We start from the raw sequence: 225,801 nt of genomic DNA on the forward strand, positions 1-225,801 counted from the left end.
CGATCTCCCTCGCCACATTCAAAGTGACCGCGTGTCGATCGCCTTCAGGGCAATCGATTTCGCGAGGGCTTTATCCATTGTGGCCACGAAGTACAGCGCGCTGAGCGAGATATCCATGTCGCCTAACGTGACCTCGGGTCCATAGGCGCCGGCATCACATGCTGTGCAGAATTCTGCCACCTTCCGGTAACGCAAGGCAGTCCGTACCGACCAGGAAAAGTTAGTCTTAAGCCAGGAGGCCCACTCGCCATGCTCGCATTCGGCCTCGGCTGCGATAAGCTCGCGACCAATCTCGACGATGCTTGAGAGCGTTCCTTTCTCGATAGATTTGATCCTCTCAACACGTCGACCGAGCCGGCTCGCGTTTTTCTCGGTCACCATGGCACGCTCCTTGAAAATGACTTGAACAGTTCGCTCGCTGCGGAATTCAGCTTTCCGTTGGCGAGCAACAGGGTGATTTTGCGAGGACACACGGCAAATTGCCTGCCGATCTCGTACTGAAGGACGTCTTCGACGGTGGTGTCGAAGTCCGGCGGCAGGCCGGCTCGGTACTCGGCGAATCCGCGACGGAATGCAGGGTGTCTCATGAACCGCACATGGCTGATCGCCCGCGTTGCGATTTGATCCGCAACTCGTTTTGTCTGGGAGGATCTCTCACTCATGATCGCACCGTCGAAGAGCCCGCAAATCGGTCACGCATGACCGATTTGATTTCGGCTCGGCCGGTGAAACAGGTGTCGAGTGGCGTGGTAGATTGCGGAGCCATTCGTGGACGGCGGCCCGCTCGTACCGGACCCATTTTCCTTCGCCGCACCAGGGCGGACCTTCTTTGCGAGCCCTCATCGCGCAGAGATGTTCTGGCGTGATGCCGAGGATCTGCGCGCACTCAGTGCTGCGAATGAAAGGTGAGTTGAGCGTGTCGGCGCCGAGCTGATCGGCCACCGCTTGTGCTATTTTGCGAACGAAGGCCTCGACCTGCTCGTCGCTGGGTATGGCAAAGGGAGGTGGGCTTGGATCAAGGATCGACATGCGCAGTTCTTTCGGTGTTAACCGAATGAGATGCGCCTGCGTTGTCGAAGAGATTGTTGTTCGATGAAATAGCGACAGCGACGAGCGCTCCCATTCGAGGATGGGCTGCTTTCGTCGGATCGCTTGATGGCCTCTGCTTACCCGATATTTCTCAGCATACTAAGAGCTCACTGAGGGCTCCGTTAGCTTTCAATCACGGGGCAATCGCGTTCCGAGATGACCTGGCCATTGAGTAGGTGTGGTCACCTCACGACTTAGTTGCCGTCCTCGAAAAGATCAACTGAAATCCGAGATATCGTTAATTTTCTACGGAGGCATCATTTAGACTGAAGGCAGTTGGGTAACTCGACGCGAAGCCCATCGGCAAACTCGTCGGCAATCCGGATCGTTCGCTCAACCCGAAGTCCAAAATAGCCTGTGGGAATTTCGTCGCCGTTCTGAAGGGCCTTTAGCACCACTGCGCGCAGCCTCTTGCTGTTTCCCGTCCAGATCTGGCCGCGGGCAGCCATCCATTCCTCAGCTTGTTTGAGAGCAGTACGAGACGGATTTCCCTTAACTTCGTAAACGATGAAAACATGTCGCCCGTCATCCGTTGCAAAACCGAGTTGGGGAAGCGGCGACGGGTTAGCGTCTATAAGCTTCGCAAATTCTTGCGCGGCGTTACTTCGCGCTTGAACTTGGCTACGCTTATGACCGATCCCAGCCGCTATTCGTCGATCGAGCTCATCGATAGCGACGAGGAGTTCGGAAGAGCGGCGATTTTGGTGCCGTTGCATTTCGAGAAGCGACTTAAGATCAAAGCGATCTGATCGTTGATCGGGTTCTTGCTCACTGGAAATTCGCGGCCTTATCGCGTCCTGAGCGTTCATTGTGATGCCTCCATGCTGTCGGTTATAAATGCGGAGATCTGCTCTTGGGCGTCCCGCAGAGAAGCGAAGAGCGCGGGCACGTTTGCATAAGCGTCGGTGACATCGTCATCGATCGCATGATTCATCAAAATTTTTAGGCGAAGGCGATCGACGCCAGCCGCGGCGGCAAGCGTCCGGAACGAATGTCGCAGCGCGTGTCCAGTGTGGGACAGCTTCTGCCGACCCTCTTCCTTGACCTCAGCGACGTGTCCTCCGGGCGCCGGGAAAATCCAGGTCTTGCTTTCCTCGAGGTAGTAGGTCTGGCCGGCTTCTTTGACCCGCTCCAAGCACGCCAGCATTGCTGTCGATAGCGGCAGTTCGAACGCTCGTTCCGCGCCGCCCTTTGGGGACGGCAGGCGCAGCGAGGGGCGGGCAGGGTCGAAGTTCGTCCAGCGGGCGGTTAAGACGTCGGTGCGACGCAAACCAGAGAGGAGCATAAACAGATGGAGCTCGCGGCGGATGGGGTTGGCGAGCGCCTGGAGCTGCGCCCACCACGCCGGCAGCTCGGCTACACCCATGCCGGTGCTACGGGCCGTCTCCTTGTGGAATAGCTTTCCTGACCGGAACGGATTGCGCTCCGGAAGGCCCGGCGTCTCCATTTCGTCCTTGGCGTGGTTCCAGACGGCGCGAGCAAAGCGCATGGTGCCGTTGGCGGCGTATTTGCCGCTTGCGTACTTCTGGCCGGCCCGAGCGTTTCTGGCGCGCTCGGTAATCGCGGCATGCTCCTGGACGACCTCCTCGCGCTTGATGCTGGCCAGCGGCTTGTCGTGCCAGTCTTTCAGGTGGCGGTCGAACTTGTCCTGGTAATCGGCAATGGTGCGGATGCTCTTGCCTTCCTTGGTGATGGCGGCCTTATAGGCCTCCCAGGCGGCCTTGAAGGTGAATGAGGGAGCAACCTCCCGGGTGCTGGCAAAACCGCGTGGGATCGGCTCGCCGCGGGCGCGGAGCGCCACGATTTCGAGGGCCTTGGCCCGCGCCTCGTCGGCGCTGGCGTGCGGGTGTTCGCCCAGCCATTCCACCTTGGTGGAGCCACGCTGGCGGTCTACCCTCGGTGTTTCGTACTGGTAACGGTACGTCTTTGTGGTCTTACCAACCCACACATGGAAGCCGGCGATTTTGGTGTCGCGGATGATTTGCGGCTTGGCGGGGGCGAATGGCAGACCTTTGACGGCCTTGTCGGTCAGCAGCATGCGCGGGGCTTGGGTCGACGGCATGGATTCTCCTGCACGGTTTTGCACGTATAAAGAGGCCAAGTGCCGCGCATTTAGTCTGGAGGTCTAAGCCAGTTTTGACTAAGCGAAGTTAATTTAGGCAGTCAAATCTTAGGCTTAGCTCCCACCCGCCGGTTCTTGCTTAGTGACCCTTAACCAGGATTTGGCGCATGGCCAAAACTACGAATCTGGGGGTCAGGAGTTCGAATCTCTTCGGGCGCGCCACTCAAGATCCAGAAATCATTCATAAAATTTCGTTCGGGCGAGCCGCCTGCTGTGGGGAGGGCGACCTTCGGGTCGACCGACCTTTAAAGGCGGAGGCTCCAATGAATATCCCGTTGGACGAGTGGTCCGGATCAAAGGCCACTAACGAGTTGCGTGAAAGCTTCGAGCGCGGCCAGCGATCCAACACTCGGCTCACGCGGGCAATGCTGATCCTTGCGGCCATCGCCGCCGTAGCGGGTGCGATTGCAGCGGTGCCGGTCATCCAGGCGTGGATCAAATAATCGCGTCAGTCCCGGCGATTCCCATCACCGCAACGCGTCGGAGATTCTCTTCAATCACCCGGCTGACGTTCGGCTCTTCACCCGCATTGCATTTGCAGGGCATTACCGGCCCCGCAGTCGCAGCCAAGCTCACTGTCCCATGGCTTGTCAGGATGGTTCTCGCAAACCCACCCGATGCCGTGACAGATTTCACAATTAGGATTTGTCACCGCGCAACGACATAGCAACGTTTGGCTGCGCCTTGATTTCTGATTGACGGAGCCGTTCGATCTGCTTTCGGAAGCTCACCGGTAACTCGCGATCTTCTTTGAACGACGCTCGTAGTCGTTCACCAATCTTTTTGACGATCGCGAGACTATGGGTGGAGTCGATGTCAACAGGCTTTCGCATAACATCTCTCCCGGGGAGACGACACCAATGTCGGGTAGCTAACTAAGGCACTTATTAGGATTTCGTTCCGCGTTTTCTGAATATTTGTTCAGATTGCTTATGGAGCGCATGCTGAGGCTGGAAGCCTTTGGCGCGATAGAATTCTTTGGATAGGGTGTCTCGCCGCAGCCGTAGGCATGATCGAGGAACGTGAAAGCCATCAGATCGTTGAGCATTTTGCCAGTCGATTAGAGCCGCGAGTCAACGCGGGCAGCTGGTGCTAGGATCTCTCGACCATGTGCTTGCGTCGGCGGCTCGCTGCTATCGTGCTCCTTAGCATTACGCCCTTAGCGGAGGCTATTGCGGCCAGCTTGGAATGGCGAAGGTACGCAATTCCCTCCACCGGACTGAGCGTAGATGTTCCAATATCGATTTTCGAGGAGGACAAGGGCGCAACAGAGGACACACTTGGCCGCCATCTTTTTACGAAGGATTACCGGGCCAACCTCACGATCAAGTCGTTTCCTAATCCCGATAACGTTTCCCCTGCCGTTTTTCTGGAAAAGATGCGGCCGCCAACCGATATACAATACAGAAGAGTGACTCCTAACTTTTTCGCCGTGTCCAGTGTTCGGGATGGCCACACGTGGTACAATCGATGTAACCGCGCGAAAGGCTTCATGAATTGCGTCCTGATCAATTATCCAGCGGCGGAGGAACGCCAATGGGATGCTATCGTCACGCGGATTAGCTTGTCCTTGGCCAAATAGAGAGCAGACCCGAGGTTTAGCGCCGGGGTCGCCAGCCATTGGGCCACTCGCGCCCCCGGCCGGGCCGTTTTTTTGTTTGCTGTGAATCCTATTCGAGACAGGCCCTTAAACGAGCTAGCCCTCAAGAGACCTTCCGAGGTGATGTAGCAATACTCGACGTCGGCGACGAAGGTTGGCTCAACCCATGTGGCCTTGGCTTCTTGATGGGTTTGGTGAGCTTGGACTTTGGGCTGACGACCGTATCGAGCTGCTTCGTGTTTTTATTTGGCGGTGGCCAATATCATACAGACAGCTCGACTGACCTGCACTTAAGTGGCCCCATTGCCGATCTTGAAACACTTCCGATCAGACCAGTGCCCCAGCGCTGGGCTTTTCGTGGAGTGGCCTGTTTTGTTCCTGCGAGTGGCCGATTTCGGCCAGTAGAGGCTGCTAACCGAGGGGGCATTACGTCGGCGCTTGCACATGATGGTGACCCGCTTTGAGATGCGGCCGTCAACTCCGATGAGATAGCCGCAATCGGCGCGGCAATCAGAACACTAGGTTCCAATTACATCATACGAACACACAAGCACCGCTCAACGAACAGCGGGAACTGCCTTTTCGGTGCAACCATTGGCGACGCGCAACATTGACTCACTGCTAAACAACCAAGGATTTTCATAATGTCTAATGCCAATCAGAATAACGCAAATCGGAATTTATCGCAGCTGCAGGATGATAGTAGAGAACAGATCAATGCCGCTGCTGCGTCGATGACTTCCTTCCCGGGCGGCTTTCACGCGATTGCCACAGCTTACAGCGACTACACCAAGAAATCGTTTGAAGACACCAGGGCGTTTGTCGAGAAGCTCTCAGGCGCGAAGTCGGTCGACAAGGCGATTGAAATTCAAACCGAATTCGCAAAGTCGGCTTTCGAGACGTTCATGGCCGAGTCGCAGAAGATTGGCGCATTGTATCGCGATCTTGCTACGCAGTCCTACAAACCATTCAGTGATTTGCTCGCCAAGATGACCCCGACAAATCGATAAGTCTTACTCGCTGGCGATGTCAGCGCAAAAAATGGCCCCGCTCATCGCGGGGCTTTTTTACCGCAGCCGATGAGCCACGGACAAAGCTCGGCGGGTTATGTCCCGCCGTTTTTCGCAATTCGATGTGCCGTCCGCAGTAACGGGGGGTGCCACAGAACTCTACAGGGACCTTTGCACAGTCCAAACGTTACCGTGCCACGGGGAGCGCCGCCTGAACAGGTATTTCCAAGGCTTGCAGAATGACAACAACAAAAGCGGAATTGAACAGGTACTTTCAGATGATTGATCGGCGAGTGCCGATTAGCGTCTCTCAGTTCATTCGATGGCTGCGTATGCCATCCTCATTTGCAGTTCGTCTAGTCATTGCAATACTTCTCATTCTCGGAGGCATCTTTAGCTTTTTGCCCGTCCTGGGCTTATGGATGTTGCCTCTTGGCTTATTGCTAATCGCGCAAGATGTTCCCTTATTGCAAAAGCCTTTAGTGGCCGCGTTTGCGGGGGTCGAGAGGAAGTGCGAGTGGCTAAGAGTAAGTTGGAGAGACGGATGAGGCTTGCGCGCGTCCCGGATATCCTCATTACGGCTCGTGCTTGATCTCGGGCTTGTCGTACAAGACCGCAGTCAGCAATGAGCTGTTGACCTCGATTTTTCCGTTGTAACTAATGAAGCCAAGCTTGCGGAATCTGTTCATGAAGAAGCTGACGCGGGACCGCGTCGTCCCAATCATTTCGGCCAATGTTTCCTGACTGATATTTGGAGTGATCGGTTGAGGGCTGCCCTCCTTGCCGAAATTCGCCAGCAGGAGCAGCAGGCGCGCCAACCGCTTTTCACTGGAGTTGAAGAGCTGGTCGATCAGATCCTCTTCAATCCGGCTGTTGCGGGTCAGCAGATAGGCCATGAATAGCTCGGAAAATTTCGGCTGATCGTGAAGCGCCTGGAGCATGGCCGTCTTCGTTATCGCGGTGACCAGGCACTCCTCCATCGCTGTCGCCGTCGCGATACGCAGCGAATGGCCGTTCATGCAGCCTTCGCCAAAGAACTGGCCGGGCCCCAAAATGCCGACCACAGCTTCCTTACCTTGCTCGGATATGACAACCACCTTGACCTGGCCTTTTTGAATATAGAAGACTGCGCTCGCCACGTCGCCTTGCGCGAACACAATCTCATCCTTGCGAAATTCAAGGATGGTCTTCCCTTCGCCCACTTGGGCGAGAAACTCCTTGGGATCAAATATTGCTTGGTTGGCTTTGTTTGGCATGTCGCGCTTCGTCCCGGCGGTGGGACGCCTATCTTACCATTCAGGCCCGCCGACGTTCGAAGTAAAAGTGCCGCAGGATGGGGGCTTTTCGCAGCAGGATGAGCCGGGGAGCCCCACAATCTCGCGCCTACATAAATGGCATGTGAGATCGAAGCGGCCGAAGAAGCATTCGGTTGCGGATAACTGATGAGAGCCCATGCCAGATCCATGAATTGCAAGCCCGTTCGGCAATTGACACCTTGAAAAATGGGTTGCGAATTGTCTCCTGGGTCCGGGTGCGCTTTCGGCTTTTGGGGTCAAGATTGAAAGGCCGCGCCTCTCGCAAGTGGAACCCGAATTGCTCTTGTTCTGTTAGGTAGAGGCCGAGCGGCCCCAACCAGCCGAGCCAACCCCATGCCAAAGATCCGCGTTTCAATGCCGGAATTACAGCGTCGAGCGTTGTTAGAAGTAAGGAATCAGCCCGGTTGTCACGACGTCCGGGAAGTAGCAATCAATCGTGTTGCAAAGCACGCTGAAAATAACTGGTCGCTCTGTGTGCTTCGAGCGGGCGCGGCAGATGCCAATACCGCCGCGCGCGCGGCGGTTCACGTCCAAACTGTTTTACGCCGGGACTATGATCTGCTGACGGATTGACCTGGAGGTCCAAAAATGGAAGGCGGAGATCAAATGGACCACCGCTTCTCCTTCTCGATATTCACGATTGAGATCAACGACAGGCCAACGCTTGCGTTGCAGGCTAAGAGGCACAAGGACGCGGAACGTCTTTGCGAATACGGTCAGTTGCGCACAACGTTGAGTACAATCACGTCTCATGGCACACCGTTGTGCGATGCCAGCGCCACGATGAAGGTCAGGTTGGCCACCGCGGAAGAAGCAGCTCTTTATCGGCAAGCAACGCAATCGACCGAGCCATCAAGTGACACTAACGTTGTGTACCTTGTGGATCTCGATGAATAGGCCGTGAGCATCCGTATTGCTGCGCATTGCGGACTCTACTCGGACATCGAGCTAGGTCCGAAAAGTGCCAAGAGCGGCACGCAGCCAACCTACGCGATAAAACGTGAGTGGCCTGTTTTGGATTAGTGGCGCATAATATGGCATGTCAGAATCACATCATCGATCCTGTCAGTGTGGAGCGGTTTACAGCCGCACCGAGTCTATGGCCCCCGGCCGGCAGATTAGCAGCTTTGAATGCTCCGTGTGCAGCGTGACCATGGAAAGCTGGAACACGACATGGGTGCCCACCTATCGTTTGATCGCCGGTCCCGTTAGGGACGTAGAACAGAGCCCTTAAGCCTCAATTTGGCGGCCCTCTCTGATGCGAAAGCCCGGCGATTGTGCCGGGCGATCGCAAATATGCGCTCTAGGAAGGAAAGTAGGATTTTGAACTAATGCAAGATACCTGTCTATCCGGGGCAATACGGCGGCCTTTACGTTGGCGCTTGCAGTTGTCCGCGAAGCCATGCGTTCGTTCGGGGGGACTTCATCGGATCGATTAGTTCGACCACGGTCTGATGGACGTGATCGCACGCAGGGCATTCGAACGTCCGGATGTCGAAGCCCAAGGGGCCGGGGGTAATCCGCGCTAACATGGTTCTTGTTTGGCACGCGGGGCAAAGTGGTCGCACGATGATCATGATGCTTCGCCTTGGCTAGGGCGAGAGCGCTACAGAACTCTCAGTCACCGGTAGATACCGAGGGGGCGGTGATGCGACCAGCATGGGCCCCGTCGCGATCCCGCCGCTGGTCAATATTGCTCACTTTCGAAAAGTTAACACGGCTTTAATGTCGCAGTTTTAGAAGGCTAGTGCGAGCCAAGCGATCAAGGGATAAGACAGGCAAGTTGCGCATTGAAAAGAGTATGAGCCAGCCAAGTAGGAGAGAGGGACTCGTACCGGAGGCGTAGCGCGAACAATACAACGCCCAACAGGACCATCGCTGCGCCCCAGATGAAGCCGAGTGGATAATAAGATTGGCGGCGCAAATCAGGCTGCCCAATAGCAAATGGTGAAGTCCTTCCAGCCATGCCGACGAAGCCAAGCCACCAATAACCCGCGATAGAGAATTTCCTCGCTCACCGGCGTTGTAACCACGAACAGAAAAATGACTATCGCGACTGAATGCGCATCATTGAGATCGATGCGAACTTGCTGACTGTGGCCACCAGTTACGTGAGTTAGCCAATGTGTCACGATGGGAACGCCGAACATGACGAGACCATGAAGCCCGCGATGCTCGCTGTGAGGGCCGGCCAGGTCAACCTACGAAATAGGAAAACGTCCCGTCGCATTTCGCTGTGCATCGACCAGAGCCACGCCAACCCCACGGCGATCCAACTGCCGACCGCGTAGGACAACAGCCCATAGAGCCTCATGCTCGCTGGCGTTGGTAGTTCCACGGAGAACCCGTCTCGCGGTAAAATCGCCTGACGTTCAGCCCGCCGACACCCGAGGAATATTGCCTTTGCCCGATCCGCGCGATTTTCACACGCCGCAATCGTCCTACACCAGGGCAGAACTGCTACGATCGAGCGAAGGCGGCTATTTTGGTCCGGGCAATGCCCAGTTGCCGGCGCCCCCGATGCTGATGATCGACCGCATCACGGAGATCAGCCTGGCCGGCGGCGAGTTCGGCAAGGGCCATGTCATCGCTGAACTGGATATCGCGCCGAAACTCTGGTTCTTCGATTGTCACTTTCGCGGCGACCCCGTGATGCCGGGATGTCTCGGACTGGATGCGATGTGGCAGATCATCGGCTATTGGCTTGGCTGGTCGGGCTCGCCGGGCAGGGGCCGCGCCGTCGGCGTCGGCGAGGTGAAATTCCGGGGAGACATAAAACCGGACGTCAAGCGCGTGCGATACGAGGTTCACATGCGCCACGTGAGGCGCGGCAAGCTCGCTGTTGGAATCGCGAACGGCAGTGTGTTTGCAGACGGCGCCTGCGTCTATCTCGCCAAGGACATGAGGGTCGGCCTGATCGAAACCGCGGTGTGAGGGGCGGCTTCCTCAGAAATGATGGACCCCCAGCGCCGAGAATGCGCCGTCATGCGGCTCATGGCCGTCCATCGTCGGCTGGCCGAGAAAGCCAAGTTGCAGCGGGATCGGGTGCAGGAATGAGGTCGGTATCGCGCCTGCGGTGTCGAGCATCGGAATGTCGTGCTGCGCGGTGTCGGAAAAATCCGTGGCGCTGGACGTCAGGCCGGAAAGGTTTGTCGCCAGCGGCTCGAGCAGGCCGCTGGCGGGCGCGTCGTGGATCAAGCCGGTAACCGTGCCGGTCAGGCCGTCGAGAAGATGGTTCACGGTGCCTGTCAGGCCCGTCGTCAGTTGCCCGACGGTGGTGCCCAGGCCCGCGATGGTGCTCGACACCGTTGCAAGCGCCGTATCGACGATGCCGGTGACGGTGTCTGCAAGATTGTGAACAGTTGCGCCAAGATCGAACGAAGGTGACGCGATGCCGGCGCCGGATGCGCTACCCGCGCCCGCCGCTGGCGCGTGATCCGGCGATGCGCTGAAGCTCGGTGACGCGGGCGATGCAAAGGCGTCCGTGACAAGCACTTCGCCTGATGACGCGGCGGCGGGCGTCGCGTTTGCGTCCTGCGGCAGAGCCGTTGCCGTGGCATCGGTATGGATCGCAAGCGAGAGGTCGGCGGTCGGAGTTTCGATCGCGCCGGCATGCTGGTCGTCGTGATGCGGGTCGGGATCGGTCGGCGCCAGCGACGCCGGGATAATCTCTGCTGGATGCGCCGGCGCAGCGGCCGGCTGTGCCGCGCGCGCCCCCTCGTGCTCCAGGCGGTGCAGCACGGTGTCGGCGTCGTTGAGCAGGCCGAGCAGCATGGTGGCGAACGCAACCGATTCGGTTGCCGAGATATGACGGCTGCGCTCGGCCTCGTCGGAGCGGCGCGCGTTTTTCTCGGATTCGGCCATGGCCACTCCTCCTCAGCGCTCGCGGAACGCGCGGGTGATTTCGTCGCGCAGCGGTCCGAGCAGATATTCGAACAGGGTGCGCGGCCGCGTCGGCACGATCACTTCGGCCGGCATGCCGGCCTGCAGATCGATGCGTGATTTCTTGACGTCGTTCGGATCGAGCGCGACCTCGACGGCGTAATAGCCCTGTCCGGACTTGTCGTCGGTCAGGCGGTCGGCGGACACGGTGTGCACGGTGCCGTGGAGCCGGGGCCGCTCGATATAGTTGATGCCGGTGAGCTGCACCTCGGCGCGGTGGCCGACGGCGACGTCGTTGATGTCCGAGAGCTTCAGCCTGGCCGCCGCGATCAGCGGGTTGTCGGTCGGCACGATGTCCATCAGCCGTGCGCCAGGCTGGATCACGCCGCCCTCGGTGAAGACGTCGAGGCCGACCACCGAGCCGGTCGCAGGCGCGGTAATCCGCGTTCGGGCCATCACGTCGGTGGCGGCGTCGATCTTGGGTGCCAGTTCGGCGAGCTTGTTCTCCGCCGCGCGCAACTGGTCGGTGATCTCGCTCATGCGCGCGCGCTCCACCCTGGCAAGTTCAAGGTCGTTCTGCGCGATCTGCTGCTGCATACCGGCGATGCTGGCCTGCTGCGCGCCGATATCGGCCTGCAGTTTGGCGTCTTCGCGCTGCAAGGCGAGGATGCGGGTCTTCGGCGTATAGCCCTGCGCGAACAGATGCTGCGCGCCGTTCATTTCGTCCGTCAGCAGTTCGCGCTGCTTCTCGGTACCGGCAAGCTGCGCCTGCGTGCCGGTGATCTGCGCCTCCAGCTCCTTGATCTTGCCGCGCAACACCGCCGTCTCGGCTGCGAACTGATGCTTGCGCGCCGCCATCATTGCCGTCTCGTTGGCCATGGCCTGGCGCACGGCGGACAGCTCGCTGCGCGCGCGCAAGTTTTCGTCGAAATCAGGTGCGTCGCTCTTGTCGCGTTCGGCCATCAGCCGCGCGCGCGTGGCCAGCGCCGCGTCGCGGTCGGCGATCAGCACGTCGAGCTTGGCGCGCGGATCGCTGTCGTCGAGCCGGATCAGCAGCTGGCCTTTTTCGACGCGCGCGCCGTCGCGCACGGTAAGCTGGCGCACGACGCCGCCATAAGGATGCTGCACGCTCTGCCGCCGGCCTTCGACCTGGAGATTGCCGCTGGCGATCGCCGCACCCGAGATCGGCGCCAGCGTTCCCCACATCGTCATCGCGGCCGCGAATGCCGCGACCACGCCGGCACCCAACAGCGCCGGCCGCGCCGGCCGGGCGTAACGCGCGCGGTCGCGCAGCGGGGTGAGGCCGTCAATCGCGGTCATAACGCGCGCCCCGCGGCGGCCTGCTGCAAGGCGTGATAGACCTCGCCAGGCGGGCCGAGCATATCGAGCATGCCGCCCCGCAGCACCATCATGACGTCGACGATGTCGAGGATGGTGGTGCGGTGGGTGATCACGATGATGGTGGCGCCCTCGCTCTTGGCCTGCAGCAGCGCCACCTTCAGCGCCTCTTCGCCGGGCGCGTCGAGATTGGCGTTGGGTTCGTCGAGCACGAGCAGCGGCGGCCGGCCGAGCAGCGCCCGCGCCAACGCCAGGCGCTGGCGCTGTCCGCCGGACAGGCCGACGCCGCCGGGGCCCAGCCGCGTGTCGTATTGCTTGGGCAGGTCGAGCACCATCTCGTGGATGCCGGCGCGCTTGGCGGCGTCGATGATCTCTTCCGTCGAGGCGTTGCCGAAACGAGCGATGTTTTCGCGCACGGTGCCAGCGAACAGGCCGACATCCTGCGGCAGATAGCCGACATGGCGGCCGAACTCGAGCGGGTCCCAATGGCTGTAGTCGAGTCCGCCGAAGCGCAGCCGTCCATCGGCCGGCGCAATGGCGCCGACCAGGAGCCGGGCCAGCGTGCTCTTGCCGGAGCCGCTCGGGCCGACGATGCCGAGCGCCTGGCCGCCGCCAAGCTCGAATGTCAGGTCCCTGATGACGGGTTCCTTGCGCGCCGGCAGCAGGCAGCGCAATTCGCGCACCTCGATCGTATTCCGTGCTCGCGGCACGATGGTGTGCGGCGGCGTCAGGTCGATGTCGCCGAGCAGCTCGCGCACTTCCGCATAGGCCTCGCGCGCGCCGATGAATTGCTTCCAGGTGCCGACCGCCTGCTCCACCGGGACCAGTGCCCGGCCCATCACGATGCTGGCGGCGAAGATGGTCGCTGGCGTGATGGCGTGGTCGATCGCGAGCCACGCGCCGGTACCGAGCATCAGCGATTGCAACAGCAGGCGGAAGAAGCGGATCGAGGAGGTCATCACCGCGTTCTTGTCGCTGGCCTGCGCCTGCTGCAGCAGCATCGAGGACCGCTGGCTCTGCCAGTTGCGCTCCACCGCCGGCTGCATGCCCATCGCGCGGATCACATCGGCATGGCGCAGGATGTTTTCGGTGAACACGTAGGACTGGTTGCCGGCGGCCTCCGCCTGCTTCATCGGCTCGCGGGTCATGACTTCGTTGAGGCCGGCGAGCCCGAGCAGCAGGATGGCGCCGATGGTCGCGACGACGCCGAGCAAAGGATGGATGAAGAACAGCAGCATCAGATAGATCGGGATCCACGGCAGGTCGAACGCGAAATAGATGCCGGGGCCGGTCACGAAGGTCCGGAACTGATCGAGATTGCGCAATTGCTGCGCGCCGCGCGATGCGCCGCGCTGCGCCGAGCGCACCACCAGAGCCTCGAACACGCGCGCCGACAGCTCCATGTCGAGGCGGATGCCGCAGCGGATCAGGATCCAGGAGCGTACCGCATCCAGCGCCGCCATGGTGAGCAGCGCGATGGCGAGGATCAGCGTGAGGAGGACGAGCGTAGAGACATTCTCGTTCAGCAATACCCGGTTATAGACCTGCATCAAATAGAGCGGCGAACTCAGATAGAGCAGGTTGATGCCGCTGGAGAACAGCCCGGCCCAGAGGAAGTGCGGCCACAGCGCGACCAGCGCCTGGCGAACGTCATCGATCCGGCGCCGCGGGGCGATGGATTCGTCGAGGGCGGTCAGCGTGCCCGTAGGCATTCGGCGATCACCTTAAGCGAGTTGATACAATGCTGCGATCGGCCTGTGCAGGCGCAGGCCGTAAAGACGTGACGTGGGGATGCACTCCCCACGCCGCGCGATTTTGCAAATGTCTGGACTCAATCGGAGTTAGGCGAGGCCGTGGAGCAAACCGCCGACATCGAGATGACCGACATCGGCGCTGGCACCGATCAGGGTCGGTGCGGAAACCGATGCGTCGATACCGTCAAGCCCGGCAGAGAGATCGATGCTCGGGTTCGTCTCGATGACGGCGCCGAGATCGAGCGTGTGCGAGAGGTCAGCCGTGCCGCCGGCGCTTGCGGAAGCGCTACCGCTGGCGCTTGCGCTGCCAAGGACGCCGGTGGCGGTTCCGAGCAGGCCATCGACGGTACCAAGCAGGTTTCCGAGTAGTGCAGCCATGTAGTCAAACTCCTATAAGGTTGGCTGGAATGCGACGAACGTCGCGCTGCACAAAGCTCCGAGAGTCAGAAAAGGTTGCGGACTCACATGCGGCCATTTGGTGATCATTTGTTGGGAGCGGAACTGGCAGGATTACGAACACGCGCGTCACAGGCCGGCCATGCGCTGTGCCATTGGCGTTCGCATCGAAGCGGGGCATTGGCGCGCGGGCGATGATGTGAAATGTTCCCGGAACTATGTCTGGAAAGTCGATGTCGGAACAAAATGCGGATGTCGTGGTGCTCGGCGCGGGCATCGTCGGTGTATCAACAGCCTATGCCGCGCGGCAGCGCGGAATGTCGGTCGTCCTGATTGACCGGCGCGAGCCGGGCAGCGAAACCTCCTATGGCAATGCCGGCATCATCAGCAGCGGCTCGGTATCGCCGCTCAACAATCCATCGCTGTGGAAGTCGCTGCCGAAATATCTGGGCAACCGCCATGCGGCGTTGCGCTGGAATCCGCTCTGGGCGGTTCGAAACGCAGGATGGGTTGCGCGCTTTCTGGCGAATTCGGCGGCCTCTCGGTTTGAGCCGCGCGCGACAGCGCTGCATGGATTGATCGGTGCATCGGCCAAGCTGCACCGGGAATGGATCGTGAAGGCGGGAGCGGGTCATCGCCTTCGCGAGACCGGCTGGCTCCGCGCGTGGCGCAGCGATGCGGTCGCATCGGCGAAGCAGGAGCAGGCGCTGCTGGCCGACTATGGCATCGTCAGCGAGTTGCTCGACCGCCAAGCCATCTCCGCACTCGAGCCAGACATCGTGCCCGTCTACAAAGTTGGTTTGCTGCACACGGAGACCGCCTCGGTCGATTCGCCGGGCGCGGTGGTCAAGGCCTATGCGCGGATGTTCGAAGGCGCCGGCGGCGACGTCAGGCAGGCGGAGATCAAGACGATCGTACCGGACGGCGATCGCTGGCGCGTGGCGCTGGCTGGTGGCGCGATTTCGGCGCGGCATGTGGTGGTCGCGCTGGGACCCTGGTCGGCGGATCTGTTGCGGCCGCTCGGCTATCGCGTGCCGCTGGCCTATGAGCGCGGCTATCATCGCGAGTTCAAGCCGAACCCCGCGCGTTCGTTGCGCCGTCCGATCTACGACATCGACGGCGGTTTCATCATGACCCCGATGGAGCAGGGCATCCGCGTCACCTCGGGCGTCGAACTGACCGACCGCGACGCGCCGTCCTCATTCGCCCAACTCGATCAGGTCGTTCCGATCGCGCGTAGCGTGGCCGAATTCGGCGACGCCGTTGGCGAAGCATGGCGTGGCTCACGGCCAACGCTGCCAGACAGCCTGCCGATGATCGGTCCCGCCCCGCGGCATGCCGGGCTGTGGCTTGCTTTCGGCAACCAGCATATCGGCTTCACGACCGGTCCCGCGACCGGCGCCTCCATTGCCGCCATGATCGGCGGTGTGCCACCGTCGTACGATGTGACGCCGTTCGCGCCGGGCCGTTACATTTGATAACGCCGCTGGCGCAGCGTCGCTGCCCCGGCGGCGACCAGCATGAAGAAGCCGAGCACCCCGCTCACCCCGGCGGTGACGAAGAACGGCTTCGCGTCTGCGCCGGGGCTGAGATCGAGCACGATCGGCGGCGATGCGGTCGCGATGTTGTTCTTGCGGTAGTGCTCTCTGACGGCCCCCGGAAGGCCATCACGCACCAGAACGCCCGGTTGCGTCGTCATCTGGAAGGCCGGCGTCCCCGGCGAAAGCATCAACATGCTGCCGCCGGGCGGCATATAGGCCGTAATGTTGGTCTTCATGAAATAGACGAGAGGCTGGCCCGGACGCCAGGTCGGCGGAGTCAATGGAATGTAGCGGTCGAGCGTCGTTGTGCTGCCGGATTTGGTCCCGAACTCGACGATGTATTCGGTTCGCGCGATGCCGGTGATCGTCACATGTGTTGATCGCGGCGTGTCGCCCTTCGACAGATCGAGGCTCTCGACGTCGACCGTTTCCATCGACTTCGCGTAGCCGTACCAGCCGGCACCGGCCGCGACCGCCAGGGCCACGACGCCCAGCACGGCGAAAATCGCGGATGATCCGGCGCCCGAGCCGGCAGTGCGCAGTTGATCCTGCATGCCGGAGACGCTGACAAGCACGGCGGCTGGACTGAGCAGGACCAGGATCGGAACGATCAGGGTGAGCCTCACCTGGTAGGAGCCGTAGTTCTCCAATTGCCACTCGGCGGCCAGCCGATAGAGCCCGGCGTAAGCGTACCACTCGTAGAAAATATAGGCGCAGGCTGCCGCCATGTAGAGCCAAATAACCATTTCAGAACGGACTTCATCATTCCTCCAATGCGAGCACCGGCTGCAAATGCGCGGGCCGCGACGCTCGGTCGGGATTGCGTCAATCCTGCGGTGCGGACTGAGACATATTTGGACGTCACGGAATAAAGACGGATGACTTGCGCTTTTTCTTTGGGGCCACGAAAATGATCGGTCGCACCTGCCCGGCAGCATAAAGCGGCCGAGCAGCATCGCGAGCGCCGCAAGCAAGGCATCAGTTGGACTCGTTCGCTGCCGACGGGCCCTGACGTGCAGCCCAGCGGCCGTGCGGAGCCATCTTGGCGCAGATCGCTCGAAAAATGAGCGGTGGCCTTTCGAAAAGTCACGCAGGGGAGGGCCCGAGCCTGCGACCATCTTGAGCCGGCGGATCCTGATGCCGAATTGGTCCGGGAATGGCCCAGTTTGCTCAATCAGAGGGGCGAGAGATTGCATTGCGCGTTGGCACACACATTGCAACTATCGCAATAGGCTGTCGTCGCGGCGGGAAATCATTGCAATCGTCTCTTGCATGGGGCGACACTTTGGTGACACTTGCGCTTGCTTCGTCGACCTAAGAATGCGCCTGCGCGCCGGTCGGCGCTGGAGTTTGGTGGATGTTGCGTCTGATTGCCCGGCGTCTTGCTCTCGGCGTGCTGGTCGCATTGACCGTGATGACGCTTGCGTTCCTGCTGACGCGGTTGTCGGGCGACCTTGCGGTTTCGATCGCCGGCCCTGCGGCGACGCAGGCCGACGTCGAGATCGTGCGCAAGGCCTATGGCCTCGATCGCCCGCTCTATGTCCAGTTCTTTGCCTGGGTCGGCCGGGCCATGGTCGGCGATTTCGGCCAGAGCTATTTCTTCAAGGACAGTGTCGCCAACCTGATCCAGAAGCGCCTGCCGATCACGCTGACGCTCGGCCTGGTCGGCCTGAGCCTCGCCTTGGTCATCTCGATTCCGCTCGGCATTCTGGCGGCGCTGCGCGAAAACACCTGGGTCGACCGCAGCGTCACCATGTTCACGATGGTCGGGCAGGCGGTGCCGAGCTTCTGGCTCGCGCTGATTTTGATGATCGTGCTCGGCTTGCAGCTCGGCGTGTTGCCGATCTCCGGCACCGGCACCTGGCAGCATTTCGTGATGCCGGGCATCGTGCTCGCCTTCACCGCCATCCCGGCGCTGACGCGGCTGACGCGCTCCGGCATGATCGAGGCGATGGCCTCGGACTATATCCGCACCGCGCGTGCGAAAGGCCTGTCGCGGGCGCGCATCATCTTCAAGCACGCGTTGCGCAACGCCGCCATTCCCGTGGTGTCGATTGCCGCCGTGCAGCTCGGCTTCATGCTGGGCGGCTCGATCGTGATCGAAACCGTGTTCGCGCTGCATGGCGTCGGCTATCTCGGCTGGGAGAGCATCGCCAAGAATGATTTCCCGGTCGTGCAGGCGGTGGTGCTGGTGCTGGCCGTGTTCTATATTGGCCTCACGCTGCTTGCCGATATCCTCAATGCGCTGCTCGATCCGAGGCTCAGGACCGGATGAGCGAACCGATTGCCATTCAGGCCCCGCAACCTTCGAGTGTCGGCGCGTCGCGCATCGGCACCGCGGGCTTTGCGATCGGCATCGCCATCGTCGCGGTCGTCCTGTTCGCGGCGCTGTTCGGCAATGCGTTGGTGCCGGCGGATCCGTTCACCCAGGATCTCGGCAACCGCCTCAAGCCGCCGTTCTGGATGGAGGGTACCCAGGCGGGCCATTGGCTCGGGACCGACCAACTCGGGCGGGACTATCTGGCGCGGCTGGTCTATGGCGCGCGCATTTCGCTCCTGATCGGCATCATGACCGTCATCACGTCGGGCCTTATCGGCATCACGCTCGGCGTGCTCGGCGGCTTCTTCGGCGGCCGCGTCGATGATTTCGTGCTGTTCGCCATCACAACGCGGTTGTCGATTCCCGTCGTGCTGGTCGCGCTTGCAGTGGTCGGGCTGATGGGATCGGGCCTCGGGCTCGTCGTCGCCACCCTTGGCCTGCTGTTATGGGACCGCTTTGCCGTGGTCGCGCGCGCCACCACCATGCAGGTCCGCAACAACGACTATGTCAGCGCCGCCTGGTGCGCCGGCGCCTCGATGCCGCATATACTCATCAAGGAGATACTGCCCAATATCGCGAGCCATCTCGCCGTGGTGGCTACGCTGGAGATGGCGCTGGCGATTTTGCTCGAAGCCGCGCTGTCGTTCCTGGGGCTCGGCGTGCCGCCACCGCTGCCGTCCTGGGGACTGATGATCGCCGAGGGCAAGGACTACATGTTCTTTTCGCCGTGGGTGATCATGATTCCTGGCGTCGCGCTGTTTATTCTGGTGCTCGGCATCAATCTGGTCGGTGACGGCTTGCGCAATTTGCTCGGCGCGGAGCGGTTGCGATGAGCGCGCTTCTGGAAATCGAAGGGCTCGAGGTGACATTCGGCCGCACCGCCGCGGTGCGCGGCGCCTCGTTCCGGGTCGAGCGGGGCGAGACCCATTGCCTGGTCGGCGAGTCCGGCTGCGGCAAGTCGGTCAGTGCGCTCGCGGTCATGAGTCTTCTGGCCCGCGGCGGCCAACGTTCGGCGACAAGGATGAGCTTTGCCGGCACCGATCTCACCTCGCTGTCGGACCGCGAGATGGCGCGCATTCGCGGCAATCGCATGGCGATGATCTTCCAGGAGCCGATGACCAGCCTCAACCCGGCCTTCACCATCGGTTCGCAGATGGCGGAGGTGATGACGCGCCACAAAGGCGGCTCGCGCGCGGCTGCGCTCGAACGCGCCGCCGAACTGATGGCCCGCGTCGGCATCACCGCGCCCGGCATGCGACTCGGCCAGTTTCCGCATCAACTTTCGGGCGGCCTACGCCAGCGCGTGATGATCGCGATGGCGCTGATGTGCGATCCGGAATTATTGATCGCCGACGAACCGACCACCGCGCTCGACGTCACCGTGCAGGCGCAGATCCTGCGGCTGCTGGCCGGCCTCAAGCGCGAGCTTGGCCTCTCGATCCTGCTGATCACCCATGACCTCGGCATCGTCGCCCGCGTCGCCGATCATGTGTCTGTCATGTACGCCGGCGAGGTGGTCGAGCGCGCGCCGACCGCGGAATTGTTCCGCGCGCCGCAACACCCCTACACGCGCGGCCTGTTGTCCTGCGTGCCGGTGCCGGGTCGGGTGCAGCGCGACCGGCCGCTCGGCTCGATTCCGGGCGTGGTGCCGGCGATCGGCGCGGGCTTTGCCGGATGCGCGTTTCGTTCGCGCTGCGCACACGCCAACGAGACATGCACGCGCGCGATACCGCGGCGGCAGGCGGGCGACGCACATGATCATCTTTGCCGGCTTGAGCCGGACTGGGCGGAGCCGCAACCTGCATGACCGCCGCGATCGAGGTTCAGAATTTACGGTGCGAGTTCCGCGTGCGCACCGGCATGATGTCGCAGGAAAAGCGCGTGATCGCGGTCGATAATGTCACGTTCAGCGTTCCGGCCGGCAGCGTGCTCGGCGTCGTCGGCGAGTCCGGCTGCGGCAAATCCACGCTGGCGCGCCTGATTCTCGGACTGCTCAAGCCGACGGCGGGCACCGTGCTGGTCCATGGCAGGAGTCTGTTCGATCTCGACCGCAAGGCGCGGGCGCGGCTGATCCAGCCGGTGTTCCAGGATCCGTTCGCTTCTCTCAATCCGCGCCGGCGCATCAAGGACATCGTGGCGCTGCCGCTGGCAGCCCAGGGCACGTTCTCGCGCGGCGAGATCGAGCGCCGCGTCGGTGGCATTCTGGAGCGCGTCGGCCTCTCGGCTGCGATGGGCGAGCGCATGCCGGCGCAACTCTCCGGCGGGCAGCGCCAGCGCGCGGCAATTGCCCGGGCGCTGGTGCTGGAGCCGCGAATCGTGATCTGCGACGAACCGACCAGCGCGCTCGACGTCTCGGTGCAGGCCCAGATCCTCAATCTCCTGGCTGACCTGCGCCGCGATCTTGGGCTGACCTATCTCTTCATCAGCCACAATCTCGCCGTCGTCGAGCATGTCGCAAGCGAAGTCGCTGTGATGTATCTCGGCCGGTTCGTCGAGCGCAACGAAACCGACGCGCTGTTTCGCGCGCCCCGGCACCCCTACACCCAGGCGCTGCTGGAAAGCGTGCTGACGCCAGAGCCGGGCAAGGGCGTGCCGGATATCGGCCTCGGCGACGCCATGCCCGATCCGTCCAACATTCCGCCGGGCTGCCGCTTCAACCCGCGCTGCCGAATCGCGGTCGAGCGCTGCCGGCATGAGACACCAACGCCCATGGTCCGGCCGCCCGCGGGGATGGTAGAATGTCATCTGGCATGAGGGGCGTGCTTCACGCCGCTTGTAAACGGAAAATAATGGAGAGCGATATGCGCATGCAAAACAAGCTCCGTGTTGCAATTCTGGCGGCGGTTCTGTCGGGTGCCAGTGTGTTGCCCGCGGCGGCACAGAAATCGGCCGATACGCTGCGCATCGTGATGCGCGACGCGCTGCCCAACATCGATCCCTTCTACAACAACCTTCGCACCGGCGTGGTGATGCATCACCAGGGCTGGGACGCTTTGGTATACCGCAATCCAGACACCTTCAAGCTCGAGCCATTGCTCGCCACCGAGTGGAAGCTGCCGGACCCGACCACGATCGAGTTCACCTTGCGGCCCGGCGTCAAATTCCACGACGGCAGCTCGCTCACCGCCGACGACGTCGTCTACACCATCAATATCGTCGCCGATCCGGCGAGCCGCGTCTCGACGCCGTCGAACTACAATTGGATCGACAAGGCGGAGAAGACCGGCGATCTGTCGGTGCGCGTCACGCTGAAGCGACCGAACCCGGCGGCGCTGGAATATTTCGCGCTGGTGCTGCCGATCTACCCCAAGGCCTATCGCGAGAAGGTCGGCGCGGAGGGCTATGCCAAGGCGCCGGTCGGCGCGGGCCCCTACAAGATGACCAAGGTCGAGCCCGGCGTCTCCATCGACTTCGAGCGGTTCGAGGATTACTGGGCCGGCAGTCCCAAGGGCAAGCCGGCGATCAAGAAGATGAGTGTGCGTTTCGTGCCTGACGCCGCGACCGAGATGACGGAGTTGCTCGCCGGCCGCGCCGACTGGATCTGGAACATGAATCCGGACCAGCTCGAATCCGTGAACCGGATGCCGCATCTGCAGTCGGTGCGCAAGGAATCGATGCGGATCGGCTATCTCTCGCTCGACGCCGCCGGCCGCACCGGCGCCGACAATCCCTTGACCAAGCAGAAGGTGCGTCAGGCGATCTGGCACGCGATCGACCGCAAGGCGATCGCCGAGAAGCTCGTCACCGGCGGCAGCCGCGTTCCAGGCGCGCCGTGCTTCCCGTCGCAGTTCGGCTGCGATGCCGAAGCCGCCGTCGCCTACGACTACGATCCCGCGAAGGCAAAGAAGCTTCTTGCCGAGGCCGGCTATCCCGATGGTTTTGATGTCGAGCTTGCAAGCTACGTGCTGCCGCAATGGGGATCATCCGTCCAGAACTATCTGCACGCGGTCGGCGTTCGCGCCAAGCTCAACCAGTTGCAGACCGCGGCGCTGATCCAGCGCGCCAAGGCCGGCGAACTCAGGATGTATCTCGGAAGCTGGGGCAGCTATTCGATCAACGACGTTTCGGCCATCATGCCCAACTTCTTCGATGGCGGCGCTGACGACTATGCCAGGGATCCCGAGGTGCAGAAATCGCTGATCCAGGGCGGATCATCCATCAATCCGGAGATTCGCAAGGAGGCCTATTCGGCGGCGATCAAGAAGATCACCGAGCAAGCCTACTGGGCGCCGCTGCACACCTATGTGACGACCTATGGCCATTCGAAGCAACTCGACTTCACGCCGTATCCGGACGAGCTGCCGCGGTTCTATCTGGCGAAGTGGAAGTAAGGCGGGTTCTCGCTACTTTTGCCCGCTCCAAGATTCTGCGCGGGGCTTCGGCCCCGCGACCGAATGTTGAACCAACGCCACGAAAAATCCCCGCCTACGCTTGCGATTTGCGCCACGCGGAGCCGGACTATTTTTGCGTGACCGGCCGGGCGCTGGCGGTCCGCATGCCGAAAATTCCCGAATATTTAATCTTTCGGCTGCATAGTAGCTTTTTTGGATACTGTCTCCTTTGATGTCCCCGGAGCTTTTCGCGATGGTCGAAACCCGGATTGCGCCACGTGTTCGCGTCATGAAGGCCGCCAAGATCGAGTATGGCGGCGATAAGTATGCCTGTACCGTGCGCGATATATCCACCACGGGTGCGGCGCTGGATTTTCCGGACCTGATCCGTATTCCCAATGAATTCACCTTGATCCTCCCTGAAGACGGATTGAAGCTGCCTTGCCATGTCGTTTGGCGCAGGGAGTACAGGGTTGGCGTGGCGTTCGACTAGCCCGGCGAGATTCCTCAGTCGCCGAACCGCTCGATGACATCCGCGAGTGGGATATGGTCGACACAAGCGCCTGTTCCCGAAGCAATGTCTCCGCTCTCCAGCGCCGTTGCATGGATGACGGCGGGGTCGGCCTCAAGGCGCCGGCGCAAGGCGGCGAGTTTTGACCAGCGTGCCGGATCGGCGACCTGATGGAAATCGAGCCATCGCGCGACGCCAATCAGAATCCCGTCGGCCAGCGTCGGGCGCTCACCCATGAGAAAGGGCTGATCCCCGATCATGGCTTCGAGCTTGTCATGCCGTTCGATCACCTGCGCGGCGCCGAACTCACGCAGCGGTGCCTGCATTTGCGGATTCGGTTGCGCCATCTCCATCGCGACCCATAGCGGCGAGAAGGCGCCGGTGAAGCCGGTGTTAACAAAGGCCATGAGCTGGTGCATCCGGTCTGCTTCCGGCGAAAGCGGTTCGAAGCTGATGCGTCGCTCGCTGTCTCTTGCCTCGAGCCAACTGGCGATCGCCATCGTCTCGGTCAGCACCCGCCCTGCATCCGTGATCAGGGCCGGCGTTTCATGCCGGGCATTGATGCGGGCGTAGGAAGGATCGCGCATCTCGCCGAGCATATCGACACGGCAGAGCGAATAGGGTTTGCCAAGCCATTCGAGGGCTGCGACAAGCCCCATCGAGCTTCCGGCCGGAAAGCCATAAAGAAGAATCGGTTCCACTGGTTTGTTCTCCGTGATTTCTGCTGATCACGCTGCGCAGCGTTGACTGGAATCTACGGATCGCGCTGCCCAAGTAAATTACGCACCTTTTTGTAACCACGAGCAATCAGATGAAAGATCTCGTCTCCCGCTGCCCGATCGAGGAAGTGATGCAGGTCATGAGCGGTCGATGGCCGACGCTGCTGATCTACTATCTGAAGCAGGGCACGAAACGCTTCAGCGACCTGCGCAGGGACAACCCCGCGATCTCGCACAGGATGCTCACGTTGGAGCTTCGCAAGCTGGAGGACGCCGGCATTGTCGCTCGCACCGAATTCGAGGGATATCCGTTGCGCGTGGAATATGACCTGACACCGGCCGGTCTCAAACTCGTGCCGCTGCTTGACGCCCTGGGTAACTGGTGGGATGCGACTGAAGCCGGCCGTAGTCAGGCCGGCTCGTTGCCGGTCCGGGCCACGGAATAATTCTGCGAGCAGTTGTCCGAGGGTGACGAAGTCATCAATCGCCGCGGCGCTGGCGGTCGCGATAGGCTCGGGTCTTCTCCCGGTTTCCGCATCGGTCCGATGAACACCAGCGGCGATTGCCCGGCTTGGAGCGATCGTAGAAGACCCAGTGGCACTCGTCGGAACTGCATATCTTCATACGTTCAAGTCTGCCGCTGTCGGACAGGCGCACGAGCTCGGCCAGAACGCCTCCAAGCCCGCTGCTCGCGCGCCGCACAACCGGCCGCAAGTCGAGCGAACGCTTTCGGGAAGCCGTGACCGACAAGGGAAACCGGGCGGCGGAGCGTTCAAGCTCGATGGCTGCAACGCTCTGCTGCGTCGGCGAGGAGCTCAGAAACCGCCTGAGGGCTGTGCGCAGCTCGAGCGCTTCGCGGTGCTGGGCTTGCGAAATCCGGGTGCCGGATTTTAACAGGCCGCGGGTCTGCAGCCATTTTTCGAGCTGTGCCGGCGTCTCCAGTTCGTCACCGGGCTCATGGGCGACGCCCTGCTCGACGTACCGGCGCAGGTCGACCGAGTTCACGAAGTCGTACAGCAGCGCGATATCGCCGGGAACCGGGAATTTTTCCGAATGCCTCATGACACCAGCATAATCTTTTTACTGGTCTCTGCAACTAACACCTATTATTGGCGTTAGCTGGTGTCGACCGCGGCGGAAGATCCGCGGGCCTCAGCAGAGGAGAATTCGCAAATGGCTCATTCCCCGATCTCGACCGAGGAGGTGTCCTACCGGAAGCGTGCGGCGGTGCTGGATACCAACATGGCTTACGTCGATGTCGGCGAGGGCGATCCGATCGTCTTCCTGCACGGCAATCCGACGCCGTCATATCTGTGGCGCAACATCATCCCGTATCTGCTGCCCTATGGGCGTTGCCTTGCGCCGGACTATGTGGGCATGGGCAATTCGGGCCCTGCGCCGGACGGAAATTACCGGTTCGTCGATCATCGCCGCTACCTCGATGCCTGGTTCGAGACGATGGGCTTGACGAGGAACGTGGTCCTCATCGTCCACGACTGGGGCTCGGCGCTGGGCTTTGATTGGGCCCGTCGCAATGCCGGCCGCGTGAAGGCGATTGCCTATATGGAGGGAATTGTGCGGCCGTTCGCGTCCTGGGATGAATGGCCCGCCGCGACGCGCGCCTTCTTTCAGGGGGCAACGGACCGATCGCGGCGAGGATCTGATCCTCCGGCAGAATCTGTTCATCGAATATCTGCTCCCGCTGCGCCATATCCCCGAGGAGGCGATCGAGGTCTACCGACGCCACTATCGCAATCCCGGTCTCTCGCGCATGCCGATGCTGGTCTGGACGCGCGATCTGCCGATCGGCGGAGAACCGGCAGATGTGGTGGCGATCGTCGAAGACTACGCGCGATGGCTCTCCGCCAGCCCGATACCGAAACTTTTCATCGACGCCGATCCGGCCGGTTTTCTGATTGGCGCGCAGCGCGAATTCTGCCGCGCCTGGCCCAACCAGCAGACCGTCATGATCCAGGGTGCGCACTTCCTGCAGGAGGAAGCGCCTGACGAGGTCGGCAAAGCGCTGGCTCGCTTTGTTGCCAATGTCCGCGCAGGAGCCATGGGCTGAAACGCCATGAAGGATCTGCATTTCCTGGAACTGACTGACCTGGCGGAACTGATCCGGACGCGAAAGATATCGCCGGTGGAGGCGACCCGTCAGCAGCTCGAACGGGTCGCAGCGCTGGACGGCACGCTCGCCAGCTATGCGGTTGTGACGGCCGAGCGCGCGATGGCAGAGGCGCGGACGGCGGAAACCGACATTGCCGCCGGTCGTTATCGCGGACCGCTGCACGGGGTGCCGCTCGCGGTAAAGGACCTGTTCTGGACACAGGATGTTCCGACCGCGGCAGGGACGACAATCCACAGGAGTTTCAAGCCGACCGAGGACGCCACCGCCGTGCGGCGTCTGCGGGAAGCGGGCGCCGTGCTGCTCGGCAAGTTGCAGATGACGGAGGGCGCTTATTCCGACCATCACCCTGAGATCACGTCGCCCCGCAATCCGTGGAACGCCGATTATTGGCCCGGCATCTCTTCAAGCGGGCCGGGTGTCGCGGTGGCAGCCGGGCTTTGCCTCGGCGCACTCGCCTCTGACACGGGCGGCTCGATCCGCTGGCCGTCGGCCGCCAACGGCCTGACCGGCATCAAGCCGACATGGGGGCGGGTGAGCCGCCACGGCGTGTTCGACCTCGCACCGAGCCTCGATCACGTCGGGCCGATGGCACGCAGTGTCGCGGACGCCGCCGCGCTCCTGACCGCCGTCGCCGGTGCCGACCTGGCTGATCCGACCGCATTGCAGGAGCCGGTGGTGAATTTCGCGGCGATGGCGAACCCGGCCATCGGCGGCCTCAAGATCGGCGTCGATCGCGACTGGGGCCGCAGAGACGTCGATCCGCAGGTGCTTGCGGTTCTCGATGACGCGGAGCGCGTACTGTCCGCGCAGGGCGCTGAGCTTGTGGAAGTGCAGGTGCCTGATGTCACCCAGGCCGTGGCCGATTGGGCTCCTAATTGCGCCGTGGAAGCCGCGGTCGCCCACAGGGCGACTTTTCCCGAGCGCCGGGCGGAGTACGGCCCGGTGATGAGCATGGTTCTCGATACCGGACGCAGCTTGTCGGGCCTCGACTATCAGGACGTGCTGTTGCGGCGCATGGCTTTCCGCGGCCGCATGCGCGCCTTGTTCGGAAAGATCGACCTGCTTCTCGTACCGGCGCATCCGTTCGCGCCGCTGTCCCTGAAGACCATGGGGACAATGGGCCTGCAGCCCGAACTGATCGCCAGGCTGCAAGCCTACACCGCTCCCTTCAACATGACCGGCCAGCCGACGTTGACCCTGCCCGGAGGGTTCAGCGCCGATGGCTTGCCGATTGCATTCCAGATGGTGGCCGCCGATCTCGGCGAGGCGACGCTGATCCGCGCCGGCATCGCGTTCCAGAGCGCGACGGACTGGCACCGTCGGCATCCCGTGCTCTAACGCCGACCGAGCTCAGCTCGCAGGCAGACCGGCCGCAACCATCAATTGCATGATCCGCTCGGCAGCTTCGATGTAGACCGGGCTGGAATTCTTCTTGGGCGTCGGGACGTTGTGATAGGTCGAGCCCGGCCGCAATTCGCGGCCTTTTTCCATCGCCGCTCTCGCTTCTTCGGTTTTGCCCATCTGCTGATAGGCCGCCGCAAGCAACATATGCGTGCGCCCGCTGGCTGCCGTGATTGCGATCGACTTCTGCAGCCACGGCACCGCGTCTTCGGCTCGGCCCATCAGCATATTGGCCCAGCCGGCGCCGATCATCCAGGTCCAGCGCGAGACCTGCGGCGTGTCGAAGCGGTCCGCCTGCTTGAACGTCGCGAGCGCATCCTCGAAGCGTCCCGTTTGGATCTGCGCAAGGCCGATATGGTACAGCGCAATCCCGTTCCAGGGATCGAAGCTCAGGGCCCGCGCGCACGCCACCAGGCTCGAGCCGAACTGGTTGGTAGCGTTGAGGAAGCGGCAATAGGCTTCATTCGCCGGGATGTGATTAGGTTTGGCGCGCAGCGTCTGCTGCAGCACCGCCTCGGCCTTGGTTTCCGCCACCTCGCGCTCGGCTCCGCTCAGCCACACCATCTGCACACCGCGCATCAGGAGTGCGGCGAGCGCGATCTGAACGTCTGTGTCGTCGGGGTCCTCGGTGAGCGCTTGTTCCAGCATCGCCTGCGCGGCCTTGAATCGCTCCGGCGAGGTTTGATTGATATGAGCGGTGGCCTGTTCTATCACGACCTTGCTCTTCGCAGCGGATCGCGGGTCGGCGTTCAGCAATTCGTTGAGGCGCACGGCCAGTGCGTGACCAACGCCCGCCGCGAGCCGGGACTGCTGGAGCGGCACGTCCATATCTTCCGTGACGGCGACGGAATGCGAGGCGGTCCACTTGACCTCGCCGGTATCCGTTGCGGTCATGCGCACCCGTATTGTCCAGGCGTGCTCGCTCCTCTGCAGTTCGCCCTTCACGACGAAGTCGGCTTTCGATGCAGCCATATCCGGAGCCAGCACGCGGATGTTCTCGATCTTCGCCAGCCCGTCGGTCAGCCGTCCGCTCACATTAGCCGCCATCTGGGCGGCGAGGGGATCGTTGCTCGCGTCCGCGATCGGCATCACCGCGATGGTCGCGGGCCCACGCGCAAAGATGAGACCGGGGCGCAACATCCACGCGGCTATCGCGGCGCACAGGATGGCAAGCCCCGCGATGGACGCGAACGCGGCGCGCCGCCGGCTGAAGTCGAACAAGCGCTTCGCGGGTTCGCTGTTCGTTTCGAACGTCAATTTCGTGCCTGATCCGGCTGGCGCAGCCTGGCTGACGGGCGCTTTCCGGCGCGGCCGTGACCTCGACCTCCGTCACCTCGGCCTCGAACAGATAGCCGCGGCCGGAAATGACCCGGACTACCTGCCGCTTGTCGTCGCCGAGAGCGGTGCGGATTTCGCGGATGCACTGGAACAGGCTGTCTTCGCCGACATGGACGTTCGGCCAGACGGCTTCCATCAACTGCTGCTTGCTCAAGACGCGGCCGGCATTCTTGGCGAGCAGCCGCAGCATCTCCAGCGTCTTGGGCCGGAGCTTGATCGTCCCGCCATCGGGCCGGCGCAGTTCAGCGCGCTCTGGATCCAGCTCAAAACCAGAAAAGCGCAGCACCGTCCCCTCCAACCGGCAACGGACCCCATTTAGTGCCGGGATCGACCCTAAAAATGTGCCCAACCGCACAGGTTCGCCGAATATCAGAAAAATTTCAGAATGTCTCAACCGCGGCTTCAGGACACCGCCGCCGCCGCAATGCGATGTTGCTAATGCCCACTGAGGAGCGGCATGGGGGAATCCGGGTGAGATCGAAGGTGTCTGTGCGAAGCTCCGCGTGCCGGGGTGCTGTAGATGGCTGGTTACGGCCGGCTTTCCCCCGCCAAAATGAAATGGCGCGGCAGCTCTCAATCGGCGCCGCCTTCGAAGGCGAGTGCTGCAATGTTACCCGCGGCTCCGTCGGCAAAGATGTCGTGTGCGATGTGTAATCGGCTTCACAATCGGACCGGCATCTTCATGCTAAAATCAGTTCGCCCCGCCTACGACCTCTCCCTTGATGAAGCCGATCAGCCCGCAGCGCAAGGATCGAATGGTATGGACGACGTCCTGAACCTCGCCCAGGTCACGGCCGAGCTGTCCTATCTCAATCGTCTGGAGGAAAGACGCGAGACCAATGTGGCGAGTTTGAAGCGCCTGAAGGAAGCCCGCGACGAGCTCCTTGATAGAGGTGGGGAAGTCGCGAGGGCGACCTCACGAACATCTTAGCGCAGCCGAGCAAGAACCTGCGGGCGGCACACGATCGTTTCATTTCGCCTCCGGCGCCGGGGGATCTCCCTCCCGGGTTGTTAGTCCGTTGGCTTTGCACCATTCCCTCAGGGCTCTTTCGGTCGCCCTGTTCTCGAAATCGTACCATCGATCGAGCGCGTTCCTGCGCAGCAGCAGACTCCTGAACCGCGCATAGGCGCCCCGCTTGCTGAAGATCCGCCGGATTTCATCGAATTCGCCTGGGAGACATTCTCTGGCGAACTCGAGCACCAGCGCCTTGCCGAGATCGAGTTCCTTCTTGTCGGGGATCACAAGATACTTTTCCTCGTCGTCGGCATCGTCCGGCCACGCTTCGATGTCTTCGTCCAGGTCGGTATGCCAGAAAATCTTGCCGGTCTTCCGGCAAAGGACGGCCTCATTCCCCATACTGACGAACTCGACCGTATGTTGGAGCTCGTCCCAGTCGACTAGCATGGATGCTCTCCTGCCGGCGCCGCTAGTGCCATCCAATCAGATCGCACTTGGCTAGTTATGGTGCGATGGTTGTTCCCTCAACCGTCGTCACATGCACGCCCGGTTTCTGCCCCGCATTCCACTTGCCCTCGATCGCCCGCTCGATCTGCGCCGCTAGCTGCAGCAAGAGCCCGTCATTGGCCTGCTTGGCGATCGCCTGAATGCCGAGCGGCAGGCCGTGTTCGTGGGTGGCGAGCGGCAGCGAAATCGCGGGGATGCCGCAGAGATTGGCGAGCGGCGTAAAGGCAAAATTGCGCCAGAGATTGCCGAACCAGTCGAGCACGTCGGGATTGTCGCTGATGGTCAGATATTCCGTGGTGCCGACCTTCGGCGTCGGCAGCGCGGTGATCGGCGTCAGGATGATGTCCCAGTCCTCGAAGAACGCGCCGAAGCCGCGCGAGGTCGTGTTGAACACCGACTGCATGCGGGCGCGGTCGGCATAGCTCGTGTGCCGGCCGTGCTCCCAGATCCGGATGTTGATCGGCTCGATCAGGTCTTCGGGCGGCCGCTCCAGCCCGCGCGCCGCCAGCATGTTGCCGATCACCACGGCAAAATTGCTGATGTAGCAGGTGGTCTGCGCCGCAAAGGCCTCGCCATAGTCCAGATCGGGCAGGGCGTAGTCGACGTGATGGCCGAGGCCTTCGAGGAAGCGACCGGCCTTTTGCAGTTCAGCTGCGATATGCGGCGTCGCTTGGTAGTCGCCCCACTGGTATGACAGCGCGATTCTCAGCCGGCCCGGATCGCGCGTGATCAAGCGCGTGTAGGGCTCGGGCGGACTCCAGAACGGCATGAACTCGCCCGGCGCCGGCCCGCGGCAGGCATCGACGAAGGCTGCGGTGTCGCGCACCGAGCGCGACTGGCAGCCCTGAATCGAAACCAGTCCGCTGAGGTCGGACAACAGCGGCGACAGCGAGAACACGCCGCGCGAAACCTTCAGCCCGATATTGCCGTTGACGCCGGCCGGGATTCGAATCGATCCGCCGCCGTCGGTTGCATGCGCGATCGGCACCGCGCCGGCGGCGACCATCGCCGCACTGCCGGCCGACGATCCGCAGGTGGTGTAGTCGGTATTCCAGGGATTGCGCGTGACATAGACGGCGGGATTATCCGCCGAACTGCAGACGCCGAATTCCGGCGTGGTGGTGCGCCCGATCAGATTGAGCCCCGCGCCGCGCATCTTCTTGGTCATGAACGTATCGGCCGTGGCGCGATTGCCGCGCATATAGAGCGAGCCCATTTCCTGCAGCCGGCCCTTCAGCGTCGGCCCCAGATCCTTCATCAGGAACGGCAGTCCGGCAAACGGCCCGTCGAGCGCCGTGCCGTCGGTTGCGGGATCGGCGATCGCGTCGTCGAACAATTCGACGACGGCCGAAAGCGCGGGGTCGACCTTGGCAATGCCGGCGGCCGCTTGCGCCGCCAGCTCGGCTGCCGTCAGCTCACCCTTCGCAACGTGCGCGGCCAGCGCAACGCCGTCATGCGCGGCCCATTCGTCCCAGCTCATTGGCAAGTTCATTTAGCTTCATCCTTTCGGCGCAGCTTTGGTCCCAGCGCGTGGGAGGCCGCGCTCATTCGTTGTCGCGCTGTCAAACCTTGATCAGCCGCACCCTGGTGCCCCAGGGATCGGCCGTTTCGATGCCGTTGGCGATGGCCGCGGCCGGCGCGCCTGCCTGCCGCAGGCGCTGCACCTGGGCTTCGAGAATTTGCTGGGCCTCGATCTCGAGCGAAAACCAGGCGAGGCCGGTGGCCGTGTCGTCACGCGCCCCGGCGCCGGCGCTCTGCCAGACATTGATGCCGAGGTGATGGTGATAGCGCCCCGAGGACAAAAACGCCGCGCCGGTCCGCTTGCGGGTCTGGGCAAAGCCGATGGTACCGGCATAGAAGCGGTCGGCCTGTTCGAGATCGCCGACGCGCAGATGCATGTGGCCGATGCGCAGGCCGTCGGGCGCCTTGGCATAGTTGGTGGTGTGCGTACCCGCGAGCGCCAGCAGGCCGTCGATGTCGAGCTGGTCGGTTGCCATCGCCACCGAGCCGGCTTCCCATTTCCAGAGTTCGGGCGAGCGGTCCGCATAGACTTCGATGCCGTTGCCCTCGGGGTCGTCGAGATAGACGGACTCGCTGACGAGGTGGTCAGCAAAACCGGAGAGCGTGATCCTGTTTTTTGCCGCATGTACCAGCCAGCGTCCGAGGTCCTTGCGTGTCGGCATCAGGAACGCGGTGTGATAGAGGCCGGCCGCGTTGCGCGCCTCGCGCGCCGCGTTCTCGCGCCGCTGCAGATTGAGCAGCGGTACGCCGCCCGAGCCGAGCAGCGCGTCCGTCTCGGTGCGCGCCATGACGGTGAGTCCGATCGCGTCGCGATAGTAGTCGGCGACCTTGTCGAGATCGCGCACGCGCAGCGTCACCATGCCGATCCGCATCGGCGTGCGGTTGGCGAAGGTCGGCCCGCCCGAGCCTCCCGTATTCCCCTCGGCTCGCGCTGCGGCAATGGCGGCCGCGCTCAGCGACGAGGCGCCGGCGAGATGAAGCAGCGTGCGGCGGGTCAGGTCGATGGTCATGAAATCTTCCTTTTCCGGCCGGTTCGCCGAAGCAAAACCTGCGCCGATTTTAATCCCGGCATCGCCGCATCAGGGCCAACCGGAACCTTCGTTGCAGCAGAACGTTCTGCTCCGAGCAAGCTATTTTGCAGCCATTGGAGACGAAAATGAAGCGCGTCGCGGCAGCGATTCTCGTAGCGGTAATAGGAGTGAGCGCGGCTTCCGCCCAGACCACGGCCGGATCGACCGACAAGACGGCCTGCACGACATCACCGGCTGCGACATCAGGAAGCGGCGAGGAGAAGACGTCGAATTCGGTGACCGTCGGCAAGAGCGCGGTGTTGCCCGATGCGGGCGGCGCGAACTCGGCCGCACCGACCGTGCAGAGCGGCGACAAGCCGCTTAAGGTATCACCGGACTGCCCCCCGGATTCCAAGCCGAAGTAATGGAAGGTGAGCAGGGGGCAAAGGCGCTCTTGGCGCCGTGCCCACCGTCTACACGTATGTCATAGAATGGGTAGAGCGAAGCGAAACCCATCGCCGCATCTCATTGGCATTGATGGGTATCGCTTCGCTCCACCCGTCCTACGGATCTGCGCTTCTCGCCGTCATTTCGGACGAGCTGTGGACACCCAGCCTTTCAATTTTGCGATAGAAGCCATGTCCACATTCAAATTCCTCGAACCCCCGCCGCGATCTATTCTCGCGGCAAATCAACCGGGAATCGCAGAGGAAATTGAGCCCGATGGCGGAAGCAGCGAAATCACGGAGCGAGGCCGCACCGGCGCTCCCGATCTGGCCGGACGAGATCTACCGCGTGCTGAAGGACGCCGGCATTCGCCAGGTCGCGATGGTGCCGGACGCCGGCCATGGCCGCCTGATCCGCTCCTTCGAGGCCGATCCCGAAACCCGCGTCGTGACGCTGACGACCGAAGAGGAAGGCGTGGCGATGCTGGCCGGTGCGTGGCTCGGCGGCGAGCGCGGCGTTCTGCTGTTGCAGTCGAGCGGCGTCGGCAACTGCATCAACATGCTGTCGCTGCCCGTCATCTGCCACATGCCGCTGTTGATGATCGTCACCATGCGCGGCGACTGGGGCGAGTTCAACCCGTGGCAGATTCCGATGGGGCAGGGCACGCGCCCCTCGCTGGAGGCCATGGGCGTGATCGTGAACAAAGTGGATGAGCCTGATCTCGTCGCCTCCACCGTGCAGGGCGCGGCGCACCTGGCTTTCAATACCTGGAAGCCGGTGGCGGTCCTGATCGGGCAGCGCGTGCTCGGCGCCAAGAATTTCAAGGAGCTTGCCCGCAAATGAGCAATCCGAACGCACTTCTGCACCGCCGCGACGTCGTCAACGAACTGCTGCGCGACCGCGCCGATCTCCTCGTCATCGCCGGCCTCGGCGCGCCGAACTGGGACGTCTCCGCTGCCGGGGATCACCCCAACAATTTCCCGCTGTGGGGCGCGATGGGCGCCGCCGCCATGATCGGGCTTGGACTGGCGCTGGCGCAGCCGAAGCGCAAGGTGCTGGTCATCACCGGCGACGGCGAGATGCTGATGAACATCGGCTCGCTCGCATCAATCGCGGTGGAGGCGCCGAAGAATCTGACGATCGCTGTTCTCGACAATGAGCGCTTCGGCGAGACCGGCATGCAGAAGACCCCGACGGCTTCCGGCGTCGACCTCGCCGCCATCGCCACCGCCTGCGGCATCCGCACCTCGCGGATCGTCCGCACGATGGCCGGAGTGACCGAACTGCGCGACCTCGTGCACGCGGGAAGGGGAACGGCGTTCGCGCAGATCAAGATCAATCCCGAGGCGCTCGTGTTTGTGATGCCGCCGGCCGACGGCGTGATCCTGACGACGCGCTTCCGGCAATCGGTCTTGGGAGACGAGGCGCTGTTTAATTGAGGCGCAGTGCCTACGAGGTCGTCACGCCCGGGCTTGTCCCGAGCATCCACGTCTTACCTGCCATTGCGCAAAGAAAGACGTGGATGGCCGGGACAAGCCCGGCCATGACGGAGAGAGAGTGAGCAGCCTCGCTATCCCGTCATGTTGATCTTCCAGCGCCCTTCCTTCGAAAGCTCTTGAATCTCGGACACGATCAGCGTCGCGATCGTCGTCGTCGCAATCGACGGCGGATGCGCGATCGGCGAAGCCAGGATCAGTTCGCGCGACACCGAAGGATTGACGGCGGCCATCTCCAGGCGCTTCGCCGCCACTTCCGTGCGTATGGCGGACGGCGGCAGCAGCGTATAGCCGAGCCCTTCCTCCATCAGGCTGATCTGGGCGCGGTAGGAATCGACCTCGATCATGGCGTCGAGCTTCAGTTTTTCGCGCGCCAATGCCTTCTCCAGCAGCGCCCGCAAGCCATGCGATATGCTCGGCAGGATCAGCTTTTGCTTCACCAGCCATTTGAGATCGACCTGCTTGCGCTTGCTCAGGCCCGATCCCGGCGGTCCGACGGCGACGATGTCCTCGCGGCCGATCGACTGGACCTGGAGATGGAGGTCGACGGCCGGGCCATAGATGATCGCGAGGTCCATTTCGCCGCGATGCAGCCATTCGACCAGATGGCCGCCATAGCTCTCCACGATGCGCAGCGAGACGTCGGGAAACTCATTGAGGACGCGGCGGGCAAATCGTCCAGACAGCACAGCGCTCACCGTCGGCACCAGCCCGAGGATGACGCGGCCCGACGGGTTGCCGTTCGCCGATTTGAGATCGTCGCTGACCTGTTCGATCTGGCGGATCAGGCCGGTGGTGCGGTCGAGCAGCATCCGGCCGGCGCTGGTGAGCAGCATGCCGCGGCCGTTGCGCACGAACAGCTCGACCCGAAGCTCATGCTCGAGCAGCTTGATATGCCGGCTCAGCGCCGGCTGCGCGGCACGTAACCGGTCGGCAGCCTTGCTCAAGCTTCCGAGTTCGGCTACGGCCCGGAACGTCCGCAATTGTTTGAGATCCATTGGGTGCTCAGAGTGCCCATCATGCCAGCGATCATATGCCGTTTTCGGAAATCCCGTCCATGACTGTACCCTCTGTCACTCCTTCGCAAGTCCGCACCGCGCTGCTGCTGCGCGCGGAAATCGCGCTGCTCGACATCAGGCACGAGGCCACCTTTGCCACCGGCCATCCCCTGTTCGCCGCCAACATGGCGGCCGACCGCATCGCGCTGGAGGCGGAAGCGCGGCTGCCGCGCAAGGACGTCCCGATCGTGATCTACGACGCCGGCGAGGGCCTCGTGCCGCAGGCCGCGGACCGGTTGGCCGCATTGGGATACTCCAATATCCGCCAGCTTGATGGCGGGCTGCAGGGCTGGAAGTCGGCAGGCTATGAGGTGTTCGAGGATGTCAATTCCTACGCCAAGGCCTTTGGCGAACTGGTCGAGTCGCGGCGGCACACACCCTCGCTCGCCGCTGAAGAGGTCGGCGCGCTGATTGCGAGCGGGGCCAACATCCGGATTCTCGATGTCCGCCGCTTCGACGAATATGCGACCATGAATATCCCCGGTTCCATCAGCGTGCCCGGCGCGGAACTGGTGCTGCGCACCGGCCGCGCCGCGCCCGACCCCGAGACCACCATCATCGTCAATTGCGCCGGCCGCACCCGCTCGATTATCGGCACCCAGTCGCTGATCAATGCCGGCGTCGCGAACAAGGTGATGGCGCTGCGCAATGGAACGATCGGCTGGACGCTGGCACGGCAGAAGCTTGAGCATGGGTCCGACCGCCGCGGCGGGATCGGCGCCATCGCGGGCGGCGAGACAAACGCGCGCGACGTCGCCTATCGCGCCGGTGTCCGGCACATTGGCCTTGCGGAAATGGCGGCTCTGCAGGAGCAGGGCGACCGCACGCTCTATCGCTTCGACGTGCGCTCGGAGGAGGAATACACCGCCGGCCATCTCGCAGGCTTTCGTCATTACGCCGGCGGACAGTTGGTGCAGGAGGTCGACATGGCCGCGCCGGTGCGCGGCGCCCGCATCGTGCTGACGGACGACAGAAGCGTCCGCGCCGACATGACCGCATCCTGGCTCGCGCAAATGGGCTGGGAAGTGTACGTGCTCGCAGGCGGTTACGACGGCGCGCTGGAAGTCGGCCCGCCGCTGGTCATCCCAAAGCCCGATCCGTCACACCGCTATCGCCGTCCCTATGAGGGCACCGACGTCAAGGAAAGCGCGATGCAGGCCTATCTCGAATGGGAATATGGCCTCGTCGACCAGCTCCGCCGCGACGCCACGCATGGATTCTTCGTCATATGATTCCACTTGTCGCGCCGTAGCTCAAAGAGCGAAGGCGGATCATTCATCACCGCCCATCATGCTTTCGAGCTTCTCCGCTGCATAATTCTCCCCGATCGACAGCGCGCAGATCCGCGATATGTGTACGTAGGGAAGCCCCGTCTCCTCGGCCCATGCGTTGAACTGCGCCTGCACCTTGGCGATATCGCGCTTGGAGGTGACGGTCTCCGCGATGTCGAGCCCGGCATCGCGCAGGCACAGCACAACATCCCTGGACGTGACAAACCCGTCCCACCCGAGAAAGCGCAGCATCATCTGCCCGGTATTGCCGCCGAGCCGGCTGCCGCGCTTGGCCAGCAATTCCAGCAATCCGGCCTCGTCGGAGGATGGCCAGTTGGCGAGGAATTTGCCGAAACTGCCGTGCTCCTTGGCAATGTCCCGGACGAAGCTCGCATTGGCACGGACTGACATGATCTTGGCGCCGTTGCGGACGATGCGCGTGTCCTTCATCAGATCGTCCCAGAATTCATCCGGCTTCAGCGACAGCGGGCCCGGCTTGAAACCGAGAAACGCCTTTTCGAATCCCGGCCATTTGTTCTCGATCACGCTCCAGGCAAAGCCCGCGCAGAACACCCGCCTGGTCATTTCGGCGAGAATCCGGTCGTCGCCGAGCCTGGCGAGCGCCTTCGGATTGGGCTTGGCCGGCAGCAGTTTGGCGAGCGCCTTGGGGCCGCCCTTGCGCTTTTCTGCCCGGGCGCGAATGGTCTTGAACGCGGTCACGGTGCACGCCCCTCTGAAATGCCCTGAAACCATAGTGTAGAAGTGATCGCCTGATCTGCAAAGAATGGATGGCGCAGCGGCTGGATTTCGCCTAAAGCATCCCCACCTCAGTGAAATCCGTCAGGCCGTGCCGCTGCGCGTCGTTAATTGCGCAGTTTCGAGCCATTTCGGTTCGGGGCCGTATTCAACATTTCCGGCTGATATAGCCAACCAGGGTCTGACATCTCGTGACATTATTGCCCACCCATCCGCCGCTCGCCCGAGCTTTGGCGGAACGCAACTTCGATCGGCTTACACAGGTCCAGACCGCGGTGCTGGCCGACGATGCTGCCGGCCGCGATCTCCTGGTTTCGGCGCAGACCGGTTCCGGCAAGACGGTCGCCTATGGTCTGGCGCTCGCAAACAACCTCCTGGATGGCGCCGAGCGGTTCGAGCGTGCCGCGGCCCCCTTGGCATTGATCGTCGCGCCGACGCGCGAGTTAGCCCTTCAGGTGCACCGCGAACTCGCCTGGCTCTATCAGCATGCCGATGCGCGCGTGGTTTCCTGCGTCGGCGGCATGGATCCGCGCCGCGAGCAGCGCGAACTGGCGGTGGGCGCGCACATCGTGGTCGGCACGCCGGGGCGGCTTTGCGATCATTTGCGGCGCGGCCGGCTCGACGTTTCGGAACTGAAGGCGATCGTACTCGACGAGGCCGACGAGATGCTCGATCTCGGTTTCCGCGAGGACATGGAATTCATCCTGCAGGCCACGCCGGAGGACCGCAGGACACTGTTGTTCTCGGCGACCTTGCCGCAAGGCATCGTTGCGCTGGCGAAGGACTATCAGCAGGACGCCTTTCGCGTCGAAGTCGCGGGCGAGGAGGGCGGACACGCCGATATCGAGTACCGCGCGATCCGGATCGCGGCCGGCGATGTCGAGCACGCCGTCGTCAATATTTTGCGCTACTTCGAATCGCCGGGCACGCTGGTGTTCTGCAACACGCGCGAGGCCGTGCGGCACCTGCAGGCGACGCTGCTGGAGCGCGGCTTCTCGGTGGTGGCGCTGTCGGGCGAGTTGACCCAGAACGAGCGAACGCTGGCGCTGCAGGCCCTGCGCGACGGCCGCGCCCGGGTTTGCGTCGCGACCGATGTCGCCGCGCGTGGCATCGACCTGCCGAACCTCGATCTCGTGATCCACGCCGACCTGCCGAACGATCCCGAAGTCATGCAGCATCGTTCCGGCCGCACCGGACGGGCCGGCCGCAAGGGCGTCAGCATTCTCCTGGTGTCCTCGGCCCGGCGCCGCCGCGCGGACATGCTGCTCAAATTGGCCGGCATCGACGCGGCCTGGGGCGTGGCGCCGCAGCCCGATGAGATCCGAAAACTCGATCAGGACCGGCTGCTGCGTGACGATGTGTTTGCGGGCGAGATCACCACTGAGGATCAGGCGCTCGCGCAAGCCCTGCTTGCCGAACGATCGCCGGAACAGATCGCCACCGCGCTGGCGCGGCTCTATCGTGCGCGCTTGCCTTCGCCCGAGGACATCGTCGATCCCGGCGAGGATCGGGTCAAATCCCGTGCCGAGCGTGCGCGGGAGCGGGCGGATCGCGACACCGAACGCGGATCGAAGCCGGCAAAGTCTTCAGCGCGCCACCGCATGGCGGGGGACAGCGTCTGGTTCAGCGCCGCGATCGGACGGCACAAGAACGCCGAAGCGCGTTGGCTGCTGCCGATGCTGTGCCGCCGCGGCAGCATCAAGAAGGAAGATATCGGCACCATTCGCATTCTGGATACGACTACGGAATTCGAGATTTCCGGGCGCGTCGCCCATCGCTTCGCCGCACGTATCCGCCGTCCCGACAAGGAGGACAGCATTCGCATCGAGGCGATGACCGATGCCCCGGCCGGCGAGGAGGTGCGCGAGAGGCAGAAGCAAGGGACACCGAAGCCGCACGGCAAAAATGCAAAGACCTCTGACAAGCCGGCGTTTGACAAGAAGACACATTACGATACCAAAAGGCGGGATCGAGGCGAGCACGCGCACGCGGGAAAGCCGCGGCATGAAAATGGGGCGTCTGCGAAGCCCGTATTCGGAAAGAAGAAAAAGAAGAAATTTCGTGGCTGACGGGAGCGACCATCGCTGAAAGCGCCGCCGCTCACCTGCCACGCAGATGAGGATCCATCATGAGCGTCTACATCATCGCCCAGTTGAAATTCACCCGTCGCGAGCTCTACGACCGCTATCAATCTCGCTTCATGGGCGTGTTCAGGAAGTTCAAGGGCAAGCTCCTGGTGGCGGACGCGCATCCGGTCGTGCTGGAGGGCGAATGGCCGCGCGACAAGGTCGTGATCATGGAATTTCCCGATGACGCCGCGGCCAGGGAATTTCAGAATTCGCCGGAGTATCAGGAGATATCGGTCGACCGAAAAGCGGGCGCCGACGCCATCGTGCTGGCGGTGAAAAGCTTGGGTTGATTGATTCTGACGTGACGGCCCTGGTGATCGACCTCGCCGTCAGCCTGCCGGCACTGTTTGCCGGTTCCGTGCTCGGCATTGTTGCATTCCGGAACATCAACGAGATCGGGTTTCGCCGGACCATACTTGTGCTATTGATTGTCAGGCGCTTCGCTTGCCTTGGCCTGATGGTGTGATCACGGCCGAAGACGGCGAAGCCTTAAAATCCTTCAGCATTGGCCGAAAGAATCATGACCGCACTTCAGCGCAACGTTTCCGCCCCGATCGATCCCGCAAAACTCGACCGCCTCGCCGAAGTTGCGATCAAGGTCGGCTTGCGGTTGCAGCCGGGACAGGACCTGCTGGTGACCGCGCCCTCGGTCGCGCTGCCGCTGGTGCGCCGGATTGCCGAGCATGCCTACAAGGCCGGCGCGGGTATCGTGACGCCGTTCCTGTCGGATGAGGCGATCACGTTGTCGCGCTATCGCCACGGCCACGACGCGAGCTTCGATCGTGCCGCCAACTGGCTTTATGAGGGCATGGCCAAGGCGTTCACCGCCAACACCGCGCGCCTGGCCATCGTCGGCGACAATCCGATGTTGCTGTCGGGTGAGGATCCGGTGAAGGTGGCGCGCGCCAGCAAGGCCAATTCGATCGCCTATCAGCCGGCGCTGGAGAAGATCGTCAATTTCGATACCAACTGGAACATCATCGCCTATCCGAGCCCGTCCTGGGCGAAGCAGGTTTTCCCCGACGTCCCGGAGGATGTTGCGGTGGCAAAACTGGCGGACGCGATCTTTGCGGCGTCCCGCGTCGATCAGGACGGCGCCGTCGCCGCATGGGAAAAGCACAACGCGGTGCTGCGCGAGCGGACCGAGTGGCTGAACGGCCAGTGTTTCCACGCGCTGAAATATTCGGGGCCCGGTACCGACCTGACGATCGGCCTCGCCGATGGCCACGAATGGGAAGGCGGCGCCTCGACCGCGAAGAACGGCATCACCTGCAACGCCAACATCCCGACCGAGGAAGTCTTCACCACGCCGCATTGCCGGCGGGTGAGCGGGCATGTCGTCAGTTCAAAACCGCTGTCCTATCAGGGCACGCTGATCGACAACATCCAGGTGAAGTTCGAGGAAGGCCGCATCGTCGAGGCGAAGGCCTCGCGCGGCGAAGAGGTGCTGAAGAAGGTGCTCGACACCGACGAGGGCGCGGCGCGCCTCGGCGAAGTGGCGCTGGTGCCGCATTCCTCGCCGATCTCCAGCAGCGGCTTGCTGTTCTTCAACACGCTGTTCGACGAGAACGCCGCCTCGCACATCGCGCTCGGCCAGTGCTACTCGAAATGCTTTGTTAACGGCGACAAGCTGACGCCGCAGCAGATCGCCGAGCAGGGCGGCAACAAGAGCCTGATCCATATCGACTGGATGATCGGCACGGCCGAGACCGACATCGACGGCGTCCACGCCGACGGACGCCGCGTCCCGGTCATGCGCAAGGGCGAGTGGGCGTGATCAGTCCAGCTTGAGCTTGTAGAAGTCCGTCGCCGTCTTCGAGAACAGCGCGCTCTTCTCGGCTTCGCTATATTGCGCGGCCAGCCGCTTGAAGGCGTTGAAGATCACCTGATAGCTGCACTGGCCCTTGTCGGGCGGAAAATTGCTTTCGAACATGCATCGATCTGGCCCAAAGGCCTCGATGCAGGTTTCGATGTAGGGACGCCACGCGGCGGCGGCTTCCTCGGATGACGGCGGCTTCGGGCGCTGGTGAAAGTCATAGCCGAGCAGGCACATCGCAAGCCCGCCGAGCTTGACGACCACATTCGGACATTTGGCGATTTGCTGGATCGAGGCCTTCCATTCCGGAAAGACCTCCTCGCGCCGTCCGGCAAAACGGCCGGTACCGACCGGGCCGCCGCAATGATCCAGCACGATTTTTGTATCGGGAAAGGCGCGGGCGAGGTCGGTGAGTTCGCCGATCTGCGGATGAAACAGCCAGGCGTCGAAACTCAGGCCCAGCGGCGCGAGGCAGGCAAAACCCTTGCGGAAGGTACTGTCGAGCAACAGCCCTTGCGGCCGGGTCGCATACATGCCGGCGACGTTGGGGTCCGCATCCCACGCCGACGAATGCCGGATGCCGCGGAAGCGGCCGTTGCCGGCAACGATCTCCGCCTCCAGCACCGCCTTTGCGCCGTCGCCGAGCAGCAGATTGACATGGCTGACGATGCCGGCGCAGATCGCGGCCTTGCCGTAACCGCCGCTCGCCGCCATCGCCGCAACGCCATTGGCGAATTCGACCTCGCCGACCGGGCGAAACGCTTCGGGCCCGTGCGCGCGGTACATCGAGCGGCAATCGACATAGACTGTCGCGATGATGTTGTGGCCGGAGGCGATGTCGGCCGCCATCTCCTCGATCATGTAGCGCAGGCCGCCGCGGTCCCAGAGATGGTGATGCGGGTCGACGATCGGACGGGCGGGATCGATGATATCCTCGGTGTGCTGCGCCAGCCAGTCTTCGCGCGGATCGGCATAGAGCCCGCTTCTGGAGGCGGGTGCAGTGCTGGCGGCCATGAGTTCGCTCCCGTTATTGTGTTCTTGCCGGACCGCTGATGCGACACCGGTTTCTCAGGATAGCGAGGCCGTTTGCCTGAGGTCAAACGCTGCGCGATGAAACGTTGCACGGCGATCGGCGTTCTCCTGGATCACCCCGAAACAGAAAGGGTATCGCCATGGCAGTAGATGAAAGGCTTAAGGCGATCGATGACTTCCTGGACGGTCTGACCTCAAATGACGTCGAGAAGATGCCATTCGCTGACGATATCGTGCTGGTCAGCCCGATCGATCCGGATCATCCGCTAGTCGGAAAGCACGCGGCCGTCGACTTCCTCAAGACAAAAGTGTTCCCGAAGATTCCGGTTCGCAAAGCCGAGGTCGAGCGTCACGTGATCGACGGCGATTGCGTGGCGACGCTCTGGAAGGCGACGTTCGCGCCGGCCGGCCGTCACGAAGTGGTGGTGCCGATCTTCGATTTTTTCCGCATCACCGACGGCAAGATCGCGGAACTTCGTCCCTATTTCGATCCCAAGCCGCTGAAGGAAGCTGTGGCGGCGTAGCGCGACGGGTGATCCTGGCCCCTCCGTTGGGGGGCGGCAAACATTCATCCTGCTATCCCGTCAGCCAGGCAAGCCGCGGATGAAATCGATGATCGCGGCGCTGACCTCGCTTGGACGCTCCTGCTGGGTCCAGTGTCCGCAGCCGGGCAGAATTTGCACGTCCCGCAGCGTCGGGACAAACTGCCTGAGATTGGCGAGATGCTGGTCCATGCCGGGAGGAGCAGCCATCACCATGTCGTGGTCGCCGGCGACAAAGAGCGCCGGGACCTTCACCGCGACGCCTGCAAACGCCGCCATCAGTTCCCAGTTGCGGTCGACGTTGCGATAATAGTTGAGCGGACCGCGGAAGCCGGTGCGCCTGAATTCGCCGGCATAAAAATCGATGTCGGCTTTGCTAAGCCACGGCGGCAGCGTCGGCGGCGTCCCCGATCCTCGCAACATACCTTCGGCGCGCGGCACCATTCCAGGGACGCGCGTGACCTCACCGCGTGCCGCGGCTGCCCGGAATGCAGCAGCACCTTGACCCGATGCACCGTAGAGCATGCTGAGTATAGTGACGCCCGGATCCCGCTCCAGCTCGGCCTCTGCGACGCCGGGTTGCTGAAAATACAGTTGATAGAATTGCGCGTCCGCAGTCTGCGGCATCGTGCTGGTCGGACGCGCAGAGCCACGCGGCCGAAGCGGTACGCTAAGGCTTGCAACGGCGCGGAAGCGGTCGGGGCGCAGGCGTGCCGCTTGCCAGGCGATCTGCGCGCCCCAGTCGTGGCCGACGACAACGGCCGTGGGTGCTTCGAGGGCATCGAGCAGACCGACCAGGTCACCGATCAGATGGAAGATCGTGTATTGATCGATCGCCTCGGGCCGGTCGCTCTTGCCGTAGCCGCGCATATCAGGGGCAACAGCGTGGAAGCCCGCTTCCGCAAGCGCAGCGATTTGATGACGCCAGGAATACCAGGATTCAGGGAAGCCATGGCACAAGATCACCGGCGGCCCCTTGCCCTGCTCGGCGATGTTGAGACGGATGCCGTTGCTCTCGATCAGTCGTTGCGAAGGTGTGCTCAAGATCCGCTCCCTTGCTGCTTGTTGTTATTCGCCATTGCGAGCAGCGAAGCGATCCATCTCTCGGCTTGTTCCACTATGGATTGCTTCGCGGCGCTCGCAATGCCGGTGGCAGGCTTTCGCGCCCGCTTTTTACACCCCTTCGAGAATGATCACCGTCGGCGTGCCCGGCAGCGTCTCGCGCGAAATCTTCAACGTCCGCTCGGTACGCTGCTCGATCGTGAATTGCTGGCCGATCAGGCGCATGAATTCGTCGAGCGGGGTAGCGAAGCGGTGCATCGGCAACACGATCGAGGAGCGCAGGCGCCGGGTGATGTCGGAGACGCCGTCGAGCGACATCGTATATGTGCCGTCAATCGGCACCATCACGATATCGAGCCGGCCGATCGCCGCGAAATGCGTCTCATCCAGCTTGTGGTGCAGATGCCCGAGATGGCCGATGCACAGGCCGGCAACCTCGAAGATGAAGATCGAGTTGCCGTCCTTGAGCATCGCGCCGGAGCCTTCGCCATAATAGCGGCGGATGTCGGTCGGCACGTTTCGGATATAGACGTCGCCGACGCGCGTCGAGACATGCGCCGCCTGTCCGTTCTCGCCCCAGCCATGCAGGACATGCGGGATCTTTGGATCGGGAAATAATGTGTAATGCGTCGAGTGCGCACGGTTCATGGTGACGACATCGGGCAGCCGGCCGGTCCGGTAGGCGCCGTTGAAGTCGGTTCCGATCCGCACGCCGCCGGGCGTGTCGATGTAATAGGTGGAATGCCCGACATAGGTGATCGCGACCTCTTCGGCCTTGGCGGCGGTGCGGCGGAGGCTGACCGGGGTCGCGCGCGGCGGCGCGTTCGCCATCGCCAGGCACTCGCTGCGCAGCGGTTGTTGTTGAGCGGCCGCCGGGACGATCAGCGAACCGAGGAGGGCGAGGGCAACGGCAGAGGATCGCAACATGGCTTGACCCATTCTCGCGGCAAAGGCGCGACACTGTATCGCCGAATTTTGCAGCCGTCATGATGACATTCGCGCACAGCTCTGCGCCGGAATTGCTTCATCGGCAGGCAGCCATGTCATATGGTGAAATTCAACCAGGGAGTTCGCCGTGACCGAAAACGCCCCCGCTGCGCGCGCCCCGTCGTCGAAACGCCTCGAACCGTTGCGGCAGGTCGACGCCGGTCCGCTGAGCATCGCGTATTACGAAGCGGGTCCCGCCGATGGTCCGGCCGTGATGCTGATGCACGGCTTCCCATACGACATTCATTCCTATGTCGACGTCGCGCCGCAATTGGCCGCGCAAGGCTGCCGCGTCATCGTTCCCTATGTGCGCGGCTACGGTCCCACCCGGTTTCGCGACGTGACGACGCCGCGCTCGGGCGAGCAGGCGGCGGTCGGCGCCGACATGATGGCGCTGATGGACGCACTTGGCATCGGCCGCGCGGTGTTCGCGGGCTATGACTGGGGTGGCCGCGCGGCCTGCGTTGGCGCAGCGCTATGGCCGGAACGCTGCGTCGGGCTCGTCAGCGTCAATTCCTATCTGATTCAGGACATCGCCAACGCCATGGCGCCGATGCACCCCGAACGCGAGGTCGCGCTGTGGTATCAGTATTACTTCCAGCTCGAGCGCGGCCGCGCCGGGCTCGCTGCCAACCGGCGCAAGATCGCGAAGATCCTGTGGGCGCAATGGTCGCCGAACTGGGCGTTCGATGATGCCTGCTTCGAGCGCACGGCGATGGCCCACGACAACCCTGACTATGTCGACGTAGTGATCCACAGCTACCGCCATCGCTTCGGTCTGGCCGAGGGCGATCCGCAGTATGCAGAAATCCAGCGCAGGCTGGCTGCGCTGCCTCCGATCACCGTGCCGGCAATGACGCTGGATGGCGCAGACGACGGCGTTGCGCCCGCGACCGATGGCGCCGCTAGCGCGCCGAAATTTTCCGGCCGCCGCGTTCACCGCGTCGTGCCGGGCGCGGGCCACAATCTGCCGCAGGAAGCGCCCGAGGCGTTCGCAGCGGCGGTCATGGAATTGATCAAAACGTAGGCGATATCAGATACTGTCGGAACCGCGCTTCGCCGCGGCTTCGTTCTCATCCTGCACCCGGACGGGGCAGCCTGCGACGACGCGCATCCACGACTGGGTGCCGAAGCAGCTGTGCAAGGCGCGCCAACCGTAAGGACCAACTCGCTCACTTCGGGCGGGTCCCGATCGCCATTAATACAAAAGCGTTCGTCGCCGCGGTGTTCTAGTTGATCAAAGCGTAGGTTGACTTTGCCGCATGGCAAGCCGTGCCGAAAACCGTCATCCTCGCCGCGCAAGTCCTCTTCAGAAGGGCGTTATTTTACGGGGCGGAATTCCATGGTGAAGCAACACGTCTTGTTCGCGTTCCTGATCGCGTCGATCGCTGCCATCGCACCGGCCTCGGCCGACGAATTTCCCAACCGCCCTATCACTTGGGTCGTGCCGTTTGCGCCGGGCGGCATCACCGATACGACGTCGCGCATCGTGGCCGAGGAAATGTCGAAGATGCTCGGCCAATCCGTTGTGATCGACAACCGGGCCGGCGGTGGTGGCGCTGTCGGCACCGAGCAGGTGGCGCGCGCCAAGCCCGACGGCTACACGATGATCTACGGCACGCAGGGCACGATGGCGGCCAACGTCACGTTGCGCAAAAACCTGTCCTACGATCCGCTGACGAGTTTTGTGCCCGTGCATCTGGTCGGTGAGAGCCCCAACCTGTTCGTGGCCTATGCGGACGCACCCTATAATTCGGTGCCGGAGTTCATCGCCTACGCCAAGCAGAATCCGAGCAAGGTGACGTTCTCATCTTCCGGCGTCGGCACCGCGACGCATCTGGTCGCCGAATTGTTCAAGACGGTCACCGGCATCGAGATGCAGCACGTGCCCTACAGGGGCAGCGCGCCGGCACTGAACGACATGATCGCCGGCCGCGTCGACGTCATGTTCGATTATCCGGTCTCGGTCGGCCCGCATGTCGAGGCCGGCAAGCTGAAGATTTTGGCCACGACCGCGCCGGAACGGCTTCGCAACGTTCCGAACGCGCCGACCATGGCTGAACTCGGCCTGAAGGAGATGACGACTCAGAGCTGGTCGTCGATCATGGTGCCCGCAGGCACACCCGCGGCGGTCGTCGATCGGCTGGCGGCGGCCGCGCATGCGGCGCTGACGTCGGAACGCGTGCGCACGCATTTCGAGAAGCTTGGCACTCGCCCGATGACGCTACAGAAGGCCGAGATGATCCCGTTCATCGAAAAGGAGATCGTGCGCTGGCGCGACGTGATCGAGCGGGCAGGGCTGGAGAAGCAGTAGTTTCGGTGTGAATGCGGCTCGATCGACGCAGGGCGCTCAAATGTGCCGCGTGATGCCGCGGCCGCACGCGCGGTCGAGCACGCAGTTCCTGAGCGTATTGTCGAAGTCAGTGTCGCGCTCGCCGTCGATGCGCACGTCGGGAAAGCCGTTGCGGCGCAGGTAGAGTTGCACACGCAGGATCGCCTGCTTGCCGCCCGAGAGCATCAGCGCCTCGATGTCGTGGTTGGACTCCTCGCGTCTGCCGAGTTGCGCCAGCAGCAGCGCACGCTGGAACAGGATCTCGCGATTGTGGCGCAGGGCGACAGTGGTCGTCGGCTGGCCGGGCGGCCCGAGCAACACATTCAGGTCCTCGATCGCCTCCGCCGGCCGATCGAGGGCGATCAGCGCGAGCGCCCGTGTCTCACGCGCCATGAGGTCGCTCGCCGAAATTGCGAGCGTCTGCGTCGCGTCATCGACCGCGCCCTCGAATTGTCCGAGGCGAAACTGCGCCTGCGCCTTCATTAGCCGCGTGCGGCGATCGCTCGGGTCGAGCGAAACCGCATGCTCGAGGTCGCGCTTCGCGAGATCGACCTGACCGCGGCTCATGTGGATGCGCGCCTTGATCGACAGCATGTCGGTGTCGTCCGGCCGCTGCGCGATCGCCGCCGTGATGTCCGCGAGCGCATCGGGCCCCTTCCCGGCGTTGAGCAGGACCTCCGCGCGCGAGGCAAGCAGCACCGGATTGGTCGGCTCGATCATCAGGGCGGCATTGAGGTCGCGTTCGGCCGCATCGAGCTTCAGCAGCGTTGAGAGCAATCGTCCGCGAAATGTCAGCGACGAAACATTCGTCGGGTCGATGGCCACCGCCGCATTCGCCGCCTTGAGCGCTTCCTCCGTGCGCGTCTGCGCAAGTAACGCAATCGATCGCTCGATATGAGCGCGCGCGAGCGACGAGCCCGACAGCGTGGCATCGACCGGCGCGGGGTCGCACGCGCCTTGCTTCCATTCCTCGTACGGCGCACGGCACTGCGCCCACCCGACCGAACGGAACGAGCCGGCCGTGCCGATGGGGTCCCTCGCCAGGGCGGGCGAGGCAAGCGCGAGCGCGAATGCAACGAGCACAAGGCGACCGATCATTGGCTCGACGCCCACTGCTGCAAGGTGGAGTAGTTGATCGCACCGGTGCAGAGAGGTGCCCTCCGTCGGCAAAGGCCGCGTTCGAATGCCTGTGCGAATGGCCGCTCGCTCCGCAGCGTGCCGGGGAAAACCGCCGTGCCGCACGAACCCGCATGTGGCCGCGGCATGTATTGGCAGGCCGACCGACTCTCCGCGAGCGCAGCGGCGTTGGAAAAAAGAAGGAAGGCAACGACGAATACGGCTCTGCTTTGCATCCTGTCCTCGGTCAGCATTGGGGATCGATCATGCAGGCACGCATGGCGTCATCCAGGTCCCGCGTTTGTCTACTCGGCACTCCCGGCTCACTCCAGTAGCCGGCATGGCGCAGCGCGTTCATCAACCCGTTCAATTCCCTTAATCCGTCCAATTCACTTTGATCCATCGAGACCGCCGTTTTCAGGTCGCGCACCGCCGCATCGGTGCGCCCGAACTGACGGTGCATGCGTGCCCGCATGATCAGGCCTGCCGTGTAGTCCGGGCGCACCGTCACGGCGGCATCGAAGGCCGCGAAAGCCTCCTCAAAGCGCTTGAATCCTGCAAGTGAAATGCCGAGCGCATAGAGAGCCTTGTAGTTCCGCGGCTCCTTGTGCACCGCCTCGGTGAGGTCGCGCAGCGCATCGTCCTTGCGCTGGACGTAGAAGCCGAGGAAATGCGCCCGTGCGGCGAGCGCAGGCGCCGAACGCCCTACATCGACCGCCGCGTCGTAGTTCTCTTCGGCAAGATCGAGCCGACCGGAATCCTGGTAGCTATAGGCGCGCTCAAGCAGCGCAATGACGCGGAAATCGCGAACGATACCGTCCGCGTCAAGAAAGCTCCGCGCGTCGTTGAGCCCGGCCTGCGAAACGGCGAGGAGCGCATTCGCGTCCGCGATCGCCTCCGCGAATTTGCGCTTGAAACGATATTCGCGCGCGCGATAATAGAGCGCGAAGTTCTCGGTCGGATCGACCTCGATCGCCTTGCTGTAGAACTCGAACGCCTTGTCTTGCTCGCCGAAGTTAAACAGCAGCGCACCGACCGCCCTGAGCACGCGCGGATTCGTCGGATTGAGCGCGTAAGCCTGCTTGACCCGCCTCTTGTAATCGTCCATGCGCCGCAGGCGCAGATCGACATTCGACCATGAGACGAGGATTTCCTCGTTCTTCGGATCGAGCGCAAAGGCCGCGCGGTAGTCTTCGCCCGCCTCGTTGAGACGCTGCGTGCGGTGATAGCCGCGCCCGCGGACGAAATACGCCTGTGCGCGGTCGCGATCCGGCATGTTGTGCGCGGCGAGCAGTTCGCTGCAGGGCGTGATGACCGACGCCGAGTCGATCGCAACCTGTTCCATGGTGCATTCGACGGCCGATGCTGAAGACATCGCGCCAAGGATCCAAGCGACGACGAGGGCATTACGGCAGTGCATCGATCTTCAGCTCCGGTTCGGATGCCACCGAGGTAACCACGCCGCGGCTCAAATTCCCTTCAACGCAATCGCTAAAGTTGTATCGAATCGCCGCGCACCCGTCGAAGAATTGGCGCATTCCTGGGATGTGCTTCTTGGGCATTTTGCCAAGGGCGCGACGACGCGCGAAAGTCGGCTCTTAACACTTTGCGTCGTTTCGCTGCGCTGTCGGCGCATATCGGACATCGACTAGCAAGCGTGATTATGGGTACGCGCTCTGGTTCGTCAGGCCCGAATGGCCCGGCATAGGCGAGCGGAAGCGACGCCGTCTTTCAGACGGCTATGCCCGCCATGACGAAGAAGGGGCGCTGAGTCCCGCCGCGGGCTGGTCTTCCACGCCGTGGAGGTGTGGGTGCAGGTCAGGCCGTCGCCAGCCGGTCGAGCAGTGCCATCATGACCGGCGCATCCGGCATCGGCAGCACTTGATCGACCCGTTCGATCAGCCGCGATTGCAGCAGCGTGTTGCGCGCCTTGCCGATGGTCCCGAGAGGCCCGCGGAAGCCGTGCTCCTCCCAGGCCAGTTCGAGCAGGCTTTCGCTGACCAGCGCGTCGATTAATTCGTCCGCGGCGCGATCAGTGCTGATCAGCGGATGCGCCGAGAACGCTGTCGGCCGCGGATAGAGGATGACCGGCTTGGAAGGCGCGCTCGCCTCGACCCGCTTCCAGCGCTCGGCGTCCTGCAGCACCCATTCGATCAACTGGTTTTCGTAGCCGACGATCAGCGGTTGGGCGCCGGCGCCGCCGGCCACGTAGTCGTCGAACAATTTGCCGGAGGACGGCGGCTTGTATCCCATCCGGCGGAACACCGTCGCCACTTCGCCGTCGATGCGCCCGAGCGAATCCAGCGCAATCACATCGCCGCTGAGCAGGCTCGCGACGAGCCCTGCGAACATGAAGCCGGAATTGGACTTGTTGGGATCGGTCGAGACGACGCGGGCGCGGCCGAACAGGCCGCCCACGCCCATCGCCTCCCAGGTCTCGCCGGCAATGATGGCCTTGAGCACCTTGAGCAGGTCGACCGTGTAGCGCGGGCCGCCGGCCGGCTCGGCAAAGCCGCCTTTGACCAGGCCGTCGGCAATGCGGTCCCAGGAGTAGAGCACGATCGGCGAGTTGAAGATCACCTGATCGCGCGAAATCTTAACACCGGAATTGCGCGCCAGCTCGACCAGCACGGACGAAGAGGGCCACAGAAATTGCGGCTTCTGGTCGAGCAGCGTGCGCTCGCGCACCATCTCGACCGATCCGGCGCGCCGTGCATCGAGGATCAGTCCGAAGCGGCGCTCGAGCAGGCTGCGGACGCGTGTATTCGCCAGAAATCCTTCCTTCTCGCCGCCCGCGAATCCGGACAGCCGTTTCGGTTCGCCGAACCGGCCGGCGATCTCCGGGTGTTGTCGCAGATAGACGTAACCACCCGTGCCCGCGGCGCTGGCCGCGAGCAGTCCAATTCCAAAAGCCCGACGGGAAATGGCCATCAGGCTCTCCTTTTGCCTGGATCGGGAGCGGGAATCTGCGATGAGCCGAGATCCTCGTCGAGCGAACTTTTCAAGAGCTTGAGTTCGATGTCGAGATTGCCGAGATCGGCTTCCTGCAGATTTGTCGCATAGTGGCTGAAGGCGGTGTCGAGCCGGTCGATCAGATCGCTCGTCGCCACCAGCCGCGTCGTGTCGCGGTTGCCGCTCTTTTCGAGTATCGCATAGGCCTCGGCAAGATCGGCCGCACGCGGCAGATAGTAGGTCAGGAAACGCCTGACACGATCGACACGCAGTGGATCCTCCTCGACGCCGGCGAAGATCTCGCGGGAAATCCGCGCCAGATGCCGGACGCGTTCGGCGACCGCCTGGGTGCGGATCGTGCTCACGGCGACTTCGAGGCGGATCGCCAGCGGCTCGGCGCTGGTGAGGAGTTCACGCGCAAATTCGATTTTGCCGCGCGCGGCGCCGCTGGCGTCCAGCCCCTCAAACAATTTGCGCGGCGAGAGCACGAACACCAGACCTCCACCCGCAGCGGCGCTGATGATCCCGGCGATCCAGAACGGCATGCCGATGCCGATCGCCAGCACCGGTAACAGGATGGCGGCGGCGGCCCCGCCCGCGATCCAGTTCATTCCTGCCCATGCCGATGGCATTCAGTTGTACCCTCGCACCGCGCGAAATGCCTGGGTGAGGCTCTTGGTGCCGTCGAACACTCTTCCGCCGGTCAGCTTGGCCAGATTGTCAACTTGGCTGCGGTCGGCATCGTCACCGAACGTGACGCCGAACACCGGCACACGCCGGCCGTCGGCGCGCCACGCGGCCTCGAACGTCGTCATGGCGCCCTGGCTCTTGCCGTCGGTCATGATGACGATGGCCGGCAAGTGCTGGCCGGCATCGAGAAGCGGCTTCATTGCGGTAAGCGCGCGTGCCCCGCAGGTATAGAAATCGGTGCCGCCTTCCGCACGCAGTTGCAGCGTCTTGCCCAGAAGATCGGCCTGGGCGCTCTCGTCGCCGCCCGCGGTTTCCATCCAGAGCACGCGATCGCTAAACGGCAGCACGATGATCCGATCCTCTTTCGACCATTGCACCAGCACTTCTCGGGTGCGCGCCGGCGTCAGCAGGAATCGCATGGCTTCGAGCAATTGCGCTTCCCCATGCCCCTTCATGCTGCCGGACACATCGATACACAATGCGGTCAGCGAAGGTCGCCGCAGTGCTTCCTGGTAGAGCGACAGCGCCTTTTGAATGACCGCAGGCTCCGGTGGCCGGACAACCGTAAGCGCACGGCTTGGGTCGAGATTGGTGGTCGCATCGGCCTTGAGCGGGGCGGCGCGGCCAAGCTCGACCCGCCGCGCAGTCGCCGCGATCCGCGCCTGGGTTTCGCCCTTGAGCAGGAAGGCCTGCAGGTCGGTGAAAAAGCCCTCGACCTCCTTGCCGCGCCCGCGGTCCACAAAGCCGAGCGGCGAGTCGCCCATCGACACGCCGTCCTCGGGATAGATCGCGTAGAGCGGCTCCTTTTTGTCGGCGATCAGCTTGTCGTTGGCCTCCTTGACGACGGTCTCGTAGTTCCACATCGCCTCGTAACGGGCGCCGGTCCGCTCGCCTTCGCGGTAGAGGTCGGCGAGCCATCCGCTCGATCCGGAGGAACGCTCGACGCCGCGCAACAGGCCACGCACGGTGGCGAGCACCTCTGACTTGTCGAGATCACCCGCTTCGATGAGATCAGGCTTGCCGATCCCGGCCGCCAGCATCGCGAGATAGGCCGAGGCACCGGAATTCGATTGCGTCGCGGAAGTCATGAGGAATTTAAGCCGGCCACCCTCGACCGCCGCGAGGATTTCCTTCGTCGTCACCTTGGCGCCGATCCAGCCCAGCGCCTGCGCCTTGGACCGTTTGACGCCGAGAATCACCGGCATCTGCGCGATCGATTTGACCGACTTGACGCGCCGGGCGGTATCGAACATGTCGATCCAGATCGATGCCGCGGGCCATACCGCGTCGGCCTGCGGATCATTACCAGCCTTGAGCGCCAGCGCGATGTCCAGCGAGCCCTGGTATTTCACCGTGCAGGTGGCGCGGCGCGACTGGCAGAACTCCTGGACCATCGGCTCGAGGATGTCGTTCTCGGAACCGGACAGAATGGTGAACTGCGGACCGGGTCCGGAGCAGGCGCCGAGCGCCAGCGCAAGAACCAGGCCTGCCGCGAGCCGTAGCGCAGTGATACTCATGGCGCAGCGTTCATGTCGGCGACTTGGACAACGCTGTCTTCAACTGATCGGTCAGTTGCGCCATTCGCTGCTCGATCTCGGCGCGCTTCCTGCGCCCCTGTTCCTGGACGTTGAGAACGCCCGAGATCGTGTCGAGCAGGTCGCTGTTGGTCTTTTCCAGCGTCTCGATATCGACAATGCCGCGCTGCGACTGCTTTTCGATCTCGATCGCCTGCGTCTTCATCATCTCGGACGCCTGCTTCATCATCTCGTTGGTTGCGTCGGTGACGGTCTTCTGCAGTTCGAGCGCGGATTGCTGGCGGCTGAGTCCAAGCAGCAGGATCATCTTCTGCTTCCAGACCGGAATGGTGAGTTCGGTCGTAGCCTGCAGGTTTTCGATCAGGGTCTCGTCGCCGGATTGCACAATGCGAATCTGCGGCAACTGCTGGATGCCGATCTGGCGCGCCTGCTGCAGATAAAAAACTCGCTTTTCGAGCCGGTCGAGCGCCTGGGCGGCATCCTGATAGGTCTGCGCCGCCAGGAGCGCGTCGCTGCCTTGCCCGGTCGCCTTGGCAGCCTGTTCGAGCTCGACCAGCTTGCCGCGGCGGAATTCTTCCGCAAACGCCTTGCCGGCCGCGATATGCGAATCGAGGTCGCCGAGTGACGCCTTGGTCTGTTCGTGCAACTCGTCGAGCACCGCGATGTCGCGCCGCAGGGTTTCTTTGTTGCGATCGAGTTCGACGCAGACGCGATCGATTTGCGAGGCGACGTCGCCAAATTGTTCGGAAAACCGCCGCAACCGCGCTTCCATGGAGGAGAACAAGCGCGTCAGAAAGCCGCCGTCCTTGAGCGTGGCGGGATCGAGGCCGCGCGCCTTGGCCAGGATATCAGACAATAATTTGCCTGTCGTTCCGAGCTCGCGGTTCTGGGTCTGGGCGAGGATGCGGTCGGCGAACTCGACGACCGAGCGCTGCGCGCGATCGCCGAAGGTGACGATCCGCGAGCGGTCGGAGATGTCGATCTCGGATTTGATGCGCGTGATTGCGGAGGCGTCCACCATGACCGCCGGGACATTGATGGTTTCGCTCATCGCGCTCTCACTCCTCAAGGGTTCATCTCCGCGGAGAACATGGTGCCGCAGCAGAGGTCTGGCAAGATAGCTTTCGCACGCGAACGAATCGATGAAGTCTCGCGCGATCTGCCCTGCTATTCAGGTCGCGGCAAATCTATCTCGGGTTCAACAGAATAGTGAATAAGCAGGCAACGTGAGTGGCGAGCCGCGAAAGCTTTTCTGTCATCAAATTGTCATCTGGATGTCATGTTCGCCGCGGACTGATCTTCCACGTCGCCACGAGAATTGCTGACGTCATCGCGCCACTGATCACGGCGGCGATCGGGATCGTGACGGCGAGCGCCGCGGTCGCAGCCCAGCCGATCGAGCAAAAAGCTTCCGCAAATGTCGCCAGCCGCGACGACGTCTGACGGCGGCGGAACTGGCTGCGTTTGGCCTGCACGCGAAACCAGAGCTGGATCGCGGCGGCGGAGACGGTCGCAACGATGACGCCGAACGCAGTGACGACCGCCTGCGTCATTGACGCAAACGCAAGCGCTGCAATCAGCGGTGCGAAGATGACGCCGATTGCGATCAGCACCACTTCGATCTTGGCGCGGATCACGCGCGAGGGCGGCAGCGGTGCGGTCGCGACCAGGTCGGCGGCGTCCTCGCCCGAGATTGTCAGCCAGGCGAGGCCGCCCGCGAGCTGGCCTGCCGCCATCACGATCACCGGCGTGATCAGCACGATTGCGGCCGAGCTTTCGGAAAAGCTTCGCCACAGCATCAGGGCCGGCGGCACCAGATACAACAATTGCATCAGGCTCTGCGAGAGCAGCCATGGGTCGCGCCGCAGCAGCAGGAACTCCTTCGTGCGTAGCGCCTGGTGGCGCGAGCCGCTGCGAAACGCTGTCGCGCGCGCGCCGCGACGGACAGACCGGGTGGTTGCGGCGACACGGACGACGGTATCGGCAAATCGCGGCGAGAAGGTCGCCATCACGGCGCCGAGCAGCAGGAGCCCGCCGGCCATCAGCCACGATAGCACCATGCCGTCGCCGATCGCCGCGCGCGCCGGCCACCACAAGGGACTCTCGAGACCGGGCGCATAGGCTGACACGGCATCGGAGGTCAGCACCGCAAAGCGGGACAACGTGCCGTAGGAAAGGATGGCTGCGACCTGGAGCGCGATGACGAAGCCGGCCCCGATGATGGCTGCCACGATCTGAGCGACGAGGCGGGTGCGGCTCGGCCCGATTAGCCTGAATAATAACGCCGTGATCGCGATCGCGACCGCTGCGGCTGAAAGGCCGATAGCGATGACGACGCCGAACGCCGAGAGCCAGCGCGCGCCGCCGCCGAGCACGAGAACGTCGACAAAGGGCGTCGACAGCAGTAGCGCCATGCCGATGACCGACAGAGCAATCGCCGCGATCCGTATCGAGAACACGTTGGCAAGGTTCACCGGCGACGACATGATGAGGTCGAGGTCGGCGCGGGCGTAAAACACCCGGGTCACCGATTCTATCGCCTGCGACAGCATCAAGGCCCAGGCGAGAAGGATGGTCGCGGAGATGACGATCAACTCGGGCTTGCCGAGCGGGGCTTGCAGATCGGCGAAGCGTCCGATCACGGCGTAGGCCGGCAGGTGCATGATGGCGGCAAACACGATCAGCGCGATGATGGCGCGCTTTCGTTTTCCGCGGCTGCCGGTCATCATCGCCAGCCATTCGCGCCAGGCCAGCCGGATTTCGTGCCGGGCAAACCAGGTAAGCGCCGCGGCCGAACTCATGCGGCTGCCGCTTCCGCATCGACGAGCGCGATGAACATGTCTTCGAGGCTGGTATCGCCGCGGCCGTTCTGCTGGCGCAACTCCGTGAGCGTGCCTTCGGCGACCAGCCGGCCTGCGGCGATGACGCCGATCCGGTCGGCCATCCGTTCGGCGACTTCGAGAATGTGCGTTGTCATGATCACGGTGCAGCCGGAACGGACGCGCTCCTGCAGCAATCCCTTGACGTGACGTGCCGAGAGCGCATCGAGACCGGTCAGCGGCTCGTCCAGGATGATCAGCCGGGGATCGTGAACCAGCGCCCCGGCCAGCGCCACCTTCTGGCGCATGCCCTTGGAAAATCCCTCGCAGCGCCCGTGCAGATGCGGCTCCAGTCCGAGCGACACCAGAAGCTGGTGTGCAGAGGTTTCGGAAACCGCTGGATCGACACCCCAGAGGCCGGCGACGAATTCCAGATATTCCAGCGGCGTCAGCTTATCGTAGATCATCGGCTCGTCGGAAACCCAGGCCATGATCTGCTTGGCGGCGACGGGATCGGCGAGCGCATCGATGCCCAGTATCGAGACGGAGCCGGCGTCGGGCTTGAGCAGGCCGGCGACCATGCGCAAGGTCGTGGTCTTGCCGGCCCCGTTGGGGCCGAGCAGGGCATAGAACTCGCCGGTGCGAATAGTGAGGTCGAGCGCATCGACCGCCGGACGGTCAAAACGCTTCGTTAACCCTCGCACCTCGAGCGCCGATACATCCGCTTTCATGATTTCAGCGCGATCCAGTTGTTCGTCGCGGACCATGAACCGAAGAACTTTCGGCGCGGTGAATCTGGTGGACCAAATCGCGCCAAACCCCGCAACTTCCCGGGCTGCGGCATTTCTCCGCAATTGTTAACGGCACAGCACGCAGCGCTTTGTTGACAGCGCTCAACGCTTTGGGCTCAATGCAGCGGGACATGTGCGGCTGCGTCGTGGAATACCACGCAGCGTCTAGACACAAGATGCGGAAGAGGCGATCGACAGAATCGCCCGGCATCGGGGAGGGAAATGATGCTGGACTTCGTTCAGCAGCTGGTGAGTGGCATCGCGCTCGGCTGCGTTTATGGCCTGATCGCGCTCGGTTTTGTGCTCATTTACAAGGCAACCGAGGTCGTCAATTTCGCCCAGGGCGATTTGATGATGCTGGGCGGATTCTTCGCCTTTACGTTCATCGGCATGCTCGGTCTTAACTACTGGCTTGGTTTCGCCGGTGCGGTGGCAGCCATGGCGCTGTTCGGCATGCTGGCTGAACGCGTGGTGGTGCGTCCGATCCTCGGCTATCCGCAGTTTTCTATCATCATGGCGACGATCGGGCTCGGATACTTCCTGCGATCCGTGGTCGGCATGATCTGGGGCACCGACGATTTCAAGATCGAGACGCCATTCAGCGATGGCGTGCTGCGAATCGGCTCGCTGGTGCTGGCATACGACAAGCTGTCGGTGATCGCCGCCACCATCATCCTTTGCGCGCTGTTGTATCTATTCTTCAACCGCACCACGCTCGGCACAGCGATGCGTGCCAGCTCGGAGAACATGCTCGCGGCCTACTACATGGGCATTCCGGTCAAGCGCGTGGTCTCGATCGTGTGGGCGATCGCTGCGGCGGTCGCGACCGCAGCCGGCGTGCTGCTGGCGCCCATTACCTTCATCCACTCCAATGTCGGCCTGGTGCTGGGCCTGAAAGCATTCCCCGCTGCCGTGCTGGGCGGCTTCGGCTCGATTCCCGGTGCCGTGGTCGGCGGCGTGCTGATCGGCGTGATCGAGAGCATGGCCGGCTTTTACCTGCCGCAGGGCTGGAAAGACGTCGCGCCCTACATCGTTCTTCTGGTGGTGCTGCTGCTCAAACCCGAAGGCCTGTTCGGTGTTCATACGCGGAAGAAGGTCTGATGCGATTCCTTTTCAAAACGGACTACGAAGACGACATCAAGCTGTTTCCGCACAGCGGCTACTACGTCTCCTACGGCATCCTGATTGCGTTTCTGCTGATCGCGCCGTTCGTGCTATCGAGCTACCTGGTCAGCCAGTTGGTCTTCGTCTGCATCTACGCCACCGTGGGGGTGGGGCTGATGATCCTCACCGGCTTCACCGGTCAGGCCTCGCTCGGCCACGCCGCCTTTCTGGCGATCGGCGCCTACACGGCGGCGTATCTGCAGCAATATAACGTTCCGTTTCCGGTCTATTTCCTGGCCGGCGGCCTGCTGACCGGCGTGGTCGGGGCGTTGGTCGGATTTCCGGCGCTGCGCCTGACCGGCATCTATCTCGTCATTGCGACGATCTCCTTTGCCTTCATCGTCGAGGAAGTGCTGGCCCGCTGGGAAAGCGTGACTCACGGCAACGAGGGCATGCGGGTCAAGACGCTGAGCCTGTTCGGGCAGGCGGTGCCGCAAAACGGCCCGACCTTTTACTATCTCTGTCTTGCCGTGCTGGTCCTCACCATCGTCGGCACGCTCAATCTCTTGCGCTCGCCGACGGGACGCGCCTTCGTCGCGATCCGCGACAGCGAGACCGCGGCGCGCAGCATGGGCGTCAACGTCTCGCTCTACAAGGTGAAGTCCTTTGCGATCAGCGCTGGTATCACGGGCCTCGCCGGCGTGCTGTTCGCGCACAAGCTCTCGTTCATCTCCCCGGAAATGTTCACGCTGCAGCTCTCGATCGAGTTCATCATCGTGATCCTGATCGGCGGCACGTTCAGCCTGCACGGCGCGGTGCTCGGCGCGATCTTCCTGGTCATGATCGATCCGTTTCTGACCTATTTGAAGGACGACATGCCCGGCATCATCGCAGGTATCGCGGCAACCTTCGGCGCCGACAGCGTGACGGCCACCAAAATTCACGCCAACGCCGCCGCCATTGCCTCGGCCAACGGCCTCAAGGGTGCGATTTACGGCGTGATCATCGTGCTGTTCGTGCTGTTCGAGCCGCTCGGCCTCTACGGCCGCTGGCTGAAGATCAAGCTCTTCTTCCAGCTCTTCCCGCTCTACAAGCGCGCCACCTTCAAACGCCAAAAGATCTACGTGAAATCGGAGCGGAACCGATGAGCTATTTCCGTGCAGAAAACCTGTCCCTGCATTTCGGCGGCCTCAAGGCGGTCGATTCCGTCAGCTTCGCGGTGGAGAAGGGCGAGATCCTCTCGATCATCGGCCCCAACGGCGCCGGCAAGAGTTCGATCTTTAACCTGATCTCGCGGATCTATCCGCCGACCTCGGGCAAGATCTTCTTTGAGGACCAGGACATCACCGAGCAGCCGGCCTATGAGATCGCAGGCCTCGGCATTGCGCGCACCTTCCAGAACATCGAATTGTTCGAGAATGCGACCATGCTGAGCAATCTCTTGGTCGGCCGTCACCGTCACTCGAGCACGCAGCTCTGGCAGGAGCTCTTGTTCCTGCCGAGCGTGCGCGCCGGCGAAAAGATGCACCGCCGCCGTGTCGAGCAGGTGATCGAATTTCTCGACCTCGAAGCCTATCGCGATAAGCTGATCTCGGGACTTCCTTACGGCGTCCGCAAGGTGATTGAGCTCGCGCGTGCGCTGTGTTCGGAGCCGAAACTGATCCTGCTGGACGAGCCGTCATCCGGGCTGAATGTCGAGGAGACCGACGACATGTCGTTCTGGATCCGCGACATGAAGACCGAGCTCGGCATCACCGTGCTGATGGTCGAACACGACATGACGCTGGTCAATCGCGTCTCCGACCGCGTGATTGCGCTCAACTACGGCCGCGTGCTCGCGATGGGCTCGCCGTCCGAGGTGCAGCGCCATCCCGACGTCGTCGCCGCCTATCTCGGCGCATGAGGATGATGCCATGAGCGCTTCCGACATCATCCTCAAGCTCAGCAATATCGAGAGCTATTACGGGCCGATCATGGCCATCCGAGGCATCAGCCTCGAGGTGCCGCGTGGCCGCATCGTGACCCTGCTCGGCGCCAACGGCGCCGGCAAGACCACCGTGCTCAAGACCATCTCCGGCATTCTCGATCCGCAGAAGGGCTCGATCGAATTCCTGGGCAAGCCGATTCAGCGCATGGAGGCCGACAAGATCGTGCGGCTCGGCTTGAGCCACGTGCCGGAAGGACGCGAGGTGTTTCCGTTCCTGTCGGTGCGCGAGAACCTGATGATGGGCGCCTATCCGCGCAAGGATCGCGAGGGCGTCGCGGAGGATCTGGAGCGCGTCTACGGCTACTTCCCGCGGCTGAAGGAGCGCATTAACCAGCCGGCGGGGCAGCTTTCCGGCGGCGAGCAGCAGATGCTGGCGATCGGCCGGGCGCTGATGAACCGGCCGACCCTGCTACTTTTGGATGAGCCATCGCTCGGCCTGTCGCCGATCCTGGTCAAGGAGATATTTACCATCATCAAGCGCGTCAACGAGGAGCAGGGCATGTCCATCCTCTTGGTCGAGCAGAACGCCAAGGTAGCGCTGGAGACAGCGCATTACGGCTACGTGCTGGAAATCGGCCGGGTCGTGATGAACGACACCTGCGAGCGGCTGATGAATTCAAAGGACATCCAGGAATTCTATCTCGGCGCCAAGGAAGAGGGTGCCCGCGGCGAACGGCGCTGGAAAAAGAAGAAGACCTGGCGTTAACCGTCGCAGTCAAAAGCATGGCGTTCAGAACGAGTTAGAGCTAGATTCAGGCCTGCTTCAAGAAAGCAAGACCGGTTGCCAGACCGGCACCTGAGGCAGGCGACAGAGGGAGGAAGACGCATGGCCAGACCGGCAGTGCTGACGGTCGCCGATACGATCGCGAAGAGTTTTCTGAAGTCCGTGGAAACCCGCGGCGACCGGCCGGCGATCCGCGAAAAGAAGTTCGGCATCTGGCAGCCGACCAGTTGGCGCGAGTGGCTGCAGATATCCAAGGACATCGCCTTCGGTCTGCATGCGTCAGGCTTCCGTCCCGGCGACGTCGCCTCGATCATCGCCAACGCAGTGCCGGAATGGGTCTTTGCCGACATGGGCATCCTGTGCGCCGGCGGCGTCTCTTCCGGAATCTATCCGACCGATTCGTCAGTGCAGGTCGAATATCTCATCAACGATTCCTCGACGAAAGTGATCTTCGCCGAGGACGAGGAGCAGCTCGACAAGATCCTGTCGTGCCGTTCGCGGTGTCCGACGCTGCAGAAGATTGTCGTGTTCGACATGGAAGGCCTGAGCGGCTTTACCGACCCGATGGTGCTGTCGCTGGCCGAGTTCATGGCGCTCGGGCGCAACCACGAGCAGGACAACGAGGCGCTGTGGAACGAGATGATCGGAAGCCGCTCAGCGTCCGATCTCGCCATCCTCGTCTACACCTCCGGCACCACGGGTCCACCCAAGGGCGCCATGCATTCCAATCGCAGCGTGACGCATCAAATGCGCCATGCCAACGATCTGTTTCCATCCACCGATAACGAAGAACGGCTGGTGTTCCTGCCGCTCTGCCATGTGGCGGAACGGATCGGCGGCTATTACATCTCGCTGGCGCTGGGATCGGTGATGAATTTCGCCGAAAGCCCCGAAACCGTTCCGGACAATCTGCGCGAGGTGCAGCCGACCGCCTTCCTCGCAGTGCCCAGGGTCTGGGAGAAGTTCTATTCCGGAATCACGATCGCGCTGAAGGACGCGACCAATTTCCAGAAATGGATGTACCGCAACGCGCTCGCCATCGGCAACCGCATGACCGAGTACAGGCTGCAGGGCGATGCGCCGCCATTGTCGCTGCGGCTCGCCAACAGCGCCGCCTACTATCTGGTATTCCGTAACATCCGCCGCATGCTCGGGCTCGACCGTTGCCGGCTGGCCTTTACCGGCGCGGCCCCGATCGCACCCGATCTGATCCGCTGGTATCTCGCGCTCGGCATCGATATGCGCGAGGTCTACGGCCAGACCGAAAATTGCGGTGTGGCCACCGTGATGCCGCCCGATCGCATCAAGCTCGGTTCGGTCGGCAAGGCCGCGCCATGGGGGGAGGTGGCGATTTCACCGCAGGGCGAAATCCTGATCAAGGGCGATTTCCTGTTCATGGGTTATCTGAACCAGCCGGAAAAGACCGCCGAGACCATCGACGCCAAGGGATGGCTGCATACCGGCGATGTCGGCTCGATCGACAATGAAGGCTTCGTCAGGATCACCGACCGGATGAAGGACATCATCATCACGTCGGGCGGCAAGAACATAACGCCGTCGGAAATCGAGAACCAGTTGAAGTTCTCGCCCTACGTCTCGGACGCCGTGGTGATCGGCGACAAGCGGCCGTATCTGACGTGCCTGATCATGATCGACCAGGAGAATGTCGAAAAATACGCCCAAGACCACGACATTCCCTTCACCAACTACGCCAGCCTGTGTCGCGCGCCCGAGATCCAGGATTTGATTCAGCGCGAGATCGAGGCGGTCAACGTCAACTTCGCGCGTGTCGAAACCATCAAGAAGTTCTACCTGATCGAGCGCCAGCTCACGCCTGAGGATGAGGAGCTGACGCCGACCATGAAGCTGAGGCGAAGTTTTGTGAACAAGCGCTATGCGGCCGAAATCAACGCCATGTATGGCGAGCGGGCGGTGGCGTAAGGAAAACGGAAGTTCGAAGCGAGCATTGAGTAAGCGGCGAAGGACAACAAGGCCCTACCCTTCGCTCAACACGGGCCAACAAGGAGGATATTGCAATGTCGAAATCGTTTAGGGCGTTGGGCCTTGCGGTAAGCGCCCTTGCGCTGACCCAACTGCCGGCGGCAGCCCAGACCAAGGTTACCGATCAAGGCATCTCGGCCAGCGAGATTGTCGTCGGTACCCATCAGGATCTGTCCGGCCCGATCAAGGTCTGGGGCGTTCCGGTCTCCAACGGCTTGAAGATGGCGGCCGAGGAAATCAATGCCGCCGGCGGTATCCACGGCCGCAAGATCAAACTGATCATCGAGGATAGCGGCTACGATCCGAAGCGCGCCGTGCTGGCTTCGCAGAAGATGGTCGAGCGCGACAAGGTCTTCGCCATGGTCGGCCCGATGGGTTCACCCACCGTGCTCGCATCGCAGGACATCCTGTTCGATGCCGGCGTGCTGCAGCTATTCCCGCTGACGGCTGCCGAATTCACCTTCAAGTTCGATCCGGCGAAGCCGCAGGAGCGGCTGAAGTTCAACAATTTGCTGCCCTATGTCGAGAGCACGCGCGCGGCGGTCAAGTACATGATCGAGGGGAAGAACTTCAAGAAGCCCTGCATCCTGTATCAGGACGACGAGTACGGAAAGAACGTGCTTGACGGCTTCACGCAGCAGGTCAAGGCGATGAAGCTGGAGCCGGCCTCGGTCACCAGCTACAAGCGCGGCGCTTCCGACTTCAGCGCGCAGGTCGCCAAGATGAAGTCCGACGGCTGCGATATGGTCGTGCTCGGTACGGTGATCCGCGAAACCATCGGCGCGATGGGCGAAGCCAAGAAGCTCGGCTGGGACGTCACCTTCCTCGGCGCCACACCGACCAACGTGCTGGAAGTTCCGGCGCTCGGCAAGGAGGCGGTCGAAGGCCTCTATGCAGCCTCGGGCTTCGAAATTCCGTACGAGGACACGGCAAAGGGCAAGGTCAAGGACTGGCTCGCCAACTACAAGAAGATGTTCGGCTCGGACGCCAATACGCAGGCGATCATCGGCTACAACGCCATGATGACCTTTGCGTTCTACGCCGAGAAGGCAGGAAAGGACCTGACCGGCCAGAAGATGATGAACGCGCTGGAGTCAGGCGAGCAGTTCCGCGACATCTTCAACTCGCCGCCGACCAAATTCTCCAAGACCGACCATCTTGCCAACACCATCACCCAGGTCCAGCAGATCAAGAATGGCCGCTGGGTGCTGGTCAAGGAAGGCCTGATGTTCTGAGGGAGCGGCTAGCTCCCAACGGTAAAAGCTAACGACATAGGGGCTGCGCGAGACGATCGCGCAGCCCTTCCTTTTTGCCGATGAAGCGTGGCGCGCTACACTCGCTATTGCGCTCTGCAGTTCTGCTCGCGCTGAAATCCGAATTCGAGGGAAGGGCGGTTTGATGAGCCGGAACACTGATGTCTGTGACAGGATCCGGCGCAAGCGCCAGTCAGGGCATACGAGGTGCGACGTTATTGAGGGCAGGGTGACCGTGGCGGATGCCGCGCGTGCCTTCGGGCTGGCCGATGACGACACAATCTACCGAACCATCGGAGGCATGGAGGCACAAAGAATCGCGACCCGTGTTCTCTCTGTTAACCTGGCTTACGGTTCGACGATCATGAGTATCCCGGATGCTGCCGATCTCTGGCGGCAGTTCGTGGCGCTATTCGATGGACAAAACGTCGAATTCTTCACAAATGCCGCAGCCATTCCCGACTCTTGGGCACCCGCTACCGCGGCCACGTTCGACATGGGCGTTCTTGTCATTGGAGCAACCAAGGTCGGCTGCCTCTGGGTAGAAGACGAGGACTGAGCGAGCGGATCGGCATCGCTTTACGCGCTCACGTCCGAACGACAAAGGGCTGCGCAATCGTCTCGCGCAGCCCTTCTGCTTCCATTTGCTCCAGGTTCGCGCTGGCGCGCGCCCGGGTTGACTACGTCACTTCGGCCTGATCGAGTCCGCCGTGCCCTGGATGAAGGCCTGCAGTTTCGGGATATCCTCTTCCTTCAGCTTGCCGGTGAAGTCGGGCATGCCGCGGTCGCGGAATGGGCCCTTGAACACGATGTCCTTCAGGTTGGTGATGGTTTCCGGGGCGACATAGCCGAGGTTCCGGATGTTGCCGCCGTTGTCGACGCCGGGCACGCTGTGGCAGGCAGCGCAGGCGGCGACGTAGATGGCGGTGCCTTCAGGGATATCCTTCGGGTCATACTTCACCCCCTTCAACAGGCCTTCGGTCTGGTACTTCGTGAAGGCGGGCAGCGGCGTCTTGCCGCCGAGCGCAAAGGTGTAGACCGTGCCGGGGCTACTCAACTCGGTGACCCGGATCCACTGGCCGATCACGCCGCCCCAACCGACCGCGATCGACACATACTGCTGGTCGTCGATCATGTAGGTCGAAGCCGCCGCGACCACGCCGGTGCCGGTCGGGCTTTCCCAGAGTTTCTCGCCCGTCGTGGCATTGTAGGCGACGAAACGACCGTCGGCGGTGCCCTGGAATACGAGGTTGCCCGCGGTGGTGAGTGTGCCGCCATTCCACGGCGCCACGTGCTCGACGCGCCAGGCTTCCTTCTGCTTGACGGGATCCCAAGCCAGAAGACGCCCAAATGCCGGGTTTTTCGGTGGCGTGGCATTCAGAAGGAAGCCGACATTCCAACCCGTCGCGCTGGCGAACTTGCCGGGCTCAACGGCATTGTGCTTGAAGGCCTTTTCCGGCGTCAGGTTGGTGGGCACGCCTTGTGCTGGAATATAGGCAAGACCGGTCTGCGGATTGAATGACATCGGATGCCAGTTGTGGGCGCCGGCCGGGCCAGGAATGCTGTCATAGGCATCGTCGCTGCGCGCCTCCTTTATCTCGATCGGCCGGCCGTTGGCGTCGTAGCCGGTGGCCCAGTTCACATCGACGAAGTTCTTCGCCGAGATGAACTTGCCGTTGGTGCGGTCGATGACGAAGAAGAAGCCGTTCTTCGGCGCGTGGAGAATCACCTTGCGCGGCGCGCCGTCGATGTTGATGTCGGCCAGGATCATCGGCTGGGTCGCGGTGTAGTCCCAGTGATCGCCGGGTGTTTCCTGGTAGTGCCAGGCATATTTTCCGGTGTCTGCATTCAGCGCAACGATCGACGACAGATAGAGATTGTCGCCGCCGGCGGGACTGCGGATCTTCTGATTCCAGGGCGCGCCATTGCCGGTGCCGATATAGACGAGGTTCAGGTCGGGATCGAAGGTGATGGTGTCCCAGGCCGTGCCACCGCCGCCGTTGATCCAGTATTTGCCGGCGGGATCCCAGGTCTTGGCTGCGGCCGCCATCGATTCGTCCTCGAATGGCTTGGATGGATCGCCAGGCACGGTGAACCAGCGCCACGCCTGATTGCCGGTCTCGGCGTCATAGGCGGTGACATAGCCGCGCACGCCGAATTCGGCGCCGCCATTGCCAATCACCACCTTACCGTTGAACACACGTGGCGCGCCGGTGATGGTGTAGGAATGCTCCTTGCTGACAATGGTATCTTTTTCCCAGACCACCTTGCCTGTGGCAGCATCGAGCGCGAACAGCCGGCCGTCATAGGCGCCGAAATAAACCTTGCCTTTCCAGAGCGCGACACCCCGGTTGACCACGTCGCAGCAGCCTCGATAGCCCTTCTCGCGGTCGACCTTGGGATCGAAGGTCCAGATCCGTTTGCCGGTCCGGGCATCGATGGCGTGCACCACGCTCCATGACGCGGTCTGATACATGATGCCGTCGACCACGACGGGCGTTGCCTCGACGCCGCGGGAGGATTCGAGCGGATAGCTCCATACCAGTCCGAGCTGCTTCACGTTGTCGGCGTTGATCTTGTTGAGCTTGGAAAAGCGCGTCTCGGCATAGTCGAGGCCGATGGTCGGCCAGTCGTTCGAGGTCGCGGTGTTGGCCTTGATCGAGGCGCCGTCGACCGCCGAGGTGACGGCCTTGATGTGCTCGGGCGATCCCTTGGCGGGGCTCTGCGCAAGGGCGGCGCTGCAGGATAGCGTCAGGCCGAGAGAGATGGCGATCGCGGCCTGCGCCAGGCGCGGCGGTCGACGGGAAATAGCGGCAATTTCAGGAAGCAGACGGCAAGCGGAATCAACACGCGGCGAACGTATCATTTCATTCCCTCCCAATGATCTCTAGCGGATCTGGCGGAATGCTATGCCGGTGAGAAGGATCGCGTCAATCAAGCCGGGGCGCGAAATCAAAAAGAGAAAACTTGTCTCGTCATGTTTTCACCAAGCGAGCGCACGCTGGCATACAGGCTGCAGCGCACCATCTGCTAGAAACAAGGAAGATCAGGCAAGGAAAGCAGATCGTTGTCAGCCGTCGCCGCGCAACAATTGCGCGCCGTCATTCAGCCGGCGCATTCGTGTGATCGGTCCATGAGCCGGCCAGAGCGCTCACGACGAGTGGCGCCGCAGGGGTGCTGCCCGAGGCGCCGGCGAGCAGGGGAGCATCGGCATATCGCATCACGCCGTGCTGGCCGATCACGAATGTCGGCCGGAAGTTTCTGACATCGGCGTCCTCGACCATCGCCATGCGGCGGTTATCGAGCATCAGCCAGCGCCCATCCAGCCGCGCGGCAGCCACCGCGTGATCCTCGCCGCGGATGGTATCGCGCAGTACCACGATCCTGAGATCGTCGGACGCAAGCCCGGCGCGGCGCAAGGCCACGAATTTCGCAATCGCATAATCCTCGCAGTCGCCTTCACCGCGGGTGAGCGTTGCGAGCGGCGGCGTCCAGACGTCGATCCGGCCGTGCTGGGCGAGATCGCTCGCCGGCCGGATGGCGAGATTGAGGGCGCGGTTGATTTCGCCGAGCCGGGCGCGGCCTTCGCGCAAGCGCGCGGCGTCGACGATGTCGAGGAAAGTCAGCGCGGCCGGAGAGGCGCAGCCGTCACGGTCGCCTTCGCAAAGCGCAAGCTGCACCATTTCGTCGTCGAGCCGGTGCTGAACGCCGAGCCATTTGTCGCGTAGGCCACCACCGGAAAGGGAAGATGCCGCAAGCCCGAACGGCTCGGCCGATCGTTGCACCAATTCTGCCGGCGCTGAAGGCGCCGGTATCTCGGCCCGCAGGCCGCTTGGCGCGAGAAAGGCCAGGCCGCACGCAACGATGCCCGCGCGCCAGACGCGCGCATAGACTGACAACCCCATCTGACGCCCCTTGTCCGGGCATCGGCGGGCTTGTTCTGCCTGCGCGTGACCGGATCATTTTGTGCGGGAGACAGGATGGCGGGGCGGGCTTTTGATCCGCTTAAGAGCGGGAAAGGGGCAGCCGTGAAGTGCGAAATAGCATGAACGTTGTATTGCTCGGGACGGTGCAATTTTTACGATTACTAGGGGCTCGCGGGTCATCGCATTAACCCTTTCGGCCCTGTTTGGCCGTGCGGTGCCGGATGCCGCGAAGGGGAAATGCCGGTCGAGATCCGTGCCCGACGAACCGGCGAAGTGATTCGCTGTCGGGCGCCCACAGCCTTGCTCGGGAAATGACATCAGGTGCGGTGCGGGAATAAGCCATTTAGACTGCTTATCTTTATGTCTTGGGCAGGCCGTGCCCATTTTTCAATCGGACCGAGGCAGATTCGGCCTTTTCTTCGCCACACTGTCGCCCGACACTTTTTGCGGACCTTTTCGGTCCTGTTGCAGACTTACCCCATATAGAGGGTGTTCTCTGCTGGCCTGCTTTTGTGTTCCTTACCTGCGTGGTATGAAAACCCCGCAGGGAAATTTCATACTTCTTAACTATTTAGATCGGTGACCCATTGAACTACGCCGGCAAATTCGGATCGGGCGATCTCGGCCCTTTTTCCGGCGCGGATATTGGCCTTGGGGCATCGCTGTCACCGCACGGCCACTTTTCATCTTCCGGCAAGGTCCAGGTCGACAAAGTTTCGACACATGCGCCGTCGGACGCCATCATCATTTCTGATGCTCATCTGCTCTTCAGCGGCGACTTCAAACGGTCGGGCGTCGACCTGATCCTCTCAAGCGGCGACCGCGAGCTGGTGCTGCCCGATTACTTCAAGGGCGAGAAGCGCGCCGCGCTCGCATCGCCCGACGGCGCCCACCTGACCGGCGACATCGTCAACGCCCTGGCCGGGCACACCCAGTTCGCGCAGGCCGACGGCAGCGCCAGCGTTGCGCCGCAAATGATCGGCCATGTGACGAAGCTCGTCGGCAATGCGACCGCGATCCGCAACGGCGTGTCGATCATCCTGAACCAGGGCGATACGGTTCACAAAGGCGACGTCGTCCAGTCCGGCTCCGATTCCACGCTCGGCATCACCTTCATCGACGGCACCGTGTTCGGCCTCGCTTCGAACGCCAGGATGGTGCTGAACGAAATGGTCTACGACCCCAACGGGTCGGACAACAAATCGCTGCTCAGCCTGGTGCAGGGCACGATCTCGTTCGTCGCCGGCGCCACCGCCAAGAAAGGCGACATGAAGGTCGACACGCCGGTCGCGACCATGGGCATCCGCGGCACCGCGGTGCTGGTCGAGATCGACTTCGAGGTGCCCGGGTCGGGCGTCGCGCCGCCGGCGAAATTCCAGGTGCTGGTCGAGCCCGACGGCACCACCGGTTCGTACATCCTGTTCGACAAGACCACGCTGACGCCGATTGCGACCGTCAACCGGGCCGGCACGCAGACGATCATCAATGGTCAGGGCGGTGTCAGCTTCCAATCGTCGGTACAGCTATCGCCCGACGCGCAGAAGATCATCAGCGACGTGTTCTCGCTGAAGTTCACCGACCTGAACAACCCGAACACCAAGCTCACCACCAATTTTACCGACTCGATCATTCCGGAAACGCTGCTCCTCAAGCTCGCGAGCAACAGCACCGTTCCAGTCACGTTGCAGTTCATCAACGTTCCCGAGAGAATTGTGGCCGAGCGGGATCCGGCGCCGGTCGAGAAGCCCCCGCGCATTGCTGGCCCGCCGCTGGCGGCAGCGTTTGGCGGCGAGATGACGGAGCTGGCCGATGTCACCGGCAATGCCTCCATCAATACGACGTCCGGCGTGGTAAACTACGCCGATATCAACCCCGACGACAGGCCGAGCGTCAGCACGCAGTTTTCCTCATTCACCTATCAGAACGCGCAAGGCGTCGATGTAAGCGCCACGCTGACCGCGCAGCAACTCGCGGCGATCCAGGCTGTCAAGGTTCCGCTGGTCGTGACGCAGGACCCAAACGGCAAGAACTACGGCACGGCGACCTGGACTTACAACGTCGCAGACGGCGCTTTCGACTTTCTCGCCGCTGGCGAGACGCTTAAGCTGACCTACCTGGCACGCGTAGACACCAACTACGCGCCCGCCAACGAGACGACGTTCGTGCCGTTCACGATCGTCGTCACCGGCACCAACGACAAGCCGACGATCTCCGCGACCGGCGGCGAGATCACGGAGCGGATCGGCACCGGCAACACCACGATCGATGTCGTATCCGGCACCGTCACCTTCGGCGACGTCGACCTGACCGACCGTCCCGTCGTCAGCGTGGAAATCTCCACGACCGATCCGTTCCGCTATTACGACGCGGAGGGCAACGACGTCACGGCGACGCTGACGCCGGAGCAGTTGGCGGCGATCCAGGCCGTCGAGGTGCCGCTCAGCGTGGTGCAGGGGGGCGGAAACACCAACAACGGCTCGGCGAGCTGGACCTACAGCATCGAGGACAGCAAGTTCGACTTCCTCGCCAAGGGCGAGACGCTGGTGCTCAACTATGTCGCCAAAGTCGATGACGGCCATGGCGGCGTCATCACCACGTCGATCACGGTTTCCATCGACGGCGCGGACGTTGCCGTCTCCGGTACCAACGACCTTCCGACCATCGAGGTGACGTGCGCTGCGTTCCCCGAGCTGTCGAATCCCGGCCAACCGAATCCGACCGGGTCAACGGTGCTTCATACCGTATCGGGCACCATCGGCTTCACCGACGTCGACTTGACCGACCGCCCGGTGGCTAGCGCGCAGTTCACGTCTTTCTCCTATGCGAATGCGGCGCACATCGACATCACCCCGTCGCTCACCGCAGCCCAACTCGCTGCGATCGCGAACGTGGATGTACCGCTGATGGTGGTGCAGGCGAGCGGCAATGCCAACAACGGTTCGGCAAGCTGGAGTTACAGCGTTGCCGACGGGGCGTTCGACTTCCTCGCCGATGGCGAAATCCTTAACCTGACCTACACTGCAACCGTCGATGACGGGCATGGCGGCGTGGTGAGCAAGCCGTTTACCGTCACGGTCACCGGCAGCAACGACACGGCCGAGATCACCAGCGATCCGCAGGCCGCGACGATTGCGGAAAAGGCCGACACCCACAATTCGACGACGCCGGATACTGCCAGCGGCGCGATCACGTTCACCGATACCGATCTGACCGATACGCATGCGGTCACGATCACCGGCGTCGGCGCCTCCGGCGTCATGACCGGCCTCGCCAACGGTACGGTTCAGCTAAGCTGGCTGTCGCTGGGGGCGCTCGCCGATTCCACGGATGGCGTGCAGGGCTCGAAAACCTGGTCGTTCTCGGCGCCGGATCATTATTTCGACTATCTCGCCGACGGCGAGGCGGTCACGCTGACCTACACGGTGCAGGTCGATGACCATCATGGCGGCGTCGCGTGGCAGGATGTCGTCGTTACCATCAACGGCAGTAACGACGCACCCGAAATCGCTGGTATCGCGCAGCAGGGCCTCACCGAGCCGACCGGCACCGCGGCGCTGACGACGACGATCCCGGTTACCTTCACCGACCTCGACCTGTCGGATGTCGGCCACACCGCAACCATCACCGACGCGGTGGCGACCGGCACGACGTCAGGTCTTGCGCTCGACGAGACGGCGCTGATTGCGCTGGTGACGCCGGGCGTGGTGACCAAGGCTGCGGGCTCCTCGGCCGGCTCGGTCGGCCTGTCGTTCTCAGCCGCCTCGACGGCGTTCGATTATCTGGCGAAGGACGAAGTCCTGACGCTGACCTACACGGTTGCGATCGACGACGGCGAGGGCGGGACCACGAAGACCTTTGTCGTCACCGTCACCGGCACTGACGACGCGCCGGTGATTGCCAATATCGCGCAAAAGGATTTGACCGAGCCGACCGATACGTCGGCGTTGACAGCGACGATTCCGGTGACATTCTCCGACGTCGATCTCAGCGATATCGGTCACACCGCCGCAATCACGAGCGTGATGACATCAGGCAAGACCGCGGGTCTTGCGCTCGACAATGCGGCGCTGATCGCCCTGGTCGAGCCGGGCACGGTGACCAAGGACGCCGGTTTGTCGTCCGGCTCGGTCAATCTGTCGTTCTCGGCAGCCTCGACCGCGTTCAATTACCTGGCCGCCGGCGAGCAACTGACGCTGACCTACACGGTTTCGATCGACGACGGCGACGGCGGCGTGACGCCGAAGACCTTTGTTGTCACCATCACCGGCACCAACGACGCGCCGGTGATTGCCGATATCGCGCAAAATCACCTGACCGAGCAGACCGGGAGTTCGCCGCTGACGGCGACGATCCCCGTGACCTTCACCGATGTCGACCTGGCCGACACCGACCACACCGCCGATATCACCGGCGTGGTTGCGTCCGGCACCACCACCGGATTAGCGCTCGACAATGCGGCGCTCATCGCTCTGGTCGAGCCCGGCGCGGTGACCAAGAACTCCGGCTCGTCGTCCGGCTCGGTCAATCTGTCGTTCTCGGCGGCCTCGACCGCGTTCAATTACCTCGCCGCCGGCGAGCAGCTGACGCTCACGTACACGGTCGCGATCGACGATGGCGACGGCGGAACCGCGTCCAAGGCTTTCACGATCACCGTCACCGGCACCAACGACGCTCCGGTATTCACCGGCACCGATCTCGCGCCGACCTATCAGGCGGGGGACGCGGCGGTCGCTCTGGCTGGCAGTGTCTCGGCCAGCGATGTCGACAGCAGCAATTACGCCGGCGGATCGTTCACCGCGGCCGTGACGGATGGCGGACACCAGGGCGACACACTCACCATCGCGAACGGCGACCTCATTTCGGTCAGCGGTACCGATATCCTGTACGACGCCGACGGGGCAGCCGGCCCCGCCCACGCCCAGGTTGTCGGAACGATTTCGGATTATGATACCAACAGCCTGCAGGTGACGCTGAACGGCAACGCCAGCGATGCGGCCGTCGCCGCGCTGGCGCAGGCGATCGAATTCTCGAACGCTACGCCCGACCCTGTCGCCGGCGAGCGCACCGTGACCTTCACGCTCCAGGATAGTGGCGGCACCGCCAATGGCGGACAGGATTCGGCTTATTTCACCGCGAAGGTCGAAGTCGAGGCCGCTGCCAATCAGGCCCCGGTCCTGAGCGCCGAAAGCGTCAGCGTTGTGGAGAACGGAGACGACGCAGTTACCACCACCGTTTTTGACATCAAGTTGTCTGATGACGACCAGGCTTCCGACGTGACGATCACGGCGAGCGCTTTGCACGGCACGCTTTCCTCGGTGGAGGCCGGCAACGTTTCGGAAATCAATGCCCAGTTTGCCGACGGCATCATTTACACACCGACGGACTACAACGGCGATACTGAGCTGAACGACATCGTCACGGTGACCGCAACGGACGCCAATGGCCACAGCGACACCCTGAACTTCGTGTTCCAGCAATCCGGATGGAATGGCGCCACGCTCGAAGGAACGGACGAAAAGGACGTCATCTTCGCAACTGAGGGCAACGACACGCTGACCGGCTACGCCAAGGCCGATCAGTTTGTATTTGCGCCGGAAGACCAATACGACCCGAGCGCCGATGAGATCACCGACTTCAAGCCGGGCGAAGATCATATCGATCTACGCGCGTTCTCCGAGGTGGATTCGTCCAGTATCGAGACGTGGCTCGGTGCCCATGCGACGGCGAGTCCGACAGATGACGCGGACACGCTGATCACGCTCGAGCACGGCGAAACCATCACCCTCAAGGGGGTCGCGGTCGCCAGCCTGCATGCGAGCGACTTCATCGTCTCGCCGCATCACTAGTATGGCCTTTCGCCATTCGCGCTAGACCCTATGCCGGTGCCATGTTCTGGCTTGTCTGGCGCCGCCAGTTGGCGAACAATCGAGACCCATGAAGCGACTCCGGGCCTTACCGAGGTGGTTCAAGCGGCGCATCGGCTATGCAAGGCTGCTGTGCCTTTTGCTGCTGATCGGGTTCGCCGCGCTGCGCGTCGCCGATCCGGCGCCGGTCGAGGAAATTCGTGTCAGGACCTTTGACGCCTTCCAGCGCATCGATCCGCGCAAGAAAACGGCGCGGCCGGTCACCATCGTCGATATCGACGACAAGAGCCTCGAGAAGCTCGGGCAGTGGCCATGGCCGCGGACGCGGATCGCAGCGCTCGTCACCGAGCTGACCGAGCTGGGCGCCGTGGTGATCGCCTTCGACGCGGTGTTTTCGGAGCCCGACCGGCTCAATCCCGCCTTCGCGGCCGATGCGATCCCGCAGCTTGACGAGGAGACCCGCGCCAAGCTGCGTTCATTACCGAGCAACGACCAGATATTCGCCGATGCGATCCGCAAGTCGCGCGTCGTGCTCGGCGAGTCCGGCCTGCCGGAGGAAATCACGGCCCTCGACAAGACGCTGCCGGTCACCGGGCTCGCGATGCTGGGCGAGGAGCCGCAACGCTTCATGTTCGAGTTTCCCGGCCTTCTGCGCAACGTCCCGGTGCTGGAGCATGCCGCCGCCGGGCGCGGTCTGTTCACCATCAAGCCGGAGCGCGACGGTATCGTGCGGCGGGTGCCGATGATCATGCAGGCTCAGGGCCAGACGATGCCCTCGCTGACCTTCGAGATGCTCCGCGTCGCCACCGGCTCCGGCACCATCCTGATCAAGGCCGAGAAGGCCGGCATCAAGAGCCTCGGCATCAGGGGCGTCCAGATACCGACCGATCATAACGGCCAGCTCTGGGTTCACTATGCCCGCAACGACGCCTCGATCTACGTTCCTGCCGTCAACGTGCTGGAAAAGAACGTCGCGCCCGACATGATTGCGGGCAAGCTGGTGCTGATCGGCACGTCGGCGGTCGGCCTCAACGACATCAAGACCACGCCGGTGTCGCGCGCCATGCCCGGGGTTGAGATCCATGCCCAGGTGCTGGAGAGCGCGCTGACAGGCGCGGTGATCTCGCAGCCGATCTACGGCATCGTCCTCGAATTTACGGCGGCGATGTTGTTCGGGCTGCTGGTGATTGCGTTCGCGCCGCTGTTCGGTCCGATCTCGCTGGTCATCGTCGGCGGTGCGTTTGCAACCGTTCTGGTCGGAACATCAGCGTATTTCTACGCGCAGCACCGCTTGCTGATCGATTTCACCTATCCCCTGATGTCGACTACCGCGATCTATCTTACGCTGATCTTTTCCTCCTTCGTGCGCGAGCAGGCCCAGCGGCGGCAGATACGTTCCGCTTTCGGCCAGTATCTGTCGCCGGCGCTGGTCGAGCAGCTCGCGCAGTCGCCAGAAAAGCTGGTTCTCGGCGGCGAGGAGCGCGAGATGACCATCATGTTCTCCGACATGCGCGGCTTCACCTCGATCTCGGAGACCTACAAGAACGATCCACAGGGCCTCACCGCGCTGATGAACCGTTTCCTCACGCCGCTGACCAACGCGATTCTCGATCGCAAGGGCACCATCGACAAATACATGGGCGATGCCATCATGGCGTTCTGGAACGCGCCGCTGGACGACAAGCATCACGAGCTCAACGCCTGCGAGGCGGCGCTCGACATGCTGGAGCGCGTCGACGAACTCAACGAGGCGCGCGAGCAGGAGGCCAAGGAAGAGGGGCGTCCGTTCATTCCGCTCAATGCCGGCATCGGGCTCAATACCGGCATCTGCGTGGTCGGCAATATGGGCTCCGACCAGCGCTTCGACTATTCGGTGTTCGGCGACAGCGTCAATCTGGCCTCGCGCCTCGAGGGGCAATCGAAGGAATACGGCTTTCCGATCATCGTCGGCTCCAGGACCGCGCTGGCGGTCAAGGACAAGTTCGCCATCCTCGAACTCGACTTCATCATGGTGAAGGGCAAGAAGGAGCCGGAGGTGATTTACGCCATCGCCGGCCGCGAGGACACCGCGCAGTCCGGCCGCTTCCAGCGCCTGCGCAACCTGACCATCGAGATGCTCGCCTGCTACCGCACCCGCGATTGGGACGGCGCGCTGGCCGCGATCGAGCGCGGCCGCAAGACCGACGAGGCAAATTCGCTGGAGCTGCTCTACAATTTGTACGAAGCCCGGATTCGCAACTATCTCGAAAACCCGCCGCCGGAAGACTGGAATGGCGCATTTGCGCTGCTGACGAAGTGATGCGCTAACGCGTCATGCGCGGGCTTGACCCGCGCATCCATCGATCTTCAGATGAATCTTTCGAAGTGGCTGGATTGCCGGGTCAAGCCCGGCAATCCAGCAAATCGTAGGGTGGGCAAAGCGAAGCGTGCCCACCATTTTCTTGTTGCGTGCCGATGGTGGGCACGGCGCTAGCGCGCCTTTGCCCACCTTACGATTCCCTTATTCCAGCCCGATCTGCGTCAGATCCTGGAACCAGTGCTGCGCCTGCACGAACTTCTTCACCTTCGGCGACAGCGCGTGCGGGTTGGTGTCGTGCACCACCCAGACCAGCGTGGCGTCGTCGACGATCGCTGCATGCGCCTGCGCCAGCAGTTCGTCCTGCTTGGCGACGTCGAACGTCTGCTTGGCCTCGTCGATCAGCGCGTCGACCTTCGGGCTCTTGTAGCCGCCCCAGTTGACGCCGACCGGCGCAATCTGCCCGGAGTGGAAGAAGCGCACGATGGCATAGAGCGGATCCGAGGTGACATAGGCGATGTTGTTGGAGGTGATGTTCGCATTCATCTCGTCGGCCGCGCCCTTGCGCCACGCCGTGTACAGTGTTTCGAGCTCGACCACTTTGAAGTCGATCTCGATGCCGATTTCCTTAAAGCTCTGCTGCAGGAATTCGTTCATCGGCAACGACAGCATCTGCCCGGTGCCGCCCTGCGCGATGATGAAAGTCGTCTTCAGCGGCTTCTCCTTCGAGTAGCCCGCTTCTTGCACCAGTTTCCTCGCCGCCGCGACATCGTACTTCAGGTCAAAGGACGGCTTGCCGAACCAGGGGCTCGACGGGTCGACTTGGCCCTTGGCGGGCTTTGCCAATCCGTTCATGAGGCCAACCACCGCATCGCGATCGATCGCGAGGTTGAGCGCCTTGCGGAGGCGAATGTCGGTCCAGGGCGAGCCGGGCAGTACGCTCAGATGATAATTCCAGACATGCGGCGTGACGTTGTCGACGATCTTCATGCCGGCGGATTTGAGCTGCGGCACTGCATCGGGCGCCGGCGTTTCGATCAGATCGACCTGGCCGGCCAACAGCGCATTGGTGCGCGTCAGCGCCTCCGGCATCGGGATCAGCACGATCTTGTCGGCCTTCGGAAGACGCTTCCTGTCCCAATAGTCGGCGTTCTTGGTCAGCTCCGCGAGCTCACGCGGGACGAGTTTTGTGAGCTTGAACGGCCCGGTGCCCGAGGGCTGACTGGCAAATTTGTCCCAGTCCTTGCCGAGCTTTTCATATTGCGCGGGGCTCGAGACCAGGAACCAGAGCATCTGGTATGGGAAGAAGGAGTCGACGGTCTTGGTCGTGATCTCGATCGTGTCGTCGTCGACCTTGGCGTAGCTGGCGACCGAGGGCAGGCGGGTCTTCACCTGCGCGCTCTGTCGCTTGTCGAACTGCGGTGCCTTGTCGTTGAGCACCTTGTCCAGATTCCAGATCACCGCGTCGGCATTGAACTCGCTGCCGTCGTGAAATTTGACGCCCTTGCGCAGGGTAAAGCGCCACTTCTTCTTGTCTGAATCGTCGACCTTCCATTCGGTTGCCAGCCCCGGCACCAGCTTGCCCGGCCGGTCCGACACGTCCATCTCCCAGGCGACCAGCGGATCGTAGATCGTATAGGCCGAAAACTGGTAGGCGCCGGCGCCGCGGTCGGGCTGGCCGGTGGTCAGCGGAATGTCCGCCATCGAAATGCCGTAGCGCACAACGGTCTCCGCCTGCGCCGAAATCGTGGGCAAGCCAAGAGGGAATCCGAGGGCTATTGCCGCGGCAGCAAGAAGCATCGAATATCGGGTGCGCATGATTTAAGCTCCATCGGGCGGGGGGTAGAGCTAAAAAATGCAAGCTTGGTGCCAAATGGAGCATGGAACGCGCGCGTGGATGCGCACTCTACAGGGAGTTGTGCGGCCAATGGCCCCTAGCCAATCGCCTGCCCTCGCACCAGCCTTGGCACAGGCGTTGCATACCTTTGCATAAGAATTAGTCACCCAAGTCGAGAAGGGATTGCTGCATATGCGTAACGAGACATCGAAGAAGACGGCCACCGCGTGGCTGCTGGCGACCGCCCTGGTGGTGGGGCTGCCGCAGCTCGCAAGCGCCGAGACCGTGCTGCGGATCGGCATGACGGCGGCCGATATTCCGCGCACGCTCGGGCAACCCGATCAGGGTTTTGAGGGCAACCGCTTCACCGGCCTGACGATGTATGACGGCCTGACGATGTGGGACCTCTCCTCGGCCAGCAAGGCGAGCGTCATGATTCCCGGGCTTGCGACCGAGTGGAAGGTCGATGAGGCCGACAAGAAGAAGTGGACCTTCAAGCTGCGTCCCGGCGTCAAATTCCATGATGGCAGCGACTTCAATGCCGACGCCGTGGTCTGGAACGTCGAGAAGGTGCTGAAGCAGGATGCGCCGCATTTCGACGCCAGCCAGGTCGGCGTCACCGCCTCGCGCATGCCGACGCTGGCCTCGGCGCGCAAGATCGACGACATGACGGTGGAATTGACCACCAAGGAGCCGGACAGTTTTCTGCCGATCAACCTGACCAACCTGTTCATGGCGAGCCCCGCCAAATGGCAGGCATTCTATGACAAGGCTGAAGGTGCCGACGCCAAGGCGAAGTCGCAGGCCGCCTGGGCGGCGTTTGCCAGGGACGCTTCGGGCACCGGCCCCTGGAAGATGTCGAAGTTCACGCCGCGCGAGCGGCTCGAACTGGTCAAGAACGAGGGCTATTGGGACAAGGCCCGCGTGCCCAAGGTCGACCGGATGGTGCTGTTGCCGATGCCGGAAGCAAATGCCCGCACCGCGGCGCTGCTGTCCGGTCAGGTCGACTGGGTCGAGGCACCGGCGCCGGATGCCGTCAAGGAGATTAAGCAGCGCGGCTTCCAGCTTCAGGCCAATGAATCCCCACATGTCTGGCCCTGGCAGTTCTCGCGCATCGAAGGCTCGCCCTGGAACGACATCCGCGTCCGCAAGGCCGCCAATCTCTGCATCGACCGTGAAGGTCTGAAAGAGGGCCTGCTCGCCGGCCTGATGGTGCCGGCCACCGGCACGTTCGAGCCCGGCCATCCCTGGCGCGGAAAGCCGACCTTCGAGATCAAGTATGACCTGAAGGCCGCCCAGAAGCTGATGCAGGAGGCCGGATACGGCCCGAGCAAGAAGCTGACGGTGAAGACCCAGACCTCCGCCTCGGGGTCGGGCCAGATGCAGCCCTTGCCGATGAACGAATATCTGCAGCAGGCACTGGCCGAGTGCTACTTCGACGTCCAGCTCGATGTCATCGAGTGGAACACGCTGTTCACCAACTGGCGCCGCGGCGCCAAGGATCCGACCGCCAACGGCGCCAACGCCACCAACGTCACCTATGCGGCGATGGACCCGTTCTTCGCGCTGGTGCGCTTCCTGCAATCGTCGATGGCGCCGCCGGTCTCGAACAATTGGGGCTACATCAACAACCCCAAGTTCGACGAGCTGGTGACCAAGGCCCGCCAGACCTTCGATCCCGCAGCCCGTGACGCGGCACTCGCCGACCTGCATGCGGCATCCGTCGATGACGCGGCGTTCCTCTACGTCGCCCACGACGTCTCGCCGCGCGCGATGAGCCCGAAGGTCAAGGGTTTTGTGCAGCCGAAGAGCTGGTTCGTCGACTTCTCGCCGGTGACGATGGCGCCGTAGGTCCGGACTTGCGATGTTGCACCCTCTCCCCTTGTGGGAGAGGGTGGCTTCGATGCGAAGCATCGAAGCCGGATGAGGGGTTTTCTCCGCGGACACGCCTCCCTCATCTGGATTGTCTGTGTCCGCGGATAGAACCCCTCATCTGGCGCGGCCTAGCGTCCGCGCCACCTTCTCCCACAAGGGGAGAAGGGAAAAAGAAAAGCAGACCGTGTTCGCTTATATCGCCCGGCGTATCGTCTACGTCATTCCGATCGTTATCAGCGTCGCGCTGGTGTGTTTCCTGCTCGTGCATATCACGCCCGGCGACCCGCTGGTCGCGGTGCTGCCGGCGGATGCCTCGCAGGAACTCGCCGCGCAAATGCGAACGGCTTACGGCTTCGACCGGCCGCTGCCGGTGCAGTTCGGGCTGTGGATCTGGCGCGCACTCCACGGCGATCTCGGCAGCTCGATCGCCACCGGTCGCCCGGTGCTGACGGAAGTGTTGCGCGCGGTCGGCAATACCGTGACGCTTGCAATTGCCGCAGCGATGATCGGCTTCACGCTCGGGCTGTTGTTCGGCCTGATCGCCGGCTATTTCCGCGACACATGGGTCGACAAGGTCGCGACCTCGGTTGCGATTGCCGGAGTTTCGGTGCCGCATTACTGGCTCGGCATGGTGATGGTCATCATCTTCTCGGTGCAGCTCAACTGGCTGCCCGCGGTCGGCGCCGGTCCCGGCGGTTCCGGTTCGTGGGGCTGGGATTGGGAGCATATGAAATATCTCATCCTGCCGGCGATCACGACCTCGGTGATCCCGATGGGTATCGTCACCCGCACCGTGCGCGCGCTCACCGGCGATATCCTTTCGCAGGATTTCGTCGAGGCCCTGCGCGCCAAGGGCCTCCGCGAACTCGACGTGTTCAAGCACGTCATCAAGAACGCCGCACCGACGGCGCTTGCGGTGATGGGCCTGCAGCTCGGCTACATGCTCGGCGGCTCGATCCTGATCGAGACCGTGTTCTCCTGGCCCGGCTCGGGCTTGCTGCTCAATTCGGCGATCTTCCAGCGCGACCTGCCGCTGCTGCAGGGCACCATCCTGGTGCTGGCGCTGTTCTTCGTCGCCCTTAACCTCCTGGTCGATATCGCGCAGGCCGCGATCGATCCGCGCATCAAGCGGGGCTGATCATGACCGTGATGTCGGATACTGCGCTGCAAGCCGCGCCCATCACCAAGGCGCGCGGCTATTGGGCGACCGTCGGCCGCCGCATCGTGCGCGACAAGGTCAGCATGGTCTGCGCCTTCGTGCTGGTGCTGATCTTCGCTTCCGCGCTGCTGGCGCCCTGGCTCGGCCTCGCCGATCCCTATCAGGGCTCGATGATCCGGAGGCTTCGCCATATCGGCACGCCGAACTATCCGCTCGGCACCGACGAACTCGGCCGCGACATGCTGGCTCGGCTGATCTATGGCGGGCGGCTGTCGCTGATCATCGGCATCCTGCCCGTGATCTTCGCCTTCGTGATCGGCACCTCGCTCGGCCTTGTCGCCGGCTATGTCGGCGGCCGGCTCAATACCGCGATCATGCGCACCATCGACGTGTTCTACGCCTTCCCCTCGGTGCTGCTGGCGATCGCGATCTCGGGCGCGCTGGGCGCGGGCATCGTCAACTCGATCGTGTCGCTGACCATCGTATTCGTTCCGCAGATCACCCGCGTCGCCGAAAGCGTTACGACAGGCGTGCGCAACATGGATTTCGTCGAAGCCGCGCGCGCCTCCGGCGCCGGGCCCTTCACCATCATGCGCGTGCACATGCTGGGCAATGTGCTCGGACCGATCTTCGTCTACGCGACGGGACTGATCTCGGTGTCGATGATCCTCGCCGCCGGCCTGTCGTTCCTCGGCCTCGGCACCAAGCCGCCGGAACCGGAATGGGGCCTGATGCTGAACACGCTGCGCACGGCGATCTATGTCAACCCATGGGTGGCGGCGCTGCCGGGCGTCATGATCTTTGCGGTGTCGATCTGCTTCAATCTTTTGAGCGACGGCATGCGTAGTGCCATGGATATCAGGAACTGACGCGATGAGTGAAACCAGCCCGTCAGTCGATCATCTGGAGCCGGTCGAGGACGTCGGCGGCGCGGCGCAGCCGCTGTTGCAGGTCGCAGGCCTCACCAAGCATTTTCCGGTGCGGGGCGATCTGTTCAGCCCGCGCAAAACCGTGCGCGCGGTCGATAATGTCTCCTTCTCCATTGCCAAGGGCGAAACCGTCGGCATCGTCGGCGAGTCCGGCTGCGGCAAGTCGACCACTGCGCGGCTGCTGATGCACCTGATGAAGCGCGATGCCGGAGATATTATCTATGACGGCCTGCAGGTCGGCCGTGCACTGTCGCTGCGAGAACTTCGCCGCGGCATGCAGATGGTATTCCAGGACAGCTACGCCTCGCTCAATCCGCGCCTGACCATCGAGGACTCGATCGCATTCGGTCCCAAGGTTCACGGTATGGCGGATGCCGCCGCGCGCACGCTAGCGCGCGAACTGCTCGGCAAGGTGGGTTTGCGCCCGGAAACCTTTGCCAACCGCTACCCGCACGAGATTTCTGGCGGCCAGCGCCAGCGCGTCAATATCGCGCGGGCGCTGGCGCTGTCGCCGCGGCTCGTGATCCTGGATGAAGCCGTCTCGGCGCTCGATAAATCCGTCGAGGCGCAGGTGCTCAACCTGCTCGCCGATCTCAAGCGCGAATTCGGGCTGACCTATCTGTTCATCAGCCACGATCTCAACGTGGTGCGTTATATCTCGGACCGCGTGCTGGTGATGTATCTCGGCGAGGTGGTCGAACTCGGCCCGGTCGACAAGGTCTGGGACGCGCCGGCGCATCCCTATACGCGGGCGCTGCTGGCAGCGATGCCGTCGTCCGACCCTGATAATCGCACCGAGACGCCGCCGATCTCAGGCGACCCGCCCAACCCGATCGACCCGCCCTCCGGCTGCCGGTTTCACACCCGCTGTCCGTTTGCGGAGCCGCTCTGCGCAAATGCGACGCCAAACCTCAGCGATGTCGATACAATGGGCCATCAGGCGGCGTGCTACATGGCCATCCCGGGCTCCGGACACAGCCGCGCGCCGGCCGACAAGAATGACATGGGAGTGAGCGCCGCATGACAAGACCCGATCCAAAACAGGTCAAGGTAATGACCGACGTCGCCGGCGTGCCGCAGGATTCGGAAGTATCCGCCCGCATCGCCAATTCCATCGGCCCGGCCTTCGACGGCTTTGCGCCGGTCGCCGGCACGCTGCCGATGGACCTCGAGCCGGCAAGCTTCCTGCTGGTGCAGAACGCGAAGGTGTCGAAATGAGCGGCGAGCCAGCCCTGATGTCGCTCGTTGCGGTTGCCAAGGCGATCGCGGCCAAGAAAATTTCCTCGCGCGAGGCGACGCAATCCTGTCTCGACCGGATCGCGCAGTGGCAGCCGCACGTCAACGCCTACATGGCGATCGAGCCGGAGGCAGCGCTTGCCGCGGCCGATGCCGCCGACGCTGATCTCGCCAAGGGCAAGATTGCCGGCCCGCTACTTGGTGTGCCAATGGCGCACAAGGACATGTATTACGACGCCGGCAAGGTCGTGACCTGCGGCTCCAAGATCCGGCGCGAATTCGTCGCGACGACGACGTCGACCGCGTTGCAGCGGCTGAAGGACGCCGGCTCCGTCAGGCTCGGCTCGCTGCAGATGGTCGAATTCGCCTACGGGCCAACCGGCCACAATGTGCATTACGGCGCGGTGCGTAACCCCTGGAATGTCGATCACATCACCGGCGGCTCGTCGTCCGGCTCGGGCTCCGCGGTCGCGGCACGGCTGACCTTTGCGGCGCTGGGCTCGGATACCGGCGGCTCGATCCGGATGCCCGCGCATTTTTGCGGCGTCACCGGCTTCAAGACCACGGTCGGCCTGATCAGCCGCGCCGGCGCGATGCCGCTGTCGCAATCGCTCGATACCGTAGGCCCGCTCGCGCAGACCGTCGAGGACTGTGCGCTGCTGGTGGGGCTGATGGCGGGCGCCGATCCCGAGGATCCGACCACGTCGACGCAGCCGGTGCCGAACTACATGGCCGCGACCACGGGCTCGATGAAGGGCCTGAAGATCGGCGTGCCGACCGCCTTCTATGTCGACGATCTCGATTCCGAAGTGGCGCGGGTGCTGGATGAGACCATCGCTACGCTGAAAAAGGAAGGCGCCGAAATCGTCAAGGTCGAGCTGCCGGACCAGCGCCAGCTCACCGCCGCCTGCCAGATCGTGCTCGCCACCGAAGCTGCCGCCTTCCACAAGCGCTGGATGATCGAACGTCCCCAGGATTACGGTGCGCAGGTCCTGATGCGGCTGCAGAACGGGCTTGCCATTCCGGCCGTGACCTATCTCGAAGCGATGCGCTGGCGCGGTCCGGCGCTCGCCGCCTACCTTGCGGCGGTGGAAGGCACCGATGCCGTGATCGCGCCGGTGGCGCCAATGCCGGCGGCGACGATTGCCGAGAGCGACGTCGGCAACAGCCTCGATGCGGAAGCCGTGATCCAGCGGATCACGCGCTTCACCCGTCCGATCAATTATCTCGGCCTGCCGTCGCTTTCGATTCCCGCCGGTTTCACCAGCAAGGGCCTGCCCGTCGGCATGCAATTGATCGGCCGTGCCTTTGACGAGGCCGGGCTGGTGCGGATCGGCGCGGCGTTCCAGCGCGCCACCGACCATCACCAAAAGGTACCAAAATTGGCATGAGCAATCTTGTCGACATCCGCGACCTCAATATCCGCTTCACCGGCGAGCGCACGGTTCATGCCGTCAACGACATCTCGCTTTCGCTGGGCGAGGGCGAGGTGCTCGGCCTGCTGGGCGAATCCGGCTCCGGCAAGAGCGTGACCCTGCGCGCGCTGATGCGACTATTGCCGAAGAAGCGCACGCTGATTTCGGGCACCGTGAAGGTTTTGGGACGCGACGTGCTGGCGATGAACGACGAGGAGCTTTCGGCGTTTCGCGGCCAGACCGTCTCGATGATCTTCCAGGAGCCTGCGCTGGCGCTCGATCCCGTCTACACGATCGGCCGCCAGATCGCCGAAAGCGTGATCCGTCACGAAGGCAAGAGCGAGAAGGAAGCCATGGCTCGCGCGCTGGAAATGCTGGAGGTGGTCCGGATCCCCTCCGCCAAGCGCCGGCTCGAGGCCTATCCGCACGAAATGTCGGGCGGCATGCGCCAGCGCGCAATGATCGCGCTGGCGCTCGCCTGCAAGCCGAAGATTTTGCTGGCGGACGAACCGACCACGGCACTGGACGCCACCGTGCAGATCCAGATTCTGCTGCTGCTCCGCGAATTGCAGCGCGAGTTCGGCATGTCCGTGATCTTCGTGACCCACGATATCGGCGTCGCGATTGAAATCTGCGACCGCGTTGCCGTGATGTATGCCGGTCAGATCGTGGAGCAGGGCACCTTGCGCGACATCGTCCGCACCCCGGTGCATCCCTATGCCAAGGGCTTGCTGGCTTCGACCGTCCACGGCGCCAAGCGCGGCCAGCGCCTTGAAACCATCCCGGGCACGCCGCCCTCGCTGGACAAGGCGCCCGTCAGTTGCTCCTTCGCGCCGCGCTGCGCGGTTGCGCAGCCGCGCTGCAGCGAGCGATTACCGCCGAATGTGCAGGTGTCGGCGGATCGAACGGCGAGGTGTGTGCTGGCGGAGCGGGCTAATGCAGTTGCTGCTACCTGACAAGTGATGACGCAATTGAACGCAATTGAACTTCGTCATGCCCGGGCTTGTCCCGGGCATCCACGTCTTCACGGCATTGCAGCGACAAAGACGTGGATGGCCGGGACAAGCCCGGCCATGACGAAAAAAATCGCGCTGCACCGCGTCTGGGACACGTGAGAGAAGCTACCCGCCCAATCCCGGATCGGCCCATTGCTCGATCTGTGACGGTCCCACGACTTGCTTCGGCTGATGCGGGTTGAGCGTGCCGGCGCTGGCGGACCAGCCCTTGGCCAGGATTTGCATCGCAAACAATTTTGCGTCGATCTCGGATTTGAAGGTGCGGGTCGAGCGGGCCATGCTCTCCGCAGTCTCATCCGTCTTGTCCGGACCAAAGGTGACGTACCAAATATCGCTCTGTTTCATGGCGACATAACGCGCGTGACATAAAAAAGTTTCACTTCGCTGGCCGCATATGAAGTCGTGCGGACGGTCGGTCACATCGGACCATGATGGGCAGATGGTCGCCCGCGTGCGCTGCGAATCTGGGGGCTGAACATGGTAATTTCCAACGAAGGCATTCTCGTCATTCTGTTTGTCGGCCTGGTGGCCGGCTGGCTTGCCGGCAAGATCGTGCACGGCACCGGCTTCGGCATCATCGGCGACATTCTCGTCGGCATTGCCGGCGCGCTGCTCGCGAGCCTGCTGTTTCCCAAGCTCGGCATTCGTCTCGGCACCGGGCTGGTGTCCGAAATCGTCTATTCCACCATCGGCGCCATCATCCTGCTTGTGATCGTACGGCTGCTCCGAACCGGCGGGCGGTGGTAGCGCGCGCTATTTCGCGCGGCTGACCGCCTCGACGATCCAGCGCCGGACCGCGGCAATCCGGCGGTCGCGCGCCTGCTCAGTGCGGGAGACGAGGTAGATCGTCTCGCTATGCGCGGCCTCGAACGCGAACGGCGCCACCAGTTTCTTGCCAAAGGAGGGCCGCGCCCTGATCAGCGGCGACATGCCGAGCGTCACGCCAAGGCCCTGTTCGGCGGCGTCCAGCATCGCCGGTACGCTGTCGAGCCACAGATGCCCGCGCGGGGTGAGATGCGACAGGCCGGCCTCGCGCAGCCAGACTGGCCAGGCGCGCGGCTGCGTCGTCAGGTGAATCAGCACCTCTCGCGACAGGTCTTCAGGTGCCTTCAATCCGCCCCTGACCAGCGCGGGTGCGCAGACCGGCAGGCCCTTCACCGCGACCAGCGGTTCGAATTTCAGCCCGGTGGAATGTTCGCGGCCATAGCGGATGGCGACGTCGACGCGCGAGGCATTGAAGTCGGCATATTGATGCGTCGCCTCGATGCGCAGCGTGAGCCCTGGATGGCGCCGCTTGAACTCCGGCAGCGCCGGGATCAGCACGGCCGAAGTGAAGAACGGCAGCGAACTGATCCAGAGTTCGGCGCTGGCATCGCGGCGATTTCGCAGCATGTCGCGGCCGGCTTCCTGCAGCGCCGCCAGCGCCGCGGAGACCTTTGCGAGATAACGCTCGCCGTCCGCCGTCAGCCGCACCGAACGCGCGCCGCGCACGAACAGCCTTGTGCCGAACTGCTGTTCCAGTCCGCGGATCTGATGACTGATCGCGGACGGGCTGAGCGAGAGATCGCGCGCCGCGCGGCGAAAGCTCAATTGCGTGGCGGCGCGCTCGAACGCCAGCAGCGCCGGCAGGGGAGGAATCGCGCGCAGCGACGTGCCGGGTGCATCAGACGGATGAATGAAATTCATCTGAGGTGACGAATTCCCTTTTGTTACAGGCCCAAGTTTCCGCCAGATTGGCCCGACGCTCAACCCTGCTCATCTCTGGAATCCGAGCCATGGCCATCTTCGAATCCACAGGCCCCAACCGCTGGCAGCCCACCGCCCTTGCCGCCGGTCCTTTCGCGGGCCTGCAGGGCGGGGCGGTCGCAAGCCTTCTGACGGCGGAAATCGAGGCGCTGGCCGATCGGCGAAACTGGGGCACGGCGATCGCCTCGTCGGCCTGGTTCCTGCGGCCGACCCCGATGGCGCCGTTGCGAACCGCGCTGTTGGTCGTGACCGACGGCGGCCGCGTCAGCGTGGTCGACAACGCGCTGTGGCCGGCCGGCGAGGACCAGCCCTGCGCCACCGTGCGGGTGACGCTGTCGCGCGAACGCGCCGTTGAAGTGCCCGGCTTTGCCGACTCCCCGCGCGAGGCTGCCGATCTCACGCAGTTGCCGATTCGCACCCGGCGGGCGGCGCATGGCAAGCCGTGGTTCATGGAGGCGATGGAGGCCCGCGAAGGCGACGGCGTCGCCTGGTTTCGCATGAACCAGACGATCATCGACGGCGCAGGATCCTCGCCGAAGCTGCCGCTATCCTCGGTGCTCGGCCCGGCGGACTGGACCCATGGCATCGCCCGTCCATTCCAGGACGTGGTGGCGGATCCGAACCCGAATCTGACGGTTCAGTTGTTCCGCCAGCCGGCCGGCGAATGGGTCGGCGTTCGCGCGCAGGCCCGCTGGCGGCCCGCGGCCGGCCTTGGCGTCGGAAGCGGCGTCCTGCTCGACGTCCATGGCGAGATCGGCCGGGTCTCGATGTCGGTGATTCTGGCACCGTTTCCGCGCCCGGCGAAGCCCGAACCCGCCGCAGGACTTGCGCCGGCCTCGAATTAGCTGCCCAGACGCGTCTCCGCCCCGCTCATCGGGGTGAACTAAAGGCAGGTTAACGTGACATAAATAGACGATGTCCAAAAACATCGCTAAAACCAGCACGTTACCCGATCGTCCTGAAGAGACACGCATTTATGGCAGCCGCTCCCGGCGTCCGGAAATCCGAGCTCGGTGAGGCGCTGCGCGCCTGCCGCAACGCCTTTATCGGCGTTGGCGTCATGAGTTGCATGATCAATTTGCTGTACCTGACCGGCTCGATCTTCATGCTGGAGGTCTACGATCGCGTGTTGCCGAGCCGCAGCGTGCCGACCCTGGTTGGCCTCGTGATTCTCGCCGCCGGCCTCTACATCGCGCAAGGAGGCCTCGATCTGATTCGCGGCCGCATCCTCGGCCGTATCGGCACCGCGCTCGATGAGGCCATCAATGCGCGCGTGTTCGAAACCGTGGTGCGGCTGCCGCTGATGGTCGGCGCCCGCAACGAGGGGCTGCAGCCCTTGCGCGATCTCGACAATGTCAGGTCGTTTCTCGGCAGCATGGGGCCGGGCGCGTTTTTCGATCTGCCGTGGCTGCCGTTCTATCTCGCGATCTGCTTTGCGTTCCACTGGCTGCTCGGCGTCACCGCGTTGGCCGGCGCCATCATTCTGGTAGCGCTGACGCTGATCACCGAATTCCTGTCGCGCACGCCGGCCAAGGAGGCGATGACGCTGGCGGCGCGGCGCAACGACCTCGCCGCCACCAGCCGCCGCAACGCGGAAGTGCTGGTCGCGATGGGCATGTCCGGACGACTGATGAAGCGCTGGGGCGAGGCCAATGAGACCTACCTGGCCGGCAATCAGCGCGCCAGCGACATTGCCGGCGGCCTCGGCGCCGTCGCCAAGGTGCTGCGCATGATGCTGCAGTCGGCGGTGCTTGCAGTCGGCGCTTATCTCGTGATCCATCAGGAAGCGACCGCCGGCATCATCATCGCGGGCTCGATCCTGAGTGCCCGCGCGCTGGCGCCAGTCGATCTCGCCATCGCGCACTGGAAGGGCTTTGTCGCCGCGCGGCAGAGCTGGCATCGTCTTTCCAAGCTGCTTGAGCAGATTCCGGCGTCGAACGCGCAGACGGCGCTGCAGGCGCCGACCAAGCGGCTGTCGGTCGAGGCCGTCAGCATCGTGCCACCGGGCGAGCAGCGCGTCATCGTGCAGGACGTCAATTTCGCTGTCGAGGCCGGCACCGGCGTCGGCGTGATTGGTCCGAGCGGCTCCGGAAAATCGTCGCTGGTGCGCGCGCTGGTCGGCGTCTGGACGCCCGCCCGCGGCAAGGTGCGGCTCGACGGCGCGGCGCTCGACCAGTGGTCGTCGGACGTGCTCGGCCGTCACATCGGCTATCTGCCGCAGGACGTGGAACTGTTCGCCGGCACCGTGGCGCAGAACATCTGCCGCTTCGACCCCGAGGCGAAGTCGGACGCCATCATCGCTGCTGCCAAGGAAGCCGGCGTGCATGAGATGATCATCAAGATGCGCGAGGGCTATGACACCCAGATCGGCGAGCAGGGCGCTTCGCTCTCGGCCGGGCAGGCGCAGCGCGTGGCGCTGGCGCGCGCGCTTTATGGCCATCCGTTCCTGATCGTGCTCGATGAGCCGAACTCCAACCTCGACAGCGAGGGCGACGAGGCGCTGACCCGCGCGGTACGCGCCGCGCGCGAGCGCGGGGCCATCGTGGTCGTGGTGGCACACCGGCCGATCGGCATCGAGGCGGTCGACCAATTGCTGGTCTTGAAGGACGGCCGCATGCAGGCGTTCGGTCCGAAGGAAACCGTGCTCGGCCAGGTGCTGCAGCGCGTTCCGTCGCCGCCGCCGCCGATCAAGATCGTTTCCGAAGCGGGAGCTGCGAAGAAATCATGACCGCGGAGCTGAAAGGCGCGCGCCGCTCGATCCGCTCGCACCTGATCCTGGGTCTGGCGCTGATGCTGGTGATCGTCGGCGGGTTCGGCGGCTGGGCCTCGACGGTGCAGATTTCGGGCGCGCTGATCGCGCCGGGTTCGGTGGTGGTCGATTCCAACGTCAAGAAGGTGCAGCACCCGACCGGCGGCGTGGTCGGCGAGGTCCGCGTGCGCGACGGCGATATCGTCAAGGCCGGCGACGTTGTGGTGCGGCTCGACGAGACCGTGGTGAAGGCGAGCCTTGCCATCGTGGTCAAGACGCTGAACGGCTTGTGGGCGCGCGCCGCGCGGCTGGAGGCGGAGCAGCGCGGCCTCGACAGGATCAAGTTTCCGCCGCAGCTCGTCGATCGCGCCGACGACCCCGATGTCCGCGACGTCATCGCGAGCGAAACAAAACTGTTCGAGGTCCGCGTGTTCGGCCGCGCCGGGCAGAAGTCGCAGTTGCGCGAGCGCGTGGCGCAGCTCAACGAGGAGATCGCCGGCCTCACCGCGCAGGAGCAGGCCAAGGAAAAGGAAATCGCGCTGGTGGAGAAAGAGCTGGTCGGCGTCCGCCAGCTCTATGAGCAGCGCCTGATCCAGATCTCGCGCCTGACGGTTTTGGAGCGTGACCTCGCCCGCCTGTCGGGCGAGCGTGCGCAATATATCGCCGCGCGGGCGCAGGCGAGGGGCAAGATCACCGAAACCGAACTGCAGATCATCCAGATCGACAAGGACGTCGTCAGCGAAGTTTCCAAGGACCTGCGCGAGACCAACGACAAGATCGGCGAGTTCGTCGAGCGCAAGGTCACCGCCGAGGATCAATTGCGCCGCATCGACATCCGCGCGCCGCAGGACGGCGTCGTGCTGCAGTCGACGGTGCACACTGTGGGCGGCGTGATCACCGCCGGTGACGCCATCATGATGGTCGTGCCGCGGGCCGACGATCTCTCGGTCGAGGCCAAGGTCAATCCTCAGGACATCGACAAGCTGCAGATCGGCCAGAAAACGCTGCTGCGGCTATCCGCCTTCAACCAGCGCACCACGCCGGAACTCAATGGTGTGGTGACTCGCGTCTCCGCCGACGTCACCACCGACCAGCGCACCGGCCAGAGCTACTACACCATCCGCGTCTCGCTGCCGCCGGCCGAAGTCGCCCGCCTCGGCGACAACGTCAAGATCATCCCGGGCATGCCGGTGGAAGCCTTCGTCCAGACCGGCGACCGCACCATGTTCTCCTATCTGATGAAGCCGTTCAGCGACCAGCTGATGCGCTCGTTCCGGGAGAGGTGAGGACGTCTGCGTAGCCCGGATGAAGCGAAGCGCAATCCGGGAATCGGTTCATCTGGCTGGCACTGCCCCGGATTTCGCTGCGCTTCATCCGGGCTACGTCCCGCTATCTCCTGTCATACTCATCCGGTCCCATCGCCCACGCCCATTCCTCATGGCCCGGCGCATAGGTGCGGTTGGTCTCCGCCGGGTTGCGGTTGACCAGGGGCCGCATGAACATCGGGTGCGTGGCGCTGCGGACCTCGTGCTCGACGGTGAACAGGTGCTTGCCGCTGTCGAGATCGACGATGTCGCGGAAGCGGTACTGATACTGGTTGTCTTCCTGCGAGATCAGGCCGCGCTCGCGCAGGCGGCGATATGGGCCGGAAAAGTCCGTGATGTAGATCTGCACGTGATGCCCGTCGTAATCCGGCAGCGCACGGTCGGTCTCGCGGAACTGCAGATATTGGTTCTTGCCGGCATTGACGCGCGCCACGGTGCCATCGCCATTCACAAGCTCGGCCTGCATCCCCATAACAGCGGGATAGAAGGCGCAAATCGCTTTCGCCGTCCCGACGGGCACGTCGAACTCGACATAGGGAATGCCGAGCGTGATGCGCCCGAAGCGCGCGGCATCCGGCTCATAGCAGCGCACGCGGTTGCCCCATGGGCAGATCGCTTCGACATGGTCGTTGTGCTCTCGATACGCAAACGCCGTGCCCTCGAGCTTCTTCGCGACCGATGCCAATCGCTCCAGCAGCGCCGCGCGGCCCGCGATGACGATGCCGGTATGGCCGCGCAGCACCTGCGGCGTACCGTTCGGCAGATGAAACTGGCTCCGCCCCGCATTGACCCACATGTTGGTGTCCGAGACCATCAGATAGGGATCGCGGGTCAGCCCGAGGCCCGCGACATAGAACAGCGTCGCCAGCCGCTGATCGGGGATGGTGACGTTGACGTGCTCGAAATGGATCGAGTTGCCGAGATCTTCTGCGGCGCGGTCGAATTGTTGCATGATGCAATCCTCGATGAGCCTGCATTCGTAAGGTGGGCAAAGCGAAGCGTGCCCACCATTTCATTCAACGGATCAAGATGGTGGGCACGCTGCGCTTTGCCCACCCTACGGTTCGCCTTACTTCGACAAATTCTCCAGCAGCAAATTCAACGCGGTCTTCGCAAACGCCTGCATATTGGCCTGCCGGTCGGCGCTGCCCGTCTCCAGCGTGAACACCGCGTTCTGCGGTCCTGCCACCGCTGTGCAGCAATGACCGGCCGCATTGCCGTAGCGGTTGCCGGTCGGCCCGGTCGCGCCGGTCTCCGACAAGCCCCAGTCGGTCGTAAAGCGCTGGCGAACCTGGCTCGCCAGCAGTGATGCGTAAGGCTCCGACGCCGAGCGAATGCCCTTCATCGCCTCATCAGGAATGTCCATCAACAGCCGCCGCGCATCACGCGTGTAGACCACGGCGCCGCCGAGGAAATAGGCGGACGCGCCGGGCACCGACAACAGCGCCGCCGAGATCAGCCCGCCGGTTGAAGATTCCGCCACCGCAATCGTCTGTTTGCGCGCGATCAGTTGGGTGGCGATCTTTTCCGCAATGGTAACGAGTTCGTTCATCTCACCTCCCAAAAATCCCGCCAGTCATGTTTTTCTAGCACAGGAGGTTCACGTTTGCCGAGTTGCGGGGCGCATGCGGCCCTGATTGAATACCTCAAACAACTGCGTCGTGCGGGCATACGAGGAAACACCATGACGTCGCCGATCCCGGGTGGCGTGGATTGCGATCTGCATCCCGCCGTTCCGCATCTGACCAGCCTGCTTCCCTACATGAACGACTATTGGCGCGATCAGGTGACGACGCGCGGCATGACCGATCTGGTCTCGCAATCCTATCCAACCAATTCGCCGATTTCCTCGCGGCCGGACTGGCGGCCGGCGCAGGGCAAGCCGGGTGCCGATCTCGCCGACATGCAGGAGCAGGCACTCGATCGGTTCGGCGTGAGTTTCGGCATCTGCAATCCCTTGTACGGCGTGCAGATGGTGTTCTCCGAGGACATGCAGGACGCGTTCTGCCGCGCCCTGAACGACTGGCTGGCCAGAGAATGGCTCGACAAGGATGCGCGGCTGCGCGGCTCGATCGTGATCCCGACCCAAAGCGTCGAGAAATCGGTCGCCGAGATCGAGCGCTGCGCCAAGGATAAGCGCTTCGTCCAGGTGCTGATGCTGGTCATGGGCGACATGCCGCTGGGAAAACGCGCCTACTGGCCGATCTACGCCGCCGCCGAACGGCTCGGCCTCGCCGTCGGCATCCACGCCGGCAGCGCCTATCACAACCCGCCGACCTCGGTCGGCTGGGGTTCCTATCACATCGAGGACTATGTCGCGCAGGCAACCGCGTTCCAGACCCAGCTCACCAGCCTGATCGTGGAGGGTGTGTTCGCGCGGCATCCGAACTTGAAAATGGTTATGCTGGAATCGGGCTTCACCTGGCTGCCGGCCTATCTCTGGCGGCTGCACAAGTTCTGGCGCGGCATACGGATGGAAACGCCGTGGGTCGATCGTGCGCCGCTGGAGATTGTGCGCAGCAACATCCGCTTCTCGCTGCAGCCGGTCGATGCGCCGCCCGATCCCGCAACCCTGAACCGCCTGTTTGACCATATGCAGTCGGACGAATTGCTCCTATTCTCGACCGACTATCCGCACTGGCAGTTCGACGGCGATGAGGTGCTGCCGCCGGGCCTGTCGGGCGATCTGGTGCGCAAGATCATGATCGACAATCCGCTCGCGACATATGGCCGGTTGGAATTAGCGAAGGAGACGACGCCATGAACGTCCAGTTCCGTCCCGAGCCGTCCGCGTCCACCAGCATCAAGACCGCGATAGCCGATTGCGACATTCATCCGGCGCGCGCGACCAAGGACGAACTCTATCCATTTCTGGCGAAGCGCTGGCATTCGCATCTCGAGACGTACGGCATTCAGGCCTATCACGGCATGATGGAAGGCCCGCCCTATCCGAAGGCGCAGCCGAACGCCGCGCGCCGCGACGCCTGGCCGCCGGAAGGCGGGCCGCAGGGCTCTTCGCTGTCCTTCATGCAGAAGCAGTTGCTCGATCCCTACAACGTCGCGCTCGGCGTGCTCAATCCGCTCGCCACCGGGCAGGGCCTGCGCAACCAGGATTTCGCCGGCGCGCTCTGTGCCGCGATCAACGACTGGCAGATCGAAAAATGGACCAGCAAGGACAAGCGCCTGAAGGGTTCGATCGTTGTCGCCAATGAGGATGGGGTGGCCGCCGCTGCCGAAATCCGCAAGCGCGCGGGCGATCCGAACTTCGTGCAGGTGCTGCTGCTCTCCCGCAACGTCGAGCCGCTCGGCCAGCGCCGCTACTGGCCGGTCTACGAGGCGGCGCAGGAGATCGGCCTGCCGGTCGGCGTGCACGCCTTCGGCTTCGGCGGCAACCCGCTCACCCCGTCCGGTTGGCCTAGCTTCTACATCGAGGAGATGGTCGGCCATGCGCAGTGCCAGCAGACCGTGCTGGCGAGCCTTGTGCTCGAAGGCGTGTTCGAGCGTTATCCGATGTTGAAGATGGTGATGATCGAGGCCGGCTTCGGCTGGGCGCCGTCGCTCGGCTGGCGGCTCGACAAGAGTTTTGAAAGGCTGCACAGCGAGGTGCCGTATCTCAAGCGGAAACCGTCGGAATATATCCGCGACCACATCTGGTGGACCACGCAGCCGATGGAAGACCCGGAGCGCCGCGATCATCTGTTCCAGACCATCGAATGGATCGGCTGGGACAAGCTGCTGTTCGCCACCGATTACCCACATTGGGATTTCGACGAGCCGTCGCGCGTGCTGCCGCCCGGCGTCAGCGATGCCAACCGCGAGGCGTTCTATCTCGGCAACGCCAAGAAGCTGTACGGGATTGCGTAGCATGATCCGAAAAAGTGGGACCCGGTTTTTCGAAATAGATCATGCGGCCTTAAAATGACTCGGCACGTCATTGCCCCGGTGGATGAATTGCCGCCGGGAACGCGAAAATTCCTCGACATCGACGGCCGGCCGATCGCGATCTTCAACGTCAAGGGCGAGTTCTTCGGCCTGCTGAACCGCTGCCCGCACCAGGGCGCGGCGCTGTGCGAGGGGCCTTTGATTGGCCTCGCACAATCCTCCGATCCCGGCGAGATCGAGTATACAAAACTCGGTGAAATCATCCGCTGCCCCTGGCACGGCTGGGAATTCGACATCCGCACCGGGCAGTCCTACTGCGACCCCAAACGCTTCCGCGCGCGGGCGTATCCAGTGAATGTGGAGTCGGGATCGGCGGTGGTGAAGGGGCCGTATGTTGCGGAGACGATCGCGGTCTCGGTCGAGAGCGATTACGTGGTGGTGGATTTGTAGTCTCGTCAGTGCGAAATTTGTGGGGGTGGGCAAAGGCGCGTCAGCGCCGTGCCCACCATTTCACGCTCGCAGGCGATGGTGGGCACGCTACGCTTTGCCCACCCTACGGTAGTTCTGGGAGCCAAGTCTTGTGATTTTGATCACAAGGCTTAGCTAATTGCCTCGATAGTTTGCATTGCTTAAATGCTGGTTCCGACCGGGGCACCGGTAATGAGGGCTTTCGTATGCTTCGCAAACTATTGTTCTGCTTTGCAATCCTTGTCATCGCTGACCCCGCAGCCGCAGATGACACGACGCGCTGCTTCCGCGAAACTGGCGAAGTCGCCGTCGCGGCGTGCACGCGTGCAATCAACGCCAGCGCGGGGCAGCGAGATCCCAAGTATGCGAAAGCCTACTACAACCGGGGGAACGCTTACAGCAACAAAGGCGACACGGACCGTGCCATTGCCGACTACACCGCGGCGATACGGCTGGAGCCCACGTATGCGAACGCGTACTACAACCGGGGGAACGCCTACAGCAACAAAGGCGACACGGACCGTGCCATTGCCGACTATATCGAGGCGATACGCCTGGAGCCCACGTATGCGAACGCGTACTACAACCGGGGGAACGCTTACAGCAACAAAGGCGACACGGATCGTGCCATTGCCGACTACACCGAGGCGATACGACTGGATCCCAAGAATGCGAACGCGTACTACAACCGGGGGAACGCCTACGGCAACAAAGACGATCCGGACCGCGCCACTGCAGACTACACCGAGGCGATACGGCTGGATCCCACGTATGCAAACGCGTACGTCAATCGTGGACTGGCCTATGAGAAGCTCGCAGATTTCGCCAAAGCGCGGTCTGACTTCAATACTACGCTCGGATTGAGACAAAAGGCCACAAAATGGGCGCAGGACATGGCGCGAGAGCGGCTTGCCGTCTTGCCTTCATCGCAACCTGCAACGGCGTTGCTCGAGAAAGCCAACGTTGCTCCAGCCATTGTTACTGCACCGGTGTCGAATAATGATCGTCGCATCGCCCTTGTCGTTGGCAATTCTGCTTATGAAAACGTGGCCGCATTACCGAACCCTGTGCGCGACGCAAACCTTGTCGCCGACGTCTTAAGACGCACCGGGTTTGAAACAGTTACTTTGCTGACCAATCTCCGAAAAGACGCCTTGGTTAGCGCCCTGCGCGATTTCGCAGCCCGTGCAGAAACGGTGGACTGGGCAGTCGTATATTATGCCGGACATGGTATGGAAGTTGGCGGAATCAATTATCTCATTCCGACCGACGCCAAAATTGCCGCGGATCGCGATATTGGATTTGAAGCCGTACCGCTTGAACAGGTTCTAAATGCAGCGGAGCGCGCCAGGAAACTACGCCTCGTAATTCTCGATGCCTGCCGCGACAACCCATTCGCCAACCAAATGAAGCGTACGCTAACAGTCGCGTCCCGTTCGGTATCGCGAGGTCTGGCCGCTGTCGAGCCGGAGGCGGGAACGCTCGTGGTTTATGCTGCCAAGGATGGCGAGACCGCGCTCGACGGTGACGGGATTAACAGTCCGTTCGCATCTGCCTTCGTCAAAAATCTTCCAACGCCCGGCCTCGAAGTCCGCAGGCTTTTCGATTTCGTTCGCGACGACGTCATGGAAGCGACCGGTCGCAAGCAAAAGCCTTTCAGCTACGGCTCGATTTCCGGAAGGCAGGACTTTTATTTCGTGGCTGGCAAATAACTTCCATACGAAGTGCAACGCAGATCTGATCGCTACCACTCGAATTGGCAGGTATCGGTTTCATAGGAAGTCGTCGGAGGCAAATGCTCGATGTCCGCTCTTGGGCACATCGCGTCATTTCGCCGCGCGCTGAAATTTGGTCGCTATCGGAGCATGGCGGATATCGATCAAGCCCGAATAGGGCGTACGTGTCCTGACCCGTTGTGCGACCCATCTCATTTGCAAACACGCTCGGCGTGCAAAGCTGGCGGCCGTAGGCCTTTCTACTGGCTTCCGTGGCGTTCCGCGGAGTGCTAGCGTTCAGGCCGAACCCACTCATCTGGGGGAACATTCCATGAGCGAGTGGGTGGGCTTACATTGCTGTTTCCAACGGATCTGACCTCGTTCCTCGATCTCATCCGCCAACACGGCGATGCGGCGTACAGCTTCATGTTTGCCTATGCGGCCTCGCATAGTCTGCTGCTCGCGCTATTCGCGGGCTACGCGGCGCATTCAGGCGCGCTAGGTCTTGGCAAGCTCATCGTGGTCTGCTGGTTCGGTAGTTTCGCCGGCGACGTCATTCGCTTCTGGATCGGGCGGCGCTACGGCGCACGCTTGCTCGATCGTTTTCCGCGGTTTGAGCGTCCCATCCAGACTGTAGTCCGACTGACGGACCGTCACTATTTCTGGATGATCCTGTTTCACCGCTTCCCGCATGGCATCCGCGGGCTCGCGGGGTTTGCTTACGGGATCTCGCGGCTGCCCTGGTCCACTTTCCTTGCGCTCAATTTCGTCGCGGCGGGCCTTTGGTCCGGAGCTGTTGTCTCGGCCGGCTATGCCTTCGGTCAGTTTTCGGAGACGTCCATCAACAACGCCTCTTCGGGTCTGGGTCTCGTGATGCTGGTCGCGTTCCTCGGCATGTCCTGGCTGCTCAGCAGGAAGCTCGATCAGATCATGGAGCGATACTGAAGTAAGAGCGGCTACTGATCGCTGGATAGCGATGTGGCGGGGAGCGCGAAGCGACGGGCGCGCGCGAATGCGCGCCCGATGACAGGCTTCACGTGCCACCGCCAGAGCGCCTGCGCGATGGTGGACACGCCGCTTCGGCGCCTCTTGCTACTCCTCCATCGGGCCGGCAAGGGTGCGGCGAAGTTGCTGAGCTTCGCGCCAGGTCTCAAGAACCTCTTTCCCGATACGAGCGAGCTTGGTCGCCACGTGCATGATGATGAGTGTGACCATAGCTATTGCCCCGCCTTGATCAGCAAGCGACTGATCTGTCGCTCTGCATCATCCGACAGCCGCTGCAGGCCGTGGGAAGCAATATAGTCCGCAACAGCGCGTTCAGCCCGTCGCTGTCGAGCTTCGGCGTTAGCGCGCAACAATCGTGCGAAAAATGAGGGTTTTTTGATCGGGGCAGAAAGCCAGGCCCCAGTGGTGAGTACGTTCGCCATAAGACGGCTCCTTTATCGGAGTTGTCCTTGGGGCAAATTTCCTTCCTGAATCGCAGATAAGTATTGGTGAGCGCCAATGCCAGACCAAATCGCAGGCATTTGGTGCATTAATTCGTTGCGCCGGAATAACGGCCGTAGGGTGGGCAAAGGCGCGTCAGCGCCGTGCCCACCATCCATTCACCGAACGCATTTCCTGGATGGTGGCCACGCTGTCGCTTTTGCCCACCCTACATTCGTTACCGGCCGCCGCCTCCTCCGCCGCCACCGCCCGCGTCACGCAGCGCCTGGTTTTCGCGCGGATCGAGATTTTTCATGTAGCTCAGCGAAGTGTCGCGATCGGGTACGAAGCGACTGCACATAGCTCATGTGACTTCCGCAAGCCTGCCGCGATACCGCCTGATCGCAGTAGGGCGATGACACGGACAGGCTCCGCGAAGCAATCCATGTCGCCGCTTGCTGAGAAATGGATTGCTTCGTCGCTGGCGCTCCTCGCAATGACGGGGAGAGAGTAGCGACTCTATTCTCCCGCCCCATGCGCCATCGCACGCCGCTCCCGCGCATAACGCACCAGCGCGGTGAAGCGATAGATGCCGTGGACGAACTTGCCATAGGGCATGGTGACGAACAGCGAGAACACAACGCCGAGATGCAGCGCCAGCAGCGGGCCCATCGCGGCGGTCTCGCGCAAGATCAAAAGCGCCATGCCGGTGAGGCTGGTCAGGAACAGCATCACGATGAACGCGATATCCATGCCGTAGCGCGCTTCGTCGACCAGCACCGAATCGCGCTTCCATCGCTCGGCGAGCAAACCGATCGGCCCGATCAGCAACCCGATGCCGCCGAGCGTGCCGAGCACGACCGGCAGATCCCACCAGGGATACGGCGCCTGCCGCGCCAACAGATAGTGATAGAGCGTCGCAACTGAGGTCGAGGCGAAGCACAGCGCAAAGCCGTAGAAGGTGAAATGATGATAGAGCCGGCGGCGGTCGGTCGGGCGATCGTCCTCGTTGAAGCAGCCGACGCCGCCGCCGTCGAGATAGCGCAACTCGCCGGCATCGCGGATCGCCTGCAGCAGCGAACCCGCATCGGTCTTCATGCCGACGGGTTCGCCGATGTCACGCCAGAACGCGCGTACGCCCATCACCAGCGCGACGATCGCATAGAGGAATGCCGCGCCGAACAGGGCCGCCATCGCGTTGTGCGGCATCAATTTATAGAACGCGCCCGGACCGGTGTGGACACCGAACAGCGCCTGCCGGTCGTGCAAAGCCGCAAAGCCGAAAATAAACGCGGCGACGCTGAGCGCCGCGACGAGGCTGATGACGAGCCCGTTGCGCGCGAACGCGCCCGCGAAGGCGCGGGGCCAGACATAGGCGGCCCAGGATTCGGCGCGCGCCACCGCGAGCGTCTTCGGCACATTGACGTCGAACTCATGCGGCGGCGAGAACTGGCAATCGGTGTAGCAGGCGCCGCAAGCGTGGCAGAGATTGGCGAGGTAGTTGAGGTCGCCGTCGGAGAAGGCGCGGCGCATTTCCATCGCCGGAAAGACCGCGCACAGCCCCTCGCAATAGCGGCAGGAATTGCAGACCGTCATCAGGCGGTCGGCTTCATCAAGGATTCTCGTTCCGTGCATCCGTTGCTTCCTGCCCACCGACCTTCGCGATTACTTCGTCAGCCCCTTGCCTTCGAGCCACTTCTGGATCAGTGCGGCGACCTCGGCATTGTTCTTGTCCATCATCACCATGTGCGAATTGCCCTTGATGCCGGCTTGCGGCAGGTCGACGACATCGACGCTGCCGCCGGCCGCCTTGATGGCGTCCGCGAAGGCGATGCCGTTGGCGCGAATCTTCGGCCAGCGCGAATCCTTTTCGATGTAGTCGCCGTAGATGATCAGCGTCGGAATATTCTTCAGCAGGTCGGCCTTGGCGGGATCGCCAAGGCCGGCCGGCTCGACTGCAATCAGCGCCTTGACCTTGTCGGGCCGCGCCTGCGCCACCTTGAAGCCGAAGCTGCCGGCCTGGCTGTGGAACAGGATGATGGACGGACCGACGCGATCGATTTCGGCCATATAGGCGGCGATGATGGCATCGTCGGTGGTGGTCCAGCGCGGCACGTTCTGCTTGACGAAATTCTCATAGCCCTCGTTCGGAAACTGGCTGCCCGGCATCAGCTTTCGCTTGGCGGGATCCGGATCATAGGAGCCCGCACCATCGCCGATGCGAAAGCGCTCGAACGGATTGGCTGTGGTGAGAAACACCGGCTCGCCCTTGAAGATATCTGGATATTGCGCCCAACCAGCGCGGCCGCGCTCGACCGCATCGGAATTGTAGACGGCCCAGCCCTTGCGCAGGAAATAGTTCAGCCAGCCTTCGCGTCCGTCCGGCGTCGTTTCATAGGTGACGCCGGTCAGCCCGCCGCCGTGCCACATCAAGAGCGGATAGGCGCCCTTCTCGTTGGCGGGCAGAAAATACTGCACATACATCTGCTCGACCTGGTAGGTGCCGTTCGGATCGACCTTTGCCGGCACGCCGCCGGGCGTGAAGGTGACTTCCTTCACCGGCTTGCCCGAAATCTCGACCAGCCGTCCGCCGACATGAAACGAGCCCATATCGCGCAGCGCGATCGGCTCGGCGGAGTTCGCCAGTGTTGCAGACATCAGAACTGCAACAGCAGAGAAAATCGCTACGCGCATCATCAATCCTCCCATCGTCGTTGTTGTCTCCCTCTCCCCGCTCTTCGCGGGGAGAGGGTAGGGGTGAGGGGCTCTCTCCGCGCGCCGTGCTCGCGGGGGAGTGAACCCCAACCTAATTCCTCGCATTCTTCGCCGCCTCACGCCCGGCCACCCGCCCAAACACGCTGCCGATGGTCATGCCGATGCCGGCCGCATAGCCCTTGCCGAGCACGTTGCCGGCCATGATCTCACCGGCCGCGAACATGTTGGCGGAAGGCTTGCCGTCCTTCATCACCATCCGCGACTGCTTGTTCACGCGGGTGCCGAGATAGGTGAAGGTGATACCTGGCCGCACCGGATAGGCGAGGTAAGGCGGTGTCTCGATCCGGCGCGCCCAATGCGTCTTCGGCGGCGTGATGCCTTCGGTGCGGCAATCGTCCAGAATGGTATGGTCGAAGGTGCCGGGCTGCACGGCGGCGTTGAATTCGGTGATCGTCTTCTCCAGCTCGGCAGGATCGAGTTCGAGCTTGCCCGCGAGTTCGGCGATGCTGGCGCCCGCGATCGGCGGGAACAGCGTCGGCATGAAGCTCGTCACCACAGTAGAATCGAAAATGATGTAGGCGATCTGGTCCGGTTGGGCTGCCACCAGCCGCCCCCAGATCGCGTAGCGCTTCGGCCAGATATCCTCGCCCTCGTCGTAGAATCGCTGGGCGTGCTTGTTGACGACGATGCCAAACACCACCGAGTCATGGCGCGTAATGATGCCGCCGTCGAACTTCGGCGCGCGGGCGTCGATCGCCACCGCATGGCATTGCGTGGGATCGCCGATATCCTGCACGCCCTTGGCAAGCAGCATCTTCAGGATCGAGCCGCGGTTATAAGGCGTGCCGCGGATCAGGAAATTGTCGGCGGCCGCGCCCCAATACTCCTTCAGCCATTCGATGTTGGCTTCAAAGCCGCCGGCCGCTGCGACCAGCGCGGAAGCTCGAATTTCGCTGAGGCCCTCGATGGGCTGTTTCAGCTTGGCAGAGAGGAACATGCCGTTCTCGATCTCGAGGTCGACGACCTCGGCATCGTAGGCGATCTCGACGCCGAGTTTTTCGGCGGTCAGGTACAGCGCGTTCAGCATCGCGCGCCCGCCGCCGAGGAAGAACGAATTGGTGCGGCCAAGGCTCAGCGTGCCGCCGAGCGAGGGCTGCCAGCGCACGCCCTGTTCGACGATCCAGCTCAGGATGTCCTTGGACTCCCGGATCATAAATTTCGCCAGTTCCTCGTCGGTCTGCCCGCCGGTCAGGCGCAACAGATCGTCCCAGAATTCTTCTTCGGTGTAGGGGCCGGTTAGAATCTCGGTGGCGGCATCGTGCGCGCAGCGCATGTTGCGGGTGTGGCGGGTATTGCCGCCGCGATAGAATTTTGGTGCGCCTTCCAGCACCAGCACGGAAGCGCCGGCGCGGCGGGCGCTGATGGCGGCGCAGAGAGCTGCGTTGCCGCCGCCGATCACCAGCACATCGAATTTTCTAGTCAGATCGGCCATGCGCTCTTGTTGTCGTTGTTGGCCTGGAAATCAAACCGGCGCTCGGCCAGGAAAATCCATCCGCCCCGGCGATTTTCTAGCCTGATGAAGAGGCGGCGTCACGCGTCTCGTGCGCGCCGAAATGCGCCCTTATGCGACGATGTCGCATGCAACTCGGTGTGCGGAATATCTGCGATGTCAGGGCTTGCTCTGCACGGACGTGAGCAGCCATTGCCGGAAGGCCGACAGCTTTGGCGGATCGGCTCGTCCCGCGGGCGAGACCAGATAGAAGCCGGCATCGACCGGCAGCGAGATCTTGAAGGGAACCACGAGTCGGCCCCTGGCGATGTCTTCCTCCACATAGGCCGTGCGTCCCAGGGCGACGCCAAAGCCGTCGATCGCGGCCTGCACGGTCATGAAGATCATGTCGAAGGTCACGCCCGGCTGTTTCGAAAGATCGGCCGGCAGTCCGGCTGCCGTCAGCCACAGCCGCCAATCGTCGCTGTTCGTGCTGCTGGTATGCAGCAGCACGTGGTCCCTGAGGTCCTCGGGGCATCTCAGCGGCTTGTTGCCCTTCAGCAGCGCCGGGCTGCACACCGGAAACAGCTCCTCCGCCATCAGCCAGTCAGCGCGAACGCCCGGCCATTGGCCTCGGCCATAGCGAATGCCGGCGTCGACATTGTCGCGCTGGAAGTCGACCAGACTGGTCGAGGTGGTGATGCGCACGTCGATGCCGGGATGGGCTTCCTGAAACGCGGCGAGCCGCGGCAGCAACCATTTGGCCGCCAGCGACGCCAGCGTCGACACCGTCAGCACATGGTCGTCGTCTTTGCGCAGCAGGCGGTCGGTCGCAAGCCGAAGATCGTTGAAGGCGGCGCGGATACCCGGGAGGTAGTCCTCCGCTTCCGCCGTCAGCGCCAGCGAGCGGTTCTGGCGGATGAACAGGCGGACGCCGAGCTCTTCCTCGAGCCGCTTGATCTGGTGGCTGATCGCGGTCTGCGTGACGTTCAGCTCGGACGCCGCCTGCGTGAAGCTCAAATGCCGGGCCGCGGCCTCGAACGCCCGCAATCCATTCAGCGATGGCAGCCTGGCGGTCATTCTGCGATCCCCCGATATATGAGTTTATATCATCCGAAACGGTACAAAGTGTCGTTTGTGGAAGGCTCGGACAAGGCAGATATTAGCCCCAACAGATTACTACAGGAGCCGAAAATGTCCACTTACACGCATGAATCGATGATAAATCATCATGGACCGGGCTTTTTGAGCCAGTTGGCCGAAACCCTCCATGTCTGGCGGCAGCGCTACCAGTCGCGCCGCGAACTGGCCCGGTGGTCGGATCGGGAGCTGCATGACATCGGCATCTCCTGGAGCGACGTCGCCTACGAGGCCGATAAACCGTTCTGGCGGGCTTGAGTAGCAGCCGGCTGGCGCCGCCTGTTTAGAGGGGCGCCGGCCATTCTCATTGAGGACCGGCGGGAGTGCGCCATGACCACGCTGCGTTTCGACGATCTCAGGCAGTATTCGGACGTGCTGCGCTCGCGGCACGGCCAGGCCGTGACCGTGCGCTTCGTCGAGCCGCGCGATGCCGAGGCGCTGCAGAATTATTTCCGCGCGCTCTCGACGCGTTCCCGCTACAGCCGCTTTCTCGGCGCGGCCAGCGAACTGCCGTCGTCCGAACTCGAGCGCTTCATCCATGTCGGCGAGGCCGATCGCTTCAGCGTGGTCGCGACCGTGCTGGTCGATGGCCGTGAGGTCATCGTCGGCGAGGCGCGCTATGCCTTCGACAGCGAGGCCAGCTCAATCGAGTTCGGCCTGTCGATCGACGATCGCTGGCAGGGCCACGGCATCGGCAAGGCGCTGTTGAAGAATCTCGAATGCCGCGCGGCTGCCTTTGGCGCCGAACGCATCTTCGGCGATACGCTGCGTTCCAACGACGTCATGATCGCGCTCGCCCGCAAGGCTGGCTATGCCTTCACCAATACGCCCGGCGACTGGAGGCTGACGCGCTTCCAGAAACCGATCCACATCGAGCCGCAGGAAATCCCATGCGCCAGTTGGCGGCTTGCCGCCGTCTCCCCCAGCGCCATGTCCTCGCTTGCGGTTTGATACACTGAGCCCGGTTCTGGCCGTACCAGAACCGGGCTATTTTTCCGTCGCTACGCGGCTTCGTCAGTGAAGTCCGTGGAGGTCGCCAGCGTCCTCCATTCCGTCAGTTCCCTTGCAACGAACGCGTTCTTCGCTTCGATCCGCTCCACCGTGTCGCTGCCGAGCGGCAGCCGCAGCGGCGGATTCTTGGCGTTTGCCAGCGCGATGAACGCACTCGCCAGCTTGCGCGGGTCGCCGCGCTGGCCATGGTTGACATCGGCGGCATGGGCGCGGGTGTTGCCGACGCTCTCGCGGTAATCATCGATATGCTGCGCGGTGCGCGCCAGCGACGTCTCGTCGAGGAAATCGGTGCGGAAGAAGCCGGGCTCGACCACGGTGACTTTGATGCCGAGCGGCGCCACTTCGGCTGACAGCGCCTCGCTGATGCCTTCGACCGCGAACTTGGTCGCGCCATAGACGCCCCAGCCGGGATAGCCGGTGTAGCCGCCGACCGAGGAGATGTTGATGACGTGGCCCGAGCGCTGGCGCCGCATATGCGGCAGCACTGCGCGCGTGACGCCGAGCAGACCGAAAACGTTGGTGTTGAACAGCTTGGCGGTCTCCGCGGCGCTGGCTTCCTCGATCGCGCCGAGCAGGCCGTAGCCGGCATTGTTGACGAGGATATCGATGCGGCCGAATTTTTTCACTGCCTGGCCCGCGGCCACATGAGCCTCTGCCTCGCTGGTGACGTCGAGCCGGGTCGCCAGCAGCCGGTCATGCTGACCGAGCCGGGCGGTAACGGTGTTGGGATCGCGCGCGGTGGCGACCACCGCATCGCCCGCCTTCAGCGCGGCTTCCGCGATCAGAGCGCCAAAACCCCGGGAAGCTCCTGTGATAAACCAGACACGCATTTTCTTGCCCTTTCGATTAGGCCCGGCGGATCGCCTGGCCTGATGGGCAAGGAATAGCGGCTCGCCATATCTGAGATAATCCGCTAAATACTTCATAGCTTATTGATTAAAATTCATCAATGCGGATCGACCCTTCCGACCTCGCGACCTTCCTGGCGATCGCCCGGCACCGCAGCTTTCGCGCGGCCGCCACCGAGCTTGGCGTCTCGGCCTCGGCGCTGAGCCATGCGCTGCGCAATATCGAGGAGCGGCTGGATCTGCGGCTGATCAACCGCACCACGCGCAGCGTCTCGCTGACGGAGGCCGGCGAGCGGCTGTTCTCGCGGATCAGCCCGGCATTCCGCGATATCGACGATGCGCTGGAGGACCTCAACAATTTCCGCGGCAAGCCGGCCGGCACGCTTCGTTTCAACGCCGCGCGGCAATCGACCCAATTGGTGCTGCTGCCGATCGTGACGCGCTTCCTCAAGCAATTCCCGGACGTCAATGTCGAGATCGTCATCAACGACGCGCTGATCGACACGGTCGCGGCGGGTTTCGACGCCGGCGTCCGGTTCGGCGAGACCATCGCCGCCGACATGATTGCGGTCCCGATCGGGCCGCGTCATCGCTTTGCGGTGGTGGGCTCGCCGCGCTATTTCAAGACCTACAAGCCGCCGATCACGCCGCATGACCTCAAGGGCTTGCCGTGCATCCGCTACCGCTTCACCAGCGGCGTGATGTATCGCTGGGAGTTCGAGCGCGGCGGCATCGAGGTCGATATCGATGTCGAGGGACCGCTGACGCTCAACGACCAGGACCTGATGGTCGATGCGGCGCTGGATGGCGCCGGCCTCGCCTTCGTGTTCGAGGCGCAGGTCGATGAGCTGATAGCGAAGCGCAAGCTGGTGCGCGTGCTGGCCGACTGGTGTCCGGCCTATCCCGGCTTCTTCCTGTATTATCCGAGCCGGCGGCAACTGCCAGCGGCACTGCGGGCCTTCGTCGACTTTTCGCGCGGGGGCGGGGTGGTCGATTGATAATGCCATCGCCGCGGTCTAGCCTCCCTTCGGCGACTTCGCAGGGAGGGGCCGGTCATGGCAGTCGATGCGGGATTCGTGCGGAAGATCTTTGCCGGCCTCGAGCATGGCGATGGCGCCGGCTTCTTTGCCCATGTCGCCGAAGACGTCGACTGGACCGTGATGGGTACGCATCCGCTCGCCGGCCACTATTTGTCGAAGGCCGATTTCATCGCCGGGACCTTCGCCAAACTTGGCAAAGTGCTGCCGAACGGGGCGCAACTGCACGTCGACAACCTGATCGTGCAGGACGATGTGGCAATTGTTGAGCTGCATTCCGAAGCGACCGCGAAGAACGGCTTTCGCTTCGACAACCATTATTGCTGGGTCTGCTACTTCAGGAATGATACCATCGTGCGCGTGCGCGCTTATCTGGATTCGGTGATGGTGGCGCGGCTGTTTGAGGAAAATCCGATCTAGATTCGTAGTCTCGTAGCCCGGATGGAGCGAAGCGCAATCCGGGACCGGTCTACCCACATGCGAGAGTTGCCCCGGATTTCGCTCCGCTCCATCCGGGCTACGACGCTATCGCTACAGCAAGCTCGCGGAGAGAGCCCCTCACCCCGACTCTCTCCCCGTGAAGAACGGGGAGAGAGAAGAGGCTCAATTGCCCTTGAACACCGGCGCGCGCTTTTCGATGAAGGCTTGCACGGCCTCCCTGTGATCGGCCGTCACCTGGCTTCGGATCATGCGCTCGGCCTCATGATCGCGCGCTGTGGCGAAGTCGAACATCAAGGCTTCGTCCAGATTATCCTTCATGTAGCGGATCGCGATCGTCGGTCCTTCGGCGATCGATTTAGCGAGCGCGAAGGCTTCCGCCTGCAGCCTGTCGTCGGGGACCACGCGGTTCACCAGGCCGATCGCCTCGCACCTGGCCGCATCGACCCTGTCGCAAGTGAACATCAATTCCCGTGCCCGCGACGTGCCGACCAGCCGTGTCAGGAGCCAGGCGATGCCGTAATCGCCGCTCAGGCCCACCTTGAGGTAGCCGGTGGAAAGGAATGCCGATTGCGCTGATATGCGCATGTCGCAGGCCATCGCCAGCGCTAATCCGGCGCCGACCGCGGGGCCGGGCAGGGCGGCAATGGTCGGCTTGCGCACCGAGACTAGCGCGCCGGTCAGGAGACGCTGCCGCTCCTGCAGGTCGGCGACCCGCTCGTCATGGGACATTGCGAGCTTTGTCTTGTCGCGATTCGCCCCCATGCCCTTGACGTTACCGCCGGCGCAGAATGCCTTGCCCGCGCCGGTCAGCAGCAGCACGCCGACATCTGGATTCTCGCCGCAGGCCTTGATCATGTTGCGCAAGGCCGGGGTCAGATTATCCGACATCGCGTTACGCGCCTCGGGGCGGTTCAGCGTGATGATGGCGACGCGGTCGCGGATCACGCAGAGCAGTTCGTCGGTGCCGGTGTCGATCTTGGTTTCGGTGGTCATGTGTCCCCCTGTTGTTGTTCGTTTTCGTCATTGCCTGCGACAAACGCGAAGCGTTTGCGCAAGGGAGCGCAAGCGACGAAGCAATCCATCTTCCTGTCGTGCAACGCTATGGATTGCTTCGCTGCGCTCGCAATGACGGTGGTGGTCGCGTCAAAACTTCTCCACCCACGGCCGCAGTTCGACCTCCCAGGTCCAGGCGCTGCGTGGCTGCTGCAGTACGCTCCAATAGCTCAATGCGATCGCATCCGGATCTAGCATCGAGTCCGGCTTGTCGGCAGATTCGGCGCGGGCCGCGCTGCGGATGCCGCCGTCGATGACGAAATGCGCCACATGAATGCCCTGCGGCGACAATTCGCGCGCCATGCTCTGGGCTAGGCCCCGCAGCGCGAATTTTCCCATCGCGAACGGCGCCGATTGCGGATAGCCCTTGACGCTGGCGGAGGCGCCGGTGAACAGGATCGCGCCGTGCTTGCTCGGCAGCATGCGCTGCGCCGCCTGCTGCGCCACCAGAAAGCCGCCGAACGCCGAGACCGCGATGGCGTTCGCAACTTCGGCCGGAACCAGATCGGTGAAGGCGCCGCGCGCGCGGGCGCTGGCGTTATAGACGACGATGTCGGGCGTGCCGATTTCGCGCTCGACCATGCCGAACAGGCGCTCGACTTCTTCGGTCTCGGTGGCATTGCAGGCAAAGGCGCGCGCGCCGGTTTCGGTGCAGAGCGCGCCGAGTTTTTCGATCTTGCGCGCGGCGAGCGCAACCTTGATGCCCTCGCGTGCGAACACGCGCGCCAGCGATGCACTCAAACCCTCGCCGACGCCGACGATCAGGGCAATCTTGTATTTTGGAATTTCCATGGGCGCGGTCCTCGGATAGTGGGACTTAAGTATCTAGGAACCCGACTCCGTCTGGGCAATCGTCCGCCATGGGCCGCCCTCCAATTATGCGTGTTGACGGCTTGAACGCCTGCGCTATCGGTAGATGATCAAGATCGGGCCGAACGAACAAGGGCTAAAAATGCATCCACTCATGCAAGATCGCGCAACCGCGTCGGCCAGCCAGCCGGGATTGCTCGCGCCTGACACAACCGGGATGAACTTTTACCGCGCCGATCCGGCGTTGACCGACCTGCTGCGGCTGCATCTATCAGATGCGCTGTTTCGCCATATCGAGCCGCATCTCGATCGCCTTGGCGAACTCGCCGGTGGCTATCTCGACGAATGCGCGCGGCTGGCGGATCGTCACACACCGGTGCTGCACCAGCGCGACAAATTTGGCCGCGATACCCAGTATATCGAATATCACCCGGCCTATCGCGAGCTCGAAAAAGCCGCGTTCGGCGAGTTCGGCATTCACGCGCTGTCGATCCGCAAGGGCATCATGGGCTGGCCGGACAAATACCCCGTCGTTGCCAAGCACGCCTTCACCTTCCTGTTCAATCAGACCGAATTCGGCATGGGCTGCCCGATCAACGTCACCGACGGCTGCGCCAAACTGCTCAACAATTTCGGCAGCGACGCGCTGAAGGCGAAATATCTCGACGGCCTGACGCAGACCGACATGAGCAAGCTGACCCAGGGCGGCCAGTTCATGACCGAGAAGGAAGGTGGCTCCGACGTCGGCACGCTGACGACAAGGGCCGTGCAGGAAGGCGATCACTGGCGGCTCTATGGCGAGAAGTGGTTCTGCTCCAATGCCGACGCCAAGGTGGTGATGCTGCTGGCGCGCCCCGAGGGCGCGGGCTCCGGCACGCGCGGCGTCGGCCTGTTCCTGATGCCGCGCTTCCTCGACGACGGCTCGCAGAACCACTACCGGATCGTGCGCCTGAAGGACAAACTCGGCACCCGCTCGATGGCGTCGGGCGAGATCAAGTTCGAAGGCGCGATTGCGTACGCGGTCGGCAAGCTCGACCGCGGTTTTGTGCAGATGGCCGAGATGGTCAATTCGTCGCGGCTCTCCAACGGCGTCAAATCCACCGCCCTGATGCGGCGGGCGCATCATGACGCGATGACGGTGGCGAAAAACCGCGTGGTGTTCGGCCAGCGCATCATCGACCTGCCGCTGGCGCGGCGGCAATTGATGAAGATCATGCTGCCGACCGAGCAGGCGCTGTCGATGAGTTTCCTCACGGCGGATGCGCTCGATCGCGCGGAAGCCGGCAGCCAGGATGCGGCGGCGCTGCTGCGCATCCTCACCCCAACGCTGAAATTCCGCGCGACGCGCGATGCGCGGAAAGTCTGCGGCGACGCGTTGGAGATGCGCGGCGGCATCGGCTACATCGAGGAATTCGCCACCGCCCGGCTGCTGCGCGACGCCCATCTCGGCTCGATCTGGGAAGGCACCGGCAACATCGTCGCAATCGATGCGCTGACGCGCGCGGTCGGCCGCCACGGCGCCGATGCCGCGCTCGCCGCCGATCTGCATGCCCGCCTCGACGACAGCGCCAACGTACCGCAGGCGTGGCGCAGCCGTTTGCACGAATTGACCGACCGCGCCGTCGGCTTTGCCCGCGAAGTCGCGAGCCGGAGCGAAAATGAGGGCGATGCGCGGCGCGCCACCAGTCTGCTCTATCATGTCGCCAGCGCCGTCGCGCTGGCCTGGGAAGGCGGCCGCATCCATGAAATGCGCGGCGACGCCAGGCGGCTGTTGCTGTCGCGGATGGTGGTCGACCACCGCGTCGCGGCGGGCGATCCGTTCCGGCTAACGGAAAATACCACCCAGCGCGCGATATCAGATCATCTGCTCGGCGATCGCGACGTCGGCATGGCCGAGGTTGGCGAATTGCTGGCCGCAGCGTAGGCTGCCATCAATACTGGTTCAAAAAACAGAAATAGAGGGAGCACCCGATGAAGGCCGCCGTTCTGCATGAAGTCAACCAGCCGCTGGTGATCGAGGATGTCAGCGTGCCGAACCCCGGCCCGCGCGAAGTCCTGATCCGCACCCGCGTCGCCGGCCTCTGTCATTCCGACCTGCACTTCATGGAAGGGCTTTACCCGCATCCGCTTCCCGCCGTGCTCGGGCACGAATCCGCCGGCGTGGTCGAAAAGGTCGGCTCCGATGTCACCTATGTAAAACCCGGCGATCACGTCGTGACGTGTCTCTCCGTGTTCTGCGGCACCTGCGACAACTGCACCACAGGCCGTACCGTGCTCTGCACCGACACCACAGTGAAGATGCTGCCCGGCGCCTCCAATCGCCTGTCCTGGGCGCGGCCGGAGAAGCTCAACCAGTTCCTCAATCTCTCTTCGTTCGCGGAGCAGATGCTGGTGCACGAAAACGCCATCGTCAAAATCCGCAAGGATATGCCGCTGGAACTGGCCGCCCTGATCGGCTGCGGCGTCATCACCGGCTACGGCGCTGTGGTGAACACCGCAAAAGTTCAGGCCGGCGAGACCGTGGCGGTGATCGGCTGCGGCGGCGTCGGCATGGCCGCGATCAATGGCGCCGCGATCGCCGGCGCCGGCCGCATCATCGCTATTGATACCAACCCGGCCAAGCTGCAACTGGCCACCAAGCTTGGCGCCACCGACATCGTCGATCCCGCCCGGGGCGACGTGGTGCAGCAGGTGCGCGAACTCACCGGCGGCGGCGTGCATCACTCGTTCGAGGTGCTGGGCCGCAAGGAAACCGCCGAGCAGTCCTTTGCAATGCTGGCGGCGGGCGGCACCGCGACCATCGTCGGCATGATTCCGTTCGGCCAGAAGATCGAGCTGCACGGCTTCGACTTCCTGCGCGAGCGCCGCATCCAGGGATCGTCGATGGGCTCCAACCATTTCCGTGTCGACATGCCCCGCCTCGTCGAATTCTACATGCGCGGCAAGCTACATCTGGAGGACTGGATTTCGGCCAAGCTGAAACTCTCCGAGATCAACGAGGGTTTTGCCAACATGAAAGCCGGCAAGACGCTGCGCAGCGTGATCGTGTTTGATAGCTGAAGAAGCTCGTCATGCCCGGGCTTGACCCGGGCATCCATCGATCTTCGCAAGAAGCCCTTTGTCAAACGGGATGGATTGCCGGGTCAAGCCCGGCAATGACAGTTTCATCTACCGGGTCACATGCGCTGATACCGCAAGCCACCTGCCGTTCTGCTTCGCCCAGCAATCGGTATAGCGGCCGTGCGCCTGCTGCCCGTCGGCGGTCGTGTAGCTTGTCGCCGCGTGGATGATGGCGAAATCGCCGAGGATTCTGATCTTCACGTTTTCCGCGCGCAGGTTCTTGATCGCAACCGGCTTTGCGGTCTGTTGCAGGAACGCGGCGCGATCGACCAGCGACTTGTCGGGATTGGAGCAGTAGAAATCGGGGCTAAGGATTTCATCAAAGCGCTTGACGTCGGAATTCTGCACGGACGCTACATAGTCGTGGTTGAGCTCTGTCAGCTCGGCGAGGTCGTTGTTCATGATTTCCTCCGGTTCTTGTTCGTCAATGCAGAGCGGCCATCACGCTGTTCTCGGCGAGCGCTTGATCGCGACGCGGGCGAGCGAACCAAGCACGTAACCCGCAAGCGAGAAAGCGACTGGCGGCAAGAGCCCCTTGAGATCAAGGATGGCCCGAGACAAAAATTGTTCAAGCGCCGGTGGCGCCAGCAGAAGATCCAGGTTCAGGAAAACAAGCGGCGATACCACAAGCAACGCCAAACGAAGCCGGTGTTTGGCAAAGATGCAGAGTATTGCGACGACAACGGCCGTGGCGCCGAACAGGCCATAGGCGATCTCATAGCCGAGAGCGTGGCGGATGTTGAAACCGCTGGCCAGCAACAGACCCCAAACAAGGCCGGCGATGAGAAGCGCCGTGTCGTCGACGCGCCGGAAAAGCGGCAGATACCCCAGTGCCAGGAATGCCAGGATCGACAGGGTAGGCCAGGCCGCGACATAGGTGCCATGCATCAGCCCCCACAAGTGGAATGTTGGCCAGCCGAGCGCGGCATAGGCATAGCCAAGCGGCCACATCAGCAGGAAGCCGGCAACGACGGCGATGATGCTTCGAATGAAAGTCCGCATGGCGCGTTCAACCGTACTGCTTCACCCTCGCTCCTCGCAATGACGTTGCGTTTCGTCGCTCAATCGTCAAACATCGGCGGCGGCTTGAAGCCGCCGAATTCGCGTTCGATCAGTTCGGCGAGCTTCAGCGGCGTGCGGTCTTCCAGCCAGGGGCCGACGATCTGCACGCCGACCGGCAATCCGTTCGGCGAGAAGCCAGTCGGGACAGCGGTGGAGGGCAGGCCGGGCAGGGTAGCGATACCAGGCCAGGAGAGCATGTCGGGATAGACGTGGTCCTTTCCGTCGATCCTGATCCGGCGTTTTTCCTGGTCGTCGGAGTGGTCGTGCGGATAGGCCGGCGTCGGCATGATCGGGCAGATCACGGCATCATAAGTCTTGAACAATTCGCGCCATTGCGCGCGCAGGCGGGCGCGCGCGCCGTCGTCCATCAGCCAATTGCGGTGGCTTTGCGCTATGCCGCGAAGGCGTTCGGCGGCGAGGCTTGTCTCGCTCGCCGGCAGCGTGGCGACGGCGGCTTGCGCGCCCTCATAGACCTCTGGCGGAAAGGAAGCACCGAGGAACGACATCAGCATCCGCATGTAGAGCCGGGATGTCTCGGCAAAGTTCGGCAGCAGCGGGCTCTCGCGATCGATCTTGACGCCAGCCTTTTCGAGATTGGCGGCCAGCTTGTGGATCGTGCCGCGCACCACCTCGTCGGTCGGCATGACCGGGTCGGTGTCGACCACCAGCACGCGAAAATCCTTCAGCGCGGCGTGACGTGGAGCCGGCAGTGCGAGCGTGTAACCCTTGCCGGCCTCCAGCGGATCGGGGCCGGCGATGGTGTCGAGCAGCAGCGAGAGATCGGCGGCGCTGCGCGCCATCGGGCCGATCACGGCGAGGTCGCGGTCGAGCGGCAGCGGCTGGAACGGCGGCGGCGTGTGGCCACGCCCCGGCACCAGCGCAAAGGTCGGCTTGTGTGCATAGACGCCGCAATGAAAGGCGGGCACGCGCAAGGAGCCGCCGATGTCGGACCCCAGCGACAGCGGGCCATAGCCGGCCGCGAGCGCTGCTGACGAGCCGCCGGACGAGCCGCCCGGCGTGCGGCCGAGATCGAACGGATTGTTGGTGGTGCCGTAGATCTCGTTGTAGCTCTGCCAGTCGCCGAGCCCGAGCGGCACATTGGTCTTGCCGAGAATGACGCCGCCGGCGTCCTTGACGCGCGAGATCGACAGCGCATCCTCCCCAGGCGTGAATTCCTTCTGCGCCGGAATGCCCCAGGTCGTCGGCAGCCCCGCGATATTGTAGGATTCCTTCACGGTCAGCGGGATGCCGAGCAGCGGCTTCCTGACGCCGCGCGCCAGTTCAGCGTCGGCGGCGCGGGCGGCGGCAAGTCCGCGCTCGAAGTCGCGAACGCAAATCGCGTTGATTTTTGCATCGTGCCGTTCGATGCGGCCGATGACGTCCTCGGCAAGTTCAACCGCGGAGACCTTTTTCGCGGCAAGTGCGGCCGATAGTTCGACGGCGGTCTTGAAACTCCATTGCGATTTGGCCAAGGCGTACTCCCGCTCTGTTTTCGAATGCGGCGCGGATGATGTTCAGTTTGGGTACGCGCGGCAAGAGCAATGGCTGTACAGCGGCGATCCCGTCATGTTGCTAACCGCTTGGCGAAGGCCGGGTTGCTGGTTAGTCTTTCGATCAACAAAACGGACAGAGGAAACCATGCCACCGCCGCGAGCCGGAAATTTCCCGTGTTGTCCACCAGGCGGCTGACCTTACGGGCGGCGATGCCAAAGGATGTGCCTGCCTTTCGGGCGCTATTGTCGATTCCCGACGTAACGCGGTTTTCCAATTGGCCCGATACGCCGTCTACGACGCGGGTCGAACGGTCCTTGCGCTGGATGTCCAAGATCCACGGCTCCGGCAAGGGTTGTGCCTGGATCATCGAGATCAGCGGCTCAAAGGCGCTGGCCGGCGCGATCCGCTTCAACAGTTTCGAGAAGAAATGGCGGTGCGGCCAAATTGGCTACGAGTTGCATCCGGACTATTGGGGCAAGGGCTTGATGACGGAGGCGGTGCGGGCCGTGGTCGCGTGCGGACACGAGACCTTCAGGCTCAATCGCATAGATGCCTGGACGTTGCCCGGTAATGCCGCGTCCGACCGCGTGCTGGAAAAGTCAGGCTTTCAGTATGAAGGCACGTTGCGGCAAAAGGCATGGTTCAAGGGCGCGTTCCATGACTTTCGAATCTTCGGCCGGATCGCGGGAGACGCCGCGAGCGCGAACTGAGACGCTCGCTAAGCCGCGCCGATCAATATCCCCACCGCCAGCACGATGGCGCCGCCGAGCACGATCTGGAACACCGCCTGCAGGAACGGCGTGTCCATGTAGCGCGCGCGGATAAAGGCGATCGCCCATAGTTCGAAGAACACGATGATGCAGGCGATCGCGGTCGCGATCCAGAACGCGTTCGGCCAGGAGTCAGGAACGAGATAGGGCAGCGTATGGCCAACGCCGCCGAGCGTCGTCATCAGCCCGCAGGTGATGCCGCGCAGCCAGGGCGAGCCGCGTCCGGTCAGCGAGCCGTCGTCCGACAGCGCTTCGGCGAAACCCATGCTGATACCGGCGCCGATCGAGGCGGCGAGGCCGACCAGAAACGTCTGCCAGTTCTGATGCGTGGCAAAGGCCGCGGCAAACAGCGGCGCCAGCGTTGAAACCGAACCGTCCATCAGCCCGGCCAGTCCCGGCTGCACATATTGCAGCACGAACATGCGCCGCCGCGTCTTGTCTTCCTCCGCGCGCACATCGGGGCTGAGGATCTCGCCGGTCAGCTTCACCGCTAATCGCTCGTGGCCCTTTTCCTCCTCGGCGAGGTCGCCAAGCAGGCGGCGGACGCCGACATCCTCGGCGTGCTCTGCGGCCTTGATGTAAAATTGCTCGGCTTGGAGCTCCATCGTCTCGACCTCCTTGCGGATGGTGTCGAGCGACAGGTTCTTCGTCAGCCAGATCGGGCGCCTTCGCAAGAATCCCTTGACGTCCTCGCGGCGGATCGGCGGTAGATGCGCGCCGAACCGCTGCTCGTACATTTCCAGCAGCCGATGGCGATGGCCGCGTTCCTCCTCCGCCATCTCTTCGAATACTTTTGCCGAGTCCGGATAGCGCTCCGCGAGGTCCTCCGCGAAGGTCATGTAGATGCGGCTGTCTTCTTCCTCGGAAGAGATCGCAACAGCCAGCACTTCGCGCTCGGTCAGATCGGCGAAATTCTTCACGGGACGCCTGCCTTTTCTTAGTTTAGAATTATTCTAATCTTGGCGTCTGCCGCGGTCAATTGTTGGGCGTGCCCTGGCTCGCCTTCGTCCCTCGCAGGAATTGCACCAGCAGCCAGCTCACTTTGTTGGCCTGCTCCTGCTGCACCCAGTGGCCGGCACCGTCGACGAGATGACAGCCGATCATGTTTGTGCAGGCCTTCGATTGCATTGCCTGATAGACGCCGGGACGCTGGTAGGTGCCCCAGTCCTGCTTGCCCGAGATGAAGGCGGAGCGCACGTCGATGGTGCGGCCCGACCATAACTGCAATTCCGGTGTGAACGCGCCCGAGGTGCCGCAGCGATACCATTGCAGGCCGCCCTGAAATCCGGTGCGTTCATACTCGGCGCTGTAGAAGGCAAGCTCGCTGTCGGGCAGCCATTTATTCCCTGCGATTTCCGACGGCGAGGGCATTTCTTCCGCAACGGTCGCGGCCATGTCCTTGGCGAGGTCCATCACGTAATAGGTCGGCAGCTTTGCGATTTCGCCCGCGGACCATGATTTGAGCGGGTAGGGTTTGTTGTCCTTCCAGTCCTCGCTCTTGTGATGGTAGTAGGCGCGCAGAAAATCATGCACGCCCTGCGGTGCGCGGTGCATGTCGTCATTCGCCTCGCGCGTCGAATAGTACCATTGATAGTGCTTGCGCGGCCGCGGCAGTGCGGCCAGATCGCGGTGAATGGGATCGTCGATGCGCCCAGCAGGTTCGTTCACCGTGTTGAACGGCAGCGCCGGTGGGCCGCCGAACGGCGCGCTCATCATGACAACCGAGCGGAATACGTCGGGCCGGATCAGCGCGCACCACGCCGCGACCGACGAGCCGAAATCATGCCCGATCACGGCGTCGACGCTTCTGTAGCCGAACGCCGACACCAGCCCGAGCACATCGCGCACCAGATTGGGGAGGCGGAAGGAGGCGAGATCGCCGTCGTAGTCAGGGTCCCATCCAGTGGTGCGGCCATAGCCGCGCTGGTCCGGCGCGAGCACGTGATAGCCGGCCTCCGCGAGAATCGGCATCACCTTGCGCCAGGAGAAGGCGAGTTCGGGGAAGCCGTGCAGCAGCAGCACGCAGGGCCGGCCGCGGGTTTCGAAGCCGGCTTCCAGCACATGCATGCGCAAGCCGTTGATGCCGTCGACATAGCGCGAGCGGATGGAGGAGGGGAGCGGGATATCGGGGAGATCAGCGCGCATGACACGTTTACCCGGAAAAACCTTGTCCAACTCATTACACAGAATTCTACCGGTTTTCGATAATCTTCGGTAGCCGCACAACGCATATCATCAGCCACAAACAAGTAGCTTCGGTCGGAATGTGAAATCGATTGACGATATGCCCTGCGCAATCCTGCGTATGGGCCCTGGGGCGGCACGCTTCCTGCTCGGAAATGCTCTCACCTATCAATATCTCTGGCAGCTATGGTGGCACCTGTCATTGGTGGCGTCCTTGGGTACGCGGCGGGCGTCATGACGTTGAGAAGGCGGAAACTGACGTTCACGGCGACCCCGGGCGAACTCAAGGCTGCTCATTCAACTGAGAGGCTTGAACCTTGGCCTCGTCAGGATCGTCTAACGGCGACAACATTTCCTAGAGGATGAATGCCACATGCGTTGGCTGGGGATCGCAAATTTTCACGGCTTGTTCTTGCGCATCGGTGCGGCGATCGCGGCCGCAAGTCTGCTCCTTGCTTCCGTCGCCCACGCGGCGGAGATGGAAGATCTGACCCAGAATATGCCGCGTGGGTATTCTGGCGAATTCCGCTGGGATGGTGACAGGACGGTGCAGAACGTCGTTATCACCTTCGACTCGGTGCGGGCCCTCGACAGCCAGAATGCCGAAGCGCGCTTGGATGCGGTACGTACGAGGTCGGTCGCCAGGTGACGAAGATAAAGGTCCGGATGCTTGTCCGCCTGTCGGATCTGCAAGTGGAGATTTTCGAGCTGGCGCCCGAAGGCAATACGGCATTCACGACGGATGGCAGCCATCGCGGAAAGCTGTCGAAAGACTTGCAGCAGATCGATGCTCAATGGACCACGGCGACCACTGGACAGCGGGGGCAATTGCAGATGCGCGCATTGCCATCCGTGGCCTGCGCGCCGGCTGGCACTGCGTAGCCAGCCCGTATTCGTCCGGACTCGCATGTATTCGACTGGCGCTGCATACTCGCAGCCATTCTAAGAGTGTGTATTTGCTCAGAGTGTGTATTTGCGTTCGCCCGGCCCTCCTTACTGGAGGGCCGGGCCTTTGCTTGGCCGCGTTGGTTCTCTGGGAAGAGAAGATAACGGGCTCTCACGCCTTCGCGGCCGGCTTCGGCCAATAGCGGTCGCGCAGATGCCGCTTCACCAGCTTGCCGGTGGGCGTGCGCGGCAGTTCGGCCTCGAAGTCAATGCTTTTCGGGCATTTGATCGGCGACAGGTGCTTGCGGCAGAACAGGATCAGTTCGGCCTCGAGTTCCTTGCCAGCTTTTGTCATGTCGTGCGGCTGCACCACGGCCTTGACCTCTTCGCCCATCTCCTCGTTCGGCACGCCGAACACGGCGACGTCGGAGACGGCAGGATGGGTGATCAGCACGTCCTCGGTCTCCTGCGGATAGATGTTCACCCCGCCGGAGATGATCATGTAGCTCTTGCGGTCGGTGAGATAGAGAAAGCCCTCGTCGTCGAGATAGCCGACGTCGCCGAGCGTCGACCAGCCCTTGTCGTTATAGGCCTTCCTCGTCTTTTCGGGATCGTTGTGATAGGCGAAGGCTGGCGCGTCAGCGAAGTAGACAGTGCCGATTTCGCCCACCGGCCGCTCCTCGTCATTCTCGTCGAGGATTTTTACCTTGCCGACCACGGCGCGGCCAACGGTGCCGCGATGGGTCAGCCACTGCTGCGAGGTCGAGACCGTGACGCCGTTGCCCTCGGAGCCGGCATAATACTCGATCAGGATCGGTCCCCACCACTCGATCATCTTTGCTTTCACGTCGACCGGGCAGGGCGCCGCGGCATGGATCGCGCCCTTCAACGTCGAGACGTCGTAGGCCGCGCGCACCTCGTCCGGCAGCTTCAGCATGCGCACGAACATGGTCGGTACCAGCTGCGATTGCGTGACCTTGTATTTCCCGACCAGCTTCAGAAACTCCTCGGCGTCAAAGTGCTCCATGATGACGGAGGTGCCGCCGAGCGTGATTGCCATCATGTTGAAGCGCAGCGGAGCGGCGTGATAGAGCGGCGCCGGCGACAGATAGATGCTGTCGGAGTTCATGCCGCACATGTCGGCGCAGAGAATTCTTAATAGCGGGTTCGGCACGTCGATCGCCTTGCCCTCGAACTCCTTCTTGATGCCCTTGGGCCGCCCGGTGGTGCCGGAGGAATACAGCATGTCGTAGCCCGCGACCTCGTCCGCGATCGGCGTCACCGGCATCGCGATCGCTTCCTTGTCGAAGGAGCGGAAGCCGGGGGCAGGCTCGTCCACCATGAAGAACAGCGGCTCGCCGGGCTCGCCCTTGATCAGGCCCTTGACCTTGTCGGCGCATTGCGGCGTGGTGATGAAGACTTTCGCGCCGCAATCCCTCACGATGTAGGCGATCTCTTCCTCGGTGAGGTAGCGGCTGATCGCGGTGTAATAGAGACCCGAGCGCTGCGCAGCCCAGCAGATTTCCATGAAAGCGAGGCGGTTTTCCATCAGGAAGGCGATGTGGTCGCCCGCTTTCAAGCCGAGCTTGCGGAACAGATGTGCGCCCTGGTTCGAGAGCTCATCCAGCTCGCGATAGGTGATCGCCTTGCCGGTCGTCGCCATCTGATAGGCGATCTTGTTCGGCTGGGTGCGCGCGTAGACGGACGGATGTGTCATGGGTGTTTCCTCAATAAGAAAATGGCGAGCAGGAAGCACACTCCCTGCTCGCCAGTCGCCAAACGCTTTTCTTGTTGTTAGAGCCGTTCGACGATGGTGACGTTGGCCATGCCGCCGCCTTCGCACATGGTCTGCAGGCCGTAGCGCTTGTTGTTCTGCTTCAGGGCGTTGACCAGCGTGGTCATCAGCTTGGTGCCGGAGCCACCGAGCGGATGGCCGAGCGCAATGGCGCCGCCATTGACGTTAAGCCTTGAAGGATCGGCGCCCGTCGTCTTCAGCCAAGCCACCGGCACGGCGGCGAAGGCTTCGTTGACCTCGAACAGGTCGATATCGTTGATCGACATGCCGGCCTTCTCCAGCGCCCGCTTGGTGGCGTGTAAGGGCGCATCCAGCATGATCACGGGGTCGCCACCCATCATGGTCATGTGATGGATACGCGCCAGCGGCTTGACGCCGAGCGATTTGAGGCCCTTCTCGTTGACCACCATCACGCCGGAGGCCCCGTCGCAGATCTGGCTGGCGCTGGCGGCGGTGTGCTTGCCGTTCTCGGCGATCAGCTTGACGCCCTTGATGCCGTCGAGGCTGGCGTCGAAGCGGATGCCTTCGTCGATATGGTGGGTGTCGGTCGTATTGTCGGCCCGGGTGATTTGCACCGGAACGATCTCATCCTTGAATTTGCCGCCTTGTGTCGCGGCAATCGCGCGCTGATGGCTATTGTAGGAATATTCGTCGAGCTGGTCCTTGGAGAGCCCGTACTTCTCCGCCATCATTTCAGCGCCGGTGAACTGGCTGAACACGATGTTCGGATATTTCGCTTCGATACCCGGGCTCTTGTAATGGCCAAAACCGTTCTTGGCGGGCAGCGATGAGGCGAGGCCCATCGGCACCCGCGTCATCGATTCCACGCCCGCCGCGATCACGATGTCCATGCTGCCTGCCATCACCGCCTGCGCCGCAAAGTGCAGCGCCTGCTGCGAGGAGCCGCACTGCCGGTCGACCGAGGTGGCGGGCACGCTCTCAGGCAACTTCGAGGCCATCACCGCATTGCGGGCGATGTTGTTGGACTGTTCTCCGGCTTGCATCACGCAGCCCATGATCACGTCCTCGATCTGGGCGGGGTCGACGCCCGAGCGATCGACCAGCGAATTCAACACGGAAGCGGCGAGATCGGCCGGATGCCAGCCCGCGAGACGTCCTCCCTTGCGGCCGCCCGCGGTGCGCGCAGCGGCGACGATATAGGCCTCGGCCATTCCTGTTCTCCCTGGTCGTTGTTTGGTGGATTTTTCAAAGATGGGCCGGATTTAAGGGGGCCTGCGGAATTTAGTCAATCAATCAATTAACTCTTGAGTGCAGCCGCGGCATGCGCTTATGTGCGGGCAGATTTCCCGCCCTCGGCCGTGATGAGATCGCCGTTGAATACCAGCGTACCGACCAGGCTTGCGAACGGCAAAAATACCACCGCCGAGAAGCTGCTCGTCGCGGCGAGCGAACTGATGATCGAGCGCGCCTCGATCGAGGTCTCGCTATCCGACATTGCGCAGAAGTCCGGCGTCAACGCCGCGCTGGTGAAATACCACTTTGGCAACAAGGACGGGCTGTTACTGGCGCTATTGGCGCGCGATGCCGCGACCGAGATGTCGCAGCTCGAATACCTCATCGGCCAGCCGATCACGCCGACGGCGAAGCTGCGTCTGCATATCGGCGGCATCATCCGCGCCTATCACCAGTTCCCCTATATGAACCGGCTGATCCACTATCTCCTGCACGAGAGCAGCGCGGAAGCCGCGGACGAAGTCTCGCAATTCTTCGTTGCGCCCCTGCTGAACTTCCACCGCCGCCTGCTCGCCGAAGGCGTCAAGGCCGGCGAGTTCCGCGATATCGATCCGGTGTTGTTTTACACCAGCCTGATCGGCGCCTGCGATCACCTGTTCTTCGGCCGCCACGCGATGTCGCGCGCGACCGGGGTGGGGCCCGTCACTGACGAAGTCTGCCGCGATTACATCAAGCACATGGAAGCGCTGATCTTCGGCGGGATGCTGAATGGGCGAATGGCGAGTAGCGAATAGCGAATGGATGACCATTCGCTATTCCCTATTCGCTATTCGCAAAAACCAGAGAAGAAACAACCAAGGAAAGGTCCTCAAAAATGCAGTTGCAAGACGTAGCCGTTCTCATCACCGGCGGTGGCTCGGGCCTGGGTGCCGCGACCGCCCGCGCGATGGCCGCCAAGGGCGCGAAAATCGGCGTGATCGACCAGAACAAGGAAAACGCCGAGAAGGTGGCCGCCGAGGTGAAGGGCGTCGCCCTCCATGCCGACGTCACCGACGAAGAGGCGATCAAGGCGGCGATTGCGAAAGCCGAGGCCGCGCACGGCATCGCCCGCGTGCTGATGAACTGCGCCGGCATCGGCGGTTCGCAGCGCGTGGTGGGCAAGGACGGCGTCTATCCGCTGGCGAAGTTCGTGCGCATCATCAACGTCAATCTGATCGGCACCTTCAACGTGCTGCGGCTATTCGCCGAGCGACTCGCGACCGCGCCGCCGATCGGCGAGGAGCGCGGCGTTGCCATCAACACCGCCTCCGTCGCCGCTTATGAAGGGCAGATCGGCCAGATCGCCTATTCGGCATCGAAGGGCGGCGTTGTCGGTCTTACGCTGCCGGCCGCGCGTGATCTCGCCAGCCTGAAGATCCGCGTCAACACCATCGCGCCCGGCCTGTTCCTGACGCCGCTCCTGATGGGCCTGAACGAAGAGGCCCGCAAGAGCCTCGGCGCGCAGGTCCCGCATCCGGCCCGCCTCGGCGATGCCTCCGAGTACGGCAACCTCGCGGTTCACATCGTCGAGAACCCGATGCTCAACGGCGAGACCATCCGCCTCGACGGCGCCATCCGCATGGCGCCGCGGTAAGCGACGGTGGTGCGTTCTTGACCCTCCCCTGGAGGGGGAGGGTCGGCGCGAAGCGCCGGGGCGGGGTGATCTCTCCACTCGGGCACTGTTCAAGGCGGAGAGACCGTCACCCCACCCCGCTCGCGCTGCGCGCGATCGACCCTCCCCCTCCAGGGGAGGGTAAGTCCGACGGCTAACTCGCTTGCTGGAGGCTCGCATGTCCCAACCGCTGCTGATCGCACATCATGACGGGGTCGATTGGGTCACGCTCAATCGCCCTGACAGTCTCAACGCGCTCGATCCGTCACTGATCGACGCGCTCAATACCTATTTCGAAGGCCTGCAACGCAATCGCTCGACCCGTGTCGTGGTGCTGAAAGGCGCTGGCGCGTCGTTCTGCGCCGGGCTCGATCTGAAACACGCCATGAAGCGCCGCGCCGGGCAGCAGGAGCCGCCCGGAGTGACCGAGTCATTGGACTCGCAGCGCCGCATTGCCGATATCGTGATGCTGATGCGGCGCTGCCCGCAGCCGATCATTGCGTTGATCCAGGGCGCGGCCGCTGGCGGCGGCTTTGCGCTGGCGCTCGCCGCCGATATCCGCATCGCGACAAAATCGGCGCGGATGAACTGCGCCTTCATCAAGCTCGGGCTCGGCGGCTGCGACATCGGCACTTCCTATTTCCTGCCGCGCCTCGTCGGCGTTTCGGTCGCCTCCGAACTGATCCTGACCGGCCGCTTCATCGGCGCCGAGCGCGCGCTTGCAGTTGGCCTCGTCTCCGAGGTCGTCGAGGAAGGCGGGCTCGACGCTGCGGCCGAGCCTTACGTCGATGCGATGATGACGGCCTCGCCGGTGGGCTTAAGGCTCTCCAAGGAATGCCTCAACATGAGTGTCGATGCAGGATCCATTGAAGCCGTGATCGCAATGGAAGATCGCAATCAGGTGTTGTGCAGCCGTTCCGAAGATTTCAACGAAGGCATCAGGGCCTTTCTCGAAAAGCGAAAGCCTGTCTATATCAGGCGATGACGACAAGATCCGCAAAGGACAAGAATTCCGGGAGACGCAATATGGGTGGAAGTGCAGCGAAGGTGCTGACAAAGCCGGCCTTCCGCAAAATCGAATGGCTGCCGCGCGACATCGCGGTCGAGCGTCGTCCTGACGGCGTCATCATCCTGAAGTCGCGCATTCCGCTGCAGCCTTATGAAAAGCATATTCCGGCATCGCTCGCGAAATGGGCGAGAGAGGCGCCCGAGCGCATCTGGCTGGCGCAGCGCGGCGGCGCCGACCGGCAATGGCGAAAGGTCTCCTACGGCGAAGCCAAGCGCATCGTCGACGGATTGACGCAAGGGCTACTCAATCTCGGCCTCGGCGAAGGCCGCCCCGTCGCGATCCTCTCCGGCAACTCCATCGAGCACGCGCTGATGACGCAGGCCGCGATGCAGGCGCGCGCTCCCGCGGCGCCGGTGTCGCCGGCCTATTCGCTGATGAGCCAGGATCATCTCAAGCTCAAATATCTCTTCAATCTGATCAAGCCAGCGGTCGTGATGGTGCAGGACGGCCCGACCTTCGAGAAGGCCTTGAAGGCGCTCGATCTCACCGGGGTCACCATCGTGCACGTCTTGCGGCCCTGCGAAGGCATCAAGAGCGTGTCCTTTGCCGATCTTGCGGCAACACCGGTGACGGACGCGGTCGAGGGATCGATTGCGAAGATCACGCCAAAAACCGTCGGCAAGCTGCTGTTCACCTCCGGCTCGACCGGCATGCCGAAGGCCGTCATCAACACCCAGGAGATGATGTGCGCCAATGCGGCGATGATGATGCAGGTGCGCCCGCGCGATCCGAATGGGCCTGTCGCGACCGTACTCGACTGGATGCCGTGGAACCACACCATGGGCGGCAATGCCGCGTTTCATCCGATCCTGGTCGATGGCGGCACGCTCTACATCGATGACGGCCGGCCGATGCCCGGCCAGCTGGAGGAGACCATCAGGAATCTGCGCGAGGTGTCGCCGACCTATTACGCCAACGTGCCGGCCGGCTACGCGGCTTTGGCGGCGGCGATGGAAAAGGACGACGCGCTGTGCCGCAGCTTCTTCAAAAACCTCTCCATCATGGCCTATGGCGGCGCGCGGCTGCCTGATGATCTCTACGACCGCATGCAGGCGCTGGCGGTGAAGACCACCGGCGAGCGCATCGTGTTCTATACGGGCTGGGGCTCGACCGAGACCGCTCCGACCTCGACCGGCACCTATTGGGACACCGAGCGCGTCGGCCTGATCGGCCTGCCGTTCCCCGGCGTCGAACTGAAGCTGGTGCCGTGTGGCTCCAAATACGAACTGCGCCTGCGCGGCATCAATGTCACGCCGGGCTATTTCGGCCAGCCCGATCTGACGAAGAAGATGTTTGACGAGGAAGGCTTTTATTGCATCGGCGATGCCGGCGTGTTCGTCGATGACAATGATCCGCTGCAGGGCATTATCTTCGCCGGCCGCGTCGTCGAGGATTTCAAGCTGACGACCGGCACTTTTGTGCACGTCGGCTCGCTCCGCACCGATGCGATCGCGGCCGCGACGCCCGTCGTGCATGACGCGCTGGTCGCCGGGCAGGACCGGGAGTTCATCGGGCTCTTGGCCTGGCCCAATCTGCACGCCTGCCGGCAAATCGTCGGCAATCCCGATGCGACGTTTGAAGATGTCATCAGGCATCCCGAGGTGATCAACTGCCTGAAGCGCGGGCTGGAAGCGCACAACGCCTCCGCCACCGGCAGCAGCATGCGGATCGCGCGCGCCATGCTGATGGCCGAGCCGCCCTCGATCGACGGCAATGAACTCACCGACAAGGGCTACATCAACCAGCGCGCCGGCCTCGAGCGCCGCGCCGCGCTGGTGGAGAAGCTTTACGCCGAGAAGCCGGGAGACGACGTGATTGTGCTGCAATGAAGACGACGCTCTCTCCCTCCGTCATTCCGGGATGGTCCGAAGGACCAGACCCGGAATCTCGAGATTCCGGGTTCGATGCTTCGCATCGCCCCGGAATGACGGCAAACAAATAACAGCAAGCCAAGAAGGTAAGCCGCCATGAACTTCGATTTCTCCGACGACCAAAAACAGATGCGCGACGCGGCGAGGAAATTCCTCACCGAACAGTGCCCGCCGAAAGCCGTGCGCGAGGTGCTGGATGGCAGGGCGACCTATGACAAGGCGCTGTGGAAGGGCCTCGCCGAGATGGGCTTCCTCGGCGTCGCGATCCCGGAAGAGTTCGGCGGCGCGGGCGCCGGCCATCTCGAACTCTGCGTGATCGCGGAAGAAATGGGCCGCGCCAATGCGCCGGTGCCGTTCTCCTCCACGGTGTACCTCGCCGCCGAGGCGCTGCTGCTCGCAGGCTCCGACGCTCAGAAGCAGAAATGGCTGCCGAGAATTGCGTCGGGTGACGCGATCGGCACGCTGGCGCTGTTCGAGGGCAAGGGCAATCCGTCGCCGAAGGCGATCAAGCTGCAGGCCTCCGGGGGCACGCTGAACGGCGTGAAGAAGCCGGTGCCGGATGGCGCGATCGCTGATTTCGCTGTGGTCGCCGCGCGCACCGGCTCGACCGGGCGTGACGCCGATATCTCGCTGTTCCTGGTCGACCTGAAGGCCGGCGGCGTCGAAGCCAAGGCACTGACCAATGTCGATCCGACCCGGGGGCAGGCCGAACTCACCTTCAAGAATGCCAAGGCCGAACCGCTTGGAACTGCCGGCGAAGGTTGGAGCATTTTGACCCAGGTGCTCGACCGTGCCGCGGTGCTGCTGGCGTTCGAGCAGGTCGGCGGTTCCGACCGCGCGCTCGAAATGGGCCGCGACTATGCACTTGACCGCATCGCCTTCGGCCGGCCGATCGGCTCGTTCCAGGCCGTAAAACATATCCTCGCCGACATGTATGTCTCGGCGACGCTGGCGCGCTCGAATTGCTATTACGGCGCCTGGGCGCTCTCGACCAACGCGTCGGAATTGCCGGAAGCAGCCGCTGCCGCGCGCATCAGCGCGACGCAGGCGTTCCAGCACTGCTCCAAGAACAACATCCAGGTCCATGGCGGCATGGGTTTCACCTGGGAGTTCGACTGCCACATGTACTACCGCCGCGCCAACGCGACCGCGCTAACGCTCGGCAGCCTGTCCTACTGGGAAGATCAGTTGATCGACCGCATGCGCAAGAAGAACGCGGCGTGAGCTTGTGAACGTCATTCCGGGGCGATGCGAAGCATCGAACCCGGAATCCAGAGGTTTGGATCGAGATTCCGGGTTCACGCTTCGCGTGCCCCGGAATGACAGAAAGAGAAGCGCCATGAACTTCGACGACACCCCGCAGGAAGCCGCGTTCCGCGCCGAAGCCAAGGCGTGGATACAAGCCAACGCGCCGAAGCAATACGAGGAAGAACTTCGAAAATCCTCGCTCGGCCGCACCGTGCTCAAGGGCGCCAACATTCTGGAGGTCGCAAAGGCCTGGCAGAAGAAGAAGGCCGATGCCGGATGGGCCTGCCTGCATTGGCCAAAGGAGTATGGGGGCCGCGGCTCGTCGCCGATCGAGCGCGTGATCTGGCAGCAGGAAGAGGGTCCGTTCGGAAAACTCTCCGGCATGTTTATCATCGGCCACGGCATGTGTGGGCCGACCATGATGGCGTTCGCCGGCGAGGAGCAGAAGCGGAAGTATCTGCCGCCGCTGGCGTCAGGCGAAAAGGTCTGGTGTCAACTGTTCTCCGAACCCGCCGGCGGCTCCGACGTCGCGGGGCTGCGCACCCGAGCCGAGAAGAAGGGCGACGACTGGATCATCAACGGCCAGAAGATCTGGACCTCCGGCGCGCACTATTCCGATTACGGCATCCTGCTCACCCGCACCGATCCGACCGTGCCGAAGCACAAGGGCCTCACCATGTTCTTCCTGGACATGAAGAGCCCGGGCGTCGAGGTGCGGCCGATCAAGCAGGCCAGCGGTCAGTCCGACTTCAACGAGGTCTACTTTACCGACGTCAAGATTCCGGATTCGCAGCGGCTGGGCGCCGTCAATGACGGCTGGAATGTCTCGCTGACGACGCTGATGAACGAACGCATGTCGATCGGCGCGGGCGTTGCGACCGGCTTCCCGGAATTGTTCGACTTCTGCAACAGCCTGATGCTGGAGGATGGCCCCGCGATCGAGGACCGCAGCGTCCGTTCAAGGTTGGCGAACTATGCGGTGAAGGCGAGCGGACTCCGATACACCAGCATGCGCGCAATCTCTGCGCTGTCGAAAGGCGAGCGTCCGGGGCCGGAGAATTCCATCGGCAAATTGGTGGCGGGATCGATGGTGCAGGAGGTCGCGATGTATGCGCTCGACCTGCAGGGCGCCGCCGGCGTGCTGAGCGGACCTGATGACGCCGAAGTCGCCGGCAAATTCCAGGCGATGCTGCTGCGCGCGCCGGGCACCCGCGTCGAGGGCGGCACCGACGAGATCATGCGCAACATCATCGCGGAGCGCGTGCTTGGTTTGCCCGGCGATATCAGGGTCGACAAGGATGTGCCTTTCAACCAGATCCCGACCAAGGGAAGGACGTAAGAGAATTCGTAGGGTGGATTAGCGTAGCGTAACCCACCCTGCCAGCAACGACGCCGATAGAACTGGTCGGTTACGCCTTCGGCTAACCAACCCTGCACAGAAAACAAAAAAGAGGTCCGCCAATGAACTTCGACGATACGCCGCAGGAAGCCGAATTCCGTAGCCTCGCCCGCAAATGGATCGAGGCCAACGCGCCCAAGCAATATGAGGCGGAGCTTTCAAAATCCTCGCTCGGCCGCATCCGGCTGGAGAAGGAAGAAATCGTCGACGTCGGCAAGGCCTGGCAGAAGAAGAAGGCCGAGGGCGGCTGGGCCTGCCTGCACTGGCCGAAGGAATATGGCGGCCGCGGCGCCACGCCGATCGAGAAGGTGATCTGGCAGCAGGAAGAGGGTGTCTATGGCAAGCTGACGCAGCCGTTCCAGATCGGCGAGGGCATGTGCGGCCCGACGGTGATGGCGTTCGGCAGCGAGGAGCACAAGCGCCACTATCTGCCGAAGCTCGCCTCCGGTGAACATATCTGGTGCCAGCTCTTCTCCGAGCCCGCCGGCGGCTCCGACGTTGCAGGCTTGCGCACGCGCGCGGAGAAGAAAGGCGACAACTGGATCGTCAACGGCCAGAAGATCTGGACCTCGGGCGCGCATTATTCCGACTACGGCCTTCTGATCACGCGCACCGATCCCAATGTGCCCAAGCACAAGGGCCTGACGATGTTCTTCCTCGACATGAAGAGCAAGGGCGTCGAGGTGCGGCCGATCAAGCAGGCCAACGGCATGCAGGAGTTCAACGAGGTCTATTTCACCGATGTGGTGATTCCGGACAGCCAGCGGCTCGGCGCCGTCGGTGACGGCTGGAACGTGTCGCTGACCACGCTGATGAACGAGCGCATGTCGATCGGCTCGCGGCTCGCGACCGGCGTCCCCGAGATGTTCGAATTCTGCTCGAACCTGATGCTGGAGAATGGGCTCGCGATCGACGATCCCGCGGTGCGCTCCAAGCTCGCGAGTTGGGCGGTGAAGTCGAGCGGGCTGAAATACACCAGCTACCGCGCGATCTCCTCGTTGTCGAAGGGCGAGCGCCCCGGCCCGGAAAACTCCATCGGCAAGCTGGTCTCCGGTTCGATGCTGCAGGACATCGCGGCTTACGCGATGGACCTGCAGGGCGCGGCCGGTGCGCTGACCGGCACGGATGAGGAAATGGTTCACGGCCAGTTCCAGCAGATGCTGTTGTCTTCGCCCTCGATGCGCATCGCCGGCGGTACCGATGAAATCCTGCGCAACATCATCGCCGAGCGCGTGCTCGGCCTGCCCGGCGATATCAGGGTCGACAAGGATGTACCGTTCAACAAGATCCCGACCAAGGGGCGATGATCATGGACGCAAAGACACCGAAGGCACGCTATGCGAATGCAGATCGCATCGGCGTGCTCGTAGAGCTGCTGAACGAGCGTTACTCCGTGCGCGCGTTCCTGCCGCAGGAGGTGCCGCGCGAGACTATCGAACACATTCTTAACGTGGCGCAGCGCACGGCCTCCTGGTGCAACAGCCAGCCCTGGCAGGTGTTGATCGCGAGCGGCGAGGCCAAGGAGACGTTTCGCAAGGCGATCTATGCCGAAGCTGCATCCGGCGCCAAGGACGACCATGATTTCACGCCGCCGCGCGAATATCTCGGAGTCTATCTCGAACGCCGACGCGAAAGCGGTTTTCAGCTCTACAACACGCTGGGCATCACGCGCGGCGACAAGATGGCCTACGCCAAGCAGGCGCTGGAGAACTACAATTTCTTCGGCGCGCCGCATGTCGCCATCATCCATACCGACGAACCGCTCGGCATCTACGGTGCGGTCGATTGCGGCGCCTATGTCTCTAACTTCATGCTCGCGGCGCAGGCGCTCGGCCTCGGCACGATTCCGCAGGCCGCCCTGGCTCGCCATTCCGGCTTGATCCGGCGGCACTTCAAGCTGGCCGACGATCGCAAGGTGGTTTGCGGCATCTCCTTCGGCTTCGCCGACCATTCGCACAAGGTCAACAGCTACCGCACCTCGCGGGCGAGTGTGGCGGACACTGTGACGTTCGTCGACTAACCCAGCAATTCCTCAGCGACGTCGTCGGAGAACTGCCTTCGTACGCGCGCGACCATCTCGTGTTCGGAATCGCCGGGAAGCGCAATTGCACCGGGCATGCCGTGGTCGCGCAGGGCGCGTGCGCAGCCGACCCAGTCGCCGCCCTCGACCGGCTCGTTGAGGGATGCCCATGACAGCGAGCCGCGGGCGTTGTCGCCGTAGCCATGCCGCTCGGTCCACTCAGCCCCGTTTTCGAGCAGAAAACGCGTCAGGCCGGAATCGCCGCGGAATACCGCCTGATTGAGCGCGGAGGCATCCCAGTCGCCGCCGCGCACGGCGATCGGCCAGCCGAGTTCGACCATCAGCCTGACGACGTCATCGGCACCGGCCGCGGCCATGTCGGGCAGCAATCGCAATTGTGCCGGTGACAGCGAGGCCGGCAAACCGGGCCGCCGGGCTTGAATCGCGCGTGCCTCGGCTTCGTCGCCGCGCGCACATGCGGCGACGAAGCGCTCTTCGTCGGAGATATCAGGCTCGCCGGCTGGTCCGCGCAGCAGCGCCGCGGCATCGGAGAGCCCGAACTGCAGCGCCAGCCGGTAGGGACTGATGCCGTCACGGGTCGGCCGCGACGGATCGGCACCGGCTTCCAGCAACGCCATCACGTGACGCGGCCGCCTCCGGTAGATCGCCCAAGCCAGGGGCGAGCCCCAATCGGTCAGCGGCGCATTCCGCGCCGGCTCGTTCGGATCGCCGCCATGCTGCAGCAGCAGCTTTAGCGCGGCCTCGTCCTCGAGATCGATCGACCGGTAGATCGCATTGCTCTCGGCAATGCGCGCGCCGTGCTGCAGCAGCAGGCGCGTGCAGGCCAAATTCTCCAGCGAGTGATAAAGCGACTCGCCGTCATTGGGATTGGCGCCGGCATCGAGCAGCAATTTGGTCAGCACCGGATCATGGTTGCTTCCGGCCGCGCCGTAGAGCGTCGAGAGCGGGCAGCTCTGGTCCGGCTCGGCCAGCGAGCCCGGCGGCCAGCGGCTGTGGATGTGCTGATTGACATCGGCGCCGTCAGCGATCAGCAATCGCGCGCTGGCGTGCAGGCGCTGGCGAAATTCCTCCACGCGCAACAGGCTCGAATGCGCGACCGCGAACAGCGGCGGCAATCGCAGCGGCCCACCTGAAAGCTTGACCCATGCCGGATCGGCCTCTGTCGCCCGCCGCAGCGCGCCTTCGTCGCCGATCGCGCAGGCGAGCCAGGGATCATCAGCGACGAGTTCGGGGTCATCCGCCAACAATCGCAATGCAACGCGCGGGTTGGCGCGGTTGACCGTGCCGCTGACGTCGCCGGAGTAGAGGAGTTGAGCCCAGTGCAGGATGCGGGCCGAGCGCTCGCTCCGCGCAGCCGTCTGCACCTCGACGTAACGCTTCAGGTCGGACCACGACGCAAAATCGTGTTCGCGCGCAACGCACGATTGCGCGTCGTGCAGGCGAAGATCGAGAGCCGCAAGATCTCCGTCGCTGCGGCCGGCCGCCACCGGCAGTGCGCTGCGCAGCCGCGCCATCGCAGCCGGATCGCGGCTTCGATAGAGGCGGATCAGTTGCTTGGCTTGCTTCTTCAGATGATCGAGATTCAGTCGATCGGAAGACCGATCCATCAGACACCTCCGTGCATGACATCGCCGACGGCCCGCAATACCGGCTGCACAAAGGCTCTAGATGTCGCTCGAAAGCTGCAAGTGGGTTCAACCCTTCCCGCGGGCCCGGGAGCGGCTTGCACCGCAGGCGCTACAATATGGCCACAGCGGCCAGGGGTCAACGCATCAGGCGCGCGGAAAAATCCCGGTCGCGTACCGCGGCCGGGATCTTTCTTGACTGACGCTATTCGATCAGTAGGCGCAGACGTTCACGTTGCGCAGGCGCATGCCACGGCGGGTTTCCACCCAGCGCTGCCGCAGGCAGCCGTTCAGACCGGTGTCGACATAGACGCCGCCGAAGCCGACGCCGATGGCGGGACCCCAACCATAGCCATGGCCCCAATGATGACCCCAGTGATGGCCGTGATAGAAGCCGCCGGCGGACGCGGGTGTTGCAGCGGCAAAGGTGAGGGAGGCGGCGGCAATCAGTCCGAGGGTAATCTTGCGAAACATACTCAATTTCTCCAATTCTTTGGCACGAGGCCGTTGTTGCGTCCCTGCCCATCAGTCGGGCCGGCAACGGCTTGCGTTCATGCGCGAAGCGAAGAATTGTGTTTCAGGAATGTTTCGCGGGACGGGATCTTCGTAAATTTTCTCTATCCGGATATTCGACCGGCGCTGGCCGGTAGCGCGCGGCCATGGCCTGCGTCTGCTCGGCCATCTTGTCGCGCAGCTCCGCCGGCGCCAGCACCTCGGCCTCCGCGCCGAGACGCAGCAGTTCAGCGGCGGCATGCCACACCGTTTTCCCGATCGGCACGATGGCGATGCGCCAGCCGTCTGCATCGGCCGTCTCCTCGATACGGGTGCGCGTCCGCACGTAAGGCTGGCTCAAGGCGTTGAGCAGCTTGACGCCGAACGGTGACAGGCGCACGGTGGCGGCGTTCGGATGCATCTCGGCTTCGAGCCGCAGCGTCGCTGCCTGCCAATAGGCGGCGAGATCGAAATCGGCGGGCCGGACGAAACCTTCGTCCAGCACATTGCAATCGAGCACGCGCGCTACGCGATAGGTGCGCACGCTGCCGTCGACCTGGCCTGCGAGATACCAGCTTCCGCCCTTGAGCACGAGACCGAGCGGCGCGACGCGGCGGCGCTTCTCCGCCCGCCAGCTCTGGTAGCGGATTTCGATCAGGCTCTCGCGCAGCAGCGCAGCGGCAATGGCGCGCAGATGTTTTGGCTGCTCGGCTTCGCCGAACCAGCCGGGGGTATCGAGATGGAAGCGCTCCTGCATCCGCCCGGCGTTCGGACGCAGATTTTCGGGCAGCGCCGCCATCAGCTTGGTCTGCGCCGCCATCATCGCAGCATCGAGACCGAGCGCGGCCGCGGGGCCCGGCAGTCCCGTCATGAACAGCGCCTCGGCCTCCGCTTGCGACAATCCGTTCAGCCGCACGCGATAGCCGTCGAGCAGGCGATAGCCGCCTTCCGCGCCGCGCTCGGCATAAACCGGAACGCCGGCGGCAGCCAGCGCATCGATGTCGCGATAGATGGTGCGCACCGAAACCTCGCAAGCTTCGGCGAGTTCGGGCGCGGTGATCTGTCCCCGCGCCTGCAGGGTGGTCAGGATCGAAAGCAGCCGGCTCGCGCGCATGCCCCCTTAAACCATACCTGACACAGGATGTCAGGTATGGTCCGGCATAGAAGGCCCGTTGCCCGTCGGCTTCAAAGGAGACTTCAATGACCGCTGAGAACCGCATCACGCTGTATTATTCGCCGCAGAGCCGCGCCACGGGCACGCGGGTGCTGCTGGAGGAACTGGGCGCGCCTTACGATCTCCATGTCCTGAACATGAAGGCGGGCGAGCAGCGCCAGCCGGCCTATCTCGCCATTAATCCGCTGGGCAAGGTGCCGGCGATTCGCCATGGCGACGCGCTGGTGACCGAACAGGTCGCCATCTACACCTATCTCGCCGACCTGTTTCCGAAGGCAGGGCTGACGCCTGCGCTCGATGATCCCCGGCGCGGCCCGTATTTGCGCTGGATCGCCTATTATGGTTCGTCCTTCGAGCCGGCTGTGATCGACAGCTTCATGAAGCGCGAACCGGCGCCCGTGACGCAATCACCCTATTCAGATTACGACTCCATGCTTGGTGTATTGGAGGCGCAGCTTTCGAAGGGACCTTATCTGGTCGGGGACCGCATGACGGCCGCCGACATCCTCTGGGGCGTGGCGTTCAGTTGGACGATGATGTTTGGCCTGGTGCCCGGAAACGACGTATTCAAGGCCTATGCCGAGCGCATCACCTCGCGGCCCGCGTTCCAGCGGATCAGCGCGGCCGACGATGAGATGGCGGCACAGCATGCCGCAGCCTGCGGCGGGTGAGTGGCATCAAGAGACTTGGGTTCCTGGATGACAAAGACAGTGCACACGACCAACTGCTTCGACACCTTCATCCAGGTCGCGGAAGATTGTCCCGCGCGCACCGGCGAAGCGCCGCCGGCGCGTGCGGGGAATCCGACTGTGGCCGGCCTTCAGTACCAGATGATCGCGGAGGCGCCCTACAAATACACCTCTGATGACGTGGTGTTCGCGACCTCCGCTCCCGGCCGGCAGCTCGGCGCGAAGGCGACGAAGAAGGAGAAAAGCCTCGCCCGCGACGAATTCTTCTCCAGGGGGCAGGCGTGCCTGAGGGCATCGGGGCTCGGCAAGCGCTTCGGCTGGGGCGTGCATGCCGATGCCGAAGGGCGGGTTGCGATCTATGCCGTCGACAGCCAGCGCTATCAGGCCCTGGCGCGCGATCCCGAGATCAAGCAGGTCCGGGCGATGTGGACCAAGCGGGCTTAAGCCTCTCAGAACTTCGGCGGCCGCTTTTCCGCCAACGCCTTGACGCCTTCCCTGATCTCTTCGCCGCGCATGCTCTCGCGGTGGCGCAGGTTGGCGGCTTCCTCGTCGAGCTTGCCGCGCGCGAATTCGTTGATGGCGCGCTTCATGCCGGCCATCGCCAGCGGCGCGTTGCCGGCCAGGATGGTGGCGAGCTTGTCCACTTCCTCGTCCAGCATTTCCAGAGGTACCATGGCAGTGAGGTAGCCGATCCGCAGCATTTCCGGTGCGGTGATTTTCTGCGCGGTGAGAAACAGCATTTTTGCGTTGTCGACGCCGAGCCGCGATACGTAGCGTTCGATGCCGCTCTTGTAATAATGCAGTCCGAACCGCGCCGCCGGCATGAACATCTCGGCGGTATCGACGCCGATGCGGAAATCGCAGGCCAGCGCCAGATCGGTCGAGCCGCCATAGACGCCGCCATTGAGCCGGCAGATCGTCGGCACGCCGAGGTCTTCCAGCCGGTTGACGACGACCTCGAACGCGGATCCCGCGCTCGGCTGTTCGTTCTCGCTGGTCGCGCGATCAGCCACCGAATTGAGATCGTAGCCGGAGCTGAAGGCGAGGCCGGTGCCGGTCAGCACCATCACGCGGATCGCAGGATCGGCCTCGATCCGGTCGAACAGTTTCAAGAGGTCGCCGAGATCCTCGCTCTGCAGCCGGTTGCGGTGTTGCGGCCGGTTGAGGCGGACGGTGGCGCGAGCGCTGTTGATTTCGAGGATAGGCCCGCTCGCCGCTTCAGCTCCGTCGGACATCGTTCTCTCCATTGTTTCGGTCGTCATTGTCACCACCGCCCACCACAGCGCCGCCGGCACGCTGCCGACGGTCGCCGGCGGAATGTCGCGTTCCAGGAAGCATTCGGCAATGGAAGCCAGAAATACCGGCATCAGGAAGATCACGAGCACGTCGAGCAGCGGCCGTCTTGGCGGTGAACTGAGCCAGTGCCGAGAGAACGAGCCGCTTGGACATCGGATGAGGAGGACCTGATGCGTGCAATGAAAGCCGGGTAACGGTCAGGTCGCAGCGTGACCAATAGGTTGCAAGGTGCCCGCCTGCAGGGAGGCCGTCAATGACGGCGGCTGCACCCGCGGCGCGAGGGCCGGCTAGCCGCGGCCCGCGGCTTGAGGAAGGCGAATTTTACCCGGAAATAGTGAGAATCCCGACAAAACGTCGCTTTTTCCTCGTATACCAACAGGGCTCCGCGCCGTTACGATGGCGGCGGCGCAGCAGAATCGCGAAAAAATTCACTCCCTTAAGCAATTGGTTGGCCTCCAATGGATACGTCTCATCTGGCACAACACGCGGGAACGGCCGGCGCGCTGTTCGCCACGATTTTCGTGGTTGCCACCACGACGATGAAGACCATGATCCCGTTGCGGGTCTTCGGCATTCTCGCCAACGTCATCCTGATCATCACCGCAATCCCGGCCCGTAATTACCTGGTCATGGTGGTGCAGCTGATCATGCTGCTGGTCAATTCCTATCGCCTGCACCAGATGCTGCAGCTGGTGCGCGACGTGAAGAAATCCGTCAACAGCGATCTCTCGATGGAATGGCTGAAGCCGTTCATGACCGAGCGCCAATGCGCGGCCGGCGAGATTCTGTTCTACAAGGACGAGAAGGCTGAGGACATGCTCTATATCGTCAGCGGCCGGTTCAAGCTGGTCGAATCAGGCATCGTGCTGCCGGTTGGCGCTATCGTCGGTGAGCTCGGCATGCTGTCGCCGTCGAATACGCGAACCCAGACCCTGGAATGCGTTGAGTCCGGGCTCGTCCTCAGCGTCAGCTACACCAAGGTCGAGGAGCTCTACGTGCAGAATCCGGCTTTCGGCTTTTACTTCCTTCGCCTTTCCAGCGCCAGGCTGTTTCAGAACCTTGAGACGCTGCAGCAGCAGTTGAACCAGCAAACAGCGTCCGCCGCTGCGCCGAAGCCTGCGTAGAGGCCGGAGCAGGGAGAGTGACAGACCGCGGTATCCTGTCGTCGTTGCGTTATCTGTTCGCCGATGTCATCGGCGACGATGACGAAACGCCGCCGTTCCTGCCAGAGGGGCTGCCGGAGCCGGTGATGGCGGTGGCGAGCGAGGGCATCCATCTTCTGATCGATTATCAGGGTCCGAGCTACGCCCATCTCTATGTCGACCGGCTGCGGCGGTTCATCGGCAAGCAGGGCGTCGATGACGCGATGCTTGGCGAGATCGCGCGGCTGATGGCGGTGCGCATGAGTTATCAGGATCCGATCCGGATCGCGCAGCTCAAGCTCGCCGAACTGCACGGCCGGCCGGATGGATGGGCTGGCTCCGTCGACGTCAGAAAATTCTCCGTTGAAGAGTTGATCGGCGCGCTGCCGGCCGTGATCGCCGAGTACATCCTCGATGCGCTCGAATGGCTGGGTTTGAAGGACAAGCGCGTCTCCATCCGTTTCTCAACGAAAAGTCGCTTCGGCATTCGCCGCCTCAAGATGGAGGCGGGGCTGCGGCGGTGGCGCCTGTTTTCGGTGCGCTATGCCAAGGAACGGGTCTGGGTCGAGCGCTGGCTGCACATGATCGACCGCGCCCTGACCAAGCAGCCGCAGGCGGCGCCGGCGATCATCCACACCGCAACCATGATCGTCGGATATGGCGACGTCTACCGGCAGGGCATGGCGGACTGGCACGCGATCATCGACGGGCTTGCCAAGCCGACCTTCGACGGCGTGCTGGCGCTGTCAGACCTTGCCGGCGCGGTGATCGAGGCGCGCGCCGCCGCGCTGCCCGACCCGCGGCAGTCCGAGCTCAAGCGCAAGATCGCCGAAATCCGAGCGCGGGCGACTGCCGCCGCGTATGCGGCGGTGCCGTCCGAAAAGATGTAGGGTGGGCAAGGATGCTTGCAGGGATGAATGCAGCGTCTTTCGTCAATGCCGAGACTCCATCCATCGCGAGAAGAAATAAATGACGACCACAGACACTGCCGTCGTTGCTGTCTCAATGACGAGAGGAAAGCCGAGAATCGCCCAGATCAACAGGCAAATAACTGCAACAGCGCCGAAGACAATACTATCAACCTTTTCGGTAACGGACCTCAAGGACATCGCTCTCTCGCCGTTATCGGACCTCGCCAACAATGCTCTTAAGAATAGATACGCCGTCCCTTCGCACCGATGAAGGGCAACATTAAACTTGTTTCGATCATTTTGCCGTATCCGATTTGGGTAGAAGCAGATCGTAGGGGTGGGCAAAGCGAAGCGTGCCCACCAATCAAGCCACGGGCATGGATGGTGGGCACGCTTGCGCTTTGCCCACCCTACAAGAGCTTAGGATTTCGAGCTATCTACGCACTCTGCGCGGTCTTCACGACCACGACCTTGTCGTCCGGCGCATGATCCGCGGCGTGGCGCTTGAGGTGCTCGCGGCGCAAGCCGATCTCGTCGCGCACGAATTCATAGCCGAGCTTGAACGTATCGAGCCCGTCGCTACTGATCGTGCCGTCGCGCAAGCCGACCACCACGCCACGCAGGATCGCTTCCAGCTCGTCCTGCAGCTCGTCGAGCGCGTCCAGCGAGTTGGCGTATTCCATGCGCTCGCCGACATCGAGAATGGCGGTTGCGAGCTGGCTGGCTTTTTCCGGCGCCACCCGGGTGATCTTGGCATAGATGCCGGCAAAGATCGTGCCGATGATGCTGAGCGCTGCGAGCGCGACATACATCAGGTCGCTGTAGCGCTCGACGAAGGACTTGGTTTCATCATTGATGTATTCGGCGGCGCCCGGATGCGCCACGATGAAGGCGTCCTTGTCGGTCGCTGCCGGCTCGATCTTGGAGGCGAAGCCGTCGGAGAGCGCGAGCTCGGCCTTGTTCTCGTAGATGATCCGCGCCAGATCGCCCACGGTCGTGGTCGAGAGCTTGGACTGGGCAACCAACAGCCATTCGAGCCCGATCGTGTCGACGTCCTCGGCGGGCAGGGCGGGCGAGGCGGACAGCATTCCGGTCGTCACCGTTTCCTCTGATGTCGCCGGATATTTTCGCGCGATCGCCTTCGCCGACTCGATGGCGTTCAGCGTGAAGCCGCCGCGTCGGGCATATTGCTCGTAGCTCTTGTCCTTTACGATCTGCGAGGCGTGCGCGATCTTGATCACGGCGCCGAAGCCCGCGGCGAAGAGCTGCTCGAAGGTCAGGCCGGGCGGCGCCATCTGCACCCGTGTCGTCGCCTCCGGGGTGTCCGACAACTCGAGAATATTGCGCACCAGCGCGGCCCCGCTCTCGCCGTCGGCGATGACAGCGATCTTCTTTTTCTTCAGGTCCGCGATGGTCTTGATCTTCTTGCCGTTCGGGCTGATCAGGAGAAGCAGGTCGTGTTCGAGGATCGCCAGCGCGCGGGCGCGCGGCGGTATCCTGGCGTCGGTGCGCAATATCGCAAGGTTGGCTTCCTTGCGGTCGAACTGCGACAACGCCTTGGCATTGTCGCCGTTCGGCACGATCTTGAGCCGCAACCGCGAGGAATTATTTTTCAGCACCGTCGCCAGCCTGGCGGCGAAGCGCGCCTCGGGGCCGTTGGTATCGCCGACCGCAAATACCAGTGTCTCGGAATTGCGCAGCAGGGTCCGGCCACCCAACACCACGGCGGCAGTCAGGACCAGCGTGAGGATGGAAAACAGCAGGATCTGGGCCCGGTTGCTCTTGACCGTCCGCGAACGGCGACGCGGCATTTTCGGATGTGGCGTTGGGGCTTCAGCACTCATGACTGGTACCCAGAGGGTCAGGGACGCATCGCCGCCGAACTGGCGCCGGAGGCCCGTCCGAATGAATTCGTAAATACCTAGAAAAGAACGATAATTTGCCTGCCGGGCAATGATAGCCCGCCCCTATGGGATTGCAAACCGCGCTGGCCGGTAACCTTACCCATCCAGGTCCGCTGCGCGCCGTTGCCGCAGTATCGCAGTTCCGCCACACCGTGCGATTTTCAGACTACCCACAGGTGCATTCCGGCCCGGGAGATGTCATAAATAAAGGCAACGTTCGCATAGTCCGGGTTTAAAAAAACATTGCGCTGACAGCCTAGGCCCCGGTTTTTCGCCACCCCGTCAGTCCCAGCAAAGGGCGTCAGCTTTGTTGTTTCCTTCGATGTCGTCCTCGGTCCCGGTAGGTGCGCTGGTAGGATGGATGCTGCTTCTGACCGTGAAGCACATCATTGCCGACTTCATGCTGCAAACTTCCTGGATGGCGATCGGCAAGGATCAGAAGACCGGCTGGGCCATGCCACTATTGGCGCATTGCCTCGTGCACCTGGCGGTGTCGCTGGTGTTGATCCTGATCGTCGCGCCGCGCTTCTGGTTCGTCGCCTTTATCGATTTCTTCATTCACCTCATCATCGACCGTCTCAAGGGGATCATCGCGTCCCGCTACGGCGTGACGATGGAGAACGAGCATCCGTGGTTCTGGACGCTGATCGGCGTCGACCAGGCGCTGCACCACCTCACCGGTTTCGGCCTGGCGATCTTCATGGCGGCGAACTGATCCCGCATTGGCGCTATCGCGCTCCTGGATTCAATCATCCTCCGGCTTCGGAAAACGCCGCCTCCGCTTCGGCTACGAATCATGTGTCGATTCCGCTGCAGTCGTGATTGGAAAGCCCCCCGGAACACTACTGGCGCGCTTGGTTAACCCTTCATTAGAGAATTGCGCGGCATCTTCCGCAAAGGGAGAACCGCAATGTTTTCAAGCCGCGACGCCTTCGAGAATGATTTCTGTCCGGTCCGGGACGAGCTCTTGGGCGAGATGTACCGCGCCAATGCGCACGGCCTGCCGCTGCTGGTGGACAGCGTTTCGTCCGACGTCCGCGCCATGTTGGCGCTGTTCTGTTACCGCCGCAGCCATCTGCACGCGCTGGCCTTGGCCATCGCCGCGAGCTGCACCGAACGCGAGCTGATCCATTTCGGTGGCCGGGTCGGTTCCACGCTCTATGCATTGTCGCGCGAACCCGCCGCGCGTTCCGCCTCGTCGTCCTCCCAGAACGGCCGCAAGCCGATCACCCTTTCAACCAAGCCGCTTTCTACCTTCAAGCCGATCGACGATGAGATCGACGAAGATGTTGCGGAAGCCGTGACGGCGTAACTTGCGTAGCCCGGCTGAAGCGCAGCGTAACCCGGGGGCCCTCTCGCAATCGGCCAAAGCTGTCCCCGGATTTCGCTTCGCTACATCTGGGCTACTCACTTCATCCGGTCAACGTCACGCCAGCACCGGCAATCCGTGCCGCTTTCGCGCCATCGCGCATTCGACATCGCCGGGCATGCAGGTGCGGCACACCTCGGGCCGCACCGCGTAGACCACGCACGACGTCGCTTCGCCGACCTTGCCTGACAGCGCCGAACAGCGGTCGCCGTCGCAGCGCATGCCCGACAGCCGTTCGTTGACGAACCGTTCCGGGATCAGGTCGAGCGCCGCATCGTCCTCGATGGTGAAACGCGGCCAGTTCCGCGAGTAGTTGCAGCAGGCGCCGCAGGCCTGGCAGGGGCTTTGGTTATCGGCGGCGATTCGGTGCATGTTTCAGCGTTTAGCCCGGAATGACGGCCGCGGCCAGCGACTGATGTCAGGTATCTTTCGGCGCTTCCCACACCAGGCTGCGCCGCCATTTCGCCCGCAGGATGTCGCGCCGTTCAGGATATTTTTCGTCGTGATAGACCGCGTCGACGACGCGGTCGGTCCGGAAACTGCGGAAATCCTTCCGCAGTTCGCACCATGCCGCCAGGATCCGCACCGCCTCGTGATAGCCGACCGCAATCGGCCAGATTGTGCGCTGGCTGTCGCGGCCGTGCTCGTCGCGATAGTTCAGCGTGATCTTCTTGCCGTCATGGATCTGAGACCGTGTCCGCACCATGTCGATGCGGTCGGGCTCCCGGTTCCATGCCCGCCGGGCGCGGCTGGCGGGTTCCAGCACGAATGGCCGCAACCGCTCGGGCACGGTCTCGGCGACTTTCGCCATCAGGTCCTGGGCTGCCCGCGCCAGTGCGGGATCGGCATGGCCGACCACCCATTGCGCACCGAGAACACAGGCCTCGATCTCATCCGGCGTGAGCATCAGGGGCGGCAGGTCAAATCCCTTTTCCAGGATGTAGCCGACGCCTGCTTCGCCGCGGATCGGCACGCGCTGTTCGATCAGGGTCGTTATATCGCGGTAGATGGTTCGCTTCGATGTCTCCAGCTCGGCCGCGATCGCGTCTGCCGTCAAAGGTTTTCGGGTGCGCCGGAGCACCTGAATGATCTGGAATAGCCGGTCGGCCCGTCTCATGGCTCGTCTCTTTTTTCAAAGGCATCTACCCGATGCTGACAGCATGTTGGCAGCAGGGGGTCGGTATATCGGGACAACACCTCAAGTGAAGGGAACTTGTCCATGACGATTTTCAGCGAATTCGGCACCCTGGGAAGCCGCGGACCTCTGGTAAATGCCCGGGGATTTGCATTGGAACAGCTCGTTTCCATCCACTGCGTCACGTCAGACCTGCGCTGGGCGATGGTTGAGCTGGCGTGGCGCTCGCTCACGGCCATGTGCGCGCTGGGACGAGCGCAACTGGTGTCGTGGATGCGCAGGCACCGTACGCCGCGGGGGGAGGCAGGTCACGGCCGCCAGTGCTGCTGCTGACACCATGGTGGCAGCAGGGGGGCGCTAGCCTTCAGGCACGTTTTTGAGATCGGGAGACCAGCATGATTGTCCTTTACGGCTTCGGCGCCGGTTTCGGCCTGCCGGAGATCAGCCCCTTTGTGACCAAGACCGAGGTCCAGTTGAAGATGGCGGGCCTCGCCTATCGCAAGGAAAAGGCAAAGCCGCCGGCCTCGCCGAAGGGGCAGTTGCCCTACATCGTCGACGACGCCGAGACGATCGCCGATTCCACCTTCATCCGTGCGCATCTGGAAGCCAAATACGGTTTCGATTTCGATGCGCCGCTCAGCCTGCAGGCGCGTGCGCAGGCCTGGGCCTTCGAGCGGATGATCGAGCATCACGTCTATTGGGCGCTGGTGGGCGCGCGCTGGGTCGATGGCGACAATTTCGCCAAGGGACCGGCGCATTTCTTCGACAGTGCGCCAATGCACTTGCGTGAAAAAATGCGCGAGGATGCGCAGTTTCGCGTTGCCGAGAACTATTTGCTGAGCGGCCTCGGCCGCCACGCGCCGGACGAGGATATCGATCTTGCCGTTCGCTCACTGTTTGCGCTGTCGGTGCAGCTTGGCGACAAGCCGTTTCTGATGGGCGAGACGCCGTGCGGCATGGACGCCACCGCCTTCGGCGCGCTGGCCGGAATCTTGACGCCGTTCTTCGAATCGGCGCTGCGGCAGCGGACCGAGCAGTTCGCCAACCTCACCGCCTATGTCGACCGGATGATGCTGCTGTATTACCCGGAATTCGCCTGGGCGCCGGTGCAGCAGGAGCAAGCCGCCTAGGTGTGATCCGCCGCGGCTGGCTGGCCCTTCAAGGCGGCTAGCTCGGCCTCGAGTTCGGCGATGCGGGCGTCGCGCACGGCCAGCGCCTGCGCGACGTCGGAGGCATCGAACTTCTGCGGGATATGCTGCGGGCAGTTGGTGTCCCATGCCGCGATCTTGAACAGGATGACCTGCTCGGGCCGCGCCTTGTAGCCCTGCGGCATCAGCGCCTTCGTCAAGGCATCATCGTCCTCCACCACGCGCGCCTCGCCCCAGATCTTCACGCGCCGGCGATGCGCATAGTCCATCACGAAGATATGAGCCTTCGGATTCTCCGACAGATTGCCCTGCGTGATGTACTGCCGGTTGCCGCTGTAATCGGCGAACGCGATCGTGTTCTTGTCGAGCACTTTGACAAAGCCCTTCGGCCCGCCGCGGTGCTGGATATAGGGCTGCCCGTCCGCGGACGCGGTCGACAGATAGAAGCTGTTGGTCTCGGCCAGGAAGCCCGCGAGGTTTTCGTCGATCTCGGTGCGCCAGCCGCCGCGCGCCTCGACATTGGCATAAGCGTCGCGCGAGCCCTTGCGGGTCTGGATCGCCTTCACCGCCGGGGTGAACGCGACGTCGCTGGAATAGGTGTGAACGTCAGACATCTGAGCCTCCACGTGGAGCGCCAACACGGTCGTCCTTCGGCCCCTAAAATGGACGTTTCGGCAATATAAACAATCTCGGGAATTGACACTTCACTATTGCTGGGTATGCAATAGTTGGATGGACCGGCTCAATGCCATGCAGGCCTTTGTCGCGGTGGCCGACTTGCGGGGTTTTGCCCCCGCAGCGCGCAAGCTCGGCCTGTCGCCGTCCGCCGTCACCCGGCTGATTGCGGCGCTGGAGGATCGCCTCGGCGCGCGCTTGCTGCAGCGGACCACGCGGCAGGTGACGCTGACCGATGCCGGCTCGCGCTATCTGGAGCGGGCGCGGCGGATCCTGGCCGACGTCGACGAGGCCGAGGGCGCCGTCGAGGGGGAACGTACGCGGCCGGAAGGGCAACTCGTCATCTCGGCCCCGGTCGGCTTCGGCCGGCTGCATGTCAGCAGCATCGTATCAGCTTACCTGAAGCGCTATCCGGAGGTGAGCGTCGATCTCCGTTTGTCCGACCGCATGGTCAACCTGGTCGAGGACGGCGTCGACCTCGCGGTCCGCATCGGCCATCTGCCTGACTCGACGCTTGTGGCGCGCCATGTCGGCGAGATGCGGCGAATCGTGGTGGCTTCGCCTGGATATCTCAAGGCGCACGGCGAGCCGCGGCGGCCAGGTGATATCCCGGCGCATGACACCATCCAGTTCGGCGCCATGACGGCGGCGCTCGACTGGCGCTTCGTCGAGGACGGCCGCGAGATCCGCGTCGCCAGCACGCCGCGCTTCGCCACCAACAGCTCGGATGCCGCAATCCAGTATGCCGAAAAGGACGGTGGCCTGACGCGAGTGCTGGCCTATCAGGCCGCCGAATCGCTGAAAGCGCGCCGGCTGGAAATCGTCCTCGCCTCATTCGAACAGCCGGCTCTGCCGATCCACATCGTCTATCCGACCTCGCGGCTGCTGTCCGCCAAGGTGCGCACCTTCGTCGATCTCGTGACCGAGATGGCCGACTGGCATTTCGGTTAGGACACCGGCTCCTTCTTCGGCACCACGCGGAACGTCGCATTGGCCCGCGCGATCACGACGTCGTCGGCCTTGATCAGGCTTTGCGCGAAGCAGATCGTCTTGCCGGTTTTGACGACTTCGCTCTCGACTGCAAGCCACTGCCCGACCTCAGCCGTGCCGATGAAATCGACCGCGAGACTGATCGTCACCAGCGAGGACACGCCGCCCATCACATGCGCGCAGCTATGACCCATGGCGGCGTCGGCCAGCGCCGCGATCAGCCCGCCGTGAATCAGCCCGCGGCCATTGGTGTGCGGTCTTGCAAGACGCAACCCGATGATGACGGCCTTGTCGGTCGTCTTCGAATACAGCGGCTCCCAGGGATCGGTGAGCGGGCTCCTGCGGGTGCGAGGTTCGAAGCCTGCGGGAATGTCGGTAGTGGTCATGTGCGGCTCGCGTCGTAACAATATCTTCCGCCATTGAACGCGTCGCACCGATCGAAGTCACCACCTACAAAGTTTTAAACGGTATTACGACGGGTGTTTGAAATGCCGCGTTCTCTTCGTCGTCATTGCGAGAGCGAAGCGACGAAGCAATCCATCCTTCCGCACGTGCGGAGAGATGGATTGCTTCGCTGCGCTCGCAATGACGCGATAATATCGATGAACTCTTTTTAAAACGGCAGCCCCACATAATTCTCCGACAGCGATGCCGATGCCGCCTTCGAGTTGACGACATAATCCAGCTCGGCGAGCTGGATGCGCGCGCCGAATTCGCCCTCGTCGGGGAATTGGTGCAGCATCGAGGTCATCCACCAGGAGAAGCGCACCGCCTTCCACACCCGCGCCAGCGCGCGCGCCGAGTAACCGTTGATGCCGGCGGAGGATTTCTCGTCGTAATATTCGCGGAACGCCTGCGAGAGGTAGTGCACGTCGCTGGCGGCGAGGTTCAGGCCCTTGGCGCCGGTCGGCGGCACGATGTGGGAGGCGTCGCCGGCCAGGAACATCCGCCCGAACCGCATCGGCTCGGCGACGAAGCTGCGCAAGGGCGCGATGCTCTTCTCGATCGAGGGGCCGGTGACGAGCTCGTCAGCCGCCTTCTGGTCGATCCGGCGCTTCAGCTCGTCCCAGAAGCGCTCATCCGGCCACTGGTCGATATGATCGTCGAGCGGACATTGCACATAGTAACGGCTGCGGCGCATCGAGCGCATGGTGCAGAGCGCAAACCCGCGCGCATGGTTCGAGTAGATCAGCTCGAGGCTGACCGGCGGGGTCTCCGACAGAATGCCGAGCCAGCCGAACGGATAGATCCGCTCATAGGTCTGGATCGCCGACGGTTTCACGCTGGCGCGGCTGACGCCGTGAAAGCCGTCGCAACCGGCGATGAAGTCGCATTCGATCTCGTGGGTAGCGCCGTCCTTGACGTAGCTGACGCGCGGGCGGTCGGTGTCGAAATCGAGCGGCTTGACGTCGGCGGCCTGATAGACCGTGGTGAGACCCGCCGCCTTGCGGGCGTTCATCAGGTCGAGCGTCACCTCGGTCTGGCCGTAGATCATGACGGTCTTGCCGGTGGCGCCGTGCATGTCGATGCGGTGGCGGGCGCCGCCGAACGCCAGTTCGACGCCATGGTGAACTAGCCCCTCGCGATGGGCGCGCGCGCCGGCGCCGACCTCATCGAGCAGCGCCACCGTGCCTTCCTCGAGCAGGCCGGCGCGGATGCGGCCGAGCACATATTCCGGGGTCTGGCGCTCCAGAATGATGTTCTCGATCCCGTAAAGGTGTAATAGTTGCCCAAGCAACAATCCAGCCGGACCTGCACCTATGATTGCGACTTTTGTCCTCAAGACCGGCTCTCCGATTGCTGTAGTCTACAGGTCCGCCGAACCGCGGATTTGCCGTGATGATTATATCATATAACAGTTTTGGCAACGGACGTCGGTGCAAAAACTGGGATGGGTATTCGCCGCAGCGCACAAACAGGTGCGGCTGAACGTCCGTTTTGAAAATGCGCACCCGCCTTGAAAAAGCGGGCGCGTTAGATAACATGTTAACTAACGGGGCCGGGCAAACAGGCCTGTCATGAGACTGCCAAAGAAACTGCCAAGGAAACTGCGAGGGGAGAGAATGTCCATGAGAAAAGCGTTGTTGGCGCTGCTGCTTGCGGCCGGTGTGACGCCTGCGCTGGCGCAGGAAAAAACCTTCGAACTGAAACTATCGCACTGGGTGCCGGCATCGCACCCGCTGCAGAAGGCGCTGGAGGACTGGGGCTCCGCGGTCGAAAAGGAATCCGGCGGCACCATCAAGTACAAGGTCTATCCCGCCCAGCAGCTCGGCAAGGCGTTCGATCACTACGACATGGCGCGCGACGGCATCGCCGACATCACCTACGTCAATCCGGGCTACCAGCCGGGCCGGTTCCCGCTGATCGGCGCCGGCGAATTGCCGTTCCTGATGTCGGACGCCAAGGGCGGCTCGATGGCGCTCGACGCCTGGTACCGCAAGTATGCCGAGAAGGAGATGAAGGACGTCAAGTTCTGCCTCGCCTTCATCCACTCGCCGTCGACGTTCCACTCCCGCACCAAGATCGTCACGCCCGAGGACATCAAGGGCATGAAGATCCGGCCTGCCCACGCCACCATGGCGAATTTCGTCACCCAGCTCGGCGGCGCCACCGTGCAATCCTCGGCGCCCGAGGTCCGCGACATCATCGAGCGCGGCGTCGCCGACGCCGTCACCTTCCCGTGGGGATCGGTGGTGCTGTTCGGCATCGACAAGGTGACGAAGTATCACATCGAAGCGCCGATCTACGTCACGACCTTCGCCTTCGTGATGAACAAGGACAAGTACAACCAGATGTCCGAGAAGCAGAAGAAGGCGATCGACAACAATTGCAACACCGAAGCCGCGGGGCGCGTTGGCGAGCCCTGGGGCAAGTACGAGGACGCTGGCATCGAGAAGATCAAGGCGATGTCGGACCATGAGGTCTACAAGCTGACGCCGGAGCAGACCGCGGCATGGAAGAAGGCGGCCGAGCCGCTGGTCAAGACCTGGGGCGAGGGCGTCAAGAAGAGCGGCGGCGATCCGGATGCGGCGCTGACCGAGCTCAAGGCCTCGCTCACCAAGTACAACGCGCTGGCGCAGTAAGACCTGACATCAGCCAGGACGGCGGCAGCATCTGCCGCCGCCATCTTCCCGTCATCGCCAGCCGTTCGGAGCGCCCATGAATCGCGCGCATATGGATCGCTTTATCGACACCATCGAATGGATCGCCGCCGCCTTCGTCGGCATCGTCGCGATCAACATCTTCATCGCCGTCATCCTGCGTAACACGCTGAACTATGCGATCCCCGACTCGTTCGACATCGGCCGCATGCTGCTCGGCATCCTGATCTTCTGGGGGATCGCCGCCACCAGCTATCGCGGCGGCCACATCACCGTCGATCTGGTGTGGGCCAATGTCGGCCCGAAATATCAGCGCATGATCGACGTGTTCGCCACGCTGGTGCTGCTGTTCGTGGTGACGGTGCAGACCTATACGCTGTTCGACAAGGTACGCGGCACCTATAACGACAACGTCCTGACCTTCGAGATGCACATGCCGACCTGGCCGTTCTTCGCGGTTGCCTGGGCCGGCGATGCCGCCGCGGTGCTGCTGATTGCGATCCGAACCTACCGGCTGGTATTCCACCCCGAGGATATCCACGATGCCAAAGTCAAGCCGGTGGAGTAGGTGACATGAGCACCGATGCCGTCGCCGTCCTCGGATTCGTTTCGCTGTTTGCGCTGATGCTGCTCCGCGTGCCGGTCGGCATGGCGATGGGCCTCGTCGGCGTCTGCGGCTTTGGTTATCTGGTCGGCTTCACGCCGGCGCTGAAACTGGTCGGCCAGACCTCGATGCGCACGGTGACCGACTACACCTTCGGCGTGATCCCGATGTTCCTGCTGATGGGAGCGTTCGTCAGCAATTCCGGCATGAGCCGCGAACTGTTCCGCGCCGCCAACGGCTTTGTCGGCCATCTGCGCGGCGGGCTTGGCATCGCAACCGTCGGCGCCTGCGGCGGCTTTGCCGCGATCTGCGGCTCGTCGGTCGCCACCGCCGCGACGTTTTCCGCGGTGGCCTATCCGGAAATGCGCCGCTTCGGCTATCCGCAATCCTTCGCCACCGGCGTGATCGCGGCCGGCGGCACGCTGGGCGCGATGCTGCCGCCGTCCACCGTGCTCGCCGTCTACGGCATCATCACCGAGCAGGACATCGGAAAGCTGTTCATCGCCGGCATCATCCCCGGCCTGCTCGCGATGACCATGTACATGCTGACGATCGCGCTGATCGGCTGGTTCCGCCCCGGCTTCCTGCCGGTCGGCCCGCAGACTTCGTGGCGCGAGCGCTTTGCCGGCGTGCGAAGCATCTGGGCGCCGGTGCTGCTGTTCATCTTTGTCATCGGCGGCCTCTACGGCCTGCCGTTTCTGCCGCGCTTCACCCCGACGGAAGCCGGCGGCGTCGGCGCCACGGGCGCGCTGCTGATTGGCGTGGTCACGGGACGGCTGAACAAGGACAAAATCCTCGACTCGCTACTGCAGGCGACCCGCACCGCGGCTGCCGTCTTCACCGTACTGATCGGCGCGCTGATCTTCGGCTACTTCCTGACGGTGACGCAGACCCCGCAGAAGGTGACGGAACTGCTCACCGGCCTCGGGCTCGGCCGCTACGGCATCCTCGCGCTGATCATGGTGATGTATCTGGTGCTGGGCTGCCTGATGGATGCGATGGCCATGATCATCCTGACCGTGCCGATCATCTTTCCGGTGATCGTGCATCTCGGCTTCGATCCTATCTGGTTCGGCATCATCATCGTGATGACGGTCGAACTGGGCCTGATCCATCCGCCGGTCGGCATGAACGTCTTCGTCATCAAGAGCGTGGTGAAGGACGTGTCGTTCTCAACCATCTTCCGCGGCGTGCTGCCGTTCGTGGCGACCGACCTCGTCCGCTTGGTGATCCTGATCGCCTTTCCGATCCTGGCGCTGTGGCTGCCGCAACGCATGGCCGGATAGTGTATTGTTCGCCCGATGACCCCGCAGCTTGAAACCAGGTATGTTTTCACCATCACCGCCCGGATCGGCGAGGTGACATCCGCCGGCGAGATCGGCACCGGCGTGCGCCGGATCATTCCGATAACAGGCGGCGAGGTGAGGGGCGAGAAGGTCAACGGCAAGGTTCTTCCCTTCGGCGCCGATTTCCAGATCATCCGCCCCAACGAGCTGATCGAACTCGAAGCCAAATACGCCTTCGAAACCGACGACGGCGCGGTTGTCTATGTCGAGAACAAGGGCCTGCGCTTCGGCCCGGTCGAGCTGTTGCAAAAACTCAAGCGCGGCGAGCCGGTCGATCCAAAACTGATCTATTTCCGCACCGTGCCGAAATTCGAGACGGGCAGTGAAAAGTATCGCTGGCTGATGGAAAACCTGTTCGTCGCCTCCGCCGCCCGCCACGCCGACCGCGTCGTCATCGACGTGCACCAGGTGTTGTGAGACGGGGCGGGGTGATTTCTCCACTCGGCCAGTGTCGTAGGGTGGGCAAAGGAGCTAAGCGACGTGCCCACCATCCATCACCAATCTTGTTGCTCGATGGTGGGCACGCTTCCGCCTTCGCTCGTTGAGCTACGGCGGGACAAGTCGCTTTGCCCACCCTACCGCTGCGGGTGGCCTTTTGCGCCAAGCTCTGGTTCGGGTAGCAGACTGCGCAAATCAACCCGACAGACAAATCACTTCTGATTTTCCGAAATCGTGTCAAGCCCGGGAATCAAAAATATTCCGCTTAACAGGGCGGGCAAATCAGTCGCATAACTCCGGTCGTCTCACGGCAGATGAGGGGCGTTGGCCATCGTCACGAACGCGCGGTGAGATGCGATGGACGCTGATGGCGCGATAGACGCTCGCGCCGGATGCGTACGGCGAAGTCGTGTGGTTCGGGCGCCGCGGTGCTGGTGCTAAGCGTGCGATAAGGAGCGCAGGCGACGGAGGCAAAAGAGCCGTTCTCCGGGAAGAGCACGAAGTAAGTCGTAAAGCCATTGCGCAGGGAAGGCCGGGATGCTTCCGCCGAACCTGTATGCTCGTGTGCGCACTTCCCTGTGCACATTGCACGCGAGACCGCGGGTGCGGCGCGCACCCGGTCTTCCCTGCGCCCTCAGCTTGGAGAGGAGGGCAAACGAACATGCATACCTCGGGCAAAACATGTCGCGAGATCGCGAAACTATATCCACGTCATTGCGAGCGAAGCGAAGCAATCCATCTGCCCCCGAGTCGAGGTATGGATTGCTTCGCTGCGCTCGCAATGACGGGGATAGGCCGCGGCGTATTTCTGTTACCCCCGTGCGTGGGGTGCAAACGGTTTGTCGTGGCCAGACAGCCGTCTTGACTCCTCCCGAGATCGTTATAAAATATAACTATTCTGCAGAGGAAGTAATATACACCCATGGGAAACGCCGGCTCCACCGCAGCAGCGGGTCAATCCGACCTGCTCAAGATCGAGCAGAAGGGCGCGGTGCTGACCGTCGGCCTCAACCGTCCGGCCAAGCGCAATGCGCTGAATGACGGCATCATCCTGGCGATCCAGGATTGCTTCTCCAACCTGCCTGACGATATCGGGGCCGTCGTCGTTCATGGCGTCGGCGATCACTTCTCCTCCGGCCTCGATTTGTCCGAACTCACCGAGCACGATGCGACCGGCGGCCTGCTGCATTCCCAGATGTGGCACCGGGTATTCGACCGCATCCAGTATAGCCGCGTCCCCGTGATCGCGGCGCTGAAGGGCGCGGTGATCGGCGGCGGGCTGGAACTGGCCTGCGCCGCGCATATCCGCGTCGCCGAGCCGAGCGCGTATTTCGCGCTGCCCGAGGGCCAGCGCGGCATTTTCGTCGGCGGCGGCGGATCGGTGCGGCTGCCGCGGCTGATCGGGGTGGCGCGGATGATCGACATGATGCTGACGGGGCGGGTCTATTCGGCGACCGAAGGCTCCGCCTACGGCTTCTCGCAATACCTCACCGATGCCGGCGGTGCGCTGCCGAAGGCGCTGGAGCTCGCCGAACGCGTGGCTGCGAACGCGCCGCTGACCAACTTTGCGGTGTTGCAGGCGCTGCCGATGATCGCAGAGGCCAATCCGCAGACCGGCCTTCTGATGGAATCCCTGATGGCGACGGTGGCGCAGAGCGACAAGGAAGCAAAACGCCGCATTCGCGCGTTTCTCGACCACAAGACCGCAAAGGTGAAGCCGACCTGACATGAGCGCCACGCCCTCGATGTCCGCCTCGACCGGTTCAGCCGCGCGCGCCGATCATCCGCTGCGCCCGATCTCATTCGGCACGCCCGCGGTGCATGTCGAGCGCCGCGACGACGGCACCATCTATCTGCGCCCGAAGGCGCAACTCACCGACTATCCCGTGCGCATCACCGACCGCCTGCACCATTGGGCCGCCACCGCGCCGGACCGCGTCTTCATGGCGGAGCGCAACGCCGCACGCGGCTGGCGGCAGATCACCTATGCCGAGCTGCTTGCGTCGTCGCGGCACATTGCGTCGGCGCTGTTGGCACGTGGCCTTTCCGCCGAGCGGCCGGTCGTCATCCTGTCCGGCAATTCGATCGATCATGTGCTGGTCGCGTTCGGCGCGCTCTATGCCGGCATTCCCTTCTGCCCGGTATCACCGGCCTATTCGCTGGTGTCGCGGGATTACGGCAAGCTCGGCTATCTGATGAAGCTGCTGACGCCCGGCCTCGTCTTCGCCGACGACGCCACGAAATTCGCCGATGCGCTCACAGCCAACGTCTCGCTCGGCACCGAGATCGCGGCGTCGCGCGGCACTGTCGCGGGACGTGAAATAACTGGTCTTGCGGACCTGATGGCAGCGCCTTTGCATCCGCGCCTCGACGCGGTGCACGAGGCCATCGGCCCGGATACGATCACCAAATTCCTGCTGACGTCGGGCTCGACCGGCAATCCAAAAGCCGTCATCAACACCCAGCGCATGATCTGCGCCAATCAGGTGATGCTGCGCGAGACGCTGGCGTTCCTGAAGGACGAGCCGCCGGTCATCGTCGACTGGCTGCCATGGAATCACACCTTCGGCGGCAATCACAATATCGGGCTGACGCTGTACAATGGCGGCTCGATGTATCTCGACGAGGGCAAGCCGATGCCCGGCGGCATCGAGGAGACCGTGCGCAATCTCCAGGAGATTTCGCCGACGGTCTATTTCAACGTGCCCAAGGGCTATGAATCGCTATTGCCCTATCTGCGCGACGATTCAGCCTTGCGCAAAAAATTCTTTGCCCGCCTCCATGCGATGTTCTTCTCGGGCGCCGCGCTGTCGGCCTTCGTCTGGAACAGCCTCGACGAATTGTCGGTTCGGGAAACCGGCTATCGCGTGCCGATGCTGACGGGGCTTGGCGCCACCGAAACCGCGCCGTTCTTCATGTCGGTCAATCCGCACACTAGCCGCTCCGGCCATGTCGGGCTGCCGGTTCTCGGCAATGACGCGAAGCTGGTGCCCAACAATGGCAAGCTGGAAGTTCGCGCCAAGGGGCCGAACGTGATGCCGGGCTATTGGCGCCAGCCGGACATGACGGCGAAGTGTTTCGACGAGGAAGGCTTCTACAAGATGGGCGACGCGCTCAAGCCGGCCGTTGCAGATAATTTCGACGCTGGCTTCGATTTCGACGGCCGCATCGGCGAGGACTTCAAGCTCGCCAGCGGCACCTGGGTCAGCGTCGGTCCGTTACGGGCGCGCTTCGTTGCGGCCTGCGCGCCGCTGGTGCGCGACGTCGTCATTGCCGGCATCAACCGCGACGAAATCTCGGCGCTGGTGGTGCTCGATCTCGATGGCTGCCGCCTGATCAATCCGACGCTGCCGCAGGACGATCTGGCCGCCGCGGCGTCCGACCCGCTGATCGTGGCCGCCTTCCGTGAACGCTTCCAGCAATTGATAGCTGGCGCGACGGGCTCATCGACCCGGATCACGCGCGCGGTGCTGCTCGATACGCCGCTGTCGATCGACCGCGGCGAGGTCACCGACAAGGGCTCGATCAACCAGCGCGCGGTTCTGGAAAACCGCAGCGCGCTGATCGAGGAGATCTATTCGCCCGCGCCGTCGGCGCAGGTCATTACGCTGTTACCGAAATCGTAACTGAGTTTGTCAGGGAGAGCACCATGCAGTTGAACAATCAGGCCGCCATCGTTACCGGCGGCGCATCGGGATTGGGCGCGGCGACTGCGCGCCGCCTCGCGGCGCAGGGCGCCAAGGTCGCGATCTGCGATCTCAACGCCAAGCTTGCTGAGGATGTCGCCGCCGAGATCGGCGGCGTCGCCGTGATCTGCGACGTCTCCGACGCCGCCTCCGCGGAGGCTGCAATCGCCAAGGCTGCGGCGGCCCACGGTCCCGCGCGTGTGCTGGTGAACTGCGCCGGCATCGGCGTCGCCAAGCGCGTGATCGGCAAGGACGGCCCGATGGCGCTCGGTGATTTCGACAAGGTGATCAAGGTCAATCTGATCGGCTCCTTCAACATGCTGCGGCTGGCGACGGCTCCGATGTCGAAGCTGGAGCCGCTTGCGACCGGCGAGCGTGGCGTGGTGATTTCCACCGCGTCGGTCGCGGCCTATGACGGCCAGATCGGCCAGTCGGCCTATTCGGCTTCCAAGGGCGGCATCGTCGCCATGACGCTGCCGATCGCGCGCGAGCTGGCGCAGTTCGGTATTCGCGTGCTGACGATCGCGCCGGGCCTGTTCCTCACGCCGCTGCTCGCCAATCTGCCGCAGGAGGCTCAGGACTCGCTCGCGGCCTCGATTCCGTTCCCGCGCCGCCTCGGCCAGGCCGATGAGTTTGCCTCGCTGGCGCTGCACATGATCGACAACCCGTATCTCAACGGCGAAGTGGTGCGGCTCGATGCCGCGCTCCGCATGGCGCCGCGCTAGCGCATGATCCCTGCAAAGTGCGAAGCGGATTTCATGTGTAAACAAGGAAAGGAGATCATGATGCGATCGACAAAATCGCGTCTTGATCGGGGGTAATCCATGTTCGTCAACCGGCGCGACGTGCAGATCCAGTGGGGCGATTGCGACCCTGCCAACATCGTTTACTACCCGCGTTATTTCGCGATGTTCGACGATTCGACCTCGATCATGTTCGAAGCCGCCGGCTTTTCGAAGCAGGACATCATCCACAAATACGGCCTGGTCGGCATCCCCATGGTGGACACGCGAGCGAAATTCCACATCCCGTCGACCCATGGCGACTGGATCCGGATCGAAAGCCGGATCGAGAGCTTCAAGCGATCCAGCTTCGAGGTCGTCCATAACGTGTTCAAGGGTGAGGCGTTGGCGATCGAGGCGTTCGAGACCCGCGTGCTGGTCGGCAAGCATCCGGACGATCCGGCAAAGCTGAAATCGGCGCCGATGCCGCCGGAGATCATCGAGCGGTTCATGCGGAGCTGACTTTTTAGGGCTGACTTGGACGCCCGGCATGACCTAAAGGAGGGGCTGAATAGTCCGACGAGTTTTGCTTAAGACAATAAATAGATAATCAAGGGAGGAATGAATGAAGAAGGCTTTTCTGTCCGCTGCAGCCATTGTAGCGGCGCTCGCTTTGCCGGGCTCGCCGGCGGTTGCGCAGACCAACGAAATCACGATCGGCATCACCGTCACCACGACCGGCCCCGCGGCGGCGCTGGGCATTCCCGAGCGTAACGCGCTCGATTTTGTGCCGAAGGAAATCGGCGGCGTGCCGATCAAGATCATCGTGCTCGACGATGGCGGCGACCCGACCACGGCTACGACCAATGCGCGGCGGTTCGTGACCGAATCCAAGGCCGACATCATCATGGGCTCCTCGACGACGCCGCCGACGGTCGCCGTCTCCACCGTCGCGAATGAGGCGGGGATTCCACATTTCGGCTTGGCGCCGCTCCCGATTAACGAAGCGCGCATGAAGTGGTCGGTCGCCATGCCGCAGCCGATCCCGATCGTGGGCAAGGTGCTGTACGAGCACATGAAGGCGCACGGCATCAAGACGGTCGGCTTTATCGGTTTTAACGATTCCTATGGCGATCTCTGGGCCAAGGATTTTAAGGACCAGGCCGTCCCCATGGGATTGACCATGAGCACCGAAGAACGGTTTGCGCGGCCTGATACTTCGGTCGCAGGCCAGGCGCTGAAACTCGTTGCCGCCAATCCCGACGCGATCCTGGTCGTCGCCTCCGGTACCGCCGCAGCCTTGCCGCAAACCACGCTGCGTGAGCGCGGCTACAAGGGCCTGATCTACCAGACCCACGGTGCCGCCAGCATGGACTTTATTCGCATCGCGGGTCCGTCGGCTGAGGGTGTGCTCATGGCGTCTGGTCCAGTGATGTCGCCGGAAACGCAGCCCGACAGCGCGCTTACCAAGAAGCCGGGCCTCGCCCTCAACACCGCCTATGAAGCCAAGTATGGCGCCAACAGCCGCAGCCAATTCGCGGGTCACTCCTACGATGCCTTCGAAGTGCTCAAGCGCGTGGTGCCGGTGGCGCTGAAGACGGCCAAGCCGGGCACGCCGGAATTCCGCGAGGCAATCCGCCTGGCGCTGATCTCCGAGAAGGAAATCGCGGCAAGTCAGGGCGTCTACAACTTCACCGAAAAGGATCGCTACGGCCTCGACGACCGCTCGCGCATCATCCTCACGGTGAAGGACGGCAAGTACGTTCCGGCGAAGTGAGGGGCGTGCGAACTTCGTAGGGTGGGCAAAGCGACTTGTCCCGCCGTAGCTCAACGAGCGAAGGCGGAAGCGTGCCCACCATGGAGCGGCGAATGGAAGAGAGATGGTGGGCACGGCGCATGCACGCCTTTGCCCACCTTGCGCTTAACCGCTCGTCGACGCGACCAGCAACGACGGCGTCGGTTGCGAATGCGCCTCATCGACGCTTTTGCGCATCGCGCGGGCCTGCCCGGCGACATGGTCGACCAGCCACCGCTCGAACGCTTCGGGCGACATCGCGGGCGCACAGAGATAGCCCTGCACGACGTCGCAGCCGAGCCCGGCCAGCAGCTTGCGCTGCCCCTCGGTCTCGACGCCCTCGGCGACCACGGCCATCTTCAAGCTCTGGCCGACACGGACGACGGCGGTAGCGATCGCGAGCGCGCTGGCGTCGCGCTCGATGTTGCGCATGAAGCTGCGATCGATCTTCAATTCGCGGATCGGCAGATGCGCCAGCCGGCTCAGGCTCGAATAGCCGGTTCCGAAATCGTCCAGCGACAGCCCGACGCCGAGCTTGCGGATCGCATTCATGGTCTCGATCGCGGCCGTACGCTCGTTGACGAGCACGCCTTCGGTGATCTCGAGCATCAAGGCTTCCGGCGGTAGGCCATTGGCCGCGATGGTCTCCGCCACCACGGCCGCAAGCTTCGCATTCTGGAAATTGAGTGGCGACAGGTTGACGGCCACGCAGGGCACGTCCAGTCCGGCGCGGCGCCAGGCGGCCATCTGCCGGCAGGCTTCGCGGATCGACCACAGGCCGATCTGCTCGATCAGGCCGACCTCCTCGGCCAGTGGAATGAATTTCGAGGGCGGGACTTCGCCGAGCTCGGGATCATGCCAGCGCGATAGCGCCTCGACGCCGTAAAGCGCGCCATCGACGGTTCGGGTCTGCGGTTGATAGACGAGCCTCAACTCGTCATTGGCGATAGCCTGGCGGAGCGCCGCGCTGAAGACGAGCCGTTGCTCGGCGAGGCGGTTCATGTCGGCGCTGAAGAAGCGATGGGTCGAGCGACCGGCCTGCTTGGCCTGGTACATCGCCGCGTCGGCCTGCTGCATCAAGGTATCGATGTCGGTGGCGTTGTCGGGATAGATGCTGATGCCCATGCTGGCGGAAATCGGTACCTGCCGGTTGTCGATCCAAATCGGCGAGGCCAGCGCTGCGGTGATGTTTGAGGCGACCAGCGAGGCGCGGGCCGGATCGCAGTTCGGCAGGACGATGACGAACTCGTCGCCGCTCAGCCGTCCCAGCAGGTCGGATGACTGAATGCGGGCGCGCAGCCGTTTGGCGAATTCGACAAGCAGCGCGTCGCCGGCCGAGTGTCCGAGCGTATCGTTGACGTCCTTGAAGTGATCGAGATCGAGAAATATCAGCGCGAGCTGCTTTCCCCTGCCATCGTCGATCGCCTGGTTGACCAATTGGCGCAATTGCGTGCGGTTCGGCAGCCCGGTCAGCATGTCGTGATAGGCAAGGCGGGCGATCTGGGCCCGCGCCTCCTTGCGCTCGATCGCCAGCGCGCCGAGCTGAACGCAGGCATCCACGATCCGCTGATGCCAGCGGCTCGGCGCGCGGCGTTCCCTGAAATAGAAGGCAAAGGTTCCGATCACGCGACCGTCCTTGGCCTTGATCGGCGTCGACCAGCAGGCTTTCAGGCCGACCGCGAGTGGCCTCGTTTTGAACGGCTGCCAACGCGGGTCGGTGTCGAGATCTTCGGCCAGCACCGGCGTGCCGAAATACGCGGCCGATCCGCACGAGCCGATGTTCGGACCGATGGCGACGCCTTCGAGGGCGCGGCAGTAGTCATCGGGCAGGCTGGGACCACCCAGCGGATGCACCAATCCGTCGGAGTCGACGTGCAATACCGAAGCGACGACATCAGGAGCAATGACTTCGACGCGCCGGCAAAGCCGGTCGGCGATCTCGGTGAGCGGAAGTTCGTCGGCCAGCGCGCCCATGATGAGTTGCTGCAGCGACCGCAGTTGCTTGCTCTCGGAGATATCGCTGAGCAGGGCGAATACGTATTTGATCCGCCCGCGATCGTTGTGGAATGCCTTGACCGTGGCCGAGACCCAGATCTCATTGCCATCTCTGTCGTAGGCGAGGATCTCCTCCTCGTCGCCACGTCCGTCGCAGATGCGGCGGCGCAGCCTCGCCAGGGTCTTGCGGTCGGTAAGCCGCCTGGCGAGCAACTCATTGGCCTGCCGCCCCTGCGTCTCCGTCGCCGTGTATCCGAACATTCCGGAGAACGCCGCATTGGTATAGACGACGCGAAGATTGCGATCGGTGACGACGACGGCGCGGGTGGTCTTGTCGGCCACCAGGTTCAACAGCGCGATCCGCTCGCGCCGTTCGACCTCGGCGGTGATGTCCCGAACGAAGACCATGTAGCCGCTTCGGTCGCCGATCCCGACGCGTGAGACCGATGCGGATGCGCGAAGCCGGGTGCCGTCGCAGCGCCGGATGGTGATTTCAGAATTCGGCTGCAGGTCCGCAAGACCGAGACAGCTTGCATCGAGACCCAGGATATCCGCACGGGCGACGCCCCAGATCGATTCCGCCGCGGCGTTGAAATGGCTCACAAGCAGATCAGCGTCGACGATGACGACAGCCTCGCTGGCCTGCTCAAGCGCCGCCAGCAGGAATTCAGTGGTCTCGACATCAGAGTAATCGGAGGCGCGCATCGTCTGCCCTTGTGATCCGCCAGCCGCCCTCGACGCCCCGGCGTTGGGCGGAAAGTGGTTGCAGTACCGCAAGTTAGGAGACCGCGAGTATTCGGGAAGTCGTGCAACTCACACGATAGGGACGGAACTCATATCATGCTTAAGATTGTGTAAGTGAAGGCGCGGCGAAATCCACCTTCAGGGGCAAGCCGACATGGCAGGAACCTGATGCCGACCTCGTCCAGCTTGGTGATAACCGCTCAGATTTGCTGCGCAAAACCATCTGTCGCTTTAATCAGCGCATCAAGAATGCCCGGTTCATCGTAGGCATGGCCGGCGCCCTCGATCAGATGAAAGTCCGCTTCAGGCCAGGCCTTGTGTAGTTGATACGCATAGCGTGCCGGGCATGGCATGTCGTAGCGGCCATGCACAATCGCGCCTTTGATGCCGCGGAGGCGGAAAGCATCCCGCAATATCTGACCGTCCTCAAGCCAGCAGCCGTTGGAGAAGTAGTGATTCTCGAGGCGCGCGAACGCGAGGGCGAAGTGATCGTCGGCATGCGCGTTCGACAGTTTCGCATTCGGGAGAAGCGTAATCGTTTCGCCTTCCCAAACGCTCCAGGCCCTTGCCGCTTCCAGCCGTATGGAGGGATCGTCGCTCGTCAGCCGCTTGCGATAAGCGGCGATCATATCGTCGCGTTCGGTCTCCGGGATCGGTGCCTGGAAGCGTTCCCACTTCTCGGGGAAAATCTCCGAAACGCCATGTTGATAATACCATTCGATCTCGGCCCGAGTCACAGTATAGACGCCGCGCAGGATCAGTTCGGAAACGCGTTCGGGATGGGCCTCCGCGTATACGAGAGCCAACGTCGACCCCCACGACCCGCCAAAAACAAGCCACTTTTGCACGGCTGCGATTTGACGTAGCCGCTCGATATCATCGACGAGATGCCACGTCGTATTTGCATGGAGCTCGGCATGCGGCGTCGAGCGCCCGCATCCGCGCTGATCGAACAGCATCACGTCATAGACGGAGGGATCGAATAGCCGGCGATGATCTGGAGTAACGCCCCCACCCGGGCCACCGTGAAGAAATACCGCTGGTTTGCCGCCTGGTTTTCCGCAGCGTTCGTAGTAGATCGTATGCCCGTCGCCGACATCCAAGAAACCAACTGTGTATGGCTCAATCGGTGGATAGAGCGTGCGGAGTGGCGTCATTCTCTGGCTCGCGAAATCGACGAAGGCATGGTCAAAAATTCGCACTCTTCCAACCTCCTTGCAACTCGATCCCTTGGGTGCGGTCACCTCCATGCAGCTATTGTCGTCGAGATAGGCGTGCAGCGGATGCGGAAAGGCCCGGCATCGCTGCCGGGCCTTTCATATTGTTGTGCTCGGAATGGTTGGACTTAGAAGTCCATACCGCCCATGCCACCCATGCCGCCACCAGGAGGCATACCGGCGCCGCCTTGGTTTTTCTTCGGCACTTCGGCCACCATGGCTTCCGTGGTGACCACGAGCGCCGCAACCGAGGCTGCATTCTGGATCGCCACGCGAACCACCTTGGTCGGGTCGATGATGCCCTTCGCGATCAGGTTGACATATTCGCCGGTCTGCGAATCGAAGCCGTAGGCATACTGGTCCTTTTCGAGGATCTTGCCGAGGATGACGGAACCGTCTTCGCCCGCATTGATCGCGATCTGGCGGGCCGGCCAAGACAGCGCCTTGCGCACGATCTCGACGCCGGTCTTCTGGTCGTCGTTCTTGGTGCGCAGGCCCTTGAGATGCAGGGAGGCACGGAGCAAGGCGACGCCCCCGCCGGGCACGATGCCTTCTTCCACTGCCGCGCGGGTCGCATGCATCGCGTCATCCACGCGATCCTTGCGCTCCCTTACCTCGACCTCGGTCGCACCACCGACGCGGATCACCGCGACGCCGCCCGCGAGCTTGGCCAGACGCTCCTGCAGCTTCTCACGGTCGTAGTCCGAGGTGGTTTCCTCGATCTGCGCCTTGATCTGGGCCACGCGGGCTTCGATGTCGGCCTTCTTGCCGGCGCCGCTGACGATGGTGGTGTTCTCCTTGTCGATCATCACCTTCTTGGCGCGACCGAGCATCTGCAGCGTAACGTTCTCGAGCTTGATGCCGAGATCTTCCGAGATCGCCTGACCACCGGTCAGAACGGCGATGTCCTGCAGTATGGCCTTGCGCCGATCGCCGAAGCCCGGAGCCTTGACGGCCGCGACCTTCAGACCGCCACGCAGACGGTTGACGACGAGGGTGGCGAGCGCTTCGCCTTCAACGTCTTCGGCGATAATCAGAAGCGGTTTGCCGCTCTGCACTACGGCTTCCAGCAACGGCAGCAGTTCGTTCAGCGAGGAGAGCTTCTTCTCGTTGATCAGGACATAGGCGTCGTCCATTTCAACGCGCATCTTGTCGGCGTTGGTGATGAAGTAGGGCGAGATGTAGCCACGGTCGAACTGCATGCCTTCGACGACTTCGAGCTCGGTCTGGAGCGACTTGGCTTCCTCGACGGTGATGACGCCCTCGTTGCCGACCTTCTTCATGGCATCCGCGAGGAACTTGCCGATTTCGGCGTCGCCGTTGGCGGAGATGGTGCCGACCTGGGCGATTTCCTCGTTCGAGGTGACCTTCTTGGAGTTCTTGACGAGGTCGGCGACCACGGCTTCAACCGCGAGGTCGATACCGCGCTTCAGATCCATCGGGTTCATGCCGGCGGCAACCGACTTGGCGCCCTCACGGACGATCGCAGCCGCCAGAACGGTCGCGGTGGTGGTGCCATCGCCGGCAGCATCCGCGGACTTCGAAGCGACTTCGCGCACCATCTGCGCGCCCATGTTCTCGAACTTGTCCTCAAGCTCGATTTCCTTGGCGACGGTGACGCCGTCCTTGGTCATGCGGGGGGCGCCGAACGACTTGTCGAGCACGACGTTGCGGCCCTTCGGGCCGAGCGTCACCTTGACGGCATTGTGGAGAATGTCGACACCGCGCAGCATGCGATCGCGGGCATCGACGCCGAATTTGACTTCCTTGGCTGACATGATGACCTCCGTACTCTCAGATCCCAAGATCCGCGCGAATGGGCGGATTCCTGAGGGATGAGATTGGATTGCAGGCCTCTTCCTTCGAGACGCCGGCGGCGCCGACTCCTCAGGATGAGGTAACGGGCTAAAGCGCTTAAGCGGCCTTCTTCTTGGCGGCGGGAGCGTCGGTGAGAACGCCCATGATGTCGCTTTCCTTCATGATCAGAAGCTCCTGACCATCGAGCTTGACCTCGGTGCCCGACCACTTGCCGAACAACACGCGGTCACCCACCTTGAGGTCGATCGGGATCAGCTTGCCGGCTTCGTCACGGCCGCCCGGACCAACGGCGACGACTTCGCCCTGCGAGGGCTTTTCCTTGGCACTGTCCGGAATGAGGATGCCGCCAGCGGTTTTGTCTTCGCCATCGATGCGTTTGACCACGACGCGGTCGTGCAGTGGACGGAACTTCATGCGATCCTCCATGGCTTTTATGATTATTTCTGGATTGGCAGTCGCAATGGGCGAGTGCTAGCCGTCCTTCACATAAGCCTGTGACACTGTGGTGCAAGGGCTTCGGCCCACGATGTTTGACTGCGCTTGAGTTTCTGGAGGAGGCCCGACTGCTAGCAGGTGCAGTAACATGCTGCTAGAGCGTTGATTGCTATGACCTATTGAACGTTTCGCTTTTGGCGAATTGAGAATCACGCACTACGCTTCAGTTGGGCTGGAGGTTGGCATGGTCGAGAAAGATGCGGTTTCCAGGGATTTCAGGAAGCAGGTCTTAGGCTACGGGCTGACGACGGCGGAGATCGTTTATCGCCGTCCGGATCGGCGCTGGCTGCTGCAAACTTACGTCTGGCAGGACTACGATATGTTTCCGGATTTCCCGGCGTTGAAGGATTTCCTCGCGTTCTGGGAAACAAAGCTCGATGGCCCGCTGTTTGCGGTCACCGTCGCGCACTCCAAACTGATCAAGCCTGCCGAACTACGCGCCGTGAATGGAGTCTTCCGGCTGCATTAACGCGAGGGCGAACGAAGCGAACAGAGAGTTGCACTTGCCGAACAGAATTTATCAGAACGCGCCCTAGATATCGCTCGCGCCCTCGTGCTGGAAGCCGAGATAGCTCGCCGCAACCCGCTGGTTGTTGGCGATGTCGCTCGCCGATCCCGAGAGGATGAATTCGCCGAGCTCCATGACATAGGCGCGATCGGCGATCTTGAGGGCCGCTTGCGCGTTCTGCTCGACCAGCAGCACCGAGACGCCGGCGGCGCGCAGTTCGCCGATGGTGCGGAAGATGTCGGCGACGATGATCGGTGCCAGCCCGAGGCTGGGTTCATCCAGCATCAGCAGTTTTGGCGCGCCCATCAGCGCGCGGCCCATCGCCAGCATCTGCTGCTCGCCGCCGGAGAGTGTGCCGGCCAATTGCTTGCGCCGCTCGTTCAGCCGCGGAAACAGCGCGTAGACGCGCTCGAACGATTGTGCGGCCGTGGCTTTCGGAATCCGGAAGGCCCCGAGCAGCAGATTGTCCTCGACGTTCATGGTGCCGAACAATTCGCGATGCTCGGGCACGAGACAGAGGCCCGCCGCGACGCGATCCTCGATGTCGAGCGGGGCCATGTCGGCGCCGGCGAAGGTGGTGGCGCCCTTGAGCGGCAGCACGCCCATGATGGCGTTCAATAGCGTGGTCTTGCCGGCGCCGTTGGCGCCGATAATGGTGACGATTTCGTTGTCGGCGACCTCAAGCGACACCGAGCGCACGGCTTCGACTTTGCCGTAGGAAACGTGAGCGTCGGAGACCGATAACAGCGCGCTCATGCGGTAGCTCCGAGATAGGCCTTGATCACGTCGGGATTGGTCTTGATCGCGGCCGGCGTGCCCTCGGCGATCTTGGTGCCGAAATCCAGCACCACCACGCGATCGGCAAGATCCATCACAAAGCCCATGTCGTGCTCGACCAGCAGCACCGACATGCCGCCGTCGCGCAACTGGCGGAGCAGCGCGGCGAGCCGCTGTTTTTCCATGTGGCGCAGGCCTGCGGCCGGCTCGTCGAGCAGCAGCAGTAACGGATCGACGCAGAGCGCGCGTGCGATCTCGACGATGCGCTGCTGGCCAAGCGACAGGCTTCCTGCCAAATGGTCGATCTGGTCGCCGAGGCCGACGCGCTCGATCTGACGCGCGGCTTCCGCCAGTAACTTTGCCTCATCGGCGCGGTCGAGCCGGAACATGCTGGAGATCGCGCCCGCACACCCTCGCAGATGCGCGCCGATCGCGACGTTCTCCAGCACGGTCATGTCGGGCACCAGCTTGACGTGCTGGAAGGTGCGGGCGACGCCGAGCTTGACGACTTCCTGCGGCGGGGCGTTGTCGACCTTGTGGCCGAGCACCGAGATGGTGCCGCCGGTCGTCGTCAGCACGCCCGTGATCAGGTTGAAGGTCGTGCTCTTGCCGGCGCCATTGGGCCCGATCAGGGCGACGATCTCGCGCGCCCCGACGTCGAACGAGACGTCGTTGACGGCAATCACGCCGCCGAACTGCTTGCGCGCTTTCTCGATCTGCAGCAGCGCGGCAGCAGCGGCCGGCGCGCGCTCGCGCTTGGCAAGGGGAAGCGACGTGTCGGGTGCCTTGCGGCCCGCCCTGAGCGGCAATCGCGCCATCAGCCAGGGCCAGACGCCGGTCGGCGCCAGTTGCAGCAGAACGACCAGCAGGATGCCGAACACGATGGTCTCGAGCTGGCTCTGACCGCCGAAGACATAGGGCAGATAGCTTTGCAGGATCTCCTTGAGGATCACGACGATGCCGGCGCCGAGCACCGCGCCCCAGACGTAGCCGGCGCCGCCGACCACTGCGATGAAGAGATATTCGATGCCGGCATGCGCGCCGAACGGCGTCGGGTTGGCCGCGCGCTGAAAATGCGCATAGAGCCAGCCGGACAGGCCGGCGAGAACCGCCGCATAAACGAACACCAATAGCTTGGCGCGCGGCGTCTGCACGCCGAACGCTTCACCGGCGATATGGCCGCGCCGTAATGCGCGGATCGCGCGGCCGGTACGGGAGTCCAGAAGGTTCATGGTCAGCAATGCCGACACCAGCACGCCGATCCAGATCGCGAAATAGATCGTGCCGGGATCGAGCATGCGGAAGTTGCCGATCGAGAGCGGCGGGATGCCGGAGATGCCGTCATTGCGGCCGAGGAATTCCAGCTTGCTGAACAGATAGAACAGCCCGATGCCCCAGGCGATGGTGCCGAGCGGCAGATAATGGCCGGATAGCCGCACCGTGATGATGCCGAGCAAAACGGCGGCGATGCCGCTGACCAAAAGCGAAAGCGGTAGCGTCAGCCATGGCGAGACGCCGTAGGCCGTGGTGAGTACCGCCGTGGTGTAGGCGCCGAAGCCGCAGAAGGCGGCTTGGCCGAACGAGGTGAGGCCGCCGACGCCAGTCAGCAGCACCAGCCCCATCGCCACTAACGCAGCGAGGCCAATATTGTTGAGCAGCACGATCCAGAACGGCGGGATGCCCGGAATGAACGGGATCGCCGCCATGAGAGCTGCGAAGATGAGGAGAGGGGTTCGCTGCTTCATCGCCGTCAGTCCTTCTCTTCCTCGACCGCAGGCGCCGCGAGCGAACGCAGCACCAGCACGGGAAGGATCAGCGTGAATACGATGACCTCCTTGAAATTGCTGGCGTAGAACGAGGAGAACGCCTCGACGCTGCCGACCAATAGCGCGGCGACCGCGGTGAGCGGATAGCTGACGAGGCCGCCGATGATTGCGGCAATAAAGCCTTTCAGGCCGATCAGGAAGCCGGTGTCGTAGTAGAGCGTGGTGATCGGCACGATCAGGATTCCGGAAATAGCGCCAATCAATGACGCCAGCAGGAACGCGATCTGGCCCGACAGTGTGGTGCGGATTCCGACGAGGCGGGCGCCGAGGCGATTGACCGCGGTGGCGCGCAGCGCCTTGCCCATCAGCGTGAAGCCGAAGAACAGCCACAGCGCGACGATGAAGGCAATGGTCAGCCCGTAGACCGCAAGGCTCTGGCCGGTGAAGCGCAGCGGGCCGACCGTCAATGCCGCACTCGACAACGCCGGGCCGCGCAGGCCCTCGGCGCCGAAGAACACGAGGCCAAGGCCCTGCAGGGCGAGATGGCAGCCGACGGATGCGATCAGCAGCACCAGCACCGAGGTATGGGCGAGCGGCTGGAACGCGATGCGATAGAGAAACAGCCCGATCGCCGCGACGATCAGCAGCGACAGCGTGATGTTGACCGCAATCGGCGTCTTGGGACCGGCCAGCCCGTAGGTCAGGGCCAGGATCGCGGCGGGGAGAACGATGTTGAGGGCGAGGGCGCGCAGGACTCGCTTGAGCCGTAGCGACCGTCGCGCGTCAAACAGATCGAGAGCAAAGGCAGCCACGCCCATGGCGAGCGCCAGCCACGCGGTGCCCGGCACCTTGCCGGTCGCCAGCACGGCGTAGCTCAGTGCGCCGAAGGTGACGAACTCACCCTGCGGGATCAGGATGACGCGCGTGACGGCAAATACCAGCACCAACGCGAGCCCGAGCAGCGCATAGATCGCGCCATTGGTGATGCCGTCCTGCAGCAGGAACAGCATGATCGTCGTATTCAAGACTGGCGCTCCCCCTAAAAGCGTCGCCGGCCTGACCTCGCGCGGTCTGCCGGCCGTCCCACATCTCGGCAGTTGAAAGGCGCCGATATTTGATATAATCAATAACAATTATCAAATATAACATCAAGGCCTCGGCCATCGGTCGAGGCACTTTCCGGGTGCGAGCCTCACGCCATGACAGTTTCCAAGGCAGCCACCGATGCCGTCAAGCCGTCGCGGAGCAATGGCAAGGAGATTGCCGATGGCGCCGCTGACAATGCCGGGCTGCAGCTAGGCGAACTCGCCGACCTGCTCGGCTATTCGCTCAAGCGCGCGCAGCTCAAGGTGTTCGAAGATTTCCTGCGCTGCGTCGCGCCGCTGCAACTGACGCCGGCGCAGTTCTCGGTGCTACTGTTGCTCGACCGCAATCCCGGGCGCAATCAGACCGAAATCGCCAACACGCTCGGCATTCTCAGGCCGAATTTCGTCTCGATGCTGGACGCGCTGGAGAGCCGCGATCTCTGCACCCGGATGCGGTCGACCAATGACCGCCGCTCGCACATTCTGGTCCTGACCGACAAGGGAAGGGCGGTATTGGCGCGCGCCAAGAAGCTCGTTGCCAGCAAGCACGAGGCGCGGCTCAACGAATTGCTGGGGCCTGCCAACCGCGTCGCCCTGCTCGAAATGCTGTCGAAGATCGCGACGGAGTTTTGAGTGTCCGTCATTCCGGGGCGCATCGAAGATGCGAACTATGGTGCGCAATTGCGCACCTGAGAATCTCGAGATTCCGGATTCGCGCTTCGCGCGCTCCGGAATGACGAGCTCGGCGATCAGGCCGCGACGATACGGCCATGAGCCTCGCGCAGGCCGCGGCCCGACAGGAATTGCCGCTCGATCTCGGCGGCGGGGAGTGGCTTGCTGAACAGAAAGCCCTGCATCTCCGTGCATCCCTCGGATGCAATGCTGTCGAGCTGCTCTGCGGTTTCCACGCCCTCGGCGGTGGCCGTCATGCCCATGCCATTGGCAAGCGCGGCAACCGCCCGCACGATATTGAGCGAGCTCGAATCCTCGGTGATGTTCTTGACGAACGAACGGTCGATCTTGATCTTGTCGAACGGAAAGCTCTGCAAGTAGGTCAGCGATGAATATCCGGTGCCGAAATCGTCCATCGCGATCCGGATTCCGAGCGCGCGCAACTGATGCAACAGCGCGAGCGTGGCTTCCTTGTTGTGGAGCAATACGGTCTCGGTGATTTCGATCTCGAGCCGCGTCGGCGCAAGGCCGGAAGCGGCGAGCGCCCCGTTGATCACCTGCATCAGGCCGGGACTGCGAAACTGCATTGCTGAAATATTGACGGCGACGTGAAGGTGGTCGGGCCATTGCGCGGCGGTGGCGCAGGCCTGCCTGATCACCCATTCGCCCATCGGAACGATGAAGCCGATTTCCTCTGCCAGCGGGATGAATGTGGCCGGCGAGACAATTCCCTTGATCGGATGATTCCAGCGGATCAAGGCCTCAAAGCCGCTGATTTCCTTGCTGGCGAGGTTGACGACCGGCTGATAGTACAGTCGAATTCGCCTCCCGGCAGCGCTCGGCGCAGATCCTGCTCCATGATGCGGCGGGTTTGCATCTGCAGGTCCATCGCAGGCTCGAAGAAACGGAACGTGCCGCGGCCGTCGCTCTTGGCGCGATAGAGTGCGAGATCGGCATTGCGCAGCAACTTGTCGGGGTTCGCGCCGTCGCCGGGGCCGACCGAGATACCGATGCTGACGCCGATCACGGCCTGCTGGCCGTCGATGTCATAGGGTTCGCTCAGCGCATCGATGGCGCGCTGCGCCAGCGAAGTGGCGTCGGCGGGATCGGCGATCGCGGCCTGCACGATCACGAACTCGTCGCCTCCCATCCGTGCGATCGTGTCGGCCGCGCCGACGAGGGCGCGCAACCTCTCGGCGACGATCCTGAGCAACTTGTCGCCGCAGGGATGACCGAACGTGTCGTTCACGGCCTTGAACTGATCGAGGTCGAGGTGATGGACGGCGACCATTTCGTCGTGCTGAACCCTGCCCAACGCATATTCGAGCCGCTCGTTCAGCAGCACGCGGTTGGCAAGATCGGTCAGCGCGTCGTGATGCGCCATGTATTCGATCTTGACCTCGGACTGGCGCTGCTCGGTGATGTCCTCATGGGTCGCGACCCAACCGCCGCCGGGCATCGGGCGATGACGGATCTTGAAGGTGCGCCCGTTCATCAGGTCGACGATGCTGTCTTTCGCCTCGTTGGAAACCGCCACGTTGGTGCGCCATTGCAGATATTCGTCTCGCGTCATGGCGGGGAAGCTGCCGGCTTCAAAACGCAGATCGACGATCTCGACCAGCGACATGCCGGGACTGACGCGCTCCGGCGCGATATCATACATCTCGACAAAGCGATCGTTGCAGACGATCAGGCGGTGATCGGAGTCGAAGAAGCAAAGCCCCTGCGACATGTTGTTGATCGCGGTGTCGAACTGGAAGTTTCTGACGCGCAGGGTCTCTTCCTGCTGCCTGCCGAGTTCATATTGCTTCTTCAGCCGGGCATTGAGCTCTTCGCGCTCGGTGATGTCCTCGTGGGTCGCCATCCCGCCGCCGCCGGGTATCGGGTAGACGGTGTAGGCGATGAACCGGCCGTCAGTGAACTCCTGCACCGTGGTATCGAGCGCGATGTCGCGGCCGACGCGCTCACGGATGTAGTCATCTACCGCGACTTGCACCTTCAGGCCGAGCCTGAGCCGATGCCGGATCAGCTCATGGGTCGGTGTCCCCGGCTTCACCTGTTCGGGCGAGAGCCCGTACATTTCCCTGTAGCGCTCATTGCAGAAAACGACTTCGCGCTTCTCGTCGAAAATGACGATTCCGAGCGACAAATGGTTGATCGCCTCTTCGAGCTGCGCACTCGACTGCGCCGACCGCGAGGCGGTGATCTGGCCGTGATCCGTCATGTAGCGTTTCCCCAGCCGCCAAGGGCGGCTCTCCTCCCCCAGGAGAGCGGTCATTAGAAGACCATGCTGGTGAATCGCAGCTTCGAGGAAGGCAGGTCCGAGCCGGTTCCTCGCAACTTGCTCAACAAAGCGTTAACGCCGTCGCGGCACGCACTGGATGCCGGCGGCCGCCCGAAAAACCTAAGCGTAGTCCACCAGGATCACCCTGACGTCATTGACGTTGGTGAGCGTCGGACCCGTCAGCACGAGATCGCCGGTGGCTGAAAAGAACGCGGTGGCGTCGTTGTTGGCGAGATAGGCCGCGGGATTGAGGCCGAGCGACTTCATCTTCGCAAACGTCGTCTGATCGATCACGGCGCCGGCCGGATCGCTAGCGCTGCCGGCGCCGCCGTCGGCGCCGTCGGTGTCGGCGGCCAGCGCCACAATGCCGGCCGTGTCCTTCAGGAGGTCCGCCAGCGCCAGCGCATATTCCTGGTTGGGGCCGCCGCGGCCATTGCCGCGCACGGTCACCGTGAGCTCGCCGCCCGACAGGATCGCGATGCGCTTGCCTTCGCTGCGTGCCTTCAGCGCCATCCGCGCATGATCGGCCGCCACCTCGCGCGCTTCGCCTTCGAGGTCGGCGCCGAGGCCGATGACCTCATATCCCGCGTCCTTCGCGACCTTGATGGCCGCCTCGAGCGAAGCCTTCGGTTTTGCGATCATTTCGAAGTGCGCGCGAGCAAAGGCAGGATCGCCTGGCTTGCAGCTCTCGTTCCTCGAATCTTCGAGGGCGCGCCTGACGGCGTCGTCAACCGTGAGATTATACTTCGCCACCAGCGCGCGGGCGTCTGCCAGCGTGCTCGGATCCGGCACCGTCGGTCCCGATGCAATCGCCGACGGGTCGTCGTGCGGCACGTCTGAGATCGCGAGCGTCACGATCTCGGCGGCGTGCTGTCCGGCGCGGGCGAGCCGGCCACCCTTGATTCGCGACAGATGCTTGCGGACGATGTTCATCTCGCCGATCGGCGCGCCGGAGCGCAACAGCGCGCGGTTCACCTGCTGCTTCTGTGCGAACGAAACGCCATCAGCCGGCGCGATCCAGTTTGCGGAGCCGCCTCCGGACAGCAGCACCAGCAACAGATCGTCCGCCGTTGCCTCGGCGGCGAACCGCAGCGTTTCGTCGGCAGCCTTCAGCCCGGCTTCGTCAGGTACGGGATGGCCGGCTTCGATTACCCTGATCCGCCGCGTCGGCACGCCGTGGCCGTGGCGCGTGGTGGCAAGCCCAATCAACCGCGACGGATCGAGCCCCAGCGTATCGAGGTAGTGCCGTTCAGCTGCAGCCGCCATCGCCGCCGCGCCCTTGCCGGCGGCGAGGCAGATCACCCTGCCCTTGGGTGCAGGACGCAGATGCGCGGACAGCACGACGTCCGGATGCGCGGCCGCAACGGCCGCATCGAAGATCGCACGCAAGAGGGAACGTCGGTCGGTCATGAGGGCACGTGAGCTGGATGAGACGGGGGTCTGGTTATCCATCCAATCGCTGCAAAAGAAAACCCCCGCGAGCGGGGCGCGGGGGCTCTTGTTGGCCGGAAATGGGCCGATCAGATTTTGGAATGACTAGCCGCCGGCGTCACCCGAGAGGATTTCGCCGAAGCGTTCCCAGGTCTCACCCTTGAACTTGATCAGTTGCACCGACGAAATCGGGGCAAAGTCGGTCGCTGACGTGTTGACCTTGATGCCCGGCAGCAGACCGCCGAGTTCGAGGTCCTTGATGCTGGCCGCCTGCTTCATCACGTTCTCGCGCGTGAGATTGTCGCCGCAAGCCTCCAGCACATGCGCCAGAGTCTGGGCTACCGAGTAGCCGTACATCACCGACGCATCGGCGCGGTTGGCTTCCGGATAGTATTTGTCCAGGAACTCGTTCCAGGCCTTCATGCCCGCATCATCCTTCCACTGCGCATCCGTCGGATCCTTCAGATATTGCGAGGAGATGATGTCCTGGGCGTTTTCCAAGCCAGCCGGCTTGATGACGCTGCCGATCGAGGCGGAGACGTTGTTGAGGAAGTGCAGTGGCCTCCAGCCGATCTCGGCGTTCTTCTTGATCGCCTGCGCCGCGAATTTCGGCGTGGTGATGTTGATGAACACGTCGGCTCCGGTCGCTTTCATCTTGACGATATGGGAGTCGATGGTCGGCTCGGAGACCTCGTAGCTTTCCTCGATGACGATCATCGACGCGGCCTTGGCGCCGAGCCCATCCTTGAAGCCCTTCAGGTAGTCCTTGCCGTAGTCGTCGTTCTGATAGAGCACGGCGACCTTGGCGTTCGGCTTCTCCTTCAGAATGTACTTTGCATAGATCTGCGTCTCGCTTTGGTAGTTGGGCTGCCAGCCCATCGTCCAGGGGAAGGTCTTCGGATCGTTCCACTTGGTGGCGCCGGTCGCGACGAACAGTTGCGGCACCTTCTTGCTGTTGAGGTACTTCTGGATAGCCGTGTTCGGCGGGGTGCCGAGCGGATTGAAGATCAGGAGGACTTCATCGCTCTCGACCAGCTTGCGCGTCTGTTCCACCGTCTTCGGCGGGCTGTAGGCATCGTCATAGCTGATGAAGTTGACCTTGCGGCCGTTGATGCCGCCCTCGGCGTTGATCTTCCTGAAATAGGCTTCCTCGGTTTTGCCGATCACGCCATAGGCCGAAGCCGGTCCGCTGTAGGGCATGATGTTGCCGATCTTGATCTCGGTATCGCTCGCGCCGGGGTCGTACTTCTTCTGTGCGAGAACGCCGCTCGAAGTTGCCGCGAGTAGTCCAAACGCGGCCGAAACAACCGCAAGTTTTTTCATTGTGGACATTTCTGTCTCTCCCTTTTCATTTATTAAACGTACCCGTCGGGCTCCTTGAACGAAGCTCTTTTAACAGCGTCGTGAGTAGCATCTTGCTGGAAACCTCACAACAAAAAGCCCTGCGGCAAAGCCGCAGGGCTGCTTCCTTGATAGGCGGTGCCGGCTGACTAGCCGCCGACGTCGCCGGAGAGAATCTCGCCGAAGCGTTCCCAGGTCTCGCCCTTGAACTTCATCAACTGCAATTGCGAAATCGGGGCAAAGTCGGTCGCCGAAGTGTTGACCTTGACGCCCGGCAGCAGGCCGCCAAGCTCGAGGTCCTTGATGTTCGCCGCCTGCTTCATGACGTTTGCGCGGGTCAGGTCGTCGCCGCAAGCCTTCAGCACGTGAACGAGGCCTTGTGCCACGGTATAACCGTATATCACCGAGGCGTCGGCACGGTTGGCTTCCGGATAATACTTGTCCAGGAACTCGTTCCAGGCCTTCATCCCGGCGTCGTCCTTCCACTGCGCGTCGGTCGGATCCTTGAGGTAGGCGGACGAGATGATGTCCTGCGAATTCTCGAAGCCGGCCGGCTTCATGACGCTGCCGATCGAGGCCGAGACGTTGTTGAGGAAGTGCATCGGCTTCCAGCCGATCTCGTTCATCTTCTTGATTGCCTGCGCCGCGAACTTCGGCGTCGTGATGTTGAAGAACACGTCGGCATTGAGCGACTTCAGCTTGACGATGTTGGAATCGATCGTCGGCTGCGAGACCTCATAGCTTTCCTCGATGATGATCATCGATGCCGCCTTGGCGCCGAGGCCGTCCTTGAAGCCCTTCAGATAGTCCTTGCCGTAGTCGTCATTCTGATAGAGCACGGCGATCTTGGCGTCCGGCTTGTTCTTCAGAATGTACTTGGCGTAGATCTGCGACTCGCTTTGGTAGTTGGGCTGCCAGCCCATCGTCCACGGGAAGTCTTTTGGATCGTTCCACTTGGTGGCGCCGGTCGCGACGAACAGTTGCGGCACCTTCTTCGAGTTCAGGTATTTCTGGATCGCGGTATTGGGCGGGGTGCCCAGTGAATTGAACACGAGCAGGACTTCATCGCTCTCGACCAGCTTGCGCACCTGTTCCACCGTCTTCGGCGGAGAGTAGGCATCGTCATAACTGACGAAGTTGATCTTGCGGCCGTTGATGCCGCCCTCGGCGTTGATCTTCCTGAAATAGGCTTCCTCGGTCTTGCCGATCACGCCGTAGGCGGAAGCCGGACCGCTGTAGGGCATGATGTTGCCGATCTTGATTTCGGTATCGTTGGCGCCGGTGTCGTATTTCTTCTGCGCAAGCGCGCCGCTGCTGGTGGCAGCAAGCAATGCGAGGGCGGCCGAAAAGGCTCCCAAGCGCAAGTTGATGGCGAGCATTTTTTGATCTCCCTGGGATCGATGACTGTGTCATTGTTTTTGATTGGAGCACTTGGCGGCTCTTGACCGCATTGAATACCTTTCGGCTGCGTCCAGCAACAAAAAGCCCCCGCGACGATGTCGCGGGGGCCGATATTTAGCCTGATCCCCGGGAAACTACCGCCCGGCGGAATATTGGTTAATGGCTGAGTTCGCCACTCCAGAGCGTCTTCGTTGTTCTCAGTTCTTCCTGAGATTGCCGAGCATCTGCTGCGCAACAATCGCAACCTGCCTTGCACCATGCGGTACGAGGAAGATCACGAGGAACAGAAGCACGCCGAACACCGCGCCGGAGAGGCCCTTGGAGATGCTCTCCGCGATGTTGGGCACGAAGATGATGAAGGCGGCGCCGACGAACGAGCCCGGCAGCCAGCCCACGCCGCCGACCACCATGCCAAGGAATAGCGCGATGGCCAGGTTGATCGTGTAGCTGTCGGGCGCCACGAACGCCACGACGATGGCGCTGAGCCCGCCGGCGATACCGGTGATGCCCGCGGACACGCCGAAGGCGAGCGTCTTGTACTGGGCGACATCGACGCCCATGGCGGAGGCCGCGATCTCATTGTCGCGGATCGACATGAAGGCGCGGCCCGAGCGTGAGCGTAGCAGGTTGACCGACCCGATATAGATCGCCAGCGCGATCGCCAGCGTGAAGTAGTAGAGCCACTTGTCCTGTCCAATCGGCAGGCCGAACGGCGCATCGGGTTTCATGACGGTGAGGCCCTGCACGCCGCCGGTCCAATGCTCGAGGAAATGCAGCTTCAGGAGTTGCGGCATGGCGACCGCAAGCGCGAAGGTGGCAAGGGCCAGGTAGATGCCGGAAAGCCGCAACGCGGGTTTGCCGAACAGGTAGCCGGCGCCGAACGAGACCAGCCCCGCGATCGGCAGCGTCAGCGCATAGTTCATGCCGACGTTTTCCATCAGCACCGCCGACGTATAGGCGCCGAGCGCGTAGAATGCGCTCTGGCCGAGCGAGAATTGCCCGCTGCCGCCGGTCAGGATGTTGAGCGCCAGCACCGCGATCCCGTAGATCATGACCATCGTCATTTGGAAGACGACGAAGTTCTTCACGAACACCGGGGTGACGAGCAGTGCCGCCAGGATCACCAGCGAGGTGCCGGTGCCCAGCGTCATGGCGCGCTTCGGAACGGCCTCGACGGCCGGGGCTTCTGTGACTGCGTCTTCTGCAGCTGCGCTCATGATCAGACTCGCTTCACGATGGCTCGGCCGAAGAGACCGGCAGGTTTGAAAACCAGGACGGTGATGATCAGCGCAAGCGCGATCGGGAGTTTCAGTTCATTGCCCACGCCGGGGATGTAGGTGCCGGCAAGATTCTCGAAGACGCCGACCAGGAACCCGCCCACGACGGCGCCGAGCGGCGAGGTAAGGCCGCCGAGCACGGCGGCGGCAAAACCGTAAACCAGAACGCCGCCCATCATGTTCGGTTCGAGGAACACGACTGGTGCGATCAGGATGCCGGCGACGGCGCCGATCGCGGAGGCCATGCCCCAGCCGAGCGCAATCATCCAGGAGGTATTGACGCCGACCAGGCGCGCCGATTCCGGCAACGCCGCCGCTGCGCGCATCGCTAGGCCGATCCGCGTGAACTGGAAGAAGAGGTAGAGCCCGACCAGCATCAAAAGCGTGACGCCGATCATCCCGGCCTGGTGGGTCGAGATCAACTGGCTGCCGAGGAACGGCGCGGAGCCGAACGGGGTCGGATACTGCTTGATGGTGAAATCCCAGATCAGACCGGCTACCGAGTTGACGATCGCAAACAGCGCGATGAAACCGGCGACGTTGGTCAGCACCGGCGCCTTGGCCAGCGGCTTGAACAGCAGCCGCTCGATGAGGATGCCACCGGCGAACGAGATCGCCAGCGTGAGCAGGAACGACCACCAATAGGGCACGCCCCACTGCATCAATTGCCAGGAGATGAAGGTCGAGAACATCGCCATTTCGCCCTGGGCGAAGTTCAGATGGTCGATCGCCTGGTAGATCATGACCACCGCGAGCGCCATACAGGCATAGATCGCGCCCGTGGCGATACCGGCCAGGACTTGGTTGGTAAACAGCTCCATTGTCCTGCTCCTCAGTAGCCGAGATAGGATTTGCGGACGTCTTCGTTGCTCGCGATTTCCTTCGCGTTCCCCGACATCACGATCTTCCCGGTTTCGATCACATAGGCCTGGTCGGCGAGTTCCAGCGCCAACTGCGCGTTCTGCTCGACCACCAAAATGGTGACCTTGTCCTCGCGGTTGATCTTGCCGAGAATCTTGAACAGCTCGCGCACGATCAGCGGCGCCAGGCCGAACGACGGCTCGTCGAGCAGCATCAGCCGCGGACGCAGCATTAGCGCGCGGGCGACCGCCAGCATCTGCTGCTCGCCGCCCGACAGCGTGCCGGCCTGCTGGGTGTGGCGCTCCTTGAGCACCGGGAAGTGCTCGTACATGCGCTCGATATCGGCGACGATGTTCTTCTTGTCGGTGCGGGTGATGGCGCCGAGCTGCAGGTTCTCTTCCACCGTCATGGTGGTGAAGGTGCCGCGACCCTGCGGCACATGCGCGATGCCGAGACGGACCACGTTTTCGGTCGATTTGCCCGAAAGCGGCTTGCCCTCGAACTCGATCGCGCCGGTCGAGCGCACCATGTTGCAGATCGCCCGCAAGGTGGTGGTCTTGCCGGCGCCGTTGGCGCCCAGCAGCGTGGTCAGCGAGCCCTCGTTGAGCGCAAAGGTCAGGCCGTGAAGTGCCTGGACCTGACCGTAATAGGCGCGCAGATCCTTGACGTTCAGCATTGCGGTCATTGGTCCTTGCTCCCCAGATAGGCTTTGATGACATCCGGGTCGGCCTGGACCTGGGCCGGTGTTCCCTCGGCGAGTTTGCGGCCGAAGTTGAGTGCGACGACGTGATCGGCGATCGACATCACCAGACCCATGTGGTGCTCGACCAGCAGCACGGTGAGGTGACGCTCGTCACGAAGTTTGCGGATCAGATCGCCGAGGATGTGGACTTCCTCGTGGTTGAGGCCGCCGGCGGGCTCGTCGAGCAGCAGGATCTTCGGGTCGGCCGCGAGCGCGCGCGCCAGCTCGACGCGCTTCTGGGTGCCGAACGGCAGGCCCGACACGATGGTGTGGGCGACCTCCTCAAGACCGAGATAGGCGACGATCTCGTGGACCTTCTTGTTGAGTTCGGCTTCGCTGCGGCGAACCCAGGCGAGCTTCAGCGAGTCCGAGATGATGTCGCTCGAGGTGCGCGCATGGCAGCCGACGCGGACATTGTCGAGCACCGAAAGGTTGGGAAACAGCGCGACGTTCTGGAACGTGCGGCCGATGCCGATCTCGGCGATCTTGTGCGCCGGGCGCGTCAGGATGCTCGCGCCTTCCATCAGGATATCGCCGGAAGACGGCTGATAGAGCCGGGAGAGACAGTTGAACAGGGTCGTCTTGCCGGCGCCGTTCGGTCCGATCAGCCCAAGGATATTGCCCTTGTGCATGTTAAAGGACACGCCGTTGAGCGCGATGATGCCGCCGAACACGACGCTGACGTCGCGAACCGCGAGCAGGGGTGAATTGCCCTGCGCGAGCTGTGCCTGCGTCATCGCGTCCCGCCCGCCCTGATCACGGAGCGGGAATGACCGCGCGAATTTCGCCGGTCATGGTGAACGCTATCTGATCCCCTCGGCCAAACGTGCAACTCTTCCTCCTGCTTTGGGCTTCTTATTTTCTGTTTTTTTGGATTGCGGTGCTGCGCCGCCCAGCGCCGTCTCGATGTTCCTTACCATCGTGACAAGGCGAGGTCCAATGTCGTTGACCAGGCGATCTTCCGTAAAACGGAAAGCGGGCGCGCCGCAATTGAAGGCATATGGTCCGGTTCCGTCGCTGAGCTTCAGCGGCACGCCGACCGCGTGCACGTCCTCCTGCCATTCGCCGGCGGAGATGGTGAAGCCGCGGCGCGCGAGCATTTCGCCCGCGCGCTCGATGCCGTCGCGCATTTTGGGCCAGCGATTGCCGTAATGGTCGCGCAGTTCGCGCAATAACGAGGCGCGTTCGTCGTCTGACAGGGCCCAGATATAGGCGCGGCCCATCGCGGTGGTCGCGATCGGTACGTGTGAGCCGACGTCAAGCTGCACACCGAGCAGCCCGGTGCGGCTCTGCCCGAAATAGATCATGCTGTGACGGTCGCGCCCGCCGACCGCGACCGCGCCGCCGGTCTCGCGCATCAGCGCTTCGCGATAAGGTTCGGACAAATGCCGAACACCGAGATTGGCGAGTGCGGCATATCCCAGCGCCATGGCTGATGGCGCGAGCTGATACTTCTCGAAGCGCGGAACGGGTGTAAGATAGCCGAGCTTGGTCAGGGTGTAGGTCAGCCGGGAAATGGTTGGCTTCGGCAGATTGGTACGGGCGGCAAGTTCTTGATTGCCGAGAAGTCCGTCGTTGGGATGAAATGCGCGCAACACATCTAGTCCGCGGGAGAGTGCGACGACGAAGCTGCGATCGGTCGCCACTTTCTTCCCTGGACGCTTCATTACCCGCCACTGCTGCTGATGAGCTCGTTGACAAGGGACGTGCTTCAAAATAACCCTCCCTGTCAAGATGTGGAATTAAATTTCGCAGTGCGAAATTGATGAAACGACCGTAGCTACTCAACGCAAGTCGAGTGGCATCCAAGAACAAGTGATCCAGGGAGAGTCCCGTGAGCGAAGTGGTAAAACTCGAGCGTCAAGACGTCATCGCGATGGTCACGGTCAACAGTCCTCCCGTCAATGCGCTGAGCGCCGCCGTGCGCGGCGGTATTTTCGAATGCATGAAAAGCGCGATCGCGGACGCGGAAGTGAAGGCAATCGTGCTGACCTGTGACGGCCGCACCTTCATCGCCGGCGCCGACATCACCGAATTCGGCAAGCCGCCGAAGCCTCCGGGCCTGGCCGAGGTGCTGGACCTCATGGAGAAGTCGCCGAAGCCGATCATCGCCGCCATTCACGGCACGGCGCTCGGCGGCGGTCTCGAAGTCGCGCTGGCATGCCACTATCGCGTAGCGACCAAGGATGCGAGACTCGGCCTCCCCGAAGTAAAGCTCGGCCTGCTGCCGGGTGCGGGCGGTACCCAGCGCCTCCCGCGTGCGGTCGGCCCCGAACTCGCGGTCAAGATGATCGTCAGCGGGGACCCGATCAGCGCGGCGGATGCGCTCAAGAACGGCCTGATCGAGGAGATCGTCGAAGGTCCGGCAGCGGGCGGCGAAACCTTCGCGCGCAAGGTGCTGGCAGAGAAGCGCCCGTTGCGCAAGTTGCGCGACGATGATTCAAAGCTTGCGGCTGCCAAGGCCGACATCTCGATCTTCACCAATGCGGTCGCCGCATTGACCAAAAAGGCACGCGGGCTGGAAGCGCCGTTTGCGGCAGCGGACGCCGTGCGCGCCGCCATCGAGTTGCCTTTCGACGAAGGCCTGAAGAAGGAGCGCGAAGGTTTTCTCAAACTGGTATCCAGCGACCAGTCCAAGGCGCAGCGTTACGCCTTCTTCTCGGAGCGTGAGGCGGCCAAGATCGCTGGCGTGCCCGAGGGCACCAAGCCGCGCAACGTTTCGCGCGTCGCCATCATCGGCGCCGGCACCATGGGCGGCGGTATCGCGATGTCGTTCGCCAACGCCGGTATCCCGGTGACGCTGATCGAGACCGGCGAAGAGCAGCTCAAGCGCGGCTTGGGCGTCATGCAGAAGAACTACGAGGCGACCGCCGCGCGTGGCGGCATCCCCGCCGATGCCCCGGCCAAGCGCATGGGCCTGATCGACGGCAAGGTCGGTCTGGAGAACGTCAAGGACGCTGACCTGGTGATCGAGGCCGTGTTCGAAACCATGGCGGTCAAGAAGGAAGTGTTCGAGGCGCTGGACAAGCACGCCAAGCCGGGCGCAGTGCTGGCGTCCAACACCTCCTACCTCAACATCGACGAGATCGCGAAGGTCACAAAACGTCCGCAGGACGTGCTCGGCATGCACTTCTTCTCGCCGGCGAACGTCATGAAGCTGTGCGAGATCGTCCGCGCCGACAAGACCGCGCCGGATGCGCTGACCACTGCCGTGTCGATTGCGCGCAAGATTGCAAAGGTGCCGGCCGTGGTCGGCGTCTGCGACGGCTTTGTCGGCAACCGCATGCTGGCCCAGCGCGGCAAGCAGTCCGAGAAGCTCTTGTTCGAAGGCGCCTTGCCGCAGCAGGTCGATGCCGTGGTGACGAAGTTCGGCATGCCGATGGGCCCGTTCGCGATGAGCGATCTCGCCGGCCTCGATATCGGCTGGCGTTCGCGGAAAGACCGCGGCATCAAGTCGGAGATCGCCGACGCACTGTGCGAGGCCGGACGATTCGGCCAGAAGACCGGCAAGGGTTACTACAAATATGAAGCCGGCTCGCGCGCGGCGCTGCCGGATCCGGAAGTCGAGAAACTGATCGACGAGACGCTGCAGCGTCTGGGACGCAAGAAGCGCGTCGTCAGCGACGACGAAATCCTGGAGCGCATGATGTACCCGATGATCAATGAGGGTGCGCGTATCCTCGAAGAGGGTATCGCGGCGCGTCCGAGCGACATCGACGTGATCTGGCTCTACGGCTACGGTTGGCCGATCTATCGCGGCGGCCCGATGTTCTATGCCGACCAGGTCGGGCTCAAGCACATCGCCGATCGTCTCTCCTATTACGCCAAGGAGACCAACGATCCCTCGCTCGAACCGGCGCCGCTGCTCAAGCGTCTCGCCGCCGAAGGCAAGACCTTTGCGTCGCTCGCGCAGTCGAAAGCGGCTTGATGGGCCGAGTGCCTCACTTCCCGTGGTTCCGGGGCATGCGAAGCATGAACTATGGTGCGCGGTTGCGCACCAGAGAACTTCGAGATTCCGGGTTCGCTCGCTAGCCGCGAGCGCCCCGGAATGACTCCCAACTGGCTGAACCCACATGATCCATCCCGGCGAGCAACATTATCCGCAAGGCGTCCGTTGGGACGACGCCATCGAGCGCGGCGCGCTGCCTGATCTGCTGTCGCAGGCAGCATCCAGCTACGGCACGCGCCCGGCGATCGAATTCCGCGACCGGCCGATCAGCTATGCCGAGCTGGAGGACAAGGTCGAGGTTGCCGCGAGTGCCTTCCTGCGCGCCGGCTACGGCAAGGGCAAGTCGGTCGCCCTGTTCCTCGGCAACACGCCGGATCATCCGGTCAATTTCTTCGGCGCGCTGAAGGCGGGAGCGCGAATCGTGCATCTGTCGCCGCTCGACGGCGAGATCGCGCTGTCGCACAAGCTCACCGATTCCGGCGCGCGCATCGTCGTCACCAGCAATCTCTCCGCGCTGTTTCCGACCGCGCTGAAGTTTCTCGACAAAGGATTGATCGACAGGTTGATCGTCTGCGAGGACGACGCCTGGGGCGAGGTCGGCGTGCCGCAGACGCCGCTGCCGAGCAACTCCGCGATCATCACCTACAAGCAGTTCGTCGATGGCGTGACCAGGCCGGCCACCTGGCCGGCAATCGACGTCGAGGACGTCGCGTTGCTGCAGTACACCAGCGGAACCACTGGGTTGCCGAAAGGCGCCATGCTCTCCCACGACAATTTCACGTCCGCCGTCTCGATCTACGATGTCTGGGGCAGACCCGCGCGACTGGAGCGCAATACGATCGAGCGCGTCATTTGCGTGCTGCCGTTGTTTCACATCTTCGCGCTGACCGTGGTGCTGCTTTCCTCGCTGCGCCGCGGCAATCTGGTCTCGCTGCACCAGCGTTTCGATGTGGAGGCCGTGATGCGTGATATCGAGGTAAAGCGCGCCACCGTTTTTCCCGGCGTGCCGACGATGTGGATCGCCATCGCCGCGCTGCCCGATCTCGATAAGCGCGATTTCTCGTCGCTGCGCAGCGCCGGCTCGGGCGGTGCGCCGCTGCCGATGGAAGTCGCAAGGATTTTTGAGCGCAAGGTCGGTATGAAGCTGAGGAGCGGCTGGGGCATGACCGAGACGTCCCCGGCTGGCACTGCGTATCCGGAGGATGGACCGGACAAGCCAGGTTCGGTCGGGGTGATGCTGCCCGGCATCGAGATAGACATCGTTTCGCTGGACGATCCGACGAAGGTGCTGCCGGTCGGCGAGGCGGGCGAACTCCGCATCAGGGGGCCGAACGTCACCAAGGGTTACTGGAACAAGCCGAAGGAGACCGCAGAGTCCTTTGTCGGCGATCGCTTCCTGACCGGCGACGTCGGCTACATGGATGCCGACGGCTATTTCTACCTGGTCGACCGCAAGAAGGACATGATCATCTCCGGCGGCTTCAACGTCTATCCGCAGATGATCGAGCAGGCGATCTACACCCATCCGTCGGTGCAGGAAGTCATCGTGATCGGTATCCCCGACGATTATCGCGGCGAGTCGGCGAAAGCCTTCATCACGCTGCGCGCGGGCGCTCAGCCGTTCACCATCGATGAGCTGCGCAGCTTCCTCGCGGGCAAGCTCGGCAAGCACGAGCTGCCGACCGCCGTCGAGTTCGCCGCGGAATTGCCGCGTACGCCGGTCGGCAAGCTGTCGCGCCACGAATTGCGCATGCAGCAGAAGTCGTTGCAAGCTGCCAACGGTAAGAACGTCGCTTAGCCGGAATGTAATCCGCTCACAGGAGGATCCGATGGATCTCGCTTTCAGCAAGGAAGAAATCGCGTTTCGTGAAGAAGTAAGAGCCTTCTTCCGGGACAACGTGCCGCCGGAGACGCGGCGCAAGATGGTTGAGGGCCGTCATCTCTCCAAGGACGAGATGATCGCCTGGTGGCGCATCCTGAACAAGAAGGGCTGGGGCGTCTCGCACTGGCCGAAGGAATATGGCGGCACGGGATGGACCTCGGTGCAGCACTATATCTTCAACGAAGAGCTGCAGATGCATCCGGCGCCAGCGCCGCTCGCCTTCGGCGTCAGCATGGTCGGGCCCGTCATCTACACCTTCGGCAACGAGAAGCAGAAGCAGCAGTATCTGCCGCGCATCGCCAATGTCGACGACTGGTGGTGCCAGGGCTTCTCCGAACCTGGCTCGGGATCGGACCTCGCCTCGCTGAAGACCAAAGCCGAGCGCAAAGGCGACAAGTACATCATCAATGGCCAGAAGACCTGGACTACGCTGGCCCAGCACGCCGACATGATCTTCTGCCTCTGCCGCACCGACACCAATGCGAAGAAGCAGATGGGCATCTCCTTCATCGTCTTCAGCATGAAGTCGAAGGGCGTCACCGTGCGCCCGATCGAGACCATCGACGGCGGCCATGAGGTCAACGAAGTGTTCTTCGACGACGTCGAGGTGCCGGTCGAGAACCTGATCGGCGAAGAGAACAAGGGCTGGGACTACGCAAAGTTCCTGCTCGGCAATGAGCGCACCGGCATCGCCCGCGTCGGCGTCTCCAAGGAGCGGCTGCGCCGCATCAAGGATCTCGCTTCCAAGGTCGAATCCAACGGCAAGCCCGTGATCGAGGACCAGGGTTTCCGCGAGAAGCTCGCGGCCTGCGAGATCGAGCTGAAGGCGCTCGAGCTCACCCAGCTCCGCGTCGTCGCCGACGAGGGCAAGCACGGCAAGGGCAAGCCCAATCCGGCATCTTCGGTGCTGAAGATCAAGGGCTCGGAAATCCAGCAGACCACCACCGAACTTTTGATGGAAGTGATCGGCCCGTTCGCCGCGCCCTACGACGTGCACGGCGACGACGGCACCAACGAGACCATGGACTGGACCGCCCAGATCGCGCCGAGCTACTTCAACAATCGCAAGGTTTCGATCTACGGTGGCTCCAACGAGATCCAGCGCAACATCATCACCAAGGCGGTGCTGGGGCTTTAACCTATCCTCTCCCTCGCCCCGCTCTTGCGGGGAGAGGGTCGGGGTGAGGGGCCTGTCTCCCAGCAAAGATTGCCGAGAGACCTGTACCCTCACCCGGAAGCGAGTTCGTAGGATGGGTGGAGCGAAGCGATACCCATCCCAACAAGTCCGAACAGTGCGATGGGTTTCGCTTCGCTCTACCCATCCTACGGGTTCGTTCGATTTCCATGCCTCAGGCATGATTTGAAGAGAGCAAAAGAACATGGATTTTGATTTGTCCGAGGAGCAGCGCCTTCTCAAGGAAAGCATCGACGGTCTGTTGACCGACTCCTATGATTTCGATGCGCGCAAGAAGTACCAGAAAGAGAAGGGCGGCTGGAGCAAGGCCGTCTGGGGCAAGCTCGCCGAGCAGGGCTTGCTGGGCCTGCCGTTCGCGGAAGCCGATGGCGGCTTTGGCGCCGGCGCGGTCGAGACCATGATCGTGATGGAGGCGCTCGGCAAGGCGCTGGTGCTGGAGCCGTATCTGGCAACCGTCGTGATCGGCGGCGGCTTCCTGCGCCATGGCGGCTCGGCCGAGCAGAAGGCCGCGCACATCCCCGGCATCATCGACGGCAGCAAGACATTTGCGTTCGCTCAGCTCGAAAAGAATTCGCGCTACGATCTCGGCGATGTCGCAACCACTGCCAAGAAAAAGGGCGCAGGCTGGGTCATCGACGGCGAAAAATTCGTCGTGCTCAACGGCGAGAACGCCGACACCCTCATTGTCACGGCGCGCACCAAGGGCGGCCAGCGCGACAGGAGCGGCATCGGCGTGTTCCTCGTGCCGGCCAATGCCAAGGGCGTCACCCGCAAGGGCTATCCGACCCAGGACGGGCTGCATGCGGCCGACATCACCTTCACCGGCGTCGAGGTCGGCGCGGAAGCTGCGATCGGCGATCCCGAGAACGGCCTCGCCCTGATCGAGCGCGTGGTCGATGAAGCCCGCACCGCGATGTGCGCGGAAGCTGTCGGCGCGATGGATGAATCGCTGAAGTCGACCGTCGAATATCTCAAGACACGCAAGCAGTTTGGCGTGCCAATCGGCACCTTCCAGACGCTGCAGCACCGCGCCGCCGACATGTTCGTGGCGCTGGAGCAGGCCCGCAGCATGTCGATGTTCGCGACCATGGCGGCCGATTTCGACAGCGCCAAGGAGCGCGCGACCGCGGTCGCCGCCGCCAAGGTGCAGATCGGCAAGTCAGGCAAGTTCATCGGTCAGCAGTCGATCCAGCTCCACGGCGGCATCGGCATGACCCAGGAAGCCAAGATCGGCCACTACTTCAAGCGGCTGACCATGATCGAGAATACGTTTGGCGATACCGACTACCACCTCCGCCGCGTCACCGACGCGGGCGGGCTGGTGTAAGGACCTCCACCGTCATTGCGGGGCAACAATGTTGCCCCGTCATTGCGAGCGAAGCGAAGCAATCCATGGCTCCGCAAGGCAAAGCGTGGATTGCTTCGTCGCTTGTGCTCCTCGCAATGACGGGGAGAAATCAGGGAACAAACAACAATGAAAAACACCCCGTTCGATCTCACCGGCAAAGTCGCTGTTATCACCGGCTCCAGCCGCGGCATCGGCCGTTCCTCGGCCGAACTGCTGGCCAAGCTCGGCGCCAAGGTCGTGATCTCCAGCCGCAAGGCGGATGCCTGCCACGAAGTCGCCGAGGGTATCAAGAAGGCCGGCGGCGACGCCTATGTCATTCCCTGCAATATCTCCCGCCGCGAGGAAGTCGAGGCGCTGATCTCGGGCACGACAAAACATTACGGCAAGGTCGACATCCTCGTCTGCAACGCCGCGGTGAATCCGTATTACGGCCCGCTGCTCGACATCAAGGACGAGGCCTTCGACAAGATCATGGGCAGTAACGTCAAGAGCAACATCTGGCTCTGCGCGCTGGCGATCCCGCAGATGGCGGAGCGCGGCAATGGTTCGGTGGTGATCATCTCTTCCATCGGAGGCATGCGCGGTTCCACCGTGATCGGCGCTTATGGCATCTCGAAAGCGGCGGATTTCGCGCTGTGCCGCAGCCTCGCCGGCGAATGGGGTCCGAAGGGCGTCCGCGTCAATTGCGTGGCGCCGGGCCTCGTCAAGACCGATTTCGCTCGCGCGCTATGGGAAGACCCCGATAACCTCAAGCGCCGCACAGCCAGCACGCCGCTCCGCCGCATCGGCGAGCCTGACGAAATCGCAGGTGCGGTGGCTTATCTCGCGTCCGACGCGTCGACGTTTATGACGGGACAGACCATCGTCGTCGACGGCGGCGTGACTACGGCGGCGACGTGATTCTTCCCTCTCCCGCGTGCGGGGGAGGGTGCCGAGCGAAAGCGAGGCGGGTGGGGGTCTCTCCGCGAGTCCGGCTGTTGCTTGGTAGCGCCGCTCGCGCGCTAATCGCTGACGCCGTCCTCCGCGGCGGCACCCCCACCCCGGCCCTCCCCCGCAAGCGGGAGAGGGGGCGCATCGCGCGTGCGGGCACACTTTCTTCCCCCAACTTGACCTTCGCCTCCCAATCGGATTGCCTCTCCACAACCAAAACCTCCCCGGGGAAGCAACGTCATGTCCTTTGTGCTGGCCATCGATCAGGGCACCACGTCCTCGCGCGCCATCGTGTTCCGCAGCGATATTTCCATTGCCGCTACGGCGCAGCAGGAATTCCCGCAGCATTTCCCGGCCTCAGGCTGGGTCGAGCACGAGCCGGAGGACATCTGGACGTCGACGGTAGCTGTCTGCCGCCAGGCGCTGGAAAAGGCCGGCCTGAAAGCCAAGGACATCGCCGCCATCGGCATCACCAACCAGCGCGAAACGACCGTGGTCTGGGACCGCGCCACCGGCCAGGCGGTGCACCGCGCCATCGTCTGGCAGGACCGCCGCACCGCCGACATCTGCGCCAAACTGAAGAACGAGGGCCACGAGCCGGCGATTTCGGCCAGGAGCGGCTTGATCATCGATCCCTATTTTTCGGGAACGAAAGTCGCCTGGATCCTCGATCACGTCCCCGGCGCGCGTGAGCGCGCCGCGCGCGGAGAACTGATGTTCGGCACCGTCGATTGCTACTTGCTGTGGCGGCTGACCGGCGGCAAGGTGCACGCGACCGACGCCACCAACGCCTCGCGCACGCTGCTGTTCAACATCCACACCGGCGAGTGGGACGACGAACTCTTGAAACTGCTGCGCGTGCCGCGCTCGATGCTGCCGGAGGTGAAAGACTCCTCCGCCAAATTCGGCGACAGCGACCCGGACCTGTTCGGCGGTTCGATCGCCATTTCCGGCATCGCCGGCGACCAGCAGGCCGCGACCATCGGTCAGGCCTGCTTTGAGCCCGGCATGATCAAGTCGACCTACGGCACCGGCTGCTTCGCGCTGCTCAACACCGGCACCACGCCGGTCGCCTCGAAGAACAAGCTGCTCACCACCATCGCCTATCAATTGAACGGCAAGCGCACCTATGCGCTCGAAGGCTCGATCTTCGTCGCAGGCTCCGCCGTGCAATGGCTGCGCGACGGTCTCGGCATCATCAAGCAGGCCTCCGAGACCGGGCCGCTCGCCGACAAATCCGATCCCATGCAAAGCGTCTATCTGGTGCCGGCCTTCGTCGGCATGGGCGCACCCTACTGGAATCCGCGCGTGCGCGGCGCGCTGTTCGGTCTCACCCGCAACACCGGCCCCGCCGAACTCGCGCACGCGGCGCTGGAGAGCGTCTGCTACCAGACCTTCGATCTCCGCGAGGCGATGCGTGCCGACTGGCCGGGCGAGAAGGCCGCCAATGTGCTGCGCGTCGATGGCGGCATGACCGCATCCGACTGGACCATGCAGCGGCTGGCCGATCTCCTGGACGCGCCGGTCGACCGCCCGGTGATCCAGGAGACGACTGCGCTCGGCGCCGCCTATCTCGCTGGCCTGCATGCCGGCGTCTATCCCGAGCCGGCAAAGTTCGCCGATAACTGGCGGCTCGAACACCGCTTCAAGCCCAACATGAGCAAGGCGACACGGGATCGCAAACTCGCGGGCTGGGCGAGAGCGGTAAGGGGCGTGCTGGCGAGCGACGAAGGGGAGGGGTAGCAACCTTCCTCCGCCGTCGTGGCCGGGCTTGTCCCGGCCATCCACGACTTTACTTTCCTGTTGTGTCCAAGACGTGGATGCCCGGGACAAGCCCGGGCATGACGATGAGAGAGCGCGCACGATGATCCTTCCCGACGGCTATTCCGATATCCCCGCCGGCAAGGTCGCCGCTGTCGTCACCCATCTGGAGATGACCGCACGCCCTGCGCCGCGTCCCGATCCACGCGGTGCGTGGACGCTACGGCGTGTGGATGAACCCGCGCTCGACTGGTTTCGCGATCTCTATCGCCGCGTCGGCGAGGAGTGGTTGTGGTTCTCGCGGATACGGATGCCTGACTCCGAGCTTGCGGCACGGCTTCATTCGCCGCAGCTCGAAGTCTACGCGATGGTCGATAACGGCCGCGATGAAGGCCTGCTGGAGCTGGATTTCCGTGAACCCGGCCAGTGCGAGATCGGCATGTTCGGCGTCACCGCAAAACTGGTCGGGACCGGCGCCGGCCGCTGGCTGATGAACCGCGCGCTGGAGCTCGCATGGTCGCGCCCGGTCACACGCGTCTGGCTGCACACCTGCACCTTCGATCACCCCGCCGCGCTCGCCTTCTATCAGCGCTCGGGATTTCGTCCATTCCGCAGACAGGTCGAAGTGTCGGACGATCCGCGGCTGGACGGCACAGCGCCGCGTGACGTGGCGCGTCACGTGCCGATTGTTGAGTGAGGCCGCGCGTTATATGCGCCCAATGTGTTCAGTCTGGAAGTTCATAGGGCGTGAGACGCCACAGCCGTTCCGGCCACGGCTGCTGTGCCGGAAGCGCCAGTTCCCCGTAGCTGGATCGCAACGGTTGGTCTGGCTTCCAGAAATGGATAACAAAGACGACGCGATACTGAGATGCGTTGGGTAGCTCTTGGGTACGGTCGAGATTGATGAGCGTCTCGCCGTCCGGCGTAAGAAACTTTTCGTTCCATGCCGCTTGCCAGAGGTTCTCGGACTGCGCCGGATCTGGCTGAAAGAACTTGCCGATATCGAAGCTTGCGTCGGGGTTCGTGACCAGCACCTCATCATCCATGTGAGAACGAAGGTGGTCTTCCCATTCCTTTCGGTCATCGTCCGTAAATGGATGGAGCGAATCACCCCGACCCAACCGGCGAAACAAAGCCTTTTGCCCTTCGGAGAAGTTGGCTGGATCGTGGAATGTAATCGTTTCCCGGATAAATCGCGAATAGGCTTCCTTGTCGGCACTCAGTGAATACAGGCCAACGACCTTCAGAGAGGGGGACTTATCAGTGTTCATTCTGTCCTGTGCCTGTGCAAGGCCGATCACTAGCGGTAGAGCAAATAGTATCGCAAACAGTCGGGCTTTTGAGGGCATCCGTCAAAACATCTCCTGCTTTGCCCGCGCCAGCGAAAATCCGCGTCGGTCGGCATTGAAGCACGTCACGCCCGTCTGCTCCGATTTGCACGTAAATCCCCCGCGCTGCCAGACCTCGCCATAGCCAAGCACCGGCAGCGATTTGTCCATCACGGTGTCGCCATGGCAGAGGCGCGTGGCGGGACCCTTGGCGTTCATCTCGAAGGCGCCGCCGTAGTCGAGCTCGCAATCGGCGGGGCGGCGCGGCTTGGTCTCCATCGCGCCGATGTCGCAACGGAGCACGTTCTGCTTGTCGTAGTCGAAGTACTGGCAGGCGACGTTCTTGGATGGCGACTGGAAGCCGGTCGGTCCGCTCTGCGCATGCGCTGTGGCAGCTACTGTCAGCAGAGGAAGCATCAGAAAGGTCGGCAGCACGCGAAGCATGATGTGTAACTCGTGAGTTGCAATGTGAAGCAGCGTACTTAGGATGGCGAGGAGCGCAACCCCGACCCGGCATGTCATGCCCGGACTTGATCAGGGCATCCATCAATTCTCGAAAGAGTCTTTCGAAGAGGATGGATTGCGGGTCTTCTAACGTGCAGGCGCGCTTCGCGCTTTTGCCCGGCAATGACGAGTGAGCACCATGATCCTGATCGGCCAATTCGACTCCCCCTTCGTCCGCCGTGTCGCCATCGCCATGCGGCTTTACGGCATCGATTTCGAGCACAAGCCGTGGTCGACCTTCGGCGATGCCGACAAGATCGCGGCCTATAATCCGCTGCGGCGGGTGCCGACGCTGGTGCTGGACAGCGGGGAAGCGCTGATCGAGAGCGCGATCATTCTGGATTATCTCGACGACCGCGTCGGCGCCGAGAAAGCGATGATCGCGCGGAGCGGCGAGGCGCGCTGGAAGCATCAGCGGATTTGCGCGCTGGCGATGGGGCTTGGCGACAAGGGCGTCAGCCTGCTTTATGAGCGCGTGCTGCGCAAGGACAAGCAGCTCGATCTCTGGGTCGAACGCTGCAAGGCGCAGATCGCGGGCGTGCTGGAGGTGCTAGAGAAGGAACGCGCCGCGGTCACGACGCCGTACTGGTCTGGCGACAAGATCGGCCACGCCGATATCGCGGTGGCCTGCGTGCTGCGCTTCACCGGCGAGGCGCATCCCGCGCTGTTCGACGACCGCTATCCCGCGCTGAAGGCGCATTCAGAGCGGTGCGAGGCGCTGCCGCCGTTCCAGGAAATCGTCCAGCCGCTGGCGCCGCCGAAGGGGTGAGTGGCTGTTGCTGTTGTAGGGCGGGCAAAGCCAACGGGTCGCGCGAATGCGCGCCCGATGACAGGCTCCGCGTGCCCACCTTCTATGCCGAGAGAAGGGTGGGCGCACGTCGCTACGCTCCTTTGCCACCCTACGGCCGCGCTCGCACGAGCGTGAGCCGTAGGCCCAATCCTACTTTGCATGGGGTTGTTTTCGCGATTTTTTTTCAGGCCGGGTGAGGCGCGTCCCGGGAGTCGCGCCGCCCGGTGGCCAGCCTTGCGTTTAGGCCTTCGGCCGCATCGCCTCCGGCGTATCAGCCTGCTGCAGCGGATGCGCTCTGGCAAATTCCGGCAGCGCCATCGCGGTCTCGAAAACGCGCTTCACGTTCGGATAGGTCGAGAGATTGACCTGATGGGTCAGCGCGACGGTGACGTGGCCGACCATGCAGATGTCGGCGAGCGTCGGCCGATCGCCGTGGCAGAACTTTCCGGTGTCCTTGTTATCAGCAAGATGCCCCTCCAGCGCCGCCAGCGTCTCCACGATCCAATGCCGCCGCCACGCCGCCTGCTGGGTATCGCGCAAATTCAGTTCGTGATCGAGATAGCGGCGCACCCGCGGCGTCAGCAGCGGATGGCCCTCGCAGGCCACCATCAGCGCCAGCGCGCGCACGCGGGCGCGGCCGTTGGGGTCAGTGGGCAGCAGCGGTGGAGAGGGATACTTCTCGTCGAGATATTCGAGGATGGCGAGCGACTGGAATAGCGTGGTGCCGTCATCCTCGACCAGGGCCGGCAGCGCCATCTGCGGATTGACCTTGCGATAGTCGGCTTCGCGATGCGCATTGGCGTCGATGTCGACGAAGATCACCTCGGCCGGGACGTTTTTCAGATTGAGCGCGATGCGCACGCGAAAGCTCGCCAGCGATCGCCAGAACGAGAAGAATTTCATGGGAATACAAACTCCGTCATGCCCGGACTTGATCCGGGCATCCATCGCTTTCGCAGGACTCTTGTGAAGATGGATCGCCGGGTCAAGCCCGGTGATGACGAGGGAGTTGTGCCGATGTTGCTGCTTACCCTCCCCTGGAGGGGGAGGGTCGGCTCGCATGGAGCGTAGCGAATGCGAGACGGGGCGGGGTGACAGTCGTTCAACTCGGGTACTGTTTGCGCGGAGAGACTGTCACCCCACCCCGCCGCTCCTTTCAGTCGCGTCGACCCTCCCCCTCCAGGGGAGGGTAAGAGCTCAGCCCGCCCCGACCGCCTTCTTGCGCCAGGCCAAATGCACGGCGCAGGTGCAACCGGGGGGATGTGAGGCAACATCGTTGGCGGGCACGATTTCCGCGACCGGTGCCGGCTTCGCCGCCGCCTGTTCCTGCGACGGAATGTAGTTCAGCACCGGCGCCAGCCAGCGCTCGGTCTCGGCGACGCTCATGCCCTTGCGCGCGGCATAGTCTTCGACCTGGTCGCGCTCGATCTTGCCGACGCCGAAATAGAAGCTTTCGGGATGGGAGAAATAAAGCCCCGATACCGACGAGCCCGGCCACATCGCAAAGCTCTCGGTCAATTTCACGCCGGCGGTGCTTTCCGCATCCAAGAGGCGGAACAGCGTCGCCTTTTCGGTGTGATCGGGCTGTGCGGGATAGCCGGGGGCAGGGCGGATGCCGGCATATTGCTCCAGGATGAGTTGATCGGAGGTCAGCGCCTCGTCCGGCGCGTAGCCCCAGAACTCCTTGCGGACGCGCTGGTGCATCCGTTCGGCGAAGGCTTCCGCCAGACGGTCGGCCAGCGCCTTGCATAGTATCGAGGAGTAATCGTCATTGGCATTCTTGAAGCGGTCGGCGACCGCGTCCTCGCCGATCCCCGCGGTGACGACGAAGCCGCCGATATAGTCCGATACGCCCGAAGACGCGGGCGCGATGAAGTCCGACAGCGCCGCGTTGAAGCGGCCTTCGCGCTTCTCCAACTGCTGGCGCAGGGTGTGGAAGGTCGCGATCTTCCTCTTCCGCGTGTCGTCGGCATAGACAGCGATATCGTCGCCCTCGGCATTGGCCGGCCAGAAGCCGACGCTAGCGCGTGCGGTAAACCATTTCTCCTTGATGATGCGCTCCAGCATCTTGCGCGCGTCGTCATAGAGCGAGCGTGCGACTTCGCCGATCTTGGGGTCGTCGAGGATGGCCGGGAAGCGTCCGGTCAATTCCCAGGTCTGGAAGAAGGGCGTCCAGTCGATGTATTCGGCCAGCTCCGCCAGATCGTAGGCGTCAAAGCTCTTGATGCCGAGGAACGAAGGCTTCTTCGGCGGCGTTTTGGCAAAGTCGGCCTTGACCGCGTTGGCGCGTGCATCTGCCAGCTTCAGCCGCTTCTTGTCGGCCTGCGCGCGGAAATGCGCGTCGGAAATCTTGGCGTACTCGGCGCGAATGTCGGCGGCATAGGCCTCGCGCTTGTCGGGCGATAGCAGCGACGACGCGACGCCGACGGCGCGGCTGGCATCGTTGACATGCACCACCGGGCCGCCCTTGTAGTTCGGGTCGATCTTGACAGCGGTGTGGACGCGGCTCGTCGTGGCGCCGCCGATCAACAGCGGCATCTTCATGCCCTGCCGCTGCATCTCGCCGGCCAGAAAGCTCATCTCGTCGAGCGACGGCGTGATCAGGCCGGACAGTCCGATAATATCGGCGCCTTCCGTTTTTGCGGTCTCGATGATCTTGTTGGCGGGCACCATGACGCCGAGATCGATCACCTCGAAATTGTTACATTGCAGCACGATACCGACAATGTTCTTGCCGATGTCGTGGACGTCGCCCTTGACGGTCGCGAGCACGATCTTGCCGGCAGCGTTGCGGCCGTCGCCGGTGACGCCATTGGCGAGGTTGCGTGCCTTCTCCTCTTCCATGAACGGCATCAGATAGGCGACCGCCTGCTTCATCACGCGGGCCGACTTCACCACCTGCGGCAGGAACATTTTTCCGTCGCCAAAGAGGTCGCCGACGATGTTCATGCCGGCCATCAGCGGGCCTTCGATCACGTTCAGCGGACGTTCCACCGTTTTGCGCGCGGCCTCGGTATCCTCTTCGATGAATTCGGTGATGCCGTGTACCAGGGCATGCGACAGCCGCTTCTCGACCGGCCATTCGCGCCAGGCGAGATCCTGCTCCTTGCTCTGCTTCTCCTTGCCACGGAATTTTTCCGCCAGCGCCAACAGCCGCTCGGCCGCGCCTGGATCGCGGTTGAGGATAACGTCCTCGCACACCTGGCGCAGCTCGGGATCGATATCGTCATAGACGATCATCTGCCCGGCATTGACGATGCCCATGTCCATGCCGGCGTGAATGGCGTGATACAGGAACACCGAATGCATCGCCTCGCGCACCGGCTCATTGCCGCGGAACGAGAACGAGAGGTTAGAGACGCCGCCGGAGACATGCGCGCCCGGCAGGTTCTGGCGGATCCAGCGCGTCGCCTCGATGAAATCGACGCCGTAATTGTTGTGCTCTTCCAGTCCTGTCGCGATCGCAAAGATGTTCGGATCGAAGATGATGTCCTCAGGCGGGAAGCCGACCTCGTTGACCAGGATGTCATAGGCGCGCTTGCAGATCTCGGTCTTGCGCGCGAACGTGTCGGCCTGTCCGACCTCGTCGAAGGCCATCACCACGACGGCGGCGCCATGGCGGCGCGCGATGCGGGCCTCGTGGATGAATTTCTCCACGCCTTCCTTCATCGAGATCGAATTCACGACCGGCTTGCCCTGAACGCATTTCAGGCCGGCCTCGATCACGTGGAACTTCGAGGAGTCGACCATGACAGGGACGCGGGCGATATCGGGCTCGGCGGCGACGAGGTTGAGGAACGTCACCATCGCGGCTTCGGAATCGAGCAGGCCCTCGTCCATGTTGACGTCGATGATCTGCGCGCCGTTCTCGACCTGGTCGCGCGCCACCTGCAGCGCCGCGGTGTAATCGCCCGCGGTGATCAGCTTGCGGAATTTTGCCGAGCCGGTGACGTTGGTACGCTCGCCGACGTTCACAAAGGGGATCGCGGGCGTCAGCTCGAACGGCTCGAGGCCCGACAGCCGCAGCCGCGGCTCGATCGTAGGCACAATGCGCGGCTTGTGCGGGGCGATAGCTGCGGCAATCGCCGCGATATGGTCCGGCGTGGTACCGCAGCAGCCACCGACGATGTTGACGAGGCCGGCCTCGGCGAACTCGCCGATCAGCCGCGCCATGTATTCCGGTGTCTCGTCATACTGGCCGAACTCATTGGGCAGGCCAGCATTCGGGTAAGCGCAAATTAGAGTATCGGCGACGCGGCCGATATCGGCGATATGGGCGCGAAGGTCTTCCGCGCCCAGCGCGCAGTTGAAGCCGACGGTGATCGGCCTGGCGTGGCGGATCGAATTCCAGAACGCTTCCGGCAATTGCCCCGACAACAGGCGGCCGGACTTGTCGGTGATGGTGCCCGAGATCATCACGGGCACGTCGATGCCGCGTTCCTCGGTAATCTCCGAAATGGCGTAGAGCGCGGCCTTGGCGTTCAGCGTATCGAAGATGGTTTCGACCAGCAGCAGGTCGGCGCCGCCGTCGAGCAGGCCGTTGACCTGTTCGCCATAGGCCTTGCGCAGATCGTCGAACGTGACGGCGCGATAGCCGGGATTGGAAACGTCGGGCGAGATCGAGGCGGTGCGGTTGGTTGGGCCCAGCGCACCAGCCACGAAACGCGGCTTGCCGTCCTCGGCCGAGACGCGCTCGGCGGCAGCACGCGCCAGCATGGCGCCGTCGCGGTTCAGCTCATAGGCGAGGTCCGACATATCGTAGTCGGCCTGCGCGATCGAGGTCGAGGAGAAGGTGTTGGTGGCGACGATGTCGGCGCCCGCGCGCAGATAGGCGGCGTGAATGTCCTCGATCGCCTTCGGCTGCGTCAGGATCAAGAGGTCGTTGTTGCCCCTGACGTCGCGATGGAAGTCCTTGAAGCGATCGCCGCGAAACGCTGTTTCGTCGTACTGCAGGCCCTGGATCATCGTGCCCATGGCGCCGTCGAGCACCAGAATGCGCTCGCGCGCGGCGGCGAGCAGGGCGGTACGCTTTGGCGAAATCTTGGGCGAAATCGAAACACTCATCGGATCAGGCGGCTTTCTGTGCGCCATTGGGGCGAATGCCCAGCAGATGGCTGATCGCGAACACGAGGTCCGCGCGGTTCATGGTGTAGAAGTGGAAGGTGTCGACGCCGTGCTTGGCGAGTTTGTGCACCTGGCCGGCCGCAACGGTGGCGGCAACGAGCTTGCGTGTATCGGCATCGTCGTCGAGCCCTTCGAACTTGTCGGCGAGCCAGTCCGGCACCGTGGTGCCCGCACGGGTCACGAAGCTGCGCGCCTGCTTGAAATTGTGCATCGGCATAATGCCGGGCACGACGGGAATATCGATGCCACGGGCGCGGACGCGATCGAGGTAGCGGAAGTAGAGGTCGTTATCGAAGAACACCTGTGTGATGGCGCGCGCCGCGCCGGCATCGACCTTGGCCTTCAGCGTGTCGATGTCGGCATCGATGGTCGGGCTCTCCGGATGCTTTTCTGGATAGGCCGAAACCGAGATCTCGATATCGGGATAGCGCTTCTTGATGCCTTCGATCAGGTCGGGCGAACTCTGATAGCCGTCGGGATGAGCGTGATAGGCGGTGCCGATGCCGGTGGTGGGGTCGCCGCGCAGGGCGACGATATGGCGGACGCCGATCTCGTGATAGCGGGCCACCACGTCGTCGATCTCGCCCTTCGGCGCGCCGACGCAGGTCAGATGCGCCGCCGGGACCAGGCTGGTCTCTTTGAGGATGCGCGCGATGGTCGAATGGGTGCGCTCACGGGTCGATCCCCCGGCGCCATAGGTCACGGAGACGAAATTCGGCGTCAGCGGCGCCAGCCGGTTGATGGTCTCCCACAGGCTGCGCTCCATCTCCTCGGTCTTGGGCGGAAAAAACTCGAAGGAGATCCGGGGCGAATGCAGCGTGCGATGGCCGTCGAATGCGGGGGGCGTAAAGTCGGTCATGGCACTCACAAAGCTCCGAAACGATGGGCGGACATCAGGCCTAGCGGCAGTCAGCTAAAAATAGGCCAAACAGGTCCGACCAAACAGCCCATCGGATATGGGAAGTGGCCCACTTTATCAGAATATTTGACGATGGAGGTGACGGTAGAACGGGCGGTGGGTTTAGATTGGTTGTGTATTTATGTAGTAAAAACAATAAGATGAGCGGGATTGGCTCTGTGTTCAGCTCGGCGAAATGCGTTGGGCAAATTGAAATATCTGGATTCTGTCTGCTTTTGTCCCACTCTTTGGTAGCGACCCATTACTCCTTTCCCCACAAGTGCGGGCCTGATCTGCGCCGACCGGGCCTTTGTCGCCTTCGATTGCCGCACTAGTTTAGCGCCATGATCCCGCTTTCCGTCCTCGACCTCTCCGTCGTCACCACTGGCACCCGCCCGGCCCACGCGCTGCAGAACAGCATCGATCTGGCGCGCCATGTCGATGGGCTCGGCTATGTCAGGTACTGGCTCGCCGAGCATCACAACCTGGCCTCGGTGGCGAGCCCCGCGCCCGACCTGATGATCGGTCAGATCGCGGCGGTGACGAAGAACATCCGCGTCGGCTCGGGCGGCGTGATGCTGCCCAACCATGCGCCGCTGGTGGTGGCCGAGCGCTTCAAGATGCTGGAAGCGCTGTTTCCCGGCCGCATCGATCTCGGCCTGGGCCGCGCCCCCGGCACCGATGGCGCCACCGCGCACGCGCTGCGCAGCCGGCTCGATCGCCGCGAGGGCGACGATTTTCTCGAACGGCTGAGTGAGCTGGTGTTGTGGGAAACCCGCGGTTTCCCCGCCGGCCATCCCTACAACAATGTGGTGGCGATGCCCGACGACACGCCGCTGCCGCCGATCTGGCTCCTCGGCTCCTCCGACTACAGTTCGGAATTGGCGGCGCAGGTCGGCATGGGCTTCGCGTTCGCGCATCATTTTGCGTCCTATGACGCGATCGCAGCGATGACCAACTACCGCAGCCGCTTCAAGCCGTCCGGCTGGCGGGAAGGCCCCCACGGCATCCTCGCCGTCGCAGCGGTCGCCGCCGAAACCGATGCGGAAGCCGAAACACTCGCGACCTCGATGGACCTCAACCGCCTGCGCCGTGATCGCGGACAATATCTGCCGCTGCCGAGCGTCGAGGAAGCCCTGGCCTATGATTATACGGACGCCGAACGCGCCTCGATCGCCCGCAACCGTTCACGGTTTTTCGTCGGCAGTCCGGCAACCATCATGGCAAAGCTGCAGCCGATGATCACGGCGAGCCAGCCGGATGAACTGATGATCATCACCGCCGTCTACGACCACGACGCGCGGAAGAAATCGTATAGTCTGCTGGCCGACGCGTTTGGGCTGAACAAGAAAGTGGCGGCGTAAAGCCAATTACTCCATCCCGCTTGTCTTGTTTGAGATGATTTTTCGGAAAACCGCTACGCGCTTTTCCGGATCGTCCTCGAGATCGTGATGACCTCTCCATCTCATTTTTTGAGCATACCCTGTGCTGGTTTCGGGTCGGACGAGCAACCAAACGTTGCCAAAAAAGTTGTTGAGGTCTCCAACCAAGGAGACAAGCCATGGAACTGAAATCTGCTATTGTTGGGTTGGCCGCCCTCGGCGGCGTTGTGCTCACCGCCAGCTCGGCTTCCGCCGCGATGCCGAACGGCCTTCCGCAGGCCGACCAGATTTCACGTCAATCCAATGATGTCGAGCAGGTCCGCTGGGTCTGCAACGCGTGGGGGCACTGCTGGTGGCGTCCGGGTCCAAGATGGGGCGCCTATGGCATGTGGGGCCCGCGTCCCGTGTGGCGTCCGGGATGGCACGGCGCCTATGCGTGGGGTGCCCCGCCAGTTTGGGGGCCGCGCCGGGTGTGGGGGCCGCGTCCGGTATGGGGCCCGCACCCAGGATGGGGCTGGCGCGGATGGTGATTGGAGAGGCGGCGTACGCGCGCCGATAATGGCCGCGGGTGCCGCTTCACGGCTGCGCCGCTAATGACCTGCAAAGCCGCCGTTCGCGGCTAGCGTTCGGTCGGTATATCTACGTGTCTGTGCTCTCCACACCCACGCATAGTTCGCCGGTTCACGGGCGAGCACTAGAGGACGCGAGCAGAAGCGTGCGCTTCCTCAATCCTGCTTCTCGCTGAAGGTCGCGCGGAACGGATGGGCGGGGTAGACGCCGACGATGCGGAATTCGCGCGAGAAGAATTTCAGCTCCTCCAGCGCAAAGGCGAGGCCCTTGTCGTCGGGGTGGCCATCGACGTCGGCATAAAACTGCGTCGCAAAGAAATTGCCGTCGACCATGTAGCTTTCCAGCTTCGTCATGTTGACGCCGTTGGTGGCGAAGCCGCCGAGCGCCTTGTAGAGCGCGGCGGGCAAATTGCGCACCCGGAAAACAAAGGTGGTGACCAGCGGGCCGGAGTTTTGCTTGGCCCAATCCGCCTCGCGCGCCAGCACCACGAAGCGGGTGGTGTTGTGGGCTTCGTCCTCGACATCCTCGGCCAGGATATCGAGGCCGTAGATTTGCGCCGCCAGGCGGGAGGCGATCGCGGCAACGCTCTTGTCCTTGCGCTCGGAGACGTCGCGGGCGCTGCCGGCGGTGTCGGCCGCCACGATCGGCTTGATGCCGAGCTTGCGGATGATGCGTCGGCACTGGCCAAGCGCATGGACGTGGCTCTCGACCGTCTTGATGTCGGAGAGTTTTGTTCCCTTTGGCGCCATTAATTGGTGGCGGACCGGCAAGAACCATTCGCCGACGATGAAAAGGCCGGACGCCGGCAGCAAATGATGGATGTCGGCAACGCGCCCCGCCACCGAATTCTCGATCGGAATCATGCCGAGATCGGCCTCGCCGGAGGAGATCGCCGATAGCGCGTCCTCGAAGGTCGCGCACGGCATCGGTTCGGCGTCCGGATAGGCCTCGACGATGGCGATATGGGAGTTGGCGCCAGGCTCGCCCTGGAACGCGATTTTGAGCTTTTTGGTCATGCTGTCTTTCCTGGCGGGCCTTTTAGCAGCCGGTCAGGCCTTGGCTAGTATTTTGCGGGCGGTTTCAAGGTCGGCCGGGGTGTCGACCCCGCGCGGCACGCTGTCGACGAGGGTAATGTCGATCCGCATCCCGGCCTCCAGCGCGCGGAGTTGCTCGAGCTTTTCCTGCTGCTCCAGCGGCGAGGGGGGCAGGGCCACGAACCGCTCCAACGCGGCGCGGCGGTAGGCATAGAGGCCGATATGGTGGTAGCGCGGTCCGTCACCGTGAGGCGCGGTGGCGCGGGTGAAATAGAGCGCGCGCAGCCGGTTCGGGCCGATCGGTGAGCCGACCGCCTTCACCACGCTCGGGGCCAGGTCCTCCTCCTGGGTGTGGATCTGCGAGGCGAGCGTCGCAATATCGACGGCGGGGTCGTCGAGCGGCGGCAGCGCAGCGCGGATGGTGTCCGGCGCGATCGTTGGGAAATCGCCCTGCAGATTGACCACGATCTCGGCCTTACCCGACGGATCCAGCGTCTGCATGGCCTCGTGGATCCGGTCGGAGCCGGAAGGATGGGAGGCGCGAGTCATCACCACCTCGCCGCCGGCGGCCCTTACCGCGTCGGCGATCTCGGGGCTATCGGTCGCCACCGCGACCCGGCCGATTTTGGCCTCCTCGGCCCGCCGCAGCACGTGCACAATCATGGGCAGGCCGGCGATGTCCAGGAGCGGCTTGCCCGGCAGCCGGGTCGCCGCCATCCGGGCGGGAATCAGCACCAAAATGCGGGAATCGGTCATCGTCTGAGGGCCCGGCCGGACTAGTGGATTTGGTGGGGATGGGATGAAATTCGGCGCGTTTATACGGGTTGCCAGAGCCGGGGCAAACCGATATCTCAACCCTGCTGAGGGTGCGGCGCAAAAGCTGATTCCTCGCGCCCATCCGCGGCCGTTTTGCCGGCCTCTAGTCGACCTTCCCGGCCCTGGAGCCTGATCCGTTATGGACTCCTTCGAACTTAACAAGATTCTCGGCGCCATCCTCGCCACCTGCCTTGTCGTTCTGGTGGCGAGCTTTGCCGCTCATGCGATTTTTGCCCCCGTGAAACCGGAAAAGCCGGGCTTCGAGATTGCCGTGAAGGAAACCACGGCCGGCGGAGCCAAGGAAGCCGCAGCTCCCTCCGAGCCGATCGAGAAGCTTTTGCAGACCGCCTCGGTCGAGAAGGGCGCCGCCGCCGCCAAGAAGTGCGCCGCCTGCCACACCTTCGAGAAGGGCGGTCCGAACCGCGTTGGTCCCAATCTCTACGGCGTCGTCAACGAGCCGAAGGGCCAGGGACATGCCGGGTTCAACTTCTCGGCCGCCTTGAAGGCCAAGGGCGGAAACTGGAGCTTTGACGATCTCAACAAGTTCCTCGCCAACCCCAAGGCTTTCGTTCCGGGCACGGCCATGGGCTTCGCCGGCATTGCGAAGGACAGCGAGCGCGCCGACGTCATCGCCTATTTGAATTCGCTGTCGGAAAAACCGGCACCGCTGCCGACTGCGGCGAAGTAAATTTCGGCCGTCCCGCGTGGACGTTGCCACAACTTGACGGCCAGGCACTGCCTGGCCGTTTTGTTATGTGGGATCACATCGTTGCTAGCGGAGTTGTTACCGGGACTATTCGCCGCAGCGGCGGTGTTCCCAAGCTGCTATCATGAGGAAAAAGCAACGTAATTCGTCGAACCCTTGCCTTATATTAGGTCCTCACTAACTCGGCCTCGTGCTTGCATGGTTCGCGTCTGGGGCCGCCGCGGACATCGGCGTCAGCAACAGGAATTCTGCATTTGGCCATTACCCGACGACATCTTCTCCAGGGCGGCGCCGTTGCCGCCATGGCTCCTGCGCTAGGCATTGCGACGGCGCTTCCCCCCATCGAAGCCGCAAAGGCGCAAGGCGCAGGCGGCGAGCCGGCCTGGCGGCACGCGCTATCGCTGTTCGGCGACATCAAGTATCCGGCCGACTTCAAGCGGTTCGATTACGTCAATCCGGACGCGCCCAAGGGTGGCACGGTACGTCAGATCCAAGTCGGGACATTTGATAACTTTAACCTTGTGGTTGCTGGCGTCAAAGGCTCGCTCGCAGCCGGCGTTCAACTGATCTACGAATCTCTGATGACGCAGTCACTGGATGAGGTTTCGACCGAGTACGGCGAATTGGCCGAAGCCGTTAGTCACCCCGACGATTTTTCCTGGGTCTCGTATCGTCTCAGGCCAGAGGCGAAATGGCATGACGGAAAGCCCGTTACGCCTGACGACGTGATCTTCTCCCTTAATGCGTTCAAGCAACATCATCCGCAGTACTCGGCTTACTATCGCCACGTGGTGAAAGCCGAAAAAGTCGGCGATCGCGACATCAAATTCAGCTTCGACGCGCCCGGCAATCGCGAGCTCCCGCAGATCGTTGGACAGCTCACGATTCTGCCGAAGCATTGGTGGGAGGGCAGCGACAGCGAGGGTCGCAAGCGCGATATCTCCACGACGACGCTGGAGAAGCTGCTGGGCTCCGGCCCTTACCGAATAAAGGAATTTGTCCCGGGAAGGACGCTGACACTGGAGCGGGTAAAGGATCATTGGGGGCGCAATTTCAGCACGTATGTCGGCATCAACAATTTCGACGAGCTGCGCCTGGAATATTTCCGGGACTCGACGGTTGCGCTGGAGGCTTTCAAGGGCGACCAGGTTGATTGGCGAACCGAAAACAGCGCCAAGAACTGGGCGACGGCCTACGACTTTCCGGCCGTCAATGACAAGCGCGTGCTGCTCGAGGAGTTTCCGAACCGCAGTTCCGGAATCATGCAGGCGTTCGCTCTGAATATCCGGCGTGACCAGTTCAAGGATCCGCGGGTGCGTCGCGCGCTGAATTTTGCGTTCGACTTCGAGGAGATGAACAAGCAGATCTTCTTCGGACAGTACAAGCGTATCAGCAGCTATTTCGATGGCACTGAACTGGCTTCAAGCGGCCTGCCGCAGGGCACGGAGCTGGAAATACTCGAAGCCGTCCGTGCGGATGTGCCGCCCGAGGTATTCACGAAGCCCTATACCAATCCGGTCGGCGGCAGTGCCGAAGCGGTTCGCGAAAATCTTCGTGAGGCGCTGCGCCTGCTCAAGGAAGCCGGCTATGAGGTACGCGAGCGGAAGCTGGTCGATAGCAAGACGGGAGCGCAATTTGCGCTCGAATTGCTTGGTGCAGACCCGTCCTTCGAACGGGTCATGCTGTTTTTCAAACCCTCTCTGGAGCGGCTAGGTATCAATGTCAGCGTGCGCACGATCGATCCGACACAGTATGAGAACCGGCTCCGTAGCTGGGATTTCGATGTAGTCGTCTCGTCGTGGGCGGAATCGCTATCGCCCGGAAATGAACAACGCGAATTCTGGGGTTCGCAGGCGGCCGACATGGCGGGTTCGCGCAATATCATCGGCATCAAGAATCCGGCGGTCGACAAATTGATCGAGCGGCTGATCTATGCCAAGGGTCGGGATGACCTTGTTGCCGCGACCAAGGCGCTCGATCGCGTGCTGCTGTGGAATCACTATGTCGTGCCGCAGTGGAATTATCCCAAGGTCCGGACCGCACGTTGGGATCGCTTCGGCAGGCCGTCCGAATTGCCGAAATACGGTCAGTCAGGTTTTCCGTCGCTATGGTGGTTCGACGCCGACAAGGCGGCGCGGAACGGAAGGCGCTCTTGAAGGATAGCTTGCGCATGGCGCAATTCTCTCGCCGGCATGTGCTCGGTCTCGGTGTCGGTGCGCTGGCGGCTGCACGCCTCGCTCCCGCGTTCGCGGATAATGGCGGCAAGAAGCTCCACGGTCTTTCGGCGTTCGGCGAGCTGAAATATCCCGCCGACTTTCGTCGTTTCGACTACGTCAATGCGAACGCACCGAAAGGCGGGATGTTCTCGCAACTCGTCGGCGCCGGTGGCTCGACCTTCAATTCGCTCAACGCCTTTATCGTAAAGGGCGACAGGGCGAACGGAATGGAGCTGACTTTTGCATCGCTGATGGCGCGGGCGTTCGACGAGCCGGACGCGGTCTATCTCCTGGCGGCGGAGGATTTGACCGTCTCCCCCGACGGACTGGTCTTCCGTTTCCAGTTGCGTCCAGGGATTACCTTTCACGACGGCAGTGAAATCACCGCCTCCGATGTCGCGTTTTCGCTGACGACGCTGAAGAGCAAGGGACATCCTGCGTACGCTTCCGTGCTGCGCGATCTCGCCGATGCCACCGTCGAGGACAAGCGGACGGTCCAGTTGCGTTTCCAGCCGACCCGCGGCCTCGACATGCCGGCGCTTGCGGCGGCGATGCCGATTTTCTCGGAGAAATACTATTCGACGCGGCCGTTCGACGAGACCTCGCTGGAAGCGCCGCTCGGATCAGGTCCCTATCGCGTCGCCCGGTTCGAGCAGGGGCGCTTCGTGGAATTCGAGCGGGTGAAGAACTGGTGGGGGCAGAACCTCCCGGTTTGTCGCGGCCTGTACAATTTCGATATCGTGCGGGACGAGTATTACCGGGACCGCGAAGCCGGCTTCGAGGCCTTCACCGGTCGCAACTATCTGTTCCGCGAGGAGTTCACCTCGCGAGTCTGGGCCACGCGCTACGATTTTCCTGCGATCCGCGACGGCCGCGTCAAGCGGGACGTCATTTCGGACGAGCGCCCCTCCGGTGCGCAGGGCTGGCTGCTCAACACGCGGCGGGACAAATTCAAGGACAGGCGCGTTCGCGAGGCATTGACGATCGCCTTCGACTTCGAATGGACCAACAAGAACCTGATGTATGGTTCTTACCAGCGCACGCATTCGGTGTTCCAGAATTCCGACATGATGGCGCGAAGCGAGCCGTCGCCAGAAGAGATCGCATTGCTCGAGCCGTTCCGCGACCATCTGCTGCCGGAAGTGTTCGGACCGGCATGGATACCTCCGGAGACTGACGGGTCCGGACAGGATCGCAAGCTCTTGCGCAGCGCCGGTGAACTGCTCAATGCCGCGGGCTGGACCGTGAAGGACGGCCGCCGGCTTAACGCGAAGGGCGAACAGTTTTCGGCCGAATTCCTGCTGACCGAGCGTTCGTTCGAGCCGCACCACCAGACCTTCATCAAGAATCTTCGTGTGCTCGGCATCGATGCAAACATTCGCCTGGTCGACCCGGCGCAGGCCGAGGTGCGGCTCAAGGATTTCGACTTCGATATCGCCATCGCGCGATTCATCTTCCCGCAAATTCCGGGAAGCTCGCTGCGCAACTATTTCTCAAGCGATTCCGCCAAAACCAAGGGCTCCAATAACCTTGCCGGAATCGCCGATCCGGTCGTCGATGCGCTGGTCGAGAAAGCGGTGGGTGCGCAGACGCAGGCCGAACTGAACAACACCTGCCGTGCCCTCGATCGTGTGCTGCGCTCCGGCCGTTACTGGATTCCGCACTGGAACAAGGCTTCGCACTGGATCGCCTATTGGGATCAGTTCGGTTTCCCGCCGACGAAGCCCCGCTATGCCCGCGGCGCGCCGGAAACCTGGTGGTACGAAGCGGCAAAGGCCGCAAAACTCGAGCAGGCGAAATAGTCCATGGCCGCCTATATCGTCCGCCGCGTTCTCCTGATGTTGCCGACACTGCTCGGCATCCTGTTCGTCTCCTTCGTGGTCGTGCAGTTCGCGCCCGGCGGGCCGGTCGAACGCGTGATTGCGCAGCTCTCGGGCGCAGACACCGGGGCCGCCTCTCGTGTGTCGGGCTCCTCCGGCGGCGATTTCGGTGCGCGGCCCCAGGCCGGCGCGGCGGCGGACGCCGTCAATTCGAAATACCGCGGCGCCCAGGGACTTGATCCGGATTTCATCAAGAACCTCGAAAAGCAGTTCGGTTTCGACAAGCCTGCGCATGAGCGCTTTGCGCTGATGGTGTGGAATTTCGCCCGCTTCGATTTCGGCAAGAGCTACTTTCGTGACACCACCGTGGTGCAACTGATCAAGGAGAAGCTGCCGGTCTCGATATCGCTCGGTCTCTGGTTGACGCTGCTGACCTACCTGATCTCGATTCCGCTGGGCGTTCGCAAGGCGGTCGCGGATGGCTCGCGCTTCGATACGTGGACGTCAGCGGTGATCATCATCGGGTTTGCGATTCCCGGATTCCTGTTCGCGATCCTGCTGATCATCCTGTTTGCGGGCGGCTCGTTCTTCAACGTGTTCCCGTTGCGCGGCTTGACCTCGGATGGCTGGGCACAGTTTCCCTGGTACTGGAAGATCATCGACTATTTCTGGCACCTCACGCTGCCCCTGATCGCCATGGGCCTGGGTGCCTTTGCCACCATGACGCTGCTGACCAAGAACTCGTTCCTCGATGAGATCAGGAAGCAATATGTGATGACAGCGCGCGCCAAGGGCTGCGGCGAGGGCCAGGTGCTCTATGGCCATATCTTCCGCAACGCCATGCTGATCGTGATCGCGGGCTTTCCCGGTGCGTTCATTGGCGCATTCTTCTCCGGCTCGCTGCTGATCGAGACCATCTTCTCGCTCGATGGACTCGGCCTGCTCGGCTTCGAGAGCGTGCTCAACCGCGACTATCCGGTCGTGTTCGGCACGCTGTTCATCTTCTCCCTCGTGGGTCTTGTGGTGGGGCTGATCTCCGACCTCGCCTATATGTGGATCGATCCAAGAATCGATTTCGAGGCGCGGGAGGTCTGATGACGGTGCTCGCCCCGCAGCCGATCGAGACCAAGACGCAGTCGCCGCTCGGCGTCGCCGTGCCGGTCTCGCGTCATCCCCTTGCGATGTCGCCGCTCAACCGCCGGCGCTGGCAGAACTTCAAGGCCAACCGCCGTGGCTACTGGTCGCTCTGGATCTTCCTCGCGCTGTTCGTGATCTCGCTGTTCGCGGAGCTGATCGCCAACGACCGCCCCTTCATGCTCAAGTATGACGGGAGACTCTATTGGCCGGCTTTCGTCAGCTATTCCGAAACCACCTTCGGCGGCGATTTCGAGACCGCGGCCGACTACCGCGATCCCTATCTGCAGAAGCTGATTGCGGACAAGGGCGGCTGGATCGTCTGGCCGCTGATCCGCTATTCCTACGCCACCCATAATCTCGACCTGCCGACGCCGGCGCCGTCGAAGCCGACATGGATGTTGACGGAAGAGCAGTGCAAGCCGGTGCTCGAGAAGAAGGGCCTTAAGAGCTGCAGCGATCTCGAATATAACTGGCTCGGCACCGACGATCAGGGCCGCGACGTGGTGGCGCGGTTGATCTATGGCTTCCGCATCTCGGTGTTGTTCGGCCTGACGCTGACCATCGTGTCCTCGATCATCGGCGTCATCGCCGGCGGCGTGCAGGGCTATTTCGGCGGCTGGACCGATCTGATCTTCCAGCGCATCATCGAAATCTGGAGCGCGATCCCCTCGCTCTACCTGCTGCTGATCCTGTCATCGGTGCTGGTGCCCGGCTTCTTCGTGCTGCTCGGCATTCTCTTGCTGTTCTCCTGGACGTCCCTGGTGGGCCTCGTGCGTGCGGAATTCCTGCGCGGGCGCAATTTCGAATACATCCAGGCCGCGCGCGCGCTCGGCGTCTCCAATGGCGTCATCATGTTCCGGCATTTGCTGCCGAACGCGATGGTGGCGACGATGACCTTCCTGCCGTTCATCGTGTCGTCCTCGGTGATGACGCTGACCGCACTCGATTTCCTCGGCTTCGGCCTGCCGCCGGGCTCGCCGTCGCTAGGCGAGCTGCTCGCGCAAGGCAAGGCCAATGTGCAGGCGCCCTGGCTCGGCTTCACCGGCTTCTTCTCGGTCGCGATCATGCTGTCGCTCCTGATCTTCATCGGCGAGGGCGTGCGCGATGCCTTCGATCCGCGCAAGACGTTCCGGCAGGGATAGCGACATGGACGCCATCAACCAGCCGCTGCTCGATGTCCGCGATCTCTCGGTCGCGTTCGGCAACAGCATTGCCGTCGATCATGTGTCGTTCTCGATCAAGCGCGGCGAGTGCGTGGCGCTGGTCGGTGAATCCGGCTCCGGCAAGTCCGTCAGCGCGCTGTCGGTGCTGAAGCTGCTGCCTTATCCGGCCGCCTCGCATCCCTCCGGCACAATCCATTTCCAGGGGCGCGAGCTGCTCAATGCCTCGGAGCGCGAGATGCGCGAAATCCGCGGCAACGACATCTCGATCATTTTTCAGGAGCCGATGACCTCGCTCAATCCGCTCCACACCATCGAGGCGCAGATCGGGGAAATTCTCTCGCTGCATAGGGGGATCGGCGGGTCGATGGCGCGGGCGCGGACGCTCGAATTGTTGACGCAGGTCGGCATTCCCGATCCGGAAACGAGGCTGCAAAGCTATCCGCACCAATTGTCCGGCGGCCAGCGCCAGCGCGTCATGATCGCGATGGCGCTCGCCAACGAACCGGACCTGTTGATCGCGGACGAGCCGACAACCGCGCTCGATGTCACGGTGCAGGCGCAGATCCTGGCGCTGCTCGCCGAGATCAGGTCGCGACTCGGCATGAGCATGCTGTTCATCACCCATGACCTCGGCATCGTCCGCCGCATCGCCGACGTCGTCTGCGTGATGAATTCAGGCAAGATCGTCGAACAGGGGCCGGTCGAGCAGGTCTTCACCGCACCGAAGCACGCCTATACGCGCGCGCTGCTCGCGGCCGAGCCCAAGCCCGACCCGGCGCCGCCGCGGCCCGAGGAGCCGGTGGTGATATCGGCCGACAATCTCAAGGTCTGGTTTCCGATCAAGCGCGGTCTGTTGCGCACGACCGTCGGCCACATCAAGGCGGTGGACGGCGTCAGCCTTGCGGTGCGCAAGGGCGAGACGCTTGGCGTCGTCGGCGAATCCGGCTCGGGCAAGACCACGCTGGGGCTGGCGCTGCTCCGGCTGATTTCCTCCGACGGACCGATCGTGTTCCTCGGCAACAACATCCAGGGCCTGCGCTTCAAGGCCATGCTGCCGCACCGCCGCGACATGCAGATCGTGTTTCAGGACCCGTTCGGCGCGCTGAGCCCGCGCATGTCGGTCGGCGATATCGTTGCCGAAGGGCTTTCCGTGCACCAGAAGTCGCTTTCGTATGAAGAACGCGAGGCGCGCGTCGTCAAGGCGCTGCGGGACGTCGGCCTCGACCCCGAGACGCGTTTCCGTTACCCGCATGAATTCTCCGGCGGCCAGCGCCAGCGCATCTCGATCGCGCGCGCGGTGGTGCTGGAGCCGAATTTCGTCGTGCTGGACGAGCCGACAAGCGCGCTCGACATGCTGTTCCAGGCGCAGATGGTCGATCTGTTGCGCGAACTGCAGCGCAAGCGCGACCTGACCTACATGTTCATCTCGCACGATCTGCGCGTCGTCGCTTCGCTGGCGAGCCATCTGATCGTGATGCGTCACGGCAAGGTGGTGGAGGAGGGGCCCGCTGCGGAGCTCTTCAAGAATCCGAAGAGCGACTACACCCGCGCGCTGTTCGCCGCTGCGTTCCGGATCGAGGCGGTGCCGGGCGATGCGGCCGCTACGTAGCGCGCTTTTGTCGGCATCCCGGCCTCATGGTTCGAGACGGCGCTTCGCGCCTCCTCACCATGAGGGTCCAATGTTCCGCTCATCCTGATGAGGGGCCTGCGCAGCAGGCGTCTCGAAGGATGAGGCCCTCTCTTTGCATCAGAGCCGCTTGATCGCCGTCACTTCGCTGCCGGCCGCCGTGATCCGCGCGATCGCTTCCCGCGTGCTCTCGATCAGGGTAGCCATGTGATGCGCATTGGCGTGGACGATAGTGTCGGCGTCGCGGACGATGGCGACGTGACCTTTCCAAAAGATCAGATCGCCGCGCTGCAACGTCTTCATCTCCGCCGCATCAAGCGACCGGCCGAGGCCGTCCTGTTGCATATCGCTATCGCGCGGGCAGCCGGTGCCGGCGGCGTTGAGCGAGATCTGGACGAGGCCGGAGCAATCGATGCCGAGGGAGCTCTTGCCGCCCCAGAGATAGGGCGTGCCGACGAAGCGTTCGGCGACCGCGACAAAATCCTTTTCGACGGCGTCGAGACTGCCGACATGGTGACGCGGCAGATACCAGCCTTCGCTGGTTATCGCGAAGGCACCGTCTTCGCGGATGACTGTCACCCTTGCGCCCGTCGTGAGCGTCTCGACCGGCGGCAGCTTGATCGAGGGGCCGGGAAAAGCATATGTGCGCAACGCGGTGATCTTGTGCGTCGGTGCGGCCACCGGCTTTGCCAGTGCGGCATCCGGAATCCAACCGACGTAGCCATCGCCGCTCAACTGCCCCCAGGCGAGCCCTTCGCCATGGCGGTCGTACACCGTGACGCGTTCGCCCTTCAGCGCCTGCGTCGCCATCATGGCGCCCGCAGCCGGTGTTTCCCACAGCGGCGCGATGGCCACAGCCACGCAAAATTCCTCGCCGTCGACGAAACGCGCGGCGTTCACCCTGCCTTCGAGATATTTTGCGGCGACCTCGGGCCGTGCCGGTGTCAGGCGCGGATCATGCATAGCGTTCGCTCAACAGTTTGTAGATCGCGCGCGCGGCCTGGCATTCGCCGCCTTCGGGGCGCGCGGGTTTCGCCGACGGCGTCCAGCCGTAAATATCGACATGCAGCCAGCTCTTTGCATCCGTCACGAAGCGCTGCAGGAACAGCGCGCAGGTGATCGAGCCGGCAAAGCCGCCCGACGGCGCGTTGTTGATGTCGGCGACCTTCGAATCCAGCCAGGAATCGTAAGGCGGCCACAGCGGCATTCGCCACAATGGATCGTTCTCCTGTTTCGCGTGGGCTGCGACGCTTTCGGCAAGCGTCTCATCGTGGGTGTAAAAGGGAGGTAAATCCGGCCCGAGCGCCACCCGCGCCGCACCCGTCAGGGTGCCGAGGTCGACCAACAGGTCGGGCTTCTCTTCGTCCGCCAGCGCCAGCGCATCCGCCAGCACCAGCCGTCCCTCGGCGTCGGTGTTGCCGATCTCCACCGTCGGCCCCTTGCGGGACTTGAAGATGTCGAGCGGACGGAAGGCGTTGCCGGCGACCGAGTTCTCCACCGCGGGAATCAGCACGCGCAGGCGGACCTTCAGTTTCGCATCCATCACCATCTGCGCCAGCGCCAGCACGTTGGCGGCGCCGCCCATGTCCTTTTTCATGATCAGCATGCCGCTGGACGGTTTTATGTCGAGCCCGCCGGTATCGAAACAGACGCCCTTGCCGACCAGTGTCACCTTGGGATGGGCGGGGTCGCCCCAGCTCAGATCGATCAGGCGCGGGGGGCGCGTCGAGGCCATGCCGACGGCGTAAACAAGCGGAAAGTTCTGTTTCAAGAGATCGTCGCCGACAATGCAACTGAAATTGGCGCCGAAGCGGGCCGCGAGCGCCTGCGCGGCATCAGCCAGTTGCTCCGGCCCCATGTCGTTCGACGGCGTATTGATCAGATCGCGCGCCAGCGCGGCTGCTTCCGCCATCCGCGCGATATCGGCGACATCGATGCCGTCGGGCGGCACCAGCCGAACGTCAGGCTTCTCCGCCTTGCGGTAGCGGCCGAAACGATAGCTCCCCAGCGCAAAGGCGAGCGTCGCCAGGCGCATGTCGTGTGGCGCGTTGGCAAAGCGATAGACGCCCGGCGGCAGCAGGCCGGGCAACGCACCGGGCCGGAACAGGTCGCGGGATTTGCTGCTCTCGTCCTCGAGCCCGAACACGACCTGCGCAATCTGCCCGTCGGGCCCGGGCAGCGTCAGGCATTTGCCGGGCTTGGCGGTGAATTCATTCGCAAGGGCAAACTGCCGCGCATGCTCGGGAAGGTCTTTGGCGATTGCGCTCCATCTCATTTTGGTGGCGAAGGTAATCGGAATGGCGGAGGCGGTGGGCGCGGTCTCGAACGGGAATGGCATGCTTGTCTCGCGAAGGGGACGGGGCAGGGCGGTGTAGTGAAGCTGGCATAGCACGGCCGATTAACCGGCCGTTAGGGTTAACACTCTATGGCTGGCTCGTACGGCTCCATTCGTCCGCCAATCCCGTGAGTTGAAGTGCCATGCGTCGACAGCCCCGCCACGCCGGATCTCTTGCCCGGTTCCTGACCTCGGCCGCCGTAACGGCGGCTCTGGCCGCAGGCCTTGGCGGCTGCCAGACCATGTCCGACATCACGGGGTCGCTGACCTCCTCGTCATCCAAGGCACAGGCCGTTCCCGACGATCCGCGCCGGGCGGCCGAGGTCTATGGCGAGCGATATCGTGCCAATCCCAAGGATGCCGAGGCGGCGCTGGGTTACGGCCAGGCGCTCCGCGCCACCGGTCAGCGGGCGCAGGCCGCCGCCGTGCTCGAACAGGCTACCATCGCCCATCCTGGCAACAAGGCGCTGCTCGCCGCCTATGGCCGCGCGCTCGCCGACAACGGTAATTCGCAGGCCGCGTTCGACGTGCTGAGCCGCGCCCATTCGCCGACCAATCCGGACTGGCGCATTCTTTCGGTGCAGGGCACCACGCTCGACAAGATGGCCAAGCACGAGGAGGCCCGCCGCTATTACACGGCTGCGCTGAAATTCGTGCCGGAAGAGCCGTCGGTGCTGTCCAATCTCGGCCTCTCCTACATGCTGACGCGGGAATTGTCGCAAGCCGAGGAAACGCTGCGGCGCGCCTATTCCAATCCGCGCGCCGACGGACGGGTGCGCCAGAATCTCGCGCTCGTCGTCGGCCTGCAGGGCCGCTTCACGGAGGCCGAGACCATCGCCAAGGGCGATCTGCCCGCCGACGAGGCGGCCGCCAACGTGGCTTACCTGCGGGAAATGCTGAGCCGCAAGGACAAGGACAATTCGCGTCCTCCCGGCAGCAAGGCGACCGTCCCGGTCGCGGCCCTCAACCGGCCGGATTGAGCATCGCGATCGCTATCGCTTGCGAATGCCGTCGCTTTTCAGAGACACAGCCGATCGACTTTGGCGAGGTGACCTCGAATGAGGTCATAGTCCCTGTTGAATAACCACGCGGGCAATTACTTCGGCTCCACTGTCCGAAAGAAATTTGTCCCTTCTCACGATTTCAAACGTCTTGATCGGGTAAGTACCGAAATCTGTTTCGTGGTGACGGTCGATCTCAGCGAGGAATGCAGGCGCGACCGGCTGGTCCGATTCCTAGGCGGCGTAACGCCAAACGCTAGCGCGCGATCGCTGGATCTGTGGCAGCCAACCGCTTCAGCAAGGCGGAAAGTCGCGCGGCGGCGGTTGGTGCCCAACGCGCCGCTCACCTCACGGCATCATCTGGAGCTTGATGTAGGTCGGTCCGAGAATGACGATGAACAGGCACGGCAGGAAGAACAGGATCATCGGCACGGTCAACTTCGGCGGCAGCGCGGCCGCCTTCTTCTCGGCCTCGGTCATCCGCATGTCGCGGTTTTCCTGCGCCATCACGCGCAGGCTCTGGCCGAGCGGGGTGCCGTAGCGTTCCGACTGCATCAGCGCCAGACAGACCGATTTCACGCCCTCGAGGCCGGTGCGCTTGGCGAGATTCTCGTAGGCCACCTTGCGGTCCTGCAGGTAGGACAGTTCCGCCGTGGTCAGCGCGAACTCCTCCGAAAGCGCGATCGATTGCGAGGCGATCTCGGCCGAGACCTTGCGGAAGGCGACTTCCACGGACATGCCGGACTCGATGCAGATCAGCAGGAGGTCGAGCGCGTCGGGAAAGGCGCGCTTGATGTTGAGCTGGCGCTTGCTGATGGCGTTCTTCAGGAACAACATCGGCGCCTGCAATCCGAGATAGGCGGCGCCGATGCAGATGCCGAGCTTGATCGTCAACGGCTTGTCCATCTGCGTGATCACGAACACGTAGAGAGCCGCGCCGAGGAACAGCACGATCGGCGTCACCGCGCGGGCGAACAGGAAGGTGACGTACGGCGCGTGGCCGCGGTAGCCGGCCATGATCAGCTTGTCGCGCGCGGCTTCCTGCGCCAGCCATTTGGTCAGGTTGAAGTCTTCCACCACCTTGGAAACGAGCTGCTTCGGGGTTTGCCGCAGCGACACCTTTTCCGACTTGTTGAGCCGCTCGCGCTCGCGCTGCCTGAGCCGCTCGCGCTCGCTGGCGACCGCCTTCATGCGCTTGGCAAGGCCTTCGCCGGCAAACAGCGGCATGATCAGCGTATAGGCGGTCGCGCTTGCTGCGATGGCGGCAAGCAGCATGGTCATGAACCGCGCATCGTGCATCTTGGCGATCACAATATCAATCATAGCCGTACCGTCAGAAATCGAAGTTGATCATTTTCTTCATCACCATGATGCCGATCGACATCCAGCCGACGCAGCACACCAGCATGAACTGGCCGATATGGTGGGTCCAAAGCAGCGAGATGTAGTCAGGCGTCGAAAGCCAGACCAGCAGCATCACGATCGGCGGCAGCGAGCCGATGATGCCGGCGGAGGCCTTTGCTTCCGTCGACATCGCCTGAATCTTCTCTGCCATCTTCTTGCGGTCGCGCAGCACCTTGGAGAGGTTGCCGAGCGCTTCCGACAAGTTGCCGCCGGACTTCTGCTGGATCGCGACCACGATGCCGAAGAAGTTCGCCTCCGGCACCGGCATCCGCTCGTACAGCCGCCCGCAGGCTTCGCCGAGCGGCATGCCGATGGTCTGCGTTTCGATGATGGCGTTGAACTCGCTCCTGAGCGGCTCCGGCGAGTCGGCCGCGACCACCTTGATCGATTCGAACAGCGGCAGACCGGCCTTGATGCCGCGCACGATGACGTCGACGGCATCGGGGAGCGCCTTCAGAAACGCCTTCTCGCGCCGTTTCTTGAGATAGCTGAGCAGCCATCGCGGCAGGCCGAGCCCCGTGCCGAAAGCCATCACGATGGCGCCCAGCGGGGAGCCGCCGACGACGAATGCAACCACGAAGCCGACCACGGCGAGGACGCCGGAAACGATCCAGAATTTCTGCGTCGTCCAGGACCCCAGGCCGGCCTGGGCGAGGCGGGTCGACAGCGCGACGGTCTTGTCCTTCTTGCGGCGGGCGTCGAGTTCCTTGAGCGATCCTTCGACCTGTTCGCGGCGCGAGCGCTGGCTCTTTTCGGCCTGGCGCGCCGGAGCGTCGTTCCGGGCGATCGAGGCGCGGCGCGATTCGGCCTTCCGCTCGCCCGACAGCAGCGGATAGATGAATACCCATGCCAGGCCGCCGAGGGCGGTGGCGGCGAGGAAGGCCAGTGCGAGTGCCTGCATGCTTGTTACCTTCCTCAAACTTTCTCGATGACTTCGGCGGCATCGAGCGCGGCCGCAAGCCGCTTCTCTTCGTTGTAGTATCGCGCGCGTTCCCAGAACTTCGGACGGCCGATGCCGGTCGAGCGGTGCCGTCCGATGATCTTGCCGTTCGCGTCTTCGCCCAGCATGTCATACAGGAACACGTCCTGGGTGATGATGGTGTCGCCTTCCATGCCCATCACCTCGGTGATGTGGGTGATGCGGCGTGAACCGTCGCGCAGGCGCGCGGCCTGCACGATGACGTCGATCGAGGCGCAGATCATCTCGCGGATGGTGCGCGAGGGCAGAGAGAAACCGCCCATCGTGATCATCGATTCGCAGCGCGACAGGGCTTCGCGGGGATTGTTGGCGTGCAACGTTCCCATCGAGCCGTCGTGGCCGGTGTTCATGGCCTGCAGCAGGTCGAACGCCTCGGGTCCGCGGACTTCGCCGACGATGATGCGTTCGGGGCGCATACGCAGGCAGTTGCGGACCAGCTCGCGCATCGTGACCTGGCCCTCGCCCTCGATGTTGGGCGGTCGGGTTTCCAGCCGCACCACGTGAGGCTGCTGCAATTGAAGCTCGGCGGCGTCCTCGCAGGTGATGACGCGCTCGTCATGCTCGATATAGTTGGTCAGGCAGTTCAACAGGGTGGTCTTGCCGGAGCCGGTGCCGCCGGAAATCAGCACGTTGCAGCGGACGCGGCCGATGATCTGCAGGATCTGCGCGCCTTCCGGCGAGATCGCGCCGAACTTGACCAGCTGGTCAAGCGTCAGCTTGTCCTTCTTGAACTTACGAATGGTGAGCGCAGGGCCGTCGATTGCCAGCGGCGGAACGATGGCGTTGACACGGCTGCCGTCGGCGAGGCGGGCGTCGCAGATCGGGGAGGATTCGTCGACACGCCGGCCGACCTGGCTGACGATGCGCTGGCAGATGTTGAGAAGCTGCTGGTTGTCGCGGAAGCGGATGCCGGTCTTCTGGATCTTGCCGCCAACTTCGATGAACACCGTGCCGGCGCCGTTGACCATGATGTCGGCGATGTCGTCGCGCGACAACAGCGGCTCCAGCGGGCCGTAGCCGAGCACGTCGTTGCAGATGTCGTCGAGCAGCTCTTCCTGCTCGGCAATCGACATCACGATGTTCTTGATCGCGATGATTTCGTTAACGATGTCGCGGATTTCCTCGCGCGCGGACTCGCCGTCGAGCTTGGCGAGCTGGGCAAGGTCGATCGCCTCGATCAAGGCGCCGAAGATGGTCGCCTTGACCTGGTAGTAATTGTCGGAACGCCGCGCCTCCATGGTGGGGGCGGGCGGTGGCGGCGCCTTGGGCGCGATTGGGGGCGAAGCGACGGCCGGCGCGGCCATCTCGCGCGCAACGACCGGCGCAGCCGCCGGCTCCGGCGCCTGAATGGCGGGTTTCATTACCCGCGTATCACTATCATTTCCGCTACGCTTACCGAACACGATGGCACTCCACGCGGGCTGTCTACTTCTTGGCCCGCAACTTCTCGATCAAAGGTGACAGCAACGAACTCTTCGGCTTCTTGGTCTCGCCGCGGCCGGTGAGCCGCTGCGCGATCTGCAGAAACATCTCGGTGGTGCGATGAGTCGCGGAGATTTCCGCGATCATCTGGCCGTTATTGGCGGCCGAGCCGAAGATTTGCGGCTCGAACGGGATGGTGGCGATCGGGTGGTTTTCGATCGCCTTGGCGAACTCGGCGGCGGGGATCTCCGGCCGCTTCGGGATGCCGACCTGGTTGAGGCAGTAGAGCGGCGCGCGGTCGTTTGGCCGCGATGCCTTCAGGAGGTCGAAGATGTTCTTGGTGTTGCGCAGATTGGCGAGATCGGGCGCCGCGACGATCAGGATGTCGTCGGCCGCGATCAAGGCGCGCTTGGTCCATCCCGACCATTGATGGGGAACGTCGAGCACGATGCAGGGCATGGTGGTGCGAAGCGTGTCGAAGATCGAATCGAATGCCTCGGCGCCGAAATCGTAGACACGGTCGAGCGTCGCCGGCGCCGCCAGCAGGCTGAGATGATCGGTGCATTTCGACAGCAGGCGGTCGAGGAACGCGGTATCGATCCGGTCGGGCGAGAACACCGCGTCCGCGATGCCCTGCGGCGGATCCTGGTTGTAGTCGAGCCCGGCGGTGCCGAAGGCTAGGTCGAGATCGGCGACCACCGAATCCAGCGCCAGATCGCGCGCGATCGCCCAGGCGACGTTGTGGGCAACGGTCGATGCGCCGACGCCGCCCTTGGCGCCGACGACGGCGATGATGCGGCCGACGGCCTTGGCTTCCGGCGACGAGAACAGGTTGCAGACCGAGCGCACGACGTCGATGGCGTTGACCGGGGCGATGACGTAGTCGCTGACGCCGCGGCGCACCAGTTCGCGATAGAGCATGACGTCGTTGATGCGCCCGACCACGATCACGCGGGTTCCGGCGTCGCAAACGGAGGCGAGCTGGTCGAGTCCGGCGAGAATGTCGTTGCGGCCTTCGGTCTCCAGGATGATGACGTTCGGGGTCGGGGCCGAGCGGTAGGCCTCGATGGCGGCGGCCATGCCGCCCATCTGGATCTTGAGATGGGCCTTGCCCAGGCGGCGGTCTTCGCCCGCCGACTGCACCGCGGCCGCGGTTTCCACCGTCTCGCAGAAGGCTTGCACCGACACCCGCGGCGCCGGCGCGATGTGATCCTCGGTCGACGGCGCCGTGATTTCCGGCTGCAGCTGTTCTGTATTCTGGCGCGAGTAAGTGATCATTTGCCGGTATCGCTGAGTTTGGCCTTGTCGGCCTCGGGATAGGTGGTCGTGGTTGTCATGCCCTTGCGATATTTGTCGAAGGCGATGGCACGGCGCGGCGTAAAGGCTGGTGTTTCGGGACGCGGCTGCGCGAGATCGGCCGGATTGTCGACCATCGCCGCAAGATTGCGCTGATTGGCGCAGCCGAAATTGTAATAGGACTTGTTGTCGAAGTAGCTCTTGTTGTTGATCGACGGGCCGAGATCCTCCGGCCACAGCCCGCATGGGCCGGCCACTGCCGAAATCTTTGGATAGTTGAGGCGGATCGCAGCCATATGCCTGGGATCTTCGGGACGATACCGGCGGACATTGACAGCCCGCGGCGGCACGCCGGCGGCGGAGAAGGTCGCCTGGATCTCGCGCAATGAATCCTCGGCCGCCCGCGCATTCGGCGTATTGACGGGGATGTCGACGCTGATCGCGCCAGTGCCTTCGCGAAGCCAGGTCTGGGCCAGGTACATGACGTCGGCGCGCTGGGATGCGGAAAGGCCGCCGCGTCCGCGACCGACGAAAACGACGATCGAGCGGTCGGCTTCCTGGACCGCGATCGGGTGGCGCAGGCGGTAATCCTCGGGAACGCTGGCCGTCGTCGCGGGGTCGACAACGGCATGCTTGCAGGCGCCGAGCGCCACGGAAAGACCGATCAGCGCTCCCGTCAGGCGGAGCGCGCGCTTGCGATCGGCGGGTCTTGGGAATGTGCTCTGTGATGTCATCGTCCCGCCTCAGTCCGTAATAAAGCCGTAGGTGCCGCGATAATTCCGTGCCTTTTCGACGCGGCCCGGAACGCCGTAGATGCGATTGATGCTGCCGAGCAAGTCGGCCTGCGGGTCCGCCGCGGCGGCAAAGCCGTCGTCGGGGCGCGATAGGTCCTTCTGCGCCACCGCGCGGACCACGTATGGCGTGACCAGAACCATCAGTTCGGTCTGGTTGTTGACGTAGTCGCGGCTGCGGAACAGCGAGCCGAGAACAGGCAGTTGCGCCAGGCCGGGCAGGCCGTTGATGGCCTGCTTGGTCTGCTCCGCGATCAAGCCCGCCATGGCCATCGCGCCGCCCGAGGGAATCTCCAGCGTGGTTTCCGCGCGGCGGGTCTTGATCGAGGGAATGGTCAGCGAGTTCGTCGAGTTGTTGCTGAGAGCCTGCGTCAGCGTGATCGAGTTGTCGTTCGACAGTTCCGACACCTCGGTCATGACGCGAAGGCTGATCCGTCCTTCGGTCATCACCACCGGCGTGAAGTTGAGCGAAATGCCGAACTTCTTGAATGAAATCTGGGTCGTACAGACGCGCGTGACGGGATCGCAGGCATAGCCCGCGGGAACGGGAAATTCGCCGCCGGCAACGAAGGTCGCGGATTCACCCGAGATCGCGGTCAAGTTGGGCTCGGCCAGCGTGCGGACGACGCCGGCGCTCTCCATCGCGCGCAGCGTAGCCGTCACTGACGAAGTACCTCCGAACGTTCCCTGTGCCGAATTGCCCGGGACCAGCGAACGACCGAGCGCGGTGAACGGATTGGCATTGGTGAAGTTCACGACCGAGGTGCCGTAATTGAAACTGGCCGTGAGATCGATGCCCAACTGCTTGATGATATTGCGGGAGACCTCAGCGACCGTCACCTTCAGCATCACCTGGTCGCGGCCGCGGACCGCGATCGAATTGACGACCTTTTCGCTGCCGCCGACGAGGCGGGCGGCAATGTCGGCAGCCTGTTGCGCTTCGATCGGGCTTGCTGCGCTGCCGGTCAGCACGACGCCGTCGCCGACGCCTTCGATCAGGATGTCCGAATTCGGCAGCGACTGCTTCAGCGCGGCGCGCACGCCGTTGAGGTCGCGCTTGACCGCAATGTCATAGGCTGCGATCTGCGCGCCGGTGGAATCGAAGAAAACGATGTTGGTCTGGCCGACCGCGGCGCCGATGATATAGGCGCGCTGGGTCGTCCGCACGACTGCGTTGGCGACCTTGGGATCGGCGACCAGCACGTCCTTGATCTCGCGCGGCAGATCGACCACCATCGATTTACCGATCCCGAGCGAAACGAAACGCGCGTTCATCTGTCCTTCGGCGCCGACCGGAGCCATGGCGCGATAGTCGCTCGCCACCACTGGCGTCAGCGCCGGATTGAGCGTGAGAGCAGCCACGGCCGAAAACGACAGGGCGCGGACGATGAACGTTCGCATCATCGGCTGAATTTCCCTGCACTTCATATCGTGCGTCCTTTCGGTCACTTCTGCATTGTCTGCTGGCTGGCGACGCCATAACGGATGACGTTGAAATTTTCGCCGCGCCTGTTGCGTTGTTGTTCGTCCAGATCATCGACCGCGTTGACGTCGGCGATGCTGCGCAGCGCCAGCGTCAGCGTGCCGCTCTGGCGCGACCGCGCCAGCGTCTCGGCCTGCTCGGGCTTCAGTTCGAGGGTGACGGTCTTGCCGACCAGCGAGTTGGCGCCTTCTTTTTCCTTCGGCGCCTGGTCGATCGCGAGAACGCGAACATTGGAGAGAATGATTTCCGAACTGGAGACGTCCGGACCTCTGCCGTTGGCACTCCTCTCGCGCTTGGTGAGAAGCACGTCGACGCGGTCGTTCGGCAGGATGAAGCCGCCGGCGCCGGTTTCCGGGGAAATTTCGGTGGAAATGGCGCGGTAGCCGGCCGGCAGGATCGCCGCCATGAAGCCTGAGCCGTCGGCTTTCACCAGCTTCTGCTCGCGAATCGGCTCGCCCGCGATGAACGGGGAGCGCGCGATCGAGCCGGTGATTTCGTTGATGGCGTCAGCCTTGCTGGCCTTGTTGATGAAGTTGCTGCTAGCGGTTGCGGCCGGCCACATCTGCCATTGCAGATCGTCCGGCTTGACCGACTGGCCGAGGCCGATATCCGATTTCGCGACGAGAATTTCGACGGTCGGCATCTGCGCGACCGGCGCCGGCGCTGGCTTGTCGTCGGACCCGCTGGCGAGATAGGCGGCAATGCCGCCGGCGACGATCGCGATGGCCAGAACCACTATGCGTGGCTTATTCATACGCTTCACTTTCCACATTACGCTGCGACGCTTCCGCCGCCGTGATGGGAGTTGACCAGCTATTCGTCAAAGCATGGTTAATGAGGCGTGTGTAAATTGCCTTAACGGAAAGTTAGCGACGCCGGATCAGCGCATGGCGAGGTGAGTGAGGTCGACCGCCTTGATCCATTCGGTCTCCGGATAGACGATCAGCGCGCCAAGCGCGAGGGCGATGCCGTAGGGGATTCCGCTCTGCTTGTCGTGCAGCCGGTTCAGCCAGGCTTGTCCCGTGAGGAAGGATGGCAGCGGCCATTGCCGGAACTGAATCAGCAGGATCGTCAGCGCGCCGCCGAGCAGCGAGACATAGAGCAAATAATTGAGCAGATGGTCGAAGCCGAACCATAGTGCCACGCTGGCTGCGACCTTGGCGTCGCCGCCGCCCATCCATCCCATCGCGAAGCAGCCAAAGGCCACCACCAGAACGGCGGCGCCGGCGCCGAAATGCAGAAGGATGTCGTGCAGGCTCATGCCGCCCAGCACCGCAAGCGCGATGAAGCCGGCAATCAGCGCCAGCGACACCCGGTTCGAAATCGTCATCGTGAACAGGTCGCTCGCGGCAGCGAACGCCATCAGGGCCGGAAACAGCAGGAGGCGGGCGGTATCGAGGATCATGAAATCACGCTTGCTACGGTTGACCGGGATGCAGGCTCTGGCTGAGCCTAGCCATGAGAAATGAACAATCGGGAAACAGCGGAACGTTGCGCGGGCATGCCGCTTCCGGCAGCCGGCCGTCAGCTCCGGCGCGTGCGCGCTCTGACGAAAAACGAAAAAGGCCCCGGCTTGCCGGGGCCTTTAACGCTAGCTCGCAGCCGTCGCTTACTTCAGCGAGCTCGAGATCGTGTTGAAGTTCGTCGACAGCTTGGTGCCGAGACCGTTGACGGCGGTAATGATCGCGATCGCGATGCCGGCGGCAATCAGACCGTACTCGATGGCGGTGGCGCCGGACTCATCCTTCACGAAACGCGAAACGAGATTCTTCATAGATGATAACTCCTGTGTACACGTGGCTGGTCGAACTTAAGTTTGGTCTCGCCGGCGTTCTCAGCACCGTGACCATGGGCGTCACCCTAGGGTGCGACAATTTCGGCGCAGTTAATTCGAACGTCGAAAAATGCTTGGAACTTGCTGTTATTGAGCACAGTAAACGCTGCATTAAAGCGTTCGATAAAAATACAGGTGCGCCTTCGAAGCGTCTTCGTCGCGATCGCTTGTGCCCGCCGGCTCCTTTGATTCACGGCTCCTTAAGCGCGAGCGGATACCCCTTTTCAGGTGTGATCGAGCGAGGCCGTCATGTCGAGTTTGCCAATGGAAGTCATCGAGGTGGTCGGCCAGACGATGGCGAAGGTCGTTCCGGTCACGATCGTGCTCGCCGTTGTGTTCACGGTGCTCTCGCATTTCTGGGCCTGCAATCCAGGCAAACCTTGGTGGCGCAAGCGCGAGCTCATTACCGACATCTGTTACTGGTTCTTCGTGCCGGTGTTTGCGCGCATCTTCCGCATCGGCCTGCTGGTGATCGGCGCTTCAGTCGTCTTCAACATTCACGAGGTCGACGAACTGATCGCATTCTACGACAACGGCCATGGACCGCTGGCGCGGCTTCCGCTCTGGATGCAGGCGATACTGTTCCTCGTCGCGTCCGACTTCATGCTGTATTGGCTGCACCGCATGTTTCACGGCGGCGGGTTCTGGAAATATCACGCCATCCATCATTCCTCGGAAGATCTCGAGTGGATCTCGGCGGCGCGGTTTCACCCCGTCAACCTGTTCATCGGAACGATCCTGGTCGACGTCATCCTGCTGATGGCGGGCATATCGCCCAACATCATGCTGTGGGTGGGGCCGTTCACGACCTTCCACTCCGCCTTCGTTCACGCCAACCTGAACTGGACGCTCGGGCCGTTCAAATATGTGCTGGCCACGCCGGTCTTCCATCGCTGGCATCACACCTCGCTGGAAGAGGGCGGCAACACCAATTTTGCGGGCACCTTCCCGCTCTGGGACATTCTGTTCGGAACGTTTCGCATGCCCGAGAACCGGCTGCCTGAAACTTACGGCGTGGACGACCAGAAGGTCCCGACCGAGATTGGCGGGCAACTGGCCTATCCATTTCGTCACTAGGACCGGCCGGTAATTCGCATGAGCATCGAAGCGGAGGCGATCCAGAAGGAGAAAACCTTCAGCCTTGCCGACGTTCCGGCATGGCTGTGGCTCGGCATCGGCATCTACGCGCTGTTGCTGGTCCGCGGCGGGGCGCTTCTGAACGATTCCGATACCTACTGGCAGATCGCCGTGGGACAGTGGATCCTCGACCATCAAGCCTTGCCGCGCGTCGACATCTACTCCTTCACAAAGACCGGAGAGTCGTGGACGTCGTCGTCCTGGCTGGCGCAGGTGCTGTATGCGGTGAGCTACAATCTGGCGGGCTGGACCGGGCCGGTGGTTCTCGCCGCGAGCTCAATCGCCGCAACCTTCGCGTTGTTTGCCCACATTCTCGGCCGCCGCATCTCCGCCGGCTATGCGATCATGGTCGCGATCGCGGCGCTGGTGCTCTCGATGGGACATTTTCTGGCGCGCCCGCACGTGCTGGTGCTGCCGATCATGCTGGCCTGGGCGTACGGGCTGATGTCGGCAAGCGAGCGCGGTCAGGCACCGTCGGCATTGCTGTTGCCGTTGCTGGCGTTGTGGGCAAACCTGCACGGCGGGTTCGTGTTCGGCCTCGTGCTGGTCGGCGCGTTCGCGCTGGATGCGCTGTGGAATGCCGAGCGCGCGCAGCGCAGGTCGGTGACGCTGCGCTGGGCAGCGTTCGGCGTCGGCGCGCTGCTGGCCTGCTGCGCCACGCCTTACGGTTGGGGATCGATCCTCGCCGCCCGCAGGATCCTGGATCTCGGCGAACTCCTGCATCTGATCTATGAATGGATGCCGGCGGACTTCAGCAAATTCGGCGCGTTCGAGATGGCGATCCTCATGCTGATCGCCGGCGCGCTCCACGGCGGCGTCAAGCTCACGCCGCCGCGGATCGCGCTGGTGCTCGGCCTGCTGCACATGGCGCTGTCGCATGTCAGGAACGTCGAAATCTTTGCGCTGCTGCTGCCGATCGTGGTGCTCGCACCGGTGGCCTCGCAGTTTGCGCTGCGGCCGGCTTGGTCTGCCCGCACCGGTGCCCCGATGTCCGTGGTGGCGGCGGTAATCGCCCTGCTCGGTGGCTGGACGTGGCTGCTGGCAGCCAACACCGCTTTCGCGCCACCCCAAAACCATTCGCCGGCGGCGGCTGTCGATGCGCTGATGGCGCATAATCCGAAGCGGGTTCTCAATGATCTCCCGTTCGGCGGCTATCTGATCTGGCGGCAGATCCCGGTCTTCATCGACGGGCGTGCCGAGCTCTACGGCGAAGCCTTTGAGATGGCCTATTACCGCGCGATGCAGCTCAAGGACGTGAACGAGCTCCTGAATATTCTCAACACCTGGCAGATCGATGCCGTGCTGCTGACGCCCTTCACGCCGGCGGCCAGCCTGCTTGATCACACCGCCGGCTGGCGGCGCGTCTACGCCGATGGCAACGCGGTGTTGCACGTCCGT

209 protein-coding genes and 1 pseudogene (1 of these 210 cut by a window edge) are annotated in these 225,801 nt (G+C 62.9%); 108 read left to right on the forward strand and 102 right to left on the reverse strand.

Annotated features, from left to right (window positions below; all coding sequences use genetic code 11):
- Window positions 1-18: 18 nt before the first annotated feature.
- The 5 genes from ACH79_RS14010 to ACH79_RS14030 form a co-directional block, all read right to left on the reverse strand.
- Complete coding sequence (locus ACH79_RS14010; protein WP_161851543.1) at window positions 19-381, reverse strand: DUF3102 domain-containing protein; 363 nt, start codon at window positions 379-381, stop codon at window positions 19-21.
- Window positions 375-662 carry a hypothetical protein gene (locus ACH79_RS14015; RefSeq protein WP_161851544.1) on the reverse strand — a complete coding sequence of 96 codons (288 nt, stop codon included), beginning with the start codon at window positions 660-662 and terminating at the stop codon, window positions 375-377. Before ACH79_RS14015 ends, ACH79_RS14010 begins: the two co-directional genes overlap by 7 nt.
- Window positions 655-1,029 carry a helix-turn-helix domain-containing protein gene (locus ACH79_RS14020; protein WP_161851545.1) on the reverse strand — a complete coding sequence of 125 codons (375 nt, stop codon included), beginning with the start codon at window positions 1,027-1,029 and terminating at the stop codon, window positions 655-657. The genes ACH79_RS14015 and ACH79_RS14020 overlap by 8 nt, the downstream gene beginning before the upstream one ends.
- Window positions 1,030-1,346: 317 nt before the next feature.
- The gene (locus ACH79_RS14025) at window positions 1,347-1,898 is read right to left on the reverse strand and encodes a hypothetical protein (RefSeq protein ID WP_161851546.1); all 552 of its coding nucleotides are present in this window, start codon (window positions 1,896-1,898) and stop codon (window positions 1,347-1,349) included.
- Complete coding sequence (locus ACH79_RS14030) at window positions 1,895-3,151, reverse strand: integrase family protein (protein ID WP_161851547.1); 1,257 nt, start codon at window positions 3,149-3,151, stop codon at window positions 1,895-1,897. Before ACH79_RS14030 ends, ACH79_RS14025 begins: the two co-directional genes overlap by 4 nt.
- A 167-nt stretch (window positions 3,152-3,318) precedes the next feature.
- On the opposite strand from ACH79_RS14030, the gene ACH79_RS14035 reads away from it, so the two are divergent.
- On the forward strand, window positions 3,319-3,654 hold the full coding sequence (locus tag ACH79_RS14035) for a hypothetical protein (protein WP_161851548.1): 336 nt from the start codon (window positions 3,319-3,321) through the stop codon (window positions 3,652-3,654).
- A 195-nt stretch (window positions 3,655-3,849) separates the two neighbouring features.
- Here ACH79_RS14035 and ACH79_RS14040 read toward each other — a convergent pair whose 3' ends face one another.
- Complete coding sequence (locus ACH79_RS14040; protein WP_161851549.1) at window positions 3,850-4,044, reverse strand: hypothetical protein; 195 nt, start codon at window positions 4,042-4,044, stop codon at window positions 3,850-3,852.
- Between the two features lie 679 nt (window positions 4,045-4,723).
- Window positions 4,724-4,963: pseudogene (locus ACH79_RS45075) on the reverse strand (hypothetical protein); the annotation flags it as partial.
- 492 nt (window positions 4,964-5,455) lie between these two features.
- On the opposite strand from ACH79_RS45075, the gene ACH79_RS14045 reads away from it, so the two are divergent.
- The gene (locus tag ACH79_RS14045; protein WP_161851550.1) at window positions 5,456-5,821 is read left to right on the forward strand and encodes a phasin family protein; all 366 of its coding nucleotides are present in this window, start codon (window positions 5,456-5,458) and stop codon (window positions 5,819-5,821) included.
- Between the two features lie 575 nt (window positions 5,822-6,396).
- On the opposite strand, the gene ACH79_RS14050 is transcribed toward ACH79_RS14045, so the two are convergent.
- Window positions 6,397-7,077 carry a Crp/Fnr family transcriptional regulator gene (locus tag ACH79_RS14050; RefSeq protein ID WP_161851551.1) on the reverse strand — a complete coding sequence of 227 codons (681 nt, stop codon included), beginning with the start codon at window positions 7,075-7,077 and terminating at the stop codon, window positions 6,397-6,399.
- 393 nt (window positions 7,078-7,470) lie between these two features.
- Between ACH79_RS14050 and ACH79_RS14055 the strand changes: the two genes are divergently transcribed.
- Entirely contained in the window at window positions 7,471-7,710 is a 240-nt protein-coding gene (locus ACH79_RS14055) for a hypothetical protein (protein ID WP_161851552.1), read from the forward strand.
- Between the two features lie 15 nt (window positions 7,711-7,725).
- The gene (locus ACH79_RS14060) at window positions 7,726-8,034 is read left to right on the forward strand and encodes a hypothetical protein (RefSeq protein WP_161851553.1); all 309 of its coding nucleotides are present in this window, start codon (window positions 7,726-7,728) and stop codon (window positions 8,032-8,034) included.
- Window positions 8,035-9,062: 1,028 nt separating this feature from the next.
- Here ACH79_RS14060 and ACH79_RS14065 read toward each other — a convergent pair.
- Window positions 9,063-9,287 carry a CPBP family intramembrane glutamic endopeptidase gene (locus ACH79_RS14065; RefSeq protein WP_161851554.1) on the reverse strand — a complete coding sequence of 75 codons (225 nt, stop codon included), beginning with the start codon at window positions 9,285-9,287 and terminating at the stop codon, window positions 9,063-9,065.
- Window positions 9,288-9,540: 253 nt separating this feature from the next.
- Here ACH79_RS14065 and fabA point away from each other — a divergent pair, with 253 nt between their 5' ends.
- Window positions 9,541-10,071: a bifunctional 3-hydroxydecanoyl-ACP dehydratase/trans-2-decenoyl-ACP isomerase gene (fabA, locus tag ACH79_RS14070; RefSeq protein ID WP_161851555.1), complete on the forward strand. Its 531-nt coding sequence runs from the start codon at window positions 9,541-9,543 to the stop codon at window positions 10,069-10,071.
- Between the two features lie 12 nt (window positions 10,072-10,083).
- On the opposite strand, the gene ACH79_RS14075 is transcribed toward fabA, so the two are convergent.
- The 4 genes from ACH79_RS14075 to ACH79_RS14090 all read right to left on the reverse strand — a co-directional run bounded on the left by ACH79_RS14075 (window position 10,084) and on the right by ACH79_RS14090 (window position 14,489).
- Entirely contained in the window at window positions 10,084-11,001 is a 918-nt protein-coding gene (locus ACH79_RS14075; RefSeq protein WP_161851556.1) for a hypothetical protein, read from the reverse strand.
- 12 nt (window positions 11,002-11,013) lie between these two features.
- Window positions 11,014-12,339, reverse strand: coding sequence for an HlyD family type I secretion periplasmic adaptor subunit (locus ACH79_RS14080; RefSeq protein WP_161851557.1), 1,326 nt, complete (start codon window positions 12,337-12,339; stop codon window positions 11,014-11,016).
- Entirely contained in the window at window positions 12,336-14,069 is a 1,734-nt protein-coding gene (locus tag ACH79_RS14085) for a type I secretion system permease/ATPase (protein WP_161851558.1), read from the reverse strand. Before ACH79_RS14085 ends, ACH79_RS14080 begins: the two co-directional genes overlap by 4 nt.
- Before the next feature lie 129 nt (window positions 14,070-14,198).
- A complete protein-coding gene (locus ACH79_RS14090; protein WP_161851559.1) occupies window positions 14,199-14,489 on the reverse strand; it encodes a hypothetical protein in 291 nt (96 codons plus the stop codon).
- A 251-nt stretch (window positions 14,490-14,740) separates the two neighbouring features.
- On the opposite strand from ACH79_RS14090, the gene ACH79_RS14095 reads away from it, so the two are divergent.
- Window positions 14,741-15,985: an FAD-binding oxidoreductase gene (locus ACH79_RS14095; protein WP_246738532.1), complete on the forward strand. Its 1,245-nt coding sequence runs from the start codon at window positions 14,741-14,743 to the stop codon at window positions 15,983-15,985.
- On the opposite strand, the gene ACH79_RS14100 is transcribed toward ACH79_RS14095, so the two are convergent.
- A complete protein-coding gene (locus ACH79_RS14100) occupies window positions 15,976-16,794 on the reverse strand; it encodes a hypothetical protein (RefSeq protein ID WP_161851561.1) in 819 nt (272 codons plus the stop codon). The genes ACH79_RS14095 and ACH79_RS14100 overlap by 10 nt on opposite strands.
- Before the next feature lie 611 nt (window positions 16,795-17,405).
- On the opposite strand from ACH79_RS14100, the gene ACH79_RS14105 reads away from it, so the two are divergent.
- The 6 genes from ACH79_RS14105 to ACH79_RS14130 all read left to right on the forward strand — a co-directional run bounded on the left by ACH79_RS14105 (window position 17,406) and on the right by ACH79_RS14130 (window position 23,192).
- Entirely contained in the window at window positions 17,406-18,323 is a 918-nt protein-coding gene (locus ACH79_RS14105; protein ID WP_161851562.1) for an ABC transporter permease, read from the forward strand.
- The gene (locus tag ACH79_RS14110) at window positions 18,320-19,201 is read left to right on the forward strand and encodes an ABC transporter permease (protein WP_161851563.1); all 882 of its coding nucleotides are present in this window, start codon (window positions 18,320-18,322) and stop codon (window positions 19,199-19,201) included. Before ACH79_RS14105 ends, ACH79_RS14110 begins: the two co-directional genes overlap by 4 nt.
- The gene (locus tag ACH79_RS14115; protein ID WP_161851564.1) at window positions 19,198-20,175 is read left to right on the forward strand and encodes an ABC transporter ATP-binding protein; all 978 of its coding nucleotides are present in this window, start codon (window positions 19,198-19,200) and stop codon (window positions 20,173-20,175) included. The genes ACH79_RS14110 and ACH79_RS14115 overlap by 4 nt, the downstream gene beginning before the upstream one ends.
- Window positions 20,172-21,122, forward strand: coding sequence for an ABC transporter ATP-binding protein (locus tag ACH79_RS14120; protein ID WP_161851565.1), 951 nt, complete (start codon window positions 20,172-20,174; stop codon window positions 21,120-21,122). The genes ACH79_RS14115 and ACH79_RS14120 overlap by 4 nt, the downstream gene beginning before the upstream one ends.
- Before the next feature lie 47 nt (window positions 21,123-21,169).
- Window positions 21,170-22,699 (forward strand): ABC transporter substrate-binding protein, encoded by a 1,530-nt coding sequence (locus ACH79_RS14125; RefSeq protein ID WP_161851566.1) that lies wholly within the window; start codon window positions 21,170-21,172, stop codon window positions 22,697-22,699.
- A gap of 253 nt (window positions 22,700-22,952) precedes the next feature.
- Window positions 22,953-23,192 carry a PilZ domain-containing protein gene (locus ACH79_RS14130; RefSeq protein WP_065751826.1) on the forward strand — a complete coding sequence of 80 codons (240 nt, stop codon included), beginning with the start codon at window positions 22,953-22,955 and terminating at the stop codon, window positions 23,190-23,192.
- A 14-nt stretch (window positions 23,193-23,206) separates the two neighbouring features.
- On the opposite strand, the gene ACH79_RS14135 is transcribed toward ACH79_RS14130, so the two are convergent.
- Entirely contained in the window at window positions 23,207-23,911 is a 705-nt protein-coding gene (locus ACH79_RS14135) for a glutathione S-transferase family protein (RefSeq protein WP_161851567.1), read from the reverse strand.
- 110 nt (window positions 23,912-24,021) lie between these two features.
- Here ACH79_RS14135 and ACH79_RS14140 point away from each other — a divergent pair, with 110 nt between their 5' ends.
- A complete protein-coding gene (locus tag ACH79_RS14140; RefSeq protein ID WP_161851568.1) occupies window positions 24,022-24,375 on the forward strand; it encodes a helix-turn-helix domain-containing protein in 354 nt (117 codons plus the stop codon).
- A gap of 34 nt (window positions 24,376-24,409) precedes the next feature.
- Here the strand turns inward: ACH79_RS14140 and ACH79_RS14145 are convergent, their stop codons facing one another.
- Window positions 24,410-24,991, reverse strand: a complete 582-nt coding sequence (locus ACH79_RS14145; protein WP_161851569.1) for a CGNR zinc finger domain-containing protein — start codon at window positions 24,989-24,991, stop codon at window positions 24,410-24,412.
- 180 nt (window positions 24,992-25,171) lie between these two features.
- On the opposite strand from ACH79_RS14145, the gene ACH79_RS14150 reads away from it, so the two are divergent.
- Complete coding sequence (locus ACH79_RS14150) at window positions 25,172-25,936, forward strand: alpha/beta fold hydrolase (protein WP_246738671.1); 765 nt, start codon at window positions 25,172-25,174, stop codon at window positions 25,934-25,936.
- Between the two features lie 67 nt (window positions 25,937-26,003).
- Window positions 26,004-27,398 carry an amidase gene (locus ACH79_RS14155; RefSeq protein WP_161851570.1) on the forward strand — a complete coding sequence of 465 codons (1,395 nt, stop codon included), beginning with the start codon at window positions 26,004-26,006 and terminating at the stop codon, window positions 27,396-27,398.
- 12 nt (window positions 27,399-27,410) lie between these two features.
- On the opposite strand, the gene ACH79_RS14160 is transcribed toward ACH79_RS14155, so the two are convergent.
- Both ACH79_RS14160 and ACH79_RS43885 read right to left on the reverse strand, forming a co-directional pair.
- Window positions 27,411-28,601: a tetratricopeptide repeat protein gene (locus ACH79_RS14160; RefSeq protein ID WP_246738533.1), complete on the reverse strand. Its 1,191-nt coding sequence runs from the start codon at window positions 28,599-28,601 to the stop codon at window positions 27,411-27,413.
- Entirely contained in the window at window positions 28,498-28,989 is a 492-nt protein-coding gene (locus ACH79_RS43885; protein ID WP_246738672.1) for a winged helix-turn-helix domain-containing protein, read from the reverse strand. The genes ACH79_RS14160 and ACH79_RS43885 overlap by 104 nt, the downstream gene beginning before the upstream one ends.
- A 330-nt stretch (window positions 28,990-29,319) precedes the next feature.
- Here ACH79_RS43885 and ACH79_RS14165 point away from each other — a divergent pair, with 330 nt between their 5' ends.
- Window positions 29,320-29,730, forward strand: a complete 411-nt coding sequence (locus tag ACH79_RS14165) for a hypothetical protein (protein ID WP_161851571.1) — start codon at window positions 29,320-29,322, stop codon at window positions 29,728-29,730.
- 39 nt (window positions 29,731-29,769) lie between these two features.
- Here the strand turns inward: ACH79_RS14165 and ACH79_RS14170 are convergent, their stop codons facing one another.
- From ACH79_RS14170 to ACH79_RS14180, 3 genes are all read right to left on the reverse strand, one after another.
- Complete coding sequence (locus tag ACH79_RS14170; RefSeq protein ID WP_161851572.1) at window positions 29,770-30,204, reverse strand: hypothetical protein; 435 nt, start codon at window positions 30,202-30,204, stop codon at window positions 29,770-29,772.
- A gap of 55 nt (window positions 30,205-30,259) precedes the next feature.
- Window positions 30,260-31,756, reverse strand: coding sequence for an amidase (locus ACH79_RS14175; protein ID WP_161851573.1), 1,497 nt, complete (start codon window positions 31,754-31,756; stop codon window positions 30,260-30,262).
- A gap of 70 nt (window positions 31,757-31,826) precedes the next feature.
- On the reverse strand, window positions 31,827-32,795 hold the full coding sequence (locus tag ACH79_RS14180; protein ID WP_161851574.1) for a VOC family protein: 969 nt from the start codon (window positions 32,793-32,795) through the stop codon (window positions 31,827-31,829).
- Window positions 32,796-32,941: 146 nt separating this feature from the next.
- Here ACH79_RS14180 and ACH79_RS14185 point away from each other — a divergent pair, with 146 nt between their 5' ends.
- The 3 genes from ACH79_RS14185 to ACH79_RS14195 all read left to right on the forward strand — a co-directional run bounded on the left by ACH79_RS14185 (window position 32,942) and on the right by ACH79_RS14195 (window position 34,681).
- Complete coding sequence (locus ACH79_RS14185) at window positions 32,942-33,220, forward strand: hypothetical protein (RefSeq protein ID WP_161851575.1); 279 nt, start codon at window positions 32,942-32,944, stop codon at window positions 33,218-33,220.
- 298 nt (window positions 33,221-33,518) lie between these two features.
- Entirely contained in the window at window positions 33,519-34,085 is a 567-nt protein-coding gene (locus ACH79_RS14190) for a thiamine pyrophosphate-binding protein (RefSeq protein WP_161851576.1), read from the forward strand.
- A complete protein-coding gene (locus ACH79_RS14195) occupies window positions 34,082-34,681 on the forward strand; it encodes a thiamine pyrophosphate-dependent enzyme (RefSeq protein ID WP_161851577.1) in 600 nt (199 codons plus the stop codon). The genes ACH79_RS14190 and ACH79_RS14195 overlap by 4 nt, the downstream gene beginning before the upstream one ends.
- A gap of 131 nt (window positions 34,682-34,812) precedes the next feature.
- Here ACH79_RS14195 and ACH79_RS14200 read toward each other — a convergent pair whose 3' ends face one another.
- On the reverse strand, window positions 34,813-35,736 hold the full coding sequence (locus ACH79_RS14200; protein ID WP_161851578.1) for a LysR substrate-binding domain-containing protein: 924 nt from the start codon (window positions 35,734-35,736) through the stop codon (window positions 34,813-34,815).
- A 59-nt stretch (window positions 35,737-35,795) separates the two neighbouring features.
- On the opposite strand from ACH79_RS14200, the gene ACH79_RS14205 reads away from it, so the two are divergent.
- Window positions 35,796-37,028, forward strand: a complete 1,233-nt coding sequence (locus ACH79_RS14205) for a rhodanese-like domain-containing protein (RefSeq protein ID WP_161851579.1) — start codon at window positions 35,796-35,798, stop codon at window positions 37,026-37,028.
- A 39-nt stretch (window positions 37,029-37,067) separates the two neighbouring features.
- Here ACH79_RS14205 and ACH79_RS14210 read toward each other — a convergent pair whose 3' ends face one another.
- Window positions 37,068-37,787 (reverse strand): DNA-3-methyladenine glycosylase I, encoded by a 720-nt coding sequence (locus ACH79_RS14210; protein WP_161851580.1) that lies wholly within the window; start codon window positions 37,785-37,787, stop codon window positions 37,068-37,070.
- Window positions 37,788-38,014: 227 nt separating this feature from the next.
- On the opposite strand from ACH79_RS14210, the gene ACH79_RS14215 reads away from it, so the two are divergent.
- From ACH79_RS14215 to ACH79_RS14230, 4 genes are read left to right on the forward strand one after another with little or no spacing between them, the layout of a single operon-like run.
- Window positions 38,015-39,892, forward strand: coding sequence for a DEAD/DEAH box helicase (locus ACH79_RS14215; RefSeq protein ID WP_161851581.1), 1,878 nt, complete (start codon window positions 38,015-38,017; stop codon window positions 39,890-39,892).
- Between the two features lie 59 nt (window positions 39,893-39,951).
- Window positions 39,952-40,242, forward strand: a complete 291-nt coding sequence (locus ACH79_RS14220) for a DUF1330 domain-containing protein (protein WP_161851582.1) — start codon at window positions 39,952-39,954, stop codon at window positions 40,240-40,242.
- A complete protein-coding gene (locus ACH79_RS14225) occupies window positions 40,239-40,418 on the forward strand; it encodes a hypothetical protein (protein WP_161851583.1) in 180 nt (59 codons plus the stop codon). The genes ACH79_RS14220 and ACH79_RS14225 overlap by 4 nt, the downstream gene beginning before the upstream one ends.
- Before the next feature lie 54 nt (window positions 40,419-40,472).
- Window positions 40,473-41,729, forward strand: a complete 1,257-nt coding sequence (locus ACH79_RS14230; protein WP_161851584.1) for an aminopeptidase — start codon at window positions 40,473-40,475, stop codon at window positions 41,727-41,729.
- Here the strand turns inward: ACH79_RS14230 and ACH79_RS14235 are convergent, their stop codons facing one another.
- Window positions 41,730-42,782, reverse strand: coding sequence for an amidohydrolase (locus ACH79_RS14235; RefSeq protein WP_161851585.1), 1,053 nt, complete (start codon window positions 42,780-42,782; stop codon window positions 41,730-41,732).
- Window positions 42,783-42,940: 158 nt separating this feature from the next.
- Here ACH79_RS14235 and ACH79_RS14240 point away from each other — a divergent pair, with 158 nt between their 5' ends.
- Window positions 42,941-43,324: a nuclear transport factor 2 family protein gene (locus ACH79_RS14240; protein WP_161851586.1), complete on the forward strand. Its 384-nt coding sequence runs from the start codon at window positions 42,941-42,943 to the stop codon at window positions 43,322-43,324.
- Window positions 43,325-43,384: 60 nt separating this feature from the next.
- Here ACH79_RS14240 and ACH79_RS14245 read toward each other — a convergent pair whose 3' ends face one another.
- Both ACH79_RS14245 and ACH79_RS14250 read right to left on the reverse strand, forming a co-directional pair.
- Window positions 43,385-44,386 carry an alpha/beta fold hydrolase gene (locus ACH79_RS14245; protein ID WP_161851587.1) on the reverse strand — a complete coding sequence of 334 codons (1,002 nt, stop codon included), beginning with the start codon at window positions 44,384-44,386 and terminating at the stop codon, window positions 43,385-43,387.
- A gap of 129 nt (window positions 44,387-44,515) precedes the next feature.
- Window positions 44,516-45,331, reverse strand: coding sequence for an MBL fold metallo-hydrolase (locus tag ACH79_RS14250; protein ID WP_161851588.1), 816 nt, complete (start codon window positions 45,329-45,331; stop codon window positions 44,516-44,518).
- A 148-nt stretch (window positions 45,332-45,479) separates the two neighbouring features.
- Here ACH79_RS14250 and ACH79_RS14255 point away from each other — a divergent pair, with 148 nt between their 5' ends.
- Both ACH79_RS14255 and ACH79_RS14260 read left to right on the forward strand, forming a co-directional pair.
- Complete coding sequence (locus ACH79_RS14255) at window positions 45,480-46,418, forward strand: alpha/beta fold hydrolase (protein WP_246738534.1); 939 nt, start codon at window positions 45,480-45,482, stop codon at window positions 46,416-46,418.
- 315 nt (window positions 46,419-46,733) lie between these two features.
- Entirely contained in the window at window positions 46,734-47,705 is a 972-nt protein-coding gene (locus tag ACH79_RS14260) for a tripartite tricarboxylate transporter substrate binding protein (protein ID WP_161851589.1), read from the forward strand.
- Between the two features lie 36 nt (window positions 47,706-47,741).
- Here the strand turns inward: ACH79_RS14260 and ACH79_RS14265 are convergent, their stop codons facing one another.
- The 8 genes from ACH79_RS14265 to ACH79_RS14300 all read right to left on the reverse strand — a co-directional run bounded on the left by ACH79_RS14265 (window position 47,742) and on the right by ACH79_RS14300 (window position 57,566).
- Entirely contained in the window at window positions 47,742-48,821 is a 1,080-nt protein-coding gene (locus tag ACH79_RS14265; RefSeq protein WP_161851590.1) for a tetratricopeptide repeat protein, read from the reverse strand.
- Window positions 48,822-49,086: 265 nt separating this feature from the next.
- Window positions 49,087-50,214 (reverse strand): lipopolysaccharide assembly protein LapB, encoded by a 1,128-nt coding sequence (locus ACH79_RS14270; protein WP_161851591.1) that lies wholly within the window; start codon window positions 50,212-50,214, stop codon window positions 49,087-49,089.
- A gap of 443 nt (window positions 50,215-50,657) precedes the next feature.
- Window positions 50,658-51,770 (reverse strand): hypothetical protein, encoded by a 1,113-nt coding sequence (locus ACH79_RS14275; protein ID WP_161851592.1) that lies wholly within the window; start codon window positions 51,768-51,770, stop codon window positions 50,658-50,660.
- The gene (locus ACH79_RS14280; protein WP_161851593.1) at window positions 51,770-52,423 is read right to left on the reverse strand and encodes a 5-bromo-4-chloroindolyl phosphate hydrolysis family protein; all 654 of its coding nucleotides are present in this window, start codon (window positions 52,421-52,423) and stop codon (window positions 51,770-51,772) included. Before ACH79_RS14280 ends, ACH79_RS14275 begins: the two co-directional genes overlap by 1 nt.
- Entirely contained in the window at window positions 52,424-53,998 is a 1,575-nt protein-coding gene (locus tag ACH79_RS14285) for a substrate-binding domain-containing protein (protein ID WP_161851594.1), read from the reverse strand.
- Window positions 53,999-54,008: 10 nt separating this feature from the next.
- Entirely contained in the window at window positions 54,009-55,067 is a 1,059-nt protein-coding gene (locus ACH79_RS14290) for a toxic anion resistance protein (RefSeq protein WP_161851595.1), read from the reverse strand.
- A 226-nt stretch (window positions 55,068-55,293) separates the two neighbouring features.
- Window positions 55,294-56,817, reverse strand: coding sequence for a permease (locus tag ACH79_RS14295; RefSeq protein WP_161851596.1), 1,524 nt, complete (start codon window positions 56,815-56,817; stop codon window positions 55,294-55,296).
- Complete coding sequence (locus ACH79_RS14300; protein ID WP_161851597.1) at window positions 56,814-57,566, reverse strand: ABC transporter ATP-binding protein; 753 nt, start codon at window positions 57,564-57,566, stop codon at window positions 56,814-56,816. Before ACH79_RS14300 ends, ACH79_RS14295 begins: the two co-directional genes overlap by 4 nt.
- Before the next feature lie 285 nt (window positions 57,567-57,851).
- Between ACH79_RS14300 and ACH79_RS14305 the strand changes: the two genes are divergently transcribed.
- The 7 genes from ACH79_RS14305 to ACH79_RS14335 all read left to right on the forward strand — a co-directional run bounded on the left by ACH79_RS14305 (window position 57,852) and on the right by ACH79_RS14335 (window position 65,254).
- Window positions 57,852-58,727, forward strand: a complete 876-nt coding sequence (locus ACH79_RS14305) for a branched-chain amino acid ABC transporter permease (RefSeq protein WP_161851598.1) — start codon at window positions 57,852-57,854, stop codon at window positions 58,725-58,727.
- Entirely contained in the window at window positions 58,727-59,878 is a 1,152-nt protein-coding gene (locus ACH79_RS14310; RefSeq protein ID WP_161851599.1) for a branched-chain amino acid ABC transporter permease, read from the forward strand. The genes ACH79_RS14305 and ACH79_RS14310 overlap by 1 nt, the downstream gene beginning before the upstream one ends.
- Window positions 59,875-60,633: an ABC transporter ATP-binding protein gene (locus ACH79_RS14315; RefSeq protein ID WP_161851600.1), complete on the forward strand. Its 759-nt coding sequence runs from the start codon at window positions 59,875-59,877 to the stop codon at window positions 60,631-60,633. The genes ACH79_RS14310 and ACH79_RS14315 overlap by 4 nt, the downstream gene beginning before the upstream one ends.
- A 10-nt stretch (window positions 60,634-60,643) precedes the next feature.
- The gene (locus tag ACH79_RS14320; protein ID WP_161851601.1) at window positions 60,644-61,423 is read left to right on the forward strand and encodes an ABC transporter ATP-binding protein; all 780 of its coding nucleotides are present in this window, start codon (window positions 60,644-60,646) and stop codon (window positions 61,421-61,423) included.
- Window positions 61,424-61,543: 120 nt separating this feature from the next.
- Window positions 61,544-63,382, forward strand: a complete 1,839-nt coding sequence (locus ACH79_RS14325) for a long-chain fatty acid--CoA ligase (RefSeq protein ID WP_161851602.1) — start codon at window positions 61,544-61,546, stop codon at window positions 63,380-63,382.
- Window positions 63,383-63,477: 95 nt separating this feature from the next.
- Window positions 63,478-64,677 carry an ABC transporter substrate-binding protein gene (locus ACH79_RS14330; RefSeq protein WP_161851603.1) on the forward strand — a complete coding sequence of 400 codons (1,200 nt, stop codon included), beginning with the start codon at window positions 63,478-63,480 and terminating at the stop codon, window positions 64,675-64,677.
- Between the two features lie 247 nt (window positions 64,678-64,924).
- The gene (locus tag ACH79_RS14335; protein WP_161851604.1) at window positions 64,925-65,254 is read left to right on the forward strand and encodes a hypothetical protein; all 330 of its coding nucleotides are present in this window, start codon (window positions 64,925-64,927) and stop codon (window positions 65,252-65,254) included.
- Window positions 65,255-65,380: 126 nt separating this feature from the next.
- Here the strand turns inward: ACH79_RS14335 and ACH79_RS14340 are convergent, their stop codons facing one another.
- Both ACH79_RS14340 and ACH79_RS14345 read right to left on the reverse strand, forming a co-directional pair.
- On the reverse strand, window positions 65,381-67,561 hold the full coding sequence (locus tag ACH79_RS14340) for a PQQ-dependent dehydrogenase, methanol/ethanol family (RefSeq protein WP_161851605.1): 2,181 nt from the start codon (window positions 67,559-67,561) through the stop codon (window positions 65,381-65,383).
- A gap of 235 nt (window positions 67,562-67,796) precedes the next feature.
- A complete protein-coding gene (locus ACH79_RS14345; RefSeq protein WP_161851606.1) occupies window positions 67,797-68,600 on the reverse strand; it encodes a transglutaminase-like cysteine peptidase in 804 nt (267 codons plus the stop codon).
- A 608-nt stretch (window positions 68,601-69,208) separates the two neighbouring features.
- Here ACH79_RS14345 and ACH79_RS14350 point away from each other — a divergent pair.
- Window positions 69,209-74,467, forward strand: a complete 5,259-nt coding sequence (locus ACH79_RS14350) for a VCBS domain-containing protein (RefSeq protein WP_161851607.1) — start codon at window positions 69,209-69,211, stop codon at window positions 74,465-74,467.
- 88 nt (window positions 74,468-74,555) lie between these two features.
- Window positions 74,556-76,784, forward strand: coding sequence for a CHASE2 domain-containing protein (locus ACH79_RS14355; protein ID WP_161851608.1), 2,229 nt, complete (start codon window positions 74,556-74,558; stop codon window positions 76,782-76,784).
- A 201-nt stretch (window positions 76,785-76,985) separates the two neighbouring features.
- On the opposite strand, the gene ACH79_RS14360 is transcribed toward ACH79_RS14355, so the two are convergent.
- A complete protein-coding gene (locus ACH79_RS14360) occupies window positions 76,986-78,599 on the reverse strand; it encodes an ABC transporter substrate-binding protein (RefSeq protein WP_161851609.1) in 1,614 nt (537 codons plus the stop codon).
- Between the two features lie 202 nt (window positions 78,600-78,801).
- Here ACH79_RS14360 and ACH79_RS14365 point away from each other — a divergent pair, with 202 nt between their 5' ends.
- The 7 genes from ACH79_RS14365 to ACH79_RS14395 all read left to right on the forward strand — a co-directional run bounded on the left by ACH79_RS14365 (window position 78,802) and on the right by ACH79_RS14395 (window position 86,188).
- A complete protein-coding gene (locus ACH79_RS14365) occupies window positions 78,802-80,469 on the forward strand; it encodes an ABC transporter substrate-binding protein (protein WP_371419399.1) in 1,668 nt (555 codons plus the stop codon).
- Window positions 80,470-80,677: 208 nt separating this feature from the next.
- Window positions 80,678-81,631 (forward strand): ABC transporter permease, encoded by a 954-nt coding sequence (locus ACH79_RS14370; protein ID WP_161851611.1) that lies wholly within the window; start codon window positions 80,678-80,680, stop codon window positions 81,629-81,631.
- Window positions 81,632-81,642: 11 nt separating this feature from the next.
- Window positions 81,643-82,521 carry an ABC transporter permease gene (locus ACH79_RS14375; RefSeq protein WP_057834135.1) on the forward strand — a complete coding sequence of 293 codons (879 nt, stop codon included), beginning with the start codon at window positions 81,643-81,645 and terminating at the stop codon, window positions 82,519-82,521.
- Window positions 82,522-82,525: 4 nt separating this feature from the next.
- Window positions 82,526-83,605, forward strand: coding sequence for an ABC transporter ATP-binding protein (locus ACH79_RS14380; RefSeq protein ID WP_161851612.1), 1,080 nt, complete (start codon window positions 82,526-82,528; stop codon window positions 83,603-83,605).
- On the forward strand, window positions 83,602-83,799 hold the full coding sequence (locus tag ACH79_RS14385; protein ID WP_161851613.1) for a hypothetical protein: 198 nt from the start codon (window positions 83,602-83,604) through the stop codon (window positions 83,797-83,799). The genes ACH79_RS14380 and ACH79_RS14385 overlap by 4 nt, the downstream gene beginning before the upstream one ends.
- Complete coding sequence (locus tag ACH79_RS14390) at window positions 83,796-85,208, forward strand: amidase (RefSeq protein ID WP_161851614.1); 1,413 nt, start codon at window positions 83,796-83,798, stop codon at window positions 85,206-85,208. Before ACH79_RS14385 ends, ACH79_RS14390 begins: the two co-directional genes overlap by 4 nt.
- A complete protein-coding gene (locus tag ACH79_RS14395; RefSeq protein ID WP_161851615.1) occupies window positions 85,205-86,188 on the forward strand; it encodes an ABC transporter ATP-binding protein in 984 nt (327 codons plus the stop codon). The genes ACH79_RS14390 and ACH79_RS14395 overlap by 4 nt, the downstream gene beginning before the upstream one ends.
- 165 nt (window positions 86,189-86,353) lie before the next feature.
- Here ACH79_RS14395 and ACH79_RS14400 read toward each other — a convergent pair whose 3' ends face one another.
- The gene (locus ACH79_RS14400) at window positions 86,354-86,593 is read right to left on the reverse strand and encodes a hypothetical protein (protein ID WP_161851616.1); all 240 of its coding nucleotides are present in this window, start codon (window positions 86,591-86,593) and stop codon (window positions 86,354-86,356) included.
- A 132-nt stretch (window positions 86,594-86,725) separates the two neighbouring features.
- Between ACH79_RS14400 and ACH79_RS14405 the strand changes: the two genes are divergently transcribed.
- The gene (locus tag ACH79_RS14405; protein ID WP_161851617.1) at window positions 86,726-86,995 is read left to right on the forward strand and encodes a GlsB/YeaQ/YmgE family stress response membrane protein; all 270 of its coding nucleotides are present in this window, start codon (window positions 86,726-86,728) and stop codon (window positions 86,993-86,995) included.
- Between the two features lie 6 nt (window positions 86,996-87,001).
- Here ACH79_RS14405 and ACH79_RS14410 read toward each other — a convergent pair whose 3' ends face one another.
- Entirely contained in the window at window positions 87,002-87,934 is a 933-nt protein-coding gene (locus ACH79_RS14410) for a LysR substrate-binding domain-containing protein (RefSeq protein WP_161851618.1), read from the reverse strand.
- An 89-nt stretch (window positions 87,935-88,023) separates the two neighbouring features.
- Here ACH79_RS14410 and ACH79_RS14415 point away from each other — a divergent pair, with 89 nt between their 5' ends.
- The 3 genes from ACH79_RS14415 (at window position 88,024) to ACH79_RS14425 (ending at window position 92,029) form a co-directional block, all read left to right on the forward strand.
- Entirely contained in the window at window positions 88,024-88,839 is an 816-nt protein-coding gene (locus tag ACH79_RS14415; protein WP_161851619.1) for an acyl-CoA thioesterase domain-containing protein, read from the forward strand.
- 131 nt (window positions 88,840-88,970) lie between these two features.
- Window positions 88,971-90,722, forward strand: a complete 1,752-nt coding sequence (locus tag ACH79_RS14420; RefSeq protein WP_161851620.1) for a type I secretion system permease/ATPase — start codon at window positions 88,971-88,973, stop codon at window positions 90,720-90,722.
- Window positions 90,719-92,029, forward strand: a complete 1,311-nt coding sequence (locus tag ACH79_RS14425) for an HlyD family type I secretion periplasmic adaptor subunit (protein WP_161851621.1) — start codon at window positions 90,719-90,721, stop codon at window positions 92,027-92,029. The genes ACH79_RS14420 and ACH79_RS14425 overlap by 4 nt, the downstream gene beginning before the upstream one ends.
- A gap of 103 nt (window positions 92,030-92,132) precedes the next feature.
- On the opposite strand, the gene ACH79_RS14430 is transcribed toward ACH79_RS14425, so the two are convergent.
- Together ACH79_RS14430 and ACH79_RS14435 are read right to left on the reverse strand one after the other, a co-directional pair.
- Window positions 92,133-93,023: a hypothetical protein gene (locus ACH79_RS14430; protein WP_161856359.1), complete on the reverse strand. Its 891-nt coding sequence runs from the start codon at window positions 93,021-93,023 to the stop codon at window positions 92,133-92,135.
- Between the two features lie 114 nt (window positions 93,024-93,137).
- A complete protein-coding gene (locus ACH79_RS14435; protein ID WP_161851622.1) occupies window positions 93,138-93,620 on the reverse strand; it encodes a CinA family protein in 483 nt (160 codons plus the stop codon).
- Between the two features lie 132 nt (window positions 93,621-93,752).
- Here ACH79_RS14435 and ACH79_RS14440 point away from each other — a divergent pair, with 132 nt between their 5' ends.
- The 5 genes from ACH79_RS14440 to ACH79_RS14460 all read left to right on the forward strand — a co-directional run bounded on the left by ACH79_RS14440 (window position 93,753) and on the right by ACH79_RS14460 (window position 99,078).
- Window positions 93,753-94,832, forward strand: a complete 1,080-nt coding sequence (locus ACH79_RS14440) for an amidohydrolase family protein (protein WP_161851623.1) — start codon at window positions 93,753-93,755, stop codon at window positions 94,830-94,832.
- Complete coding sequence (locus tag ACH79_RS14445; RefSeq protein ID WP_161851624.1) at window positions 94,829-95,932, forward strand: amidohydrolase family protein; 1,104 nt, start codon at window positions 94,829-94,831, stop codon at window positions 95,930-95,932. The genes ACH79_RS14440 and ACH79_RS14445 overlap by 4 nt, the downstream gene beginning before the upstream one ends.
- Before the next feature lie 54 nt (window positions 95,933-95,986).
- Window positions 95,987-96,400, forward strand: a complete 414-nt coding sequence (locus tag ACH79_RS14450) for a Rieske (2Fe-2S) protein (protein WP_161851625.1) — start codon at window positions 95,987-95,989, stop codon at window positions 96,398-96,400.
- 224 nt (window positions 96,401-96,624) lie between these two features.
- Window positions 96,625-98,130, forward strand: coding sequence for a tetratricopeptide repeat protein (locus ACH79_RS14455; protein ID WP_161851626.1), 1,506 nt, complete (start codon window positions 96,625-96,627; stop codon window positions 98,128-98,130).
- Between the two features lie 357 nt (window positions 98,131-98,487).
- The gene (locus tag ACH79_RS14460; protein WP_161851627.1) at window positions 98,488-99,078 is read left to right on the forward strand and encodes a DedA family protein; all 591 of its coding nucleotides are present in this window, start codon (window positions 98,488-98,490) and stop codon (window positions 99,076-99,078) included.
- A gap of 147 nt (window positions 99,079-99,225) precedes the next feature.
- Here the strand turns inward: ACH79_RS14460 and ACH79_RS44755 are convergent, their stop codons facing one another.
- The 6 genes from ACH79_RS44755 to ACH79_RS14485 form a co-directional block, all read right to left on the reverse strand.
- Entirely contained in the window at window positions 99,226-99,348 is a 123-nt protein-coding gene (locus ACH79_RS44755) for a hypothetical protein (protein ID WP_256380308.1), read from the reverse strand.
- A 2-nt stretch (window positions 99,349-99,350) separates the two neighbouring features.
- The gene (locus ACH79_RS14465) at window positions 99,351-99,560 is read right to left on the reverse strand and encodes a hypothetical protein (RefSeq protein ID WP_161851628.1); all 210 of its coding nucleotides are present in this window, start codon (window positions 99,558-99,560) and stop codon (window positions 99,351-99,353) included.
- Window positions 99,561-100,077: 517 nt separating this feature from the next.
- Window positions 100,078-101,193, reverse strand: a complete 1,116-nt coding sequence (tcuB, locus tag ACH79_RS14470; protein ID WP_161851629.1) for a tricarballylate utilization 4Fe-4S protein TcuB — start codon at window positions 101,191-101,193, stop codon at window positions 100,078-100,080.
- A 30-nt stretch (window positions 101,194-101,223) separates the two neighbouring features.
- Window positions 101,224-102,252, reverse strand: coding sequence for an esterase (locus ACH79_RS14475; protein ID WP_246738536.1), 1,029 nt, complete (start codon window positions 102,250-102,252; stop codon window positions 101,224-101,226).
- A gap of 112 nt (window positions 102,253-102,364) precedes the next feature.
- On the reverse strand, window positions 102,365-103,756 hold the full coding sequence (gene tcuA / locus ACH79_RS14480; RefSeq protein WP_161856360.1) for an FAD-dependent tricarballylate dehydrogenase TcuA: 1,392 nt from the start codon (window positions 103,754-103,756) through the stop codon (window positions 102,365-102,367).
- Between the two features lie 186 nt (window positions 103,757-103,942).
- Window positions 103,943-104,842 (reverse strand): transcriptional regulator GcvA, encoded by a 900-nt coding sequence (locus ACH79_RS14485; RefSeq protein ID WP_161851631.1) that lies wholly within the window; start codon window positions 104,840-104,842, stop codon window positions 103,943-103,945.
- Between the two features lie 114 nt (window positions 104,843-104,956).
- Between ACH79_RS14485 and ACH79_RS14490 the strand changes: the two genes are divergently transcribed.
- A complete protein-coding gene (locus ACH79_RS14490) occupies window positions 104,957-105,160 on the forward strand; it encodes a DUF1127 domain-containing protein (RefSeq protein WP_161851632.1) in 204 nt (67 codons plus the stop codon).
- A gap of 72 nt (window positions 105,161-105,232) precedes the next feature.
- The gene (locus ACH79_RS14495) at window positions 105,233-105,853 is read left to right on the forward strand and encodes a GNAT family N-acetyltransferase (RefSeq protein WP_161851633.1); all 621 of its coding nucleotides are present in this window, start codon (window positions 105,233-105,235) and stop codon (window positions 105,851-105,853) included.
- 50 nt (window positions 105,854-105,903) lie between these two features.
- Here ACH79_RS14495 and ACH79_RS14500 read toward each other — a convergent pair whose 3' ends face one another.
- Window positions 105,904-106,743 (reverse strand): oxidoreductase, encoded by an 840-nt coding sequence (locus ACH79_RS14500; RefSeq protein ID WP_161851634.1) that lies wholly within the window; start codon window positions 106,741-106,743, stop codon window positions 105,904-105,906.
- Window positions 106,744-106,862: 119 nt separating this feature from the next.
- On the opposite strand from ACH79_RS14500, the gene ACH79_RS14505 reads away from it, so the two are divergent.
- Together ACH79_RS14505 and ACH79_RS14510 are read left to right on the forward strand one after the other, a co-directional pair.
- On the forward strand, window positions 106,863-107,759 hold the full coding sequence (locus ACH79_RS14505) for a LysR family transcriptional regulator (protein ID WP_161851635.1): 897 nt from the start codon (window positions 106,863-106,865) through the stop codon (window positions 107,757-107,759).
- 57 nt (window positions 107,760-107,816) lie between these two features.
- A complete protein-coding gene (locus tag ACH79_RS14510) occupies window positions 107,817-108,218 on the forward strand; it encodes a nuclear transport factor 2 family protein (RefSeq protein ID WP_161851636.1) in 402 nt (133 codons plus the stop codon).
- 183 nt (window positions 108,219-108,401) lie between these two features.
- Here ACH79_RS14510 and ACH79_RS14515 read toward each other — a convergent pair whose 3' ends face one another.
- Both ACH79_RS14515 and ACH79_RS14520 read right to left on the reverse strand, forming a co-directional pair.
- On the reverse strand, window positions 108,402-109,232 hold the full coding sequence (locus ACH79_RS14515) for an enoyl-CoA hydratase (RefSeq protein ID WP_161851637.1): 831 nt from the start codon (window positions 109,230-109,232) through the stop codon (window positions 108,402-108,404).
- Between the two features lie 150 nt (window positions 109,233-109,382).
- Window positions 109,383-110,084, reverse strand: a complete 702-nt coding sequence (locus ACH79_RS14520; protein ID WP_161851638.1) for an SDR family NAD(P)-dependent oxidoreductase — start codon at window positions 110,082-110,084, stop codon at window positions 109,383-109,385.
- Window positions 110,085-110,256: 172 nt separating this feature from the next.
- Between ACH79_RS14520 and ACH79_RS14525 the strand changes: the two genes are divergently transcribed.
- The gene (locus ACH79_RS14525; RefSeq protein WP_371419400.1) at window positions 110,257-112,026 is read left to right on the forward strand and encodes an acyl-CoA dehydrogenase family protein; all 1,770 of its coding nucleotides are present in this window, start codon (window positions 110,257-110,259) and stop codon (window positions 112,024-112,026) included.
- Window positions 112,027-112,073: 47 nt separating this feature from the next.
- Window positions 112,074-113,162, forward strand: a complete 1,089-nt coding sequence (locus ACH79_RS14530) for a Zn-dependent alcohol dehydrogenase (RefSeq protein ID WP_161851640.1) — start codon at window positions 112,074-112,076, stop codon at window positions 113,160-113,162.
- A 108-nt stretch (window positions 113,163-113,270) separates the two neighbouring features.
- Here the strand turns inward: ACH79_RS14530 and ACH79_RS14535 are convergent, their stop codons facing one another.
- From ACH79_RS14535 to ACH79_RS14545, 3 genes are read right to left on the reverse strand one after another with little or no spacing between them, the layout of a single operon-like run.
- Window positions 113,271-113,624: a nuclear transport factor 2 family protein gene (locus ACH79_RS14535; RefSeq protein ID WP_161851641.1), complete on the reverse strand. Its 354-nt coding sequence runs from the start codon at window positions 113,622-113,624 to the stop codon at window positions 113,271-113,273.
- A 39-nt stretch (window positions 113,625-113,663) separates the two neighbouring features.
- A complete protein-coding gene (locus ACH79_RS14540; protein WP_161851642.1) occupies window positions 113,664-114,224 on the reverse strand; it encodes a hypothetical protein in 561 nt (186 codons plus the stop codon).
- Between the two features lie 59 nt (window positions 114,225-114,283).
- Window positions 114,284-115,756 (reverse strand): amidase, encoded by a 1,473-nt coding sequence (locus ACH79_RS14545; RefSeq protein ID WP_161851643.1) that lies wholly within the window; start codon window positions 115,754-115,756, stop codon window positions 114,284-114,286.
- Between the two features lie 231 nt (window positions 115,757-115,987).
- Between ACH79_RS14545 and ACH79_RS14550 the strand changes: the two genes are divergently transcribed.
- Window positions 115,988-116,488, forward strand: a complete 501-nt coding sequence (locus ACH79_RS14550; protein ID WP_246738673.1) for a GNAT family N-acetyltransferase — start codon at window positions 115,988-115,990, stop codon at window positions 116,486-116,488.
- Between the two features lie 8 nt (window positions 116,489-116,496).
- Here ACH79_RS14550 and mbfA read toward each other — a convergent pair whose 3' ends face one another.
- Entirely contained in the window at window positions 116,497-117,468 is a 972-nt protein-coding gene (gene mbfA / locus ACH79_RS14555; RefSeq protein ID WP_161851645.1) for an iron exporter MbfA, read from the reverse strand.
- Between the two features lie 55 nt (window positions 117,469-117,523).
- Window positions 117,524-118,693, reverse strand: coding sequence for an alpha/beta fold hydrolase (locus ACH79_RS14560; RefSeq protein ID WP_161851646.1), 1,170 nt, complete (start codon window positions 118,691-118,693; stop codon window positions 117,524-117,526).
- Window positions 118,694-119,105: 412 nt separating this feature from the next.
- On the opposite strand from ACH79_RS14560, the gene ACH79_RS43890 reads away from it, so the two are divergent.
- Both ACH79_RS43890 and ACH79_RS43895 read left to right on the forward strand, forming a co-directional pair.
- On the forward strand, window positions 119,106-119,381 hold the full coding sequence (locus ACH79_RS43890; RefSeq protein ID WP_246738537.1) for a hypothetical protein: 276 nt from the start codon (window positions 119,106-119,108) through the stop codon (window positions 119,379-119,381).
- Window positions 119,378-119,614 (forward strand): hypothetical protein, encoded by a 237-nt coding sequence (locus ACH79_RS43895; protein ID WP_246738538.1) that lies wholly within the window; start codon window positions 119,378-119,380, stop codon window positions 119,612-119,614. Before ACH79_RS43890 ends, ACH79_RS43895 begins: the two co-directional genes overlap by 4 nt.
- Before the next feature lie 175 nt (window positions 119,615-119,789).
- On the opposite strand, the gene ACH79_RS14570 is transcribed toward ACH79_RS43895, so the two are convergent.
- Window positions 119,790-121,334 (reverse strand): acyl-CoA synthetase, encoded by a 1,545-nt coding sequence (locus ACH79_RS14570; RefSeq protein WP_161851647.1) that lies wholly within the window; start codon window positions 121,332-121,334, stop codon window positions 119,790-119,792.
- Between the two features lie 77 nt (window positions 121,335-121,411).
- Window positions 121,412-122,584, reverse strand: a complete 1,173-nt coding sequence (locus ACH79_RS14575) for an acetyl-CoA C-acetyltransferase (protein WP_161851648.1) — start codon at window positions 122,582-122,584, stop codon at window positions 121,412-121,414.
- Between the two features lie 150 nt (window positions 122,585-122,734).
- On the opposite strand from ACH79_RS14575, the gene ACH79_RS14580 reads away from it, so the two are divergent.
- From ACH79_RS14580 to ACH79_RS14615, 8 genes are all read left to right on the forward strand, one after another.
- Window positions 122,735-123,400, forward strand: coding sequence for a TetR family transcriptional regulator (locus tag ACH79_RS14580; RefSeq protein WP_161851649.1), 666 nt, complete (start codon window positions 122,735-122,737; stop codon window positions 123,398-123,400).
- An 80-nt stretch (window positions 123,401-123,480) separates the two neighbouring features.
- Window positions 123,481-124,239 carry an SDR family NAD(P)-dependent oxidoreductase gene (locus tag ACH79_RS14585; protein WP_161851650.1) on the forward strand — a complete coding sequence of 253 codons (759 nt, stop codon included), beginning with the start codon at window positions 123,481-123,483 and terminating at the stop codon, window positions 124,237-124,239.
- A 196-nt stretch (window positions 124,240-124,435) separates the two neighbouring features.
- On the forward strand, window positions 124,436-125,242 hold the full coding sequence (locus tag ACH79_RS14590) for an enoyl-CoA hydratase/isomerase family protein (RefSeq protein ID WP_161851651.1): 807 nt from the start codon (window positions 124,436-124,438) through the stop codon (window positions 125,240-125,242).
- 41 nt (window positions 125,243-125,283) lie between these two features.
- Complete coding sequence (locus ACH79_RS14595; RefSeq protein ID WP_161851652.1) at window positions 125,284-127,155, forward strand: AMP-binding protein; 1,872 nt, start codon at window positions 125,284-125,286, stop codon at window positions 127,153-127,155.
- Window positions 127,156-127,293: 138 nt separating this feature from the next.
- Window positions 127,294-128,421, forward strand: coding sequence for an acyl-CoA dehydrogenase family protein (locus tag ACH79_RS14600; RefSeq protein ID WP_161851653.1), 1,128 nt, complete (start codon window positions 127,294-127,296; stop codon window positions 128,419-128,421).
- Between the two features lie 115 nt (window positions 128,422-128,536).
- On the forward strand, window positions 128,537-129,784 hold the full coding sequence (locus tag ACH79_RS14605; RefSeq protein WP_161851654.1) for an acyl-CoA dehydrogenase: 1,248 nt from the start codon (window positions 128,537-128,539) through the stop codon (window positions 129,782-129,784).
- A 122-nt stretch (window positions 129,785-129,906) separates the two neighbouring features.
- Window positions 129,907-131,151 (forward strand): acyl-CoA dehydrogenase, encoded by a 1,245-nt coding sequence (locus ACH79_RS14610; protein ID WP_161851655.1) that lies wholly within the window; start codon window positions 129,907-129,909, stop codon window positions 131,149-131,151.
- Between the two features lie 2 nt (window positions 131,152-131,153).
- On the forward strand, window positions 131,154-131,864 hold the full coding sequence (locus ACH79_RS14615; protein WP_161851656.1) for a nitroreductase: 711 nt from the start codon (window positions 131,154-131,156) through the stop codon (window positions 131,862-131,864).
- Here ACH79_RS14615 and ACH79_RS14620 read toward each other — a convergent pair.
- The 3 genes from ACH79_RS14620 to ACH79_RS14630 form a co-directional block, all read right to left on the reverse strand.
- A complete protein-coding gene (locus tag ACH79_RS14620; protein ID WP_161851657.1) occupies window positions 131,861-133,492 on the reverse strand; it encodes an ankyrin repeat domain-containing protein in 1,632 nt (543 codons plus the stop codon). The two genes, ACH79_RS14615 and ACH79_RS14620, sit on opposite strands and share 4 nt — an antisense overlap.
- Window positions 133,493-133,723: 231 nt before the next feature.
- Window positions 133,724-133,984, reverse strand: coding sequence for a hypothetical protein (locus ACH79_RS14625; RefSeq protein ID WP_161851658.1), 261 nt, complete (start codon window positions 133,982-133,984; stop codon window positions 133,724-133,726).
- Between the two features lie 103 nt (window positions 133,985-134,087).
- Window positions 134,088-135,116: a YafY family protein gene (locus ACH79_RS14630; RefSeq protein ID WP_161851659.1), complete on the reverse strand. Its 1,029-nt coding sequence runs from the start codon at window positions 135,114-135,116 to the stop codon at window positions 134,088-134,090.
- A gap of 86 nt (window positions 135,117-135,202) precedes the next feature.
- Between ACH79_RS14630 and ACH79_RS14635 the strand changes: the two genes are divergently transcribed.
- Window positions 135,203-135,847 carry a glutathione S-transferase family protein gene (locus ACH79_RS14635; RefSeq protein WP_161851660.1) on the forward strand — a complete coding sequence of 215 codons (645 nt, stop codon included), beginning with the start codon at window positions 135,203-135,205 and terminating at the stop codon, window positions 135,845-135,847.
- Window positions 135,848-135,874: 27 nt separating this feature from the next.
- Window positions 135,875-136,309, forward strand: coding sequence for a DUF6157 family protein (locus ACH79_RS14640; RefSeq protein ID WP_161851661.1), 435 nt, complete (start codon window positions 135,875-135,877; stop codon window positions 136,307-136,309).
- A gap of 5 nt (window positions 136,310-136,314) precedes the next feature.
- Here ACH79_RS14640 and ACH79_RS14645 read toward each other — a convergent pair whose 3' ends face one another.
- Window positions 136,315-137,100 carry an enoyl-CoA hydratase/isomerase family protein gene (locus ACH79_RS14645; protein WP_161856361.1) on the reverse strand — a complete coding sequence of 262 codons (786 nt, stop codon included), beginning with the start codon at window positions 137,098-137,100 and terminating at the stop codon, window positions 136,315-136,317.
- Between the two features lie 519 nt (window positions 137,101-137,619).
- On the opposite strand from ACH79_RS14645, the gene ACH79_RS14650 reads away from it, so the two are divergent.
- Both ACH79_RS14650 and ACH79_RS14655 read left to right on the forward strand, forming a co-directional pair.
- Window positions 137,620-138,285, forward strand: coding sequence for a Crp/Fnr family transcriptional regulator (locus ACH79_RS14650; protein ID WP_161851662.1), 666 nt, complete (start codon window positions 137,620-137,622; stop codon window positions 138,283-138,285).
- A gap of 17 nt (window positions 138,286-138,302) precedes the next feature.
- Window positions 138,303-139,193, forward strand: a complete 891-nt coding sequence (locus ACH79_RS14655) for a DUF6537 domain-containing protein (protein ID WP_161851663.1) — start codon at window positions 138,303-138,305, stop codon at window positions 139,191-139,193.
- Window positions 139,194-139,651: 458 nt separating this feature from the next.
- Here the strand turns inward: ACH79_RS14655 and ACH79_RS14660 are convergent, their stop codons facing one another.
- Window positions 139,652-141,058 (reverse strand): TAXI family TRAP transporter solute-binding subunit, encoded by a 1,407-nt coding sequence (locus ACH79_RS14660; RefSeq protein WP_161851664.1) that lies wholly within the window; start codon window positions 141,056-141,058, stop codon window positions 139,652-139,654.
- Window positions 141,059-141,479: 421 nt separating this feature from the next.
- Between ACH79_RS14660 and ACH79_RS14665 the strand changes: the two genes are divergently transcribed.
- Together ACH79_RS14665 and ACH79_RS14670 are read left to right on the forward strand one after the other, a co-directional pair.
- A complete protein-coding gene (locus ACH79_RS14665; protein WP_202639243.1) occupies window positions 141,480-141,833 on the forward strand; it encodes a DUF3307 domain-containing protein in 354 nt (117 codons plus the stop codon).
- A gap of 195 nt (window positions 141,834-142,028) precedes the next feature.
- Window positions 142,029-142,430 (forward strand): hypothetical protein, encoded by a 402-nt coding sequence (locus tag ACH79_RS14670; protein ID WP_161856362.1) that lies wholly within the window; start codon window positions 142,029-142,031, stop codon window positions 142,428-142,430.
- A 114-nt stretch (window positions 142,431-142,544) separates the two neighbouring features.
- Here ACH79_RS14670 and ACH79_RS14675 read toward each other — a convergent pair whose 3' ends face one another.
- Both ACH79_RS14675 and ACH79_RS14680 read right to left on the reverse strand, forming a co-directional pair.
- Window positions 142,545-142,859 carry a YkgJ family cysteine cluster protein gene (locus tag ACH79_RS14675; protein WP_161851666.1) on the reverse strand — a complete coding sequence of 105 codons (315 nt, stop codon included), beginning with the start codon at window positions 142,857-142,859 and terminating at the stop codon, window positions 142,545-142,547.
- Between the two features lie 46 nt (window positions 142,860-142,905).
- Entirely contained in the window at window positions 142,906-143,604 is a 699-nt protein-coding gene (locus ACH79_RS14680; RefSeq protein ID WP_057858268.1) for a YafY family protein, read from the reverse strand.
- A 102-nt stretch (window positions 143,605-143,706) separates the two neighbouring features.
- On the opposite strand from ACH79_RS14680, the gene ACH79_RS14685 reads away from it, so the two are divergent.
- Both ACH79_RS14685 and ACH79_RS14690 read left to right on the forward strand, forming a co-directional pair.
- Complete coding sequence (locus ACH79_RS14685) at window positions 143,707-143,955, forward strand: hypothetical protein (protein WP_161851667.1); 249 nt, start codon at window positions 143,707-143,709, stop codon at window positions 143,953-143,955.
- A 62-nt stretch (window positions 143,956-144,017) separates the two neighbouring features.
- Window positions 144,018-144,752, forward strand: a complete 735-nt coding sequence (locus tag ACH79_RS14690; protein ID WP_161851668.1) for a glutathione S-transferase family protein — start codon at window positions 144,018-144,020, stop codon at window positions 144,750-144,752.
- Here ACH79_RS14690 and ACH79_RS14695 read toward each other — a convergent pair.
- A complete protein-coding gene (locus tag ACH79_RS14695; protein ID WP_161851669.1) occupies window positions 144,749-145,384 on the reverse strand; it encodes a pyridoxamine 5'-phosphate oxidase family protein in 636 nt (211 codons plus the stop codon). The genes ACH79_RS14690 and ACH79_RS14695 overlap by 4 nt on opposite strands.
- 118 nt (window positions 145,385-145,502) lie before the next feature.
- Between ACH79_RS14695 and ACH79_RS14700 the strand changes: the two genes are divergently transcribed.
- The gene (locus tag ACH79_RS14700) at window positions 145,503-146,396 is read left to right on the forward strand and encodes a LysR family transcriptional regulator (RefSeq protein WP_161851670.1); all 894 of its coding nucleotides are present in this window, start codon (window positions 145,503-145,505) and stop codon (window positions 146,394-146,396) included.
- Here ACH79_RS14700 and ACH79_RS14705 read toward each other — a convergent pair.
- Entirely contained in the window at window positions 146,393-146,821 is a 429-nt protein-coding gene (locus ACH79_RS14705; protein WP_161851671.1) for a PaaI family thioesterase, read from the reverse strand. The two genes, ACH79_RS14700 and ACH79_RS14705, sit on opposite strands and share 4 nt — an antisense overlap.
- Before the next feature lie 227 nt (window positions 146,822-147,048).
- Entirely contained in the window at window positions 147,049-148,218 is a 1,170-nt protein-coding gene (gene pobA / locus ACH79_RS14710) for a 4-hydroxybenzoate 3-monooxygenase (RefSeq protein WP_161851672.1), read from the reverse strand.
- Window positions 148,219-148,504: 286 nt separating this feature from the next.
- On the opposite strand from pobA, the gene ACH79_RS14715 reads away from it, so the two are divergent.
- From ACH79_RS14715 to ACH79_RS14755, 9 genes are all read left to right on the forward strand, one after another.
- A complete protein-coding gene (locus ACH79_RS14715) occupies window positions 148,505-149,518 on the forward strand; it encodes a TRAP transporter substrate-binding protein (RefSeq protein ID WP_161851673.1) in 1,014 nt (337 codons plus the stop codon).
- 76 nt (window positions 149,519-149,594) lie between these two features.
- Window positions 149,595-150,104 carry a TRAP transporter small permease gene (locus ACH79_RS14720; RefSeq protein WP_161851674.1) on the forward strand — a complete coding sequence of 170 codons (510 nt, stop codon included), beginning with the start codon at window positions 149,595-149,597 and terminating at the stop codon, window positions 150,102-150,104.
- Between the two features lie 5 nt (window positions 150,105-150,109).
- Window positions 150,110-151,426 (forward strand): TRAP transporter large permease, encoded by a 1,317-nt coding sequence (locus ACH79_RS14725; RefSeq protein WP_161851675.1) that lies wholly within the window; start codon window positions 150,110-150,112, stop codon window positions 151,424-151,426.
- Between the two features lie 15 nt (window positions 151,427-151,441).
- Entirely contained in the window at window positions 151,442-151,903 is a 462-nt protein-coding gene (locus tag ACH79_RS14730) for a DUF3237 domain-containing protein (RefSeq protein WP_161851676.1), read from the forward strand.
- A 943-nt stretch (window positions 151,904-152,846) separates the two neighbouring features.
- Entirely contained in the window at window positions 152,847-153,650 is an 804-nt protein-coding gene (locus ACH79_RS14735; RefSeq protein ID WP_161851677.1) for a crotonase/enoyl-CoA hydratase family protein, read from the forward strand.
- A gap of 1 nt (window position 153,651) precedes the next feature.
- The gene (locus ACH79_RS14740; RefSeq protein ID WP_161851678.1) at window positions 153,652-155,550 is read left to right on the forward strand and encodes a feruloyl-CoA synthase; all 1,899 of its coding nucleotides are present in this window, start codon (window positions 153,652-153,654) and stop codon (window positions 155,548-155,550) included.
- A gap of 23 nt (window positions 155,551-155,573) precedes the next feature.
- Window positions 155,574-156,335 (forward strand): SDR family NAD(P)-dependent oxidoreductase, encoded by a 762-nt coding sequence (locus ACH79_RS14745; protein WP_161851679.1) that lies wholly within the window; start codon window positions 155,574-155,576, stop codon window positions 156,333-156,335.
- Window positions 156,336-156,434: 99 nt separating this feature from the next.
- Window positions 156,435-156,854, forward strand: coding sequence for a thioesterase family protein (locus ACH79_RS14750; protein WP_161851680.1), 420 nt, complete (start codon window positions 156,435-156,437; stop codon window positions 156,852-156,854).
- 103 nt (window positions 156,855-156,957) lie between these two features.
- Window positions 156,958-158,109, forward strand: a complete 1,152-nt coding sequence (locus ACH79_RS14755) for an ABC transporter substrate-binding protein (RefSeq protein ID WP_161851681.1) — start codon at window positions 156,958-156,960, stop codon at window positions 158,107-158,109.
- A 144-nt stretch (window positions 158,110-158,253) separates the two neighbouring features.
- Here ACH79_RS14755 and ACH79_RS14760 read toward each other — a convergent pair whose 3' ends face one another.
- The 4 genes from ACH79_RS14760 to ACH79_RS14775 form a co-directional block, all read right to left on the reverse strand.
- Complete coding sequence (locus ACH79_RS14760; RefSeq protein ID WP_161851682.1) at window positions 158,254-160,827, reverse strand: EAL domain-containing protein; 2,574 nt, start codon at window positions 160,825-160,827, stop codon at window positions 158,254-158,256.
- Window positions 160,828-161,066: 239 nt separating this feature from the next.
- A complete protein-coding gene (gene pip, locus ACH79_RS14765) occupies window positions 161,067-162,023 on the reverse strand; it encodes a prolyl aminopeptidase (protein ID WP_161856363.1) in 957 nt (318 codons plus the stop codon).
- Window positions 162,024-162,211: 188 nt separating this feature from the next.
- The gene (groL, locus tag ACH79_RS14770; protein WP_161851683.1) at window positions 162,212-163,861 is read right to left on the reverse strand and encodes a chaperonin GroEL; all 1,650 of its coding nucleotides are present in this window, start codon (window positions 163,859-163,861) and stop codon (window positions 162,212-162,214) included.
- Window positions 163,862-163,997: 136 nt separating this feature from the next.
- Complete coding sequence (locus tag ACH79_RS14775; protein WP_161851684.1) at window positions 163,998-164,315, reverse strand: co-chaperone GroES; 318 nt, start codon at window positions 164,313-164,315, stop codon at window positions 163,998-164,000.
- A gap of 265 nt (window positions 164,316-164,580) precedes the next feature.
- On the opposite strand from ACH79_RS14775, the gene ACH79_RS14780 reads away from it, so the two are divergent.
- Window positions 164,581-164,865: an usg protein gene (locus tag ACH79_RS14780; protein WP_161851685.1), complete on the forward strand. Its 285-nt coding sequence runs from the start codon at window positions 164,581-164,583 to the stop codon at window positions 164,863-164,865.
- Window positions 164,866-164,928: 63 nt separating this feature from the next.
- Here ACH79_RS14780 and ACH79_RS14785 read toward each other — a convergent pair whose 3' ends face one another.
- The 3 genes from ACH79_RS14785 to ACH79_RS14795 are packed head-to-tail and all read right to left on the reverse strand — an operon-like array spanning window position 164,929 to window position 168,472.
- Window positions 164,929-165,660 carry an ABC transporter ATP-binding protein gene (locus tag ACH79_RS14785; RefSeq protein WP_161851686.1) on the reverse strand — a complete coding sequence of 244 codons (732 nt, stop codon included), beginning with the start codon at window positions 165,658-165,660 and terminating at the stop codon, window positions 164,929-164,931.
- On the reverse strand, window positions 165,657-167,426 hold the full coding sequence (locus tag ACH79_RS14790; RefSeq protein ID WP_161851687.1) for an ATP-binding cassette domain-containing protein: 1,770 nt from the start codon (window positions 167,424-167,426) through the stop codon (window positions 165,657-165,659). Before ACH79_RS14790 ends, ACH79_RS14785 begins: the two co-directional genes overlap by 4 nt.
- 5 nt (window positions 167,427-167,431) lie before the next feature.
- On the reverse strand, window positions 167,432-168,472 hold the full coding sequence (locus tag ACH79_RS14795) for a branched-chain amino acid ABC transporter permease (RefSeq protein WP_161851688.1): 1,041 nt from the start codon (window positions 168,470-168,472) through the stop codon (window positions 167,432-167,434).
- 174 nt (window positions 168,473-168,646) lie between these two features.
- Here ACH79_RS14795 and ACH79_RS14800 point away from each other — a divergent pair, with 174 nt between their 5' ends.
- Entirely contained in the window at window positions 168,647-169,165 is a 519-nt protein-coding gene (locus tag ACH79_RS14800) for a MarR family winged helix-turn-helix transcriptional regulator (protein ID WP_161851689.1), read from the forward strand.
- 116 nt (window positions 169,166-169,281) lie between these two features.
- Here ACH79_RS14800 and ACH79_RS43900 read toward each other — a convergent pair whose 3' ends face one another.
- The 10 genes from ACH79_RS43900 to ACH79_RS14845 form a co-directional block, all read right to left on the reverse strand.
- Window positions 169,282-170,025 carry a putative bifunctional diguanylate cyclase/phosphodiesterase gene (locus tag ACH79_RS43900; RefSeq protein ID WP_371419457.1) on the reverse strand — a complete coding sequence of 248 codons (744 nt, stop codon included), beginning with the start codon at window positions 170,023-170,025 and terminating at the stop codon, window positions 169,282-169,284.
- The gene (locus ACH79_RS14805) at window positions 169,959-171,428 is read right to left on the reverse strand and encodes a PAS-domain containing protein (protein WP_246738539.1); all 1,470 of its coding nucleotides are present in this window, start codon (window positions 171,426-171,428) and stop codon (window positions 169,959-169,961) included. Before ACH79_RS14805 ends, ACH79_RS43900 begins: the two co-directional genes overlap by 67 nt.
- Before the next feature lie 180 nt (window positions 171,429-171,608).
- Entirely contained in the window at window positions 171,609-172,898 is a 1,290-nt protein-coding gene (locus tag ACH79_RS14810; RefSeq protein WP_161851690.1) for a glycerate kinase, read from the reverse strand.
- A 126-nt stretch (window positions 172,899-173,024) separates the two neighbouring features.
- Window positions 173,025-174,251, reverse strand: a complete 1,227-nt coding sequence (locus ACH79_RS14815) for an ABC transporter substrate-binding protein (RefSeq protein ID WP_161851691.1) — start codon at window positions 174,249-174,251, stop codon at window positions 173,025-173,027.
- Window positions 174,252-174,409: 158 nt separating this feature from the next.
- On the reverse strand, window positions 174,410-175,639 hold the full coding sequence (locus tag ACH79_RS14820; protein ID WP_161851692.1) for an ABC transporter substrate-binding protein: 1,230 nt from the start codon (window positions 175,637-175,639) through the stop codon (window positions 174,410-174,412).
- Window positions 175,640-175,858: 219 nt separating this feature from the next.
- Window positions 175,859-176,878 (reverse strand): branched-chain amino acid ABC transporter permease, encoded by a 1,020-nt coding sequence (locus ACH79_RS14825; RefSeq protein WP_161851693.1) that lies wholly within the window; start codon window positions 176,876-176,878, stop codon window positions 175,859-175,861.
- 2 nt (window positions 176,879-176,880) lie between these two features.
- A complete protein-coding gene (locus ACH79_RS14830) occupies window positions 176,881-177,759 on the reverse strand; it encodes a branched-chain amino acid ABC transporter permease (protein WP_161851694.1) in 879 nt (292 codons plus the stop codon).
- Window positions 177,760-177,770: 11 nt separating this feature from the next.
- Complete coding sequence (locus ACH79_RS14835) at window positions 177,771-178,484, reverse strand: ABC transporter ATP-binding protein (protein WP_057858296.1); 714 nt, start codon at window positions 178,482-178,484, stop codon at window positions 177,771-177,773.
- Window positions 178,481-179,278, reverse strand: coding sequence for an ABC transporter ATP-binding protein (locus tag ACH79_RS14840; RefSeq protein WP_161851695.1), 798 nt, complete (start codon window positions 179,276-179,278; stop codon window positions 178,481-178,483). The genes ACH79_RS14835 and ACH79_RS14840 overlap by 4 nt, the downstream gene beginning before the upstream one ends.
- A 66-nt stretch (window positions 179,279-179,344) precedes the next feature.
- Window positions 179,345-180,208, reverse strand: coding sequence for an IclR family transcriptional regulator (locus tag ACH79_RS14845; RefSeq protein ID WP_161851696.1), 864 nt, complete (start codon window positions 180,206-180,208; stop codon window positions 179,345-179,347).
- 167 nt (window positions 180,209-180,375) lie between these two features.
- Here ACH79_RS14845 and ACH79_RS14850 point away from each other — a divergent pair, with 167 nt between their 5' ends.
- From ACH79_RS14850 to ACH79_RS14880, 7 genes are all read left to right on the forward strand, one after another.
- Window positions 180,376-182,469, forward strand: coding sequence for a 3-hydroxyacyl-CoA dehydrogenase NAD-binding domain-containing protein (locus ACH79_RS14850; RefSeq protein ID WP_161851697.1), 2,094 nt, complete (start codon window positions 180,376-180,378; stop codon window positions 182,467-182,469).
- Window positions 182,470-182,614: 145 nt separating this feature from the next.
- Complete coding sequence (gene pimA, locus ACH79_RS14855) at window positions 182,615-184,288, forward strand: dicarboxylate--CoA ligase PimA (protein ID WP_161851698.1); 1,674 nt, start codon at window positions 182,615-182,617, stop codon at window positions 184,286-184,288.
- 31 nt (window positions 184,289-184,319) lie between these two features.
- Window positions 184,320-185,510: a pimeloyl-CoA dehydrogenase large subunit gene (gene pimC, locus ACH79_RS14860; protein ID WP_161851699.1), complete on the forward strand. Its 1,191-nt coding sequence runs from the start codon at window positions 184,320-184,322 to the stop codon at window positions 185,508-185,510.
- Window positions 185,511-185,751: 241 nt separating this feature from the next.
- Complete coding sequence (pimD, locus tag ACH79_RS14865; protein ID WP_161851700.1) at window positions 185,752-186,894, forward strand: pimeloyl-CoA dehydrogenase small subunit; 1,143 nt, start codon at window positions 185,752-185,754, stop codon at window positions 186,892-186,894.
- A 147-nt stretch (window positions 186,895-187,041) separates the two neighbouring features.
- Complete coding sequence (locus tag ACH79_RS14870) at window positions 187,042-187,815, forward strand: SDR family NAD(P)-dependent oxidoreductase (protein ID WP_161851701.1); 774 nt, start codon at window positions 187,042-187,044, stop codon at window positions 187,813-187,815.
- A gap of 270 nt (window positions 187,816-188,085) precedes the next feature.
- The gene (glpK, locus tag ACH79_RS14875) at window positions 188,086-189,588 is read left to right on the forward strand and encodes a glycerol kinase GlpK (protein ID WP_161851702.1); all 1,503 of its coding nucleotides are present in this window, start codon (window positions 188,086-188,088) and stop codon (window positions 189,586-189,588) included.
- A 121-nt stretch (window positions 189,589-189,709) separates the two neighbouring features.
- Entirely contained in the window at window positions 189,710-190,303 is a 594-nt protein-coding gene (locus tag ACH79_RS14880) for a GNAT family N-acetyltransferase (protein ID WP_161851703.1), read from the forward strand.
- A 28-nt stretch (window positions 190,304-190,331) separates the two neighbouring features.
- On the opposite strand, the gene ACH79_RS14885 is transcribed toward ACH79_RS14880, so the two are convergent.
- Window positions 190,332-190,877, reverse strand: coding sequence for a hypothetical protein (locus ACH79_RS14885; protein ID WP_161851704.1), 546 nt, complete (start codon window positions 190,875-190,877; stop codon window positions 190,332-190,334).
- A gap of 81 nt (window positions 190,878-190,958) precedes the next feature.
- On the reverse strand, window positions 190,959-191,378 hold the full coding sequence (locus ACH79_RS14890) for a DUF6636 domain-containing protein (RefSeq protein ID WP_161851705.1): 420 nt from the start codon (window positions 191,376-191,378) through the stop codon (window positions 190,959-190,961).
- A 199-nt stretch (window positions 191,379-191,577) separates the two neighbouring features.
- Here ACH79_RS14890 and ACH79_RS14895 point away from each other — a divergent pair, with 199 nt between their 5' ends.
- Window positions 191,578-192,207: a glutathione S-transferase family protein gene (locus tag ACH79_RS14895; protein WP_161856364.1), complete on the forward strand. Its 630-nt coding sequence runs from the start codon at window positions 191,578-191,580 to the stop codon at window positions 192,205-192,207.
- Between the two features lie 261 nt (window positions 192,208-192,468).
- Here the strand turns inward: ACH79_RS14895 and maiA are convergent, their stop codons facing one another.
- The 3 genes from maiA to metF form a co-directional block, all read right to left on the reverse strand.
- Window positions 192,469-193,131 (reverse strand): maleylacetoacetate isomerase, encoded by a 663-nt coding sequence (maiA, locus tag ACH79_RS14900; RefSeq protein WP_161851706.1) that lies wholly within the window; start codon window positions 193,129-193,131, stop codon window positions 192,469-192,471.
- A 294-nt stretch (window positions 193,132-193,425) separates the two neighbouring features.
- Window positions 193,426-197,292, reverse strand: a complete 3,867-nt coding sequence (gene metH / locus ACH79_RS14905; RefSeq protein WP_371419402.1) for a methionine synthase — start codon at window positions 197,290-197,292, stop codon at window positions 193,426-193,428.
- A 4-nt stretch (window positions 197,293-197,296) separates the two neighbouring features.
- Window positions 197,297-198,211: a methylenetetrahydrofolate reductase [NAD(P)H] gene (gene metF / locus ACH79_RS14910; RefSeq protein ID WP_161851707.1), complete on the reverse strand. Its 915-nt coding sequence runs from the start codon at window positions 198,209-198,211 to the stop codon at window positions 197,297-197,299.
- A gap of 383 nt (window positions 198,212-198,594) precedes the next feature.
- Here metF and ACH79_RS14915 point away from each other — a divergent pair, with 383 nt between their 5' ends.
- Window positions 198,595-199,614 carry an LLM class flavin-dependent oxidoreductase gene (locus tag ACH79_RS14915; RefSeq protein WP_161851708.1) on the forward strand — a complete coding sequence of 340 codons (1,020 nt, stop codon included), beginning with the start codon at window positions 198,595-198,597 and terminating at the stop codon, window positions 199,612-199,614.
- 197 nt (window positions 199,615-199,811) lie between these two features.
- The gene (locus tag ACH79_RS14920) at window positions 199,812-200,162 is read left to right on the forward strand and encodes a hypothetical protein (protein WP_161851709.1); all 351 of its coding nucleotides are present in this window, start codon (window positions 199,812-199,814) and stop codon (window positions 200,160-200,162) included.
- 195 nt (window positions 200,163-200,357) lie between these two features.
- On the opposite strand, the gene ACH79_RS14925 is transcribed toward ACH79_RS14920, so the two are convergent.
- Complete coding sequence (locus ACH79_RS14925; protein ID WP_161851710.1) at window positions 200,358-201,218, reverse strand: prephenate dehydratase; 861 nt, start codon at window positions 201,216-201,218, stop codon at window positions 200,358-200,360.
- Between the two features lie 33 nt (window positions 201,219-201,251).
- Window positions 201,252-201,992, reverse strand: a complete 741-nt coding sequence (locus tag ACH79_RS14930) for a 3-deoxy-manno-octulosonate cytidylyltransferase (RefSeq protein WP_161851711.1) — start codon at window positions 201,990-201,992, stop codon at window positions 201,252-201,254.
- A 199-nt stretch (window positions 201,993-202,191) separates the two neighbouring features.
- On the opposite strand from ACH79_RS14930, the gene ACH79_RS14935 reads away from it, so the two are divergent.
- From ACH79_RS14935 to ACH79_RS14960, 6 genes are all read left to right on the forward strand, one after another.
- On the forward strand, window positions 202,192-202,740 hold the full coding sequence (locus ACH79_RS14935; RefSeq protein WP_161851712.1) for a cytochrome c family protein: 549 nt from the start codon (window positions 202,192-202,194) through the stop codon (window positions 202,738-202,740).
- A gap of 272 nt (window positions 202,741-203,012) precedes the next feature.
- Window positions 203,013-204,914 (forward strand): extracellular solute-binding protein, encoded by a 1,902-nt coding sequence (locus ACH79_RS14940; RefSeq protein ID WP_161851713.1) that lies wholly within the window; start codon window positions 203,013-203,015, stop codon window positions 204,912-204,914.
- Between the two features lie 14 nt (window positions 204,915-204,928).
- Window positions 204,929-206,776: an extracellular solute-binding protein gene (locus ACH79_RS14945; protein WP_161851714.1), complete on the forward strand. Its 1,848-nt coding sequence runs from the start codon at window positions 204,929-204,931 to the stop codon at window positions 206,774-206,776.
- Window positions 206,777-206,779: 3 nt separating this feature from the next.
- A complete protein-coding gene (locus tag ACH79_RS14950) occupies window positions 206,780-207,889 on the forward strand; it encodes a microcin C ABC transporter permease YejB (RefSeq protein WP_161851715.1) in 1,110 nt (369 codons plus the stop codon).
- Window positions 207,889-209,073: an ABC transporter permease gene (locus ACH79_RS14955; RefSeq protein WP_161851716.1), complete on the forward strand. Its 1,185-nt coding sequence runs from the start codon at window positions 207,889-207,891 to the stop codon at window positions 209,071-209,073. Before ACH79_RS14950 ends, ACH79_RS14955 begins: the two co-directional genes overlap by 1 nt.
- Before the next feature lie 4 nt (window positions 209,074-209,077).
- Window positions 209,078-210,703: an ABC transporter ATP-binding protein gene (locus ACH79_RS14960; RefSeq protein ID WP_161851717.1), complete on the forward strand. Its 1,626-nt coding sequence runs from the start codon at window positions 209,078-209,080 to the stop codon at window positions 210,701-210,703.
- Window positions 210,704-210,841: 138 nt separating this feature from the next.
- On the opposite strand, the gene ACH79_RS14965 is transcribed toward ACH79_RS14960, so the two are convergent.
- Both ACH79_RS14965 and ACH79_RS14970 read right to left on the reverse strand, forming a co-directional pair.
- The gene (locus ACH79_RS14965; RefSeq protein WP_161851718.1) at window positions 210,842-211,684 is read right to left on the reverse strand and encodes an NlpC/P60 family protein; all 843 of its coding nucleotides are present in this window, start codon (window positions 211,682-211,684) and stop codon (window positions 210,842-210,844) included.
- On the reverse strand, window positions 211,677-213,059 hold the full coding sequence (locus ACH79_RS14970) for a M17 family metallopeptidase (protein WP_161851719.1): 1,383 nt from the start codon (window positions 213,057-213,059) through the stop codon (window positions 211,677-211,679). The genes ACH79_RS14965 and ACH79_RS14970 overlap by 8 nt, the downstream gene beginning before the upstream one ends.
- A 140-nt stretch (window positions 213,060-213,199) precedes the next feature.
- Between ACH79_RS14970 and ACH79_RS14975 the strand changes: the two genes are divergently transcribed.
- Window positions 213,200-214,036: a tetratricopeptide repeat protein gene (locus ACH79_RS14975; protein ID WP_161851720.1), complete on the forward strand. Its 837-nt coding sequence runs from the start codon at window positions 213,200-213,202 to the stop codon at window positions 214,034-214,036.
- 369 nt (window positions 214,037-214,405) lie between these two features.
- On the opposite strand, the gene ACH79_RS14980 is transcribed toward ACH79_RS14975, so the two are convergent.
- The 9 genes from ACH79_RS14980 to ACH79_RS15020 all read right to left on the reverse strand — a co-directional run bounded on the left by ACH79_RS14980 (window position 214,406) and on the right by ACH79_RS15020 (window position 223,206).
- Entirely contained in the window at window positions 214,406-215,380 is a 975-nt protein-coding gene (locus ACH79_RS14980; RefSeq protein ID WP_161851721.1) for a type II secretion system F family protein, read from the reverse strand.
- A 10-nt stretch (window positions 215,381-215,390) separates the two neighbouring features.
- Complete coding sequence (locus tag ACH79_RS14985; protein ID WP_161851722.1) at window positions 215,391-216,362, reverse strand: type II secretion system F family protein; 972 nt, start codon at window positions 216,360-216,362, stop codon at window positions 215,391-215,393.
- Between the two features lie 14 nt (window positions 216,363-216,376).
- Window positions 216,377-217,843 carry a CpaF family protein gene (locus ACH79_RS14990; protein WP_161851723.1) on the reverse strand — a complete coding sequence of 489 codons (1,467 nt, stop codon included), beginning with the start codon at window positions 217,841-217,843 and terminating at the stop codon, window positions 216,377-216,379.
- 22 nt (window positions 217,844-217,865) lie between these two features.
- A complete protein-coding gene (locus tag ACH79_RS14995) occupies window positions 217,866-219,140 on the reverse strand; it encodes an AAA family ATPase (protein ID WP_161851724.1) in 1,275 nt (424 codons plus the stop codon).
- Window positions 219,137-219,892, reverse strand: coding sequence for a CpaD family pilus assembly protein (locus ACH79_RS15000; RefSeq protein ID WP_161851725.1), 756 nt, complete (start codon window positions 219,890-219,892; stop codon window positions 219,137-219,139). Before ACH79_RS15000 ends, ACH79_RS14995 begins: the two co-directional genes overlap by 4 nt.
- A 9-nt stretch (window positions 219,893-219,901) precedes the next feature.
- Window positions 219,902-221,353 (reverse strand): type II and III secretion system protein family protein, encoded by a 1,452-nt coding sequence (locus tag ACH79_RS15005; protein WP_371419403.1) that lies wholly within the window; start codon window positions 221,351-221,353, stop codon window positions 219,902-219,904.
- Window positions 221,354-221,394: 41 nt separating this feature from the next.
- A complete protein-coding gene (gene cpaB / locus ACH79_RS15010) occupies window positions 221,395-222,186 on the reverse strand; it encodes a Flp pilus assembly protein CpaB (protein WP_161851727.1) in 792 nt (263 codons plus the stop codon).
- A 126-nt stretch (window positions 222,187-222,312) separates the two neighbouring features.
- Window positions 222,313-222,837: a prepilin peptidase gene (locus tag ACH79_RS15015; RefSeq protein WP_161851728.1), complete on the reverse strand. Its 525-nt coding sequence runs from the start codon at window positions 222,835-222,837 to the stop codon at window positions 222,313-222,315.
- A gap of 204 nt (window positions 222,838-223,041) precedes the next feature.
- Window positions 223,042-223,206, reverse strand: a complete 165-nt coding sequence (locus ACH79_RS15020; RefSeq protein WP_057858333.1) for a Flp family type IVb pilin — start codon at window positions 223,204-223,206, stop codon at window positions 223,042-223,044.
- A gap of 309 nt (window positions 223,207-223,515) precedes the next feature.
- Between ACH79_RS15020 and ACH79_RS15025 the strand changes: the two genes are divergently transcribed.
- Both ACH79_RS15025 and ACH79_RS15030 read left to right on the forward strand, forming a co-directional pair.
- On the forward strand, window positions 223,516-224,343 hold the full coding sequence (locus ACH79_RS15025) for a sterol desaturase family protein (RefSeq protein WP_161851729.1): 828 nt from the start codon (window positions 223,516-223,518) through the stop codon (window positions 224,341-224,343).
- An 18-nt stretch (window positions 224,344-224,361) separates the two neighbouring features.
- Window positions 224,362-225,801 carry the 5' portion of a hypothetical protein gene (locus ACH79_RS15030; protein WP_161851730.1) on the forward strand. The gene runs 18 nt beyond the window's last position, so 1,440 of the gene's 1,458 nt are visible here — the first part of the coding sequence; it begins with the start codon at window positions 224,362-224,364; its stop codon lies off the right edge, out of view.

Origin of the sequence: Bradyrhizobium sp. CCBAU 051011, assembly GCF_009930815.1 — a bacterium.
Taxonomy (GTDB): Bacteria; Pseudomonadota; Alphaproteobacteria; order Rhizobiales; family Xanthobacteraceae; genus Bradyrhizobium.

Excerpts from the sequence above, each read along its gene's own strand:
- ACH79_RS14010 (WP_161851543.1), bottom strand. The coding sequence starts at position 381 with ATGGTGACCGAGAAAAACGCGAGCCGGCTCGGTCGACGTGTTGAGAGG.
- ACH79_RS14015 (WP_161851544.1), bottom strand. The coding sequence starts at position 662 with ATGAGTGAGAGATCCTCCCAGACAAAACGAGTTGCGGATCAAATCGCA.
- ACH79_RS14020 (WP_161851545.1), bottom strand. The coding sequence starts at position 1,029 with ATGTCGATCCTTGATCCAAGCCCACCTCCCTTTGCCATACCCAGCGAC.
- ACH79_RS14025 (WP_161851546.1), bottom strand. The coding sequence starts at position 1,898 with ATGAACGCTCAGGACGCGATAAGGCCGCGAATTTCCAGTGAGCAAGAA.
- ACH79_RS14030 (WP_161851547.1), bottom strand. The coding sequence starts at position 3,151 with ATGCCGTCGACCCAAGCCCCGCGCATGCTGCTGACCGACAAGGCCGTC.
- ACH79_RS14035 (WP_161851548.1), top strand. The coding sequence starts at position 3,319 with ATGGCCAAAACTACGAATCTGGGGGTCAGGAGTTCGAATCTCTTCGGG.
- ACH79_RS14040 (WP_161851549.1), bottom strand. The coding sequence starts at position 4,044 with ATGCGAAAGCCTGTTGACATCGACTCCACCCATAGTCTCGCGATCGTC.
- ACH79_RS14045 (WP_161851550.1), top strand. The coding sequence starts at position 5,456 with ATGTCTAATGCCAATCAGAATAACGCAAATCGGAATTTATCGCAGCTG.
- ACH79_RS14050 (WP_161851551.1), bottom strand. The coding sequence starts at position 7,077 with ATGCCAAACAAAGCCAACCAAGCAATATTTGATCCCAAGGAGTTTCTC.
- ACH79_RS14055 (WP_161851552.1), top strand. The coding sequence starts at position 7,471 with ATGCCAAAGATCCGCGTTTCAATGCCGGAATTACAGCGTCGAGCGTTG.
- ACH79_RS14060 (WP_161851553.1), top strand. The coding sequence starts at position 7,726 with ATGGAAGGCGGAGATCAAATGGACCACCGCTTCTCCTTCTCGATATTC.
- ACH79_RS14065 (WP_161851554.1), bottom strand. The coding sequence starts at position 9,287 with ATGTTCGGCGTTCCCATCGTGACACATTGGCTAACTCACGTAACTGGT.
- ACH79_RS14075 (WP_161851556.1), bottom strand. The coding sequence starts at position 11,001 with ATGGCCGAATCCGAGAAAAACGCGCGCCGCTCCGACGAGGCCGAGCGC.
- ACH79_RS14080 (WP_161851557.1), bottom strand. The coding sequence starts at position 12,339 with ATGACCGCGATTGACGGCCTCACCCCGCTGCGCGACCGCGCGCGTTAC.
- ACH79_RS14085 (WP_161851558.1), bottom strand. The coding sequence starts at position 14,069 with ATGCCTACGGGCACGCTGACCGCCCTCGACGAATCCATCGCCCCGCGG.
- ACH79_RS14090 (WP_161851559.1), bottom strand. The coding sequence starts at position 14,489 with ATGGCTGCACTACTCGGAAACCTGCTTGGTACCGTCGATGGCCTGCTC.
- ACH79_RS14095 (WP_246738532.1), top strand. The coding sequence starts at position 14,741 with ATGTCGGAACAAAATGCGGATGTCGTGGTGCTCGGCGCGGGCATCGTC.
- ACH79_RS14100 (WP_161851561.1), bottom strand. The coding sequence starts at position 16,794 with ATGGTTATTTGGCTCTACATGGCGGCAGCCTGCGCCTATATTTTCTAC.
- ACH79_RS14105 (WP_161851562.1), top strand. The coding sequence starts at position 17,406 with ATGTTGCGTCTGATTGCCCGGCGTCTTGCTCTCGGCGTGCTGGTCGCA.
- ACH79_RS14110 (WP_161851563.1), top strand. The coding sequence starts at position 18,320 with ATGAGCGAACCGATTGCCATTCAGGCCCCGCAACCTTCGAGTGTCGGC.
- ACH79_RS14115 (WP_161851564.1), top strand. The coding sequence starts at position 19,198 with ATGAGCGCGCTTCTGGAAATCGAAGGGCTCGAGGTGACATTCGGCCGC.
- ACH79_RS14120 (WP_161851565.1), top strand. The coding sequence starts at position 20,172 with ATGACCGCCGCGATCGAGGTTCAGAATTTACGGTGCGAGTTCCGCGTG.
- ACH79_RS14125 (WP_161851566.1), top strand. The coding sequence starts at position 21,170 with ATGCGCATGCAAAACAAGCTCCGTGTTGCAATTCTGGCGGCGGTTCTG.
- ACH79_RS14130 (WP_065751826.1), top strand. The coding sequence starts at position 22,953 with ATGGTCGAAACCCGGATTGCGCCACGTGTTCGCGTCATGAAGGCCGCC.
- ACH79_RS14140 (WP_161851568.1), top strand. The coding sequence starts at position 24,022 with ATGAAAGATCTCGTCTCCCGCTGCCCGATCGAGGAAGTGATGCAGGTC.
- ACH79_RS14145 (WP_161851569.1), bottom strand. The coding sequence starts at position 24,991 with ATGAGGCATTCGGAAAAATTCCCGGTTCCCGGCGATATCGCGCTGCTG.
- ACH79_RS14150 (WP_246738671.1), top strand. The coding sequence starts at position 25,172 with ATGGCTTACGTCGATGTCGGCGAGGGCGATCCGATCGTCTTCCTGCAC.
- ACH79_RS14155 (WP_161851570.1), top strand. The coding sequence starts at position 26,004 with ATGAAGGATCTGCATTTCCTGGAACTGACTGACCTGGCGGAACTGATC.
- ACH79_RS14160 (WP_246738533.1), bottom strand. The coding sequence starts at position 28,601 with ATGTTGCGCCCCGGTCTCATCTTTGCGCGTGGGCCCGCGACCATCGCG.
- ACH79_RS43885 (WP_246738672.1), bottom strand. The coding sequence starts at position 28,989 with ATGCTGCGGCTGCTCGCCAAGAATGCCGGCCGCGTCTTGAGCAAGCAG.
- ACH79_RS14165 (WP_161851571.1), top strand. The coding sequence starts at position 29,320 with ATGGCTGGTTACGGCCGGCTTTCCCCCGCCAAAATGAAATGGCGCGGC.
- ACH79_RS14170 (WP_161851572.1), bottom strand. The coding sequence starts at position 30,204 with ATGCTAGTCGACTGGGACGAGCTCCAACATACGGTCGAGTTCGTCAGT.
- ACH79_RS14175 (WP_161851573.1), bottom strand. The coding sequence starts at position 31,756 with ATGAACTTGCCAATGAGCTGGGACGAATGGGCCGCGCATGACGGCGTT.
- ACH79_RS14180 (WP_161851574.1), bottom strand. The coding sequence starts at position 32,795 with ATGACCATCGACCTGACCCGCCGCACGCTGCTTCATCTCGCCGGCGCC.
- ACH79_RS14185 (WP_161851575.1), top strand. The coding sequence starts at position 32,942 with ATGAAGCGCGTCGCGGCAGCGATTCTCGTAGCGGTAATAGGAGTGAGC.
- ACH79_RS14190 (WP_161851576.1), top strand. The coding sequence starts at position 33,519 with ATGGCGGAAGCAGCGAAATCACGGAGCGAGGCCGCACCGGCGCTCCCG.
- ACH79_RS14195 (WP_161851577.1), top strand. The coding sequence starts at position 34,082 with ATGAGCAATCCGAACGCACTTCTGCACCGCCGCGACGTCGTCAACGAA.
- ACH79_RS14200 (WP_161851578.1), bottom strand. The coding sequence starts at position 35,736 with ATGGATCTCAAACAATTGCGGACGTTCCGGGCCGTAGCCGAACTCGGA.
- ACH79_RS14205 (WP_161851579.1), top strand. The coding sequence starts at position 35,796 with ATGACTGTACCCTCTGTCACTCCTTCGCAAGTCCGCACCGCGCTGCTG.
- ACH79_RS14220 (WP_161851582.1), top strand. The coding sequence starts at position 39,952 with ATGAGCGTCTACATCATCGCCCAGTTGAAATTCACCCGTCGCGAGCTC.
- ACH79_RS14230 (WP_161851584.1), top strand. The coding sequence starts at position 40,473 with ATGACCGCACTTCAGCGCAACGTTTCCGCCCCGATCGATCCCGCAAAA.
- ACH79_RS14235 (WP_161851585.1), bottom strand. The coding sequence starts at position 42,782 with ATGGCCGCCAGCACTGCACCCGCCTCCAGAAGCGGGCTCTATGCCGAT.
- ACH79_RS14240 (WP_161851586.1), top strand. The coding sequence starts at position 42,941 with ATGGCAGTAGATGAAAGGCTTAAGGCGATCGATGACTTCCTGGACGGT.
- ACH79_RS14250 (WP_161851588.1), bottom strand. The coding sequence starts at position 45,331 with ATGTTGCGATCCTCTGCCGTTGCCCTCGCCCTCCTCGGTTCGCTGATC.
- ACH79_RS14260 (WP_161851589.1), top strand. The coding sequence starts at position 46,734 with ATGGTGAAGCAACACGTCTTGTTCGCGTTCCTGATCGCGTCGATCGCT.
- ACH79_RS14265 (WP_161851590.1), bottom strand. The coding sequence starts at position 48,821 with ATGATCGGTCGCCTTGTGCTCGTTGCATTCGCGCTCGCGCTTGCCTCG.
- ACH79_RS14270 (WP_161851591.1), bottom strand. The coding sequence starts at position 50,214 with ATGTCTTCAGCATCGGCCGTCGAATGCACCATGGAACAGGTTGCGATC.
- ACH79_RS14275 (WP_161851592.1), bottom strand. The coding sequence starts at position 51,770 with ATGGCCATTTCCCGTCGGGCTTTTGGAATTGGACTGCTCGCGGCCAGC.
- ACH79_RS14280 (WP_161851593.1), bottom strand. The coding sequence starts at position 52,423 with ATGCCATCGGCATGGGCAGGAATGAACTGGATCGCGGGCGGGGCCGCC.
- ACH79_RS14285 (WP_161851594.1), bottom strand. The coding sequence starts at position 53,998 with ATGAGTATCACTGCGCTACGGCTCGCGGCAGGCCTGGTTCTTGCGCTG.
- ACH79_RS14290 (WP_161851595.1), bottom strand. The coding sequence starts at position 55,067 with ATGAGCGAAACCATCAATGTCCCGGCGGTCATGGTGGACGCCTCCGCA.
- ACH79_RS14295 (WP_161851596.1), bottom strand. The coding sequence starts at position 56,817 with ATGAGTTCGGCCGCGGCGCTTACCTGGTTTGCCCGGCACGAAATCCGG.
- ACH79_RS14300 (WP_161851597.1), bottom strand. The coding sequence starts at position 57,566 with ATGAAAGCGGATGTATCGGCGCTCGAGGTGCGAGGGTTAACGAAGCGT.
- ACH79_RS14305 (WP_161851598.1), top strand. The coding sequence starts at position 57,852 with ATGCTGGACTTCGTTCAGCAGCTGGTGAGTGGCATCGCGCTCGGCTGC.
- ACH79_RS14310 (WP_161851599.1), top strand. The coding sequence starts at position 58,727 with ATGCGATTCCTTTTCAAAACGGACTACGAAGACGACATCAAGCTGTTT.
- ACH79_RS14315 (WP_161851600.1), top strand. The coding sequence starts at position 59,875 with ATGAGCTATTTCCGTGCAGAAAACCTGTCCCTGCATTTCGGCGGCCTC.
- ACH79_RS14320 (WP_161851601.1), top strand. The coding sequence starts at position 60,644 with ATGAGCGCTTCCGACATCATCCTCAAGCTCAGCAATATCGAGAGCTAT.
- ACH79_RS14325 (WP_161851602.1), top strand. The coding sequence starts at position 61,544 with ATGGCCAGACCGGCAGTGCTGACGGTCGCCGATACGATCGCGAAGAGT.
- ACH79_RS14330 (WP_161851603.1), top strand. The coding sequence starts at position 63,478 with ATGTCGAAATCGTTTAGGGCGTTGGGCCTTGCGGTAAGCGCCCTTGCG.
- ACH79_RS14340 (WP_161851605.1), bottom strand. The coding sequence starts at position 67,561 with ATGATACGTTCGCCGCGTGTTGATTCCGCTTGCCGTCTGCTTCCTGAA.
- ACH79_RS14345 (WP_161851606.1), bottom strand. The coding sequence starts at position 68,600 with ATGGGGTTGTCAGTCTATGCGCGCGTCTGGCGCGCGGGCATCGTTGCG.
- ACH79_RS14355 (WP_161851608.1), top strand. The coding sequence starts at position 74,556 with ATGAAGCGACTCCGGGCCTTACCGAGGTGGTTCAAGCGGCGCATCGGC.
- ACH79_RS14360 (WP_161851609.1), bottom strand. The coding sequence starts at position 78,599 with ATGCGCACCCGATATTCGATGCTTCTTGCTGCCGCGGCAATAGCCCTC.
- ACH79_RS14375 (WP_057834135.1), top strand. The coding sequence starts at position 81,643 with ATGTCGGATACTGCGCTGCAAGCCGCGCCCATCACCAAGGCGCGCGGC.
- ACH79_RS14380 (WP_161851612.1), top strand. The coding sequence starts at position 82,526 with ATGAGTGAAACCAGCCCGTCAGTCGATCATCTGGAGCCGGTCGAGGAC.
- ACH79_RS14385 (WP_161851613.1), top strand. The coding sequence starts at position 83,602 with ATGACAAGACCCGATCCAAAACAGGTCAAGGTAATGACCGACGTCGCC.
- ACH79_RS14390 (WP_161851614.1), top strand. The coding sequence starts at position 83,796 with ATGAGCGGCGAGCCAGCCCTGATGTCGCTCGTTGCGGTTGCCAAGGCG.
- ACH79_RS14395 (WP_161851615.1), top strand. The coding sequence starts at position 85,205 with ATGAGCAATCTTGTCGACATCCGCGACCTCAATATCCGCTTCACCGGC.
- ACH79_RS14400 (WP_161851616.1), bottom strand. The coding sequence starts at position 86,593 with ATGAAACAGAGCGATATTTGGTACGTCACCTTTGGTCCGGACAAGACG.
- ACH79_RS14405 (WP_161851617.1), top strand. The coding sequence starts at position 86,726 with ATGGTAATTTCCAACGAAGGCATTCTCGTCATTCTGTTTGTCGGCCTG.
- ACH79_RS14410 (WP_161851618.1), bottom strand. The coding sequence starts at position 87,934 with ATGAATTTCATTCATCCGTCTGATGCACCCGGCACGTCGCTGCGCGCG.
- ACH79_RS14415 (WP_161851619.1), top strand. The coding sequence starts at position 88,024 with ATGGCCATCTTCGAATCCACAGGCCCCAACCGCTGGCAGCCCACCGCC.
- ACH79_RS14420 (WP_161851620.1), top strand. The coding sequence starts at position 88,971 with ATGGCAGCCGCTCCCGGCGTCCGGAAATCCGAGCTCGGTGAGGCGCTG.
- ACH79_RS14425 (WP_161851621.1), top strand. The coding sequence starts at position 90,719 with ATGACCGCGGAGCTGAAAGGCGCGCGCCGCTCGATCCGCTCGCACCTG.
- ACH79_RS14435 (WP_161851622.1), bottom strand. The coding sequence starts at position 93,620 with ATGAACGAACTCGTTACCATTGCGGAAAAGATCGCCACCCAACTGATC.
- ACH79_RS14440 (WP_161851623.1), top strand. The coding sequence starts at position 93,753 with ATGACGTCGCCGATCCCGGGTGGCGTGGATTGCGATCTGCATCCCGCC.
- ACH79_RS14445 (WP_161851624.1), top strand. The coding sequence starts at position 94,829 with ATGAACGTCCAGTTCCGTCCCGAGCCGTCCGCGTCCACCAGCATCAAG.
- ACH79_RS14450 (WP_161851625.1), top strand. The coding sequence starts at position 95,987 with ATGACTCGGCACGTCATTGCCCCGGTGGATGAATTGCCGCCGGGAACG.
- ACH79_RS14455 (WP_161851626.1), top strand. The coding sequence starts at position 96,625 with ATGCTTCGCAAACTATTGTTCTGCTTTGCAATCCTTGTCATCGCTGAC.
- ACH79_RS44755 (WP_256380308.1), bottom strand. The coding sequence starts at position 99,348 with ATGGTCACACTCATCATCATGCACGTGGCGACCAAGCTCGCTCGTATC.
- ACH79_RS14465 (WP_161851628.1), bottom strand. The coding sequence starts at position 99,560 with ATGGCGAACGTACTCACCACTGGGGCCTGGCTTTCTGCCCCGATCAAA.
- tcuB (WP_161851629.1), bottom strand. The coding sequence starts at position 101,193 with ATGCACGGAACGAGAATCCTTGATGAAGCCGACCGCCTGATGACGGTC.
- ACH79_RS14475 (WP_246738536.1), bottom strand. The coding sequence starts at position 102,252 with ATGCGCGTAGCGATTTTCTCTGCTGTTGCAGTTCTGATGTCTGCAACA.
- ACH79_RS14485 (WP_161851631.1), bottom strand. The coding sequence starts at position 104,842 with ATGACCGCCAGGCTGCCATCGCTGAATGGATTGCGGGCGTTCGAGGCC.
- ACH79_RS14490 (WP_161851632.1), top strand. The coding sequence starts at position 104,957 with ATGTCCACTTACACGCATGAATCGATGATAAATCATCATGGACCGGGC.
- ACH79_RS14495 (WP_161851633.1), top strand. The coding sequence starts at position 105,233 with ATGACCACGCTGCGTTTCGACGATCTCAGGCAGTATTCGGACGTGCTG.
- ACH79_RS14500 (WP_161851634.1), bottom strand. The coding sequence starts at position 106,743 with ATGCGTGTCTGGTTTATCACAGGAGCTTCCCGGGGTTTTGGCGCTCTG.
- ACH79_RS14505 (WP_161851635.1), top strand. The coding sequence starts at position 106,863 with ATGCGGATCGACCCTTCCGACCTCGCGACCTTCCTGGCGATCGCCCGG.
- ACH79_RS14510 (WP_161851636.1), top strand. The coding sequence starts at position 107,817 with ATGGCAGTCGATGCGGGATTCGTGCGGAAGATCTTTGCCGGCCTCGAG.
- ACH79_RS14515 (WP_161851637.1), bottom strand. The coding sequence starts at position 109,232 with ATGACCACCGAAACCAAGATCGACACCGGCACCGACGAACTGCTCTGC.
- ACH79_RS14520 (WP_161851638.1), bottom strand. The coding sequence starts at position 110,084 with ATGGAAATTCCAAAATACAAGATTGCCCTGATCGTCGGCGTCGGCGAG.
- ACH79_RS14525 (WP_371419400.1), top strand. The coding sequence starts at position 110,257 with ATGCAAGATCGCGCAACCGCGTCGGCCAGCCAGCCGGGATTGCTCGCG.
- ACH79_RS14530 (WP_161851640.1), top strand. The coding sequence starts at position 112,074 with ATGAAGGCCGCCGTTCTGCATGAAGTCAACCAGCCGCTGGTGATCGAG.
- ACH79_RS14535 (WP_161851641.1), bottom strand. The coding sequence starts at position 113,624 with ATGAACAACGACCTCGCCGAGCTGACAGAGCTCAACCACGACTATGTA.
- ACH79_RS14540 (WP_161851642.1), bottom strand. The coding sequence starts at position 114,224 with ATGCGGACTTTCATTCGAAGCATCATCGCCGTCGTTGCCGGCTTCCTG.
- ACH79_RS14550 (WP_246738673.1), top strand. The coding sequence starts at position 115,988 with ATGCCAAAGGATGTGCCTGCCTTTCGGGCGCTATTGTCGATTCCCGAC.
- ACH79_RS14560 (WP_161851646.1), bottom strand. The coding sequence starts at position 118,693 with ATGCGCGCTGATCTCCCCGATATCCCGCTCCCCTCCTCCATCCGCTCG.
- ACH79_RS43890 (WP_246738537.1), top strand. The coding sequence starts at position 119,106 with ATGCGTTGGCTGGGGATCGCAAATTTTCACGGCTTGTTCTTGCGCATC.
- ACH79_RS14570 (WP_161851647.1), bottom strand. The coding sequence starts at position 121,334 with ATGACACATCCGTCCGTCTACGCGCGCACCCAGCCGAACAAGATCGCC.
- ACH79_RS14575 (WP_161851648.1), bottom strand. The coding sequence starts at position 122,584 with ATGGCCGAGGCCTATATCGTCGCCGCTGCGCGCACCGCGGGCGGCCGC.
- ACH79_RS14580 (WP_161851649.1), top strand. The coding sequence starts at position 122,735 with ATGAGATCGCCGTTGAATACCAGCGTACCGACCAGGCTTGCGAACGGC.
- ACH79_RS14585 (WP_161851650.1), top strand. The coding sequence starts at position 123,481 with ATGCAGTTGCAAGACGTAGCCGTTCTCATCACCGGCGGTGGCTCGGGC.
- ACH79_RS14590 (WP_161851651.1), top strand. The coding sequence starts at position 124,436 with ATGTCCCAACCGCTGCTGATCGCACATCATGACGGGGTCGATTGGGTC.
- ACH79_RS14595 (WP_161851652.1), top strand. The coding sequence starts at position 125,284 with ATGGGTGGAAGTGCAGCGAAGGTGCTGACAAAGCCGGCCTTCCGCAAA.
- ACH79_RS14600 (WP_161851653.1), top strand. The coding sequence starts at position 127,294 with ATGAACTTCGATTTCTCCGACGACCAAAAACAGATGCGCGACGCGGCG.
- ACH79_RS14605 (WP_161851654.1), top strand. The coding sequence starts at position 128,537 with ATGAACTTCGACGACACCCCGCAGGAAGCCGCGTTCCGCGCCGAAGCC.
- ACH79_RS14610 (WP_161851655.1), top strand. The coding sequence starts at position 129,907 with ATGAACTTCGACGATACGCCGCAGGAAGCCGAATTCCGTAGCCTCGCC.
- ACH79_RS14615 (WP_161851656.1), top strand. The coding sequence starts at position 131,154 with ATGGACGCAAAGACACCGAAGGCACGCTATGCGAATGCAGATCGCATC.
- ACH79_RS14620 (WP_161851657.1), bottom strand. The coding sequence starts at position 133,492 with ATGGATCGGTCTTCCGATCGACTGAATCTCGATCATCTGAAGAAGCAA.
- ACH79_RS14625 (WP_161851658.1), bottom strand. The coding sequence starts at position 133,984 with ATGTTTCGCAAGATTACCCTCGGACTGATTGCCGCCGCCTCCCTCACC.
- ACH79_RS14630 (WP_161851659.1), bottom strand. The coding sequence starts at position 135,116 with ATGCGCGCGAGCCGGCTGCTTTCGATCCTGACCACCCTGCAGGCGCGG.
- ACH79_RS14635 (WP_161851660.1), top strand. The coding sequence starts at position 135,203 with ATGACCGCTGAGAACCGCATCACGCTGTATTATTCGCCGCAGAGCCGC.
- ACH79_RS14640 (WP_161851661.1), top strand. The coding sequence starts at position 135,875 with ATGACAAAGACAGTGCACACGACCAACTGCTTCGACACCTTCATCCAG.
- ACH79_RS14645 (WP_161856361.1), bottom strand. The coding sequence starts at position 137,100 with ATGTCCGACGGAGCTGAAGCGGCGAGCGGGCCTATCCTCGAAATCAAC.
- ACH79_RS14650 (WP_161851662.1), top strand. The coding sequence starts at position 137,620 with ATGGATACGTCTCATCTGGCACAACACGCGGGAACGGCCGGCGCGCTG.
- ACH79_RS14660 (WP_161851664.1), bottom strand. The coding sequence starts at position 141,058 with ATGAGTGCTGAAGCCCCAACGCCACATCCGAAAATGCCGCGTCGCCGT.
- ACH79_RS14665 (WP_202639243.1), top strand. The coding sequence starts at position 141,480 with ATGCTGCTTCTGACCGTGAAGCACATCATTGCCGACTTCATGCTGCAA.
- ACH79_RS14670 (WP_161856362.1), top strand. The coding sequence starts at position 142,029 with ATGTTTTCAAGCCGCGACGCCTTCGAGAATGATTTCTGTCCGGTCCGG.
- ACH79_RS14675 (WP_161851666.1), bottom strand. The coding sequence starts at position 142,859 with ATGCACCGAATCGCCGCCGATAACCAAAGCCCCTGCCAGGCCTGCGGC.
- ACH79_RS14680 (WP_057858268.1), bottom strand. The coding sequence starts at position 143,604 with ATGAGACGGGCCGACCGGCTATTCCAGATCATTCAGGTGCTCCGGCGC.
- ACH79_RS14685 (WP_161851667.1), top strand. The coding sequence starts at position 143,707 with ATGACGATTTTCAGCGAATTCGGCACCCTGGGAAGCCGCGGACCTCTG.
- ACH79_RS14690 (WP_161851668.1), top strand. The coding sequence starts at position 144,018 with ATGATTGTCCTTTACGGCTTCGGCGCCGGTTTCGGCCTGCCGGAGATC.
- ACH79_RS14695 (WP_161851669.1), bottom strand. The coding sequence starts at position 145,384 with ATGTCTGACGTTCACACCTATTCCAGCGACGTCGCGTTCACCCCGGCG.
- ACH79_RS14700 (WP_161851670.1), top strand. The coding sequence starts at position 145,503 with ATGGACCGGCTCAATGCCATGCAGGCCTTTGTCGCGGTGGCCGACTTG.
- ACH79_RS14705 (WP_161851671.1), bottom strand. The coding sequence starts at position 146,821 with ATGACCACTACCGACATTCCCGCAGGCTTCGAACCTCGCACCCGCAGG.
- ACH79_RS14715 (WP_161851673.1), top strand. The coding sequence starts at position 148,505 with ATGAGAAAAGCGTTGTTGGCGCTGCTGCTTGCGGCCGGTGTGACGCCT.
- ACH79_RS14720 (WP_161851674.1), top strand. The coding sequence starts at position 149,595 with ATGAATCGCGCGCATATGGATCGCTTTATCGACACCATCGAATGGATC.
- ACH79_RS14725 (WP_161851675.1), top strand. The coding sequence starts at position 150,110 with ATGAGCACCGATGCCGTCGCCGTCCTCGGATTCGTTTCGCTGTTTGCG.
- ACH79_RS14730 (WP_161851676.1), top strand. The coding sequence starts at position 151,442 with ATGACCCCGCAGCTTGAAACCAGGTATGTTTTCACCATCACCGCCCGG.
- ACH79_RS14735 (WP_161851677.1), top strand. The coding sequence starts at position 152,847 with ATGGGAAACGCCGGCTCCACCGCAGCAGCGGGTCAATCCGACCTGCTC.
- ACH79_RS14740 (WP_161851678.1), top strand. The coding sequence starts at position 153,652 with ATGAGCGCCACGCCCTCGATGTCCGCCTCGACCGGTTCAGCCGCGCGC.
- ACH79_RS14745 (WP_161851679.1), top strand. The coding sequence starts at position 155,574 with ATGCAGTTGAACAATCAGGCCGCCATCGTTACCGGCGGCGCATCGGGA.
- ACH79_RS14750 (WP_161851680.1), top strand. The coding sequence starts at position 156,435 with ATGTTCGTCAACCGGCGCGACGTGCAGATCCAGTGGGGCGATTGCGAC.
- ACH79_RS14755 (WP_161851681.1), top strand. The coding sequence starts at position 156,958 with ATGAAGAAGGCTTTTCTGTCCGCTGCAGCCATTGTAGCGGCGCTCGCT.
- ACH79_RS14760 (WP_161851682.1), bottom strand. The coding sequence starts at position 160,827 with ATGCGCGCCTCCGATTACTCTGATGTCGAGACCACTGAATTCCTGCTG.
- pip (WP_161856363.1), bottom strand. The coding sequence starts at position 162,023 with ATGACGCCACTCCGCACGCTCTATCCACCGATTGAGCCATACACAGTT.
- groL (WP_161851683.1), bottom strand. The coding sequence starts at position 163,861 with ATGTCAGCCAAGGAAGTCAAATTCGGCGTCGATGCCCGCGATCGCATG.
- ACH79_RS14775 (WP_161851684.1), bottom strand. The coding sequence starts at position 164,315 with ATGAAGTTCCGTCCACTGCACGACCGCGTCGTGGTCAAACGCATCGAT.
- ACH79_RS14780 (WP_161851685.1), top strand. The coding sequence starts at position 164,581 with ATGGTCGAGAAAGATGCGGTTTCCAGGGATTTCAGGAAGCAGGTCTTA.
- ACH79_RS14785 (WP_161851686.1), bottom strand. The coding sequence starts at position 165,660 with ATGAGCGCGCTGTTATCGGTCTCCGACGCTCACGTTTCCTACGGCAAA.
- ACH79_RS14790 (WP_161851687.1), bottom strand. The coding sequence starts at position 167,426 with ATGAAGCAGCGAACCCCTCTCCTCATCTTCGCAGCTCTCATGGCGGCG.
- ACH79_RS14800 (WP_161851689.1), top strand. The coding sequence starts at position 168,647 with ATGACAGTTTCCAAGGCAGCCACCGATGCCGTCAAGCCGTCGCGGAGC.
- ACH79_RS14805 (WP_246738539.1), bottom strand. The coding sequence starts at position 171,428 with ATGACGGATCACGGCCAGATCACCGCCTCGCGGTCGGCGCAGTCGAGT.
- ACH79_RS14810 (WP_161851690.1), bottom strand. The coding sequence starts at position 172,898 with ATGACCGACCGACGTTCCCTCTTGCGTGCGATCTTCGATGCGGCCGTT.
- ACH79_RS14815 (WP_161851691.1), bottom strand. The coding sequence starts at position 174,251 with ATGTCCACAATGAAAAAACTTGCGGTTGTTTCGGCCGCGTTTGGACTA.
- ACH79_RS14820 (WP_161851692.1), bottom strand. The coding sequence starts at position 175,639 with ATGCTCGCCATCAACTTGCGCTTGGGAGCCTTTTCGGCCGCCCTCGCA.
- ACH79_RS14825 (WP_161851693.1), bottom strand. The coding sequence starts at position 176,878 with ATGAGCGCAGCTGCAGAAGACGCAGTCACAGAAGCCCCGGCCGTCGAG.
- ACH79_RS14830 (WP_161851694.1), bottom strand. The coding sequence starts at position 177,759 with ATGGAGCTGTTTACCAACCAAGTCCTGGCCGGTATCGCCACGGGCGCG.
- ACH79_RS14835 (WP_057858296.1), bottom strand. The coding sequence starts at position 178,484 with ATGACCGCAATGCTGAACGTCAAGGATCTGCGCGCCTATTACGGTCAG.
- ACH79_RS14840 (WP_161851695.1), bottom strand. The coding sequence starts at position 179,278 with ATGACGCAGGCACAGCTCGCGCAGGGCAATTCACCCCTGCTCGCGGTT.
- ACH79_RS14845 (WP_161851696.1), bottom strand. The coding sequence starts at position 180,208 with ATGAAGCGTCCAGGGAAGAAAGTGGCGACCGATCGCAGCTTCGTCGTC.
- pimA (WP_161851698.1), top strand. The coding sequence starts at position 182,615 with ATGATCCATCCCGGCGAGCAACATTATCCGCAAGGCGTCCGTTGGGAC.
- pimC (WP_161851699.1), top strand. The coding sequence starts at position 184,320 with ATGGATCTCGCTTTCAGCAAGGAAGAAATCGCGTTTCGTGAAGAAGTA.
- pimD (WP_161851700.1), top strand. The coding sequence starts at position 185,752 with ATGGATTTTGATTTGTCCGAGGAGCAGCGCCTTCTCAAGGAAAGCATC.
- ACH79_RS14870 (WP_161851701.1), top strand. The coding sequence starts at position 187,042 with ATGAAAAACACCCCGTTCGATCTCACCGGCAAAGTCGCTGTTATCACC.
- glpK (WP_161851702.1), top strand. The coding sequence starts at position 188,086 with ATGTCCTTTGTGCTGGCCATCGATCAGGGCACCACGTCCTCGCGCGCC.
- ACH79_RS14880 (WP_161851703.1), top strand. The coding sequence starts at position 189,710 with ATGATCCTTCCCGACGGCTATTCCGATATCCCCGCCGGCAAGGTCGCC.
- ACH79_RS14885 (WP_161851704.1), bottom strand. The coding sequence starts at position 190,877 with ATGAACACTGATAAGTCCCCCTCTCTGAAGGTCGTTGGCCTGTATTCA.
- ACH79_RS14890 (WP_161851705.1), bottom strand. The coding sequence starts at position 191,378 with ATGCTTCGCGTGCTGCCGACCTTTCTGATGCTTCCTCTGCTGACAGTA.
- ACH79_RS14895 (WP_161856364.1), top strand. The coding sequence starts at position 191,578 with ATGATCCTGATCGGCCAATTCGACTCCCCCTTCGTCCGCCGTGTCGCC.
- maiA (WP_161851706.1), bottom strand. The coding sequence starts at position 193,131 with ATGAAATTCTTCTCGTTCTGGCGATCGCTGGCGAGCTTTCGCGTGCGC.
- metH (WP_371419402.1), bottom strand. The coding sequence starts at position 197,292 with ATGAGTGTTTCGATTTCGCCCAAGATTTCGCCAAAGCGTACCGCCCTG.
- metF (WP_161851707.1), bottom strand. The coding sequence starts at position 198,211 with ATGACCGACTTTACGCCCCCCGCATTCGACGGCCATCGCACGCTGCAT.
- ACH79_RS14915 (WP_161851708.1), top strand. The coding sequence starts at position 198,595 with ATGATCCCGCTTTCCGTCCTCGACCTCTCCGTCGTCACCACTGGCACC.
- ACH79_RS14920 (WP_161851709.1), top strand. The coding sequence starts at position 199,812 with ATGGAACTGAAATCTGCTATTGTTGGGTTGGCCGCCCTCGGCGGCGTT.
- ACH79_RS14925 (WP_161851710.1), bottom strand. The coding sequence starts at position 201,218 with ATGACCAAAAAGCTCAAAATCGCGTTCCAGGGCGAGCCTGGCGCCAAC.
- ACH79_RS14930 (WP_161851711.1), bottom strand. The coding sequence starts at position 201,992 with ATGACCGATTCCCGCATTTTGGTGCTGATTCCCGCCCGGATGGCGGCG.
- ACH79_RS14935 (WP_161851712.1), top strand. The coding sequence starts at position 202,192 with ATGGACTCCTTCGAACTTAACAAGATTCTCGGCGCCATCCTCGCCACC.
- ACH79_RS14945 (WP_161851714.1), top strand. The coding sequence starts at position 204,929 with ATGGCGCAATTCTCTCGCCGGCATGTGCTCGGTCTCGGTGTCGGTGCG.
- ACH79_RS14950 (WP_161851715.1), top strand. The coding sequence starts at position 206,780 with ATGGCCGCCTATATCGTCCGCCGCGTTCTCCTGATGTTGCCGACACTG.
- ACH79_RS14955 (WP_161851716.1), top strand. The coding sequence starts at position 207,889 with ATGACGGTGCTCGCCCCGCAGCCGATCGAGACCAAGACGCAGTCGCCG.
- ACH79_RS14960 (WP_161851717.1), top strand. The coding sequence starts at position 209,078 with ATGGACGCCATCAACCAGCCGCTGCTCGATGTCCGCGATCTCTCGGTC.
- ACH79_RS14965 (WP_161851718.1), bottom strand. The coding sequence starts at position 211,684 with ATGCATGATCCGCGCCTGACACCGGCACGGCCCGAGGTCGCCGCAAAA.
- ACH79_RS14970 (WP_161851719.1), bottom strand. The coding sequence starts at position 213,059 with ATGCCATTCCCGTTCGAGACCGCGCCCACCGCCTCCGCCATTCCGATT.
- ACH79_RS14975 (WP_161851720.1), top strand. The coding sequence starts at position 213,200 with ATGCGTCGACAGCCCCGCCACGCCGGATCTCTTGCCCGGTTCCTGACC.
- ACH79_RS14980 (WP_161851721.1), bottom strand. The coding sequence starts at position 215,380 with ATGATTGATATTGTGATCGCCAAGATGCACGATGCGCGGTTCATGACC.
- ACH79_RS14985 (WP_161851722.1), bottom strand. The coding sequence starts at position 216,362 with ATGCAGGCACTCGCACTGGCCTTCCTCGCCGCCACCGCCCTCGGCGGC.
- ACH79_RS14995 (WP_161851724.1), bottom strand. The coding sequence starts at position 219,140 with ATGATCACTTACTCGCGCCAGAATACAGAACAGCTGCAGCCGGAAATC.
- ACH79_RS15000 (WP_161851725.1), bottom strand. The coding sequence starts at position 219,892 with ATGACATCACAGAGCACATTCCCAAGACCCGCCGATCGCAAGCGCGCG.
- ACH79_RS15005 (WP_371419403.1), bottom strand. The coding sequence starts at position 221,353 with ATGATGCGAACGTTCATCGTCCGCGCCCTGTCGTTTTCGGCCGTGGCT.
- cpaB (WP_161851727.1), bottom strand. The coding sequence starts at position 222,186 with ATGAATAAGCCACGCATAGTGGTTCTGGCCATCGCGATCGTCGCCGGC.
- ACH79_RS15015 (WP_161851728.1), bottom strand. The coding sequence starts at position 222,837 with ATGATCCTCGATACCGCCCGCCTCCTGCTGTTTCCGGCCCTGATGGCG.
- ACH79_RS15020 (WP_057858333.1), bottom strand. The coding sequence starts at position 223,206 with ATGAAGAATCTCGTTTCGCGTTTCGTGAAGGATGAGTCCGGCGCCACC.
- ACH79_RS15025 (WP_161851729.1), top strand. The coding sequence starts at position 223,516 with ATGTCGAGTTTGCCAATGGAAGTCATCGAGGTGGTCGGCCAGACGATG.